The 228,439-nt window shown below is 70.0% G+C and carries 216 protein-coding genes, 1 pseudogene and 1 riboswitch (2 of these 218 only partly in view); of the genes and pseudogenes, 112 read left to right on the plus strand and 105 right to left on the minus strand.

What is annotated here, in order from left to right; translation table 11 throughout:
* The 3 genes from OG588_RS30445 to OG588_RS30455 form a co-directional block, all read left to right on the plus strand.
* Positions 1-1,368 carry the 3' portion of a serine/threonine-protein kinase gene (locus tag OG588_RS30445; RefSeq protein WP_405950043.1) on the plus strand. 303 nt of this gene lie to the left of the window's left edge, so 1,368 of the gene's 1,671 nt are visible here — the last part of the coding sequence; its start codon lies off the left edge, out of view; the stop codon is at positions 1,366-1,368.
* Positions 1,369-1,460: 92 nt separating this feature from the next.
* Positions 1,461-3,116: a serine/threonine-protein kinase gene (locus tag OG588_RS30450; RefSeq protein ID WP_405950044.1), complete on the plus strand. Its 1,656-nt coding sequence runs from the start codon at positions 1,461-1,463 to the stop codon at positions 3,114-3,116.
* A 29-nt stretch (positions 3,117-3,145) separates the two neighbouring features.
* Positions 3,146-3,457 (plus strand): hypothetical protein, encoded by a 312-nt coding sequence (locus OG588_RS30455; protein WP_405950045.1) that lies wholly within the window; start codon positions 3,146-3,148, stop codon positions 3,455-3,457.
* Here the strand turns inward: OG588_RS30455 and OG588_RS30460 are convergent, their stop codons facing one another.
* Entirely contained in the window at positions 3,458-4,357 is a 900-nt protein-coding gene (locus OG588_RS30460) for an AraC family transcriptional regulator (RefSeq protein ID WP_398848745.1), read from the minus strand.
* A 103-nt stretch (positions 4,358-4,460) separates the two neighbouring features.
* On the opposite strand from OG588_RS30460, the gene OG588_RS30465 reads away from it, so the two are divergent.
* From OG588_RS30465 to OG588_RS30480, 4 genes are all read left to right on the plus strand, one after another.
* Positions 4,461-5,351, plus strand: coding sequence for an MBL fold metallo-hydrolase (locus OG588_RS30465; protein ID WP_405950046.1), 891 nt, complete (start codon positions 4,461-4,463; stop codon positions 5,349-5,351).
* Between the two features lie 47 nt (positions 5,352-5,398).
* Complete coding sequence (locus OG588_RS30470; protein ID WP_405950047.1) at positions 5,399-6,874, plus strand: serine/threonine-protein kinase; 1,476 nt, start codon at positions 5,399-5,401, stop codon at positions 6,872-6,874.
* A 148-nt stretch (positions 6,875-7,022) separates the two neighbouring features.
* Positions 7,023-8,654: a succinic semialdehyde dehydrogenase gene (locus tag OG588_RS30475; RefSeq protein ID WP_405950048.1), complete on the plus strand. Its 1,632-nt coding sequence runs from the start codon at positions 7,023-7,025 to the stop codon at positions 8,652-8,654.
* Between the two features lie 73 nt (positions 8,655-8,727).
* Complete coding sequence (locus OG588_RS30480; protein WP_405950049.1) at positions 8,728-10,506, plus strand: GMC oxidoreductase; 1,779 nt, start codon at positions 8,728-8,730, stop codon at positions 10,504-10,506.
* Positions 10,507-10,596: 90 nt separating this feature from the next.
* Here OG588_RS30480 and OG588_RS30485 read toward each other — a convergent pair whose 3' ends face one another.
* A complete protein-coding gene (locus tag OG588_RS30485) occupies positions 10,597-11,655 on the minus strand; it encodes an LAETG motif-containing sortase-dependent surface protein (protein WP_405950050.1) in 1,059 nt (352 codons plus the stop codon).
* A gap of 212 nt (positions 11,656-11,867) precedes the next feature.
* On the opposite strand from OG588_RS30485, the gene OG588_RS30490 reads away from it, so the two are divergent.
* A complete protein-coding gene (locus OG588_RS30490; RefSeq protein ID WP_405950051.1) occupies positions 11,868-13,073 on the plus strand; it encodes a hypothetical protein in 1,206 nt (401 codons plus the stop codon).
* A gap of 685 nt (positions 13,074-13,758) precedes the next feature.
* Here the strand turns inward: OG588_RS30490 and OG588_RS30495 are convergent.
* Positions 13,759-14,037 carry a chorismate mutase gene (locus OG588_RS30495; protein WP_405950052.1) on the minus strand — a complete coding sequence of 93 codons (279 nt, stop codon included), beginning with the start codon at positions 14,035-14,037 and terminating at the stop codon, positions 13,759-13,761.
* 344 nt (positions 14,038-14,381) lie between these two features.
* Here OG588_RS30495 and guaA point away from each other — a divergent pair, with 344 nt between their 5' ends.
* A complete protein-coding gene (gene guaA, locus OG588_RS30500; RefSeq protein WP_366095471.1) occupies positions 14,382-15,953 on the plus strand; it encodes a glutamine-hydrolyzing GMP synthase in 1,572 nt (523 codons plus the stop codon).
* Between the two features lie 14 nt (positions 15,954-15,967).
* Here guaA and OG588_RS30505 read toward each other — a convergent pair whose 3' ends face one another.
* Positions 15,968-16,441: a pyridoxamine 5'-phosphate oxidase family protein gene (locus tag OG588_RS30505; protein WP_405950053.1), complete on the minus strand. Its 474-nt coding sequence runs from the start codon at positions 16,439-16,441 to the stop codon at positions 15,968-15,970.
* Between the two features lie 153 nt (positions 16,442-16,594).
* On the opposite strand from OG588_RS30505, the gene OG588_RS30510 reads away from it, so the two are divergent.
* Positions 16,595-17,389, plus strand: coding sequence for a class II aldolase/adducin family protein (locus tag OG588_RS30510; RefSeq protein ID WP_405950054.1), 795 nt, complete (start codon positions 16,595-16,597; stop codon positions 17,387-17,389).
* Between the two features lie 8 nt (positions 17,390-17,397).
* Here the strand turns inward: OG588_RS30510 and OG588_RS30515 are convergent, their stop codons facing one another.
* Positions 17,398-18,297, minus strand: coding sequence for a DUF4429 domain-containing protein (locus OG588_RS30515; protein ID WP_405950055.1), 900 nt, complete (start codon positions 18,295-18,297; stop codon positions 17,398-17,400).
* Positions 18,298-18,506: 209 nt separating this feature from the next.
* Between OG588_RS30515 and OG588_RS30520 the strand changes: the two genes are divergently transcribed.
* Both OG588_RS30520 and OG588_RS30525 read left to right on the plus strand, forming a co-directional pair.
* Positions 18,507-19,787 (plus strand): hypothetical protein, encoded by a 1,281-nt coding sequence (locus OG588_RS30520; RefSeq protein ID WP_405950056.1) that lies wholly within the window; start codon positions 18,507-18,509, stop codon positions 19,785-19,787.
* 140 nt (positions 19,788-19,927) lie between these two features.
* Positions 19,928-20,458, plus strand: coding sequence for a DoxX family protein (locus OG588_RS30525; RefSeq protein WP_026150182.1), 531 nt, complete (start codon positions 19,928-19,930; stop codon positions 20,456-20,458).
* Positions 20,459-20,484: 26 nt separating this feature from the next.
* Here OG588_RS30525 and OG588_RS30530 read toward each other — a convergent pair whose 3' ends face one another.
* Genes OG588_RS30530 through OG588_RS30540 form a run of 3 tightly spaced genes read right to left on the minus strand, consistent with a single transcriptional unit; the run spans position 20,485 to position 22,476 of the window.
* Entirely contained in the window at positions 20,485-20,727 is a 243-nt protein-coding gene (locus OG588_RS30530) for a hypothetical protein (protein WP_405950057.1), read from the minus strand.
* Positions 20,714-22,135, minus strand: coding sequence for a PspC domain-containing protein (locus OG588_RS30535; RefSeq protein ID WP_405950058.1), 1,422 nt, complete (start codon positions 22,133-22,135; stop codon positions 20,714-20,716). The genes OG588_RS30530 and OG588_RS30535 overlap by 14 nt, the downstream gene beginning before the upstream one ends.
* Entirely contained in the window at positions 22,132-22,476 is a 345-nt protein-coding gene (locus tag OG588_RS30540; RefSeq protein ID WP_405950059.1) for a hypothetical protein, read from the minus strand. Before OG588_RS30540 ends, OG588_RS30535 begins: the two co-directional genes overlap by 4 nt.
* Positions 22,477-22,614: 138 nt before the next feature.
* Here OG588_RS30540 and OG588_RS30545 point away from each other — a divergent pair, with 138 nt between their 5' ends.
* Together OG588_RS30545 and OG588_RS30550 are read left to right on the plus strand one after the other, a co-directional pair.
* On the plus strand, positions 22,615-23,943 hold the full coding sequence (locus OG588_RS30545) for an ATP-binding protein (protein WP_174447517.1): 1,329 nt from the start codon (positions 22,615-22,617) through the stop codon (positions 23,941-23,943).
* Positions 23,940-24,659, plus strand: coding sequence for a response regulator transcription factor (locus OG588_RS30550; protein WP_327401845.1), 720 nt, complete (start codon positions 23,940-23,942; stop codon positions 24,657-24,659). The genes OG588_RS30545 and OG588_RS30550 overlap by 4 nt, the downstream gene beginning before the upstream one ends.
* Before the next feature lie 46 nt (positions 24,660-24,705).
* Here OG588_RS30550 and OG588_RS30555 read toward each other — a convergent pair whose 3' ends face one another.
* A complete protein-coding gene (locus OG588_RS30555; protein WP_405950060.1) occupies positions 24,706-25,779 on the minus strand; it encodes an NlpC/P60 family protein in 1,074 nt (357 codons plus the stop codon).
* Positions 25,780-26,194: 415 nt separating this feature from the next.
* On the opposite strand from OG588_RS30555, the gene OG588_RS30560 reads away from it, so the two are divergent.
* Positions 26,195-26,548: a hypothetical protein gene (locus tag OG588_RS30560; protein ID WP_019055618.1), complete on the plus strand. Its 354-nt coding sequence runs from the start codon at positions 26,195-26,197 to the stop codon at positions 26,546-26,548.
* On the opposite strand, the gene OG588_RS30565 is transcribed toward OG588_RS30560, so the two are convergent.
* Both OG588_RS30565 and OG588_RS30570 read right to left on the minus strand, forming a co-directional pair.
* Positions 26,526-27,515, minus strand: coding sequence for a tellurite resistance/C4-dicarboxylate transporter family protein (locus tag OG588_RS30565; protein ID WP_405950061.1), 990 nt, complete (start codon positions 27,513-27,515; stop codon positions 26,526-26,528). The two genes, OG588_RS30560 and OG588_RS30565, sit on opposite strands and share 23 nt — an antisense overlap.
* A gap of 120 nt (positions 27,516-27,635) precedes the next feature.
* Complete coding sequence (locus OG588_RS30570) at positions 27,636-28,595, minus strand: NlpC/P60 family protein (RefSeq protein ID WP_405950062.1); 960 nt, start codon at positions 28,593-28,595, stop codon at positions 27,636-27,638.
* 284 nt (positions 28,596-28,879) lie between these two features.
* On the opposite strand from OG588_RS30570, the gene pcrA reads away from it, so the two are divergent.
* On the plus strand, positions 28,880-31,381 hold the full coding sequence (pcrA, locus tag OG588_RS30575; protein WP_405950063.1) for a DNA helicase PcrA: 2,502 nt from the start codon (positions 28,880-28,882) through the stop codon (positions 31,379-31,381).
* 83 nt (positions 31,382-31,464) lie between these two features.
* Here pcrA and OG588_RS30580 read toward each other — a convergent pair whose 3' ends face one another.
* Both OG588_RS30580 and OG588_RS30585 read right to left on the minus strand, forming a co-directional pair.
* Complete coding sequence (locus OG588_RS30580; protein WP_405953247.1) at positions 31,465-33,021, minus strand: M23 family metallopeptidase; 1,557 nt, start codon at positions 33,019-33,021, stop codon at positions 31,465-31,467.
* Between the two features lie 239 nt (positions 33,022-33,260).
* Positions 33,261-34,163 (minus strand): esterase/lipase family protein, encoded by a 903-nt coding sequence (locus OG588_RS30585; RefSeq protein ID WP_405950064.1) that lies wholly within the window; start codon positions 34,161-34,163, stop codon positions 33,261-33,263.
* Between the two features lie 378 nt (positions 34,164-34,541).
* On the opposite strand from OG588_RS30585, the gene OG588_RS30590 reads away from it, so the two are divergent.
* Positions 34,542-34,967, plus strand: a complete 426-nt coding sequence (locus OG588_RS30590) for a cobalamin B12-binding domain-containing protein (protein ID WP_405950065.1) — start codon at positions 34,542-34,544, stop codon at positions 34,965-34,967.
* A 102-nt stretch (positions 34,968-35,069) separates the two neighbouring features.
* On the opposite strand, the gene OG588_RS30595 is transcribed toward OG588_RS30590, so the two are convergent.
* Positions 35,070-36,686 carry a DUF5691 domain-containing protein gene (locus OG588_RS30595; RefSeq protein WP_405950066.1) on the minus strand — a complete coding sequence of 539 codons (1,617 nt, stop codon included), beginning with the start codon at positions 36,684-36,686 and terminating at the stop codon, positions 35,070-35,072.
* A 31-nt stretch (positions 36,687-36,717) separates the two neighbouring features.
* A complete protein-coding gene (locus tag OG588_RS30600; RefSeq protein ID WP_405950067.1) occupies positions 36,718-38,070 on the minus strand; it encodes an SWIM zinc finger family protein in 1,353 nt (450 codons plus the stop codon).
* Positions 38,071-38,226: 156 nt separating this feature from the next.
* Here OG588_RS30600 and OG588_RS30605 point away from each other — a divergent pair, with 156 nt between their 5' ends.
* The 7 genes from OG588_RS30605 (at position 38,227) to sucD (ending at position 46,925) form a co-directional block, all read left to right on the plus strand.
* Positions 38,227-39,357: an AAA family ATPase gene (locus OG588_RS30605; RefSeq protein WP_405950068.1), complete on the plus strand. Its 1,131-nt coding sequence runs from the start codon at positions 38,227-38,229 to the stop codon at positions 39,355-39,357.
* A gap of 90 nt (positions 39,358-39,447) precedes the next feature.
* Positions 39,448-41,916 (plus strand): DUF5682 family protein, encoded by a 2,469-nt coding sequence (locus OG588_RS30610; protein WP_405950069.1) that lies wholly within the window; start codon positions 39,448-39,450, stop codon positions 41,914-41,916.
* Between the two features lie 142 nt (positions 41,917-42,058).
* Entirely contained in the window at positions 42,059-43,249 is a 1,191-nt protein-coding gene (locus tag OG588_RS30615; RefSeq protein ID WP_405950070.1) for a VWA domain-containing protein, read from the plus strand.
* A gap of 65 nt (positions 43,250-43,314) precedes the next feature.
* Entirely contained in the window at positions 43,315-44,163 is an 849-nt protein-coding gene (locus OG588_RS30620) for a hypothetical protein (protein ID WP_405950071.1), read from the plus strand.
* 80 nt (positions 44,164-44,243) lie between these two features.
* Positions 44,244-44,405: a hypothetical protein gene (locus OG588_RS30625; RefSeq protein WP_405950072.1), complete on the plus strand. Its 162-nt coding sequence runs from the start codon at positions 44,244-44,246 to the stop codon at positions 44,403-44,405.
* 434 nt (positions 44,406-44,839) lie between these two features.
* On the plus strand, positions 44,840-46,018 hold the full coding sequence (gene sucC / locus OG588_RS30630; RefSeq protein ID WP_019055632.1) for an ADP-forming succinate--CoA ligase subunit beta: 1,179 nt from the start codon (positions 44,840-44,842) through the stop codon (positions 46,016-46,018).
* A 22-nt stretch (positions 46,019-46,040) separates the two neighbouring features.
* Positions 46,041-46,925 carry a succinate--CoA ligase subunit alpha gene (sucD, locus tag OG588_RS30635; protein ID WP_019055633.1) on the plus strand — a complete coding sequence of 295 codons (885 nt, stop codon included), beginning with the start codon at positions 46,041-46,043 and terminating at the stop codon, positions 46,923-46,925.
* A 317-nt stretch (positions 46,926-47,242) separates the two neighbouring features.
* On the opposite strand, the gene OG588_RS30640 is transcribed toward sucD, so the two are convergent.
* Positions 47,243-48,421 carry a sigma factor-like helix-turn-helix DNA-binding protein gene (locus tag OG588_RS30640; RefSeq protein ID WP_405950073.1) on the minus strand — a complete coding sequence of 393 codons (1,179 nt, stop codon included), beginning with the start codon at positions 48,419-48,421 and terminating at the stop codon, positions 47,243-47,245.
* Between the two features lie 96 nt (positions 48,422-48,517).
* On the opposite strand from OG588_RS30640, the gene OG588_RS30645 reads away from it, so the two are divergent.
* Complete coding sequence (locus OG588_RS30645) at positions 48,518-50,413, plus strand: DUF6350 family protein (RefSeq protein ID WP_405950074.1); 1,896 nt, start codon at positions 48,518-48,520, stop codon at positions 50,411-50,413.
* Positions 50,414-50,426: 13 nt separating this feature from the next.
* On the opposite strand, the gene OG588_RS30650 is transcribed toward OG588_RS30645, so the two are convergent.
* The gene (locus tag OG588_RS30650; RefSeq protein WP_405950075.1) at positions 50,427-51,215 is read right to left on the minus strand and encodes a hypothetical protein; all 789 of its coding nucleotides are present in this window, start codon (positions 51,213-51,215) and stop codon (positions 50,427-50,429) included.
* A 318-nt stretch (positions 51,216-51,533) separates the two neighbouring features.
* Between OG588_RS30650 and purN the strand changes: the two genes are divergently transcribed.
* Both purN and purH read left to right on the plus strand, forming a co-directional pair.
* The gene (gene purN / locus OG588_RS30655; protein ID WP_405950076.1) at positions 51,534-52,163 is read left to right on the plus strand and encodes a phosphoribosylglycinamide formyltransferase; all 630 of its coding nucleotides are present in this window, start codon (positions 51,534-51,536) and stop codon (positions 52,161-52,163) included.
* Positions 52,160-53,734 (plus strand): bifunctional phosphoribosylaminoimidazolecarboxamide formyltransferase/IMP cyclohydrolase, encoded by a 1,575-nt coding sequence (gene purH, locus OG588_RS30660; protein WP_405950077.1) that lies wholly within the window; start codon positions 52,160-52,162, stop codon positions 53,732-53,734. Before purN ends, purH begins: the two co-directional genes overlap by 4 nt.
* 263 nt (positions 53,735-53,997) lie before the next feature.
* Here purH and OG588_RS30665 read toward each other — a convergent pair whose 3' ends face one another.
* On the minus strand, positions 53,998-54,423 hold the full coding sequence (locus tag OG588_RS30665) for an ATP-binding protein (protein WP_405950078.1): 426 nt from the start codon (positions 54,421-54,423) through the stop codon (positions 53,998-54,000).
* Complete coding sequence (locus OG588_RS30670; RefSeq protein ID WP_405950079.1) at positions 54,420-54,629, minus strand: hypothetical protein; 210 nt, start codon at positions 54,627-54,629, stop codon at positions 54,420-54,422. The genes OG588_RS30665 and OG588_RS30670 overlap by 4 nt, the downstream gene beginning before the upstream one ends.
* A gap of 109 nt (positions 54,630-54,738) precedes the next feature.
* Between OG588_RS30670 and OG588_RS30675 the strand changes: the two genes are divergently transcribed.
* The 3 genes from OG588_RS30675 to OG588_RS30685 are packed head-to-tail and all read left to right on the plus strand — an operon-like array spanning position 54,739 to position 56,072.
* Positions 54,739-55,590: a helix-turn-helix domain-containing protein gene (locus OG588_RS30675; protein WP_405950080.1), complete on the plus strand. Its 852-nt coding sequence runs from the start codon at positions 54,739-54,741 to the stop codon at positions 55,588-55,590.
* On the plus strand, positions 55,571-55,765 hold the full coding sequence (locus OG588_RS30680; protein ID WP_405950081.1) for a DUF397 domain-containing protein: 195 nt from the start codon (positions 55,571-55,573) through the stop codon (positions 55,763-55,765). Before OG588_RS30675 ends, OG588_RS30680 begins: the two co-directional genes overlap by 20 nt.
* 25 nt (positions 55,766-55,790) lie before the next feature.
* The gene (locus tag OG588_RS30685; RefSeq protein WP_405950082.1) at positions 55,791-56,072 is read left to right on the plus strand and encodes a DUF397 domain-containing protein; all 282 of its coding nucleotides are present in this window, start codon (positions 55,791-55,793) and stop codon (positions 56,070-56,072) included.
* Here OG588_RS30685 and OG588_RS30690 read toward each other — a convergent pair.
* On the minus strand, positions 56,069-56,533 hold the full coding sequence (locus OG588_RS30690) for an ALF repeat-containing protein (protein WP_405950083.1): 465 nt from the start codon (positions 56,531-56,533) through the stop codon (positions 56,069-56,071). The two genes, OG588_RS30685 and OG588_RS30690, sit on opposite strands and share 4 nt — an antisense overlap.
* 220 nt (positions 56,534-56,753) lie before the next feature.
* A complete protein-coding gene (locus OG588_RS30695; protein WP_405950084.1) occupies positions 56,754-57,377 on the minus strand; it encodes an RDD family protein in 624 nt (207 codons plus the stop codon).
* Between the two features lie 255 nt (positions 57,378-57,632).
* Here OG588_RS30695 and OG588_RS30700 point away from each other — a divergent pair, with 255 nt between their 5' ends.
* From OG588_RS30700 to OG588_RS30720, 5 genes are all read left to right on the plus strand, one after another.
* Positions 57,633-58,487, plus strand: coding sequence for a bifunctional methylenetetrahydrofolate dehydrogenase/methenyltetrahydrofolate cyclohydrolase (locus OG588_RS30700; RefSeq protein ID WP_266861202.1), 855 nt, complete (start codon positions 57,633-57,635; stop codon positions 58,485-58,487).
* A complete protein-coding gene (locus OG588_RS30705; protein WP_405950085.1) occupies positions 58,477-59,091 on the plus strand; it encodes a DUF3017 domain-containing protein in 615 nt (204 codons plus the stop codon). The genes OG588_RS30700 and OG588_RS30705 overlap by 11 nt, the downstream gene beginning before the upstream one ends.
* Positions 59,092-59,370: 279 nt before the next feature.
* Positions 59,371-59,829 (plus strand): helix-turn-helix domain-containing protein, encoded by a 459-nt coding sequence (locus tag OG588_RS30710; RefSeq protein WP_405950086.1) that lies wholly within the window; start codon positions 59,371-59,373, stop codon positions 59,827-59,829.
* Positions 59,830-59,957: 128 nt separating this feature from the next.
* On the plus strand, positions 59,958-61,151 hold the full coding sequence (locus OG588_RS30715) for a helix-turn-helix domain-containing protein (protein ID WP_405950087.1): 1,194 nt from the start codon (positions 59,958-59,960) through the stop codon (positions 61,149-61,151).
* A 335-nt stretch (positions 61,152-61,486) separates the two neighbouring features.
* The gene (locus OG588_RS30720; RefSeq protein ID WP_405950088.1) at positions 61,487-62,476 is read left to right on the plus strand and encodes a malate dehydrogenase; all 990 of its coding nucleotides are present in this window, start codon (positions 61,487-61,489) and stop codon (positions 62,474-62,476) included.
* 65 nt (positions 62,477-62,541) lie between these two features.
* On the opposite strand, the gene OG588_RS30725 is transcribed toward OG588_RS30720, so the two are convergent.
* The 4 genes from OG588_RS30725 to OG588_RS30740 are packed head-to-tail and all read right to left on the minus strand — an operon-like array spanning position 62,542 to position 69,391.
* Complete coding sequence (locus OG588_RS30725) at positions 62,542-65,877, minus strand: SAV_2336 N-terminal domain-related protein (RefSeq protein ID WP_405950089.1); 3,336 nt, start codon at positions 65,875-65,877, stop codon at positions 62,542-62,544.
* The gene (locus tag OG588_RS30730) at positions 65,874-66,824 is read right to left on the minus strand and encodes an AAA family ATPase (protein WP_405950090.1); all 951 of its coding nucleotides are present in this window, start codon (positions 66,822-66,824) and stop codon (positions 65,874-65,876) included. Before OG588_RS30730 ends, OG588_RS30725 begins: the two co-directional genes overlap by 4 nt.
* The gene (locus OG588_RS30735; RefSeq protein WP_405950091.1) at positions 66,821-68,986 is read right to left on the minus strand and encodes a trypsin-like peptidase domain-containing protein; all 2,166 of its coding nucleotides are present in this window, start codon (positions 68,984-68,986) and stop codon (positions 66,821-66,823) included. The genes OG588_RS30730 and OG588_RS30735 overlap by 4 nt, the downstream gene beginning before the upstream one ends.
* Positions 68,987-68,989: 3 nt before the next feature.
* Complete coding sequence (locus OG588_RS30740; RefSeq protein ID WP_405950092.1) at positions 68,990-69,391, minus strand: CU044_2847 family protein; 402 nt, start codon at positions 69,389-69,391, stop codon at positions 68,990-68,992.
* Positions 69,392-69,574: 183 nt separating this feature from the next.
* Between OG588_RS30740 and OG588_RS30745 the strand changes: the two genes are divergently transcribed.
* Positions 69,575-70,351, plus strand: a complete 777-nt coding sequence (locus OG588_RS30745) for a hypothetical protein (protein WP_405950093.1) — start codon at positions 69,575-69,577, stop codon at positions 70,349-70,351.
* Positions 70,352-70,386: 35 nt separating this feature from the next.
* Here the strand turns inward: OG588_RS30745 and OG588_RS30750 are convergent, their stop codons facing one another.
* On the minus strand, positions 70,387-71,076 hold the full coding sequence (locus OG588_RS30750; protein ID WP_405950094.1) for a siderophore-interacting protein: 690 nt from the start codon (positions 71,074-71,076) through the stop codon (positions 70,387-70,389).
* A 41-nt stretch (positions 71,077-71,117) separates the two neighbouring features.
* Positions 71,118-72,539, minus strand: a complete 1,422-nt coding sequence (locus tag OG588_RS30755; RefSeq protein ID WP_405950095.1) for an MFS transporter — start codon at positions 72,537-72,539, stop codon at positions 71,118-71,120.
* Positions 72,540-72,633: 94 nt separating this feature from the next.
* Between OG588_RS30755 and OG588_RS30760 the strand changes: the two genes are divergently transcribed.
* Positions 72,634-73,581, plus strand: a complete 948-nt coding sequence (locus OG588_RS30760; protein ID WP_405950096.1) for a LysR family transcriptional regulator — start codon at positions 72,634-72,636, stop codon at positions 73,579-73,581.
* Here OG588_RS30760 and OG588_RS30765 read toward each other — a convergent pair.
* From OG588_RS30765 to OG588_RS30775, 3 genes are all read right to left on the minus strand, one after another.
* A complete protein-coding gene (locus tag OG588_RS30765; protein ID WP_405950097.1) occupies positions 73,555-74,469 on the minus strand; it encodes a GNAT family N-acetyltransferase in 915 nt (304 codons plus the stop codon). The two genes, OG588_RS30760 and OG588_RS30765, sit on opposite strands and share 27 nt — an antisense overlap.
* Positions 74,470-74,552: 83 nt before the next feature.
* Positions 74,553-75,482, minus strand: a complete 930-nt coding sequence (locus OG588_RS30770; RefSeq protein ID WP_405950098.1) for a LysR family transcriptional regulator — start codon at positions 75,480-75,482, stop codon at positions 74,553-74,555.
* Positions 75,483-75,499: 17 nt separating this feature from the next.
* Complete coding sequence (locus OG588_RS30775) at positions 75,500-76,357, minus strand: NAD-dependent epimerase/dehydratase family protein (RefSeq protein ID WP_405950099.1); 858 nt, start codon at positions 76,355-76,357, stop codon at positions 75,500-75,502.
* A gap of 388 nt (positions 76,358-76,745) precedes the next feature.
* Between OG588_RS30775 and OG588_RS30780 the strand changes: the two genes are divergently transcribed.
* The 7 genes from OG588_RS30780 to OG588_RS30810 all read left to right on the plus strand — a co-directional run bounded on the left by OG588_RS30780 (position 76,746) and on the right by OG588_RS30810 (position 86,440).
* A complete protein-coding gene (locus OG588_RS30780; RefSeq protein ID WP_405950100.1) occupies positions 76,746-77,525 on the plus strand; it encodes an SDR family NAD(P)-dependent oxidoreductase in 780 nt (259 codons plus the stop codon).
* Positions 77,526-77,653: 128 nt separating this feature from the next.
* Complete coding sequence (locus tag OG588_RS30785) at positions 77,654-79,054, plus strand: amidohydrolase family protein (protein WP_405950101.1); 1,401 nt, start codon at positions 77,654-77,656, stop codon at positions 79,052-79,054.
* A 214-nt stretch (positions 79,055-79,268) separates the two neighbouring features.
* Entirely contained in the window at positions 79,269-80,795 is a 1,527-nt protein-coding gene (locus OG588_RS30790) for an aldehyde dehydrogenase family protein (protein ID WP_366095426.1), read from the plus strand.
* A gap of 63 nt (positions 80,796-80,858) precedes the next feature.
* Positions 80,859-82,400 carry a GMC family oxidoreductase gene (locus OG588_RS30795; RefSeq protein ID WP_405950102.1) on the plus strand — a complete coding sequence of 514 codons (1,542 nt, stop codon included), beginning with the start codon at positions 80,859-80,861 and terminating at the stop codon, positions 82,398-82,400.
* A gap of 59 nt (positions 82,401-82,459) precedes the next feature.
* Complete coding sequence (locus OG588_RS30800; protein WP_405953248.1) at positions 82,460-83,527, plus strand: glycine betaine/L-proline ABC transporter ATP-binding protein; 1,068 nt, start codon at positions 82,460-82,462, stop codon at positions 83,525-83,527.
* Positions 83,527-85,482 carry an ABC transporter permease gene (locus OG588_RS30805; RefSeq protein ID WP_405950103.1) on the plus strand — a complete coding sequence of 652 codons (1,956 nt, stop codon included), beginning with the start codon at positions 83,527-83,529 and terminating at the stop codon, positions 85,480-85,482. Before OG588_RS30800 ends, OG588_RS30805 begins: the two co-directional genes overlap by 1 nt.
* Before the next feature lies 1 nt (position 85,483).
* Positions 85,484-86,440, plus strand: a complete 957-nt coding sequence (locus OG588_RS30810) for an ABC transporter substrate-binding protein (RefSeq protein ID WP_405950104.1) — start codon at positions 85,484-85,486, stop codon at positions 86,438-86,440.
* Positions 86,441-86,474: 34 nt separating this feature from the next.
* Here the strand turns inward: OG588_RS30810 and OG588_RS30815 are convergent, their stop codons facing one another.
* The 3 genes from OG588_RS30815 to OG588_RS30825 are packed head-to-tail and all read right to left on the minus strand — an operon-like array spanning position 86,475 to position 88,134.
* Positions 86,475-87,197 carry an isocitrate lyase/phosphoenolpyruvate mutase family protein gene (locus tag OG588_RS30815; RefSeq protein ID WP_405950105.1) on the minus strand — a complete coding sequence of 241 codons (723 nt, stop codon included), beginning with the start codon at positions 87,195-87,197 and terminating at the stop codon, positions 86,475-86,477.
* Positions 87,194-87,640, minus strand: coding sequence for a carboxymuconolactone decarboxylase family protein (locus tag OG588_RS30820; protein WP_405950106.1), 447 nt, complete (start codon positions 87,638-87,640; stop codon positions 87,194-87,196). Before OG588_RS30820 ends, OG588_RS30815 begins: the two co-directional genes overlap by 4 nt.
* A complete protein-coding gene (locus OG588_RS30825; RefSeq protein WP_405950107.1) occupies positions 87,637-88,134 on the minus strand; it encodes a carboxymuconolactone decarboxylase family protein in 498 nt (165 codons plus the stop codon). Before OG588_RS30825 ends, OG588_RS30820 begins: the two co-directional genes overlap by 4 nt.
* 47 nt (positions 88,135-88,181) lie before the next feature.
* Here OG588_RS30825 and OG588_RS30830 point away from each other — a divergent pair, with 47 nt between their 5' ends.
* Positions 88,182-89,591, plus strand: coding sequence for a PLP-dependent aminotransferase family protein (locus OG588_RS30830; protein WP_405950108.1), 1,410 nt, complete (start codon positions 88,182-88,184; stop codon positions 89,589-89,591).
* Between the two features lie 208 nt (positions 89,592-89,799).
* Here the strand turns inward: OG588_RS30830 and OG588_RS30835 are convergent, their stop codons facing one another.
* Together OG588_RS30835 and rocD are read right to left on the minus strand one after the other, a co-directional pair.
* On the minus strand, positions 89,800-90,636 hold the full coding sequence (locus OG588_RS30835; protein ID WP_405953249.1) for a hypothetical protein: 837 nt from the start codon (positions 90,634-90,636) through the stop codon (positions 89,800-89,802).
* A 191-nt stretch (positions 90,637-90,827) separates the two neighbouring features.
* Entirely contained in the window at positions 90,828-92,057 is a 1,230-nt protein-coding gene (gene rocD / locus OG588_RS30840; protein ID WP_405950109.1) for an ornithine--oxo-acid transaminase, read from the minus strand.
* Positions 92,058-92,148: 91 nt separating this feature from the next.
* Positions 92,149-92,238, plus strand: a riboswitch (ZMP/ZTP riboswitch).
* Between the two features lie 31 nt (positions 92,239-92,269).
* Between rocD and OG588_RS30845 the strand changes: the two genes are divergently transcribed.
* Positions 92,270-93,733, plus strand: coding sequence for a glycine hydroxymethyltransferase (locus tag OG588_RS30845; protein ID WP_405950110.1), 1,464 nt, complete (start codon positions 92,270-92,272; stop codon positions 93,731-93,733).
* A 40-nt stretch (positions 93,734-93,773) separates the two neighbouring features.
* On the opposite strand, the gene OG588_RS30850 is transcribed toward OG588_RS30845, so the two are convergent.
* From OG588_RS30850 to OG588_RS30865, 4 genes are all read right to left on the minus strand, one after another.
* Entirely contained in the window at positions 93,774-94,526 is a 753-nt protein-coding gene (locus tag OG588_RS30850; RefSeq protein WP_405950111.1) for a hypothetical protein, read from the minus strand.
* A gap of 58 nt (positions 94,527-94,584) precedes the next feature.
* Positions 94,585-95,307: a hypothetical protein gene (locus tag OG588_RS30855; RefSeq protein ID WP_405950112.1), complete on the minus strand. Its 723-nt coding sequence runs from the start codon at positions 95,305-95,307 to the stop codon at positions 94,585-94,587.
* Positions 95,308-95,620: 313 nt separating this feature from the next.
* Complete coding sequence (locus tag OG588_RS30860) at positions 95,621-96,511, minus strand: hypothetical protein (RefSeq protein WP_405950113.1); 891 nt, start codon at positions 96,509-96,511, stop codon at positions 95,621-95,623.
* On the minus strand, positions 96,498-97,100 hold the full coding sequence (locus OG588_RS30865) for an RNA polymerase sigma factor (RefSeq protein ID WP_405950114.1): 603 nt from the start codon (positions 97,098-97,100) through the stop codon (positions 96,498-96,500). The genes OG588_RS30860 and OG588_RS30865 overlap by 14 nt, the downstream gene beginning before the upstream one ends.
* Positions 97,101-97,200: 100 nt before the next feature.
* Between OG588_RS30865 and trpS the strand changes: the two genes are divergently transcribed.
* On the plus strand, positions 97,201-98,214 hold the full coding sequence (trpS, locus tag OG588_RS30870; RefSeq protein WP_405950115.1) for a tryptophan--tRNA ligase: 1,014 nt from the start codon (positions 97,201-97,203) through the stop codon (positions 98,212-98,214).
* A 185-nt stretch (positions 98,215-98,399) separates the two neighbouring features.
* A complete protein-coding gene (locus tag OG588_RS30875; protein WP_405950116.1) occupies positions 98,400-98,978 on the plus strand; it encodes a 2'-5' RNA ligase family protein in 579 nt (192 codons plus the stop codon).
* A gap of 21 nt (positions 98,979-98,999) precedes the next feature.
* Here OG588_RS30875 and OG588_RS30880 read toward each other — a convergent pair whose 3' ends face one another.
* Positions 99,000-99,743 (minus strand): decaprenylphospho-beta-D-erythro-pentofuranosid-2-ulose 2-reductase, encoded by a 744-nt coding sequence (locus tag OG588_RS30880; RefSeq protein WP_405950117.1) that lies wholly within the window; start codon positions 99,741-99,743, stop codon positions 99,000-99,002.
* Between the two features lie 160 nt (positions 99,744-99,903).
* On the opposite strand from OG588_RS30880, the gene OG588_RS30885 reads away from it, so the two are divergent.
* Complete coding sequence (locus OG588_RS30885) at positions 99,904-100,854, plus strand: YihY/virulence factor BrkB family protein (protein WP_405950118.1); 951 nt, start codon at positions 99,904-99,906, stop codon at positions 100,852-100,854.
* Here OG588_RS30885 and OG588_RS30890 read toward each other — a convergent pair.
* Positions 100,802-102,142, minus strand: a complete 1,341-nt coding sequence (locus OG588_RS30890; RefSeq protein WP_405950119.1) for a D-alanyl-D-alanine carboxypeptidase family protein — start codon at positions 102,140-102,142, stop codon at positions 100,802-100,804. The genes OG588_RS30885 and OG588_RS30890 overlap by 53 nt on opposite strands.
* Positions 102,143-102,233: 91 nt before the next feature.
* Between OG588_RS30890 and OG588_RS30895 the strand changes: the two genes are divergently transcribed.
* The 4 genes from OG588_RS30895 (at position 102,234) to OG588_RS30910 (ending at position 106,004) form a co-directional block, all read left to right on the plus strand.
* Positions 102,234-102,473 carry an SCO4848 family membrane protein gene (locus tag OG588_RS30895; RefSeq protein WP_405950120.1) on the plus strand — a complete coding sequence of 80 codons (240 nt, stop codon included), beginning with the start codon at positions 102,234-102,236 and terminating at the stop codon, positions 102,471-102,473.
* A gap of 4 nt (positions 102,474-102,477) precedes the next feature.
* Complete coding sequence (locus OG588_RS30900; RefSeq protein ID WP_405950121.1) at positions 102,478-103,740, plus strand: metallophosphoesterase; 1,263 nt, start codon at positions 102,478-102,480, stop codon at positions 103,738-103,740.
* Positions 103,741-103,935: 195 nt separating this feature from the next.
* Positions 103,936-105,492 carry an ABC transporter substrate-binding protein gene (locus OG588_RS30905; RefSeq protein WP_405950122.1) on the plus strand — a complete coding sequence of 519 codons (1,557 nt, stop codon included), beginning with the start codon at positions 103,936-103,938 and terminating at the stop codon, positions 105,490-105,492.
* A 104-nt stretch (positions 105,493-105,596) separates the two neighbouring features.
* On the plus strand, positions 105,597-106,004 hold the full coding sequence (locus OG588_RS30910) for an ATP-binding protein (protein ID WP_405950123.1): 408 nt from the start codon (positions 105,597-105,599) through the stop codon (positions 106,002-106,004).
* Between the two features lie 13 nt (positions 106,005-106,017).
* Here the strand turns inward: OG588_RS30910 and OG588_RS30915 are convergent, their stop codons facing one another.
* Both OG588_RS30915 and OG588_RS30920 read right to left on the minus strand, forming a co-directional pair.
* A complete protein-coding gene (locus tag OG588_RS30915) occupies positions 106,018-107,475 on the minus strand; it encodes a sensor histidine kinase (protein WP_405950124.1) in 1,458 nt (485 codons plus the stop codon).
* Positions 107,472-108,158, minus strand: coding sequence for a response regulator transcription factor (locus tag OG588_RS30920; RefSeq protein WP_043258061.1), 687 nt, complete (start codon positions 108,156-108,158; stop codon positions 107,472-107,474). The genes OG588_RS30915 and OG588_RS30920 overlap by 4 nt, the downstream gene beginning before the upstream one ends.
* Before the next feature lie 196 nt (positions 108,159-108,354).
* On the opposite strand from OG588_RS30920, the gene OG588_RS30925 reads away from it, so the two are divergent.
* Positions 108,355-110,754: an MMPL family transporter gene (locus OG588_RS30925; protein ID WP_405953250.1), complete on the plus strand. Its 2,400-nt coding sequence runs from the start codon at positions 108,355-108,357 to the stop codon at positions 110,752-110,754.
* A 22-nt stretch (positions 110,755-110,776) separates the two neighbouring features.
* Here the strand turns inward: OG588_RS30925 and OG588_RS30930 are convergent, their stop codons facing one another.
* From OG588_RS30930 to OG588_RS30945, 4 genes are all read right to left on the minus strand, one after another.
* Complete coding sequence (locus OG588_RS30930; protein ID WP_405950125.1) at positions 110,777-111,586, minus strand: TetR family transcriptional regulator; 810 nt, start codon at positions 111,584-111,586, stop codon at positions 110,777-110,779.
* Between the two features lie 11 nt (positions 111,587-111,597).
* Positions 111,598-112,119: a thiol-disulfide oxidoreductase DCC family protein gene (locus OG588_RS30935; protein ID WP_405950126.1), complete on the minus strand. Its 522-nt coding sequence runs from the start codon at positions 112,117-112,119 to the stop codon at positions 111,598-111,600.
* Positions 112,116-112,523 (minus strand): hypothetical protein, encoded by a 408-nt coding sequence (locus OG588_RS30940; RefSeq protein ID WP_405950127.1) that lies wholly within the window; start codon positions 112,521-112,523, stop codon positions 112,116-112,118. The genes OG588_RS30935 and OG588_RS30940 overlap by 4 nt, the downstream gene beginning before the upstream one ends.
* A 96-nt stretch (positions 112,524-112,619) precedes the next feature.
* Positions 112,620-113,030: a VOC family protein gene (locus tag OG588_RS30945; protein WP_266861288.1), complete on the minus strand. Its 411-nt coding sequence runs from the start codon at positions 113,028-113,030 to the stop codon at positions 112,620-112,622.
* Between the two features lie 145 nt (positions 113,031-113,175).
* On the opposite strand from OG588_RS30945, the gene OG588_RS30950 reads away from it, so the two are divergent.
* Both OG588_RS30950 and OG588_RS30955 read left to right on the plus strand, forming a co-directional pair.
* On the plus strand, positions 113,176-113,802 hold the full coding sequence (locus OG588_RS30950; RefSeq protein WP_405950128.1) for a Uma2 family endonuclease: 627 nt from the start codon (positions 113,176-113,178) through the stop codon (positions 113,800-113,802).
* A gap of 124 nt (positions 113,803-113,926) precedes the next feature.
* Positions 113,927-114,871 (plus strand): hypothetical protein, encoded by a 945-nt coding sequence (locus tag OG588_RS30955; RefSeq protein ID WP_405950129.1) that lies wholly within the window; start codon positions 113,927-113,929, stop codon positions 114,869-114,871.
* On the opposite strand, the gene OG588_RS30960 is transcribed toward OG588_RS30955, so the two are convergent.
* From OG588_RS30960 to OG588_RS30980, 5 genes are all read right to left on the minus strand, one after another.
* A complete protein-coding gene (locus tag OG588_RS30960; protein WP_405950130.1) occupies positions 114,809-115,501 on the minus strand; it encodes a hypothetical protein in 693 nt (230 codons plus the stop codon). The two genes, OG588_RS30955 and OG588_RS30960, sit on opposite strands and share 63 nt — an antisense overlap.
* Before the next feature lie 54 nt (positions 115,502-115,555).
* A complete protein-coding gene (locus tag OG588_RS30965; RefSeq protein ID WP_405950131.1) occupies positions 115,556-115,882 on the minus strand; it encodes a hypothetical protein in 327 nt (108 codons plus the stop codon).
* Positions 115,882-116,448, minus strand: coding sequence for a hypothetical protein (locus OG588_RS30970; RefSeq protein WP_405950132.1), 567 nt, complete (start codon positions 116,446-116,448; stop codon positions 115,882-115,884). The genes OG588_RS30965 and OG588_RS30970 overlap by 1 nt, the downstream gene beginning before the upstream one ends.
* A 285-nt stretch (positions 116,449-116,733) precedes the next feature.
* Positions 116,734-116,934: a DUF397 domain-containing protein gene (locus OG588_RS30975; RefSeq protein WP_405950133.1), complete on the minus strand. Its 201-nt coding sequence runs from the start codon at positions 116,932-116,934 to the stop codon at positions 116,734-116,736.
* A gap of 10 nt (positions 116,935-116,944) precedes the next feature.
* Positions 116,945-117,796: a helix-turn-helix domain-containing protein gene (locus tag OG588_RS30980; protein WP_405950134.1), complete on the minus strand. Its 852-nt coding sequence runs from the start codon at positions 117,794-117,796 to the stop codon at positions 116,945-116,947.
* A gap of 139 nt (positions 117,797-117,935) precedes the next feature.
* On the opposite strand from OG588_RS30980, the gene OG588_RS30985 reads away from it, so the two are divergent.
* A complete protein-coding gene (locus OG588_RS30985; RefSeq protein WP_405950135.1) occupies positions 117,936-118,373 on the plus strand; it encodes an ATP-binding protein in 438 nt (145 codons plus the stop codon).
* A gap of 3 nt (positions 118,374-118,376) precedes the next feature.
* On the opposite strand, the gene OG588_RS30990 is transcribed toward OG588_RS30985, so the two are convergent.
* From OG588_RS30990 to OG588_RS31015, 6 genes are all read right to left on the minus strand, one after another.
* Positions 118,377-118,985 (minus strand): Uma2 family endonuclease, encoded by a 609-nt coding sequence (locus tag OG588_RS30990; RefSeq protein WP_405950136.1) that lies wholly within the window; start codon positions 118,983-118,985, stop codon positions 118,377-118,379.
* A 172-nt stretch (positions 118,986-119,157) separates the two neighbouring features.
* Positions 119,158-119,937 carry a succinate dehydrogenase iron-sulfur subunit gene (locus tag OG588_RS30995; RefSeq protein WP_317884797.1) on the minus strand — a complete coding sequence of 260 codons (780 nt, stop codon included), beginning with the start codon at positions 119,935-119,937 and terminating at the stop codon, positions 119,158-119,160.
* Positions 119,937-121,691, minus strand: a complete 1,755-nt coding sequence (gene sdhA / locus OG588_RS31000) for a succinate dehydrogenase flavoprotein subunit (protein WP_328679837.1) — start codon at positions 121,689-121,691, stop codon at positions 119,937-119,939. Before sdhA ends, OG588_RS30995 begins: the two co-directional genes overlap by 1 nt.
* A 30-nt stretch (positions 121,692-121,721) precedes the next feature.
* Positions 121,722-122,204 carry a succinate dehydrogenase hydrophobic membrane anchor subunit gene (locus OG588_RS31005; protein ID WP_405950137.1) on the minus strand — a complete coding sequence of 161 codons (483 nt, stop codon included), beginning with the start codon at positions 122,202-122,204 and terminating at the stop codon, positions 121,722-121,724.
* Between the two features lie 5 nt (positions 122,205-122,209).
* A complete protein-coding gene (gene sdhC / locus OG588_RS31010; protein WP_078652359.1) occupies positions 122,210-122,590 on the minus strand; it encodes a succinate dehydrogenase, cytochrome b556 subunit in 381 nt (126 codons plus the stop codon).
* 256 nt (positions 122,591-122,846) lie between these two features.
* A complete protein-coding gene (locus OG588_RS31015; RefSeq protein WP_405950138.1) occupies positions 122,847-123,413 on the minus strand; it encodes a 2-oxo-4-hydroxy-4-carboxy-5-ureidoimidazoline decarboxylase in 567 nt (188 codons plus the stop codon).
* A gap of 221 nt (positions 123,414-123,634) precedes the next feature.
* Here OG588_RS31015 and OG588_RS31020 point away from each other — a divergent pair, with 221 nt between their 5' ends.
* From OG588_RS31020 to OG588_RS31040, 5 genes are all read left to right on the plus strand, one after another.
* Positions 123,635-125,269: a beta-N-acetylhexosaminidase gene (locus tag OG588_RS31020; RefSeq protein ID WP_405953251.1), complete on the plus strand. Its 1,635-nt coding sequence runs from the start codon at positions 123,635-123,637 to the stop codon at positions 125,267-125,269.
* A 108-nt stretch (positions 125,270-125,377) separates the two neighbouring features.
* Positions 125,378-126,049 (plus strand): DUF4328 domain-containing protein, encoded by a 672-nt coding sequence (locus OG588_RS31025; protein WP_405950139.1) that lies wholly within the window; start codon positions 125,378-125,380, stop codon positions 126,047-126,049.
* 156 nt (positions 126,050-126,205) lie between these two features.
* Positions 126,206-126,799 carry a hypothetical protein gene (locus OG588_RS31030; protein ID WP_405950140.1) on the plus strand — a complete coding sequence of 198 codons (594 nt, stop codon included), beginning with the start codon at positions 126,206-126,208 and terminating at the stop codon, positions 126,797-126,799.
* 135 nt (positions 126,800-126,934) lie between these two features.
* Complete coding sequence (locus tag OG588_RS31035; RefSeq protein ID WP_405950141.1) at positions 126,935-127,324, plus strand: hypothetical protein; 390 nt, start codon at positions 126,935-126,937, stop codon at positions 127,322-127,324.
* Between the two features lie 114 nt (positions 127,325-127,438).
* Complete coding sequence (locus OG588_RS31040; protein ID WP_405950142.1) at positions 127,439-128,914, plus strand: MFS transporter; 1,476 nt, start codon at positions 127,439-127,441, stop codon at positions 128,912-128,914.
* Between the two features lie 2 nt (positions 128,915-128,916).
* Here the strand turns inward: OG588_RS31040 and OG588_RS31045 are convergent, their stop codons facing one another.
* A complete protein-coding gene (locus OG588_RS31045) occupies positions 128,917-130,110 on the minus strand; it encodes a Gfo/Idh/MocA family protein (protein WP_405950143.1) in 1,194 nt (397 codons plus the stop codon).
* A gap of 218 nt (positions 130,111-130,328) precedes the next feature.
* Here OG588_RS31045 and OG588_RS31050 point away from each other — a divergent pair, with 218 nt between their 5' ends.
* Positions 130,329-130,934, plus strand: a complete 606-nt coding sequence (locus OG588_RS31050; RefSeq protein ID WP_405950144.1) for an RNA polymerase sigma factor — start codon at positions 130,329-130,331, stop codon at positions 130,932-130,934.
* A complete protein-coding gene (locus tag OG588_RS31055) occupies positions 130,927-131,136 on the plus strand; it encodes a hypothetical protein (protein ID WP_405950145.1) in 210 nt (69 codons plus the stop codon). Before OG588_RS31050 ends, OG588_RS31055 begins: the two co-directional genes overlap by 8 nt.
* A gap of 449 nt (positions 131,137-131,585) precedes the next feature.
* On the opposite strand, the gene OG588_RS31060 is transcribed toward OG588_RS31055, so the two are convergent.
* From OG588_RS31060 to OG588_RS31085, 6 genes are all read right to left on the minus strand, one after another.
* The gene (locus OG588_RS31060; RefSeq protein ID WP_405950146.1) at positions 131,586-132,962 is read right to left on the minus strand and encodes a cytochrome P450; all 1,377 of its coding nucleotides are present in this window, start codon (positions 132,960-132,962) and stop codon (positions 131,586-131,588) included.
* A gap of 8 nt (positions 132,963-132,970) precedes the next feature.
* Positions 132,971-133,531: an ATP/GTP-binding protein gene (locus tag OG588_RS31065; RefSeq protein WP_019055713.1), complete on the minus strand. Its 561-nt coding sequence runs from the start codon at positions 133,529-133,531 to the stop codon at positions 132,971-132,973.
* Positions 133,532-133,535: 4 nt separating this feature from the next.
* Entirely contained in the window at positions 133,536-133,922 is a 387-nt protein-coding gene (locus OG588_RS31070) for a DUF742 domain-containing protein (protein ID WP_019055714.1), read from the minus strand.
* Positions 133,915-134,742, minus strand: a complete 828-nt coding sequence (locus OG588_RS31075) for a roadblock/LC7 domain-containing protein (protein ID WP_405953252.1) — start codon at positions 134,740-134,742, stop codon at positions 133,915-133,917. The genes OG588_RS31070 and OG588_RS31075 overlap by 8 nt, the downstream gene beginning before the upstream one ends.
* Positions 134,743-134,762: 20 nt before the next feature.
* Positions 134,763-135,860 carry an ATP-binding protein gene (locus tag OG588_RS31080; RefSeq protein WP_405950147.1) on the minus strand — a complete coding sequence of 366 codons (1,098 nt, stop codon included), beginning with the start codon at positions 135,858-135,860 and terminating at the stop codon, positions 134,763-134,765.
* 645 nt (positions 135,861-136,505) lie between these two features.
* On the minus strand, positions 136,506-137,042 hold the full coding sequence (locus OG588_RS31085; protein ID WP_405950148.1) for a helix-turn-helix domain-containing protein: 537 nt from the start codon (positions 137,040-137,042) through the stop codon (positions 136,506-136,508).
* A 631-nt stretch (positions 137,043-137,673) separates the two neighbouring features.
* Here OG588_RS31085 and OG588_RS31090 point away from each other — a divergent pair.
* The 7 genes from OG588_RS31090 to OG588_RS31120 all read left to right on the plus strand — a co-directional run bounded on the left by OG588_RS31090 (position 137,674) and on the right by OG588_RS31120 (position 144,190).
* Positions 137,674-138,006 carry a cupin domain-containing protein gene (locus OG588_RS31090; RefSeq protein WP_019055718.1) on the plus strand — a complete coding sequence of 111 codons (333 nt, stop codon included), beginning with the start codon at positions 137,674-137,676 and terminating at the stop codon, positions 138,004-138,006.
* A gap of 80 nt (positions 138,007-138,086) precedes the next feature.
* Positions 138,087-139,661: an ATP-binding protein gene (locus tag OG588_RS31095; protein WP_405950149.1), complete on the plus strand. Its 1,575-nt coding sequence runs from the start codon at positions 138,087-138,089 to the stop codon at positions 139,659-139,661.
* An 8-nt stretch (positions 139,662-139,669) separates the two neighbouring features.
* Entirely contained in the window at positions 139,670-140,107 is a 438-nt protein-coding gene (locus OG588_RS31100) for a roadblock/LC7 domain-containing protein (protein WP_266861325.1), read from the plus strand.
* Entirely contained in the window at positions 140,104-140,472 is a 369-nt protein-coding gene (locus OG588_RS31105; RefSeq protein ID WP_405950150.1) for a DUF742 domain-containing protein, read from the plus strand. Before OG588_RS31100 ends, OG588_RS31105 begins: the two co-directional genes overlap by 4 nt.
* Complete coding sequence (locus OG588_RS31110) at positions 140,453-141,040, plus strand: GTP-binding protein (RefSeq protein WP_405950151.1); 588 nt, start codon at positions 140,453-140,455, stop codon at positions 141,038-141,040. The genes OG588_RS31105 and OG588_RS31110 overlap by 20 nt, the downstream gene beginning before the upstream one ends.
* A complete protein-coding gene (locus OG588_RS31115) occupies positions 141,037-142,293 on the plus strand; it encodes a cytochrome P450 (RefSeq protein ID WP_405950152.1) in 1,257 nt (418 codons plus the stop codon). Before OG588_RS31110 ends, OG588_RS31115 begins: the two co-directional genes overlap by 4 nt.
* Positions 142,294-142,450: 157 nt before the next feature.
* Complete coding sequence (locus tag OG588_RS31120) at positions 142,451-144,190, plus strand: hypothetical protein (protein WP_405950153.1); 1,740 nt, start codon at positions 142,451-142,453, stop codon at positions 144,188-144,190.
* A gap of 318 nt (positions 144,191-144,508) precedes the next feature.
* Here OG588_RS31120 and trpA read toward each other — a convergent pair whose 3' ends face one another.
* The 3 genes from trpA to OG588_RS31135 all read right to left on the minus strand — a co-directional run bounded on the left by trpA (position 144,509) and on the right by OG588_RS31135 (position 147,318).
* Complete coding sequence (gene trpA / locus OG588_RS31125; protein ID WP_405950154.1) at positions 144,509-145,369, minus strand: tryptophan synthase subunit alpha; 861 nt, start codon at positions 145,367-145,369, stop codon at positions 144,509-144,511.
* Between the two features lie 90 nt (positions 145,370-145,459).
* Positions 145,460-146,749: a hypothetical protein gene (locus tag OG588_RS31130; RefSeq protein WP_405950155.1), complete on the minus strand. Its 1,290-nt coding sequence runs from the start codon at positions 146,747-146,749 to the stop codon at positions 145,460-145,462.
* A gap of 272 nt (positions 146,750-147,021) precedes the next feature.
* Positions 147,022-147,318, minus strand: a complete 297-nt coding sequence (locus OG588_RS31135; RefSeq protein ID WP_405950156.1) for a hypothetical protein — start codon at positions 147,316-147,318, stop codon at positions 147,022-147,024.
* A gap of 508 nt (positions 147,319-147,826) precedes the next feature.
* Between OG588_RS31135 and OG588_RS31140 the strand changes: the two genes are divergently transcribed.
* From OG588_RS31140 to OG588_RS31150, 3 genes are all read left to right on the plus strand, one after another.
* A complete protein-coding gene (locus OG588_RS31140; protein ID WP_405950157.1) occupies positions 147,827-148,216 on the plus strand; it encodes an ATP-binding protein in 390 nt (129 codons plus the stop codon).
* A gap of 375 nt (positions 148,217-148,591) precedes the next feature.
* Positions 148,592-148,945, plus strand: a complete 354-nt coding sequence (locus OG588_RS31145; RefSeq protein ID WP_405950158.1) for a PRC-barrel domain containing protein — start codon at positions 148,592-148,594, stop codon at positions 148,943-148,945.
* A gap of 272 nt (positions 148,946-149,217) precedes the next feature.
* Entirely contained in the window at positions 149,218-150,057 is an 840-nt protein-coding gene (locus tag OG588_RS31150) for an RNA polymerase sigma factor SigF (RefSeq protein WP_405950159.1), read from the plus strand.
* Between the two features lie 196 nt (positions 150,058-150,253).
* On the opposite strand, the gene OG588_RS31155 is transcribed toward OG588_RS31150, so the two are convergent.
* Positions 150,254-151,117, minus strand: a complete 864-nt coding sequence (locus tag OG588_RS31155; protein WP_405950160.1) for a DUF1206 domain-containing protein — start codon at positions 151,115-151,117, stop codon at positions 150,254-150,256.
* Positions 151,118-151,191: 74 nt separating this feature from the next.
* On the opposite strand from OG588_RS31155, the gene OG588_RS31160 reads away from it, so the two are divergent.
* The 3 genes from OG588_RS31160 to OG588_RS31170 all read left to right on the plus strand — a co-directional run bounded on the left by OG588_RS31160 (position 151,192) and on the right by OG588_RS31170 (position 154,068).
* Entirely contained in the window at positions 151,192-152,463 is a 1,272-nt protein-coding gene (locus OG588_RS31160) for a phospholipase D-like domain-containing protein (protein WP_405950161.1), read from the plus strand.
* Between the two features lie 317 nt (positions 152,464-152,780).
* Positions 152,781-153,131 carry a PRC-barrel domain containing protein gene (locus tag OG588_RS31165; RefSeq protein ID WP_405950162.1) on the plus strand — a complete coding sequence of 117 codons (351 nt, stop codon included), beginning with the start codon at positions 152,781-152,783 and terminating at the stop codon, positions 153,129-153,131.
* Positions 153,132-153,723: 592 nt separating this feature from the next.
* Entirely contained in the window at positions 153,724-154,068 is a 345-nt protein-coding gene (locus tag OG588_RS31170; RefSeq protein ID WP_405950163.1) for a hypothetical protein, read from the plus strand.
* 220 nt (positions 154,069-154,288) lie between these two features.
* Here OG588_RS31170 and OG588_RS31175 read toward each other — a convergent pair whose 3' ends face one another.
* Positions 154,289-154,489: a hypothetical protein gene (locus OG588_RS31175; protein ID WP_405953423.1), complete on the minus strand. Its 201-nt coding sequence runs from the start codon at positions 154,487-154,489 to the stop codon at positions 154,289-154,291.
* Positions 154,490-154,618: 129 nt separating this feature from the next.
* On the opposite strand from OG588_RS31175, the gene OG588_RS31180 reads away from it, so the two are divergent.
* The 3 genes from OG588_RS31180 to OG588_RS31190 all read left to right on the plus strand — a co-directional run bounded on the left by OG588_RS31180 (position 154,619) and on the right by OG588_RS31190 (position 157,941).
* Positions 154,619-155,806, plus strand: a complete 1,188-nt coding sequence (locus OG588_RS31180) for an AI-2E family transporter (protein ID WP_405950164.1) — start codon at positions 154,619-154,621, stop codon at positions 155,804-155,806.
* Positions 155,807-156,088: 282 nt separating this feature from the next.
* A complete protein-coding gene (locus tag OG588_RS31185; RefSeq protein WP_405950165.1) occupies positions 156,089-156,751 on the plus strand; it encodes an RNA polymerase sigma factor in 663 nt (220 codons plus the stop codon).
* The gene (locus OG588_RS31190) at positions 156,751-157,941 is read left to right on the plus strand and encodes a hypothetical protein (protein WP_405950166.1); all 1,191 of its coding nucleotides are present in this window, start codon (positions 156,751-156,753) and stop codon (positions 157,939-157,941) included. Before OG588_RS31185 ends, OG588_RS31190 begins: the two co-directional genes overlap by 1 nt.
* 208 nt (positions 157,942-158,149) lie before the next feature.
* Here the strand turns inward: OG588_RS31190 and OG588_RS31195 are convergent, their stop codons facing one another.
* A complete protein-coding gene (locus tag OG588_RS31195) occupies positions 158,150-158,974 on the minus strand; it encodes a L,D-transpeptidase family protein (protein ID WP_405950167.1) in 825 nt (274 codons plus the stop codon).
* Positions 158,975-159,106: 132 nt separating this feature from the next.
* Here OG588_RS31195 and leuE point away from each other — a divergent pair, with 132 nt between their 5' ends.
* The 4 genes from leuE (at position 159,107) to OG588_RS31215 (ending at position 161,744) form a co-directional block, all read left to right on the plus strand.
* Entirely contained in the window at positions 159,107-159,757 is a 651-nt protein-coding gene (gene leuE / locus OG588_RS31200) for a leucine efflux protein LeuE (protein WP_405950168.1), read from the plus strand.
* 452 nt (positions 159,758-160,209) lie between these two features.
* A complete protein-coding gene (locus tag OG588_RS31205) occupies positions 160,210-160,416 on the plus strand; it encodes a hypothetical protein (RefSeq protein WP_405950169.1) in 207 nt (68 codons plus the stop codon).
* Complete coding sequence (locus OG588_RS31210) at positions 160,400-160,921, plus strand: DUF6879 family protein (RefSeq protein ID WP_405950170.1); 522 nt, start codon at positions 160,400-160,402, stop codon at positions 160,919-160,921. The genes OG588_RS31205 and OG588_RS31210 overlap by 17 nt, the downstream gene beginning before the upstream one ends.
* Positions 160,911-161,744 (plus strand): helix-turn-helix domain-containing protein, encoded by an 834-nt coding sequence (locus OG588_RS31215; protein ID WP_405950171.1) that lies wholly within the window; start codon positions 160,911-160,913, stop codon positions 161,742-161,744. Before OG588_RS31210 ends, OG588_RS31215 begins: the two co-directional genes overlap by 11 nt.
* A gap of 1,324 nt (positions 161,745-163,068) precedes the next feature.
* On the opposite strand, the gene OG588_RS31220 is transcribed toward OG588_RS31215, so the two are convergent.
* On the minus strand, positions 163,069-164,241 hold the full coding sequence (locus OG588_RS31220; protein WP_405950172.1) for a phage major capsid protein: 1,173 nt from the start codon (positions 164,239-164,241) through the stop codon (positions 163,069-163,071).
* Positions 164,242-164,918: 677 nt separating this feature from the next.
* On the opposite strand from OG588_RS31220, the gene OG588_RS31225 reads away from it, so the two are divergent.
* Positions 164,919-165,476, plus strand: coding sequence for a hypothetical protein (locus OG588_RS31225; RefSeq protein WP_405950173.1), 558 nt, complete (start codon positions 164,919-164,921; stop codon positions 165,474-165,476).
* On the opposite strand, the gene OG588_RS31230 is transcribed toward OG588_RS31225, so the two are convergent.
* From OG588_RS31230 to OG588_RS31240, 3 genes are all read right to left on the minus strand, one after another.
* Positions 165,473-165,718 (minus strand): HNH endonuclease, encoded by a 246-nt coding sequence (locus OG588_RS31230; protein ID WP_405953253.1) that lies wholly within the window; start codon positions 165,716-165,718, stop codon positions 165,473-165,475. The genes OG588_RS31225 and OG588_RS31230 overlap by 4 nt on opposite strands.
* 320 nt (positions 165,719-166,038) lie before the next feature.
* A complete protein-coding gene (locus tag OG588_RS31235; RefSeq protein WP_405950174.1) occupies positions 166,039-166,599 on the minus strand; it encodes a hypothetical protein in 561 nt (186 codons plus the stop codon).
* Between the two features lie 365 nt (positions 166,600-166,964).
* The gene (locus OG588_RS31240) at positions 166,965-168,542 is read right to left on the minus strand and encodes a recombinase family protein (RefSeq protein WP_405950175.1); all 1,578 of its coding nucleotides are present in this window, start codon (positions 168,540-168,542) and stop codon (positions 166,965-166,967) included.
* Between the two features lie 35 nt (positions 168,543-168,577).
* Here OG588_RS31240 and OG588_RS31245 point away from each other — a divergent pair.
* Positions 168,578-168,811, plus strand: a pseudogene (locus tag OG588_RS31245) (LysE family transporter); the annotation flags it as partial.
* Here the strand turns inward: OG588_RS31245 and OG588_RS31250 are convergent.
* Entirely contained in the window at positions 168,812-170,245 is a 1,434-nt protein-coding gene (locus OG588_RS31250; protein ID WP_405950176.1) for an FAD-dependent oxidoreductase, read from the minus strand.
* Between the two features lie 72 nt (positions 170,246-170,317).
* Here OG588_RS31250 and OG588_RS31255 point away from each other — a divergent pair, with 72 nt between their 5' ends.
* On the plus strand, positions 170,318-170,968 hold the full coding sequence (locus tag OG588_RS31255) for a TetR/AcrR family transcriptional regulator C-terminal domain-containing protein (RefSeq protein ID WP_405950177.1): 651 nt from the start codon (positions 170,318-170,320) through the stop codon (positions 170,966-170,968).
* On the opposite strand, the gene OG588_RS31260 is transcribed toward OG588_RS31255, so the two are convergent.
* The 5 genes from OG588_RS31260 to OG588_RS31280 all read right to left on the minus strand — a co-directional run bounded on the left by OG588_RS31260 (position 170,955) and on the right by OG588_RS31280 (position 177,442).
* Positions 170,955-171,866, minus strand: coding sequence for a class I SAM-dependent methyltransferase (locus OG588_RS31260; protein ID WP_405950178.1), 912 nt, complete (start codon positions 171,864-171,866; stop codon positions 170,955-170,957). The genes OG588_RS31255 and OG588_RS31260 overlap by 14 nt on opposite strands.
* Before the next feature lie 65 nt (positions 171,867-171,931).
* Positions 171,932-173,329, minus strand: a complete 1,398-nt coding sequence (locus OG588_RS31265) for a DUF1906 domain-containing protein (protein ID WP_405950179.1) — start codon at positions 173,327-173,329, stop codon at positions 171,932-171,934.
* A 396-nt stretch (positions 173,330-173,725) separates the two neighbouring features.
* On the minus strand, positions 173,726-174,901 hold the full coding sequence (locus tag OG588_RS31270; RefSeq protein ID WP_405950180.1) for an acyltransferase family protein: 1,176 nt from the start codon (positions 174,899-174,901) through the stop codon (positions 173,726-173,728).
* Positions 174,902-175,130: 229 nt separating this feature from the next.
* Positions 175,131-176,468: an alpha-2,8-polysialyltransferase family protein gene (locus OG588_RS31275; RefSeq protein WP_405950181.1), complete on the minus strand. Its 1,338-nt coding sequence runs from the start codon at positions 176,466-176,468 to the stop codon at positions 175,131-175,133.
* Positions 176,465-177,442: a glycosyltransferase family 2 protein gene (locus tag OG588_RS31280; RefSeq protein ID WP_366096519.1), complete on the minus strand. Its 978-nt coding sequence runs from the start codon at positions 177,440-177,442 to the stop codon at positions 176,465-176,467. The genes OG588_RS31275 and OG588_RS31280 overlap by 4 nt, the downstream gene beginning before the upstream one ends.
* A 198-nt stretch (positions 177,443-177,640) precedes the next feature.
* Between OG588_RS31280 and OG588_RS31285 the strand changes: the two genes are divergently transcribed.
* The 5 genes from OG588_RS31285 to OG588_RS31305 all read left to right on the plus strand — a co-directional run bounded on the left by OG588_RS31285 (position 177,641) and on the right by OG588_RS31305 (position 183,202).
* Positions 177,641-178,969, plus strand: a complete 1,329-nt coding sequence (locus OG588_RS31285) for a DUF6716 putative glycosyltransferase (protein ID WP_405950182.1) — start codon at positions 177,641-177,643, stop codon at positions 178,967-178,969.
* 32 nt (positions 178,970-179,001) lie between these two features.
* A complete protein-coding gene (locus tag OG588_RS31290) occupies positions 179,002-180,303 on the plus strand; it encodes an N-acylneuraminate cytidylyltransferase (RefSeq protein ID WP_026150211.1) in 1,302 nt (433 codons plus the stop codon).
* A 14-nt stretch (positions 180,304-180,317) separates the two neighbouring features.
* The gene (locus OG588_RS31295) at positions 180,318-181,256 is read left to right on the plus strand and encodes an N-acetylneuraminate synthase family protein (protein ID WP_405950183.1); all 939 of its coding nucleotides are present in this window, start codon (positions 180,318-180,320) and stop codon (positions 181,254-181,256) included.
* Positions 181,257-181,320: 64 nt separating this feature from the next.
* Entirely contained in the window at positions 181,321-182,409 is a 1,089-nt protein-coding gene (locus OG588_RS31300) for a hypothetical protein (protein WP_405950184.1), read from the plus strand.
* 37 nt (positions 182,410-182,446) lie between these two features.
* Entirely contained in the window at positions 182,447-183,202 is a 756-nt protein-coding gene (locus OG588_RS31305; protein ID WP_405950185.1) for a hypothetical protein, read from the plus strand.
* On the opposite strand, the gene OG588_RS31310 is transcribed toward OG588_RS31305, so the two are convergent.
* Positions 183,178-183,855, minus strand: a complete 678-nt coding sequence (locus tag OG588_RS31310; protein ID WP_405950186.1) for a class I SAM-dependent DNA methyltransferase — start codon at positions 183,853-183,855, stop codon at positions 183,178-183,180. The genes OG588_RS31305 and OG588_RS31310 overlap by 25 nt on opposite strands.
* A gap of 243 nt (positions 183,856-184,098) precedes the next feature.
* On the opposite strand from OG588_RS31310, the gene OG588_RS31315 reads away from it, so the two are divergent.
* The 8 genes from OG588_RS31315 to OG588_RS31350 all read left to right on the plus strand — a co-directional run bounded on the left by OG588_RS31315 (position 184,099) and on the right by OG588_RS31350 (position 194,436).
* A complete protein-coding gene (locus OG588_RS31315; RefSeq protein WP_366096509.1) occupies positions 184,099-185,328 on the plus strand; it encodes a M20 family metallopeptidase in 1,230 nt (409 codons plus the stop codon).
* A gap of 288 nt (positions 185,329-185,616) precedes the next feature.
* Entirely contained in the window at positions 185,617-186,657 is a 1,041-nt protein-coding gene (locus tag OG588_RS31320) for a BMP family ABC transporter substrate-binding protein (RefSeq protein ID WP_366096581.1), read from the plus strand.
* Positions 186,658-187,063: 406 nt separating this feature from the next.
* Positions 187,064-188,125, plus strand: a complete 1,062-nt coding sequence (locus OG588_RS31325; protein ID WP_405950187.1) for a BMP family protein — start codon at positions 187,064-187,066, stop codon at positions 188,123-188,125.
* Positions 188,126-188,570: 445 nt separating this feature from the next.
* A complete protein-coding gene (locus OG588_RS31330; protein ID WP_405953254.1) occupies positions 188,571-190,256 on the plus strand; it encodes an ABC transporter ATP-binding protein in 1,686 nt (561 codons plus the stop codon).
* Complete coding sequence (locus OG588_RS31335; RefSeq protein WP_366096507.1) at positions 190,253-191,380, plus strand: ABC transporter permease; 1,128 nt, start codon at positions 190,253-190,255, stop codon at positions 191,378-191,380. The genes OG588_RS31330 and OG588_RS31335 overlap by 4 nt, the downstream gene beginning before the upstream one ends.
* Positions 191,377-192,639, plus strand: a complete 1,263-nt coding sequence (locus tag OG588_RS31340; protein ID WP_405950188.1) for an ABC transporter permease — start codon at positions 191,377-191,379, stop codon at positions 192,637-192,639. Before OG588_RS31335 ends, OG588_RS31340 begins: the two co-directional genes overlap by 4 nt.
* Positions 192,636-193,046 (plus strand): cytidine deaminase, encoded by a 411-nt coding sequence (locus OG588_RS31345; protein WP_405950189.1) that lies wholly within the window; start codon positions 192,636-192,638, stop codon positions 193,044-193,046. The genes OG588_RS31340 and OG588_RS31345 overlap by 4 nt, the downstream gene beginning before the upstream one ends.
* Before the next feature lie 112 nt (positions 193,047-193,158).
* On the plus strand, positions 193,159-194,436 hold the full coding sequence (locus OG588_RS31350; RefSeq protein ID WP_405953255.1) for a thymidine phosphorylase: 1,278 nt from the start codon (positions 193,159-193,161) through the stop codon (positions 194,434-194,436).
* A 503-nt stretch (positions 194,437-194,939) separates the two neighbouring features.
* Here OG588_RS31350 and OG588_RS31355 read toward each other — a convergent pair.
* Complete coding sequence (locus OG588_RS31355) at positions 194,940-195,860, minus strand: AEC family transporter (protein WP_405950190.1); 921 nt, start codon at positions 195,858-195,860, stop codon at positions 194,940-194,942.
* A gap of 100 nt (positions 195,861-195,960) precedes the next feature.
* On the opposite strand from OG588_RS31355, the gene OG588_RS31360 reads away from it, so the two are divergent.
* On the plus strand, positions 195,961-196,359 hold the full coding sequence (locus OG588_RS31360; RefSeq protein ID WP_405950191.1) for a hypothetical protein: 399 nt from the start codon (positions 195,961-195,963) through the stop codon (positions 196,357-196,359).
* Here the strand turns inward: OG588_RS31360 and OG588_RS31365 are convergent.
* Both OG588_RS31365 and OG588_RS31370 read right to left on the minus strand, forming a co-directional pair.
* Positions 196,243-197,262, minus strand: a complete 1,020-nt coding sequence (locus OG588_RS31365; RefSeq protein ID WP_026150216.1) for a sigma-70 family RNA polymerase sigma factor — start codon at positions 197,260-197,262, stop codon at positions 196,243-196,245. The two genes, OG588_RS31360 and OG588_RS31365, sit on opposite strands and share 117 nt — an antisense overlap.
* A gap of 140 nt (positions 197,263-197,402) precedes the next feature.
* Positions 197,403-198,686: an MFS transporter gene (locus OG588_RS31370; protein ID WP_405950192.1), complete on the minus strand. Its 1,284-nt coding sequence runs from the start codon at positions 198,684-198,686 to the stop codon at positions 197,403-197,405.
* 63 nt (positions 198,687-198,749) lie between these two features.
* Here OG588_RS31370 and OG588_RS31375 point away from each other — a divergent pair, with 63 nt between their 5' ends.
* Positions 198,750-199,706: a LysR family transcriptional regulator gene (locus OG588_RS31375; RefSeq protein WP_405950193.1), complete on the plus strand. Its 957-nt coding sequence runs from the start codon at positions 198,750-198,752 to the stop codon at positions 199,704-199,706.
* Between the two features lie 70 nt (positions 199,707-199,776).
* Here OG588_RS31375 and OG588_RS31380 read toward each other — a convergent pair whose 3' ends face one another.
* Complete coding sequence (locus OG588_RS31380; RefSeq protein WP_405950194.1) at positions 199,777-200,541, minus strand: prolyl oligopeptidase family serine peptidase; 765 nt, start codon at positions 200,539-200,541, stop codon at positions 199,777-199,779.
* 113 nt (positions 200,542-200,654) lie between these two features.
* Here OG588_RS31380 and OG588_RS31385 point away from each other — a divergent pair, with 113 nt between their 5' ends.
* Together OG588_RS31385 and OG588_RS31390 are read left to right on the plus strand one after the other, a co-directional pair.
* On the plus strand, positions 200,655-201,812 hold the full coding sequence (locus OG588_RS31385) for an adenosine deaminase (protein ID WP_405950195.1): 1,158 nt from the start codon (positions 200,655-200,657) through the stop codon (positions 201,810-201,812).
* A gap of 140 nt (positions 201,813-201,952) precedes the next feature.
* Positions 201,953-202,312 carry a hypothetical protein gene (locus OG588_RS31390; protein ID WP_019055766.1) on the plus strand — a complete coding sequence of 120 codons (360 nt, stop codon included), beginning with the start codon at positions 201,953-201,955 and terminating at the stop codon, positions 202,310-202,312.
* Positions 202,313-202,406: 94 nt separating this feature from the next.
* On the opposite strand, the gene OG588_RS31395 is transcribed toward OG588_RS31390, so the two are convergent.
* From OG588_RS31395 to afsQ1, 5 genes are all read right to left on the minus strand, one after another.
* Complete coding sequence (locus tag OG588_RS31395) at positions 202,407-202,610, minus strand: PspC domain-containing protein (RefSeq protein WP_405950196.1); 204 nt, start codon at positions 202,608-202,610, stop codon at positions 202,407-202,409.
* A 94-nt stretch (positions 202,611-202,704) separates the two neighbouring features.
* Complete coding sequence (locus OG588_RS31400) at positions 202,705-203,256, minus strand: VanZ family protein (protein WP_405950197.1); 552 nt, start codon at positions 203,254-203,256, stop codon at positions 202,705-202,707.
* 117 nt (positions 203,257-203,373) lie between these two features.
* On the minus strand, positions 203,374-203,988 hold the full coding sequence (locus tag OG588_RS31405) for a hypothetical protein (RefSeq protein ID WP_405950198.1): 615 nt from the start codon (positions 203,986-203,988) through the stop codon (positions 203,374-203,376).
* The gene (locus OG588_RS31410; protein ID WP_405950199.1) at positions 203,985-205,571 is read right to left on the minus strand and encodes an ATP-binding protein; all 1,587 of its coding nucleotides are present in this window, start codon (positions 205,569-205,571) and stop codon (positions 203,985-203,987) included. Before OG588_RS31410 ends, OG588_RS31405 begins: the two co-directional genes overlap by 4 nt.
* Positions 205,568-206,245 carry a two-component system response regulator AfsQ1 gene (afsQ1, locus tag OG588_RS31415; RefSeq protein WP_019055771.1) on the minus strand — a complete coding sequence of 226 codons (678 nt, stop codon included), beginning with the start codon at positions 206,243-206,245 and terminating at the stop codon, positions 205,568-205,570. Before afsQ1 ends, OG588_RS31410 begins: the two co-directional genes overlap by 4 nt.
* 267 nt (positions 206,246-206,512) lie before the next feature.
* Between afsQ1 and OG588_RS31420 the strand changes: the two genes are divergently transcribed.
* Entirely contained in the window at positions 206,513-207,250 is a 738-nt protein-coding gene (locus tag OG588_RS31420; RefSeq protein ID WP_019055772.1) for a SigE family RNA polymerase sigma factor, read from the plus strand.
* Between the two features lie 180 nt (positions 207,251-207,430).
* Here the strand turns inward: OG588_RS31420 and OG588_RS31425 are convergent, their stop codons facing one another.
* Together OG588_RS31425 and OG588_RS31430 are read right to left on the minus strand one after the other, a co-directional pair.
* Positions 207,431-207,778 (minus strand): DUF6281 family protein, encoded by a 348-nt coding sequence (locus OG588_RS31425; RefSeq protein WP_405950200.1) that lies wholly within the window; start codon positions 207,776-207,778, stop codon positions 207,431-207,433.
* Between the two features lie 34 nt (positions 207,779-207,812).
* The gene (locus OG588_RS31430; protein ID WP_366096493.1) at positions 207,813-208,460 is read right to left on the minus strand and encodes a uridine kinase; all 648 of its coding nucleotides are present in this window, start codon (positions 208,458-208,460) and stop codon (positions 207,813-207,815) included.
* Positions 208,461-208,587: 127 nt separating this feature from the next.
* On the opposite strand from OG588_RS31430, the gene OG588_RS31435 reads away from it, so the two are divergent.
* A complete protein-coding gene (locus tag OG588_RS31435; RefSeq protein WP_393761824.1) occupies positions 208,588-208,992 on the plus strand; it encodes a hypothetical protein in 405 nt (134 codons plus the stop codon).
* 173 nt (positions 208,993-209,165) lie between these two features.
* On the opposite strand, the gene OG588_RS31440 is transcribed toward OG588_RS31435, so the two are convergent.
* Genes OG588_RS31440 through deoC form a run of 3 tightly spaced genes read right to left on the minus strand, consistent with a single transcriptional unit; the run spans position 209,166 to position 212,444 of the window.
* Positions 209,166-210,053 (minus strand): aldehyde dehydrogenase family protein, encoded by an 888-nt coding sequence (locus tag OG588_RS31440; protein WP_405950201.1) that lies wholly within the window; start codon positions 210,051-210,053, stop codon positions 209,166-209,168.
* Positions 210,046-211,479: an aldehyde dehydrogenase family protein gene (locus OG588_RS31445; protein WP_405950202.1), complete on the minus strand. Its 1,434-nt coding sequence runs from the start codon at positions 211,477-211,479 to the stop codon at positions 210,046-210,048. Before OG588_RS31445 ends, OG588_RS31440 begins: the two co-directional genes overlap by 8 nt.
* 5 nt (positions 211,480-211,484) lie before the next feature.
* Positions 211,485-212,444, minus strand: coding sequence for a deoxyribose-phosphate aldolase (deoC, locus tag OG588_RS31450; protein ID WP_026150217.1), 960 nt, complete (start codon positions 212,442-212,444; stop codon positions 211,485-211,487).
* 167 nt (positions 212,445-212,611) lie between these two features.
* On the opposite strand from deoC, the gene OG588_RS31455 reads away from it, so the two are divergent.
* Entirely contained in the window at positions 212,612-213,292 is a 681-nt protein-coding gene (locus tag OG588_RS31455) for a PH domain-containing protein (protein ID WP_405950203.1), read from the plus strand.
* Between the two features lie 162 nt (positions 213,293-213,454).
* On the plus strand, positions 213,455-215,104 hold the full coding sequence (locus tag OG588_RS31460; protein WP_405950204.1) for a hypothetical protein: 1,650 nt from the start codon (positions 213,455-213,457) through the stop codon (positions 215,102-215,104).
* A 66-nt stretch (positions 215,105-215,170) separates the two neighbouring features.
* Here OG588_RS31460 and OG588_RS31465 read toward each other — a convergent pair whose 3' ends face one another.
* From OG588_RS31465 to OG588_RS31475, 3 genes are all read right to left on the minus strand, one after another.
* Positions 215,171-216,811, minus strand: coding sequence for a phospho-sugar mutase (locus tag OG588_RS31465; RefSeq protein ID WP_405950205.1), 1,641 nt, complete (start codon positions 216,809-216,811; stop codon positions 215,171-215,173).
* A 240-nt stretch (positions 216,812-217,051) separates the two neighbouring features.
* Entirely contained in the window at positions 217,052-217,876 is an 825-nt protein-coding gene (locus tag OG588_RS31470; protein WP_405950206.1) for a purine-nucleoside phosphorylase, read from the minus strand.
* A gap of 205 nt (positions 217,877-218,081) precedes the next feature.
* Positions 218,082-218,519 (minus strand): gamma-glutamylcyclotransferase, encoded by a 438-nt coding sequence (locus OG588_RS31475; protein ID WP_019055782.1) that lies wholly within the window; start codon positions 218,517-218,519, stop codon positions 218,082-218,084.
* Between the two features lie 208 nt (positions 218,520-218,727).
* On the opposite strand from OG588_RS31475, the gene OG588_RS31480 reads away from it, so the two are divergent.
* Together OG588_RS31480 and OG588_RS31485 are read left to right on the plus strand one after the other, a co-directional pair.
* Positions 218,728-220,176, plus strand: a complete 1,449-nt coding sequence (locus tag OG588_RS31480; RefSeq protein ID WP_019055783.1) for an NAD(P)H-quinone dehydrogenase — start codon at positions 218,728-218,730, stop codon at positions 220,174-220,176.
* 164 nt (positions 220,177-220,340) lie between these two features.
* Positions 220,341-221,306: a DeoR/GlpR family DNA-binding transcription regulator gene (locus OG588_RS31485; protein ID WP_078622815.1), complete on the plus strand. Its 966-nt coding sequence runs from the start codon at positions 220,341-220,343 to the stop codon at positions 221,304-221,306.
* Positions 221,307-221,548: 242 nt separating this feature from the next.
* Here the strand turns inward: OG588_RS31485 and OG588_RS31490 are convergent, their stop codons facing one another.
* On the minus strand, positions 221,549-222,124 hold the full coding sequence (locus OG588_RS31490; protein WP_405950207.1) for a TetR/AcrR family transcriptional regulator: 576 nt from the start codon (positions 222,122-222,124) through the stop codon (positions 221,549-221,551).
* 101 nt (positions 222,125-222,225) lie between these two features.
* Entirely contained in the window at positions 222,226-223,998 is a 1,773-nt protein-coding gene (locus OG588_RS31495) for an acetyl/propionyl/methylcrotonyl-CoA carboxylase subunit alpha (RefSeq protein ID WP_405950208.1), read from the minus strand.
* A gap of 390 nt (positions 223,999-224,388) precedes the next feature.
* Between OG588_RS31495 and OG588_RS31500 the strand changes: the two genes are divergently transcribed.
* Positions 224,389-224,850, plus strand: a complete 462-nt coding sequence (locus OG588_RS31500) for a hypothetical protein (protein WP_405950209.1) — start codon at positions 224,389-224,391, stop codon at positions 224,848-224,850.
* A 45-nt stretch (positions 224,851-224,895) separates the two neighbouring features.
* Here OG588_RS31500 and OG588_RS31505 read toward each other — a convergent pair whose 3' ends face one another.
* The 4 genes from OG588_RS31505 to OG588_RS31520 all read right to left on the minus strand — a co-directional run bounded on the left by OG588_RS31505 (position 224,896) and on the right by OG588_RS31520 (position 227,659).
* On the minus strand, positions 224,896-225,516 hold the full coding sequence (locus OG588_RS31505; protein ID WP_405950210.1) for a Maf family protein: 621 nt from the start codon (positions 225,514-225,516) through the stop codon (positions 224,896-224,898).
* 40 nt (positions 225,517-225,556) lie between these two features.
* Positions 225,557-225,688: a morphogenic membrane protein MmpB gene (mmpB, locus tag OG588_RS31510; RefSeq protein WP_405950211.1), complete on the minus strand. Its 132-nt coding sequence runs from the start codon at positions 225,686-225,688 to the stop codon at positions 225,557-225,559.
* A gap of 136 nt (positions 225,689-225,824) precedes the next feature.
* A complete protein-coding gene (locus OG588_RS31515) occupies positions 225,825-226,034 on the minus strand; it encodes an acyl-CoA carboxylase subunit epsilon (protein WP_405950212.1) in 210 nt (69 codons plus the stop codon).
* A gap of 23 nt (positions 226,035-226,057) precedes the next feature.
* On the minus strand, positions 226,058-227,659 hold the full coding sequence (locus tag OG588_RS31520; protein WP_405950213.1) for an acyl-CoA carboxylase subunit beta: 1,602 nt from the start codon (positions 227,657-227,659) through the stop codon (positions 226,058-226,060).
* A gap of 136 nt (positions 227,660-227,795) precedes the next feature.
* Between OG588_RS31520 and OG588_RS31525 the strand changes: the two genes are divergently transcribed.
* On the plus strand, positions 227,796-228,439 hold the 5' portion of the coding sequence (locus OG588_RS31525) for a biotin--[acetyl-CoA-carboxylase] ligase (RefSeq protein ID WP_405950214.1). It continues 232 nt past the right edge of the window; only the first 644 of its 876 coding nucleotides appear in the window; the start codon lies at positions 227,796-227,798; the stop codon falls past the right edge of the window.

The raw sequence follows: 228,439 nt of genomic DNA on the forward strand, positions 1-228,439 counted from the left end.
GGTTCGCTCGCCGACCTGATCTCCACCCGTGGCCCGCTCGACGCCGCCGAGGGCGCGCGGATCGGGATCGCCCTGCTCGGCGCGTTGCGCACGGCGCATGCGGCGGGCGTCCTGCACCGGGACATCAAACCGGCGAACGTGCTGCTGGGGACCGCCTCCGACGAGGCCGAAGCCGACCGGGTCGTGCTGACCGACTTCGGTATCGCGCAGGTCGTGGGCGCTACGACGCTCACCGAGAGCGGTGCGTTCGTCGGCTCGCCCGAGTACACCGCGCCGGAGCGCATGTCGGGCCTGCGGACCGGTCCCGCGTCCGACCTGTGGTCGCTGGGCGCGCTGCTGTGCACGATCCTGAGCGGTGAATCGCCGTTCCGGCGCGACTCGTTGGGCGGCATCCTGCACGCGGTCGTCTTCGACGAGTTCCGCCCGCCCGAGCAGGTCCGGCCGCTGCTGCCCGTCGTACGAGGACTGCTCGAACGCGATCCGGAACGGCGGCTGGAGGCGGCGGAGGCGGAGCGGATGCTGCGGGCCTTCCTGGACACCGGGCGGACACCGAGCGCCACGTCGTCCGGCCGTACGGCACACCCGACGCCGGGCTACACGCCGACCCAACGGGACGTACCTCGAGGGCAGTTGACCACTCCGGCGATGCCGCCCGCCCCCGCGCCCTCCGCCACGGCCGAGCAGCAGTCGCCCCGGCGTACCAGGCGCGGTGTGCTCGTCACCGCGTTGCTGGTCGCGGCGATGGCGGGGGCCGGGGTGTCGGCGGCGGCGCTGTTGATACGGGGGGACGGGGACGGGGGTGCCGCCGGGCCGGTGAGTTCGGCGCCGTTGACCTCCACGAGTGCCGGTACGCGGTCACCGTCCTCCACACCAACACCAACACCCACACCCACACCCACACCCTCGGCCACGCCCAACACCCCCACCGCGCCCTCCGGTTACCGCATCGCCCACGATCCCGACGGCTTCTCCCTCGCCGTACCGGAGGACTTCGTGCGGGTACCGCAGGGCGAGCGCATCTTCTACATGTCGCCGGGGGAGACCTTCCGCCTCGGCATCAAGATGTCCGACCCCGAACAGGGCGGCCCGCTCGCGGTGATGAAGCGCTCGGCGGCCAAGGGGGCGGACACGAACCCCGGTTACCACGACGGCAAGGTCACCGACACCACGCACTACGGACACCCCGCCGCGCTGTGGGAGTTCAGCTGGAACGGCTTCAGCACGGCGGAAGGACCCCGGCACACCTACGACATGGCCTGGGAGGAGAACGGCCGGATGTACGACGTGTGGGTGTCGGCGCCGGTCGGGAAGGTGCGGGAGGCGAAGGAGTACTTCGACGTCGCACTCGACACGTTCGCACGGGCATGAACCCGATATATGGGACATCCCGCGTCACGGCTCTGTGACCGGAAAGCACCAGAGGTGGCTACGGCGCCGCTTGGCGCGATATGGATGGACGCATGAGCAGCAACGGGGGAGCCCGAAACGGAGCCGACGAGCCGACGAGTTTCGCACTGCAACCGCCGAACCCGCGGCTGGCCGTGCCCACGCCGGTGCCGCACCCGAACAACCCGTACGCGGCTGCCGCCCCCGCCCCCGCCCCCTCGCCGGAACCCGGCACCGGACGCCTCATAGCCGGGCGCTACCGGCTGCTCGGCAAGCTCGGGCACGGCGGGATGGGCACGGTGTGGCGGGCCAAGGACGAGACGGTGGACCGCGAGGTCGCCGTGAAGGAGCCGCGCGTCCCGGACCACCTTCCCGAACGCGAACGCGCCAACGCCTTCGAACGGATGCGTCGCGAGGCCCGCGCGGCGGCCCGGCTCGACCACCCGGCGGTCGTGAACGTGCATGACGTGGCCGTCGTCGACGGTCAGCCGTGGATCGTGATGGAGCTGGTGACCGGCCGCTCGCTGGGCGACGCGTTGCAGGAGGGCACCCTTGACGCGCGCGACGCGGCCCGGATCGGCCTTCAGGTGCTGGGCGCGCTGGAGGCGGCACACGCGGCGGGCGTCCTGCACCGTGATGTGAAGCCGGACAACGTCCTGTTGGGCCGGCACGACCGCGTCGTCCTGACCGACTTCGGCATCGCGCAGATCGAGGGCGAGACGAATCTGACCGACACCGGCGGCTTCGTCGGCTCGCCCGAATACATCGCGCCGGAACGGGTGTTGGGCCAGCGCCCCGGCCCCGCCTCCGACCTGTGGTCCCTCGGCGTGGTCCTGTACGCGGCGACGGAGGGCGTCTCGCCGTTCCGCCGCAGCAACACCCCCGCCACCCTCCAGTCGGTCCTCAACTCCGCGCCCGCACCGCCGACTTCGGCACCGGGCCCGCTCGCCGACCTCATCACCGCCCTCCTCGCCAAGGACGCGGCGAGCCGCCCGAACGCGGCCCAGGTGCGCACCGCGCTGGAATCGGTGGCGAACCCGCCGGCGCCGGTGCCCACACAGGAGGTGCGGTACGTCGAACGCCCCAGTACGGCAAGGGGAGTTCGGCCGGGCCGCAAGACGTGGTTCGGGCTCGGTGCGGCGGTCGTCGCGGTGGCGGTGGCGGCGTCGTATCTGCTGATCGCGAACCCGTTCGCCGGATCGCGGACGCTCCCGTCCGACTGGAAGAAGCACCGCGAGACGGACGTGGCGGCGACGCTCGCGGTTCCCGCCAAGTACACGCGCGATGTGCCCGACCGGAAGACCGACAAGGGCCACTGGGTCACGTACACGGACCTGAGCGGGAGTATCCAGATCGGCCTGCTCCTCGACCGGAAGTCCGAGGACGCCCTCCACGAGATCAAGGACTCGGCCGCCGCCCAGATGTACGACGACAACGGAGACTTCAAGGAGAGCGGCAGCTCCGAACTCGACATGGCGAAGGGCGGGAAGACCAGACCGAAGCCGACCGGTACCTATCGGGGCAGGCCCGCAGCCATGAACACGATCGCCTACGACACCGATGACACCCAGGACGCCCTTCCCTGGGAGGTGCAGATCCTCTACTACAAGACCACCGTCGGCGACATGTACCGCCTCACGATCAGTTACCCCGGCGACGGCGATTTCACCGCCCGCGGCCGCGAGGTGGCGAAGACGGCGATCGCGAACCTGGACGTCGACAGGTTGTGAGCGGTGGTACGGATGCCGAGGTCGCGGTCGTGAGCGTGCGCGCGCTCGGCGACCGCGGTCTGCCGGCCGATGTGATCGACGTGTACACCGCCCGCCACCGCTACTCCGCCGTGGAACTGGAGCAGTTGGGCCTGCGCGACGGCGGAACGGACTTCGACCTCTTCGGGCTGCGGGACCGCCTGGAGAGTGTCGTCTGGGTGAGCGACGAGGAGTTCGCGGCGCAGGGACTCGACGCGGCGGAGATCGCGGAACTGCGGCGCTGGGCCCTGGAATGGGAGTCCGATCTCGGGCTGCGGCTCGCGGAGGAGTACGACGACGGTCCGGACGGCGAGGGAGAATAGTTACGAACTCCCCGCCGATACCCGGTACTTCCCCGGCGTCACCCCGAACTCCCGGCTGAACGCGTGCGACAGGGCGTACGGGCTGCCGTACCCCGCCTCCCGTGCCACCACCGCCAGCGAGGCGTCCGTGTCGCGCAGCCGCGTCGCCGCCAACGTCAGCCGCCACCACGTCAGATACGCCATCGGTGCCCGCCCCACCAGCGCGGTGAACCGGCGGGCCAGCGTCGCCCGGGACACGCCCGCCGCCGCGGCCAGCCGGTCGTTGGTCCAGGGGGCGGCCGGGTCCGAGTGCAGGGCCCGTAGCGCGGCCGTGGTCACCGGATCGCTCAGCACCGACGGCCAACTGCCCGTCTCCGCCTCGGACATCCACGCCCGCACCATGTAGATCAGCAGCAGGTCGAGCAGGCTCGGCAGCGCCAGGCAGGCTCCCGGCCGCCGTTCGTCCAACTCGTTCGCCAACAGGTCGACGGCGGACCGGAGTTCGGGATGGCGGCCGACCCGGTTCGGCAGATGGACCACCTCCGGCAGCTCCGCCATCAGCGGATGCGTCCGGCTCCGGTCCAGCCGGTACTTCCCGCACAGCAACTCGACCTCGCGCCCGTCCCCGCCCCCGGCCGGCCGCCGCATCTCCTCGAACGGCACCGCCCGCGCCGTGTCACCGGGCGAGTCCGCCAGCACGTGTCCCGCACCGTGCGGCAGCAGTACGACGTCCCCCGCACCCAGCGTCACCGGTTCACCGCCCGTGTCGGGCACCAGCCAGCAGCCACCCGCGAGCACGACATGGAACCCGGCACCCGCGTACGGTGCGAGCCGCGTGCACCAACTGCCGCCCACGCGCAGCCGGTTGGAGGAGGGCCGCCCGGTCCGTACGGCGGAGATCGCGTCGCTCACCACGTCCATGCGGCCAGGTTACGCCAGGGACAGCAGCGGTGAGTTGTCTGCGTATCCAGATGAGCCATCGGCGCATTGAAGCGCTCATTGGATGCTCTCTACGCTGATTTCCATGACCGAGGACAACGTAGAGAAATTCATGATCGGTGACGTCGAAGTCGTCCGAGTCGTCGAGTGGGCGCAGCCCTACGCCCCCGCCCGCACCCTCGTCCCGGACCTGCCACCCGGCGTCTGGCAGGACCTCCGCGAGACGCTCGCGCCCGACCACTGGGAACCCGAGACCGACCGCGTGGTGGTGGCGCTCCAGACGTGGGTGGTGCGCAGCGCCGGGCGGACCGTGCTCGTGGACACCGGGGTCGGCAACGGGCGGGAACGGCCCGGAAATCCGCTGTTCCACATGAGTCAGGGCGACCTCCCGGGGCGGCTGGCGCGGGCCGGCGTCCGGCCCGAGGAGGTCGACGTCGTCGTCAACACGCACATCCACGGTGACCACGTCGGCTGGAACACCCATGACGTGGACGGGAGTTGGGCGCCGATGTTTCCGAACGCGCGGTATCTCCTCCCCGCCGCCGACGACTTCCACTTCGGGCCCGAGAACAACTTCGGCGGTGCGGTACGACCCGACGACCGCCTGACCTACGAGGACAGCGTCGCGCCCGTGCACCGTGCCGGGCTGGCGACCCTGTGGGACGGCACGTACCGCGTCGACGAGCAGCTGACGTTGGAGTCCGCGCCCGGGCACACCCCGGGGTCGTCCGTCCTGCGGGTCGCCTCCGGCGGTGAACGGGCGGTGTTCGTAGGGGACTTGTTGCACAGCCCGGTCCAGATTCCGCATCCCGAGTGCAGCAGCTGCTTCTGTCTCGATCCCCGGCAGGCCGCGGACAGTCGTCGGCGCGTCCTCGAACGGGCCGCTGATGAGCGGGAGTTGGTGATTCCGGCGCACTTCGGCGGCACCGGTGTCGCGGAGGTTCGGCGGGAGGGTGGCAGGCTCGTGCTCGGGTAGCAGGACGCGCGTCGACAAGGCCGTACCCGGCACGGTACTGATGGTGCATGAGCGAAGTCGGCGAACAGGTGCGCGACAAACGTCTGGTCGGCGGTCGCTACCGGCTGCTCGAACGGATCGGCTCCGGCGGCATGGGCACCGTATGGCGGGCGTACGACGAACTCGTGGACCGCGAAGTCGCCGTGAAACAACCGCGGTTGCCCGGTGACCCGGAGGACGAGGAGTTCCAGCGCGCCGCCCACCGGCTCTACCGCGAGGCCCGCGCCGCGGCCCGGGTCGACCATCCCTCCGCCGTAGCCATCCACGATGTCGTCATCGAGGACGAACTCCCGTGGATCGTCATGGAGTTGGTACGCGGGGAGTCCCTGCACGAGCTGCTCAAGCGCGGCCCCCTCACCCCCGCCGACGCCGCGCGCATCGGCCGCGCCGTCCTCGGTGCCCTGAGCGCCGCGCACGCCGTGGGGATCGTGCACCGGGACGTGAAACCCGCCAACGTCCTGCTGGGCCCACATGACCGCGTCGTCCTCACCGACTTCGGCATCGCGCACATCCAGGGGGAGGAATTCCTCACCGTCAGCGGGGAGTTCGTGGGCTCCCTGGAGTTCATCGCCCCCGAGCGCATGTCGGGCACCGGCACCGGCCCGGCCTCCGACCTGTGGTCCCTGGGTGTACTGCTGTACGCGGCCGTCGAAGGGGCATCTCCCTTTCGCCGTACGACTGTTGAGTCCACCCTCGGCGCGATCCTCGCCGGCGAACCACCCGAGCCGACCCGGGCGGGGCCTCTCGGGCCGCTGGTCGTACGGATGTTGGCGCGGGACCCGGAGGAACGGCCGGGGGCGGAGGAGGTCGGCGCGGTACTGGAGGCGGTGGCCGCGGGGAAGGACGTACCGGAGCCGGCGGTCACGGTTCAGGACACGGAGCCCGAAGCGCCTGAAGAGGCGGCCACCGTCCGCGACGCCGTACCGGAACCCGAACCCGAACCCAGGCCCAAGTCCCGTCCCCGGCGCGCCCTTCTCACCCTCGGGGTACTCCTCCTGGCAGGCCTCGTCCTCGGCACCGTCCTGGAGAGATTCCTCGGCAAGGACTCGGACTCCTGGACCGCCCACCAGCGGGACGGTATGAGCGCGGTCCTCTTCCTCCCGCCCCAGTACCAGCTTCTGGAGACACAGGCGGCAGCCGGCAGCCGCACGGTCACCTACGGCGCCGGCGCCCTCCGCGTCCGCCTCACCGAATGGGACAAGGCCGCCGACTCGCCCCTCGCCGAAGCGCACACCCTGGGCCGGGGCACGTCCAACCCGCAGTACACCCGCACCGGCTTCCGCGGAAACAAGGACGCGGTCCTCGCCGACACCACCTACGCACAGTCGGGCGTCCCCACCCGCGCGATGGCCCTGATCGTCCGCACCGCCGATCAGCGCATGTACGAGCTGCGCGTGGACATGCCCAAGGGCACACCGGCGGAGAAGAAGGGCACCGCGCTCTTCAAGGGCGCCCGTGCCCGGCTCACCCTCCCGGAAAAGTGATCCGGTGGCGATCCTGCGGTGATCATCCCCGTACAACGCCCTGATCAGCACATTCGTTGCCAGTGATCACTGGCGCGGTGTGTGTGCTCGGTGAATCCCGATTACCGACGGGTACCCAAACCTCCCGTCGCGGCATACCCTGCCGCACATGACGGACTCGCAGGCCCCGGAAAAGACCGGTACGGAAACGACGACCGGCACGAACCCCCTCGCGCCGGTCCCCACAGGCGCCCGTACCGCCGCCGATGTGGTCACCCCGGAGCTGGTCGCCCAGCTCACGAAGGGTGTGGTCGGCTCCGGCCGGACCGCCAACCACTCGCCGTTCACCGGTGAGAAGCTCGCCGACCTGCCCGAGTCCACACCCGAGGACGTGGCGAAGGCCTTCGACGCGGCCCGCGCCGCGCAGGCGCTGTGGGCGCAGACGCCGGTACGGCAGCGCGCGGCCGTGCTGCTCCGCTTCCACGATCTCGTCCTCGCCCGCCAGGCCGAGGTCCTCGACCTGATCCAGCTGGAGACCGGCAAGGCGCGGCTGCACGCGCACGAGGAGGTGCAGGCCGTCGCCGTCGCGGCCCGCCACTACGGCCGCAAGGCCCCCGCCTACCTCAAGCCGAAGCGGCACACCGGCGCCGTCCCGACCCTCACCAAGGTCACCGAACTCCGGCATCCGCGCGGGGTGGTTGGGCAGATCGCCCCCTGGAACTATCCGTTCGAACTCTCCGTCGGCGACGCCCTCCCGGCCTTCGCGGCGGGCAACGCGGTCGTGATGAAGCCGGACACCGAGACCTGCCTGACCGCCCTGTGGGCCCGTGACCTCCTCATCGAGGCGGGCCTGCCGGCCGAGGTCTTCCAGGTCGTCCTCGGCGAGGGCCCGGTCGTCGGCCCCGAGGTCGTGAAGCACGCCGACTACGTCTCCTTCACCGGCTCCACCCGCACCGGCCGCGAGGTCGCGCAGGCCGCCGCCGCACGCCTGATCGGCGTCTCCCTCGAACTCGGCGGCAAGAACGCCATGGTGGTCCTGGAGGACGCCGACATCGACAAGGCGGCGGCGGGCGCGGTCCGCGCCTGCTTCTCCTCCGCCGGCCAACTCTGCGTCTCCATCGAGCGGTTGTACGTCCACGAGTCGATCGCCGACACCTTCCTGGACCGCTTCGCCGCCCGCACCAAGGCGATGCGCCTCGGCACGTCGCTGGCGTACGGCGCGGACATGGGATCGCTGGCGGGGGAGCGGCAGTTGGAGTCGGTCACCCGACACGTGGACGAGGCGGTCGCCAAGGGCGCCAAGCTGGTGGCCGGTGGCGTCGCCCGCCCGGACATCGGCCCGTACTTCTTCGAGCCCACCATCCTCGACGGCGTCGAGGCCCCCATGACCGTCTGCGCCGAGGAGACCTTCGGCCCGGTCGTCTCCGTGTACCGCTTCAAGACGGACGACGAGGTGGTGGAAGAGGCCAACTCCACGCCGTACGGCCTCAATTCCTCGGTCTGGACGAAGAACGGCAGCCGGGGCCGTGCGATCGCCGCCCGCCTCCGCACCGGCACGGTCAACGTCAACGAGGGCTACGCCTCCGCCTACGGCAGCGTCCAGTCCCCGATGGGCGGCATGAAGGACTCCGGCCTCGGCCGCCGCCACGGCTCCGAGGGCATCCTCAAGTACACGGAGGCCCAAACGGTCGCGCAGCAGCGGCTGTTGCCGATGGCTCCCTCGCTGGGAATGACCGACGAGGCGTACGCCCAGTTCATGAGCAGGAGTCTCCGGGCGATGAAGGCATTCCGGCTGCGCTGAGTTACCTAGGGGCGCGGGGAACTGCGCGAGCAACCACGATCCACCCGCACGCGAAACTCAACGAGGAGAACCCGTGCCCCAGGACACCTACGACTACGACGTCCTAGTCGTCGGATCAGGCTTCGGCGGCTCGGTAACCGCCCTACGCCTCACGGAAAAGGGTTACAACGTCGGCGTGTTGGAAGCAGGCCGCCGCTTCACCCCGTCGACGCTCCCCAAAAACTCCTGGGACCTCAAGAACTACCTCTGGGCCCCCAAGCTCAACATGTACGGCATCCAACGCATCCACCTCCTCGGCAACGTCATGGTCCTCGCCGGCGCAGGCGTAGGCGGCGGCTCCCTCAACTACGCCAACACCCTCTACGTCCCGCCGAAGCCCTTCTTCGAAGACCCCCAGTGGCGCGAAATCACCGACTGGGAAGAGGAGTTGACCCCGTACTACGACCAGGCCCGCCGCATGCTCGGCGTACGCCTCAACCCGACGATGACCCCGTCGGACGTACACCTGAAGGCCGCGGCCCAGCGAATGGGCGTGGGCGACACCTTCCACATGGCCCCCGTCGGCGTCTTCTTCGGCGACGGCAAGGACGCCGAGGGAACCACGAAGGCACGCCCCGGCGAACAGGCCGCCGACCCGTACTTCGGCGGCGCGGGCCCGACCCGCAAGGCCTGCACCGAATGCGGCGAGTGCATGACGGGCTGCCGCCACGGCGCCAAGAACACCCTGAACGAGAACTACCTCTACCTCGCCGAGAAGGCGGGCGCGAAGGTCCACCCGATGACGACGGTCGTGTCGGTCACCGACGACTCGCAGGGCGGCTACGCGATCGCCACGCTGCCGACCGACGCGCGCCGCACGTCGAAGGGCCGTACCTTCAAAGCCCGCCGGGTCGTCCTCGCCGCCGGCACCTACGGCACCCAGACCCTCCTGCACCGTATGAAGGCGGGCGGCCAACTGCCGTACCTCTCCGAGAAGTTGGGTGAGCTGACCCGCACCAACTCGGAGGCGCTGGTCGGCGCGCAGACGACCGGCCGCCGTTACCGCAAGGCGACCGGCACCCGGCAGGTCGACTTCACGCGCGGAGTCGCCATCACGTCCTCGATCCACCCGGACGAGAACACCCACATCGAGCCGGTCCGCTACGGCAAGGGTTCCAACTCGATGGGCGGCCTCTCGATCCTCCAAGTCCCGTACGCGGAGGGCTCGTCGAGGGCGCTGGGCTGGCTCGCGAACGCGGCCAGGCATCCTCTCCTCGTCCTGCGCTCCCTCTCCAACCGCCGTTGGTCGGAGCGGACCATCATCGGCCTGGTGATGCAGTCGCTGGACAACTCCCTGACGACGTACCTGAAACCGGACGGCGTGGGGAAAGGGCTGTTGACGGCCCGTCAGGGACACGGCGCCCCCAACCCCAAGCAGATCAGGGCGGCTTCGGAGGGCGCGGCGGCGATCGCGGCCGAGATCAACGGATTCGCGGGCTCGAACGTCGGCGAACTGATGGGCACCCCGCTCACCGCCCACTTCCTCGGCGGCTGCCCCATCGGCGCCTCCCGCGAGAGCGGCGTGATCGACCCGTACCACCGCCTCTACGGCCACGCCGGCATCTCGGTCGTCGACGGCTCGGCGGTCTCCGCGAACCTCGGCGTCAACCCGTCCCTCACCATCACGGCGCAGGCCGAGCGCGCGATGTCGTACTGGCCCAACAAGGGCGAGCCGGACCCGCGCCCGGAGCAAGGGCTGTCGTACGAACGCCTGAAGCCGGTGGAGCCGCGTCAACCGGCGGTCCCCGAGGGCGCGTTCGGCGCGCTGAAGCTGCCGTTCCTGGGGATGCCGACGGTGCGGACGAAGCCGTAGCAAGGCATTCGACAGCAACGCTTCAGTACAAGCAGAAGGACCTGCGCCCCCCTCCGAGCGCAGGTCCTTCCTTGTGCGGCGAGCTACGTGTTACGCGCTCTCTCCGGTCTTGCGCCGGCGCACCATGACCACCGCGGCGGCACCCGCGACGACCGCGGCACCGCCCACGAGGCCGATGACCGGCAGTGCGGAACTGGAGCCGGTCTCGGCGAGGTTGCCGGTGGCCTCGTTGACCGCGCCCTGCGGCTTCAGGTCCTCGTCGGCGCCCGAGGGCTTCTTGCCGTTCGGCGTGGCGTCGCCGACGTCACCCGTGCTGCTGCCCGCGGCGAGCACGGAGAAGTCGTAGTAGTCGCCGTTGCCGTAGCAGGACTTGCCCTTGCCCGCGTACACCGCCTGGCTCAGGGCGAACGACGAGCCCGCCGGCGCCTCGCGCTTGATCTGCACGCGGAGGTCGAGCGTGGTCGAGGACTTCTTCTCCAGGGTGGGAAGGACCGCGACGATGCTCCCGGACAGCGTGGTCTTGTCGTTCCCGGAACCGACGGTCTGCTGGTAGGAGTCGGTCCACTTGCCGTCCTGCTTCAGCTGGATGTCGGCCAGGTTCAGGTACAGCGAGGAGTCCTCGCTGGTGTCGTCGCTGTACTCGGTGAGCGCGTTGATCCAGACGTTGCTGAGGTCCTTGTCCGAGCCGTTCTTCACCACGAACTTGAAGGTGTGCCAGCCGGAACCGGCGACGATCTTGTTCGGCAGCCCGGTGATCGACGCGGTGAGCTTCTCGTCCACGTCGAAGGTCTTGCAGTCCGCGTACGGGTCCCAGTCGTCGGCGGGCTTGGTCGGCGACGCGGAGGGGGTGGGCGACGAACTCCCGGTCGGGGTGCCCGTCGAGGCCGGGGTGCTGTCGTCCGCCGCGGGCGTGCTGTCGTCCGCGGCCGGAGTGCTGTCATCGGCTGCCGGGGTGCTGTCGTCCGCGGCGGGCGTGCTGTCCTCGGCTGCCGGGGTGCTGTCCTCGGCGGCCGGCGTGCCGTCCTCGGCCGCCGGGCTGCTGGACGAAGTGTCCGGGGAGTCGGCGAACGCCGCCGGCGCGGACAGCAGGGCGAGCGGAGCGATGACGGCCGTCGCGGCCGCCGCGGCCATGGCACGGCGAAGCTTCATGAAGTCCTCAAGAAGTCCGGTGTGCTGCGGCAGCGCAGCACACTGGGCGGAGGGCTCCGCGTGTGGGGCGCGGGTGTGGCCCTTGGTTATGCAGGTGAGACCCGTTGAACCTGCGAACGGTTGTGCCCATCCTCACGGGATTTTTATGTGGGCTGTGTCACACCCAAGTTCTTCTTGTGAACAGGCTTTCGGAACGTCTAGAACTTGGGGACGTGTCTGAGAAGCCTGCCGAGGAACCGTCCTCGCACCCGGAGATCCCCGACGATGTCTGGGAACAGTTCGCCCGCGACACGGAGCGCGAGATCCGCGCCTCCGCGCCGAAGGAACCGTCCGCCCGCGCCCGTGAGGTGACCGAGCGGCTGAAGCAGAGCGACGACAGCAAGGGGACGAGGAAGGGTAAGGGCAAGGGCAAGCGTCAGGAGCCCGAGGGCTGGCGGACCGGCCCCGCCTGGCAGGAGATGAACGGGCGGGCCCAGCGCAAGCGCCGCTGGCGGGCCGCCCTGGGTGTCCCGCTCGCGATAGCCGTCGCCGTGGTCGCGATGAAGCCGTCGCTCATCCCCGGCGACCCGTTCGGCAAGGGTGATCAGGGTGACGGCAGCAGTCCCGACGCCGCCGCGGCCTCCCCGCTCGCGCCGGAGACCGCGGCCCCGACCGCCGCGCCCTCCGCCGTGGACCCCGAAACCCCCACCCTGGACCGGCCGTTCGCCGGTTCACCCGCGCTGAACTGGGCCGACGGCGCGGCCGGCATCGTCCTGCCGAAGGCGACGGCCATCGGCGCGCTCTCGAAGGAACGGGTCCAACTCGCCCTCCAGCAGGCCGAGAAGTTCCTCGTCGCCGCCAACCTCGACCCGAAGGTGATCGCCGGCGCCCGTCCGACCGCCGCGCTCGCGGTGCTGGACCCCCAACAGCCGGGCATGTTCGACGAGTTGAACACGTCCCTGAAGACCCCGGCCAAGGCCCACGACCCCCTGATGTTCTTCAGCCGCTTCGATCCCAAGGGCGTACGGCTCGTCGGTGACGTCGTGAAGACCCGCGGCCGTATCACCTTCAAGAAGAGCAAGCACTCCGGCGTCGAGATCCACGCCGACTACACCTTCGTCTACCCGGTGTCCCGCACCGACGGCTCCACCGAGGTCACCCGCACCATCGTGCGCCGCGAGATCGACCTCGAACTCCTCGACCCCGCCCGCTACCAGGTCACCCCCGGCCGCCTCAGCGTCGTCAACTACGACGCGGACTTCGGCAACAGCGCCTGCGACGTCTACGACGGCTACTTCCACCCCGCCTTCTCCTCGGACTCCGCGTCGGACGAGCCCACGGGCGCCGCACCGTCGGGCCCGACGACAGACCCGTACGACCGCAGCAAGGACATCAGCGCGGGCGAGAACGAGTCCTGCGGGACAGTGAGCCGGACGTGAGGGCTGGTGAGCTGGCGCTGCCTACCGGCTGACGGGCAAACGGGTTGATGGGCAAGCGAGTTGGAGTGCAGGTGAGTTGACGGGCAAGCGAAGGGCCCCGCGGGACGGAGCCGCGGGGCCCTTCTCCGTCAGCACCGGCGTCAGGGCAGCGCCGGTGCCTGGGGAGCGGCGCCGGGGGGTTGCGCCGCTGTGTGAAGTTGTCCGAAGTGCACCGGGTAGGCGCCCCGGCGCACATGGGGCGCACGCTTGGTCTCGACCTTTGGCGATGGGACAGTGCACCGTGGTGCGATGCCCAATGCGATTGCGTGCATGGGGACTTGGGAGCCCGGGAGTGCTCGGAACACTCAGGGGCTTTCTACGCATCGTGCTGGATGGACGCGGCCTCCGCAACCGTTCGATCCGGCTTTGTGCATTTTTGCATTTTCCGCCGGGCGGCCCCGGGCGTCCCCGGAGCCGACCGTTCTCTTGGGTGACCGGGCTGCTGTCCCCTGCCGTCCGGTCACGACCCTGGAGCGAGGTCCCACGACGCACGGCACGATCCGTACGTCTCATCGCCCCAGCCGAGCCACGCGTGGTTCTTTCGGGCCCGCCCCTGGCTGGCGCGGACACCACCCCAACGAAGCGGTTCGCGGGGCGGTCACGCGCCGTACGGGTGAGAGCGGCCCGAACTCAGATACGACCGGCCTCAGATGCGACCCCGGGACAGTTCGAGCAGCGTCATGGCCAGGGAGGTACCGGGCTTGCCCAGCGCGGCACTGTAGTGGCTGAGGATCTCGTTCTCCCGGGTCAGGCTCACCCGCCGCCCGCCGGAGGCGATCCGCGCGTCCTGGACGACGGCGGACACGGCGACCCGTTCCTGGATCAGACCGATGATCCGGTCGTCCAGGGCGTCGATGCGGTCACGGGCGTCGGCGATGGTCTGCTCGGGCGTGGTGGCGGTCTGCTCGGGTGTGCTGGTGGTCATAAGGGTCTCCTCGTCGGGAACGGCCACCCCGGTCCGACAACCCCCGGAGAACGACAGGCGCCCCGGGCCTTGTCGGCCCGGGGCGCCTGGAAAGTCGCTTGTCAGTAACTCAAGCAGCTCGACCATGGCAGCCGGCGGGCCGGTTGCCATAGGTAAAGAGGAAGGTCGGGTGCGTGAGCATGGGGGGAGTATGGCACAGAGTTTTTTGAGGGCGCCCGACGGTACCGGGGGAGCCGGCGGAGTTGGGCGGGGTGGGGCGGAGCCCCCAGGGACGACCAGGTGTCCCACCCGAGCCCCGTTAGAATCGGTACCCAAGACCCCCGCCCAACCGCCGGAAGGCCCCCGTGTCAGCAGCGACCCCCGCCCCCGACACCGTCCTGGTCGTCGACTTCGGCGCGCAGTACGCCCAGCTCATCGCCCGCCGCGTCCGCGAGGCCCGGGTCTACAGCGAGATCGTGCCGAGCACCATGCCGGTCGCCGAGATGCTCGCCAAGAACCCGGCGGCGATCATCCTCTCCGGCGGCCCCTCGTCGGTGTACGCGGAGGGCGCCCCCCGCCTGGACCGCGAACTCTTCGACGCCGGCGTCCCCGTCTTCGGCATGTGCTACGGCTTCCAGCTGATGGCCACGACCCTCGGCGGCACCGTCGACAACACGGGCGCCCGCGAGTACGGCCGTACGGAACTGCACGTCTCCAAGTCGTCCTCCACCCTCTTCGAAGGCACCCCGGACGAGCAGTCGGTGTGGATGTCGCACGGCGACGCCTGCTCCGCAGCCCCCGAGGGCTTCACGGTCACCGCGTCCACGGACGTCGTCCCGGTCGCCGCCTTCGAGAACGACGAGAAGAAGCTCTACGGCGTCCAGTACCACCCCGAGGTCATGCACTCCACGCACGGCCAGCAGGTCCTGGAGCACTTCCTCTACCGCGGCGCGGGCCTCACCCCGAACTGGACCACCGGCAACGTCATCGACGAGCAGGTCGCCCTCATCCGCGAGCAGGTCGGCGACAAGCGCGCCATCTGCGGTCTGTCCGGCGGCGTCGACTCCGCCGTAGCGGCCGCGCTCGTCCAGAAGGCCATCGGCTCCCAGCTGACCTGCGTCTACGTCGACCACGGCCTGATGCGCAAGGGCGAGACCGAGCAGGTCGAGAAGGACTTCGTGGCCGCGACCGGCGTACAGCTGAAGGTCGTGGACGCGGAGGAGCGCTTCCTCACCGCGCTCGCCGGGGTCTCCGACCCGGAGCAGAAGCGGAAGATCATCGGCCGCGAGTTCATCCGCGTCTTCGAGCAGGCGCAGGCCGAGATCATCGCGGACGCGGGCCCCGAGGTCGCGTTCCTGGTGCAGGGCACGCTCTACCCGGACGTCGTCGAGTCCGGCGGCGGCACCGGCACCGCCAACATCAAGTCCCACCACAACGTCGGCGGCCTCCCCGAAGACCTCGAATTCCAGCTCATCGAGCCCCTCCGCAAGCTGTTCAAGGACGAGGTCCGGATGGTCGGCCAGGAGCTCGGCCTCCCGGACGAGATCGTCCAGCGCCAGCCCTTCCCCGGCCCCGGCCTCGGCATCCGCATCGTCGGCGAGGTCACCAAGGACCGCCTCGACCTGCTCCGCGAGGCCGACGCGATCGCCCGCGAGGAACTGACCGCGGCCGGCCTCGACCGCGACATCTGGCAGTGCCCGGTAGTCCTCCTCGCCGACGTCCGCAGCGTCGGCGTCCAGGGCGACGGCCGCACCTACGGCCACCCGATCGTCCTGCGCCCGGTCTCCTCCGAGGACGCCATGACCGCCGACTGGTCGCGCCTGCCGTACGACGTCCTCGCGAAGATCTCCACCCGCATCACGAACGAGGTCGCCGACGTCAACCGGGTCGTCCTCGACATCACGTCGAAGCCGCCGGGCACCATCGAGTGGGAGTAGGCCTTTCCTGAGGCTCAGGTCCGCTTGAGAGTGCGCACCGGTTCTCCGGGATGCCAGACCTGAGTGACGAGATACGTCTCGTCCTCGACGTAGGTCCGCACGACCTCCGTCAGCTCGGTGCGGAAGAGGTGGAACGGCTCCGGTGGTTCCACCTCTTTCCTGTACGCCCCCTTCACCCCGGCATCCGTCACCTCCACCGCCCGCCCGCCGACCCGCACATCCCCGCCACCCATCTCCGTACCCGCCCCCGGGTTCGCCTGCAGCGCGAACCGCGCATCGCGCCGCAGATCCAACGCCTTGAGCGAGTCGGGCATCATCCCGAACCACAACTCACCGTCCAGGAACCGCACTTCGAGCCCGCTCGTACGCGGCGACCCGTCCTTGCGCAGGGTCGCCAGGACGTGGTGGGTGAAGGCACCGAAGCGCTCCTCCACGGTCGCGGCGAGGTCGGGCTCCGCGGCGACGAATACCGCCCAGTTCGATGTCATACGGTCACTGTCCCGCCGATACCCGACATCCACTGTCCGGATTGGGGAACGCCGGGCACGCTTGGTGCCGCATCTTTACAGAACACCACTGCCCTTTTCGCCTCACTGACGGTAACTTCCGCCGGTAACCAGGAACCCAGTGCTGGAGGACCGATGCACGGGCCGACCCCGCCCTCCCCCCTGCCCACCGACCGGCTGCAGTTCGCCATGCCGCCGATGCACGAGTCGGTCGAGGACGAACGCCGGCACCGCAAGGAGCGGCTCGCGGGCGCCCTGCGCCTGTTCGGCCGGCTCGGCTTCGAGGACGGGGTCTCGGGGCACATCACCGCCCGTGACCCCGAGTTCAGCGACTGCTTCTGGGTCAACCCCTTCGGGATGCCCTTCCGGCACGTCACCGTGAGCGACCTGGTGCTGGCGAACTCGGACGGCCAGGTCCTCCAGGGCGGCCACCACGTCAACCAGGCCGCGTTCACCGTGCACTCCCAGGTCCACGCGGCCCGCCCGGACGTCGTCTCGGTCGCCCACTGCCACTCCGTGCACGGCCGCGCGCTCTCCGCCCTCGGCGACTTCCTCGACCCGATCAGCCAGGAGAGCTGCGCCTTCTACGAGGACCACGCGCTCTACGACGCCTTCAGCGGCGTCTCCGTCGACGCCGAGGAGGGCAAGCGGATCGCCGCCGGCCTCGGCTCGCGCAAGGCGCTCGTGCTGCGCAACCACGGACTGCTCACCGTGGGCGACTCGGTGGACGCGGCGGCCTGGTGGTTCCTGTCCATGGAACGCTCCTGCCAGGTCCAGCTCCTCGCGAAAGCGGCCGGCAGACCTCTCCTCATCGACCACAAACTCGCCGTCGCCACCCGCGAACAGACCGGCGGCGACCTCGTCGCGTGGATCAACTACCAGCCCCTGTGGCAGGACATCAGCCGCAGCGAGCCCGATCTCCTCAGCTGAGGCTCCTCCTACCGGAAACCCCGCAGCACGGCCGCCTTGGTCATCGTGAACTCCTCGTCCGTGAGCACCCCTTCCCGGTGCAGCTCGCCCAACTCCCGCAGCCTGCGCAGGAGTACGTCGTGATGGTCGGCCTGAGGCGGGACGGTGGCCGCCCGCCGGGGCCGGTCCGTGAACTCGCCGTTGTCGCGTTCGAGTTCCCGGGCCGACGGGTGCGGCAGCCGTGCCGTCACCGCCGTCGCCACCAGCGCGGTGAGCAGATCCCGGCGGGTGCTGCCCCACAGATCGAGGGCGTACGGGTCCTTCTCCGGCGGCAGCTTGGAGAACACCGTCTCGCGGGTCACGAACCGCATGAACCCGTCCTCGTAACCGGAGTTGGGCAACCACTCCACCTGGACCAGGTCCCCGACCGCGACGATGCGCGGCCCGGTCGCACGCTTGACGCGCTCGGAGGTGTCGGCCCAGTCGATGCGCACCTGGGCGCCGTCGAAGGACACCGTGCCGTCGGAGGAGCGGACGGAGACCGGGACCGGCGGGCCGGGCAGGAGATAGGCCTTGGTGGGTTCCTTGGGGATCTGGTCCAGGAGCAGCGCGTGCCGGATCTCCTCCGCCACGTACTCGGCGACCCCGGACCGGTCGATGTCCACGATCAGCCGGTACGGATCCGCCGGGTCCGGCAGCCGTCCGCCGGTCGCCTGCAGCAGCGGGTCGGCGCCCTCGCGCAGTCTCAGGCGCAGCCGGCCACGTTTGCGCTCGGGTTCGTAGACGACGCCCGCGACGGCTTCGAGGGGCACCGCGATCTCCCCGTACGTCTGCCGGAACAGTGGCACGGAGCGGTGAAGTCCCGGCGTGATACGGACCGTTGTGCCGTCGAAGGCCCAGGTCCCGTCGCGCTGGATGATCTCGGCCATACGCAAATTCTCGCAGCCGGGTCAACACGGCGGCGCTCACTTCACCCGCGCTGACCAGACCTGCCGGACGCGGGCCGTGTCCCGTAGGGCACAATCCGCTGTTGTCGTGCGGGAGTTGCAAGGCGGTGGCCAAAGGCTTCGGAGCCGGCCGCCGAACGTGAGGGCCCGGGGTCACGGGCCAAGGGGCATGGGGAAGGCAGGCGTCGGGCGTGGCGGTGCAGGAGGCGAGACAGGGCGGCGAGCACCTCGGTGCCCACGGAGGCGGCTGCGCCTGCGGGGACTGCCCGCACGGAGCACGCGAGGGGCATCGGCGCGCGGTCGCCGCGTTCCTCGTCAAGCGGGACGGCTTCGCGGCCGGCGAGGGTTTGCCTGCGGCGGTGGCGCACTCGGCGTCCGCCTCCCGCCAGTGGGTCTCGGACGAACTGACCCAGTCCGCCGACGTCGTCGCCGAACGCGGTCGCGCCGAGGGCGGCGCCTGGCTGGCCCGCCTGTGGCAGCGCACGGCCTTCGCGGTGTGGGGCGCCTTCGTGATGCTGCTCCTGGTGCAGGCGCTCACCGCGATCGGCGCGGGCTGGACAGCGGCCCGCACGGCCGGACTGCTGGCCGCGCTCATGGTCGCCGGTACGGTGACGGCCGCCTCCTGGTTCCACCGCGCGCGGGGCGGAGCACTGGCCCCGGTGATCGGTGAGGACAACCGGCTGTCGACCTCCCGTGCCGTGGCCGTCTCCTGGGTGCTGTTCGTGGCGTACGCGGTGCTGGTCCTGGCCGGCCGGCTCGCCGCCGCCTCCGACCACGTCGAACGCGACGCCCTCATCTCCGGCCTCGAACTCGCCCGCGGTGCCGGTGTGGTGACCGTCCTCGCCGTGGTCTGCGCGATCGCCGTACTCGTCCGCCGGGTCGTCGGCCTGCGCGTACTGGGCCAGCGCCTCCAGAAACTGCCCGCCGACCGCCCCCGCGCCGCCGACCTCCTCACCGACGACTCGGGCCGCGGCACCTTCGCCGACATCCAGTACGTCGCGATCAGCGCCGTCGCCCTCGTCTTCGTCGCCGTACGCCTCGCCCGCCGCCCCGACCAACTGCCCGACCTGCCCTGGGGGTTGGCGGTGGTCGTGCTGATCTCGGCCGCGACATACCTGGCCGGCAAGTACGCGGAGGGCGGCCGCCCGGTCATCCTCTCGGTGGTGCGCTCCCGCGAGGCGGGCGACCTGGACGCCCCCATCCGCACCGGCGACGACATCGAGATCCGCGGCGCGGGCTTCGTACCCCCGGGCGCCCAGACCGCCGACCGCCTCTCGCGCATGGTCGTCCGCATCGGCCCGGTCAACGTCCACGTCCCCCTCGTCCCGGTCGCCGGCGGCTTCTCCAACCCCACGGACACCCTCCTGACCGTCCCCGTCCCGGCCGACGTCGAGCCCGGCCGCGTGGAGGTACAGGTCGTGACCGCGGCGGGCGTGGAGACGAACGCCTGCGTGGTCGACGTGACGGACTGACGTCGTCGATGAGCCATCCACCGTACGAACCTGGCCGAAGTCGCAAGAATTCGTCGAAGCATGATTGAGCGGGTCCTCCTTTTCGTACGTATGGTCTGTTGAGGGGTCACGGCACAGCGGGCGAGAGGCGGCTAAGGGCGATGACTCACAGCACTCGGATGGATACGCAAACCCCGTACCTCGACGGCGACCGGAACTGGCGGGACACCGCCACTCGATACGCCCTGCTCCCACTGCGCGTCTTTCTCGGCGTCACCTTCATCTACGCGGGGCTGGACAAACTCACCGACAGCGCCTTCATGAAGTCCTCCGGCGCCGGCTCGATCGGCGAGACGATGCGCGCGGTCCGCGACTCGTCGGCGATCCCGGCCCTGGTGGACCTGTCCCTGAAGAACCCCGTCGGCTTCGGCTACGCCATCGCCTTCGGTGAACTCGCCGTCGGCATCGGCACGTTGATCGGCCTGCTGGCCCGGCTCGCCGCGCTCGGCGGCGCGCTGATCTCGCTCAGCCTGTGGCTGACCATCAGCTGGGCCAACGACCCCTACTACTACGGCAACGACCTCGCCTACCTGATGGCCTGGCTGCCCCTCGTCCTCGCGGGCGCCTCCGTGTTCTCCCTGGACGCGGCGATCCGCGGCAGGCGAAGGCAACGGGCGGGCGGCTACCGGTAGCCGTCGGTCCGGTTCGTAGGTGATCGTCAGCCGGATATGTCCGGACCAGGGTCGGCCGTGTTCCTGCGGCCGGCCCCTCGGCGTCTGCGGATCGCGCCGTTGACGCCCGCCACCACTCCGGCCAGGATCAGGCCGAACGTGACCAGCGGGATCACCGCGAACCACTCGGTCGCCCACAGCCCGCCCGCGTCCCCGGCGTAGAGCACGCCGGCGGCGGCGAGGACGAGACCGGCGACCAGCTTCCCGGGCTGGAACTCATGACGCAGCACGGCTGACCTCCGCCTGTCCGACGCCGACCTGGAGGTCCAGGTCCAGCGTGCCGGTGCTCTTGACGCCCGTCGCCGGGGTCAGGGTGACCTGCTGGTGCTTGCCCGGCTCCACGTCCACGTCCTTCTTGTCGTCACCGGGCAACTGGATGTCCCCGACGCGTACGTCCACACTCAGCTTCACCGTCACGTCCGACGGCACGATCACCTTCAGCTGTCCGACGCCCACCTCGGCGTCCGTCGCGACCGTCTGCCCCTTGGTCAGCCGCAGCCGGGTCAGGTCGAGCGTGCCCACTCCGTTCCCCAGGTCGTACTTCGGCTGTACGTCCGCCACCGCCGCGGGCTGCCAGGTGAGGTGCTCCCAGTGGGTGGTGAGGTCCTTGGGCAGCGCCGCCGAGGCGGCGAGCAGGCCGGCCGTGACGATCGCGAGGAACACCGAGCCCGCCCCCGTACGCCCCAGGAAGGCGCTGAGCGCGATGCCCAGGCCGAAGACGACGAGCGCACAGGCCAGGCCCGCCTGCAGGCTGGTGCCGAGCGCCTGGTCGTCCCATTTCGCGGCGGTGCCGAGGGCCCCCGCGCACAGCGCGAGCAGGAACACCCAGCCGCCGATCCAGCGCGGGCCGCGCTGCTTCGGGGGCGCCGGGCGCGGGGTTCGCTGATCCTCGCGCCAGTGCGGGTACGAGGGGCCGAGGCGGATGTCGAGCACGTCCGTGATGTCACGGTCGCGGGAGTCGCCGGGGCCCCACAGATAGCCGGTGCCACCGACGTGCGTGCCGTCCTTGACGATCGGATCCCGCCACCAGGAGGGATAGGCGGCGGGCACCGGCGGCGCCTGGGCCTCCGGCGGGGCGTCGGCGACCGCCTGTGCGGCCAGCGGGTCGGGGTCGGGGGCGCCGCGCTGCTGCGACCAGTACCCCGCGCCCGCCAGCAGAAGGGAGAGGACGACGGCGAAGGTCAGCACACTCGCGTTGTTCAGCATCGACAGGAACACACCGCAGCCGACCAGTGCGAACAGCACGGCGGCCAGGGCCTGGCCGTCCACGCGGCCGGTGAAGAGCTTGCGGACCTCGTTCTCCTCCTCGTCGTCGTACGGGACGAAGAGCCAGGCGAAGCCGTAGAAGATGAGGCCGATGCCGCCCGTCGCCGAGAGCACGGCGAGCGTGATCCGGAAGATCACCGGGTCCATGTCGCACTGCCGCCCCAGCCCCGCGCACACCCCCGCGAGCACCTTCGACCGCCGGTCCCGCCGGAACCGGTGCGGTGCCGCGGTCGCGGTGCCGCCGCCGGGCACCGCACCCGGCGACGAGGCGGCACCCGCGCCGGGCACGGCGTCCTGCGGCCCGCCGCCCGCTCGCGGACGTGGGCCGGAGCCGGGTCCCGGACCCGTCGCGGCGTGCTCGTGATCTGTCATGCGTCCATGCTGCCCGGCGCGAGCCGCCGATGGCAGTCGGGACGACCCTGGCCGAACCCTGAAATCGGCCCTGATCCGGACCGGGGGAGTGTCCGAGGGGCGGTGGTGCGCGTCGGTGGGCCGTGCCGCGAGCTGTTCGCCGGGCGGGCGTGGTTGCCGCGGGCGGCCGGTTGTCCGCCGGGCTCCCGTGCCACCGCGACCGACATCGCGACCGACACCGCGACCGGCTCGTGTGCCGGTGGCGCTGAGATCCTCCGCAGCCGCAGCCGCAGCCGCAGCCGCAGCCGCAGCCGCAGCCGCAGCCGCAGCCGCAGCCGCAGCCGCAGCCGCCACCGACCCACGGACCGCTGTCACCGCTTCCCCATCCGGCAACCCGTCAGAACCCCCGCGGCACGCCGTTTTCGCGGGCCGAGCGCGCTGAATTCACGGACCGAGCGCGCCGTATTCGAAGATCAGGGGAGTCTCGGGGGTCGACCCTGATGCCCCGGACGGCGGGGCGTGTGAACATCGGTGGCATGCCGGAAGCCGCAGCATTGCCCGTCGAGGACCCGCGGCCGCCGCGCAAGCTCTACCGCAGCAGTGACGGACGCTGGCTCGGTGGCGTGGCGCGGGGGCTCGCCGGGCATCTCGGGCTGCCGGTGATCTGGGTGCGGCTGGTGTTCGTGGGGCTGTTCCTCGCGGACGGGCTCGGGGCGTTGTTGTACGCCTCGTTCTGGTTCTTCGTGCCGCTCGGCGTCGGCGGCGTCGCCGGGCAGCGACCCCCGTCGCTCGTCTCCACCGAGACCTCGCCGGACGGCCGCCGCAGACTGGTCGCCCGCAAGCCGGACAAGGGCCAGATCGTCGCCCTGCTCCTCATGGTCGTCGTCGCGCTGGTCTTCGTCGGCAATGTGAACCTGGGCAGCGGCGCCAAGGCCTATCTCTTCCCGACCGTCCTCGTCGGCGCGGGCGTCGCCCTCGTCTGGCGCCAGGCGGACAACGCCCGCCGGGCCCGCTGGGCCGAGGTCGGCAGCCGCCGCCGTACGCTCAGCCTGCTGCGCGCGGGCGGTGGCGTCCTGCTGGTCACCGCCGGTGCCACCGCGATCTTCGTGCTGCAGGGCTCCGCCAGCCACCTCGGCTCGGTCCTCCAAGCGGCCCTCGCGGTCCTCGTCGGCATCACCCTGCTCGCCGGCCCGTACCTCGTGCGGATGACCCAGGACCTCTCCGAGGAGCGCCTGATGCGCATCCGCGCCCAGGAGCGCGCCGAGGTCGCCGCCCATGTCCACGACTCCGTGCTGCACACCCTGACCCTGATCCAGCGCAACGCGGAGAGCCCGAACGAGGTGCGCCGCCTGGCCCGCGCCCAGGAGCGCGACCTGCGAGCCTGGCTCTACAAACCGGAGGGCACCGGCAAGGACGAGGCCGACGAACCCGACACCCTCGCCGAGGCGGTCCGCCGCAGCGCGGCCGAGGTCGAGGACAAGCACGGCGTCCCCATCGAGGTCGTCATCGTCGGCGACTGCCCGCTCGACGACAGAATCGGCGCACAGATGCAGGCCGCGCGCGAAGCGATGGTGAACGCGGCCAAGTACGGTGGCGAGGGCGGCGCCGTACAGGTCTACGCGGAGGTGGAGGGGAAGACGGTCTTCGTGTCCGTCCGTGACCGCGGACCGGGCTTCGACCTCGACTCGATACCCGCCGACCGTATGGGCGTCAGAGAATCGATCATCGGCCGCATGGAGCGCCACGGCGGTACGGCACGCCTGCGCGCGGTGCCGGACGGTGGTACCGAGGTCGAGCTGGAGATGGAGAGGGCGGAGAAGACGTCATGAGCGACGCGACCGAGACGAACGAACCGGCGGAGCCGACCGGCGGGAGCGCGGGCGGGCGTCATGTGCGCGTGGTCCTCGTCGACGACCACCGCATGTTCCGTACGGGGGTCCAGGCCGAGATCGGCCGCACCGAGGAGACCGGGGTCGAGGTCGTCGGCGAGGCCGCGGACGTCGACCAGGCGGTCACGGTCATCACCGCGACCCGCCCCGAGGTGGTCCTCCTCGACGTCCACCTCCCGGGTGGCGGCGGGGTCGAAGTCCTGCGCCGCTGCGCCCCGTTGATGAGCGACGCCGAGCAGCCCGTCCGCTTCCTCGCCCTGTCCGTGTCGGACGCGGCGGAGGACGTGATCGGGGTGATCCGGGGCGGTGCGCGTGGCTACGTCACCAAGACGATCACCGGCACGGACCTCGTCAACTCCATCTTCCGGGTCCAGGAGGGCGACGCGGTCTTCTCGCCCCGCCTGGCCGGCTTCGTCCTCGACGCGTTCGCGTCGACCGACGCCCCGCCGGTCGACGAGGACCTCGACCGCCTCACCCAGCGCGAGCGCGAGGTCCTGCGCCTCATCGCGCGCGGCTACGCCTACAAGGAGATCGCCAAGCAGCTGTTCATCTCGGTGAAGACGGTCGAGTCCCATGTCTCGGCGGTGCTGAGGAAGCTCCAGCTGTCGAACCGGCACGAGTTGACGCGGTGGGCGACGGCGCGGCGGCTGGTGTGACCCGGGTCCGAAAGGGGCGTACCCCGTAAGGGAGTTCACTCGGGGTTCACACCACCCGGGTCGCCCCCGCGAACGGCATCTGGTCGATCGGCGCCAGCCGTACCGGAGCTGTCGGGTTCGGGGCGTGGATCATCTGGCCGTCGCCGACGTAGATGCCGACGTGACTGATGCCCGAGTAGAAGAACACCAGGTCGCCGGGGCGCAGTTCGGACCGGGAGACCCGCTGGCCCGCGTTGATCTGGGCGTAGGTCGTGCGGGGCAGGGAGACACCGGCGGAGCTGTAGGCGGCCTGGACGAGGCCCGAGCAGTCGAAGGCGTTGGGGCCCGTCGCGCCCCAGACGTAGGGGCTGCCGAGCTTCTGGTAGGCGTAGGAAACGGCCGCCGCCGCACGGGAGTTGGGGGCGTCGGACGCGGCGGCGGAGGAAGCGGGCGCGGCCAGCGCGCCCCGTGCCGCGGTCGCCGACCGTGACGCGCGGCCGGTGCCACCCGCCTCGACGACCTGCACCCGCTGCTGCGGAGTCAGCCCGGACAGCAGTCGGCGTGCCTGGTCCAGCTTGCCGTTGATCGTCTTCTTCTGCCTGCCGAGTTCGGCCTGCCGGGACTTCAGCGAGGTCAGCTCGATGTGCGCGGCGCCGCGCAACTGCTCGATCTCCCGCAGCTGTTGCCGTACGAGGGCGACGGCCGCCGTCTGCCGGTGGCCCACCCGGTCGGCGAACTCGGCGCCGTCCAGATACCGTTCGGGGTTGCTGGAGAGCATGAGCTGCACCGCGGGGTCCATCCCGCCGCTGCGGTACTGCGCGGCGGCGACGTAACCCAGCGAGTCCCGGGCCGAGTTGAGCTTCTCCGTCTTGCGGGCCGCCTCGTCCCGCAGGGTGTTCAGCTGCTTCTCGGCCGCGTCCGCCTTCTCCTTTGCGCCGTCGTACTTCTCGGTCGCGACCTCCGCCTCCTGGTACAGCTTGTCCACCTTGGCCTTGACCTGCGTCGGTGTCAGCTGTGGCTCGGCGTGCGAGGTCCCGTCGAAGCCCGTCGCCGTCGCCGCGCCCGCGAGGGCGATGGTCGCCGCCGTACGGGCTGTATTGCCGCTGAGCGAGCGCTGTCGGGGCTTGCGGTGCGCTGCCACGTGGACTGCACGTCCTTTCGTACGACCGCCGGGGGAGCGGGCGATTGCGCGTCCGGCGGCGGCCCGCACAGGGGGAGCGGGCCGCCGCCGGACATTCTTCGGCGGTGGTGGCCGACTGCCGCCCCTGGTCCGGGCGGCGGTGGGGAGCCGGTCACCTGGTGGAGGACGCTAAACCTGATGGTGACGGCGCGGTAACGCATGTGTGCAACTGACATGAGGTGACCGGGAATTGACCGTAGGTGACTGTGATTCCGGCCCGGGTCCGCCGCCTTCGCACGGCGCGCTGACCGATGCGGCGGTTCCGACGCGGGGCGGGACGGCACGGTGCTATGGGCCGCATATATGCAAGGGCCGGGAGGCGGTAACGAGGGGCGGTGTCGGTCGGTCCCGGAGCCCCTGATTAGGCTCCGGCCCCATGGACGTACTCATCCATCTCTTCGTCGGCCTGCACATCATCGGCATCGCGGCGCTGCTCGGCGGTTTCCTCACCCAGATGAAGGCGATGGGCCAGGGCACGGCCCGCTTCGTCCCCGGCATGCTGCACGGCGCGCTGACCATGCTGGTCACCGGCGCGATCCTGGTCGGCCTCAACCAGGCCGACGATCAGCACGTCAACAACATCAAGATCGGCATCAAGCTCGCGCTGCTGATCGTGATCCTCGGCCTCGTCTATGTGAAGCGGGACGAAGAGACGGTCGACAAGAGCCAGTTCGCGCTGGTCGGCGGGCTCACCATGGTGAACATCTTCATCGCGGTCCTGTGGACGTGACCCCGGACGAGCCGGCGACGTAGTACCGGACCGTCCCCGCGGCGACCACCAGCCACGCGGCCACCGCGATCCACAGCACCACCTCCCCGGGCGTCCGCAGCCACGAGACGTCCACGGCGGTGCCCACGGACAACATGGTCGCCGCCGTCATCCCGAGCGGGAACACCGTCGACCAGCGGCGCACGTCGAAGTGCGGCCGGGGCCAGGCGACCTCGGCGGCCACCAGCACCACGCACCAGGCCACGTCGAGCACCAGCAGCGCCACGGTCACGGCCCGCAGGACGCCCCGGTCGTCGGAGTTCCACAGGTACAGGCGGGCGCTGTCGGCGGCGATCAGTTTCGACCCGGCCAGCGCCGAGACGGCCAGCGCGCCGCCGACGATCCAGTGGTCACCGGCCCCCATGATCAGCTGCCGCCACTCGAACCGGGCCAGCGCGAACCCGTAGAGCACCAGCCCGAACCAGAACAGCACCAACGCCGTGTGCGCGAGCCAGGCCGCCGACTCGGCCCCGGCGATCGTCGCCCCCAGCACGGCCAGCGACTGGGTGGCCACACACCCGAGGAACACGGTCCCGGGCATCCGCCCCTGCCAGTTCCGTACGACCCGCACGAGCAGCCCAGGCCACAGCACCGCGGCCGCCGCCAGCAGCGCCTCGGCCACCGTCTGCCAGCCCGCCGCCGAGAACCGCGTCCCCAGTACGGCGGTCGCGGCCGTGGCGGTCAGCGCGCCGGGCGTCCCCGCGTCCGCGAGCCACCGCCGCCGGTCCCGCAGCAGCCGTACGGCGAAGTCGGCGGCCAGCCCCAGCCAGAAGGCGCAGGCCACCGCGAAGGCGATACGGGACAGCACCTCGTACCCGGTGACATGCAGGCCGACCGACACGATCGCGGTCGCCATCACGACGGCCCCGGCCGCCGGCGGACGCTGCGCCCACCAGGCGCGGAAACGGGAGACACCGGTATCGGACATGGGCCGATGCTAGGGAGCCGCCCTGGTGCGGACGAGGGGCCACGCACGCGTGGAGGTCAAAAACACCTGCACGCGTGCGTGGCGCTCGAAAACACGCTCACGCGCGGGTACGGACTCCGTTCAGGCCGGTCGCACCACGCTGTGGATGATCGCCGTGCCGTCGTGGTGGATCGACTCCTCGCGGACGTAGGCGCCGGGCTTCGGGGCGTGGATCATCGTGCCGTCGCCTACGTAGACGCCGACGTGGCTGCTGTCCTCGTGGAAGAAGACCAGGTCACCAGGTTGCGCGTCGGCCAGGGAGACCGTCGTGCCGGCGTCGGCCTGGTCGGTGGTGGCGCGCGGGAGGGTGAATCCGGCGGCCTTCCAGGCGGCCTGGGTGAGGCCCGAGCAGTCGTACGAGCCGGGACCGGCGGCGCCCCAGACGTACGGCTTGCCGACCTGGGCGCGGGCGAAGGCGACGGCCTTGGCCGCCTTGGTGGCGTACGAGGAGTCGGAAGGGGTGCCCTTCGCCGTTTCCGCCCGCTGCTTCGCGAGTGCCGCCGCCTCGGCCGCGGCCTCCTGCCGCTGCTTCTGCTCGGTCGGCTGCGACAGCAGCTCGCGCGCGGTGGAGAGCTTCTTCTGGACGGTTGCCTTGGCCGTCCTCAGGTCGCTCTGCGCGCCGTCGGAGGTCTGGAGACCCTCGGTCGTCTCGTGACGCACCGCGTCCTTCTGGCGGCTGGTCAGCCGGCTCATCAGCTGGGCCTGCTCGAAGTAGTCCGGCGGGGTGTCCGGGAGCAGGAAGGTCGAGGCGTCCGGGGCGGTGGCCTCGGCGCGGTACTGCGCGGCGGTGAATGAACTCAGCCGCTCCCGCACGGAGTTGAGCCGCTGCGCGCGCCTGGCCACGTCGCCCAGGAGGCTGTCCGCGCGCTTGCGCTGCTTGGCCGCGTTGTACGTCTCGGTCGCCGACTCCGCCCGCCGGTAGAGGTCGTCGATCTTCTGCTCGACCTCTCCGGGACTCCGATCGCCGTCGTCGGCGACGGGGGTCCATATGCCTGCGATGCGCGAGCCCGCGGAACGCGGCTTGCGGTGCGACGATGCCAAAGGAGGCGACTCCTTCCAGATGGTGCCCTACGGTCCGTGCCACGAAAGGGAGTTGGACCGGTTCACCCCAGGTCGGCGGGGGCGTGCGGCTTGAACGCACGCTAACCAATTCGTGTGGCTTGTGTGAAGGTTGATGTTCGATATGCCTGACATGTCTCAGCGACCTCGATCACGTGCGAGACCGGCCATCGCTGATCGTGATCGACCGGTTCTGGTCCGTGAATTTTCCCGAGTTCCTGGGGTGGCGGCCGGTTGTCAGTGCGGCGCCCTAAACTCGGAGAGCGATGAGCAGCCTCTTTGACGACAGCTTCCTGGCGGATCTCCAGGCCCCTCGGGCCCATGAGGGAGAGCCTCCGCCCCCGCCCGAGGACGAGCACGGACCGGAGCAGATTCCGGACGACCTGTTCGGCGGGAAGTTCGACGTGCCCGCGAGCAGAGACGCCCACTACCGGGACGGCGCCCCACGCCCGGTGGTCGACCCGGCGGCCCTGCTCGACGGGCTGAACGAGAACCAGCGCGCGGCCGTCGTCCACTCCGACACCCCGCTGCTCATCGTGGCCGGCGCCGGCTCCGGCAAGACCCGCGTGCTCACCCACCGCATCGCCTACCTCCTCGGCGAGCGCAACGTGCACCCCGGGCAGATCCTCGCGATCACTTTCACCAACAAGGCCGCGGGCGAGATGAAGGAGCGCGTCGAGCAGCTCGTCGGCCCGCGCGCCAACGCGATGTGGGTGATGACCTTCCACAGCGCGTGCGTCCGCATCCTGCGCCGCGAGTCGAAGAAGCTCGGCTTCACGTCCTCGTTCTCGATCTACGACGCCGCCGACTCCAAGCGCCTCATGGCCCTGGTCTGCCGCGACCTGGACCTCGACCCGAAGCGCTTCCCCCCGAAGTCCTTCAGCGCCAAGATCTCCAACCTGAAGAACGAGCTGATCGACGAGGAGGACTTCGCCGCCCAGGCCGCCGACGGCTTCGAGAAGACCGTCGCCCAGGCCTACGCGATGTACCAGTCGCGGCTGCGCGAGGCCAACGCCCTCGACTTCGACGACCTGATCATGACGACGGTCAACCTGCTGCGTGCCTTCCCGGACGTCGCCGAGCACTACCGCCGCCGCTTCCGGCACGTCATGGTCGACGAGTACCAGGACACCAACCACGCGCAGTACGCGCTCGTGCGCGAGCTGGTCGGCACCTCCGAGCACCCGGTCGACGTCCCGCCCGGCGAACACGACCTGCCGCCCGCCGAGTTGTGCGTCGTGGGCGACGCCGACCAGTCGATCTACGCCTTCCGGGGTGCGACGATCCGCAACATCCTCCAGTTCGAGGAGGACTACCCGAACGCGACGACGATCCTCCTGGAGCAGAACTACCGCTCCACACAGACGATCCTGAGCGCCGCCAACGCGGTCATCGAGCGCAACGAGTCCCGCCGCCCCAAGAACCTGTGGACCAACGCGGGCGCGGGCGCGCAGATCACCGGCTATGTCGCGGACACGGAGCACGACGAGGCGCAGTTCGTCGCCGAGGAGATAGACCGTCTCACCGACGCGGGTGACGCGAAGGCCGGCGATGTCGCCGTCTTCTACCGGACGAACGCCCAGTCCCGTGTCTTCGAAGAGATCTTCATCCGCGTCGGCCTGCCCTACAAGGTCGTCGGCGGCGTCCGCTTCTACGAGCGCAAGGAAGTCCGGGACGTCCTGGCCTACCTCCGCGTTCTGGCCAACCCGGAGGACGCGGTCCCGCTGCGCCGCATCCTCAACGTCCCCAAGCGCGGCATCGGCGAGCGCGCCGAGGCGATGATCGACGCCCTCTCGCAGCGCGAGAAGATCAGCTTCCCGCAGGCGTTGAAGCGCGTCGACGAGGCCTACGGCATGGCCGCGCGGTCGACGAACGCGGTCAAGAAGTTCAACACGCTGATGGAGGACCTCCGTACGATCGTCGACTCCGGTGCGGGCCCGGCGACGGTCCTGGAGGCCATCCTCGAACGCACCGGCTATCTCGCCGAGTTGCAGGCCTCCACCGACCCGCAGGACGAGACCCGCATCGAGAACCTCCAGGAACTCGCCGCCGTAGCCCTGGAGTTCGAACAGGAGAACAGCGGCGGGGAGAGCGAGAGCGAGACGCCCGTCGGGCTCGCCGCCTTCCTGGAGCGGGTGGCGCTGGTCGCCGACTCCGACCAGATCCCCGACGAGGACGAGGACGGCTCCGGAGTCATCACGCTGATGACCCTGCACACCGCCAAGGGCCTCGAATTCCCGGTTGTCTTCCTCACCGGCATGGAGGACGGCGTCTTCCCGCACATGCGCGCCCTCGGCCAGGCCAAGGAGCTGGAGGAGGAGCGGCGCCTCGCGTACGTGGGCATCACGCGCGCGCGGGAACGCCTTTACCTGACCCGCTCGTCGCTGCGCAGCGCCTGGGGACAGCCGTCGTACAACCCGCCCTCCCGCTTCCTGGAGGAGATCCCGGCGGCGCACGTGGAGTGGAAGCGGACCGGCGCGATGGCGGCTCCGCCGTCGACGGGTCCGGCCTCGGGCATCGCGTCCTCGCTGTCCTCGTCCCGCTCGCGTTCCTCCGCGTCGGGTGCCTCGGGCTTCGCCACGCGCCGCACCTCGGAGAAGCCGGTCGTGGCGCTGGCCGTCGGCGACCGGGTCACGCACGACCAGTTCGGACTCGGCACGGTGGTCGGCGTGAAGGGCACGGGGGCGAACGCGGAGGCGACGGTCGACTTCGGGGAACCCAAGCCGAAGCGGCTGCTGCTGCGGTACGCGCCGGTGGAAAAGCTGTAGCCCGTAAGGGGAGTTGCCCTTAGTCGCCCTTAGCCGCCTTTAAAAGGGGCTGCCCGTAAGGGAGTTGGGCCGACGGGGGCGGCTCAGGTCGGGTCGAGGCCGTGGCTGCGGAGCCACGGGAGCGGGTCGATCGCCGCCCCGCCCGCCGGGCGCACCTCGAAGTGCAGGTGCGGACCGGTGGAGTTGCCGGAGTTCCCGGAGTACGCGATCGAGTCGCCGGCCTTCACCGTCGTACCGGAGGCGACCCGGTAGCTGGAGAGGTGGCAATACCAGGTCTGCGTGCCGTCCTTCTCGGTGAGGATCAGCATGTTGCCGTAGGCGCTGTTCCACTTCGTGGAGACGACGCCGTCGGTCGCGGCCATCACGTTGGTGCCGTACGAGACGGGGAAGTCGATGCCCGTGTGCACGGACATCCAGTTGACGCCGGCCTGGCCGAAGTAGGCGCTGAGGCCCTTCTGCGTCACCGGCAGCACGTACTTGGGGCGCAACCGCTCCTTGCGGGCCGCCTCCGCCGCCGCCTTCTTCTTCTCGGCTTCCTGCTGGGCCTTGAGGTCGATACGTTCCTGCGTACGGCTGGCCCGGTCGGCGAAGTCGTCGGCACCGGCCGACAGGCTCTTGATCTGGGCGTCCAGCTTGTTGTTCGCGACGGACGGCTTGACCGTGGTCGCGTCCGAGGCGGAGGCCGTCGTGTCGCTGCCACCGGTCAGCGTGCCCACGGACGCGGCGGCGATGCCGGCGACACCCATCACACACGCCGACGGCACGGCGATGGTCATCAGCGCGGACCGCTTCGGGGGCGTACGACGGCGGGAACGGCTCCCGTTGCGGGCCGCGGCGCGCGAGCCGACGGGAGTCGCGGACGGGGTGAACTCCTCCTGGTCGTCGAGGAGTTCGGGGTGCGGCTGGGGGGTGTCCTGTTCCGGTTCGGCCTCGTCGAGGGCGGGCATCTCGCCGGTGGCGGTCAACTCGCCTGTCAACTCGCCGTCTTCCGGGGCGGGTTCGTCGTACGTGCCCTCGTGCGTCCCGTCGTACGACGCCTGCTCGAAGGTGGTCGTCGCGTCGGCGGGGCTGCCGTCGGCGTTCCACTGCGTGGCGTCGTAGGCGCCGGTGTCGAAGGTCTGCGTGCCCCATTCCCACTGCTGGGTCTGGTCGGCGGGGGCGGCTGCGGAATGAGCCGACTGGTCAGGCTGGAGCCAGGCGTTCGCGTCCCACTGGCCGCTGATGTCGGGGGCGCCGGTCTGCGGCGGGATGGCGGACAGCTGCTGGTAGTCGGCCGACCAGGCCGTCGTCTCGTAGGCGCCCGTGTCGTAGGCGGCGTGGTGCTGGGCCACGTACGGGTCGTAGTTCAGGGTGTGTTGGGCACCTGTGGACCAGCCGGAGGAGTCGTACGCGCCGGTGGCCTGCGAAGCCATGGGGTGCGACCCGGTGTCGTGGCCGGGGCTGTGGCCGTTGCCCGGCATGTCGCCGAAGAGGGGGTCGGTGGCGAAGCTCGCGGTGGCCTGGGCGCCGTCCGCGCCCGGAGGGAAACCCGTGGTGGTGTGGTCGCCGTACGTGGTGAAGTCACCGTACTGGGCGTCCTGCCCGCCGTACGACGCGTAGTGCGCCGAGGTGGCATCGGAAGCCGGGGCCGGGGTGGTCATGGTCCCCGACGGGTGACGATCGTTCACCAACTTCTCTATTCGCCTCGACAACAGGGGCTGCCAGAGCAGTGCGGTGGACTGTACCCGGCAGTATGCGGGCACGACAATCTTCGTCAGGTTTCGCGTCAGCCGGAAACGGGCATTCGGCCGTGTTTCGGGGGACGACGGGCACGGGTTTGGCCTTGGGTTCGAATAGCGTTCGATCTTCGTGAGGCTGTGGGCCCGCTGTCGGTGCCCCGTCAGGCCACTGTCAGGCCGCCGGCGTGGGTGCCCGTGTGGGCGGTGGTGCGGGCGGTGGTGCGGTTCGCGGCCGAGGTTTCCGGCAGCGGGGTGTCGAGAGCCTGGCGAATGCCGGTCGCGACGGCCGGGTGGACCGGCAGGGCGAGGTGGCCGATGCCGCTGACCTGGACGTTCTGGGCGATCAGGTCGGGGTGGTCGATACAGGCGGTCTCCAGCGGCTCCATCAGGTGATCCAGATCGCTCCAGAAACTGACGAAGTGCGTACGGCAGCCGGGCGCGGGCCGGGTCAGTTCCTCGATCACCGCCGAGTCGGGACGCATCTGGCGGACGATCGGGTGGGCGTTGGCCAGCGGGGCGACGGCCGTGCCGGAGTGCGGGGTGCCGAGCGTCACGAGCGTGCGGACCCGCAGGTCACCGCCGAGCCGCTGCACGTAGTACCGCGCGATCAGCCCGCCGAGACTGTGCCCGACGATGTCGACCTCCCGGCTGCCGGTGCGCTCGCAGATCTCCTCGATGTGCCGGCCGAGCAGCTCGGCCGCGGTGCGGATGTCGCAGGTCAGCGGCGAGTAGTTCAGGGACTCGACCTGCCGGCGGCCGTGCTGGGCCAGGGAACGGCGCAGCAGCACGAACACCGAGCGGTTGTCGATGAACCCGTGCAGCAGCACCACCGGGGGCTTCGCCTCGGTCGGCAGCTGGGTCGCGTCCTGGGGCGAGGGCAGCTCGGGCAGGGGGCCCCGGCGTTCCTGGGCCATGCCGGAGGGATAGAGGAGAAGGTGGCCCGCGAGGATCACGATCTCCAGGGCGGTCGCTTTCAGGAGGGTCATCGAGAGGCCCGCCAGCCTGCTGGGCAGGAGGCGCTGACATAGAGGGAGAAAGGGCGCTGCAACCCCGGTGACCTTCATGGCCGACCTCCTGTCGGCACACGGAACGACAGCTCCGTCCCCCGTGTGCCCTCGTGGGAGGCCACGGCGAGGATCACCGGTGGTGCGGCGAGGGGTGCGCGCGGCGTACCCCTCGTGCCTGTGCCGATGCGCCCTACCCCCACCCCGCGCGGCCTGCGGCGCGGTGGTACGGCGACCTCGTTGCGGCTCCCGTTGCGCTTGTTCCCGCTGGAACGCTGCGCGGTGAACGTGTCCCATCGTGTGATTTCCCCCTCGGTATCCGCCGCGAAACTGCCGGTTGCGGGATGCTGGAGATAACGTTCGTTCACTTCCCGCACTGAAGCGGGTACCGCGGTACCCGTGGGTAGGGATGAACGCAGTCGCTTCATGGAGGCAGTGATGGGTGTGGCAGCCGGTCCGATCCGCGTGGTGGTCGCCAAGCCGGGGCTCGACGGCCACGATCGCGGGGCCAAGGTGATCGCGCGGGCGCTGCGCGACGCCGGTATGGAGGTCATCTACACCGGCCTCCACCAGACCCCCGACCAGATCGTCGACACCGCGATCCAGGAGGACGCCGACGCGATCGGCCTCTCCATCCTCTCCGGCGCCCACAACACCCTCTTCGCCGCGGTCATCGACCTCCTCAAGCAGCGCGAGGCGGAGGACATCCTCGTCTTCGGCGGCGGAATCATCCCCGAGGCGGACATCGCCCCGCTCAAGGAGAAGGGCGTCGCGGAGATCTTCACGCCCGGGGCGACGACGCAGGCGATCGTGGACTGGGTGCGGGAGAACGTGCGACAGGGCTCCGCTACTGGACACCGGTGACATTTCAGCCCGTCCGGCGTTTGAGGACGAGCCGTTCAGGCCGAAGGGGGGTTTGGGGGCACAGCCCCCAAGCTTCTACGGCGACTGCGACTCCCGCCGCTTCTACGGTGCGTGCAGCTCCTCCGCCATGGCAGCCCGCAGCCGCAGCGTAGTAACCAGTCTCTGAAATGCCTCCGCCCAGTAGCCCCCCGCTCCCGGCGCCGCGTCCTCCGACTCGTCCGGTACCGCCAGCAACCCGTCCAGCCGACTCGCCTCGGCGGGATCGAGACACCGCTCGGCCAGCCCCATCACCCCACTGAAACTCCACGGATAACTCCCCGCATCCCGCGCGATGTTGAGCGCGTCCACGACAGCCCGCCCAAGCGGCGCAGCCCACGGCACCGCACACACCCCGAGCAGCTGAAACGCCTCGGACAACCCCTGCACCCCGATGAACCCGGCGACCCACTCGGCCCGTTCACCCCCGCCCAGCGTGCTGAGCAGCTTGGCGCGCTCGGCCAGGGACACCGCCCCCGGCCCGCCCGCCTCCGGCGCGGACGGCGTCCCCAGCAGCGCCCGTGACCACTCGGCGTTCCGCTGCCGCACCGCCGCCCGGCACCACGCGGCGTGCAGCTCGCTCCGCCAGTCGTCCGCCACCGGAAGCGCGACGATCTCCGCGGGCGTACGTCCGCCGAGCCGCCGCTCCCAGGTCCCGAGCGGAGTCGCCTCCACCAACTGGCCGAGCCACCAAGAACGTTCACCCCGCCCCGCCGGAGCTTTGGCGACCACACCGTCCCGCTCCATGCCCGAGTCGCACTCGTGCGGCGCCTCGACCACCAGGCCCGGTTCCTCGCGCGTACGGTCGACGGCCACGCAGGCCGACGCCCGGACCGCCATCCGCGCGGCGAGCGCCGAGTCCGGGAGCGCGGACAGCAACTCGGCAGCCGTAGCGCGTACGTTGCGGCTGCGGTCGGCCAACGCCTGCTCCAGGAACGGCTCGTCCTGGGCCGCGAGACCCATCCGCAGCGAGTCCAGGAACATCAGCCGGTCCTCCGCGCGCTCCGTCGCCCAGGTCGTGACGAGCAACTCGCGTGCTGCGGCGGGCCGTTGCGCGCGTATCGCCGCGAGCAGGGCGACCCGCTCGGCGAACAGCCCTTCCTGCCAGAGCAGTTGGACCTGGCCCGGGGCGTCGAGATCCGGCAGGGCGGTGCCGCCGCCCGGTGTCGCGCGCAGGGCGAACCGCCAGTCCGGGTTCAGCCGAGCCAGCCACAACGCGCGCGGGCCCGCGAACTCCAGCGCCGCCGGCCGCAGATCCGTACGCCCCCGGGCCGCGTCCAGCAGCGCGGGCAACGCCTGGACGGGGGCGGCGAATCCGCGCGCGTTGGCCGCCGTGAGCCACTGGGGCAGCAACTCCATGAGATCCGGCGAGGTGCCCCTACGACCCCCACCGCCCGTACCCGGACGGTCGGCCAGCAGCAGCGCCAGCCTGCGGGCCGCCGCGGTGGGCAACGCCGGACGCGCGTCGGGTGCGGCCGGCTCGGGGCGCTGTGCCGCCCGCGCGGGACTCAGGCCCGCCCGTCGTCGTACGGTCTCCACGGCCGCCGCGTCCAGCAGTGCCACGGGTGCGTCCTGGCCCGGCGCGCAGCCTGCAGGTGTACGGCGGTCCGTGCCGAGCAGGGCCGTGGTGACGAGCTCTTCCCAGTCGCCCGCCGGGGGCGCCGGTGCGGGGGTGGTGTTCATGCGGTGCCTTCCGTCGAGTTGGTGAGTGGGCTCAGCACAGCGACACCGGCTCTCCCGCCCCGTCCGGCCAGGCCGTCAGCGGGGTGAAGCCGCGGTGGCCCAGCTCGCCGAAGACCTTGACCGGGGCGCCGCCGGAGAGCGCGACGAGCCGCCACAGGCCGGGGCGGGAACGGGCCGTAGGCGTGAGGGGGAGCGCCAAGTCGGCGTCGGCGTCGGCCAGTTGCCAGGAGTCGCCGTCCGGCGTGGGGATGACCCGGTCCAGCGTCACCGGGACCGAATCCAGCCAGGGGTCGTGCCGTAGCGCTTCCCCGTAGTGGACGGCGGCCTGAGCTGTCGTCACCCCCTGCGGCCGTTCCGTCGTAGGCGAAGGTGCCGCGAACTGCGCACCCAGGGAGGCTCGGAGCTGTCCGGCGCCCGGGAACGCGGACACCTCCGCGTCCAGGGCGAGCCCCATGGGCAGCGCCAACTCGGGGGCGCGGCCCCCGGCGCCGTAGGAGAGGAGGAGGGATGTGCGGCCCGAGTCCGTGCCGTACAGCCATATTCTTCGGGTCGTCAGTTTCGGGTCCGTCGTGTCGTACTGGGCGAGGACCAGCCAGTGGTCGCGCAGGGGTGGGCCGTCCGGTGCGGCGGGCAGGCCGATGCGGGAGCGGACCGTCGCCGCCAGGTCGTCGGGCAGCTGCTCGCGGCGCAGCCAGGCCTGGTCGAGGAGGTGGAGCAGCGCGCACTCCTCCAGCAGGCGTACGGGCCAGCCGGGGCCCGAGGCCGGGATCGCCCCCAACTCCCTTGCCCGCGCGGCCAGTCCGGGGGCCTGGGCGTCGACCATGCGGGCCGCGGTCTCCTCCCACAGCCCGTATCCCGCCTGCTCCGCCGAGGCCAGGCCGGTGCGCAGCAGGTCCGTCAGCCGCTGCTCCAACTCGCCCGCGCCCGCGCTGATCCGCTCGGCCCGGCGCTCCGCCCGGCGCCGCGCCGCCTCCGGATCAGCGGCGGCAGGGGAACCGGACGCCCCCGCCGCCCGCTTCTCCTCCGTCCGCTTCCGCCGCCCCGCCAGCCACTCCTCGGCCCAGCCCGGCGCCTGCCCCGACGGCACCGCGCCGTCCTCGCCCGCCCACAGCAGCAGCAGCCCCAGCGCGTGCTTGCACGGGAACTTGCGGCTCGGACAACTGCACTTGTACGCGGGCCCCGCCGCGTCCGCGATGTCGATGACCGTCTGATACGGCTTGCTGCCACTGCCCTTGCACAGCCCCCACACCGTCCCCTCGTCAGAACTGCCCGCCTCGGACCACGGCCCCGCCGCCCCGAGCTTGCTTCCCGCTTTGCGTGACGCTGCGTCAGGCGCCAGTGCCAGCACCTGGTCAGCCGTCCAGCGCACCCCCTGCTGAGTCATGTCATCGAAGGTAGATCCCAGCACTGACAATCGGCCCGTCAGCGATCCGGCCATCGGCTTCGCGAACGCGTTTTCGCAGGTCGGAACGCGTTGTCAGTGGGGTCGTGCAAGGTGGACACCAGATCCGAACCGGCCGAGCTGGAGGGGGCCTCAGCCATGACTGTGTCCGTAGAAACCACGCCTGAGCAAGCGAACGAGAAGCCGTCGGACGAGGCGTTGCGGCCGCACGCCGAGGACGCGTTCGCCGACGAACTCGCCGCGCTGGCCGCGCAGGACGACCGGCCGCGTCCGGTCCGCTGGAAGATGTCGCCGTGGGCGGTCGCCACCTATCTGCTCGGCGGCACACTGCCGGACGGCACGGTGATCTCACCGAAGTACGTCGGCCCGCGCCGCATCGTCGAGGTCGCCGTCACCACCCTCGCCACCGACCGCGCCCTGCTTCTGCTCGGCGTGCCCGGCACCGCCAAGACCTGGGTGTCCGAGCACCTCGCGGCGGCGGTCAGCGGCGACTCGACCCTCATCGTGCAGGGCACCGCCGGCACCCCGGAGGAGGCGATCCGCTACGGCTGGAACTACGCGCAGCTGCTCGCCAACGGCCCGAGCCGCGACGCCCTCGTGCCCAGCCCCGTCATGCGGGCCATGGCCGAGGGGATGACGGCGCGCGTCGAGGAGTTGACCCGAATCCCGGCCGACGTACAGGACTCGCTGATCACGATCCTGTCGGAAAAGACGCTGCCGATACCGGAGTTGGGACAGGAGGTGCAGGCGGTCCGCGGCTTCAACCTGATCGCCACGGCCAACGACCGCGACCGCGGGGTCAACGACCTCTCCAGCGCGCTGCGTCGCCGTTTCAACACGGTGGTGCTGCCGCTGCCGGAGAGCGCCGACGCCGAGGTCGAGATCGTCGCCCGCCGCGTCGACCAGATCGGCCGCTCCCTCGACCTGCCCGCGGTGCCCGAGGGCGTCGACGAGATCCGCCGAGTGGTGACCGTCTTCCGCGAACTGCGCGACGGGATCACGGCGGACGGCCGTACGAAGCTCAAGTCGCCCAGCGGCACGCTGTCCACGGCCGAGGCGATCTCCGTCGTCACCAACGGGCTTGCCCTGGCAGCCCACTTCGGCGACGGGCTGCTGCGGCCGAGCGATGTCGCCGCGGGCATCCTCGGTGCCGTGGTCCGCGATCCGGCGGCCGACCGGGTCATCTGGCAGGAGTACCTGGAGGCGGTCGTCCGGGAGCGCGACGGCTGGAAGGACTTCTACCGGGCCTGCCGGGAGGTGAGCGCGTGAGCGACTCCAGGGGGATGGTCGACGACGACTCCGCGTGGAGTTGGTGCGGGAGCGGGAGTGAGAGTGGGATCCGGAGGGGAGGGGGACGACGTGGCGGGTACTGAGGGGGGCGGGGGCCGGGGCGCCGGGCCGCTGTTGCTCGGGGTGCGGCATCACGGGCCCGGTTCGGCGCGGGCCGTTCGGGCGGCGTTGGACGCGGCCCGGCCGCGGGTCGTACTGATCGAAGGGCCGCCGGAGGCCGACGCGTTGATCCCGCTGGCCGCCGACGAGGACATGCGGCCGCCGGTCGCGCTCCTCGCCCACGCCGTGGACGAACCGGGTCGCTCGGCCTTCTGGCCGCTGGCCGAGTTCTCCCCGGAGTGGGTCGCGATCCGCTGGGCCCTGGAGCACCAGGTCCCGGCCCGCTTCATCGACCTCCCGGCCACGCACACGCTGGCGTGGGGGAAGGACGACGGCGAGGGCGAGTTGACGGGGGAAGAGGAGCCGCCGGACCCGGCTGCCGCGACCCCGTCCACTGAGTCCCCTTCTGCCTCGGACCCCTCTGCCCCGGACCTCCGCGTCGACCCTCTCGCGGTCCTCGCCGAGACCGCCGGTTACGACGATCCTGAGCGCTGGTGGGAGGACGTCGTCGAGCACCGGGGTGTGGGGGAGCGGGACGCGTTCGCGCCGTTCACCGCGCTGGAGGAGGCGATGGGGGCGCTGCGCGAAACGTACGGGGTCGGCGGGCACGAGCGGGATCTCGTGCGGGAGGCGTATATGCGGCTCCAAGTGCGTGCGGCGCAGCGGGAGTTCGAGGACGACGTGGCCGTGGTGTGCGGGGCCTGGCATGTGCCCGCGCTGCGGCAGAAGGCGGGCGTGGCAGCGGACCGTGCGCTGCTGAAGGGGCTGCCCAAGGTCAAGGCCGATCTGACCTGGGTGCCGTGGACGCATCGTCGGCTGTCGCGGGCCAGCGGATACGGTGCGGGCATCGACTCGCCGGGCTGGTACGGCCATCTGTTCGGCGCGCCGGACCGGCCGGTCGAGCGGTGGATGACCAAGGTCGCGGGACTGTTCCGGGAGGAGGACCGGATCGTCTCCCCGGCCCATGTCATCGAGGCCGTACGGCTTGCGGAGACGCTTGCGGTGATGCGCGGCAGGCCGTTGCCGGGGCTCGGGGAGACCACCGATGCGGTGCGCGCGGTGATGTGCGAGGGCTCGGACGTCCCGCTGGCGCTGGTGCACGACCGGCTCGTGGTCGGGGATGTGCTGGGCGAGGTGCCGCCGGGTGCGCCCGCCGTGCCGTTGCAGCGTGACCTCGACCGGTCGCAGCGCAAGCTGCGGATCAAACCGGAGGCGCTGGAGCGGGAGTTGGAGCTCGACCTGCGCAAGGAGACCGACGCCGGGCGCAGCAGGTTGTTGCACCGGTTGCGGCTGCTGCGGATCGAGTGGGGTGAGCCGGTCGCGTCGCGGGGGAGTACGGGTACGTTCCGGGAGACCTGGCGGCTGCGCTGGGAGCCGGAGTTGGCGGTGCGGGTCGCCGAGGCGGGGGTCTGGGGGACCACCGTGCTCGCGGCGGCGACCGCGAAGGCGGAGGCGGACGCGATCGGGGCGCAGAGCCTGGCCGACGTCACCGCACTCGCCGAGCGCTGCCTGTTGGCCGAACTGCCGGACGCGCTCCCGGTGGTGATGAAGGTCCTCGCCGACCGCGCGGCCCTCGACACGGACGTCGGTCATCTCGCCCAGGCGCTGCCCGCGTTGGTCCGTTCGCTGCGCTACGGCGACGTCCGCGGCACCGACACCGGCGCGCTGACGGAGGTCGCGGCCGGCCTCGCCGAGCGGGTCTTCGTGGGCCTGCCCCCGGCCTGCGCGGCCCTCGACGCGGACGCCGCGGAGGAGATGCGGCGGCATGTGGACGCGGTACATGGGGCGGTGGCGCTGTTGGGCGACGCCTCGGGACACGGACATGGTGACACCTCTGCACCTGGGCAGGGCGACGGACCTGGCCCCGGACCTGGCCCCGGACCCGGGCACGGTGATCTGCGGGACCGTTGGCGCGCGGTGCTGCGGACGCTCTCCGCGCGGGACACCGTGCCGGGTGTCATCCGGGGGCGTGCCGTTCGACTCCTGCTGGACGAGGGGGAGTTGGGGCCGGACGAGGCGGCCCGGCTGATGGGGCTGGTGCTCTCGCCGGGGACACCGCCGGCGGACGCGGCCGCGTGGATCGAGGGGTTCGTCGGTGGTGGGGGCGGGCTGCTGCTCGTGCACGACGAGCGGTTGCTCGGGCTGGTGGACGCGTGGCTGACCGGGGTGCCGGCGGAGGCGTTCACGGACGTACTGCCTTTGCTGAGGCGAACGTTCTCGTCGTACGAGCCCGGAGTGCGCCGGACACTCGGGGAGTTGGTGCGGCGCGGGCCGGGGAAGCAGGTGGGTACGGCGGCGACGGCGGCCGGGATACCCGGGTTCGGGGCGGAGTTGGACGCCGGGCGCGCGGACGCGGTCGTGCCGGTGCTGCGGCTGCTCTTGGGGCTGGACGACGTGGTGGACAACGGCGACAACGAGCTTGTGGGGGTGGCGGGATGACGAGCGGCAACAGCAGGCAGGGCAAGGGAAGGTCGGGGGAGAGAGGTCAACCGGCCCGTGCCGGTGGGGGCGTGGACCGCCCGGTGACGGCCGTAAGGGTCGTACCGCTGTGGGAAGGGCTGCGTACGGCGGGGGCGCGCGGATGACGGCCGAGGCGGTCGCGGTCGGCGGGGTCGCGGACCCCGGCCAGCCTGGTCAGGAGCGGTTGCGGCGGTGGCGGCTGGTGCTCGGGGGCGGCGCGGCCGACGGCACCGGGTGCGAGCTGACCGGGCAGGACGCGGCGATGGACGGGGCGTTGGCCGCGCTGTACGGCAGGGAGGACAAGGGGCGGGCGGCGAAGGACCGTTCGGCGGGGCTCGGGGCGTCGGCGCCGTCCGTCGCGCGCTGGCTCGGGGACATCCGGACGTACTTCCCGTCCTCCGTCGTCCAGGTCATGCAGCGCGACGCCATCGACCGGCTCGGGCTGTCCGCGCTGCTCCTCGAACCGGAGATGCTGGAAGCGGTCGAGGCCGACGTGCACCTCGTCGGCACGCTGCTCTCCCTCAACAAGGCGATGCCGGAGACCACGAAGGAGACGGCGCGGGCGGTCGTCCGCAAGGTCGTCCAGGACCTGGAGAAGCGGCTCGCCTCCCGCACCCGGGCCACCCTCACCGGCGCGCTCGACCGCAGCGCCCGTGTCAACCGGCCACGCCACCACGACATCGACTGGAACCGCACGATCGCGGCCAACCTCAAGCACTACCTGCCCGAGTACCGGACCATCGTGCCGGAGCGGCTGATCGGATACGGGCGCGCGTCCCAGTCCGTGAAGAAGGAGGTCATCCTCTGCATCGACCAGTCCGGGTCGATGGCGGCGTCCGTCGTCTACGCCTCCGTGTTCGGGGCGGTACTGGCGTCCATGCGGTCGATCAACACCCGGCTCGTCGTCTTCGACACGGCGGTCGTCGACCTCACCGACCAGCTCGACGACCCGGTGGACGTGCTCTTCGGGACCCAGCTCGGCGGCGGCACGGACATCAACAGGGCGCTCGCGTACTGCCAGTCGCAGATCACCCGGCCCGCCGAGACGGTGGTCGTACTGATCAGCGACCTCTACGAAGGGGGCATCCGGAACGAGATGCTGAAGCGGGTCGCGGCGATGAAGGCGTCGGGGGTGCAGTTCGTGACGCTGCTCGCGCTGTCCGACGAGGGCACGCCTGCCTACGACCGCGAACACGCCGCCGCGCTGGGCGCGTTGGGGGCGCCGGCGTTCGCCTGTACGCCCGATCTGTTCCCGGAGGTGATGGCGGCGGCGATCGAGAAACGGCCGTTGCCGATACCGGACACCGCGTGACGAACTGGCTTGGGGGACAGGGGGGTTGCGTGTCCTAGGGCGGCCCGTGCAAGGATCGTCGCCTCATGAACTGGCCCGCCGCGTTGTCCGGTGCCGCCCTGCGCGTGATGCGTACGGCGGTTGGGCGACGTGTGCGCCAACGGGTGTTGCAAGTCGCCCTGTTGGCGGGCGGGTTGTTCGTGCTCGGCGTTGTCTTCGGGGGACAGGCTCAGGCGGCGGACGGGGTTCTGGGGCAGCGGCCGGTGATTCCGATGGTGGCTCCGGTTTCCCCCGAGGTGGTCAAGCCGGGTCCCGTTCCGGTTCCGGCTTCGGTCCCTGTTCTCACTCCGGTGCTGGCTCCGGTCTCGGACGCCGTGGAGCGGGTCGTGCGGCCCGTGAGTGACGTGGTGACGAAGACGGTGACCGAGGTGTTGACCGAGGCGCCTTCGTTGCCCACGCCGCCTGCCTTGCCCGCGTTGCCCTCGGTCCCCGCAGTGCCGAGTCAGCCGGTGATTCCGGTGCAGACGCCTCCGGCGCACACGGCGCCGGTGTCGGTGCCGACGCCCGTCCGGTCGGTCCCGCGGCCTTCGGGCGGTGGGCACCGTTCGGATGCGAGGCCTGCCGAGGTCACGGTGGGAGTGGGCGCCACGTACGGGCCGCGCTTCGTCGCGGACACCGCCGATGCGTTGGGCGCCGTAGGGCATGCGGTCGTACGTCACGCCCCGTCGGCCTGCGCGGGAAACACCCCGACCCAGCGTCCGGCGCCCAACGGTGACACCGATGGTGCGGACAACGGGTCGTCGCGGCACTGTGACGCGCATGCCGTGACGTTGGACAACCGGGTGCCGGTGCGGATCGTGCCCGGTGCCGCCGCGCGTGCGGACGTGGGCGAGACGCGGGACAGGTACCGGGACGTTCCCGTTTTCCCAGGCTAGGCAGGGTCTTTCCGGCAGTCGAGCTGCCCGGAATGTCGCCATGTCCCCATTTCTGCGATGCCTGAGGAACCGACGCGCGCATGAGCACGAACATCGACACCACCCCTGCCGAACTCCGACGACGCCTCGTCGACGCCCATGTCTCCGTCCCGAGGGAGTCCAGGGTCAGGGCCGCCGCGGCCATCCAGGGTGCACGGGCCGCACGCAATGTCTGCGCCCGGACCGTTCGGCACGGGGAGTGACCGACTCCGTGAGGCGGTGACCCCGGACGGCCGAATGCCGTCGGTCTGTCCGGAGCGCGTCTCACGGTATGGGGCCTCGCCGGGCCAACCCCAACCCGGTGAGGCCCCGCCCGAACCACCCACCCACTCGCGCGCCACCCACTCGCGCGCCACCCACTCACCTGCCAGGCGCCCGAACACCCACCCGAACGACCTGCCCGAACGTCCCGTCCGCGGCACTCCGTGTCACAAAAACCGGCATCATGTGACAGGTATCACCGCTCAGGTGTGACCCTCGATTTAGGGGCCCCCTGCAAGCAGCGATAACCTGCGAGACGGACATGCCGCGCGCTCGGTCACCGTGTGCGCCTCCCTTGTGACAGCGGACGTCACGTTGCCCTTCGCGGCACGCCCACGCATCCAACGAACCGCGATATCACTGAGGACGGAAGCGCGTGGACCTGTTCGAGTATCAGGCGAGGGACCTCTTCGCCAAGCACGATGTACCGGTGCTGGCCGGTGAAGTCATCGACACGCCTGAGGCGGCCCGCGCAGCCACCGAGCGGCTCGGTGGCAAGTCCGTCGTCAAGGCCCAGGTGAAGGTCGGCGGCCGTGGCAAGGCCGGTGGCGTGAAGCTCGCCGCCACCCCGGACGAGGCAGTCGCCCGGGCGACGGACATTCTCGGCATGGACATCAAGGGCCACACGGTCCACAAGGTGATGATCGCCGAGACCGCGCCCGAGATCGTCGAGGAGTACTACGTCTCGTACCTCCTCGACCGCACCAACCGCACCTTCCTCGCCATGGCGTCCGTCCAGGGCGGCGTGGAGATCGAGGTCGTCGCGGAGGAGAACCCCGAGGCCCTCGCGAAGGTCCCGGTCGACGCCAACGAAGGTGTCTCGATCGAGAAGGCCCGTGAGATCGTCGCGCAGGCGAAGTTCCCGGCCGACGTCGCCGAGCAGGTCGCCGAGATCCTGGTGACCCTGTGGGACACCTTCATCAAGGAGGACGCTCTCCTCGTCGAGGTCAACCCCCTCGCCAAGGTCGCCTCCGGCAAGGTCATCGCCCTCGACGGCAAGGTCTCCCTCGACGAGAACGCCGAGTTCCGCCAGCCGGACCACGCGGCGCTCGAGGACAAGGACTCGGCGAACCCCCTTGAGGCGGCCGCCAAGGAGAAGAACCTCAACTACGTCAAGCTCGACGGTGAGGTCGGCATCATCGGCAACGGCGCGGGTCTCGTCATGAGCACCCTGGACGTCGTCGCGTACGCCGGTGAAAACCACGGTGGCGTGAAGCCGGCCAACTTCCTCGACATCGGCGGCGGCGCGTCCGCGGCCGTGATGGCGAACGGCCTGGAGATCATCCTGGGCGACCCCGACGTCAAGTCGGTCTTCGTCAACGTCTTCGGCGGCATCACCGCGTGCGACGAGGTCGCCAACGGCATCGTGCAGGCGCTGCAGCTGCTCGCGGACAAGGGCGAGGAAGTCACCAAGCCCCTCGTCGTCCGCCTCGACGGCAACAACGCCGAGCTGGGTCGCAAGATCCTCTCCGACGCCAACCACCCGCTGGTCCAGCGCGTGGACACCATGGACGGCGCGGCCGACAAGGCCGCCGAGCTCGCGGCTGCGAAGTAAGGGAAGAGGGACAGACACAGCCATGGCTATCTTCCTCACCAAGGACAGCAAGGTCATCGTCCAGGGCATGACCGGCTCCACGGGCATGAAGCACACCAAGCTCATGCTGGCCGACGGCACCAACATCGTCGGTGGCGTCAACCCCCGTAAGGCGGGCACGTCCGTCGACGTCGACGGCACCGAGATCCCGGTCTTCGGCACGGTCGCCGAGGCGATCGAGAAGACGGGCGCGAACGTATCCGTCCTCTTCGTACCGCCGGCCTTCTCCAAGGCCGCGGTCGTCGAGGCGATCGACGCCGAGATCCCGCTCGCGGTCGTCATCACCGAGGGCATCGCCGTCCACGACTCGGCCGCGTTCTACGCGTACGCGGTCGCGAAGGGCAACAAGACGCGGATCATCGGCCCGAACTGCCCCGGTCTCATCACCCCGGGTCAGTCGAACGCCGGCATCATCCCGGGTGACATTACGAAGCCGGGCCGTATCGGTCTGGTCTCGAAGTCCGGCACGCTGACGTACCAGATGATGTACGAGCTGCGTGACCTCGGCTTCTCGTCCGCCGTCGGCATCGGTGGCGACCCGGTCATCGGCACCACGCACATCGACGCGCTGGCTGCGTTCGAGGCCGACCCCGACACCGACCTCATCGTGATGATCGGTGAGATCGGTGGCGACGCGGAGGAGCGGGCGGCGGACTTCATCGCGAAGAACGTGACGAAGCCGGTCGTCGGTTACGTCGCGGGCTTCACCGCGCCCGAGGGCAAGACGATGGGCCACGCCGGTGCCATCGTCTCCGGTTCCTCCGGTACGGCTGCCGCGAAGAAGGAGGCCCTTGAGGCCGCCGGCGTCAAGGTCGGCAAGACCCCGACCGAGACGGCGAAGCTGGCCCGCGAGATCCTGGCCGGCTGAGCTGTAGCTAGCTGAACGTTGATGGGCTCGCTCCGTGGGTTGGGGCGGGCCCATCGCGCGTCATGGGGTGCCTGGTCCGGTTGCTTGGCGGGTGCGTGTGTGTCGTGGCCGGTCGCGCAGTTCCCCGCGCCCCTGAAAGCACCGGCTGCCCTGCGTTTTTTAGGGACGCCGTTCCTCGCGTCCCTAAAAAACACCGGCTGCCCTGCGCTTTTTCAGGGACGCAGTTCTCCGCGCCCCTGAAAGACATGGGTCAGCCTGCGTTTTTAAGGGGCGCGGGGAACTGCGCGACCAGCCCCCACCGGGCGGCAGTCGACGAACTACCGACCCAGCGGTGCCAGTCTCTCCGGACCGCTTGTCATGCCGGTCCGCAACCGGTCCCGTAGAGCCACCTCTTCCTCCGACAACGCGCCCTGCACAACCCGCGGCGGCACCCCCTCCACCCGCTGCCCCAACGGCACCGGCGGTTCGTAGTGCGTCGGAGCTGTCCGCACGGTCAACGTCGTCGCGCCGATGATCGCCACCGTGAACGCGATCGCCGCCCGGGTCCAGAACACGGTCCGGCGTTCGCCGACGAAGCGAACCGTCGGCGGCTTGGCCGCGTGCAGCCGTCCGGTGGAGGCCAGTTCGGTCATCCGCCGGTGCAACTCGGTGGGATCGGACAGGTCCGGGAGTTGCGCGGCGAGCGCCTCGCGCGCGTGCAGCAGCCGGTTGGCCGCCGCCGGCGTACTCGCCTCCGTCTCCGCCGCGGTCTCCGCGAGACCGAGCCCGACCCCGTCGTAGAGGAGGAGCGTGCGGCGGTACGACGGCGGGAGTTTGAGGAGGGCCGTCAGCAGGGCGCGGTCGGCGGTGTCGGGGGGCGGGGGCTCCGGGTGGCGGTATCTGGGGCGGAACCGGTGCCAGGGGGAGAGGGCGTACTCGTACGCCACCGAGCGCACCCAGCCCGCCGGGTCGCGGTCGACCGCCACCTCGGGCCAGCGCTGCCAGGCGACCTGGAAAGCCCGCTCGACGGACTCCCGCGCCAACTCGCGCCGCCCGGTCAGCAGATAGGCCTGCCGTACGAGGGCGGGGGCGCAGAACGCGTAGAGCGCGTCGAAGGCCTGAGCGGGTGTCAGGGGAGCGCGGGGTGGTTTCTCGATCGGTACGGGGGCGAGGACGGGGACGGGTTCGAGTACGGCGGTGTCGTCCACCGCCTTGCCCTCGAACGCCCCGACCACCCCGACCACCTCGACCACCTCGACTTTCACCACCTCAACCTCGGCCACCTCGATAGCCGGAGGCTTCGTCACGGTCTCTTCTTCACCCAGGCTGGTGAGCAATTTCGCGTACGCCTCCCGTTTCCGGCCGCGTGGGTTGGTGCGGCCGGTCTCCCACGCGCGCACCGTCTCGCGGCTGACGCCCACCCGCTCGGCGACCTGAGCCTGCGTCAGCGAGCCCGCCTCGCGCAGGCGTCGGCGTTCCTTGGGCGGAGGGAGCGGGGTTGCAGGGCTCTGCGTCACCGGACGCCCCTTCGTACGAAAAAGTACATAAACGTATATTGAGCGACACTTCCGAGGTTCGCCTGTTACGACGAGAAAGCGCGTGTCGTTGGGAGCATGGCGGGCGTGATGCCGATGACCCACCGCCGAGCGCTGTTGTCGCCCCTGCTCACCCGGATGCGCGACCGATCCCCCGGACTGGCCGCCAGCCTCTTGGGTGGCGCGGTCGCGGCGGGGCTAGGGCTCGGCTCGTTCGCGGTGCTCGTGATGGTGCTGTGGATCAGTTCGCCGTACCCCGACAGCGGGCCCGGCGGCGCCCTGCACATGGCCGCCGCCCTGTGGCTCCTCGCGCACGGCGTCGAACTCGTCCGCGCCGACACCCTCTCCGGAGTCCCCGCCCCCGTGGGCGTCACCCCGCTCCTCCTCCTCGCCCTGCCACTGTGGCTGCTGCACCGGGCGGCACGGCACGCGGTGCTGGGAGGGGGAGACGGTGAGGACGACCCGGAAGGCCCGCCCCCGATCGCCGCCCGTACCGCCTGGACCGGCGTCGCCCTCGGCTACCTCGCCGTCGGCACCGCCGCCGCCCTCTACGCGTCCGGCGGCGAACTCTCCCCCTCCTGGAGCTGGACCGCGATCTGCCTGCCGCTGCTCGCCGCGGGCGCGGCCGGTTCGGGCGTGTGGAAGGCGTACGGGCGCCCGCGCGAACCCGTGTTGAGCGTGCTGATCCTGCTGCCGGCCGGGTTGCGGCGGCTCGTCCTCGGCCCGGAGGCCCGTGAGTCCCGGGCCCGTATCGGCACCGCCGCACGTGCCGCCGGTCTCGGTACAGCGGTCCTCGTCGGGGGCGGTGCGCTGCTGCTCGGGGCGTCCCTGGTCTGGCACGGCGGCGCTGCCCGGACCTCCTTCCTCCAGCTGACGGAGGGCCTGTCGGGCCGGTTCGCCGTGCTGTTGCTCTGCCTCGCGCTGATCCCCAACGCGGCCGTGTGGTCAGCGTCCTACGCCCTCGGCCCCGGTTTCGCGCTCGGCGTGCACCACACGGTCGCCCCGCTCTCCTCGGCCCCGGCCCCGCTCCTCCCACCGTTCCCGCTCCTCGCCGCGGTCCCGGACGCGGGCACCGGAACCCCGCTGAACTGGCTCGCGGCGCTGGTGCCGGTGGCGGCCGGGGTGACGGCGGGGTGGTTCGTGGCACGGGTAGCGGTGGGCGGTACCGCGGGTCAACGGGGCGACGGCGCGGGCGAGTTGCCGGAGGAGACGAAGCGGAGGGCGGCCGGTGCCGGGCTCCGCCAACAGCCGACGCAGGCTCCTTCAGCCCCGGTCCCCTGGGCGCAGGGCCGCACCGCCGCCACCGCGCTGCTCGCCGCCGCCCTGTGTGCCGTAGTGCTGGCGCTGCTCGCGGAGTTGTCCGGCGGGCCGCTCGGGGGTGCCGCGCTCGCGCGGTTCGGGCCGGTGTGGTGGCAGACCGGGGGTGCGGCGCTGGCGTGGATCGCGGGGGTCGCGGTGCCTACGGCGGTCGGGCTGCGGGCGTGGCGGCTGCGGGAACGCCGGGTGCCTACGCCGACGAGCGGGCAGTCGACGAGCGGGCAGTCGACTATCGGGAAGCCGCGGGAAGCTGAGGCCGCCTCCGCCCCTGCCTCTGCCCTCGCCTCCACTCCCACCCCCGTCCCCGTCCCCGGTGCCTCGGAACGCTGGTTCCGGCGGCCCTTCGCGGTCGGCCGGGGTCGGTTCGCGCGCAAGCCGAAGAAGGCGGGGCAGCCGGTCCCGGTGCCCGTACCGGCGCAGGCTCCCGTCGAGCAGCCGTACATCGCCTACGACCACGACCCCACGTTCGACCCGTACGACTTCCTGCCCGTCGACGTGCCGTCGGAGCCGACGCCCACCCCCTGGTACGACGACGCCTCCCGTGAGGCCCGCTGGGCGGCCTTGCGGGAGGCGTCCACGTCACCTGAGCCCGAGCCGTCGGAACGCTCGGACGAGCCGCGGCCGCCCGATGTGAACGATACGAAGGGGACGAACTGACCAGTACCGCCTGTCAGTTGGCGGTGCCCAGGAACCCTCGCAGCTCCTTCGGCAGCAGCGTGTTGCAGGACTGCTTGGCCTGGTTCGTGAGGGCGTCGTTGGCGCAGGTGTAGTAGTCCTTGTAGACCAGCTGCGCGACGAACATCGCGGCGACCAGGGCGATCGCCAGCGACGCGGTGACCAGGCCGCTGATCGCCGCCGTCGTCTGCGGGCGGGCCTGTGATTCGGGCACCGCCGGGGTGTCCGGGTCGCCGGTGCGGGGCTTGGCGCGCAGGGCGCTGCCGCCCCAGTAGAGGGCCAGCGAGCCGAGCAGCAGGGCCACGTACGGCCAGCCGAAGAGGACGAAGAAGAAGGCCCACATGCCGCTCAACAGGGCGTAACGGGCGCGGCGCTGGGCCGGGTCCGTCGGGTCCCAGCGCGTGCCGCCCTGACCGGGGCCGCCGGTGCCCGGGCCCTCGGGGCCGCCCTGTCCGGTGGGCCCGCCGGGCCGGTCGCCGAAGTTGCCCGACGAACGCCCCGGCTGCTGGTCGCTCCACTGACTGCCCCACGGCGAACGACCGCCGTCGTCCTGCGGGGCGTCGCCGTCCTCGCGGCCCTCCGGGCGCCGCGGCTGCCACGGCCGGTCCGGGGTGCCCTCGGGCGGCGGCGCGAAGGGGTTGTCGTCCTGCCCGGCGCCGCTCTTCCCGTCCGAGGGCGCGTCGGGCGGCGACGAGGGCCGCTCCCGGAGCAGCACGGTGTCGCGCTCCCCTCCCTGCAACGACTGCGGGGGGAACGTGAGGAGTCGCAGACTGCGGTCCGGCATCAAGTGAGCGTCTTCCCCTTGTTGAATACGTCTCTTTGCTGAATACGTCTCTCCGACGTGAGCTGTCACTCCGTGAACGCCTCGCACGACAACGGCGTTCCCGAACCCGCTCTCCCCAGACGCTACCTTCCGGCCACGCCCCCGTCCCGTGGGGGCTGTCCGGTGTGCCGGTATCGTTGCTGACGGTCGGCCGCTTCGTAGACTTCCCCGTATCCCGGGGCGCGAAGCATTCGTATGAACGCACAAGTAAACGCGCGAGACGTACGGATGCACGAGTCGGCCGCACAAGACGACGCTCCCCCGAGAAAGGGCCCCGCCGTGGCCGCCAAGCCCGTGGCCAAGCGCCTCGTCGTGCTGGTCTCCGGATCCGGTACGAATCTGCAGGCGCTCCTCGACGCCATCGAGACCGCAGGCAGTGAGGCGTACGGAGCCGAGATCGTGGCCGTCGGCGCGGACCGGGAGGGCATCGAGGGGCTGGCCCGTGCCGAGCGCGCCGGGCTGCCCACGTTCGTGTGCAAGGTGAAGGACTTCGGGACCCGCGAGGAGTGGGACGCTGCCCTGGCCGAGGCCACCGACGCGTACGAGCCCGACCTGATCGTGTCGGCCGGGTTCATGAAGATCGTGGGCAAGGAGTTCCTGGCCCGTTTCGGCGGCCGGGTCGTGAACACGCACCCCGCCCTGCTGCCCAGTTTTCCGGGAGCCCACGGCGTACGGGACGCGCTCGCGTACGGCGCCCGGGTCACCGGCTGCACCGTCCACTTCGTCGACGACGGCGTCGACACCGGGCCGATCATCGCTCAGGGCGTGGTCGAGATCCTGGACGAGGACGACGAGAGCGCTCTGCACGAGCGCATCAAGGAAGTCGAGCGCACGCTGCTCGTCGATGTCGTGGGGCGGCTCGCCCGCAACGGCTATCGCATTGAGGGACGAAAGGTAGTTATCCAGTGACCGCCGAGAACATCGACAGCGGCAAGCGGGCCATCCGTCGCGCGCTCGTCAGCGTCTACGACAAGACCGGCCTGGAGGAGTTGGCCCGCGGCCTGCACGAGGCGGGCGTCGAGCTCGTCTCCACGGGCTCCACCGCCGGCCGTATCGCCGCGGCCGGTGTCCCCGTCACCAAGGTCGAGGAGCTGACCGGTTTCCCCGAGTGCCTGGACGGCCGGGTCAAGACCCTGCACCCCAAGGTGCACGCCGGCATCCTCGCCGACCTGCGCCTGGAGAGCCACCGTCAGCAGCTCGACGAGCTGGGCGTGGCCCCCTTCGACCTGGTCGTCAGCAACCTCTACCCGTTCCAGGAGACCGTCGCCTCGGGCGCGTCCCAGGACGAGTGCGTCGAGCAGATCGACATCGGCGGCCCGTCGATGGTCCGCGCCGCCGCCAAGAACCACCCGTCGGTCGCGATCGTCACCAGCCCCGCGCGCTACGCCGACGTCCTGAACGCCGTACAGAACGGCGGTTTCGACCTCAACACCCGCAAGCGGCTCGCCGCAGAGGCGTTCCAGCACACGGCGTCGTACGACATCGCCGTCGCCGGCTGGTTCGCGAGTTCCTACGCGCCCGTGGACGACTCGCTGTTCCCGGACTTCCTGGGCGCCACCCTGGAGCGCAAGAGCACGCTCCGGTACGGCGAGAACCCGCACCAGCCCGCGGCCCTCTACGTCGACGGCACGGGCACGGGCCTCGCCGAGGCCGAGCAGTTGCACGGCAAAGAGATGTCGTTCAACAACTACACGGACACGGACGCCGCCCGCCGTGCCGCGTACGACCACGACGAGCCCTGTGTCGCGATCATCAAGCACGCCAACCCGTGCGGTATCGCGGTCGGTTCGGACGTCGCCGAGGCGCACCGCAAGGCGCACGCGTGCGACCCGCTGTCGGCGTTCGGCGGTGTGATCGCGGTCAACCGGCCGGTCAGCAAGGAGCTGTCGGAGCAGGTCGCCGAGATCTTCACCGAGGTCATCGTCGCGCCGGACTACGAGGACGGCGCCCTCGAAGCCCTCGCCAAGAAGAAGAACATCCGGGTTCTGAAGGCTCCGGCCGCGCCCTCCCACCCGGCCGAGGTCAAGCCCATCGACGGTGGCGCCCTGCTCCAGGTCACCGACCGCCTCCAGGCCGACGGCGACGACCCGGCCAACTGGACGCTCGCGACGGGCGACGCGCTCTCCGAGGCCGACCTCGCCGACCTCGCCTTCGCGTGGAAGGCCTGCCGCGCGGTGAAGTCCAACGCGATCCTGCTCGCCAAGGACGGCGCCTCGGTCGGCGTCGGCATGGGGCAGGTCAACCGGGTCGACTCCGCGAAACTCGCCGTCGAGCGGGCGGGCGAGGAGCGGGCCCGGGGTTCGTTCGCGGCCTCGGACGCGTTCTTCCCGTTCCCGGACGGGCTGGAGATCCTGACCGCGGCCGGCGTCAAGGCCGTTGTCCAGCCGGGCGGTTCGGTCCGTGACGAGCTGGTGGTCGAGGCCGCGAAGAAGGCGGGCGTCACGATGTACTTCACGGGGACGCGGCACTTCTTCCACTGAGCTGGGTCGGATCACGTGAGCCTGGTCGGATCACGCGTACGGCGACGGCGGCCCATCGGAGTCCGGTTTCCGATGGGCCGCCGTCGTGCGTTCAGGTACGTGGGGCGACTTGGGGACTTCGAGGCGTTCGCCCCGCGCACGGTTGAATGCGGCAAAGGTGATATGGCGCCAACGAGTCTGAGGGGGCAGGGGGGTGGGTGCGGAAGTGTGACACTTTGGCGTGAAGTGTCACACTTCTGGGGGGAGGGTGTCGGGGTGGGGGGTCACTCTCGGCGACGCGTCACCGACGCCCTGTGTTCCGTGCGTCGACCGCCGTGATCGTCTGCCGGCGCGTCGAGTTCGCACCACACCGTCTTGCCCTCCGGCCCCTGCTCGACGCCCCACCCCACGGCGAGCGCGCCGAGCAGCACGAGCCCGCGCCCGTTCTCGTCGTAGGGTCCGGCCGTGCGTACGACAAGCCAGGCGTACGGTTCCGGGTCGGTGACGGCGATTCGAGTACGGCCGTCTTCGCACGTCACCCGCAGGGTCACCGGGGTGCCCTCGCCCAGATGCCGGATCACGTTGGTCAGCAACTCGCTTACGCAGAGCTGGACTTCGGGACACGGGACGCCGAGGTGTGCGCGTACGGCACGGCGGGCCTCCGGCACGACCTTGGGTACGGCGAGGAGCTCCAGGGTCAGCGGAGTCACCGGTCGGCCGCCTTGCGGAGGGCGGCGGTGAGGGCCCTGGCGGTGTCGAGGTTGCAGTTCCCGAGTTCGACGAGGGGGGCGCCGTAGGACTGCACGACGGAGGGCAGATCGAGCCCGAGGGACGGCAGGATGATCCCGTGTGTCTTCAACGCGGCCTGGAGTTCGGCTACTTCGGCGGTGGCCTCGTGGGTGTAGGGGCTGGTCATGGACGTACGCCTCTCTCTGTGACGAATCACTCACACAGTGACGCGGAATCTCGTACCGTGACAGAGGTTTGGGTTGCACCCGGGAACTGGCAAAAGGCGGTGGTGAGTTGTGCCCCCACGCAAGGACACCGACGCGTCGGCGAATGTCCCTTCCTTCTACGGCGCGGAGTTGCGCTTCAGGAGGGAAGAGGCGGGCCTGACGCTCGAACAGTTGGCGGAGGGAAGCTTCTTTGGCATCCCGTTTCTGAGCCTGATCGAGCGGGGTGAGCGGCGGATGCCGTTGGATCTCGCCAAGCACGTCGACAGGCGGCTCGGTACGGACGGCTTTTTCGAGCGGCGTTGTGAAGACGCCCGGAAGGCGAAGCAGTCGGGGCATGCGGAGTACTTCGCGGATGTCGCCGAGATGGAGCAGCACGCGGGGTCGATTGAGGACTGGGCGCCGATGCTCATCCCCGGACTGCTGCAAACAGCGAGCTACGCCAAGGCGGTTGTCCGTACCTCGCTGCCCTGGCTGCCGCCGGAAACCGTCGAGAAGCAGGTCACGGCCCGCCTGGACCGCGCGAAGCTCTGGGAGCGGGACGAGCGTCCTTCGTTCTGGGTGGTGCTCCACGAGTCGCTGATCCGTAAGCCGCTGCTGCCGTCCGAAGGGATGGCGGTCCAACTGGAGCACATTGGGCAGGTGATCAACCGCAATCAGGGCGTTTTGCAGATCCTGCCGGAAACGGCGGCGGCCCACCCGTTCATGATGGGCATGATCCGGACCATGACCTTCCCGGATGCGCCGCCCGTGGTGTACACGGAGGGTCTGCACAGCGGTCAACTGATCGACTATCCAGCCCTCGTGAAGGACTACCGCAGGTCGTACGATCTGCTCAGGGCCGCGGCGCTACCGCCAGATGCGTCCCTGACCATGATCGAGCAAGCGGCAGAGGACTACCGAAATGGCAAGCACCGAGCATGACTTGAGCTGGCGCAAGAGCACCTACAGCAACGGTTCTGGCGGCGAATGTCTCGAAGTCCGTGATGACCTCCCCGGCCTCGTCCCTGTCCGTGACTCCAAGGTCCCGGACGGGTCGGCTCTGCTCATCCCCGCCGCCGCCTGGGCGCCCTTCGTCGACTGGGCCGGTACTGCCTAGCCGTCCACCTCGGAGGATCACGGAAATGGCAAGCACAGGGCCTGACTTGAGCACTGCTGTGTGGCGTAGGAGCAGCTATAGCAACGGCACGGGCGGCGAATGTGTCGAGGTCGCTGGAGCCATTCCTGGCGCTGCCCTTTGGCGTGCAAGCAGCTACAGCAACGGCAGCGGCGGCGAATGCCTCGAAGTCCGCGACGACCTCCCCGGCGTCGTCCCCGTCCGGGACTCCAAGGTCCCGGACGGTTCCGCGCTGTTCATCCCCGCGCCCGCGTGGGCGCCCTTCGTCGACTGGGCCGGGACTGTCTAGGCGTCCACCTCGTACTGGCCCACCTCGATGAAGTACCGCAACTCCTCCGGCGTCCCGTCGATCACCGCCTCCGCCGCCGCGCGCAGGGCGGGGCTGATCGTCTTGTCGGCGAGGATGCGGAAGACGGCGACCCGGTCGTCCTCCGCCTGGGCCAGGCGGTAACCGGTCTTCAGGAAGGTCCGCAGGTCGTCCACCGTGCCGTCGAGCGCCTCGTTCGCCTCGCGGATGACGCCCTTGCCGGAGTCGGGGTCCGCCAGGATGCGCAGGACCGCGATCCGTAGGTCGTCGTCCGACAGGGTGTCCACGGTCGTCGGGTCGACCGGGGTGTACGCGGCCACGGCGGTGGACGTGGATGTCGCGTCGGCCGCGTGTGCCGGGGCCGCGAGGAAGAGGGCCGGGGCGACGGCGGTGGCCGCGACGAGCAGGGCGGTGTGGCGGACGGCTCGACGGAGGGGTCTCACTGGTGAACCTGCCTCACGAGAAGGGGACTTGGGCAAGGGGTGATCTTCGCACCGCACCGGTCGGGAAGTCATTGCCGGGTACAGGCAGTCTTGCCGCCGCCGTTCCTGCCGTAGACCGGAGAGAAACTGGAGAAGAACCAGAGAAGAACCGGAGAAACGCCCGGGGGTCGTGTCACCACGTGGTGACACGACCCCCGGGGAAAACGCGCGAACCGGTGAATTACTGGGTGCGGATCACGATCGTGCCGCAGATCTTGTCCGCGAACGTCTGACGCTTCGCGTCCCACGCCGGCCACAGGAAGCCGATGTAGCAGGTGATGCCGTCCACGAAGTGGGCGAGGCGGCGGACGAACGCCATGCCGACGCCGAGCGGCTGGCCGTCGCTCTCGCGGACCAGGCGGATGCCCAGCGCCTGCTTGCCGACCGTCTGGCCGGTGCGGCCCTCGCGGATCAGCTGCCAGATGAAGAGGCCGAGGAGGATGATGCCGCCGATGCCCGTCAGCGCGGCGTTCTTGCTGGCGGCGCCGGCGATGTACAGGGCGTACGGCACGGCGAAGACGAGGCCGTCGACCAGGGTGCCGAGGAAGCGCTGGCCCCAGTTCGCGTACGGCGGGGTCGCGCCGTAACCGGGCTGCTGGTAACCGGGGTACGCCGGCTGCTGCGGGTAGCCGTAGCCCTGCTGCGGGACGCCCTGGGGAGCACCCTGGGGGGCGCCCTGCGGGTAGCCGTAGCCGGGCTGGCCGCCCTGGGGCTGGCCGTACCCGGGCTGGCCCTGAGGCTGGCCGTAGCCCGGCTGGGGGTTCTGCTGCGGTTGCCCGTAGGGGTTGTTCGGGTCGTAACTCATGGCGGGTTTTCCTCCGTTGGCAATGCGGGGACGATGCGGATCGCGCGGAGGAATGTCACAAGATGAGCGGCTTGCCCCCCAACACCTACCGCAGTACTGCGGCGTTCATCGTTCTAGCCGAGGCTGGAATTTGTCCAGCGGCATTCCATAGGTGTTGTGTAAGTGCAACATCAGTGATCATGGGGACGCATCCGTGTGCACCCAGGGGTGTACCCGGATTGGAACCCTGAGGGCGTCATCCGCGAGGATGGGTCCATGACCGCCCAAATTCTCGATGGCAAGGCCACCGCAGCCGCGATCAAGTCCGATCTGACCGCCCGCGTGGCGGCGCTGAAGGAGAAGGGCGTCACGCCCGGCCTCGGCACGATCCTGGTCGGGGACGACCCCGGCAGCCAGAAGTACGTCGCCGGCAAGCACCGGGACTGCGCCCAGGTGGGCATCGCGTCCATCCAGCGCGAACTGCCCGCCACCGCCTCCCAGGAGGAGATCGAGGCAGTGGTGAAGGAGCTGAACGAGGATCCCTCCTGCACCGGGTACATCGTCCAACTCCCGCTTCCCAAGGGCATCGACGAGAACCGCATCCTCGAACTCATGGACCCGGACAAGGACGCCGACGGGCTCCACCCGATGAACCTCGGCCGACTCGTCCTCAACGAGCCCGCCCCGCTGCCCTGCACCCCGAACGGTGTCCTCACCCTGCTGCGCCGCTACGGCGTGGAGATCAAGGGCGCGGAGGTGGTGGTCGTCGGACGCGGTGTGACCATCGGCCGCCCGATGCCGCTCCTGCTCACCCGGCGCAGCGAGAACGCCACCGTGACCCAGTGCCACACGGGCACCCGCGACCTCTCCTCGCACCTCAAGCGCGCCGACATCATCGTCGCCGCCGCCGGTTCCGCCCACCTGATCCGCCCCGAGGACGTGAAGCCGGGCGCCGCCGTCCTCGACGTGGGCGTCTCGCGCAACGCCGACGGCAAGATCGTGGGCGACGTGCACCCGGGCGTCGCCGAGGTGGCCGGCTTCATCTCCCCGAACCCCGGCGGAGTCGGCCCGATGACCCGCGCCCAGCTGCTCGTCAACGTGGTCGAGGCGGCGGAGCGCAGTGTCGCCTGACAACAACCCCGGCAAGACCGAGGGCACCCAGGACACCCAGGACACCCAGGACACCGAGGACACCGAGGACACCGAGGACACCGAGGACACCGAGGACACCGAGGACACCGAGGACACCGAGGACACCGAGGACACCCAGGGCACTCAGGACGCGGACGATATCGAGGTCACGGACCCGATCAGCGCGCCCGACGCCGACGGGAACCCGCGCCGCACCACCCGCCGCTTCCCCCTCTTCACCCGGGACACCGCCCGCCCCGAGGGCGGCGGCCGGGCCGCCCCGCGCGACGCCCCGGCCCCGGCCCGCCAGTGGCCGATCCTCGCCATCCTCGGCACGGTCGGCCTGGGCCTCCTCCTGACCGCCTTCGACGTCTTCCGCTACGGCACCCTGCTCATCGGCGCCGCGCTCCTGGCCGGCGCGGTCCTGCGCTGGGTCATGCCGGACGTCGGCATGCTCGCCGTACGTTCCCGCTTCACCGACATCGTCACCTACGGCATCCTCGGCCTCGCGATCGTCCTGCTGGCGATGATGGCGCAGCCGAAGCCGTGGCTGACGATCCCGTATCTGAAGGACACGCTGCACTACACGGTCAACAGCAACTAGCGACCAGGAAGCAGTAACTGGCGCGCGGCGCCCGGCAGTTCGCGACGCACGACGGCGGCCCGTCCCCTCCCCCGAGCAAGGACGCGCCGCCGTCTGCATTCACCGTGGCGCCCGGTGGGGGTCCCGCTCAATACCTGTCGGTGCGCTGTGGCAGGGAGGTGACCGTTTCGCTACGGGCTCCGCACCGCCCGGCGACGAGGGAACCGTTCCCCTTCCGGCATCGTCATTTCGCTCGGAGCGGGCAAAAGAGGGCAGCTACGAGGACACCGGGGAGGTGTGATGGGCGGCTGGCAGCCGCTGCCGGACGAACTCCCGGCGGAGGTACGGCACTTCGTGGAACAGCTGCGCCTCCTCAAGGACCGCACCGGGCTGAGCCTGGTGGCGCTCGGCGCGCGCACCGCGTACAGCAAGTCCTCCTGGCACCGCTATCTCAACGCCACCCAGCCCCCGCCCCGGCAGGCCGTGCTCGCCCTGTGCCGGGTGGCCGGCGTCGACTCCGAACGCATCGGCGTGCGCTGGGAGTTGGCGGTCCAGGCCTGGCCCCGACCGGAGGTGTCGTCCGCGAAGGCGGAGGGCGCGGGCGGGGACGAGTACCGGGACGATCCGACTCTTCCCTGGTGGGACACACCGCCCGAGAAGGCGGAACGCAGGCCCGGCGGGCGGCTGCTCCGGTACGCGTTGGTGCTGCTGCTCCTCATGTTCCTCGTGGCTGTCGCGGGAGTCGTCGTGTTGGGGTGAACGCCGCTGTGCGTCCGGTGTGTCGATGTATTGACAAGTTTGCGGATTTGCAACGAACTCGACCAACAACCGCGTTAGCGTGGGCAATTCAGGGCAGAGGGGGGAAAGCAATGCCTCGTTGGAGGGCCTTGCCGGATGAACTCGATCCGCAGGTCAGAGAGTTCGCGGGCCAGTTGCGCAGGCTCGTGGACCGCAGCGGCCTGAGCATCGCGGCGGTGGCCGACCGCACGGGCTACAGCAAGACATCCTGGGACCGTTACCTCAACGGCCGGCTCCTCGCACCGAAGGGCGCGATCGTCGCCCTGGCCGAGGTCACCGGCACCGATCCCGTTCATCTGACCACCATGTGGGAGCTCGCCGAGCGCGCCTGGAGCCGCTCGGAGATGCGGCACGACCTGACCATGGAGGCGCTCCGGATCTCCCAGGCGCGTGACGCGCTGGGGGAGTCCGCGGCGCCTCCGGCGAGCGCGCCGAGTGGCAAGACGGCACGTAAGAGCGGCGGCAGCGTCACCGCGACCCCGGGGATCGCGGGCCCGGCGGGAGTGTCCCCGACGGTGCCGCCACAGCCGACGGCGCCCGACCGGGACGTACGGGAAGGCGTGCGGGAAAGTGCCTCGAAGGACGTGCGGGAGAGTGCTTCGAAGGTCGCCAACTCGTGGGGGATCGCGGGGTATTCGGGGCCGAAGCAGCCGGGCGGCGCCGGGGACGGTTCCGCGGCGGTGCCGTCCGGGCCGGTGCCGGTGGCGGGGCAGGCGCAGCCCGGCGGGCCGGGTCGTATACCGGAGGTGTCCGGGCCGTCCGGTGGATCCGGCTCGTCCGGTGTCGGGCGGCGGGCGCTGATGTTCGGGGCCGGGGTCCTCGGGGTGCTGGTCGTGATCGGGGCCGTGTTCCTGTTCACCAACAAGGGCGGTGGGGACAAGGAGGCCGGGGCCGCGCACACCTCGGCCTCGGCGTCCGCCAGTACCGACCCCCAGCTGCCGCCCGGGGTGAAGTGCGTGGACGCGGGCTGCACCGGCAAGGACGCCGAGGCGATGGGGTGCACCACGGACGCGGGTGCGGTGACCACCGCCAAGACCGCGACCGTCGGCACGACCGTCGTCGAGGTCCGCTACAGCAAGACGTGCGGTGCCGCGTGGGGCCGTATCACCACGGGTGTGGTGGGGGATTCCGTGCAGGTCAGCGCGGGGACCGCGAAGGAGGCCGACAGCATCACGGCGGGCGGTGACGCCATCGCCTACACCCCGATGGTGGCCGTGAAGGACGCGGGCGAGGCGAAGGCGTGCGTGACGCTGGCGTCGGGGCAGAAGGGGTGCACCACCTAGGGGAGGGTCCTAGGGGCGAGGGTCTGTGGGGATTCTGTGAACGCGGGGAATGCCCACTCCGGATCGGGGGCAGGCGGAAAGTACCCCCACGGGAGTCCGGACCCCCGGTGCCCCCACGGCGGCCGTCCGGTGTTCCTCTCCCGAGCCGGACGGCCGCCTTGTTTGTGCGGGGAGCCTGGTTCTGTGGGGTGGGCCACACGGACCCGGGAGTCTGGGATCGCGGATGCGCGATAGCCTGACCGGTGGATCTCTTGACGCCAAGAGATCGATCATTTGTACGTCCCGCACCCCGGGGCAGTGCCGCCCCACCGCCAGCTGTCATAACGGAGAACGCCATGACCCGCACTCCCGTGAACGTCACCGTCACCGGCGCGGCCGGCCAGATCGGTTACGCCCTGCTCTTCCGTATCGCCTCCGGCCAGCTGCTCGGCGCGGACGTGCCGGTCAAGCTGCGTCTCCTGGAGATCACCCCGGCGCTCAAGGCCGCCGAGGGCACGGCGATGGAGCTCGACGACTGCGCCTTCCCGCTCCTTCAGGGCATCGACATCACGGACGACCCGAACGTCGCCTTCGCCGGCGCGAACGTCGCCCTCCTCGTCGGCGCCCGCCCCCGCACCAAGGGCATGGAGCGCGGCGACCTGCTCTCCGCCAACGGCGGCATCTTCAAGCCGCAGGGCAAGGCCATCAACGACAACGCCGCGGACGACATCAAGGTCCTCGTCGTCGGCAACCCGGCCAACACGAACGCGCTCATCGCGCAGGCCGCCGCCCCGGACGTACCGGCCGACCGCTTCACCGCGATGACCCGCCTCGACCACAACCGCGCGCTGACCCAGCTCGCGAAGAAGACCGGCACCACGGTCGCCGACATCAAGCGCCTGACCATCTGGGGCAACCACTCCGCCACCCAGTACCCCGACATCTTCCACGCCACGGTCGCCGGCAAGAACGCCGCCGAGACCGTGAACGACGAGAAGTGGCTGGCCGAGGAGTTCATCCCGACCGTCGCCAAGCGCGGCGCCGCGATCATCGAGGCCCGCGGCGCGTCCTCCGCGGCCTCCGCCGCCAACGCCGCCATCGACCACGTCCACACCTGGGTCAACGGCACGGCGGACGGCGACTGGACCTCCATGGGCATCCCGTCGGACGGCTCCTACGGCGTCCCGGAGGGCCTCATCTCCTCCTTCCCGGTCACCACGAAGGACGGCGTCTACGAGATCGTCCAGGGCCTGGACATCAACGAGTTCTCCCGCGCCCGCATCGACGCGTCGGTGAAGGAGCTGGAGGAGGAGCGCGACGCGGTCCGCTCCCTCGGCCTGATCTGACATTCCGGTTCCGCGAGGTCCCCGGTCGCCCACGCGGTGGCCGGGGACCTTCGCGTGCGGCGGGGTCAGGCGGGCTCGGGCCCGACGACCAGCTCCGCGAGGTCCAGGAAGGCGCTCGTCGTCGCCACCCGCAGCTGGTCCAGCTCCCAGGGCCTCATGCGCAGCGCGCTGTCGAAGGGCACGTGCACGATCCGGTCCGGGCGGATGCCCACCTGCCGGGCGAAGCCCGCGGGCAGCCGCGTGCCGGTCGGGCCGCCGGCCTGGACGGTCACCAGGATCGCGTCGTCGGCCAGATCTCCGCGGCCCCCCTCCCGTACCGCGTCGAGCAGCCGCACGGCCCCGTCGAGGAACCAGTCGGCGGTGCCGGAGCACAGGATCAGCCGGTCCGTGTGGTCCAGGACCACATCCGCCGACGCGTCCAGGCGCTGCGGTGCCCAGTCGGTCAGCACGAACGAGTAGTACGGCGCCGTGTGTTCCAGCGCGCGCGTGTACTCCTGCGCGTGCAACGGGTTCGGGCCGTAACGGCGCGCGCGGTGGGCGACCACGTCGAGGCCGGACGCGAGCGGGGTGGCCAGCGCGCGCACGGCGTCACAGGACGGGTGGGGCGGAAGCTCGGCGAGGTCCCGCACGGTGCCCGGGTTGCGGTCGCCGAGAAACACGTCGAGCGAGCCCTCCGAAGGGGCACCGTCGAGGGCCAGCACGGGCTCGCCCCGCACCGCCGCGAGCAGGGAGCCCAGCGCGACCGTCGTCGTGGACCGCCCGCTGTAGTGATAGGCGCCGAGCAGGGTCAGCCGCCTGCTGTACGGCAGCGGAACCCGCAGCCGCTCCAGGCGCGCCTCCATCTCCCGGCGGCCTGAGCCGAAGCGGGGCGTCCGCAGCGGGAACGGGCCGGAGCGGTTCCCGGCCGACCGGGGCACGGTGAGCGGAACCCGGGCCGCCGGGCGCGCGTCGGTCCGTACGGCAGCTGTCGGTGGACCGGAGGTCCGGTGCTGGGCGATGTACCGGGCCAGCAGGTCGGCGATCTCGCTCGCCGTCGGCCGCAGTGCGGGATCGGCGTCGAGGCAGCGCAGCACCAGCTTCCGCAGGGACTCCCAGGTGCCGCCCTGCCACAGATGCATGCCCTCGGCCAGGCCCGCCAGGCGCAACCCCGCCTTGGTGCTGATGAGTTGGAGCAGTCCGCCCAGCGAGCGGATGTTGTCCGCGACCGTCGGGACCGGGCCGGGGCCCAGATGACGTCCGTCGACGACGCAGTCCGAGAGGCCGCCGAGGACCACCGTGCGGCGCAGCACGTAGACGCCGTCGGCGTTGAGGTCCGCCAGCACCAGACCCGAGGCGTGGCACAGGGCGAGCGCGCCGGCCAGGTGATAGGCGACGAGGAGCCCGCGCAGCGTGTCGAAGGGCGCGGTGCCCGACCGGATCGCCTCGTTGACGAAGTCGACGAGCTGGGGCGGCCGGGCGCGCGGCGCGTCGCTGTCCGCGATCGGCGCCATCGCGAGCCACGGCGGGGAGTCCGCCAGTCCGGTGCCGAGCAGCGCGGGCGCGTACAGCCCCTGGAGTCGGGTCAGCGCCTCCGCCTCCACCTCCAGCAACCGGGAGTTGGTGGCGGGCAGGTCCGGCCGCGGCACGCGCAACACGGCTTCCGGGCCGGCCGTGGTGACGGCCCGGTAGAGCACCGTACGGCGGCCCCGGCGTCGTCCGCGCAGATCGTACGGGCCGAGCCGGAGCGGGTCCTCGGCGGTCAGCGGCCCCCAGTCGTCGGCCGGCCCGGCGTCGATCCGCTCCCGCAGTGGCTCAGGCAGCGGTGAGGCACGGTCGAAGGACACCCCGAGCCGGGCGAGCAGCCGTCGCTCCACGCCGCTGGTGAACGGCTGCTGCGAGGCGGGCAGTTGGGCGGAACCGTCCGGGTGGGCCAGCCAGGCGGGGAAGTCGGGGGAGTTTCCGGCGAGTTCACTCAGGCGTTGGCCGATCAGCCGCCCGGTGCGCAGGAGTTCGGCCTGCGGTACCGCGTCCAGCAGCACCGCCTTGGACTCGTCCGAGAAGTCGAACACGCGGTGCTTGGCGGGCAGCGGACCCGGTACGGGCGCCGGATGCGGCCGTACCAGACCGCCGAGGAACACCTCCGCCAGGTGCGAGGGCCGCGCCGCCAGCACCTCCCGCTGCACCAGCCGCATCACCGGCACCGACAGCGGCGACACGGCCGCGAGATGGGCCGCCAGGCGGTACGCCTCCGGAGTGGCCGCGTCCCGGAAGTGCTGGGCGCTGTCCAGGTCGCGCGAGGCGGCGACGGCGCCGTGCCGTCCTGCCGGGTTCAGCAGCGGTAGTTCCGCGGAGGTGCCCGGGGACGCGAGCAGGTGTGCCCAGGTGCGCAGCGCCGCCGCCGTCGGCTCCAGCACCGCCACCGGCACGCCGTCGAACGCGCCGAGACCCGGCGGCAGTATCGGGTCGGAGATCTCCCAGGACGTGTTGGCGCCGCCGATCCGGCGGGTGGTGATCCGCCAGTGCTCGGCGGAGATGCCGGACGCCTCCCACATCTCGGGCGGCAGGGTGTGCAGCACCGCGACCGGTCCGTGCGCCGCCCGCCCGGCGAGCAGGTCGTGCATCGGGCCGGCCCGCCAGGCGGCACCCATGCCGTCGCTGACGACGAGGACGAGGGTGCGGCCCGAGGGGTCGTTGACGGTGCTCAGGGGCAGTTCGGGGCTGTCGGGCCGGAACGGGCCCGCGTGCAGCCGGGGCCGGCGACCGCGGGTGTCGAGGCCGAGCACCCGGGTGGACGCGAACGCGCCCAGACGTTCCAGCAGGACCCTCAGCTCGGCGCCGAGGCGGTGCCACAGCAGCATGGACAGGCCGTCGTCGACGAGCAGCACCAGATGCAGCCAGCGCTCCCGCACCGGGCGCTCCACCACGTCCGGCAGCCCGGTCTCGGCGAACTGGGCGGCGGTGCGCTCCTCGTCGATCTCCAGGCGGTGCCGGCTGTCCAGGCGGCGCCTGAGCGGCCGCAGCGCCCGGCTGACGGCCAGCTCGTCGGCGAGCGCCTTGCCCTCGGGCACCCGGACCGGCATGGCCCTGCGCGGTTCCGGTCCGGGCCGTCCGGTCCGCGGCCGCGGGGCGGGGGTCTGGCGGGCGGCCGCGTACAGGGTCGGCGGGATCAGGTCCGGCAGGCCCGGATCGTCGGGGTCGGGCGGCTGCTCGGCGGCGGGTGGCTCCGGCTCGGGGGAGGACGGCGGGGCGGGGTGCGGGCGGTCGGCGGAGGGTTCCGGGCGCAGCGGTGCGTCCTCGCCCACGGGCAGCCGGCGGGCCAGCCACAGCACGTCGAGGATCTGGTCGGCGTCCAGGTCGTGGCCGCAGGCCGCCAGCACCCGTAGCGCCTCACCGAACCGCTCCTCGCCGCCCGCCACGGTCACATCGCCCCGGTCAGCTGGTGCAGTACGGCGTCGAGCAGCCCCTCCGCGTTCAGGTCGACGCCGCCGGTGCGCAGGAACACCGCGTTGAGCAGCTGGTCGGTGGCGAGCTCGCCCGGGGCACGGCGGCGCAGGAACGCGTCGATCAGGTCGTCCGCCGCGCGCAGCGCCTCCTCGCCCAGGTGCGCCTCGACGATGGCCCGCAGCCGCTCCTTGTCCGGCACCGGCAGCTGGAGCCGGATGCACCGGCGCAGGAAAGCGGGCGGGAAGTCCCGCTCGCCGTTGCTGGTGATGACGACGACGGGGAACTCCGCGCACTGGACGAGCCCTTGGTGCACCCGGACGGTGCCCCCGTGGTCGTGGGTCTGTACCTCGACGTCGGCCATGTCCTCGGGGAGCCGGGTCAGTTCCGGGATGTCGAAGACGCCGTCCTCGAAGACGGTGAGCAGGTCGTTGGGCAGGTCGACGTCGCCCTTGTCCATCTCGTCGACGAGCAGACAGCGCGGGGTGACCGACGGCACCAGGGCGGTGCCGAGCGGGCCGAGCCGGACGAACGTGCCGATGGACGGCTCACGTTCGCCGGCGTCCCGGCTGAGGGTCGTCTCGCGCAGCCTGCCGATCGCGTCGTACTGGTAGAGGGCGTCCTTGACGGTGGAGCGGCTGTTGACCGGCCAGCGCAGCAGTTCGCCCAGGCGCAGCTCGTGCGCGACGGCACGGGCCAGCGAGGACTTGCCGGTACCGGCGGGTCCGGTGACCAGCAGCGGACGGCGCAGGTGCAGCGCGGCGTTGACGACGTCCGCGTGCTGCCGCTCGATGAGGTACGGCAGTTCGGGGCGCGCCGTCGGCACCGGTGTGAAGCGGCGCCACGGCGGGGCCGACGGCAGCGCGACGGCCCTGGGGACGCCGTCGCCGCGGAAGAGGCGCCAGTCCGCCTCGGGAGCCGATGTCATGCGCTCTCCTGTGGTTCGGTCAGCTGGAGTCGGGGCACGGTGCGATCGGCGTCGGCCCAGGCCAGGACCGGACGGCCGGGGAACTCGGGCCGGTTGGCCAGGGCGTCCGCGCGGTAACTGCGCACCCCGTCCGGCAGTTCCCGGGTGGCCACGTCCGCCATGTGCTTGACGGCGTGGGACCGCCCCTCCGGGCTGCGGTCCCACACCACCACGGGTATGCCCAGGACGAGACACGTCTGCACGATCCGGTCCCGGGGCGGACCCGGTGGTACGTCCACGGAGACGCGGACCGTGTCGAGTTGGTTGAGCAGCGTCGGGTAGAGCGAGTCCGGGTCGGTGGACTCGTCGACCAGGAACGTCCTCCCCGAGTCGAGCCGGCTCCATCTCCTGCGCCAGTGGGGCAGGAAACGCCCGTGCCGGCGCAGGAGTTCGGGGCAGTGCACGACCAGCGGGAACTCCACACCGAGCACACCGGGCACGAGTTCGCCCGGCACCCGTGCCTTCCATTCGTCGACGGGCAGATCGAGGCTCTTGCGGTCCACGAGCACCTCGACCAGCGGCGGCCGGGCGTCCTTGGCGTCGGAGGTGAGGGAGGTGAGCGAGGTGACGACCCGCAGTACCTCTCGGGCGGCCTCCGGCGCCGAGTACGATCCGACGCTCTCGGCCGACACCCGCCGGGGCCCGGCGCCTTCGTCGCACCAGATGCCCAGCCGGTGGCGACCGCGCTCGGCCCGGGTCACCTCCACCAGGACCCGCCCGCGTGCGGAACGGTCCCGCACCGAGCGGGCCCACACCTTGGCGTCCCAGCGCCGCTCGTCCAGGGCGGCCTGCGCGACACCCAGCCGCGAGGCCACCCCGTTCGCCCACAGGCGCAGTTCCGACTGCTGGGGCTCGACACAGAGCGCGGCCACGTACTCCATGACCCGTAGCAGCGCCGGGACCCTGGCCTCCCCGCCGGCGGAGCGACCGTCTCCGGGGTGGGCCTCCAGCTGGTCGAGCAGCGCGTCGAGGTCCTCGCCGTCCGGGAAGACCGCGAGGTGCGGCAGCGCGGCCCGCACCGCCTCGGCCAGCCTCCTCAGTACGGCGGGGTCCAACAGCCGCAGCCGTTCGCGGAGTTCGACGTACTCCTGTGGGGACAGCAGCTTGGCGGAGCGGACCAGACCGGCCACGGCCAGGACGCGCCGGGAGGCGCCGCCGGGTTCGCGGCGCAGCACCGCGGCGAGGGCGGCCAGGGCCCGTGGATGCGCGAGCAGGAAGGAGGCGAACTCCTCGGACGTGGGCGGGGTGACGTCACTGCCGTACCGGACGTCGCACGCGCGGGCCAGCCGGCGGCCGAACTCGACGCGGGTGTTCCCCGAGGGCAGCAGGTCCGCGACCAGGTCCGCCAGCACGCCGAACGCGGGGTCCTCGGGGTCGACGGGCTCGGGCGAGAGGGCGTCCAGGGCGCCCAGCGCGCGCAGTTCGGACTCGACGCGCTGCCAGGGGATGGCCCAGCTGCGCCGGGTCATGTCCTGGGGGCTGTACGGCAGCGGGGCTCCGGAGTCGCCGTCCCGGCCCGGCAGGAAGGCGGCGGCCACCAGGCCGACCACCGCGCGGTGGTGCGGGGACCACAGGGGGCCGCCGCTGTAGCCGGGGCCCACGGCCATCCCGGTGGGCGCTCCGTCGAGGTAGCCGACGGGTCCGGCGAGCAGGGTGACGGTGAGGTCGGCGAAGGTGGCGTCGTGGCCGCTGCCGTGCCAGGCCTGCACCTGTTGCTCCTGCGACATCGCGGTCCTGCGCGGCGGCGCGGGCAGCTCACCGGACGGTTCCCGGAGCCGCAGCACCGCCAGGTCGCCGAGCCAGGTGACGTCTCCCTTGCCCGCGTCGTCGCCGTTCGCGGAACGCGGCGGGATCCAGTGCTCGACATACGCGTCATACACGTCGTGCTGAAGGGGCCTGAGCTTCTCGTGCACTGCCAGGCGGACCGGCTCCCGTCCCGGATGACGGGAGTCGAACAGGGGGCGGTTCAGCGCGTCGTTGACGACATGGGCGCAGGTGAGCACGGTGTCGGCGCCGACGATCAGGCCCGCTCCCGCGATGATGTGGTCCCTGCGCCGCACGGTCACCACATGGTGGGCGGGGTTGTCGTCGGCGGCCGTCCCGGCCAGCAGGAACCAGCTCATGGGTCACCCCGCGCCCGGTGCCGCGGCGCCTGTGCCGGCCCCGGACGGCTGCCAGGTCGCGGTGACCGTGAGGTGCGCCTGTCCGCCGCCGCTCACGATCCCGAACTTCAGGTCGTGCCCGACCTGCACACCGAACGTCACGCTCATCTCGCTGGGCGGCTCCGGTACGGCGGTCACGGTGCCGTGCACCTCCTGGAGCAGGACGCCGAGCGGCGCCAGGGCACGGCGCAGGGCACCGGTCGCGAAGTCGGCGACGCCCCGCCGCCCGGTGGCCACGGGCACCGCCGTCCCCATCCCCTCGGGGAGATCGTCGTCCCGTCCGGAGGCCGCGCCGGGTGGGGCGGGAGAGAGCAGGAATCGTACGGGCGTACCGTCGTCGAACTCTGACTGCATCGCGGTGACCACGCCAACAGTGTGGACCAACCCGCTTCATTGGACAGCGAGTTCACAACTCCTGACCGTCACCTCCAGCCCCCTCGCTGTCACAGGTCTGCACGGGCCCTGTCCCGGTTTACGACGAACTGTGATCGTTCCGCTTTTCGCCACTACCGTCGCAAGCGGTACATGGCGGGGTGATTCGGGGGTTTCATGATGAGTGACTGGGGCGGCTTCAGTGCCGAACGCGGGCCGAGCGAGGAGCGGGGACAGGCGCCCTGGTCGGTGTGGTCGACGGCGGAGACGCAGACCTCGCTGACCCCGCCGCCGTGGGTGTCACCACCGGCTCCCGTCCCGGCTCTCGTCCCGGCTCCAACTCCCGCCCCCGCGCCCGCTTCCGGCCGTCGCGCCTGGCGGCTGGTCCTCGCGGTGGCGCTCGCGGTGGTGCTGGGCGCGGGTGCCGGGGGAGGGGTCTGGTACGTCACGCACGGCCGCGTCGACCATGACCGTGAGCATGTGGCCGCAAGCGGCACCAACTCGTCGTACCGCACGGTCCAGGACCCCACCGGCTACACGCTCGACGTCCCCAAGAACTGGACCCGCACCCAACGGCAGGGCGCGAAGGCCCCGGTGGTCACCTACGACTCCCCGGACGGCACCCGCCGCCTCCAGATCTTCCGCGTCTCCGAGAACTCCCCGGCCGAGTCCCTGGATCTAGCGGAGAACGACCCCGGCTACGGCTTCGCCCGCCAGCCCGGTTATCAAGTCATCGACCGCGCCACCGGCCCCGGTTGGGTCGAACTCACCTATCGCTACGACGACCAGGGCAAGGGCGGGCGTCGGGTGATCGACCACCGCTTCGAGGCGGGGGACGGTTCGCTCTACGCGGTCCGGTCCAGTGGCCCCGAGTCGCTCGCTCCCGCGGTGGTCCGCGCACCGCTCACCGCGGCGCTCGGTTCCTTCTGCCCGGCGGGCGCGAACTGCCGGTAGGCGTGGGCGAACTGCCCTCGGGCGGGGGCGGGTTCCTACTCCATCCCCTTCTTCCCCGGTGCCCAGAACGGCTTCGTGAGGACGGAGCGCCGGTCCCAGCCCAACTCCCGTACGAGCACCTGCCGGACCTGTTGCACGGTACGGGCCTCCCCGGCGACGTACGCGATCCCGCCGGGTTCGGGGGCGAGGTGTTGTACGGCGTCCGGGAGTGAAGTCCCGCCCCTGGTCGGCCAGTTGAGGCGCTCGGAGTGGGCCAACGGCAGTCGGTCCGCCGCCGACTCCGTCTCGACGGCGCCGGAGACCCGCGCACTCTCCGGCAGTGCGGCCAGCATCGCGCCGAAGGCGACCGAGGCCGTCTCCTCGCCGACGAAGACATGGTGGGAGGCGTCGGGGCGGAGCGTGAAGGTGCCCTCGGGCTTGCGCAGGCGCACCTGCTCGCCGATGCCGACGCTCTTCCCCCAACGGCCCCCGGGTCCCCCCTCGGAGTGGTCCAGCACGCACAACTCGACGGCGCCGGACGGGTCGTAGCGCCACACGGAGTACGTCCGCAGGGTCAGGCCGGTGACCAGGACGCGGACCTGTTGGCCGGGGTGGACGTCGAGGCCGGTGAGGGCTTCGCCCTCGATGCGCAGGCGGCGCATGCGGGCGGTGATCGGCTCGGCCGCGGTGACGGTGGCTCGGAGGGTGACCAGGTCGAGGACGGGGTTCAGGAGGGTGGACGGCACAGGGGCTCCTCGACTGGGTGGCGCGTGGGGGGAGTTGGTGATCAGGAGTGGCGGGCTGGACGCGATAGTACGCGTTCCCCGTCGGACGCGATAGTGCGTGTGGTGGTCTTGCGGTCGCGGTGGCCGACGATCACGATCGCGGTCGCCGCGAGGACGATCAGGGCGACCGTGCGCAGTGCCGGGGCCATGCCGTGGGCTAGGTCGGGGTGGGCGGCCAGGATCGTGCCGGTGATCGCCACGCCCAGGGCCGCGCCGAGTTCGCGGGCCGAGGTGCCGAGACCGGAACCGAGGCCCGTCTGGTGCGCCGGGAGCGAGGTGACGACACCGACCGTGAGCGCGGGCATGGACAGCCCGGCGCCCGCCGAGATCGCGAGCAGCCAGCAGGCGTACGTCCAGTACGGGGTGCCCGCGTCGGCGGTGGACGCGCCCAGCAGGCCCAGGCCGATGAGGGCGAGACCGGTGCCGATGACCGGGCGGGGGCGGTGCGACCAGCGGACGGCGAGTTTCGGGACGAGCGCGATGCCGATCGTCAGCGGCACGATCGCGACGCCGGTGACGGCGGCGCCGTAGCCCTTGATCTCTTGCAGGTACTGGGAGTTGACGTAGAAGAGCGCGAACAGGCCGAAGAAGCTGGTGGCCGTGCCGAGGGTGGCCGCGCGGAGGGTGGGGGAGGTGAAGACGCGCGGGTCGAGGAGCGGGGTGCGGGAGCGCAGGGCGTGGGCGGTGAAGGCCGTTATGAGTACGGCGCCTGCCGCGAACGCCGTGATGATGCGCGGGGAGGTCCAGCCGTAGGCCGGGCCCTCGATGATGCCGAAGAGGATCGCGACCAGGCCGGTGGTCAGGAGGGCGGTGCCGGTGGGGTCGAGGTTGCTGTGCGGGGACCGTTCCGTGCGGGGTGTGGTGAGGGTGACCGCGAGGGCGAGCAGGGCGGCCAGGGGGACCATCGCCCCGAACAGGGCCCGCCAGGACAGGAATTGGCCGACCAGGCCGCCGCCGAGGTTCCCGGCGAGTCCGCCGAGGCCGAGGGACAGGGTCCAACTGCCCATGGCGCGGGCCCGGTTCTCCGGGGCGGACAGGTGGACGAGGATCGACATCGTCGCGGGCGTGATCAGCGCCGCGCCCGCGCCGGAGAGGCCGCGGCCCGCGATCAGGGTCGCCGGGTTCTGGGCGAGTGCGCTGGTGGCGGCGCCCGCGGCGAACAGGGTCAGCCCGGCGAGCAGCGTGCCCTTGCGGCCGTACCGGTCGCCGAGCGCTCCGGCCGGGATGAGGAGTCCGGCGAAGACGATGACGTACGCGTCGACCATCCACAGCAGTTCGGTGTGCGAGGGGTGCAGGGACGATGAACTCAGCTGCGGGATCAGGAGGTTGATGGCGGCGACCATGCTCTGCGCGACGAGGACGCAGGCGCAGAGGGCGAGGAGGGTCGACCGTTTCAGGGCGGGCTTTTGGGCGTACGAGGGCACGGCTCCTCCGGGGAGCTTCGGTGTGGTGTGGAGTGCCCTGCCACCGTAGGCTCGGCAGTGATCTGCTTTCCAGTGCAACCTTTGCAAGGGGCGAATGCGTGTGACGCAATCCGGAAGGGCCGGGGGACTGGACCTCAATCTGCTGGTCGCCCTCGATGTGCTGCTGGAGGAGCAGAGCGTGCAGGGCGCCGCGCACCGGCTGCATCTCTCCGAACCGGCGATGAGCCGCACCCTGGGCCGGATCCGCAAGGCGCTCGGTGATCCCGTACTGGTGCGCGCCGGGCGGAAGATGGTGCCCACCCCGCGCGCGCTGGCCGTACGCGCCGAGGTGAGCGCGGTGGTGGAACGGGCGCGGGCCCTCTTCGCGCCGGGCCAGGACACCGACCTGAGGACCGTCAGCCGTACGCTCACGATCATCGGCCACGACTCGTTCCCCGCGCTCTACGGCCCCCGGCTGCTCGCCCGCGCCGCCGCCGAGGCGCCCGGCATCCGGGTCCGGTTCCTCGCCGAGAGCCATGTGGACACGCCGTTTCTGCGGCAGGGCACCGCCGACCTGGAGGTCGGTGTCGTCGACTCGACGGCGCCCGAGGTGCGGGTCGAGATGCTGCACGACGACCGGATGGTCGGTGTCGTGCGGGCCGGACACCCGTTGCTGGAAGGCGAGTTGACGCCCGAGCGCTTTGCCACCGAGGCCGACCACCTGATCGTCTCGCGCCGCGGCAAACTGCACGGCCCCGTCGACACCGCGCTCGCCGAACTCGGCCTGAAACGCCGGGTGGTGGGCACGGTCGGTACCTTCCCCGCCTCGCTCTTCGTGGTGCGCGACACCGACCTGGTCGGCATGATCAGCCTCTGGAGTGTGTCCATCGCCCACTCCCTTGGCCTGGTCACCTTCGACGTGCCGCTCCAACTCCCCGGCCTGGAGGTCGGCTTGGCCTGGCACCCGCGTCACGACGCCGACCCGGCGCACGCGTGGCTGCGCGCCTGCGTACGGGAGCTGCTGGCGGGGGAGCGGTCAGTGGGCCCCGGGCAGGTTCTGTAGCCGCTTCTCGAACCAGTGGTCCGCGTAGACATGGTCGACGTACGCCGGAATCTCCGCGTACCCGCACGCCCGGTACATCGCCTGCGCCTCCGTGAGCGCCGCGTGCGTGTCCAGCCGTACGACAGTGAACTCGTGCTCTACGGCGGCCAGTTCCAGCTCGGTGAGGATGCGGCGGGCCAGGCCCAGGCGGCGGGCGGCGGGGTGCACCCAGACGTGCCGGATCTCGCCGACGCCCGGCTCCAGGGTGCGTAGCGCCCCGCAGGCCACCGGCCGCCCCTCCTCGTACGCGACGAAGAACGCGCCCGCGTCCCCGGTGACCTCCTCGGGCCGTACGAGATCCGTCTTGTCGAAGCCCTCGGGGAAGCGGGCGTCGATGTCGGCGGCGTAGGCGTCGAGGCAGGCGCGGGCGTCCTCGGCGGCGCCGTCGACGAGGGCGCCCGTGATGCCGGCCAGGCGGAGGAGGCGCTGGGTGGTCGCCAACGCGTGGGTGAGTTCGGTGCGTTGGGGTGCGGTGAGGGTGGTGAGGAGGTCGGCGACGAGCGCGTCGGAGCGGTGGTTCTGCTCCTTGACCTCGACGCGGCCCGCCGGGGTCAGCTCGATCAGGCGCAGACGGGTGTCGTGCGGCGGCACGGTCAGCCGGACCAGGCCCTGCGCCTCCAGGGACTTCGCCATCCGGCTCAAGTAGCCCGCGTCCAGGGCGAGTCGGCCGCGCAGTTCGCGCAGCGAGACGCCGTCACCGATCTCGAAGAGCAGCCGGGCCTCGCCGAGGGGGCGGTCCTGGCCGAGGTAGTGGTCGTCGAGGGCGCCGATGCGGCGGGTGAAGTAGCGGTTGAAGTGCCGGAAGGCCGCTACGTCCGCAGGTGACACCGGGTTCGTGACTGGCTCCATAGTTCTTTGACTCTAGTCAAAGGAATCGGGGGAGTCCATGGTCGTGGTGCGGCTTCCGTGCGTCTGTGCTTTTGTGCCCCTGTTCAGTGAGCTTCTTCGGGCTGCTCGGGCTGCTCGGGCTGCTCGGGCTGCTCGGGTTGTTCGGGTTGTTCGGGCAGCAGGGCGGTGGCGGCGTCGACGAACTCCTGGACGAGGCCGGTGGTTCGCCCGGTGGGCCAGGCCGCCGCGACATGGTTGGGGCCGAGGTCGTCGACCGGGATCGCCTCGACGCCGGGGCGGGTGTAGAAGTTCGCGGTGGACGCCGGGATCACGGCGATCCCCTGGCCGCCGGCGACGAGTTCGAGTTTCTCCTCGACGCTGTGGATCGCCGGCACCGGGCGGCGCTCACCGGTGCGCAGTTCCACCGCGATATCGCGCCATTCGGGGACGGCGTCGGGGTCCTGCAGGAGGTGATCGGCCGCCAGGTCGGCGACTCGCACGGTCTCCTTGCCGGCGAGGCGATGGGACGAGGCCACCATGACGAGGCGCGGCTCGGTGTACAGCGGCCTGATCTCCAGGCCTGCCGGGTCGATCGGCAACCGCACGATGCCGACATCCGCGCGGGCGTCGTGCAGCACCTCCACCTGGTCGTGCCAGCCGGTGCGCAGCATCCGCACGTCCAGCCCGGGGTGGCGCTCACGCAGCAGGCGAACGACGGGGGTCAACGTGATCCCCGGCATGAACCCGATCGTGAGGCGGGTGACGCTCTCGCTCGCGGCGCGTACCCGCCGCAGCAGTGCGTCCGCGTTCGCCAGCAGGGGCCCGGCGTCGTGGACGAGCTGTTCGCCCGCCGGTGTGAGCACGGTGCTGCGGCGGTCGCGCCTGAACACGTCCACGCCCAGCTCGCTTTCCAGCACCCGGATCTGGCGGGAGAGCACGGGTTGGGTGATGTGCAGGCGCTCCGCGGCACGTCCGAAGTGGAGTTCCTCGGCCACCGCGAGGAAGTAGCGAAGCTTGCGCAGGTCGACGTCCATGCGGTTCCTCCGGGTGATCAGCCGCGCTCGAAGGTGGCGAGCGGGTCGCCGTGCGTCGGTGCCCAGCCCAGCTCGCGACGAGCCTTGGCCGAGGTGAGGCGCTGGTCCAGCGCGAACGCGTCCGCGACGGGCCCCATCTCGGCGCGGGCCTGCTCCAGTGTGATCGAGACCGTCCTGCCGTCGAGTCCGGCACCGCGCGCCGCCGCTTCGGCGACCTGCTTCATCGTCGGGTGGCCCTCGCCGACCCCGATGTAGACCGATCCCGCCGTCGCCGAGAGCGCCGCGACGTAGAGCGTGGCCATGTCGTCGATGTGCACGAGACCCCAGTGGTTGGCGCCGTCACCTATGTACGGGACAGCGCCCCTGATTTTACCCGGGGCGATGAAGAAATGTTCGATCAGCCGGTTGTCGCCCCCGTAGAGGAGCCCGGGCTGTACGACGACGGGGCGACCGCCGTCGGCGGCGCGTGCCGTGACCGTGTCCTCGACCGACCTGCGCCAGGCCACCACGCCGGGCGGATTCCACGGTGCGCTCTCGTCCCGTACGCCGTCGGTGTCGCCGTAGACCCAGGTGCCGCCGGTGTGCACGTAGGGTCCGGCCCCGACGCCGTCCTGCATGGCCGTGGCGCCGGCGAGGTCCATGTCCGCGGAGCTGGCCTGCGCGAGATGGATCACCGCCTCGGCGCGGGCGGCCGCGTGGTTGAGCACGTCCAGGTCGGTGAGTCCGCCGCGCACCTCGATCGCCCCGGCGGCTGTCACGGCCTGTGCGGACTGTTCGCTGCGTGCCAGTGCTTCCACGGAGTGGCCTTGTCGCACCAGTTCGGCGATCGTGGCCCGGCCGATGTAGCCGGATCCGCCCGTCAGGAAAATCTTCATGCCGTCCCTCGTTGTTCATCGTTCGCTGTTCATCGTTCAGGTGTGACTCCACCGTGCGGCCTGGTCGCCGGTGCCGTCCAAGACCTGTTTCGCGCGCTGTGATGCCCGCTGGGCATGACGCGTCGCCGGCGGTCCTTCTCCTGGTGCGCGGCATGGTTGATGCCCCGTGGGCATCGCAGGGGACGCAAAGGGTCTTGGACAGGGCGGCCCCGGCAGATCGACAGTGGACGTGCCGCGACAGCGAGCCGGGACCCCGGTTCAGCGGGCCGAACCCCGGTTCCTGCCTGTCGCTGGCGTTCTGACCGACGACCCGGGACACATGTCGATAGCTCGGGGCACATATCGACAACCCGAGACACATCTCGAACGCCCTCAAGGAGGTGCGACGATGACTCACGTCCTGATCACCGGATCCTCCGACGGCCTCGGCCTGATGGCCGCTCGCCTGCTGATCGGCCAGGGCCACACGGTGACCCTGCACGCTCGCGACACCGCGCGGGCCGCGCATACGCGTGCGGTCCTGCCCGCCGCCGAGAACGTGCTGGTGGGTGATCTGGGATCCCTCGACGGGATCCGGTCGGTGGCCGCCCAGGCCGACGCGGCGGGCCGGTTCGACGCCGTCATCCACAACGCGGGCATCGGCTACCGCGAGCCGCGCCGCGTGGAGACCGTCGACGGCCTGTCCCAGCTGTTCACGGTCAATGTGCTCGCGCCCTACCTGCTGACCGCGCTGATGACGCGGCCCGACCGGCTGGTCTACCTCAGTTCGGGCATGGCACGCGGTGGGGATGCGGACCTGTCGGATGCGCAGTGGACCGACCGGCGCTGGAACGGGGCCCAGGCGTACAGCGACAGCAAGCTGTTCGACGTCCTGCTCGCGCGCGGTGTCGCACGGCACTGGCCCGACGTGCTGTCGAACTCCGTGGAACCCGGGTGGGTCGCGACCAGGATGGGCGGCCCCGGCGCTCCGGACGACCTGGCACAGGGCCCGGTCACCCAGGCGTGGCTCGCCGTCAGCGACGACGAGGCCGCGCGAGTCACCGGCCGGCACTTCTACCACCAGAAGCGGCGCTCCGTGCCCGCCAAGGCGTCCGAGGCGAAGGCCCAGGACGCCCTGCTCGACTACTGCGCCCGGCTCACCGGCGTCTCGATCCACGCGTCGCGATGAACCTGCCCGGGCCCGGTACGTCAGGTCCGGGCCCGGTACGTCAGATCCGGTTCCGGTACGTCAGATCCGGTCCCGATACGACCGGCCCTGCCACCCCGAAGTCGCGTCAACTGAAACGGAGTTCGACGATGTCCAAAGAAATCCTGATCACCGGTGGCCACGTCGTGACGCTCGACGACACGCTTGGCGACGGGCTTGGCGACGGGCTTGGCGACGCGTTCGGCGATGTGCCCGGTGGTGACGTGCGCGTGCGGGACGGTGTCATCACGCAGATCGGTGTCGGCCTGCGCCCCGGGCCGGACACCGAGGTCGTCGACGCGCGGGGCCGGCTGGTGATCCCGGGCCTGATCGACACGCACCGACACGTCTGGCAGGGCGCGATCGCCGGGTTCACCCCGCAGATGACCGGATACGGCTACGGACCCGCCGTCCTGACCGGGATCTCCCTCCACCACACTGCGGATGACATCCACGCCGGCACGCTGTGGGGAGCACTGCAGGCGCTGGACGCGGGAATCACCACGATCGGCGACTGGGCCCACGCACTGCAGTCGGCCGACCACGCCGACGCCAACCTGCGCGGCCTGCGCGAATCCGGAATCCGCGGCCTGTTCTTCTACGGCGGCCCCGGTCCGGCCGACGACGACCCGAACCCGCCGCACCCGCTCGACGCCCGGCGCATGCGCGACGAGCATTTCCCCGGCGGCAGCGGCAACGGCAGCAACGGTGACAACAGCGCCACCGGCACCGGACGGCTACGAATGGGCATGGCGCTGCGCGGACCGTGCTTCACCTCCCCGGAGCGCAACCGCCAGGACTTCGCCTTCGCCCGCGAACTCGGCCTGCCGATCTCGATCCACGTCGGAATGGCCGGCACCGCGGACGCGGTCACCGCGCTGCGCCGGGACGGGCTGCTCGGCCCGGACGTCAACTACATCCACGCCAACCAGCTGACCGACGAGGAGATGGACCTGATCGCCGCCTCGGGCGGGACCGTGACCATCACCCCGAGCACCGACATGCTGATGCAGTTCGGCACCTACCCGGCCACCGGGCGAGCGCTGGAACGTGACATCGTCTCCGGACTCGGGGTCGACACCGTCTGCAGCGCCGGGACCGACCTGTTCTCCGAGATGCGCCTCGCGCTGGCCGCGGAACGCTCGCGCGCCAACGCCGAGTCCCTCGCCCGCAACGAACTCGTGCACGAGGTTGCGCTGCACCAGCGGGACATGCTGCGGCTGGCCACGCTCGGCGGTGCCCAGGTACTCGGTCTCGCCGACGAGACCGGTTCGCTCACCCCCGGCAAACAGGCCGACATCACCATCGTCGATCTGCGTTCGCCGCACCTGGACGGCTTCGGCGACCCGGTCGCGATGCTCGTGCTCGGCGCCGGCCCGGCCGACGTCGAGACGGTCCTGGTCGGCGGGGAATTCGCCAAACGCGACGGCGCCCTGGTCGGGACCCACGCGGTCAAGGCGCGGGACCTGATGCACGAGACACAGGACCGGCTCCGCGCCGTGATCCGCTGAACCGCTCATCCGCACCCAACGCAACGGCAGCCTTCGGGCAACCGCGTCGGCCAAGCACCGTTAGCGGCTTTTGTCCCCCTGTTCAGTGACCCGGCCCACTTTCGGCCATGGATTGCGCATGCATCCGGACGTCCCGGGCAGGCGCACGCAGTCCCCGAGAGTGACAGTTAGGTGACGCTGGGACGCTGAACAGGAACGGAAGGCAATACCGATCATGGCCGAGAACACGGAACAGCAGCCGGGGAAGACCATCCACGCGGGCGGCGAGTGGCTGGAAGCGGTCTCCGGCGCCACGCGCGAGATCATCGACCCCGCGGACGCGCTGCCGTTCGCCGTGGTCGCGGAGGGCGACGAGAAGGACACGGACATAGCCGTCGCCGCCGCCCGCGCCGCCTTCGACGGCGGTCAGGGGGCCTGGCCGCGCACCCCCGTCACCGAGCGCGCCGCCCTGCTGCGCCGCGTCGCCGACCTCCTCGTGCGCGACCGCGAAGAGCTGGGCCTGCTGGAGAGCCGCGACGCGGGCAAGACCGTGGAGGAGGGTCGCGTCGACATCGACTGTGTCGCCGACGCCTTCCGCTACTTCGCCGACCTCGTCGCGGGCGAGGCCCCCGGCCGGGTGGTCGACGCGGGCACGCCTGACGTCCACAGTGTCGTCGTGCACGAGCCCGTCGGCGTCTGCGCGCTGATCACCCCCTGGAACTACCCGCTGCTCCAGGCGAGTTGGAAGATCGCGCCCGCCCTCGCGGCCGGCAACACCTTCGTCGTCAAGCCCAGCGAGATCACCCCGCTGACGACGGTCGCCCTGATCGACCTGCTCGTCGAGGCGGGGCTGCCGGCCGGTGTCGCCAACATCGTCACCGGCCCCGGCCACTCGGTCGGCGCCCGGCTCGCCGAGCATCCCGACGTCGACCTCGTCTCCTTCACCGGCGGCCTCATCAGCGGCACGAAGGTCGCCCAGGCCGCCGCCGTGACCGTGAAGAAGGTCGCCCTCGAACTCGGCGGCAAGAACCCCAACGTCGTCTTCGCCGACGCCTGCGCCACCGAGGAGGGCTTCGACACCGCCGTCGACCAGGCCCTCAACGCGGCCTTCATCCACAGCGGCCAGGTCTGCTCCGCGGGCGCCCGCCTCATCGTCGAGGAGACCGTCCGCGAGCGCTTCGTCGCCGAACTCGCCCGCCGCGCCGAGAAGATCCGCCTGGGCCGCGGCACCGAGGACGGCGTCGAGTGCGGCCCGCTCGTCTCCGAACAGCAGCGCGCCAAGACCGAGTCGTACGTCGCATCCGCACTCGCCGAGGGCGCGGTGCTGCGCTCCGGCGGCAAGCGCCCCGAGCCGACCGCGGCCCGCCCCGCCACCGGCTACTTCTACGAGCCGACCGTCCTCGACCAGTGCCACCGCGAGATGACCGTCGTACGCGAGGAGGTCTTCGGACCGGTTCTCACCGTCGAGACCTTCCGCACCGAGGACGAGGCGGTCGCGCTCGCCAACGACACCGAGTACGGCCTCGCGGGCGCCGTCTGGACCGCCGACGCGGGCCGCGCGCGCCGCGTCGCCGGCCGGCTGCGGCACGGCACCGTCTGGATCAACGACTTCCACCCCTACCTCCCGCAGGCGGAGTGGGGCGGCTTCGGAAAGAGCGGTGTGGGCCGGGAACTCGGCCCCGCCGGACTCGCCGAGTACCGCGAGGCCAAGCACGTGTACCAGAACCTGGCGCCGAAGCCGGTGCGCTGGTTCGCGGGCTGATCCTCCGGCCGCCTCGCGGGCCGAGCCCCCACCTCGATCTTTCCGACTGGAGTGACTACCCCCATGCCTGAGAACGAGTACATGAACGACCACATGTACGACTATGTCGTCATCGGCGGCGGCACCGCAGGCTCCGTCATCGCCTCCCGCCTCACCGAGAACCCCGACGTCACCGTCGCCGTCATCGAAGGCGGCCCCAGCGACGTCGGCCGCGAGGACGTACTGACCCTGCGCCGCTGGATGGGCCTCCTCGGCGGCGAGCTGGACTACGACTACCCGACCACCGAGCAGCCGCGCGGCAACTCCCACATCCGGCACAGCCGCGCCCGCGTCCTCGGCGGCTGCTCCTCGCACAACACCCTCATCGCCTTCAAGCCGCTGCCTTCCGACTGGGACGAGTGGGAGGCGGCCGGTGCGAAGGGCTGGGGCGCGATCTCGATGGAGGCGTACTACGCCCGCCTCCTCAACAACATCGTCCCCGTCGACGAGAAGGACCGGAACGCCATCGCCCGCGACTTCGTCGACGCGGCCCAGGCGGCGCTCGACGTCCCGCGCGTCGAGGGCTTCAACAAGGCGCCGTTCACGGACGGCGTCGGCTTCTTCGACCTCGCCTACCACCCCGAGAACAACAAGCGGTCCAGCGCGTCCGTCGCGTATCTGCACCCGGTGATGGACGAGCGCCCCAACCTCACCCTTTTCCTTGAGACGTGGGCCCACCGCCTGGAACTGAACGGCACCCGCGCGGAAGGCGTGCACGTCCGCACCAAGGACGGCGAGGAACTCCTCGTCCGCGCCCGCCGCGAGGTCGTCCTGTGCGCCGGCGCCGTCGACTCCCCGCGGCTGCTCCTGCACTCGGGCATCGGCCCCCGCAAGGACCTCGAAGCGCTGGGCATCCCCGTCGCCGTCGACCTCCCGGGCGTCGGCGAGAACCTCCTCGACCACCCCGAGTCGGTGATCGTCTGGGAGACGAACGGGCCGATCCCGGAGAACTCCGCGATGGACTCCGACGCGGGCCTGTTCGTGCGCCGCGACCCCCAACTCCCGGGCCCGGACCTGATGTTCCACTTCTACCAGGTCCCCTTCACCGACAACCCCGAGCGCCTCGGCTACGAACGCCCCGAGTTCGGCGTCTCCATGACCCCGAACATCCCCAAGCCGAAGAGCCGCGGCCGCCTGTACCTGGAGAGCGCCGACCCGGCCGTCAAACCCGCCCTGGATTTCCGGTACTTCACCGACGAGGACGACTACGACGGCCGCACCCTCGTCGACGGCATCCGCATCGCCCGCGAGATCGCGAAGACCGAACCCCTCGCCGGCTGGCTCAAGCGGGAGGTGTGCCCAGGCCCGGAGATCCTCGGCGACGCGGAACTCGGCGAGTACGCCCGCAAGGTCGCCCACACCGTCTACCACCCGGCCGGCACCTGCCGCATGGGTGCCGACACCGACGAACTGGCCGTGGTCGACCCGGAGTTGAGGGTCCGAGGCCTGGACGGCATCCGCATCGCCGATGCCTCCGTCTTTCCGACCATGCCCGCCGTGAACCCGATGATCGGGGTGCTCATGGTCGGCGAGAGGGCTGTTGACCTGATCGGAGGTGGTGCGTGATGAGCACCGTCAGCACACCCAATGGCCTTGACGCGTCCGGCAGTTCCGCGACCACGAGCATGAGCACGGGCGCCTCCGGCAACCCCGTGTTCTCGGTGGACGGCCTCTGGAAGGTCTTCGGTCCGAAGGCCGACCAGGTCCCCGCCGACCCCGAACTCACCGCCCTCGACGCCGCCGACCTGCGCACCCGCACCAGCTGCACCGCCGCCGTCCGCGACGTCTCCTTCGACGTCCGCAAGGGCGAGGTCTTCGTGGTGATGGGCCTGTCCGGCTCCGGCAAGTCCACCCTGGTCCGCTGCCTCACCCGCCTCATCGAACCCACCGCCGGCACCATCGCCATCGACGGCGAGGACGTCCGCGCGATGGACAAGTCCCGGCTGCGCGAACTCCGCCGCCACCGCGCCGCGATGGTCTTCCAGCACTTCGGCCTCCTCCCGCACCGCACGGTCCTCGACAACGTCGCCTACGGCCTGGAGATCCAGGGCATCGGCAAGGCCGAGCGCCGCCGCCGGGCCGCCGAGGTCGTCACCAAGGTCGGCCTGGAGGGCATGGAGCAGCGCCGCCCCGGCCAGCTCTCCGGCGGTCAGCGCCAACGTGTCGGCCTCGCCCGGGCGTTGGCGGTCGACCCCCAAGTCCTCCTGTTCGACGAGCCGTTCAGCGCGCTCGACCCGCTGATCCGGCGCGACATGCAGGAGGAGGTCATCCGGCTGCACCGCGAGGAGGGCCGCACGATGGTCTTCATCACCCACGACCTGAACGAGGCGCTCAAGCTCGGCGACCGCATCGCCCTGATGCGCGACGGCCGCATCGTCCAGCTCGGCACCCCCGAGGAGATCGTCGGCTCCCCGGCCGACGACTACGTCCGCGAGTTCGTGCGCGACGTCCCGCGCGCGGACGTCATGACGGTCCGTACGGCGATGCGGCCCGGGGACTGCGGAGGCCAGGAGCACCCCGGTGCGCTCGCGGCCGACGCGGTCGTCGCCGAGGCGATCAAGGTCGTGTCCCGCAGCGGAAAGCCCGCCTGTGTCGTGGAGGACGGCCGCTGTCTCGGCGTGGTCGACCACGCACGGCTGCTGGACGTCGTGGCGGGGGCGGAGCTCGCCGATACCGGCAAGGGGGCGGTCTGATGGCAACGGTCACCGCACCCGCCCCCCGCCTCGCCCTCCCCGGCGTCCTCCGGCACCGGGCCGCGCACAAACTCCTGCTGCTCGCGCTCGCCGCCGCGATCCTCGTGCCGCTCGCCAACGCGCACTGGTCCAGCGGGAGTTGGCCGCACGCCCTCACCGTCGACCTGTCCGGTCCGCTGGGCCGGGCCAACGACTGGATCATCGACAACCGCGACAGCTCCCCGCTGTTCCTCTACTTCTTCGGCTACATCAGCAACGCCGTCGTCCTCTCCGTACGCGCCGTCTACCTGGTCCTGCTCGCCGCGGGCTGGGCGGGCGTCACCGCGTTCGGCGCCCTCGTCGCCTGGCGGGTGGCGGGCATACGGCTCGCGATCGGGACCGGCGTCGCCTTCCTCGCCTGCGGACTGCTCGGCATGTGGGTCCCGACCATGCAGACCCTCGCCCTGATGGTGGTCGCGGTGCTCACCTCGGTCGTCGTGGGCGCCCTGCTCGGCCTGGCCGGCGGCCTCTCCGAGCGCACGGACCGCGCACTGCGCCCCGTCCTGGACACCATGCAGGTGCTTCCGGCCTTCGCCTACCTCCTCCCCGTCGTTCTGGTCTTCGGCATCGGCGTCCCCGCCGCCGTCCTCGCCACCGTCGTCTACGCCGCCCCGCCCATGGCCCGCCTCACCACGCTCGGCCTGCGCAACGCCGACCCGGAGGTCCTGGAAGCCGTCGACTCCCTGGGCGCCACCGGACGCCAACGCCTGTTGACCGCACGGCTCCCGCTGGCCCGCAAGCAGCTCCTCCTCGGCCTCAACCAGACGATCATGATGGCCCTCTCCATGGCCGTCATCGCCTCCGTCATCGGCGCCGGAGGCCTCGGCGACCGCGTCTACCAGGCGCTCGCCTCCGTGGACGTCGGCGCGGCTCTGGCCGCCGGCATCCCGATCGTGCTCCTGGCCGTCGTACTGGACCGCGTCACCGCGGCGGCGGGCGAACAGTCCGACGCGTCCGCAGGTGAACCGGGGTCGACTCTCCGCCCGTGGCTGTACGCGCTCGGCGCCACCGTGGCCGTAGCAGTGGTGGCCCGGCTCGCCGGCGCCCTGGACTGGCCCTCCGGCTGGACCCTGGGTATCGCCGAACCGGTGAACCGCGTCGTCGACTGGATGACCGCCCACCTCTACTCCGGCGTCCCCTACCTCGGCGGCACCGCCGACTGGGCCGGCCACTTCACCACCTGGGTCCTGGACCCCGTACGCGACGGTCTGCAGTGGCTGCCCTGGTGGTCGGTGCTGCTGATCGTCGCCGCCCTCGCCTGGGTGATCGGCACCTGGCGCACCGCGCTCACCGCCGTCCTCGCCATGGCCGCGATCGGCGTACTCGGTGTGTGGAAGCCGTCCCTCGACACCCTGTCGCAGGTGCTGGCCGCCGTGGCCGTCACCCTCGTCCTCGGCTTCGCGACCGGCATCGCCGCCGCCCGCAGCGACCGCGTCGAACGCGCCCTGCGCCCCGTCCTCGACGTCTGCCAGACGATGCCGCAGTTCGTGTACCTGATCCCGGTCGTCGCCCTGTTCGGCGTAGGCCGCGCACCGGCCGTGGCGGCGGCCGTCGTCTATGCCCTCCCCGCCGTCGTCCGCATCACCACCCAGGGCCTGCGCCAGGTCGACCCGGCCGCCCTGGAGTCGGCCCGCTCACTCGGCGCGACCAGCGCCCAGCAGCTACGGCAGATCCAACTCCCGCTCGCCCGCCCGGCGTTGCTCCTCGCCGTCAACCAGGGCGTGGTCCTCGTCCTGGCCGTCGTCATCATCGGCGGCCTGGTCGGCGGCGGCGCCCTCGGCTACGACGCCGTATTCGGCCTGGCCCAGGGCGACTTGGCGACCGGCCTGGTCGCCGGCGCCGCGATCGTCTGCCTCGGCCTGATGCTCGACCGGGTGACCCAACCGACGGAACGTCGCACCAAGAAGGGAGCGTGACATGCGAGTTCGTACGGCTTATTCGGTGGCCGCGGCGACGTCCCTCGCCCTGCTCTCGGGCTGTGGCGCCGCCGACATGACCAAGCAGGCCTCGCCCTTCGCCAACGCGCAGGGCGCCAAGACCGTGACCCTCTCCGTCCAGTCCTGGGTCGGCGCACAGGCCAACGTGGCTGTCGCGCAGTACCTGTTGGAGCACAAGCTCGGCTACCGCGTCGACACCGTCCAGGTCGACGAGGTCCCCGCGTGGGACGCGCTGAGCCAGGGCCGGGTCGACGCGATCCTGGAGGACTGGGGCCACCCCGACCAGGAGAAGCGCTACGTCGACGACAAGAAGACGATCACGCGCGCGGGCGGCCTCGGGGTCACCGGCCACATCGGCTGGTACGTCCCGACCTACCTGGTCAAGCAGCACCCCGACATCACGAACTGGAAGAACCTCAACAAGTACTCCTCGCTGTTCCGCACCGCCGAGAGCGGCAGCAAGGGCCAGTTGATGGACGGCTCGCCCTCCTACGTCACCAACGACAAGGCCCTGGTGACGAACCTGAAGCTCGACTACCAAGTGGTGTTCGCCGGTTCGGAGGCCGCGCAGATCACCCAGATGAAGCAGTTCGCCAAGGAGAAGAAGCCCTTCCTCACCTACTGGTACGCACCCCAGTGGCTCTTCAAGAAGGTCCCCATGACGGAGGTCGAACTCCCCGCCTACAAGGAGGGTTGCGACGCCGACGCCGACAAGGTCGCCTGCGCCTACCCCCACACCCCGCTGCAGAAGTACCTCAACACGGACTTCGCCCAGCGCGGCGGCAAGGCGGCGGCCTTCCTGAAGAAGTTCAAGTGGACGACCGAGGACCAGAACGAGGTCTCCCTGATGATCGCCGACCAGAAAATGTCCCCGGCCGACGCGGCGAAGAAGTGGGTGGACAACCATCCCGCCACCTGGAAGGCCTGGCTTTCCTGACCCTGCTTCCCCTTCACGGTTCACGGTTCACCGTTCACGGCTTCAGCTCGGCGGCCCTCCCCTGGAGTGCGCGTGCCGCCCAGTGCTGGAGTCCTGCCCCGAACGTGACGCGTGTGGCCCCGAGTTCACCGAGTGCGGTGGGCGAGGGGCCCTCGCCGTCCAGCCGCCCGAGCGCGTTGACCGGCCCCTGAATACCGGACCGCAGCAACGGCAGCACACCAGCCGGAGCCATGATCGGATACACACAGTCGGCACCCGCCGCGACGTACAACGCGGCCCGCTCAATGGCCCGTTCGGGGTTCCCGTCACCGTGCAGGAAGGTGTCGATCCGCGCGTTGACGAACAACCGCTCCGCCGCCACCGCCCGCACCTCCGCCAGCCAATCAGCGTGCTGACGCGGATCCTTGAGCACCCCACCCTCGGAGTCCTCCAGGTTGCACCCCACCGCCCCCGTCTCCAGCAGCCGCTCCACCAGCTCCTTCGGCGCGAGCCCGTACCCGCCCTCGACATCCGCCGACACCGGCACATCCACGGCCCGTACGATCCGCGCGACCGCCGCGAACATCTCGTCCGCCGGCACAGCCCCGTCCTCGTACCCGAGCGAGGCGGCGACCCCGGCACTGGGCGTGGCGAGCGCCGCGAACCCGGCCTCCACGAACACCCGCGCACTGGCCGCGTCCCAGGGCCCGGGCAGCACCAGCGGATCACCGGGCAGCCGCCGCCGATGCAGACTCCGAAAGACCTCGACTCCACTCAAGACGGATAACCCCCGGGTTCGATACGACGGCTGACCATCACCCGGTTCCAGTTGTTGATGGCGGTGATCAGCCCGATGAGATGGGCGAGTCGGCCCTCGTCGAAGTGCGCGGCGGCTCTCGCGTACACCTGATCCGGCACGAATCCCTCCGTCAGCACGGTGACCGCCTCGGTCAGCGCGAGCGCGGCCCGCTCCCGCTCGTCGAAGACACCCTCGGCCTCCTCCCAGGCAGCCACCATGTCCAACTGCCGTTCACTCACCCCGAGTTCACGGGCGGCGGCCAGATGCATGTCCAGGCAGAACGCGCAGTGGTTGAGCTGCGAGGCCCGGATCACAACGAGCTCGGCGAGCGCGGGATCGCCCAGCCCCCTCTTCGCGGCGGCGCTCACCGACGACAGCGCCCGCCCGACCTCACGGTCCAACAGCCGTGTCCGCGCGGTCACTTGTGCTGGCCCGGCTTGTAGTGCCCCGGCACCATCCGCGTGCTCACTCCGAACCGGTTCCACGCGTTGATCACTGTGATCGCGGCGATCAGCTGCGCCAGCTCGGCCTCCTCGAAGTGCTCGGCCGCCCGCTCGTACACCTCGTCCGGCACAAAGCCGTCCGTGATCACGGTGACCGCCTCGGTCAGCTCGATCGCCGCCAGCTCCTTCTCGGTGTAGAAGTGCCGCGACTCCTCCCACGCGCCGAGCTGAATGATCCGCTCCACGCTCTCGCCCGCCGCGAGCGCGTCCTTGGTGTGCATGTCGAGGCAGAACGCGCAGTGGTTGAGCTGCGAGGCGCGGATCTTCACCAGTTCCAGCAGCGTCGGGTCGAGGCCCCGACGGGCGGCGGCGTCGAGCCGGACCATCGCCTTGTAGACCTCGGGTGCGTGCTTGGCCCAGTCCAGGCGGGGGCTGTGTTCGGGGGCGTAAGGAGCTTCGTGTGCTGTGGTCATGTCCTCGACTCTAGAAGTCAGGCAGCCCAGGAGTATGGTCCATTTCCATGGCGAAATCTTGGGCCACTCTGGGCGTAGACCTGCACCTCGATCCAACCGGCACGCAAACAGGCACCGGCACCAGCACAGGCGTCCGCCGAGGCCTCACGGACGCGCTGCGCGACGCCGTCCGCACCGGCCGCCTCGCCCCCGGCACCCGGCTGCCCTCCTCCCGCTCCCTCGCCGCCGACCTCGGCATCGCCCGCAACACGGTCGCCGACGCCTACGCCGACCTGGTCGCCGAGGGCTGGCTCACCGCCCGCCAGGGCTCCGGCACCCGCGTCGCCGAGCGCGCCGTCGTCCCGCCCACGGACACCACCCCACCCCGCCGCCTCCGCGGCCGCCCCGCCTACGACCTTGTCCCCGGCACCCCCGACCTCGCCGCGTTCCCCCGCATCGAGTGGCTCAAGGCCGCCCGCCGCGCCCTCACCTCCGCCCCCTACCAGGCCCTCGGCTACGGCGACCCACGCGGCCGTATCGAACTGCGCACCGCCCTCGCCGCCTACCTCTCCCGCGCCCGAGGCGTACGCGCCGACCCCGAGCACATCCTGATCAGCGCGGGCATCTCCAGCGGCCTGCGCCTCCTCGGCGCCGTCCTGCGGACCCGCGGCGCCCACACGATCGCGGTGGAGTCCTACGGCCTGACCGCGCACTGGCAGATCCTCGACGAGGCCGGCCTGCGCACCCGCCCGCTCCCCTTCGACCAACTGGGCACGAACCCGGCACAGTTGACGGACGAACCGGCGGTCCTGCTCACCCCCGCTCACCAGTTCCCCATGGGCGTCCCCCTCCACCACGACCGCCGCTCCGCCGTCGTCGACTGGGCCCGGCGCACCGGCGCCCTGGTCCTGGAGGACGACTACGACGGGGAGTTCCGCTACGACCGCCAGCCGATCGGCGCCCTCCAGGGACTCGACCCGAACCACGTCGTCTACCTCGGCACCGCCAGCAAGTCCCTCGCCCCCGGCCTCCGCCTGGCCTGGATGGTCCTGCCCCCCTCACTGATCGAGGAGGTCGCGAAGGCGAAGGGCGATATCGACACCTGCGGCGTCCTGGACCAACTGACCCTCGCCGAATTCATCACCTCCGGCGCCTACGACCGCCACGTCCGCGCCGCCCGCCTGCGCTACCGCCGCCGCCGGGACACCCTGGTCGACGCCCTCGCCCAGCACGCCCCCGACGTCCACGCCACCGGCATCGCGGCCGGCTTCCACGCCGTCCTCAGCCTCCCGCCCGGCACCGAACAGTCCGTGGTCCAGGCCGCCGCCTGGCAGGGCCTCGCCCTCCACACCCTGTCTTTCTACCGCCACGAACACGCCGTGGCTGCCGCCTTGGACGCCCTGGTGGTGGGTTACGGCACCCCGCCGGACCATGCGTGGGCGGGGGCGGTGGAGGCGTTGTGCCGGGTGCTGCCGTGAGGGTGTTCTGAGGGTCTTTCATCGGGACCGCACCTCTCGATGCGGGTAGGCAAAATCATCCCGTCTGCCGTTTCAACGCGGGCCCGCAAAATCAGCCCGTCCGGCGCCTCTCCAACGCAGGCCGACACCCTCCAGCCCGTCCGGCGTTTGAGGACGAGGCCCCTTCAGGGCCGAAGCGGGGGTCTGGGGGCGCAGCCCCCGGAGACGGTCACCCGGGCTCACCCGCACGATCCACCGCCGGCGCCTCTCCGAACCGCGCCAGTGCCAACGCCCCTGCCACCGCCACCAAAAACCCCAGCACAGCCAGCCACTCCAACCCGTCCCGCGTACGGTCCCCGAGCCACACCACCCCCACCGCCGCCGGCCCGAGCGTCTCCCCGATCACAAGCCCCGCCGTCGCCGTCGTCACAGACCCCCGCTGCAACGCCGTCGTCAGCAACAAGAACGCCGCACCCCCACCGACAAGCAGGGCGTACGTCGCCGGATTGCTCACCAGCGTCGAGGGCGACAGCGAGTCGATCAAGCGGACCGCCACCTCGACGACCCCGAACCCGAACCCCGCCCCCAACCCCAACGTCAACGCCCGCCCCCGCTCCGGCAGTCGCCCCCCGACCAACCCGAGCAGCAACACCGCCACCGCCGTCCCCAACATCGCCCACTTCAAGGCCATGGACCCGTCCCGGTGCCCCTCCGCCCCGGACGCCAGTCCCAGCATCGCCAGCCCCGCGCAGACCACCCCGACGGCCGCCCACTCCGTCCCGCGGAGCCGAACTCCCAGCAACCGCGCGGCCACCACCGCCGTCACCGCGAGGCTCGACGCCAGGGCCGCTCCGACCGCGTAGATGGGCAACGACCGCAGCGCCGCGATCTGGAACACGAACCCCAGACCGTCCAACCCCAGCCCCGCCAGATACCGCCACTGCCGCAGCGCCCGCAGCAACAGCGCCGCGTCCCCGCCCCCACCCGTCGAGGCCGCCCGGGCGGCGACCGCCTGCAACACCGTCGCCGTACCGAAGCAGACCGCCGCGCCGAGCGCGCACACCATTCCAAAGAGCACAAAGTGACTGTAGGGGAGATGAGATCGCCCCGGCCCTCCCGGGCGGACCCTCTCACCGATCTCTGGAGATCCCCGGACGAGCACCCAGGCCCCAGAGTTCGGGCCCCAGAGTCCAGGCCCAGGTCCGAGGCCACAGACGCAGGCCCAGACTCCAGGCCCCCGGTCCGAGGCCCCGCGCCCTACACCCCCAAAACCACCCGGAGTTGACCCAACCCCCAGTCCAGGTCCTCCCGGCTGATCATCAGCGGCGGCGCGATCCGGATCGTAGAACCATGGGTGTCCTTCACCAGAACACCCCGGTCCAACAGCCGCTCCGAGACCTCCCGCCCCGTCCCGACCGCCGGCGCGATGTCGACCCCCGCCCACAGCCCTCGCCCACGCACCGCCGTCACCCGCCCGGTGTCCGTCAACTGCCGCAATTCCCGGTGCAGATGCTTCCCGAGCTCCGCGGCCCGCGCCTGGTACTCGCCCGACCGCAGCATCGCGATCACCTCCAGCGCCACCGCGCACGCCAGCGGATTCCCGCCGAACGTCGACCCGTGCTCCCCGGGCCGGAACACGCCCAGCACCTCCGCACTCGACACCACCGCCGACACCGGCACCACCCCACCGCCCAGCGCCTTCCCGAGCACATACATGTCGGGCACCACCGCCTCGTGCTCGCACGCGAACGTCCACCCCGTCCGCCCGAGCCCCGACTGGATCTCATCCGCGATGAAGAGCACGTTCCGCTCCCGCGTCAACTCCCGCACCCCCGCCAGATATCCGGCCGGCGGCACCAGCACCCCCGCCTCACCCTGGATCGGCTCCAACAGCACGGCCACCGTGTTCTCACTGACCGCCGCCCGCATCGCGGTGAGATCTCCGTACGGCACGATCTCGAAGCCCGGCGTGTACGGCCCGAAGTCCGCCCGCGCCTCCGGGTCGGTCGAGAAGCTGACGATCATCGTCGTACGGCCGTGGAAGTTGTTGCCCGCCACGACGATCTTCGCCCGGCCTTCGGGCACGCCCTTGACCCGGTACCCCCACTTCCGGGCCGTCTTCAGCGCGGTCTCCACCGCCTCCGCGCCCGTGTTCATCGGCAGCACCAGCTCCATGCCGCACAGCTCGGCCAACTGCTCGCAGAACGCGCCGAACCGGTCGTGATGGAACGCCCGCGAGGTGAGAGTCACCCGCTCCAACTGCGCCTGCGCCGCCGCGATCAGCCGAGGGTTGCCGTGCCCGAAGTTCAGCGCCGAGTACCCGGCGAGCAAGTCCAGATAGCGCCGCCCCTCCACATCCGTCATCCACGCCCCGTCGGCGGTGGCGACGACCACCGGAAGCGGGTGGTAGTTGTGCGCGGTGTGCGCCTCGGCGGCGGCGATGAGGGCTTCCGTACCGGCTTCGTTGCTGGCTTCCGTACTGGTCACGGCGTCTCCCGGGGGTGAGGGTGCCCCTTTCCTATCTTCGCCCGCATGGTGGACGCGGGAGCCGCACCGTCCGGCCCGCCCGGTAGGCTGACCGATGGGCCGTGACTGGCGCGCTGGGATGGGACCGACCATCGGGGAGCGGCCCGAGCTGGACTGTGTGCCGTGCGCCTGGGCCGTACCGAGAACGCCGAACGCCACGTCCGGAGGTCCCCATGCCCGACAATTCTGTGCCTCTCTCCGCCCTCTCCAACGAGTCCACCGCCTTCCGCGCCGCCCTCGATGTGATCCGTGCCGTCGAGCCGCGTGTCGCCGACGCCATCGGCCAGGAAGTCGCCGACCAGCGCGAGATGCTCAAGCTGATCGCCTCCGAGAACTACGCCTCCCCGGCCACCCTCCTGGCCATGGGCAACTGGTTCAGCGACAAGTACGCCGAGGGCACCATCGGCCGCCGCTTCTACGCCGGCTGTCGCAACGTCGACACCGTCGAGTCCCTCGCCGCCGAGCACGCGCGCGAACTCTTCGGCGCCCGCCACGCCTACGTCCAGCCGCACTCCGGCATCGACGCCAACCTCGTCGCCTTCTGGTCGGTCCTCGCCGACCGCGTCGAGGTCCCGGCCCTCGCGAAGGCGGGCGTCCGCCAGGTCAACGACCTCTCCGACGCCGACTGGGCAGAACTCCGCCAGGCCTTCGGCAACCAGCGCATGCTCGGCATGTCCCTGGACGCCGGCGGCCACCTCACCCACGGCTTCCGCCCCAACATCTCCGGCAAGATGTTCGACCAGCGCTCCTACGGCACCGACCCCGTCACCGGCCTCATCGACTACGAGGCCCTGCGCGCCTCTGCCCGCGAGTTCAAGCCGCTGATCATCGTCGGCGGCTACTCCGCCTACCCCCGCCTGGTGAACTTCCGCATCATGCGCGAGATCGCCGACGAGGTCGGGGCGACCCTGATGGTCGACATGGCGCACTTCGCCGGCCTGGTCGCGGGCAAGGTGCTGACCGGCGACTTCGACCCGGTTCCGCACGCGCAGATCGTGACGACCACCACCCACAAGTCCCTGCGCGGCCCGCGCGGCGGCATGGTCCTGTGCGACGACTCCCTCAAGGATCAAGTCGACCGCGGCTGCCCGATGGTCCTCGGCGGCCCGCTCCCGCACGTCATGGCCGCCAAGGCCGTCGCCCTCGCCGAGGCCAGGCAGCCCTCCTTCCAGGACTACGCCCAGCGCATCGTCGACAACTCCCGCGCGCTGGCCGACGGCCTGATGCGGCGCGGCGCCACCCTCGTCACCGGCGGCACCGACAACCACCTGAACCTGATCGACGTCGCCTCCTCCTACGGCCTCACCGGCCGCCAGGCCGAGGCCGCCCTGCTCGACTCGGGCATCGTCACCAACCGCAACGCCATCCCCGCCGACCCGAACGGCGCCTGGTACACCTCCGGCATCCGCATCGGCACCCCCGCCCTCACCACCCGCGGCCTGGGCACCGCCGAGATGGACGAGGTCGCCGGCCTCATCGACCGCGTCCTCACCACCACGGAGCCCGGCACCACCAGCAAGGGCGCGCCGTCCAAGGCCCAGCACATCCTCGACCCGAAGATCGCGGACGAGATCTCCCACCGCGCCACCGACCTCGTCGCCGGCTTCCCGCTGTACCCGGAGATCGACCTCGGCTGACCCACGCTCACGCTCTTGAGTTGTCAAAGATCGGCGACTCTCACAGATCGATGAGTTCCTGTCGTGGTTCCTCGCGCGGCGGTCCGGCCTCACCCCGGGCCGCCGCGCGACGTATCAGCAGCGTGCCGCCGACCCCGACAGCCACCCCCGCCACCGCCCACCAGGCACGTCCGGCAAGGTCCGCAGAGCCGGCCCCACCCCCAACTGCCTTGCCGGCGGCGTCGGTTCCGCCGAGCACCCCCGCCCGCTCCATCTGCGAGAAGACCGCGCGCGGCGCCCGATGCCAGCGGATGTCGTCGTCCGCCACCTCCGGAGCCGGATCCGTCCGCACCCACGGTGTGCCGTCGGCGGTCACGAACAACTGGTCCTCCCGCTCCACCGCCACATCACCACCCGGAGCCCGACTCGTCCAAGGCCAGCCCCCGACGCCGGTCAGCTCCCACACCACGGTGATCCGCACCTCCGGATACCGGCCGGCATCCCATTCCCGCGACACCCGCCCCGTCCCCGTGTAGGTCGGCTGCAACAACGTCCACAGGCGGGCGAACGACGACTGCCCGGAGCGCCACGTCTCCGTCCGGCCCGAGTCACCCGTCACGACCAGCGCCAGATCCGGGATGTCCCGGAGCGGGTCCTGAGCCTGGTCCTGAGCCTGCTCCATGGCCGGGGGCCACGCCCGATCCGTCCCGAGGGCCTGGGCGTGGGTCTGAGCCACCCCGGCGAGAGCCATCAACACCGGCCCCGCCACGAGACGCAGGCCCCGCAACCTCGCCCGTCCCCTGCCACGTTCCATGCGTCCCCCTCCGTCCATCCCCTGCATCCCTTCCGTCCGTCCTCGTCTCCTCCGCCCCTCACACGTCCCGCAACTCCTGCCTCGGCCCCGGCTCCCGACCCTTTCGCCACCGGTCCAGCGGCAGCCGCGCGACGAACGGCCGCAGACCCAGTGCCAGTACCGCTCCGGCCGCCGCACCCGGTATCGCCCACCACCAGTCGGTGCCATGCCCCTTGTCCGGCAGGGAGGCCCGCACCGTGGTGGTCCCCGCCCCTGGCCCCGTTACTGTCCCCGTCCCCGTCCCCGTGTCGGAGTCAGGTGCGACCGTGGCCGGAGCGGGCTCGGTCGGCTCCCAAGGCGCCGGGAAGATGCCGGAGTAACCGTCACCCGTGCTCTTGCCCAGCACGCCCAACTTCTTGAAGAGGGCGCACAGTTGGGCGGGTTGCTCGGCCCGGTGCCAATAGCCGTTCAGGTTCGTGTTCTCCGGGACATCGGCCGCCGTGTGGATCCAGACCGCCTGCGGCCGGGACTCGACCGGAAAGACCCGGTCGATCCGCCAGGGCGATATGTCGTGCGCCAGCCAGGTGACGTTGATCTGGTGGGCGTGGACCAGATCGGCCTCGGGCGGCTTGTCGCGCGTGCCCTTGCCCTCGGGCCCGAGCAACTGCTGGAGTTTTCCGTACTGTTCGTCCGAGTAGTACAGCCCCCTGGCCTGCCCGCTCTCCGGCGACGTCACGAGCACGCTCGTCGGCCCGCCCGCCGCCGCGTCCGACGCACCCCACACCATCAGGGCCAGCGTCATCGCCAACGCCCCACTCAGAGCGGCCAGTTCACGAACCCCGCCCGCGCTCTTCCCTGCCCGGCCCGCACTCCTCCCAGCCTCGCTCGCACTCCCGCCTGCCCCGCCCGCACTCCAGCCTCCGGACATCCGAACCCCCACCCAGCCCATCCGCCGATCCCCGTACGACCCGCCCGCGAGCCGCCTGTCACTTCTGGTACACCGCTCGGCCCGCCGGGGTTCCCACCCCGCCCGCACTGCTTGAACTACTCGCACTTCTCATACGGGTTGCGCCACCTACCCCCGTCGCGCCACTCGCGTCACTCGCCCTCCTTCCTTACCTCCGCCGATCGAGCGACCTCGCGATCTCCACGGCCCGCCCCTTCGACCCCACGCCCTCCAGACGGAACGTCAGATCCCCGCCCGGAACCCCACCGACCGCATGGGTCCACAGCAGCGTCGGCCCCGCCGTCCGCTCCTCCCGCGTATAACGGTCCCCGTCCGTGTCCACCAGCCAGAAACTCAGCAGATGCGGGCGCGCGAACCACAGCGCCGGGTCCTGCACACCGTCCGGCGAGACCGTCCCGCCCAGCGACAACCACTCCGGCGGCTCGCGCACCGTCTTCACGAAGCCGGGGTCCAGTCGCGCCGGATACTCGTCGACCCGGACCGTGTGCCCGCCCTCCCGCCAGCACAGGCTCACCAGGAAGCGGCCCTGCGGCTCGCCGGTCACCGTCACCGCGTCCGGAACGCCCAACGCGTCCGGCACCAGCGGCTCGAACCCCGCACGCTCACGGGCCTGCGCCAGCGTCACCGACCGCCCGCACCCCGGCACCTCGGCCCCGGCCGAGGGCACCGCCGACGGGTCGTACCGCACCTCGACCCCGCCGAAGCCGAACCAGTCGAAGACCGCCGCCCGCACCGGAGGCGTGAGCACGAGCACCGTCAGCAGACCGCACAGGGCCGCCACCAGTGCCCGCCGACGCATCCGCGTCCAGCGTCGGACGGCGCGCAGTCGCGCCCGGATCCCGGACGGCCCGGCCTCCTGGACGGGGACCGGGATCTGCTCGGCCAGTATCTGAGCCAGCACCCGCTCGACCATCGACTCGGACCCGCCGGCCTCGCCCCCGCCACCGCGCCGCGCGTCCAGCGCACGCCCCAACGCCCGCAACTCGTCCGGCAGTTGAGGGGCACCCTCGTGCGACTCCCGTCCGTCACTCACGCTCATCACCTCCTTCCCGAGGCCGGAAATCCGGCAGCAATCGGCCGAGTTTCTTCAACGCGCGGTTCAGCCGGGACTTCACCGTGCCGCGTGGCCAGCCCAGGGTCTGGGCCGTGTCCGGTTCGTCCATGTCCAGGAGATAGCGGTAGGTCACGACCAGGCGGTGCTCCTCGCTCAGCTGCTCCAGGGCGGACAGCAGGGCCGCGCGGCGCTCCGTCTCCAGCGTGGCGACCGCCGGGTCCGCCGATTCCGGTATCAACGGCTCGGCCTCCGCGAACGCCGCCTCCCGGTCGGCGAGCGTGCGCTGACGCGCCGCCGTACGCACTGTGTTCCTCGTCTCATTGGCGACGATCGACAGCAGCCACGGCTTGAACGCCGCACCGTCCCGGAACCTGCCCAGCGCGCCGTACGCCTTGACGAAGGCCTGCTGCACCACGTCCTCCGCGTCCGCACCCGCCCCGAGTGCCGCGGCCGCCCTGAGTGCGATGCCCGTGTGGGCCCGCACCAGCTCCGCGTACGCCTCCGGCTCTCCGGCGCGTACGCGTGCGATCACCGCGGCCTCATCGACGATGCGGCCCCCCTCCCGCGTCTTCACACATCTGGTACACCGCCCGAGCCGGATCGGTTCCCACCCGTGTCACATCTCTTCCGAACCAGTTCCGGACCGGTCCCCGAGACCTGAGAGAATGGTGAACATGGCCTCTGACCGACCCCGCGTGCTCTCCGGAATCCAGCCCACCGCAGGCTCGTTCCACCTCGGCAACTACCTCGGCGCCGTGCGCCAGTGGGTGGCCCTGCAGGAGTCCCACGACGCGTTCTACATGGTCGTGGACCTGCACGCGATCACGGTCCCGCAGGACCCGGCGGACCTGCGTGCCAACACCCGCCTCGCCACCGCGCAGCTGCTGGCCGCCGGTCTCGACCCGGACCGTTGCACGCTCTTCGTCCAGAGCCACGTCCCCGAGCACGCCCAGCTCGCCTGGGTCATGAACTGCCTGACCGGCTTCGGCGAGGCGTCCCGCATGACCCAGTTCAAGGACAAGTCCGCCAAGCAGGGCGCCGACCGCGCCAGCGTCGGCCTGTTCACGTACCCGATCCTCCAGGTCGCCGACATTCTGCTGTACCAGGCGCACGAGGTGCCGGTCGGCGAGGACCAGCGCCAGCACATCGAGCTGACCCGCGACCTCGCCGAGCGCTTCAACGGCCGCTTCGGCGAGACCTTCACGATCCCGAGGCCGTACATCCTCAAGGAGACGGCGAAGATCTACGACCTTCAGGACCCGTCGAGCAAGATGAGCAAGTCGGCGTCGACTCCGAAGGGCCTCATCAACCTCCTCGACGACCCGAAGGCGACCGCCAAGAAGGTCAAGAGCGCGGTCACCGACACCGACACCGTGATCCGCTACGACGCGGAGCACAAGCCGGGTGTCAGCAACCTGCTCACCATCTACTCGACCCTCACCGGCACCGGAATCCCGGAACTGGAGCAGAGGTACGAGGGCAAGGGCTACGGTGCGCTCAAGACGGACCTCGCCGAGGTCATGGTCGAGTTCGTGACCCCCTTCAAGGACCGCACCCAGCAGTATCTGGACGACCCTGAGACGCTCGACTCGATCCTGGCCAAGGGCGCGGAGAAGGCGCGAGCCGTCGCGGCCGAGACCCTCGCCCAGGCGTACGACCGGGTCGGCTTCCTGCCCGCCAAGCACTGAAGCGCGCGACCGCACCCGAGTACCGACCGCGTACCACTGGACAGAGCGCTGCACATCACTACGGTTGCGCCTGCCCACAACTCAGGTGTGGCCGTACAGTCGATAGCCGGGTGGCCGCGCGCGTGGCCACCCAGCTCACCATCAGGACCACCATCACGACCACCGACAGGACGACAGGAGACGACGTGGGGACCGTAACGATCGGCGTGTCGATCGCGGTCCCGGAGCCTCACGGCAGCCTGCTCCAGGAGCGGCGCGCGGGCTTCGGAGACGCCGCGGCGCACGGCATCCCCACACACGTCACGCTGTTGCCGCCGACCGAGGTGGACGCCTCACAACTGCGCGCGGTCGAGGCCCACCTGGTCGATGTCGCCGCCGCCGGGCGCCCCTTCCCGATGCGGCTGTCCGGCACCGGGACCTTCCGGCCGCTGTCCCCGGTCGTCTACGTCCAGGTGGTCGAGGGCGGCTCGGCCTGCACCTGGCTGCAGAAGCAGATCCGCCACGACTCGGGGCCGATGGCGCGCGAGCTGCACTTCCCGTACCACCCGCACGTCACCGTGGCGCACGGCATCGACGACGAGTTGATGGACCGCGCCTTCGAAGCGCTGGCCGACTACCGCGCGGAGTGGTCGTGCACCGGCTTCGCGCTCTACGAACAGGGCGCCGACGGCGTCTGGCGCAAGCTCCGCGAGTTCGCCTTCGGCGCGGCCGTCGTACCGCCCCAGGCGGCCCACACAGAGCGCGGCACGATCCCCAGCCACTAGTAGGCAGCCGTTCAGGCGCGGTCAGACCGTCAGCCGCCGGAACAGCCCCCGTGGCAGGTGTCGTAGCGCCGACGTAGCCACGCGCAGCGTCCCCGGTACCCACACCGTCTCCGAGCCGCGGCGCAGGCCCAGTTCGATGGCTGTGGCGACGGCTTCGGGGGTGGTGGTGAGCGAGGCCGCCTTCGGGTCGGCCATGGTCCTCGACCGGAGGAACCCCGGTCGTACGACCATGACGTGCACGCCCGTGCCGTGCAGCGCGTCGCCCAGCCCCTGGGTGAAGGTGTCCAGGCCCGCCTTGCTGGAGCCGTAGATGAAGTTCGCGCGGCGGGCCCGCTCGCCGGCGACCGAGGAGAGCACCACCAGGGAGCCGTGTCCCTGGGTCTGCAACGCCCGCGCGGCGATCAGTCCGGAGGAGACGGCACCGATGTAGTTGGTCCGTGCGACCCGCACCGCGGCGGCCGGATCGCGCTCGTCCCGCGCCTGGTCGCCGAGGACGCCGAAGGCGAGCAGCACCATGTCGATGTCCCCCTCCGCGAAGACCTTGCCGAGCACGGTCTCGTGGGAGTCGGGGGCGAGCGCGTCGAAGGCGACGGTGTGAACCTCGGCCCCCAGGGCGCGCAGTTCCGAAGCGGCACTCTCCAGGGAGGGCGACGGTCGGCCCGCCAGCCACACCGTGCGGGTGCGGCGGGCGATCAGCCGGCGGGCGGTGGCCAGCGCGATCCGGGACGTACCGCCGAGGACGAGGAGGGACTGTGGAGGACGCATGCCGGTGACCGTATCGCCCGCTTATGGGCGGTTGGTCGTGCGGCGTCGACGCCCTCCCTGGAATGGGCGATTAATCGGATGCCGCTGACCATGACGGCACGCGCGCGTGTTTGCGGGGTACTCGCACATCGGTCTCCCCGGACGAGGGCAGAATCGGATCATGGACTGGCTGAAGAAGCTCCCCCTCATCGGGCCGCTGGTGGCGCGCCTGATGCTCACGCACGCGTGGCGGTCGTACGAGCGGCTGGACCGGGTGAAATGGTCGCAGCTGGCCGCCGCGATGACGTTCATCAGCTTCATCGCGCTGTTCCCGCTGCTGACCGTGGCCGCCGCGATCGCCGCCGCCACCCTGAGCACCGATCAGCAGCACGAACTCCAGGACAAGATCGCCGAGCAGGTCCCCGGCATCTCCGACCAGCTCAACATCGGTTCCCTGGTGGACAACGCGGGCACCATCGGTCTCATCGCCGGTGCCGTCCTGCTGTTCACCGGCATCGGCTGGGTCGGCTCGATGCGGGAGTGCCTCCGCGCGGTATGGGAGCTGCCCGACCGCGACGAGAACCCCCTCCTGCGCAAACTCATCGACACCGGGGTGCTGATCGGCCTGGGCGGCGCCGTCCTCGCGACGATCGCCATCTCCACGGTCGCCTCCGCCCTGGTCGACTGGATCAGCGGCGAACTGGGCCTGGTGGAGGGCGGCTGGGGCGGGATCCTGCTGCGTATCGCCGCGTTCGCCGTCGCCGTGTTCGTCGACTTCCTGCTCCTGCTGTACGTCCTGACCCTGCTGCCCGGCGTCGACCCCCCGCGCCGCCGGCTCTTCGTGGCCGCGCTGATCGGCGCGGTCGGCTTCGAACTGCTGAAGCTGCTCCTCAGCGGCTACATCCAGGGCGTCGCCGCGAAGAGCATGTACGGCGCGTTCGGCGTCCCCGTGGCGCTGCTGCTGTGGATGAACTTCACCTCGAAGCTGGTCCTGTTCTGCGCGGCCTGGACGGCGACGCCCAGCAAGCCCGAGGACGACGACGACTACGACCCGGCCGACGAGACCGAGAACCCCAAGGTCAGGGACGAGGGCGACGGCGGACCAGATCCGGCAGCGGCCAGCGCCGGTTGACCAGGAAGACACCGCCGGCGAGCAGCACCAGCAGCCCGCCGACGATCGCGAGCGCGATCCCGACCCCGCCGGAAGCGTCTTCCTCCTCCGAAGCCGAGGCGGCGGACGTCGCGGACGTCTTCGCGGCCGTGTCGCCCCCCGCCTCCCCGGTGGCCGTAGCACCCGGCTGTGCGCTCGCCTGAGGGACGTTCTTGGGCGCGACCAGCTCACCCACCGGCTGCACCTTCCCATCCGCCTGGAAGCCCCAGTCGAGGATCTTCGCGGCCTCCTTGTAGACCTCGTTGTGCTCGTCCTTCTCCGGGTTCATGACCGTCACCAGCAGCACCTTGCCGTTGCGCTCGGCGACGCCGGTGAAGGTCGCGCCCGCGTTGGTGGTGTTGCCGTTCTTGACGCCCGCGATGCCCGGGTACACCGAGACGTCCGAGTCACCGCTCAGCAGCCGGTTGGTGTTCCGGATCTCGAACGTCCCGCGGACCGACTTGCCCTTCACCTTCGTGGTCTCGCCCGGGAACTTCGTGCTCACCGTCGAGCAGTACTCCCGGAAGTCCTTCTTCTGCAGCCCGGAGCGCGCGAACAGCGTCAGGTCGTACGCCGACGAGACCTGCCCCGGCTCGTCGTAGCCGTCCGGCGTCACCACGCGCGTGTCCAGCGCCTGGAGGTCCTGGGCGTGCGCGTTCATGTCCGCGACGGTCTTGTCGACGCCCCCGTACATGTGCGACAGGACGTGCACCGCGTCGTTGCCGGAGCGCAGGAAGACACCGAGCCACAGATCGTGGACCGTGTAGCTCTCGCCCTCCTTTATCCCGACCAGGCTGGAACCGGCGCCCATGCCGGCCAGGTCGGACGCGACGACCTTGTGCTCGGTCGTCTTCGGGAACTTCGGCAGCACGGTGTCCGCGAACAGCATCTTCAGGGTGCTCGCCGGAGGCAGCCGCCAGTGCGCGTTGTGCGCGGCGAGCACCGCGCCCGACTCGGCGTTGCTCACGATCCACGACCGCGCGGTCACGTCCTTCGGCAGCACCGGGACACCGGCCGTCAGATTGACCTGCGTCCCCGCCATGGCGAGCCGGGTACCGCCCACCGACGACATGTTCGCCGGGGGAGTGGCCGTAGGAGTCACCGACGAACTGGCCGACGGACTCGGAGTCGTGGTCGCGGTCGCACTCGTGGTGGGAGTCGGTGTCGGACTCGGGGCCGCGAGGGCGACGGGCGCGGTGAGCGCGAGGGACGACAGGGCGGCGGAAAGCACCAACAGGGATCGCCTGGTGGTCTGCAGTGGAGCGGGCACGGACGAGAACGTACATGCCCAGGGACCCGAAGTCCCGTCACCGGCCCCACCCCGGACACGGGCCCCCGGGGACGACGGCGATACTGGACTCATGAAGCTCAGCCGCCCCGTCTCCTGGTTCCTGCTCGCCTTCGGGGTGTGGAGCTGGGTCATCTGGGTCACTTTCGTCAAAAACCTGGTAGCGGACAGCAGCGGACTGGCCTTCGACGACGGCCACCCGACGGCGTACTTCTGGGTGCACCTGACCCTCGCCATCGTCTCCTTCGTATTGGGGACGGTCATCGGGGGCCTCGGGTTGCGTGGACTGCGCGCACTGCGCGGGACTTCATAAAGAAGTGGCCATCGTCGTCATCGCTCTCGTCGTCCTGGTCACGGTCGCCGTCCTCGGAGGGGCGCACTGGTACGTCTGGCGCCGCCTCGTCCGCGACACCACGCGCGCGTGGGGCCCCGCCCGCGTCACCGGCACGGCCGTACTGATCGCCGGCCCGGTGCTGATGATCGCGGCCCTGGCCGCCGAACGCGGCGGCGCCCCCTTCTGGCTCCAGCGCACCCTGGGCTGGCCCGGCTTCCTGTGGATGGCCCTGGCGATCTACCTGCTGCTGGCCGTCCTCGCGGGTGAGCTGCTACGGCCGCTGCTGCGCCGGTTCCTCGAACGGCGTGGGCGGGCCGAGGAGGGCGTAGAAGAGCACGAGGCCCCGGCCTTCGCGACCGTCCCCGATGCGGCCGCTGAGGCGGCGCCTGAACCGCCGCGGAGGAGTGCTCCGCTCGCCGTTCCCTCGCGCCGTCTCTTCGTCTCCCGGGTCGTCGGGGGTGCGGCCGCCGCCGCGGCCGTCGGGACCGTCGGCTACGGCACCTATGGCGTCCTGCGCGGGCCGAGCGTCAAGCGGATCACCGTGCCGCTGGCCAAGCTGCCGCGCTCCGCGCACGGGTTCAGGATCGCGGTCGTCAGCGACATCCACCTGGGGCCGGTCCTGGGGCGGGGTTTCGCGCAGAGGGTCGTCGACACGATCAACTCGACGCAGCCCGATCTGATCGCGGTCGTGGGCGACCTGGTGGACGGCAGCGTCAAGAACCTGGGACCGGCGGCGGCACCGTTGGCTCAACTGCGGGCGCGCCACGGGTCGTTCTTCGTCACGGGTAATCACGAGTACTTCTCCGGCGCCGAAGAGTGGCTGGAAGAGGTCCGCACGCTCGGTATCCACACCCTGGAGAACGCCCGCACCGAACTCCCCGGCTTCGATCTCGCCGGGGTCAACGACCTCCAGGGCGAGAGCGAGGGCCAGGGCCCCGACTTCGGGAAGGCGCTCGGTGATCGTGACACCACGCGCGCGTGCGTGCTGCTCGCGCACCAGCCCGTGCAGATCCACGAGGCCGTGAAGCACGGCGTCGACCTCCAGCTCTCCGGGCACACGCACGGCGGCCAGTTGTGGCCCGGCAACTTCATCGCGGCGGCGGCCAATCCGACGGTCGCGGGTCTGGAGCGCTACGGCGACACCGAGCTGTACGTCAGCAGGGGTGCGGGGGCGTGGGGACCGCCGACGCGGGTGGGAGCCCCTTCGGACATCACGGTCGTCGAACTGGCTTCGAAGCAGGCCTAGTTGGTGGCGGCGGGCGAGTCTGCGTACTGGCTGAGAGTCGCCTGTGAAACGGGCAATTAACACCCGTCGGTAAGTTCTTTCTCATCTCGGCAGAACCCTCTTCCCCCGGGTGAAACTCCTGTGGTTAGGTGATCCGCGCCACTAGGGGAGTGGCGTATGTGAGGGGCCCGGGAGGGTCCTTGGGAGGGCACACCGATGCGGTCGGTTCGCATACGGATTCTCGCGACGCTGCTGGTTCTGGCGGCCGTGGGAGTCGGGGGCTGGCAGTTGCTGCCCTCGGACGGGAGCAAGGGCAAGACGATCACGGTCGGGACGACGGACGCTGTCACGTCCCTCGACCCGGCCGCCGCGTACGACGCTGGTTCCTGGGCGCTGTACAGCAACGTCTTCCAGACGCTGATGACGTTCGACTCGGGCGGTACGACACCCGTGCCGGACGCGGCCAAGAGCTGCGCGTTCGTGGGCGGCGGGCTGACGACGTACCGCTGTACGGTGCGTGAGGGGCTCACCTTCCCCAGCGGGCGCGCGATGACCGCCGAGGACGTGAAGTTCTCCTTCGACCGGGTCAAGAAGATCAACTCGGATGTGGGTCCGGCATCGTTGCTCTCCACGCTCCGCTCGGTCGACGCCTCCGGGATGACCGTCACCTTCCATCTGTCGTCGCCGGACGCCACGTTCCCGTTCAAGGTGGCCACCGGCGCCGGTGCGATCGTCGACAGCAGCAAGTACCCGAAGGACGCCCCGCGCAACGGCTTCCGGGTCGACGGCACCGGGCCGTACACCCTGTCCACGTATACGAAGGACAAGAAGGCGGTCCTTTCGCCGAACAGCCACTACAAGGGTGCCGTCAAGAACACCGGGAGCCCGATCGAGCTGCGGTACTACGCCGACTCGGACGCGTTGCAGAAGGCGTACCAGGCGAAGCAGGTCCAGGTGGCCACCCGCCAGTTGCCCCCGAAGATGCTCTCCGGGCTCTCCGCGAGCGACCCGAACCAGCGCGTGTCGGAGGCGGACAGCTCCGAGACCCGCAACCTGTACCTCAACACCCGTAAGGGCACGCCCCTGCACGACGTCCTCGTGCGGCGGGCCATGGCCTGGCTGATCAACCGCGAACAGCTGGCCGCCACGGTGTACGACGACACGGTCGACCCGCTGTACTCGCTGATCCCGGCCGGCATCGTCGGCCACACCACGTCCTTCTTCGACGACTACCCCTCCCAGAGCGCCAAGAAGGCGAAGGCACTCCTCGAAGAGGCCGACGTCTCGCTCCCGGTCCACTTCACCTACGGGTACGGCATCGGGCACGGGGCCGGCAAGGAGGAGGCCGCCGAGCTGAAGAAGCAGCTGGAGGCGAGCGGGCTCTTCAAGGTGGACGTCAAGGGCTACGAGTGGACCGACTTCCAGAAGCGCTGGGCGACCGGCAAGCTGGACGCGTACGCCGTCGGCTGGGTCGCCGACTACCCCGACCCGGACACCTTCGGCTCCCCGCTGGTCGGCACCGGTTCCACCATGAACACCGGCTACAGCAACAACATCGTCGACCAACTGATCCTCAACAGCCAGAAGTTCGCCGACCGCAGCCGCGTCGACGCCGACTTCCGCGACCTCCAGTCGGACGTGGCCGCGGACGTGCCGCTGATCCCGCTGTGGCAGCGCAAGGAGTACGTCGTGAGCAGCGAGGACGTCGGCGGCATCTCCTACCTCACGGACGGCACCGGCGTGTTCCGGCTGTGGGCGCTGGACTGGATCTGACGCCTTTGGGCGCTGACCTTTGTTCGATCTTTTGTCCGAGTGACGCCGGTCGGCCCTCGCACGCAGCACCATGTGACGGAGGTGTGTGGGGGTGAGGAGCCGACGTGGTCAGACGCAACTCCTTCCGGCTGCCCCGGCACCCGGCTTCGGTGGGTCTCGCCCGGCGCCGGGTCCGGGACCACCTGACGGACTGGGGGCACCGGAGCGATGATCCGGCGCTCCAGGACGCGGTGCTGCTCGTCTCCGAGCTGGCGACCAACGTCGTACGCCACGGGCCGCTCCTGGAGCGGGAGTTCGAGGTGGCGGTGACGGCCCTCGCGGACGGCTCCTGCCTCATAGAGGTGTCGGACGAGGGTCGCCTGGAACCCCGTCTGCGGGTCGTGACGGCCCTGGAGGAGGCCGGCCGCGGTCTCCACCTCGTGGAGGGCATCGCGGCCGCCTGGGGCGTCTGGAGCCGCGGCACACACGGCAAGACGGTCTGGGCACTGGTCCAGGCGGCCGACCTCCCGTGACACCCCGGGTGCGCTACGACGGCACCGGCGTCCGCGTCGGCAGTGTCACCGTCACCGCGAGCCCCTCGCCCGGCGCCGTCCGCACCGCCACCTCGCCGCCGTGCGCCTGGACGACGCCCTGCACGATCGCCAGCCCCAGACCGCTGCCCGCACCGCCGCCCGCCCGGAAGAACCGGTCGAAGACGCGCGCCGCGTCGTCCTCGCAGAGCCCGGGACCCTGGTCCGCGACACAGAGCCGTACGACCCCGTCCTCGCGCTCCACGCCGAGCCGTACGGGCACGTCGGCGGGGGTGTGGGTGCGGACGTTGGTCACCAGGTTGCCGAGTATCTGGCGCAGCCCCGACTCGTCGGCCCGCACCAGGAGGGAGCCGTCGGCGCCGACCGTGACGGGCCGCTCCGGCTGCTGCACCCGCAGGTCCTCGGCGGCGTCGCGCACCAGGCGGCTCAGATCGACGTTGCGGAAGCGCAGCTCGGGCCGCTGGTCCAGGCGGGCCAGCGTGAGGAGTTCGTCGACGAGACGGCCCATACGGTCCGCCTCCGCGTTCATCCGGTCCCAGGCCCGCCTGCGCTCGTCGGGCTCGGTCAGCATGCCCTTGTCGTACAGCTGGAGGTAGCCGCGTATCGCCGACAGCGGGGTGCGCAGCTCGTGCGAGGCGTCGGCGACGAAGCGGCGCAGCTGGGCCGCCGTACGCTCGCGCGTGCGGTACGCGGACTCCACCTGGTGGAGCATGGAGTTGAGGGCGACCCGCAGCTGCTCGACCTCCTGGGTGGGGTGGTGGCTGGAGGGCACGCGGCGGGTCAGGTCGCCCTCGGCGATGGCCGTCGAGGTCTCGACCATGTCCTCCAGGGGCAGCATCCGGCGGCGCACGCTCATCATGGTCAGCGCGGCGAGCAGCACGAGCAGCAGGCTGCCGAAGGCGAGGTCCAGCTTGAGGGCCTTGGCCATGCCGTTGTGGAGGCCGCCGGTGGAGGCCGCGATCAGGATGTACGTGCCGTCGGCGAGCCGGGTCCCGATCGCCCGGTAGGGGGCGTGGCGCAGCGAGATGTCGCGCGGTGTGCCGTCGGCGGCCAGTGTGGCCGGGTCGCTGAAGACGGCGGCGAGCGCCCGCTGGTCGGTGGTCGGGGTGAAGCCGGCGATCGTGAGCACCTCGCCCTGGGAGTCGACCGCCGCGAACACCTTGTCCGGGTTCGGTGAGTCGGCGCTCTCCTGGGGCATCAGATGGTCGCCGATGCCGGACAGGGTGCTCAGCATGTTGAGCTGCGGAATGGTGAGCTGCGAACCGCTCAGCGAATCACGGGACTTGGTCAGCTCGGTGTCGACCTGGGCGAGCAGATAGTGCCGCATGCCCATGAGGCTGACGGCGGTGGCCATGACGATGCCGAGCGCCAGCAGGGCGACGTTCGCCAGGGTCAGCTTGGCGCGCAGGGAGTGGGCCCCGCGCTCGCAGTTCGGGAGGTGGAACTTCCTCATGCGAGCCCGTATCCGACGCCTCGCCGCGTGGTGATCACGGGAGGTCCCAGGGTCTCCAGCTTGCGCCGCAGATAGCTGATGTAGGTCTCGACGACGGTCGACTCCGGCGGGGTGTGCTCGTACTGCCAGACGTGACGCAGGAGTTGCTCCTTGGGCACGACCCGGCCGCCGTTGCGCACCAGGAAGCGCAGCAGGGCGTACTCGGTGGGGGTCAGCTCGACCGAGTTGCCCGCGCGGTGCACCGAGTACGTCGTCTCGTCCAGCTCCAGGTCGCCGTAGCGCAGGGGCGGGCGCTGCGGGAGGACGTCTTCCGGGCGGGTGCGGCGCAGGACGGCGGTGATGCGGGCGACCACCACGTCGATGTCGAACGGCTTGGTGATGTAGTCGTCGCCGAAGCCGAGGGCGCCGACGATCTCGGCCGGCGCGTCCCGCGCGGTGAGGAAGACGATCGCCAGCTCGGGCCTGCGGGCGCGCAGTTCGTGCCCCAGGGCGCGGCCGTCGCCGTCCGGGAGCATCACGTCGAGCAGTGCGCAGTCCGGGCGGGTGCGCTCGGCGAGGGCGAGCGCCTCGCGCACGGTGCCCGCGACCATCACCTCGAAGCGGTGGTAGCGCAGCGCGATGGCGAGGACGTCCGCGATGCTCGGTTCGTCCTCCACCACCAGCACGGTTCCTGGAGCCGTCATGCCCCCAGTATCGGCCGGGGCACTGACAGTCGGGCCGGTTCGGTCTTTGGAGTTCCTTGAGAGTCATGGCCGATGCATGTCCACGCGTGCGTGCCGCCGCCAATTCTGTAGCCCAGGACCTGGGGGACCATCCGACCGACCGAGCGACCGAGCTGTTCAACTCGGTTTCGAATAAGGAGCGTTGAGCGTGGCGGCATTGGCACGGTGGTGCTATCGGCACCGGCTGGTGGTCCTGTTGGTGTGGGTGGGGGCACTGTTCGGCCTGGGTTTCTCGGCGACGACGGCGGGGACGGACTACGCGAACGTCTTCTCCCTCCCGGACACGGACTCCAAGAGCGCGTACGACCTGATGCAGAAGGCGTTCCCGAACAGCTCGGGCGACACCGACACGGTGGTGTGGAAGGTCGACTCGGGCTCGGTGAAGGACCAGTCCGTACGGGCCCGGATCCAGCCCGCGCTCGACAGGATCGCTGACATGAAGGGCGTCGGTGGCGTCACCGGCCCGTACTCGGGCGCCCGGGGCGCGACACAGATCAGCTCCGACGGGACGATCGCGTACGCGCAGGTCACCTTCGCCGAGCAGGCCAACGCCGTCCCCAAGGAGCTCGTCCAGAAGGTCGTCGACACCGCGCGGGACGCCCGACAGGACGGCCTCCACGTCGAGTTGGGCGGCCAGGCCGTCCAGCGCGTGGAGGAGCCGCCGGGCGGCATAGCCGAGGGCGTCGGCATCCTCGCCGCGGCCGTCGTGCTGTTCCTGGCCTTCGGCTCGTTCTACGCGGCCCTGCTCCCGATCGGTATCGCGATCTTCGGCGTCGGCACGGGCCTGTTCTCCACCCAACTCCTCAGCCACGCCACCGACATCCCCGACCTGGCACCCCTGCTGGCCACCCTGATCGGCCTCGGCGTCGGCATCGACTACGCCCTGTTCATCGTCACCCGGCACCGACGCGGCCTGCAACGCGGCCTCGATCCCGAGGAGTCGGCGGTCATCGCCCTCAACACCTCGGGCCGCGCGGTGCTGTTCGCGGGCGGCACGGTGTGCATCGCGCTCGCCGGCATGCTGGTGACGAACCTGCGCTTCCTGGACGGCGTGGTCGTCGGCACCTCGCTCACGGTCGTCCTGAGCGTCCTGGCGGCCACGACCCTGCTGCCCGCCCTGCTCGGCTTCCTGGGCCCGCGTGTGCTCAGCCGCAAGCAGCGCCGCAAGCTCGCGGACGGGCCCGAGCCGGAGCGCACCGACAACCTCGCGGTCCGCTGGTCGGCCGCCGTGCAGAAGCGCCCGCGCCGGATCGCCGCCTTCGCCCTCGTCGTCATGGCCGTACTCGCCTTCCCTGTGCTGTCGTTGCGCCTCGGCGCCACCGACCAGGGCAACGACAACACCTCGACGACCACCAGGAAGGCGTACGACCTCCTGGCCGACGGTTTCGGCCCCGGCTTCAACGGCCCTCTCCAGGTGGTCACTTCGAGCGGTGACACGGCCACCCTGGTGAAGGACATCCAGGGGACGAAGGACGTGGCCCAGGTCGCCGCGCTGCCGCCCACGGACGGGGTGACGGTGATCCAGGTCGTCCCGAAGACCTCACCGCAGTCCGTGCAGACGGACGACCTGATCGACACCCTGCGCGACAAGGTGATCCCCGGGGCCGGCGCGACCGGTCACGTCGGGGGCGTGACGGCGATCTCGAAGGACTTCGCGGCCGTCACGGGCGACCGCCTCCCGCTCTTCGTGGCGACGATCATCGGCCTGAGCTTCCTGCTGCTCCTGCTCGCGTTCCGTTCCCTGGTCGTCCCGTTGACGGCCGCCCTGATGAACCTCATCGCGGCGGCGGCCTCCTTCGGTGTCCTGGTGGCGATCTTCCAGTGGGGCTGGGGCCTGGACATGCTGGGCCTCGGCAAGGAGGGCCCGATCAACGCCTTCCTGCCGGTCATCATGCTGTCCCTGCTGTTCGGCCTCTCCATGGACTACCAGGTGTTCCTGGTGAGCCGTATGCACGAGGAGTGGGTCCACACCAAGGACAACGCCCGCGCGGTGCGCGTCGGCCTCGCGGAGACCAGCCGCGTCATCAACTCCGCCGCCCTGATCATGGTCTGCGTCTTCCTGGCCTTCGTCCTCAGCGGCAACTCCGGCGCGGCGACGGCGGGCGTCGGCCTGGCCGCCGCGGTGGCCCTGGACGCCTTCATCCTGCGTACGGCCCTGGTGCCGGCCGCGATGCACCTCCTGGGCAACTCCAACTGGTGGCTCCCCGGCTGGCTCGACAAGGGCCTGCCGCACCTCGCCGTGGAACCCGCCGAGGAGCCCGCTCCGGCCGCCGTGGAGGGCCCGTCCTCGGCCGTACACGGTTTTGTCCGTACGACGGACGGTGAGCCCGTGGAGGGCGCGTCAGTGACGCTGCTGACGGCCGGGGGACGCCAGCTGGACCGCGTCGAGTCCCTGGCGGACGGCTCGTACATCGTGTCGGTCCCGGCACCGGGGACCTACCTCCTGGCGACGACGGCCACGTCGTACGGCTCGATCGCCCGCAAGGTGACGGTGGCGGACGGTCCGCTGGTCTACGACGTCGAGCTCGCGGAGGGCGAGGTGGACGCCGTCAACTGACGCCGTCGACCGACCTGAGTGCTCAGGGGCGTTCGTCGTCGGCAGGTCCGTCGGCGGGCGCCCCGCGCTTCTCCTGCTTCGCCTGCTTCTTCTTGGCCTTCGCCGGGTCGGGCAGCGCGTGGGTCATGCCCGGCAGGAAGTCCGTGAACAGCTCGTGCACCTCCAGGACGAGGGGCCGCAGCACCCGGAAGCGCGCGAGGGACACACCGCGCGCGGTGAGCCGGGCCCCGCGCTCCGCGAGCCGGTAACTCCGCTCGCGCCCCTCGGTCCGGTCGAACACCCAGTACAGGACGAGCCCCATCTGGGAGAGCCACATCAACTCCGGGAGCACGTCCCGCAGTTCCGGCGCCACCTTGGTCTTCGCCCCGAACAGCACCTCCTTGTGGACGTCGATGGCCTGCACGCGCGCGTGCTCGCTCTCCGCGGAGAACGGGCTGAGCGGGCTGTCCGGGTCGGCGGCGTTCTTGAAGAACTGCACCGCGAACTCGTGGTACGGCTTCGCGATGTCCAGCCACACCCGCAGCACACCCGCGAGCCGCGCCTCCAGATCGGTCTCCCGGTCCAGCACCTCGCGGACCGCGAGCCGGTGCTCCTCGGCGAGACGGTCGTAGAAGCCCTGGACCAGGTGCTCCTTGCCGGCGAAGTAGTAGTACGCGTTGCCGACCGAGACGCCCGCCTCCTTGGCGATCGCCCGCATCGTCGTCTTGTCGTAGCCGTGCTCCTGGAACAGCCGCATGGCCGTCTCCAGGATGAGCGCACGGGTCTGCTCGGACTTCGCGGACCTGGCGGGCGTACCGCCGTCCTCTTCGGGGCTGTCGTTCTTCACGGGCACGGAGACAGAGCCTATCCAGTGCTGCACGAGCCGTCGGCGCAGCCCGGCCCGGTGTACGACCACCCCTTGCTCGGGTCGTACGTCCACCCGTCCCGTTGCCGATACACACCGCCGCCCCAGCGTCCGGGACCCCACTGCGTCCCACGCCACTTGGCGGCGGCGAGCACGGCGCCTCTGGCGATCCTGGCCCCGGCCGGGGTGCTCAACCGGTGGGCCAGCGGCCGGTGTTCGCGCAGGGCCCACAGGGTGACGATCCAGGCGGCGGCGCCCTGGTAGACCTGCCCGGAGTCGCCGACGACGGTGATCTCGTCGAGGGTGGCGCGGTGGTCGAGCCCGGGAAAGCGCCGCCGGGCCTCTTCGGAGGACGCCGGTACCAGCTCCAGGGGCACCAGCTGCGACTGCCGTACGAGCCAGTCGCGCAGGAAGGCGCACAGGGAGCAGTCGGCGTCGTAGAGGACGGTGAGCCCGTGGACCGGGACGCGCTGGGCGTCCCGGTCCTGGGTCCCGCCGAGGGCCGGGGCCACCCCCGTCACGCCCCGGCCGTCGGCGGAACCCAGCCCTGCGGCCCGACCGGCGGCACCTGCTCGTGCTCCAGCACGCCGCGCCGGCGGATCTTGTTCAGCACGAACACGTTCCCCAGGTGCATCACCCCGAGCACCAGCAGCACCACGCCCACCTTCTTCGACAGGGCCTCGAAGATGCCCCGGGTGTCCTCGATGGTGCCGTCGCCGCTGAGGTACAGGGCGACGAACCCGAGGTTGACGAGGTAGAAGCCCACTACTAGGAGGTGGTTCACGGCCTCCGCGAGTTTTTCGTTCCCCCGGAGGACGTCGGCGAGGAAGATCCGCCCGTTGCGGCTGAGCGTGCGGGCCACCCAGACGGTGAGCCCGATGCTGACGACCAGGTAGATGACGTAGGCGATGACCGTGCGGTCCATGCGCCTCCCCCTTCTTGAACACGTTCAAAAGTGCTGACAGGAAGAACTGTAGGAGCATTTTTGAACGTGTTCAACTTTCCTGCGCTGGGACCTGCGTCACACCCGCCGCGCCAGCTCCGGCCGCTTCGAGTAGTCCGTGAACCCGATGACGTTGCCCCAGGGGTCGGCGATCTCGACGGTCCACCCGGTGGCCACGGAGAACGGCGCGTCGAGGAGGGGGATCCCGGCGGTGGTGAGGTGTTGGGCCGCCTTCCGTGCGTCCGGAACCTCCAGCCACACGCGGGGTGAGGGCCAGGGGGGTGGTCTGTGTCCGAGCCCGTCCTCCTGCCGCAGGAGAACTCCGGGCGTCTCGCCGCCGACCTTCAGGATCGCGATACCGGCCTCGTCGAGCCGGAACCCGACGGTGAACCCGGCGCGCTCATAGAAGGGGACGGCCTCGGTGAGGTCCCCGACGGGGAGGAGGAGGTTGTCGAAGCCGAGCAGTTCGTACGACTCTTCGTCTGACATGTCGTCAGGTTAGGTGTTCGCAGGTGAGGGGTCAGGAGGGGCTGACCGCGGGCCGAACATGTGATCACCCGTTGAGGTGAAGCGCCCCTTATTCCCTCTCGGTACGCTGGGCGGACTGGCGAGACTCCGTCCCATGGGAGCACTGATGAGCGCCGCATCCGAGAAGGGGCTGGACGACGAGCCGGCGTACCGCTGGCCGATTCCGCCCGCCGAGGGTTGGACCGCGGACGACCTCGACCGGATTCCGGGCCTCCCGCCGCACACGGAGTTGATCGACGGGAGTCTCGTCTTCATGAGCCCGCAGACGCGCTTTCACATGCGATGCATGCGCCTGCTTGAGCACAGCCTGTTGGAACAGGTACCGGATGACCTGGACGTCGACCGGGAGTTCACCATCAAACTGGATCGGAGGAACCGGCCCGAGCCCGACATCCTGGTGATCCGCGGGGAAGCGGACCTCGGCCCCGACCAGAACTGGCACAAGCCGGAAGACGTGCTCCTCGCCGTCGAAGTCGTCTCCGCCGATTCCCTGGAGCGAGACCGCGAGATCAAGCCGCCCAAATACGCGGCTGCGGGCGTCCGCCACTACTGGCGGGTCGAGCAGGACGAGAACAAGGGCCTCCCTGTCGTCTACGTCTACGAACTCGACCCCGCGACGAAGTCCTACGGCCTCACCGGCATCTTCCACGACCGCCTCAAGCTCTCCGTGCCCTTCGACCTCGAGATCGACCTGACGGCGATCAACCGGCGTCCAGGACGTCCGTCGGCCTGATCTGAACGATCTCTACGAGTACCCCTCCCGTGTACACGGTCCGGAAGCGATACTGATGAGGGATCAGGGGCGTGTGGGGCGGGTGCGGGCCTGAGGGAAGCAGGCCGTAGAGAGAGGCGGCTTCGTGCGGCGGCTGCTGATGGTCGGTTTCGTGCCGTGTGGGCTCTTCGTGACCTGCCTCGGGGCCCTGGTGCGCGCCGGAAGCTTTGCGGGGCGCAGTGACTGGGCTCGGGTGATTCCCGGAAACCCGAGTGGGCAGGCCGGAATCCTGGTGGCTCTCACCGTGTGTACGTCACTCCTGGCCCTGTTGCTTCAGCCGTTCCAAGTGCGGGCGGTGCGGGTGCTGGAGGGGTACTGGGACCGGTGGCCGGCTACGGCCGGGCTTGCCGGGGTGCTGATCGAAGTGCAGCGGCGCCGCTGGGAGGCATTGAGGGAGCGGGCCGAAGGTGCCGTCCGGGGTGATACGGCCCGTCGTAGGCGGGCGGATGCGGGGCGAAGGCTGAAAGCACGCCCGGACGTGGGCGTTCTGTTGCCGACTTCCCTCGGCAACGCTCTGCGTGCCGGCGAGCTCAGCGCGGGCGAGAGGTACGGCCTTTCCACGCTTGCTTCCTGGCCGCGTGTCTACATGCAGGTCTCGGACCGGATGTCGGACACCCTCAGCGCGGCCAGAGATGCCCTGGACACGTCCGTCAACCTCTGCTGGAGCTTCCTCGCCGTGGCCGTGGTGTCCGGGGTCGCCGTCTACGACGAGGTGAACTTGTGGTGGCTGTGGGGCGGGGCGCTGCTGCTCGCAGCGGTCGCGTACAAGGGCGCGGTCATTGTCGCGCAGGCCTACTCAGGGCTGATGCATGTGGTGTACGACCTGCACCGCTTCGAGTTGTTGGATGCGCTGCACTACCCGCTGCCGCTCGATGACCAGGCGGAGCAGGAGATCTTCGGCGCAGTCTCGGACCGGTTCACCGGGCAGGCCGTCGGGCGGGTCTCGTACGATCACGGTGGTGGTCGCTCACACTCTGACGATGCCGACCACCGAACACATTCCGAGCACGTGGATGGTGAAGCCGGCTGAGGGGTCGAGAACTTCTGCCGCCTTCTGTCCTGTCTCGGCTATGTGCGTCAGCACGGTTCCGGACGAGTGCACCTTTACCCAGCGCTCCCGGGGAACGGTCACGCGTACATGTCCGGCGATCGCCGTGACGTGAATGACGGTCCGGCTCTCCTCCGTCGTACTCGTCAAGTCGGCCCGCAACTCACCGAGTACGGCCCGGACCGTGACCGTCCTGCCCGTGTCCTGGGGTATCACGACCCGACCTGTCGTCAGGACACTGCTCCAACTCGACTTCTGTTCAGGGCCGGAAGAGGCGACCACCAGCACGGTGCCACCCAGCGTCAGAAGTCCTGGGAGCGCCAGGTTCGTCACGGTGGCGGTGCCGACGTTGCTGGATGTCGAGAGGCCGGCCGCGGCGACAGCCATGAGAAGCAACGGGCCGATGAGCGAGCCGTTCGGCAGCATCGACCGCAACAGATTGACAACGGCCAGGCCCAGCAAGGCCCATGGCCACCACCGGGCACCGAACTCCAGCGCGACGCGGGCCCGTTGTCCGGCATCGCCGGCGAGGTAGCAGCCGATGACCACGGCAAGGAGACCGAACCACAATCGGGCGCGCGAGGTACGGGCACCGTCCTTGCCGTACGCCATGGCCCGCTACCGCCTCCGGGTCGTGCGGGCCCCGGAGGCAGCCGCGGCGACATGTTAGTCCGGCTCAACTGCGGGGCTGTCGGGGAGTAGAGGTTCGCCGAGCTTCGTGCGAACGGTCGTTTCCCAGAGGAGGGCTTCCTCCGTGTCGTCGGAGATGGCGATGAGCGCGGCCCGGACGTTCGTCAGAGGGCAATTCGACAGGTCGTGGTCCACCATGTCCCCGTACCTGCTCAAGAACTTCCTCAGGTCCTCAGCTGGACCGTCGAGCGACTGTTCCAGTTCCTTTCTGCGCACCCTTGGACCATTGAACTCGACCTCGCAGCCGGAGCACACATGCGCTTGCAGCGGTTCCACACCGGGCAGGACAGTGTCGTACAGCATCAGTCTTCCTCTCCGGAGAGTTCACGGTGGATCAGGTACCTGATCCACAGGCCTTCCAGGCACGTCGCGGCGAACACGAGCCCGCCGGCGATCCAGCGCCCCATATGCTGCTTGGCGGTGTCGGATGGCGCCAGCGCGCACGCCACCCCGAGGCCAAGAAGCAACAGCCCGAGGTTGAAGCAGCGGGCCGAATAGTTGGCAAACCTCCTGTAGCGGCGTTGAGCCACCCGCAAGCGGCGCGCGAATCTCTGATTGCGCTCAAGCGGAGGGAGGCGCTGCCAGGCGTCCACATGGCCCAGCCGGTCCTCCACGTCCTTGAAGCTGAAGGCGAACTGGCGCGCATAGTAATTGAGTTGAATGGCGGCGATCAGTACGAGGGCGCTGGCGACCAGCAGGATCAGGGTCGGCCCAGGCAACAGGAAAGCCTCGTCGGAGCCCGCCACCACACCAGCCAGGGAGAGTGCAGCGGCGGTGAAGAGCGGTGCTGCGATGAAGAAGGCATCCTTCATCGCAGCGTCATAGCCGTACCGTCTCGGCTTTTCCTTGTCGTTCAGCTTGTCCGCCACGGTGCCCCCTCCGGCATACGCCGTCACCTCACAGGGCAGTGTGGGCCCAGAACGAACCGTTCAGCAGGAGTGCAAAGCAGCCAATAACGCACGGGGGCCCTGTTCCTGAAGGTGCGGAAACATGGCCTTGAGGCGAGACTGCGGGCGGGCGGCGCGTGGCGAGTGCACGCTCGACTTCCTGAATCGGCTTCGTGACTTCGATCCCGCGCGAGCACCCATCAGTGACTCTGGCGGTACGAGTACGGCTCCCGATCACGTCGGCCGGTTGTGGGACGTGGACCGGTGTCACCTCGCCGTGGTGGTATCCGGCTCGTATCTGAAGGCTGATATCAGTGCGCTGAGTTGGTGGGTGCCGGTGGTGAGGATGGTCTTGGCCGGGTCGTCGGATTCGCGGAGGAGGATCGTTCCGGTGGGGGCGGAGGCGACGTAGACACAGGAGGAGGCCTCTTCGCTGTAGGTGGACTTCTGCCAGTTGAGTGGGGTCACGGCTCGGCTCTCAGGTGTCTTGGGCGATGCGGTGGATGAGGTCGCGGGATGCGTCGGGTTCGAGGGTGACCTCCTCCATGCGGTCCAGGATCAGTCGGTATTTGGTCAACTGCGCGACGGAGTCGATGAGTTCGCTGCCGTGCGCCGCGTCGAGCTGTGCGGTGTCTAGGGCGGGTACCGGCCCGTGGGCGTAGTCCAGGCCATGGCCGACGGTGGGGAACACGGTGCCGTCGAAGGGAATCACCTGAACCGTGACGTGCGGCTGTTCGCTGGTCTTGGCGAGGTAATCCAGCTGGGCGCGAGCCACCTCGCCGCCGCCGAACCGCATGCGCAGCGCGGCCTCGTGGATGATCGCCGTGTATTGCGGCGGCTGCGCCCGGTGCAGGATGGCCTGGCGCTTGATGCGGTGGGAGATGCGGTACTCGATCTCGTGCGGGCGGAGCGTGGGGACTGCCTGGCGGAAGAGGGTGCGGGCGTGCTCCGGGGTCTGGAGCAGCCCGGGGATGTTGATGACCTGGGCCACTCGTAGCGCGACGGCGTGGTGTTCCATTTCCGCGACGTCCAGGAATCGGGGCGGGAGCGTGTCCCGGTACTCCTCCCACCAGCCGCGCTCGCGGTGCGCCGTCATGGCTACGAGCGCGTCGATCAGGGCTTCGTCGGTGCAGTCGTAGTTCTGCGCGAGGGTGCGGACCCGTTGCTCGCTGAGACCGAAGCGACCCGTCTCGATGTTGCTGATCCGGGCCTGGTTGGCGCCGAGCATCTCGCCCGCCGCGCGAGCGGTGAGGCCCGCGTGCTCACGCAGTTTCCGCAGCTCGGCGCCCAGGCGGATCTGGCGTGCCGTGGGTGTCTGCCGTGGTGGCATGCTGCTTCGCTCCCTCGTCCTGTGGTCACCCACACGAGTGGACCGTCGGATGTATTCGCAGGTTTCGTAGAAACCATTCTACGTACGCCGCTACGGTGAGTTCCGAACCGCTCAACTACCCCCTCCGCAGGAGGCGTTCATGGTCACCGTATCCCCGCCAACGTGGGCGTACGCCCTCCAACTGCCCCACGATCCCCGCGCCGTACGCATCGCCCGCGCTACCGTCCGTGCCGTACTCGCCGGGCACGGGATGGATCAACTGGCCGATCCTGCCGAACTGTTGGTCTCCGAACTCGTCAGCAACGCCTATCGTCACGCGGGCGGCACCGCCACCCTCCGCCTGCGGTGTCTCGACTCCCGTCGCCTCCGGGTGAGCGTCTGGGACGCCAACCCGGACATTCCGCCGCCGTTCGACAAGCGGTCCGGTCCTCTTCGGTCGGTTCCGGTCGACGCCGATGGAGGGCGGGGGCTGTTCCTCGTCGGTCACTACGCCGTGGCGTGGGGCGGGTATCCGCTCGGGGACGATCTCTTCGGGATGGGCGGGAAGTTGCTGTGGTGCGAGTTGGCGGCGGCCTGAGCCTCAATCGCCCTTCGGCTGACCCGCCTTGAGGATCTCCTCGACGTCCAGGGCGACCTTCGCGCCGAGGGAGTCGGGGAGGGTGACGAGTTCGCCGGGGGCGTGGATGCGGTGGTTGGTGTAATCGTCCCCCGCCGGGTCAGTGAGGACGTGGAGGTGCTGGTGTTTGCGGTCGACGATGACGTACACCGGGATCTTGGCCTGGGCGTACGCGGTGACCTTGGTGCGGAGGTCGGCCTTCCAGTTGCTGGAGGTGACCTCCAGGACGAGTCGGAAGACCACGGGGTCGTAGCAGTTGTTCTCGATGAGGTGGTCTTCGATGTCGGCTTCGACGATGCAGAGATCGGGAATCGCGTAGTCCTCGGGGCCGTCCGGCAGCCAGACGCCGATGGCCTGGTGCACCTCGGTCTCGTTCTCATCGAGGCCAGCGGCCTCGAAAGGGCGAGTCACCTTCTTCAGCGCCCTCGAATGAGCGACGTCGGGAGATGGCGTCACGAGGATCAGGCCTCCGATGATCTCGACGCGGCGGCCCGGAAGGCGATCCATGATGCTGTTCGCCTCCGCGATCAGCGACCGGTCGCCGTGCGGCTGCTCGACGGGTGCTGCGGACATCACGTGCCTCCCGTGGGCTGTTGTCGAGAGCATCATCGTAGGCCGGGCAGCCCTCAGGAGCCCTGAAAGAGGTGCTTCACCCGATCGTGGCCCCGCACGCCCGAGGGCCCCGTTCCAGAACAGGAACGGGGCCCTCATGGCCGTACAAGAAGACGACGTACAGAAAACAACCTCAGAAGCGCCGCGTGATCAGCGCCCGCTTCACTTCCTGGATCGCCTTCGTGACCTCGATGCCTCGGGGGCACGCGTCCGTGCAGTTGAAGGTCGTCCGGCAACGCCACACGCCGTCACGGTCGTTGAGGATCTCCAGGCGCTGCTCGCCCGCCTCGTCACGCGAGTCGAAGATGAAGCGGTGGGCGTTGACGATGGCGGCCGGGCCGAAGTACTGGCCGTCGTTCCAGAAGACCGGGCAGGAGCTCGTGCAGGCTGCACACAGAATGCACTTCGTGGTGTCGTCGAAGCGCTCGCGGTCCTCCGCCGACTGGAGGCGTTCCCGGGTCGGCTCGTTCGTGTCCTTGGTGATGAGGAAGGGCATCACGTCGCGGTACGCCTGGAAGAACGGGTCCATGTCGACGACCAGGTCCTTCAGGACCGTCAGACCCTTGATCGGCTCGACCGTGATCGGCTTCTCGGGGTTGAGGTCCTTGATCAGGGTCTTGCAGGCGAGACGGTTCTTGCCGTTGATCCGCATCGCGTCCGAACCGCAGATGCCGTGGGCACAGGAACGGCGGAAGGTGAGGGTGCCGTCCAGTTCCCACTTGATCTTGTGGAGGCCGTCGAGGACGCGCTCCTTGGGATCGATCTCCAGCTGGAAGTCTTCCCAGACCGCTTCCGCCGAGACCTCGGAGTTGAAGCGGCGGATCCGGAAGGTGACCGTGATGTACGGGGAGTCGGCGAAGCCGGGCTCGGGCTGGCCGGCCGCTTCCGCCTTGTCCAGAACAGGGGTAGCCATCAGTACTTACGCTCCATCGGCTGGTAGCGGGTCTGGACGACCGGCTTGTAGTCGAGACGGATGGACTCGGTGCCGTCGTCGCCGACCTCGCGGTACGCCATGGTGTGGCGCATGAAGTTGACGTCGTCGCGGTTGGGGTAGTCCTCGCGGTAGTGACCGCCGCGGGACTCCTTGCGGGCGAGGGCGGAGACCGCCATGACCTCGGCGAGGTCCAGGAGGTTGCCGAGCTCGATCGCTTCCAGCAGGTCCGTGTTGAAACGGCGGCCCTTGTCCTGGATCGAGACGTTGCGGTAGCGCTCGCGCAGCTCCGCGATCTTCTCGACCGCCGTCTTGATCGTCTGCTCGGTGCGGAACACCATGACGTTCGCGTCCATGCACTCCTGCAGCTCGCGGCGGATGACCGCCACGCGCTCGGTGCCCGTGGAGTTGCGCAGGTGCTCGACCTGGTCGATGACCTGCTGCGCCGGGTCCTCGGGCAGCTCGACGTAGGACGCCTTCTGGCTGTACTCCGCCGCCGCGATGCCCGCCCGACGCCCGAACACGTTGATGTCCAGGAGGGAGTTGGTGCCGAGGCGGTTCGCGCCGTGCACCGACACGCAGGCGACCTCGCCGGCCGCGTACAGGCCCGGGACGACCGTGGTGTTGTCGGTGAGGACCTCACCCTGGACGTTCGTCGGGATGCCGCCCATCGCGTAGTGCGCGGTGGGCTGGATCGGGATCGGGTCCGTGTACGGCTCGATACCGAGGTAGGTGCGCGCGAACTCCGTGATGTCGGGCAGCTTGGCGTCCAGCTGCTCCGGCGGGAGGTGCGTGAGGTCGAGGTAGACGTGGTCGCCTTCGGGACCGCAGCCGCGGCCCTCCCGGATCTCCGTGTAGATGGACCTCGACACCACGTCTCGCGACGCCAGGTCCTTCATCACCGGCGCGTACTTCTCCATGAAGCGCTCGCCGTCCTTGTTGCGGAGGATGCCGCCCTCACCGCGGGCGCCCTCCGTCAGCAGGATGCCCATGCGCCAGATGCCGGTCGGGTGGAACTGGAAGAACTCCATGTCCTCCAGCGGCAGCCCGCGCCGGTACACGGCGGCCTGGCCGTCACCGGTCAGGGTGTGCGCGTTCGACGTCACCTTGAAGAACTTGCCGCAGCCGCCGGACGCGTAGATCACGGCCTTCGCCTGGAAGACGTGGATCTCGCCGGTCGCCAGCTCGTACGCGACCACGCCGACCGACGTCTTCACGCCGTCGACATCGGCGATCAGCTGGTCGAGGACGTAGAACTCGTTGAAGAACTCCACGCCCTCCTTCACGCAGTTCTGGTACAGCGTCTGGAGGATCATGTGGCCGGTGCGGTCGGCCGCGTAGCAGGACCGGCGGACCGGGGCCTCGCCGTGGTTGCGGCTGTGACCGCCGAAGCGGCGCTGGTCGATCGTGCCGTCCGGCGTGCGGTTGAACGGCAGGCCCATCTTCTCCAGGTCGAGGACCGAGTCGATGGCCTCCTTCGCCAGGATCTCGGCGGCGTCCTGGTCGACCAGGTAGTCACCGCCCTTGATCGTGTCGAAGGTGTGCCACTCCCAGTTGTCCTCCTCCACGTTGGCGAGCGCGGCGGCCATACCGCCCTGCGCGGCGCCCGTGTGGGAGCGGGTGGGGTAGAGCTTGGTCAGGACGGCGGTGCGGCTGCGCTTCGTCGACTCGATCGCGGCGCGCATACCGGCGCCGCCGGCGCCGACGATGACGGTGTCGTATTTGTGGATCTTCATCAGAATTCCTCAGTCCCTCAGCCCGATGGCCTAGCGGATGTTCGGGTCGAAGGTGAAGATCACCAGCGTGCCCAGCAGGATGGTGAACACCGTGGCGGTGTAGAGCAGGCCCTTGAGCCACAGCCGGGTGTTCGCGCGCTCCGCGTAGTCGTTGATGACCGTGCGCAGGCCGTTGGCGCCGTGCAGCATCGCCAGCCAGAGCATCAGCAGGTCCCAGACCTGCCAGAACGGCGAGGCCCAGCGGCCCGCCACGAAGGCGAAGCCGATCTTGGAGACACCGCCGTCCAGCACGAGCTGGATCAGCAGGTGGCCGAGGACCAGGACGACCAGCACGACACCGGACAGACGCATGAAGAGCCAGCCGTACATCTCGAAGTTGCCCCGGGTCGACTTCGGGGTCTTCTTGGTGCGCTTGCGGGGGGCCTCGATGAGGGGCGCGGGGTTGTCTACGGAGTAGACGGGCGCGCTCTCGACGGGGCCGATGTTCGACGTCGCGGTTTCAGTCGTGGACATCTGGGTCAGCTCCCGAAGAGAACACGAGCGGCGTGGCCGAGCACGGGGTAGATCGCCCCGAGCATGAGCACCAGCCACAGGCCGACGACGGACCAGAGCATCTGCTTCTGGTAGCGCGGGCCCTTCGACCAGAAGTCGACGGCGATGACGCGCAGGCCGTTGAGGGCGTGGAAGAGGATCGCGGCGACGAGGCCGTACTCCAGCAGTGCCACGATCGGCGTCTTGTAGGTGGCTACGACCTTGTCGTAGTCCTCGGGGGAGACACGCACAAGAGCGGTGTCCAGCACGTGTACGAACAGGAAGAAGAAGATGAGGACGCCGGTGACTCGATGAGCCACCCAGGACCACATTCCTTCCCGGCCGCGGTACAGCGTTCCAGCCGGCACGGAAGAACCCTCCGGGAGCGGGGATTTAGGGCCGCGCCGGCTTCTCTGTCGGTCGGGCCCGGCCGGGTACGGTCCTCCGGCCCTCAGCATCGTATCCAGCCGTTGATGTGGGTCTTACGGCGGGCCTGCTGGTGTGATCAAAATGGCACCCAAAGGTGCGCGTATGGGCTAGTTTCGGGCGGCTATTGGGGTGGGGGATTGCGTTGAATGCCGGGTGCGGCGCCGTTGTGGCTGGTCGCGCAGTTCCCCGCGCCCCTTAAAAGCTGAAAACACGCAGCAAGCGCCCTCTTGCAAGGCGGCGGAGTTCCTCTGCCACCACCACCCGTTCCTCCTCCGGGTCGTTCGTCAATCGTGACCGGATGCCTGCCAGTACGTGGTCCAGGACCTCGTCCGGGGCAATGCCGTCCGGGCAGATGACGAACACGTGGCCGAACCTCGCCTCGTATGCCGCGTGGGCCGCGTCCAGGGCCATATGTGCGGCCTCGTACGTGTCGTCCGGCAGGACCGGCAGTGACTCGCCCGCCAAGGCCTCCGCCAGGTCTCCCGCCGTCAGGTCGTACGCCGCCTCGTCGGATGCGGCGAGTAGGGAGTCGAGGTCGGGGTAGGGGCGGTGGTCGGAGAGGCGGCGGGACCAGTGGAGGCTGTGGAGGCAGGCGAGGAGGGTGTGGCGGGCGTCGTCGGGGGACGCGGCGTTGAACCCCGCCAGCGAATTCGGGTACCGCGACGTCCGGGACTGCTCGGGCAGCGCCGGTATGGCCACTCGGCCGGGAAGGTCGGGGAGCTGGGGAAGGCGGGGCGCAGGCAGTGTGGATCCTCGCGTCACGGAGACGGTGCGGCAGGGGATGCGGTGCTGAAGAGTGAGAAGTGCGTCACCACGTTATCGGGAGTGGTCATGAGGTGTCCGACGGATGCCCGAATTTCACCCGGAAGGGAGAGTTTCGGAACGCGTGGTGGACACCGGCGATCCGCCCGGGGCCGTAGGTTGGCGCCGTGAGCCAGCACAGGCGCCGCTCGTCGGCGAAGCAGGTGAAGCCGTCGAAGTCGTTGAGGCAGCGGCGGGGGCTGATCGCGGTCGCCGCGGCCACCGTGGTGGTCGGGGGCGGGGTGGGCCTCGGGCTGTGGGCCGCGTCCGGGGACGAGGGGGGTTTTGGGGGTACGGCGGTCGGGTCCGCCGACGAGACCTCCGCCGCCTCGCGCGGCGCGGCCTCCCGTTCCGCGTCCCCTACGCCGAGTCCGAGTCCGACCCGGTCGTATCCGTTGTCGCAGACGCCCCGCACCATTCCCGCTGTGCGTTCCCATACGCCCGCGCGTGGTCCTGGCTGGCGGCCCGCGAAGGGGTACCGGGTCGTCGTCGACGACGCCGATCTCGTCGACGAGGGGCGGCTGATCGCGGGTGAGCTGGGGCTCACGTACGGCGGCGAGGCGAGTGACGTGCGCGCCGGGGACGTACGACTGGCCCTGAACGACGACGAGGGCGCGGACCCGGAGTCGTATGCCATGACCGTGCGCGGGGGGCGGGTCACCATCAGCGGGCCCTCGGACGCCGGGGTGTTCTACGGGACCCGGACGCTCAAGCAGGAAGTGCACGGTGGCGGTACGGCGCCGGAGGGTGTTGTGCACGACCAACCGGCCAAGCCGCGGCGCGGGTTCATGCTGGACATCGCGCGCAAGCCGTTCACCGCGGGCTGGATCGAGGACCGGGTACGGGAGTTGGGCGACCTCAAGTTCAATGAGCTGGGGCTGCACTTCTCCGACGACCAGGGTTTTCGGATCGCGTCCACCAGCCATCCGGAAGTCGTGTCGAAGGATCACCTCACCAAGGCGCAGGTGAAGCAGATCGTCGATCTCGCGGCCAGTCGGCACATCACCGTTGTGCCCGAGATCGACTCACCGGGACACCTGGGCGCGGTGCTCGCCGCTCATCCGGATCTGCAACTGCGGAACGTGTCGGGCATCGCCACGCGCGGCGCGATCGACATCTCCAAGGACGCGTCCGCCGCGATCGTCGACGAACTCCTCGACGAGTACGCCGGGTTGTTCCCCGGGGACCAGTGGCACCTCGGCGGTGACGAGTACCAGGCGCTCACGGTCGCCAACCCCCAGGCATCCTTCCCGCAGTTGGCGGCCGAGGCCACGAAGGCCTACGGCTCCGGTGGCACCGTCGCCGACCTCACCACCGGCTGGCTCAACGACCGCGCGGACACGGTCCGCAACCACGACCGCACGATGCGGGTGTGGAACGACGGCTTCTTCGCGGGTACGTCCGTGCAGGCCGCCAAGGATCTCCAGGTCGCGTACTGGACGGGCAAGGAGATCGGCGCCCGGCAGCCCATCGCCTATCTGAGCGCGGGGCGCAAGCTCCTCAACTACAACGACGAGTACCTCTATTACGTCCTCGGCGAGCCGCAGACCTTCGTCTATCCGACGGGGCGGCGGATCTACGAGCAGTGGACGCCTCGGGTGCTGCGCGGCACGACGGCGGTACCGGCCAAGTACGACGGCCAGATCCTCGGCGGGTCGTTCGCGGTGTGGTGCGACCTCGCCAACTCGCAGACCCAGGCCCAGGTCGCGGCCGGTATCCGGATGCCGTTGCGGGCCACGGTCCAGAAGCTGTGGGATCCGGGGACGCCGGCGCTGACGTGGACGCAGTTCAAGTCGCTTGCGGACAAGGTGGGTTGAGCGGGGCGGTCGGCGCGGCCGGAATGCTGTTGGACTTGAGGGACCGGTGGATCGTATGTTCCCCCTGCTTGTTCGCACTCGGGGGGTTGCTTCATGGTGTCCGTTTCCATGCCCATGCCCAGACCGGTGTCCCGTCTCCGCTCGCCGGTCGGCCTGGGCCGGGCCGCCGCCGCGCTGCTCGGGATCGTCATCGCGGCCGATCTGTTCGCCATCTATGCCGGATTCAAGCTGTACGACGTGACGGGCGACCTCGTGGACGGCGCGTCCGGTAGTGCCGTGTTCGGGCGTGCGAACGCGGCGGAGTCGCTCGACTCGCTGGCCGGGAAAGCCCAGTCGGGCTCGATGCTCGTGTGCGTCATCGTGTATCTGTCCTGGTTCGTGCTGGTGCGAGGCAACGCCGGGGTGTTCGATCCTGCCGAGCAGAGCATGAAGCCCTGGTGGGCGGTCGTCGGGTGGTTCGTGCCGCTGCTGAACTTCTGGTACCCGCGCCGGATCACCCTGGAGATCTGGGACGCCAGCAGCCCGGTGGGTACCCGCAGACCGCATCTGCTGGTCAACGTCTGGTGGACGCTGTGGATCCTGTCGCTCCTTGTCGACCGGGTGAGCTACCTGGAGTACGGACAGGACGCCGGCTCCATCCAGGCGGCCGCCGGCCAGTCGATGATCTTCGACGCCCTCCATGTCGCGGCCGCCGCGCTCGCGATCCTCGTCGTCCTGCGGCTGACCCGTATGCAGCACGAGAAGGCGCTGGCGGGGCCGGGGATTCCGGTCGGGCTCTGAGCGCGTTCGGCCAGGTGTCCGGCCGTTGGCCGAAAACCTCTTCTTCCGTTTTTTCTGCCTGCCCGGGGGTGTCCCGTGTGACACTCCCGGGGTGGGGCGCGCAGTCAGGGGAAACGCGGGTTCCATAGGGGAGGGGCCCCGCCGAGGGAGGTCTGGATGAGTCTGGTGGAACTGATCGCGCAGGCCGACGATCGCGCACTGGCTGCCGGTGGACTGGCTTGTTTGGATCGGTGCGTGCCGTTGTTGGGCGGCGACGACGAGGTGTTGCGGCCCTTGTGGACCAGCCTCGCCGACCCGGCCGTGGGGGAGACGTGGGGCGAGTGCCTGGAGCAGGCGCGGGCCAAGTTGCCCGGCCTCTTCGAGGAACCCGGCGAGGACCAAGCCGTGCGGCTCGCCCGCACGATGCTCGCGACCGCGCCGACGGTTCCGGCCGGCACCGAGGTACGGGAGTGGGCCGATGCCTGCTCGGTCGCCTCGCTGCGGATCCATCGGCTCCTGGAGGTCATGGTCCCGGCCGGTGGCGCCGCCGACGACGACGTCGACTCCCGCCGTGAAGGTCGTACGGAGGGAATGTCGCCCCTCGTCGCCGCCGAGCTGCGCCGCCAGATCGCCGTCCTCGAACTCCTCGCCGGAACCGGAAACGGAACCGGCCCCGCCGTCGGCGGACTGCGCCAGGTGCTCGCGGTGTCGACGGAGGGGCGCCGGGTCCTGCGTGCGGTGGTCTCGCGGCGGGCGCGCGGCCGGAGTTGAGCGGCAGTCGGGTGCGAGGTCTGTGATCGTCGTGCGGCGAGGGTGGGGCGGTCCTGCGCCGGTCCGGGGAAATGCCCGGATCGGGGTGCCGGAACACCCGGCCATCAAGGTTTTCTCGGTGTGATGACACATGTGATGACGGTTCAGGAGAACAGGCCGAGGGCCGCCGCGCAGCCCGTGCGGTGGGCGGCCGACGCCGTGGCGACCATGCGCGAGGGGGCCCGGGTCCGGCTCGACTACTCGGCGCAGAGCCTGTGGCGGGTCGACCGGATGATCGAGGAGATACGGCGGGACGGGGCGCCGTACGCCGCGATCGAGAGCGAGTTGCGCGGGTTCGGGGCGTACGCGGGTGAGGTGATCGCGCGGCAGACCGGTGGCGAGTGGTGGGCATCCGGGGGTGAGCACTGGCTGCGTACTCCGGAGGGGCGGCTGTGGGACCCCATCGACGAGGCGCGGCGGTGTTTCGGCGGGCACGGGTCGCTGCGGCTGCTGTGCCGGGACGCGGTGAACGGCGTTCGCCGGTAGGCGAGTTCGGTGGTGCGGGGCTCGGCAAAATCGGCGCAATAAGAGACGCCACCGTTCCCAAAGAGTGGGGTGCGGGAGGACGATGAGAGCGTTCGCCGGACCCGGGGAGGATCCATGGCCGAGAACCGTCGTTGGTGGGCGCTCGTCGTCATCGCGCTCGCGCAGTTGATGGTCGTCCTGGACATGACCATCGTCAACATCGCACTGCCGTCCGCCCAGATCGACCTCGGCATGTCGGACGGGAACCGGCAGTGGGTCATCACCGCCTACACCCTCGCGTTCGGCGGGCTGTTGCTGCTCGGTGGCCGGATCGCCGACCTCGCCGGGCGCAAGAACACCTTCATGATCGGGCTGATCGGCTTCGCCGCCGCGTCCGCGCTCGGCGGTGCCGCCGCCAATCAGGGCATGCTGTTCGGCGCCCGGGCGCTGCAAGGTGTCTTCGCCGCCCTGCTGGCCCCCTCCGCGCTGTCGTTGCTCACGACGACGTTCACCGACCCGAAGGACCGCAGCAAGGCCTTCGGAGTGTTCGGCGCAATTGTCGGCGCGGGCGCGGCAGTTGGGCTTCTTGCCGGCGGCTTCCTCACCCAATACCTGGACTGGCGCTGGTGTTTGTACGTCAACGTGCCCATCGCGCTGGTCGCGTTCGCCGGTGCCTGGGTCCTGCTCAGCGACAGCTCCCGGCACCCGGAAGCCCACCTCGACATACCCGGCGCGCTCCTCGGTTCCCTCGGCATGCTGACGTTGGTCTACGGCTTCTCCGAGGCGGAGTCGCGGAGTTGGGGCGACGGACTGGTCCTGACCCTGCTCGCCGCCGGGGTCGTGCTGCTCGGCGCCTTCGGGTTCTGGCAGACCCGGGCGAAGGTTCCGCTGCTGCCGATGTCGGTGGTGAAGGACCGTCAGCGGGTCGGGGCGTTCCTGACCATCCTGTTCGTCACCATCGGCATGTTCGGTGTGTTCCTGTTCCTGACGTACTACATGCAGCGCGTCCTCGGGTACTCGCCGGTGAAGACGGGCGTCGCCTATCTCCCCATCACCGTCGGCATGATCACCGGTTCCACCCAGGTCGCGGCCCGGCTGCTCAACAGGGTTCCGCCGCGCACCCTGATCGTCCCGGGTCTGCTGATCGCGGCGGGCGCGCTCGCGCTGATCGCCCAGGTCGGGGTGGAGCCCGCGTACGCCACGTACATCCTGCCCGGCATGCTGATGCTCGGCCTCGGCATGGGTACGGCGATGATGACCTCGGTGTCCCTGGCCACCGGAGGCGTCGCCCCGCGCGACTCCGGCGCGGCCTCCGCCACCTTCAACACCGCCCAGCAGGTGGGCGGTTCGATCGGTACGGCGCTCCTCAACACGATCGCCGCCACGGTCACCACCCGCTACGCCACCGCCCACGCGGGCCCCGGCGTGAACCCGAAACTCCTTGAGGCCAAGGCCGCGGTGCACGGCTTCAACGTCGCCACCTGGTGGGCGATGGCCTCGATCCTGCTGGCCGCGCTCATCGCGGGCGTCCTGGTGAACACGGACCGGGTGCCCACCATGGGTGCGGTGGCGAAGGAGGCCCCGCAGCAGCCGGTGGACACCCCCATCTAGCCCTACGGTGCCCGGAGTTGACCGCGCTCGAAGTAGGCGACGAGTTCCGGATCGAGGGGCGGCACCTCGCGCGGGGTGCCGCCGTCCCGCAGCGACTCGGTGGCACCCGACCCGGCGGCCACCGCCATCCGCGCGGCGACCGGCGAGGTGTCGGTGCGCCCGCCGTGCCGTACGAAGCGCAGGAACTCGTCGATCAACAGCGGGTCGGCGCCGCCGTGTTCGCCGTCCTGCTCGGCGACGTCCGGGACCATGTGCTCGGCGTCGGCGTGCCCCCGGTATCCCGAACGGCGGCTGTTCCAGACCTTCACCACCGCGCCCGGTCCGTCGCCGAAGTTCTCCAGTCTCCCCGCGTCGCCGATGACGGTGTAGTTGCGCCAGTAGTCGGGGGTGAAGTGGCACTGCTGGTAGGCGGCCAACACCCCGTTGTCCAGGCGCATGTTGACCAGCGACACGTCCTCGACGTCGATGACCGGGTTGAGTGCCCGCTGGGTGTGCGGCGGCCAGTGTCCGTCCTCGGTGTACCAGTCGGGGGTCTTCGGTTCACCGGGCGGGCGACGGTGCGGATTGTCGCCGTAGACCAACAGGTCGCCGAACGCCTGGACTTGGCTGGTGTAGCCGCCGGCCAGCCAGTGCACCACGTCGAGGTCGTGGGCGGCCTTCTGGAGCAACAGGCCGGTGCTGTACCGGCGTTCGGCGTGCCAGTCCTTGAAGTACCAGTCGCCGCCGTAGCCGACGAAGTGCCGTACCCACACCGTTTTCACGGTGCCGATCGCCCCGCCCTCGACGAGGTCGCGCATGAGGCGGATCACCGGCATGTGGCGCATGTTGTGGCCGACGTAGAGGCGGGTGCCGGTCTGGTGGGCTGTACGGAGGACGCGGTCGCAGCGTTCGACGGTGATGTCGAGCGGCTTCTCGACGAGGACGGGTCTGCCCGCGCGCAGCGCCTCGCAGGCGAGGTCGGCGTGGGTGTGGTCGGGGGTCAGGACGAGGATCGCGTCGACGTGGGGGGACAGGACAACTTCCCGATGGTCGGCGGTTGTTGACGCACCTGGGAAGTCGCGGGCCGCCTCCGCCCGGGCCGCCGGGTCGGGGTCCGCGAGGGCGCTGATCCGCGAGCCCGCGCCGGGGCGGTGGGCGACCCGGGCGAGGCTGCCGCGCAGACCGTAGCCGAGGACACCGATACGGAGGTCGGACATGGGTCTCCTTCGTTCGCGGGGACGCCACGGGCGGACGGACACCGGGGCCAGAGGGACCGTGCCCCGTCGGCGGGCCGGAGATGTGTCGGGCGGCGGACGGGCTGTGACGTTTCTGTGAGGTGCGGCGCTGATGGCGATGGGGGGTGCGGGGGATCGCTGAGGGGGATCGCTGTGCCCGTACGGATTCTTCGCGCACTCGGTACGGACGAGGACGGGCCTTGGGCCAGACAGGCGAGCCCCGGCGCGGGCACGCGTACGACGGGGAACTGGGCGCGGCCGTCGCGCGGGCCCAGGAGGGCGACGACGGCGCTTTCGCGGTCGCGTACCGGATCGTGCAGCCCGGGCTGCTCGGGTATCTGCGCGGGCTCGTCGGCGACGAGGCCGAGGACGTGGCGGCCGACGCCTGGCTGGAGATCGCCCGGGACCTGGGCCGGTTCCGCGGCGACGGGGCGGGCTTCCGTGGCTGGACGGCGACCATCGCCCGGCACCGGGCCCTGGACCACCTGCGAAGACAGCGGGTACGTCCGCGACCGGCGACGCTCGAACAGGACGTACTCGAACTGCCGGGCCCGCACAGCACCCACGAGCAGGCGCTGGAGTCCCTCTCCACGGAGTACGCCCTCGGGTTGGTGCGGGGGTTGCCGCGTGATCAGGCGGAGGCTGTGCTGCTGCGGGTGGTCGTGGGGCTCGACGGGCCTGCCGCCGCACGGGTGTTGGGCAAGCGGCCCGGTGCGGTGCGTACGGCCGCCTATCGGGGGTTGAGGCGGCTGGCCCGTGAACTGGGCGTACGGGAAGCGGAAAGGGACGGAGACGGACATGGCTGACCGGGACATGGGCGGTACGGGTCTGCCGGGTCTGCTCGGTCTCCCGGGTCTGCTGGGCGCGGCGCTGCGCGACGGGGGCGTGGACGACGCGGCGGAACGGCGGGCAGTGGCGGCGTTCAGGGCGGCGCGGGACTCCGGGACCCGGCCGGGGAGGATGCGCCGTCGGGACGACTGGCGGCCGGGGGGCGGCAGGGGTCGGTAGGGGCCTGTAGGCGTCCTGCGGGACGGGACGGGACGGCGGCGGGGTCGGATGTGGCTCACCCGGCGGCCGAGCTGTTCGATGGTGCCGCGAGTGAGGAGGGGGCGCTCCAGCGGCTGTCCGCACGCTGGTGTTCCCGTCAGCTGGTGTCCGGTTCGAGCCGGAGGCCGTTGCGCAGTACCTGGTCGCAGGTGCTGAAACCGGTCACGAGGCGACCGCCCCAGGGCGCGGGGCTGACCGCGCCGCGCGCCCTGAGTTCCGCGTGGACGGGGAAGGGATCTGCCTGTCCCTCAGCCGTGCGAAGACGGGAGAACACGGAGGTGGAGGCCCGACGGTCCGATGCCGGAGTCGTGAGGCCTCCCACGATGGTGGCTGCTGGCTGCCGGCCGCCATCCGTACCCGTGGGGTGTTTGAGTCATCCGACAACACAGTGCTTTCGTAGGTTGTTCACGTCACTCGCCATTCACCCAGGCCCGGAAGCGGCTGAACATCCCGCCCTTGGGGCGCGGAGCGGCGTGCGACGGACGGCCGGCCGTCACCGTCTGCGGCATGGCGGCGGGCGTCGGCGCGACCTGAGCGGACGACGGCCGGGCCGGCCGGGCCCTGGTCACGGACGGCACGGCGCGGGGGGTGTACCGGATGGGCAGGGTCATCAGCCCGCGGCTCCAGGGCGCCGGCACCCAGGAGAGTTCCTTGAAGGGGACGCGCATCTCGATGTCGGGCAGCCGGTTGAGCAGGGACTCGACGGCCGTGGCCGTGATCATGAACGCCGGATCCTTCGCCGGGCACCCGTGCGGGCCGGCGCCGAACGCCAGATGGGCCTTGGAGCTGAGCTGTTCGCGGTGCGCGGTCAGCTTGGGGTCGGTGTTGGCCGCCGCGAAGGAGATCATGACCGGGTCGCCCGCCCGGAGGATCCGGTCGCCCAACTCGACGTCCTGCGTGGGGTAGTGGCCCGCGTAGTTGGCGATCGGCGAGTAGTTCCACAACGTCTTCACGACCGCGTCCTCGACCGGCAGACCGGTCGGCCAGTCGTCGCTGAGGTACAGCGCGGCGCTGGTGCCGATCGAGGCCGTCAGGGGCGTGGTTCCGCCGCCCAGCAGCAACACGAGCTGGTGCAGCACCTCCTCGTCGGTCAGCCGGGAGGAGTGCACCATCAGCCGGGTGGTGAGGTCCTCACCGGGCTCCCGGCGCTTGAGGGCGATCAGTTCGGCGACCGCGCCGCCCAGCGTCTCGTCGGAACCCGGGACGCCCTGGAAGACGCCGGTGAGGCCGGCGATCACCCGGTCGCCGAGCTCGGGCGGGCAGCCGAACAGCTCACCGAAGACCAGCAGGGGCAGCGGCTGGGCGTAGGCGGACATCAACTCCGCCTGCCCCAGGGCCTCGGAGCTGAACTGGCTGATCAGGTAGTCGGCCGACTGCTGCGTCAACCGGACGATCCGGCCCTGGTCGACGGTGGCGAGACTGTCCGTGACGGCCTGCCGCAGCCGGGCGTGCGCCGCGCCGTCGCTGAACATGGCGTTGGGGCGGTACCCCATCATGGGCACGGCCGGGCTGTCCGCGGGCACCTTCCCCGCGTTCAGGGCGTTCCAGCGCCGCGAGTCCCGCACGAACAGGGTCGGGTTCTGCAGGATGTACAGACTCGCGTCGTAACTGGTCACCAGCTCGACCTCGACGTCCGGCGCGATGTCGACCGGGGCGCTGGGCCCCAGCTTGCGCAGCTGGGCGTAGGTGTTCTCGGGGTCGGAGCCGAAGCCGGACCCGTACAGCGGGAGGTTGCCGTGCGCGGGGCAACCGGCCGGTGCCCCGGACGTGTCGAAGGGCTGTTGCATGCTGGCTCCTAGCCGAGTGAGGACAAGAGGTGCTTCACGAGCGTGATGAGTGCCTGCATAGAGGAGTCCTGGTCACGGACGTCGCAGTGGATGACCGGGGTCTCCTCCGAGATGTTGAGTGCCTCGCACACTTCGTCCAGCGGGAACTCGTGCTTCCCCTCGAACGTGTTGACGCCGATGACGTAGGGCAGACCGAAGGCCTCGACCAGGTCGAGGATGGGGAACGTCTCCTCCAGCCGCTCGGGGTCCGCCAGGACCAGCGCCCCCAGCGCTCCCCGGGACAGCCCCTCCCACATCTGTTTGAAGCGTTCCTGCCCGGGAGTTCCGAAGATGTAGAGGACCAGGTCCTCGCCCAGGGTGAGACGCCCGAAGTCCATCGCCACGGTCGTGGTCGTCTTGTCCGGGGTCTCGGAGAGGTCGTCGAGACCCTCGCTGGCTTCGGTGATCTCCTCCTCGGTCTGGAGCGGTTCTATCTCGGAGACACTTCCGATGTACGTGGTCTTCCCGACCGCGAAGTGGCCCACGACCAGGATCTTCACGGAGCGGGAGACGTCGGGATCCAGATACACGGGACTACGCTCCGGTTCGAATTCGCATCAGGCCGTCGAGCACGGCGGTCAGCAGGACGGGGTCGTGGCGTTCGGCGTGGGGCACCGGATTGCGCACATGGATCAGGCCGTCCTCGGCCATCTGCGCCAACAGGATGCGGACGATGCCCAGGGGCAGCCGGGTGTGGGCGGCGACCTCGGCGACCGAGAGGAAGCCGTCCGCGATCAGGTCCATGACCGTGCGGGCCTCCGGGGCCAGCGTGCGAGCGGCCGCTACGGCACCGTCCTGGGCGGTGATGATCGTGGTGTGCTCGTACTCGCTCTCCCGTGGCAGCGCGCGACCCTGCGCGATGACGAAGAGGGGGACTAATGGGGCCGTCAGTTCCAGCTCGCCGTCCAGTTCGTCACTCATCGCCCGTCCTTCCTCCCCTGGCGCCCGACCCGGCGGTCAGCGCCGGCATCGTGTCGCCCAGCCGTTCGGTGAACTCCTCGATGTCACAGCTGTGTTCGGCGGCCGCGGCGAGGAAGGCGCCCTCGCCGGCCGCGATCAGGAACACCCAGCCGTGCTCGAACTCGATGACCGTCTGCAGCCATTCGTCGTCCTGCTGGCCGCCCGCGAACGGCGCGGTCGCCCGGCTGTAGGCGTGGATGCCCGTCATGGCCGCCGAGATGGTGTCCGCGAGGTTCCTGCCGATCCCCGCGCTCGCCCCGCGCGGCAGACCGTCCGCGCCGAGCAGCAGCGCGTGCACGGCGCCCGGCACCGACGCCACCGCCTTGTCCAGCTCCGCGAGCAGGAAGACCGCCCCGCCCTCCGCGTCCCGCAGTGCCGAGGCGCGGTCCAGGGTCTGCGGCGCGTCACCGGGGGTCACCCGCGGCGGGGCGGTGAGGTTGTTGCCCAGCCGGGAGACCAGCCGGTTCATCCGGAACGAGAGCTGCTCCATGTCCACGTCGGGTTCCGCGGCGGCGGCCAGGTAGGCGCCCTGCCCGGCCCCGATCAGGAACACCCAGCCGTGCTGGAACTCGATGACCGTCTGGATCCACTGCCGGTCCTGGGCCAGTCCGGCGAAGTGGGCGGTGGCCCGGCTGAGCGACTGCATCCCCGCCATGGCGGCGGAGATGGTCCGCACGTCCTGGCCGGTCAGGTCGTCGGTGGACCCGCGCGGTATGCCGTCCGCGGACAGCACCACTGCGTGCCGTGCCCGCGGCACGTTGTCCACGATGTCCTGGACCATCCAGGACAGGTCTCCTGTACTCATGCGTTTTCGGACCCTCCGGGCGTCTGGGTGTCGAAGGAGGCCGTGTCACGCGCGGTCTGCGTACCGCGCTGCAGGGCCGCCAGGCTGCCGGAGCCGCGCCGGGCACTTCGGCGGGGTGCCTGCTCCGCACCGTTGGTGATGCTGGTGGGCGAGATGCGGGACCCGCGCTTCGGCAGACCACCCGCGGTACGCGCCGACCTTCCGGTCTCCATCGGCCGGATGCTGCTCACGGGGGCCTCGGTGGCCGGCGGCAGGGTCTCCTCCATGGTCCACAGCTCCTCGGGCAGCAGGACGACGGCCCGTACGCCGCCGTACCGGGAGACACCGGTGACGTCCACCGTGAAGCCGTGCTGACGGGCGATCATCCCGATGACGGGGAAGCCGAACTTGGGCTGGGTGCCCAGCTGGGACAGCCGGGGGAGGCCCTCTCCGGACAGCAGCGCGCTCGCCCGCTGCCGCTCCTCGTCGCCCATGCCTACGCCGGCGTCGTCGATGACGATGCACAGGTTCTTCTGGGCCTGCCGGAACGTGACCTCGATCGGGGCGTCCGCCTGGGAGAAGCTGGCGGCGTTGTCGAGGAGTTCGGCGACGGCCAGGGCGACCGGCGCGACCGCGGAGGCCTTCAGGGCGATGCCGCTGGGCTGCATGATCTCGACCCGCTGGAAGTTGCGGATCTGGCTCTGGGCGCTGCGGACCACGTCGTAGACGCTGGCGGGCTGGTTGCGGCGGCCCAGCGGGGCGCCGCACATGACGGCGATGCCCTGCGCCTTGCGGGCCATCTGGGCGTTGGCGTGGGTGATGTCCATCAGGTCGGAGAGGACCGCGTGGCCGCCGTACTCGCGCTGGACCCCGTCCAGCAGCGTGGTCTGCTCGGCGGCGAGGCTCTGCAGGAAGCGGGCGGCGCCCTTGAGGACCGCCTTGGTGTTCTCCTCGGCGGCCTGCCCCGCCTCGCGGATGACACCGTCCTGCTCGTCCCGCATCGTCACCAAGGCGGCCTGAGCGCGGTCGAGTTCACCCTGGGCGTACCGCAGCCGCGCTTCCAGCGCGGCTTCGGACTCCGTCTTCCTCCTCCCCAGGGCTCTGCTGCGGAGCATGAGTGCCACGACTGCGGCTATGGCTATCACCGCTATCGCAACCAGGCACCAAAGAAGCACGTCTTGAGTCATGGAAACCTTTCCCGGCGCGTGGCATGCAGGCGTCGTCGAGTACGCCTTGCAGGGATCCGCAACCCGTCCAGGGGACTGCATGACTGATCGACGCGGAGAGACGACCGCGTTCAGGCTCGGGGCCTGAACAAAAGTGGATCAAGGTCGCAGACGGCGGAATGCTATCACCGTCAACCGTGATATCAGCGGCCACTCCATCGGGTTAACACGGAGTCAACATGTCGGCTCCGTAAGGGGTGTTGACGGTGCCGTGAGACCGAGGCCTCCGACGCCGGGAGGTACCGGCCTCGGCGCTCCGGTCGGGGCGGCGCGATGTCCATGATCGTCAACTGCCGTGCGGGCGGGGTGTCTTCACTGCCCGGGCAGAGGTTCGCTGGTCAGGCGGTGCGAGGGGGCGGGGCGGCGAGGCGGTGCAGGGTTCGCGTAGGGGCCGTTGGCTTCGGGCCGGGGGTGCGGGTGGTCGCGCCGAGCGATGACGCGGGTGTCGGGCTACAGGATCCGGTCGTGCCGGGCAACTGCCCGGTGTGGACGAGGTGTTGGCGGTACCGAAGGGTCACGGCTACCGCGTGCCGCCTAGCGCGTACCGTCCGGGCAGGGCCGGCCGGCGACCGCTCCGTGGCCCACGGATGCCATCGCGCGGGCCATGGGCGATGGCGGTATCCGGCCGGGCGAACGGAAGTGACCGGCCTGTGGATCGGCCTGTGGTCGCAGTACCAAGCCGGTCAGTTCGACCGGGACGTTCAGGCCGGCGAGGAGTTCGACGATTCTGTCGATGTTCGTGAGGCGGCGGGTGCCTGTTTCCAGCATCGACATGAACGACTGACTCAATCCGGTCAGGGTGACCATGTCGTCCTGCCGGAGGTTCCCCAGGGTCCGGACCAGCGTGCAGAGTCTCCCGAAGTCACGCTCCGCCAGGGCGAATTGGACCTCCGGCACGTCCCAGACCCGCGCGGGTACGCGGAGCGATTCCTGTGCGCTCGTCGGCAGGCTCCGGAGACAGGCGCCGCACCTGTTCTCCTTGTTGTATCTGCTCAGTCGGCCGGCGCACTCGGCGCAGCGCCGGGTGCGCGTGGCAGCCGCGGGTATCTCGGCGGTGCGTAGTCCTGACACGGACTTCCACTCCTTAGTGAATTCCTTGATGGTGCGGTCCAACTGACCGGTGCCGGTGCGGGTTTACTGCCAGATGTCGGCGTTGGCGTGCTCGGGTGTCCCGGCTCCGGGGACGACCGCGGCCGTTGCATGGACATTGATCATGGGCGACGACTCCACCATCGGTAGGGCGCATTCAGCGCTCCCGTAACTGCCTGGGCCTGTGAACCTAAGAGCCGTCGCACGGGCCCCGCTAGGCCGCAGGTGCACCATTTCGCCGCCCGCCGGTTGCCGCGGTGCACATTGGCGGCGCATGTGTTGCCGCCGTGCACCACTCCGCTTTTCCCTGTTGCCGCAATGCACCACGGCAGGGTGCCGCCCGTCGCCGTTCACTCCCGTACCGCGCCTCGCTGCTGCCCGGAACGACGGTCCGCGGTGCACCGTGGCAATGCCGAAGGACTCAACGGTGCACGGTGGCAACAAAGAGATCGACGTGATGCACCGCGGCAATGAGGAGCCGTGAAAACGGTGCACTTGTGGGCTGGCGGGGCTCGCGCGACGGCTCATATGTTCCCAGGGCCAGGCGGCCCCGTGAGTCGGCCGCCCGCCGGTGGGAACCGACCCCGGCCGCACACCAACGTGAAGGAACAGCATGCTTCCTGGTTTCAGCGTCACCTCGGCACACGACGTGCCGGCGACCGCCCTGACCGAGTTCATCACCGTCAAGACGATCAAGGAAGCCACTCCGGACGATCCCTCCGTCATCCAGGAGTACGTCATGGCCCCGGGCGCCAACGCCGGTGAGGACCCGCATCACCGGTGGGAGCATCTGGTCATCCTGGACGGCGAGTTCCACGACGGTCACGCCGCCTGGCCGAAGGGCTCGGTCATCTCGGGCCGGCCCGGGAGCGTGCACTACCCGAGTTCGGCGGTCGGCTGCCGGTTCCTCGCGTTCTTCCCGCACGGGTTGGGCGAGGCCGCCTGACCGCACCCCACAGCCGCCGCCCCGGCTCCGTCCCCGGCTTCCTCGCTCCCTCCCTCCCTCCCGAGAATGGCGCATCCCTTGTGACCGGATTCATCGAAGCGGCCGTGGCTGTGTCCGGTGCCGTGGCGGCGGCGGTGGCGACGTGGGTGGCGCAGCTTCCGGGCCGGCGACGAGCCGTACAGCATCTGAAGACCGCCCGGACCCGGCTGCGGGAGGCCGAAGTCGCCCAGCGGGACGCCGAGTTGCGCAACAACGCCGGGACGGCAGCGACGGCCGAGCTCCGCGCCCAGTGGCAGCATCAGCTCGACCAGGCCCGTGCGGACGCCTCCGGCAACTGGCAGTACGCGCAGCTGGTGATCGGCGAGGTCGAGCACTTCGTGGAGCGGCGCCTGCCCGCCGCGGTCCAGGAGATCCGCGGTGTCCCGGTGCGGCACACGCCGGGACTGCGGCACGGCTCCCTGGAGGGCTCGGAGATCGCGGGATATCTCGCCGTACTCGACACGCTGTTGCGGCAGACCGCGGCGGATGTGCGGCGGCAGGCCGAGGAAGCGGCCGGTGCCGGTGTGCGGGTGGCCGCGGAGGAGATCCAGGCCGCGCTGACGCGGGCGCAGCGGGACATCGACGCGGCGCTCGACGCCGATGAGGACCAGGGCGCGGGCAGCACCACCCCGCAGGCGCTGGCGAGGATCGACCACGCCGTCACGCTGGCCGGCCACACCGTGCAGCGCCTGCGGATCCTCGCCAACTCCTGGCCCGGCGTGCAGCGTGCGAACTGCTCCGTCCTGGAGATCATCGAGAGCGCCCGCGGGCAGATCCCGCACCTCGACGCCGTCGAGTACGCCTTCCAGTCCGCGACCGCCGACGTACTGGTCGAGGGGCTGATCGTCGAACCGGTGATCGTGGCGCTGACGGAGCTGCTCGACAACGCCACGTCCTACTCGGGGGAGAAGGCCTCCACGTATGTGCAACGGGTGCGGGCCGGTATCCGCATCACCGTGGAGGACAGCGGCCTGGGCATGAATCCGCTGCAACTGGAGCGGGCGGAGCGCGCGTTGGCCTCGGGCGGTGCGGACGTGACCGCGCTCGCGGAGCCGTTCTCGCTCGGGTTCCTGGTCATCGGCCGGTTGATCCACCAGTACAACCTGCGCGTGACACTGTCGCCGTCCGCCTCGGGCGGCGTCCGCGCGGATCTGCTGATTCCGGCGGAACGCCTGGCCGCGGAAGCGGACGAGGACGGTCCCGCCCGCCGCGCGGGGGCGGCGCCGTCGGCCGCCCAGCTGCGGCCCGTACCGCCTCCGACGTTCCCGGCGGCGGGCGCGGAGACGATCCCGGCAGCGGATACGGCGACGGTCCCGGCAACGGGCGCGGAGACGATCCCGGCTCCGCAGTGGAGCTCCGGTGGGCACGGGCGGTCGGCCCCGGATCCCGTGCACGACGCTCCGGCCGAGCCGTCCTCGCAGGCCGCGGCCGGCCCGGGTCCGGCGCAGGCCCATGCTCTGCCCAAGCGGCAGCCGCGCCGTGCCCGGCCCCAGGACACGGCGCCTCGACAGCACGCGATCAGCGACCCCGAGGCAGCGGCACTCACCAAGGGGTTCGAACAGCTCAGTCACATCCTGGCCGAGGGATTCGGCACCGAACACACCACGGAAGGGTGACCGCAGGAATGACCGCGTTCCAGCACGCGACGGCCGACACGGCCGACTTGAGCCCCCAACTCAACGGCCTGCTGGGGGAAGGCGTGGTCTCCGCCGTGCTCTTCTCGTCCGACGGGCTGCCCCTGGCCTGTGCCGACGGCCTCGGCCGCGAGGCGATCGAGCGGTCCTGCGCCGTGGTCGCCGGCCTGTACTCCCTCCAGCGCAACTTCGCGGAGTTCTGCCACGTGGCCCCGGGCACGCTTCCCATGTCCCGCGTGCAGACGATCGACTTCGGCACGCACACCGTCCTGGTGCTGGCGGCCGGCCACAACAGCGGGCTCGCCCTCGCGGTCGAGGGCGGTGTGGTCCACCCGAACACCCAACTCGCGCTGTCGAAGGCCTTGAAGCTGACCAAGGCACTGGAGCCGTTCCTGGCGTCCAGGGATCGCCAACCGCACCGGGCATGAGCCCGGTCTCCGCCGCGGGCCACTCCCGTCGCGGTGTCGTCCGCTCCCACACGGTCATCGGCGCGGACCCCGCACCGGCGGGCGTCCACGTGGATCTGGCCACTCTGCTGTCGGTCGATCCCGAGGCGAAGTGCCGGGGGTTACGGGCCCAGGCCCAGCGGGTCATGGCGCTGTGCGCGCCGGGTGTGCTCTCCGTGGCGGACGTCGCCGCCCATCTGCACCTGCCGGGAGGCGTCGTCCGCGCCCTGGTCGCCGAGTTGGTGGCGAGCGGCCATCTGCTGGCAGCCGATCCCTTCGTTCCCGTGGCACAGTGCCACGAGGCCGAATTCCTCGAAAGAGTCCTCCATGGTCTCGAACGCCTTTAGTGCTCCCTATCTGCCGGCCGGAACGCGGTCGGTGAAAATTGTCGTCCTCGGGCCGTTCGGGGTCGGGAAAACCAGCTATATCGGCGCGATCTCGGAAATCGCGCCGCTGCGTACGGAAGAGCGTCTGACCCGGGCGGGCCAGGTGGTCGACGAATTGAATGTCGCCACCAAATCGACGACGACCGTCGCTTTGGATTTCGGCAGGCGCACTCTCGGCGGCGGAATCGTCGTCTACCTGTTCGGCGCGCCGGGCCAGCCGAGATTCGCGGACATGATCCGCTCCCTCCTCGACGGCGCTCTGGGCGGTCTCGTTCTCGTCGACACCCGCCGCATCGAGGAGTCCTTCGAGTCGATCGGACTCCTCGAAGAGGCCGATGTCCCCTACGTCATCGCCGTCAACACGTTCGCCGGAGCCCCGCTCTACGACGAGGCGGTGCTGCGCGACGCACTGTCCCTGCCGCCGGACCGGCCCGTCGTCCACCTCGACGCACGTCATCTCGAATCCGCCAAGACCGGCCTGATCGCCCTGGTCGCGGACATCCTCCGGCCGATGAGGAGCGTGACATGAACACCTATCACCCCGTACCGCGGCTGTTCGGCGACGACTTCCGCGAGCGCCCGCACGAGGCCTACGACCGGTTGCGGGTCGCCGGACCGGTGGCGTGGGCCGAGATCGCCGAGGGCGTGCACGCCCTGGTCGTCACGAGCTGGACCACCGCTCGCGCACTCCTCGCCGACCCCGACTTCAGCAGGGACCCGGCGCACTGGAGCGCGGTCGCGGACAACCGCATCCCCGCCGAACTCGCGTACATGGTCATTCCCGGCGTCCAGCGTGCCGAGGGCCGTGCCCACGAGCGCTTGCGGCGGGCGCTGGAGGAGTGCCTCGCCGGCATCGACGCGCACGAGACACGGGCCCGCGTACAAAGGGACTCCCGCATGCTCATCCAGCGCTTCGCCGCCCGCGGCCACGCGGATCTGATGCGGGAGTACGCGGAGCCGGTCGTCGCCCTCGCCTTCACCGAACTGCTGGGCTGCCCACCCGAGACGGCCGACCCCCTGCGCGACGCGGTGCACGCCCTCACCGCCGCGGAACCCGACGCCACGCTGGGCTGGACCGACCTCGCCGGCATCCTCCGGGACACGATCCGGACGAAGAAGAAGACCCCCGGTACGGATCTGACGTCGTTCCTGCTGGCCCACCCCGCCGCCCTCAGCGACGAGGAGACCGTCGGCCAGCTCGCGTCGCTGATCGTCCTGGGCGCCGCGCCCACCGCCGCCTGGATCGGATCCACCCTGCACGCCCTGCTGACCGAGCCCGCCTACGCGAGCCAGTTGGTCGGCGGCGCGGTGACCCTGCGCACCGCCCTGAACGAGACCCTGTCCGTGCGCTGCCCGGTGGCGAACTCCTCGGTGCACTACGCACGCCGGCCCAAGACCGTGCACGGTGTGCGGGTCCCCCAGGGGGTGCCGGTCCTGATCAGTCACGCGGCCACCGGGATGGACCCCGGCCGCCCGGGACGGGGTGACGCGCTGGATCGCAGCCATCTCGCGTGGTCGGCCGGAATGCACCGCTGCCCGGCTCCGGGTCTGGCCACCTCGATCGCGGAGGCCGCGATCGAGAATGCTGTCGACGCGCTGTGGGACCTCAGCGCCCCGATTTCCACCGTCGCCGGCAAACACGGCCCATTCATGCATTGCCCCGCCCATGTCGGCGTTTTCTTCTCTCCTCCGCAGGAGCGTGGGCTCGAAGACGAACAAGAAGACGAACAAGGTGTGCGGACTCGTCGTAGCGGGATGAATACGCCCGGTAGGGTGTTATAGGGAAAGGGTGGTGTTTACCTCGATGATCGGCCTTCGGGAGCTTGTGAACATACCGGAGCTCGGGCTTGGCGCATGCTCCGGCGGTATCGCCGACCGAGAGGTCCAGTCCGTACGCCTTCTGTCCGATACCGACTGGATAGGGGAGAATATCCAGAGGGTGTTAATAGTCTCCGATATCGGTTTTCTGCGGGACAGCGACCGCCTGTTCTCCACCCTCGCCGCCCGTCACGCGGCCGGTCTGGTCGTCACCGGCGCACTCCCCGACGACGACTCCCTGAACGCGGTCCGAGCCGGCGCCGCTCACTACAAGGTGCCGCTGCTGGCCTCCAACCGGACGCTGCACCAGTGGAAGACCACCCTGGCCGGCCTGGTCACCGAGATGAGCGCCGCCGCCGTCCATCAGCACGTCGCCCGGCTCAGCTCCCTGTTCGACCAACTCCGCGCACCCGCCGCCGACATGGTCCAGAGCATCGCCGACCTGCTCTCGCGGGAACTCGAGGCGGAGGTCGTCGTCGGTTCACGCGGGGAGATCCTCGCGGCGGCTCCGGCGACGGCACCGATCGCCCTGGCCTCCGTACTGACGAACCCGGACCGCCGACAACTCACCACCCCCGCCGGCCTGTTCGCCCGCGTCGAATCCATCGGAGACGGCGAGCAGTTCCTCGCGGTCGCGCTCAAGGACCCCTTCGGGCACAGTGAACGAGCACTCGTCGTCCATGCGGCGAACGCACTCGCCCTGGCGCTGGCACCGTCGGGACGGATCGGCGAGCCGGACTTCCGACAGGCCCTCACCGAGATCCGCCTGTCGGTGTTCCAGCTCCTGATGACCGGTCATGTCACCGACGCCCAGCGCGTCATGGCTGGAGTGTCGCCGGGCCTGCTGGACAGCGAAGAGGCACGGGTCTTCATCATCAACTGCGGCTCCGCACACCGCGACCGGGTCCTCGCGGAAGTGGAGAAGGACCTCGGCGACACCGCGCTCCCGGTCCGCTGTCCCGCCTACCCCGAGCACATCATCAGCATCGTTCCCGTACACACCGAGCACGATCCCGAGCAGGACATCGGCCGGCTCCTCACCACCTTCGACGGAGCCCGGGTCAGCGTCGGCGGCAGCAGCCGTTACCCGATGGCGAACGTGGGAGCCGCCTACTCGGAGGCGCTCGAAGCGCTCGGCCGCACCGAGTACCGGGCCGAGAAGATGATCGTGAACAGAACGAAGGTGCTCGGTCTCGCCGACATCCTCCCGGCCGATCTCGCACGGGCCTGGGCGAGCAGGGTGCTGGACCCCGTCCTGACCGCGACCGGCGGTATGCAGATCCTCAGCTCCGTGGCCATGGCCCTGGAGTTCAAGACCACCAAGGCGTCCCGCATCATCCGGATCCACCGCAACACGCTCCAGCGCCGCGTCGCGAAGGTCTTCGCCGATCTCGGCTTCGTCCCCGAACGCACCCTCGACCGCATCGTCGTCTCCCTGGCGATCCAGATCGTCGCCACCCACGGCGCCGACCCGTCGCCGTACCGCCAGGTCTCGCTCGACGAGGTCCTCGGCGTGGCCCCCGTCCGGGCCTGGGCCGAGAAGTTCCTGCGCCCCCTGGCGACGGACAGCCGCGACCTCCTGCAGACCGTACGTGCCTGGGTGCTCGCCGAATTCGACTCCGACGCGGCCGGGAGCCGGCTCCACGTCAGCGACCGCACCGTCCGCTGGCGCGTCCAGGCGGCGGAGATGCTCATGGAGCGGGACCTGATCACGATCTGGCCCCCGATCGACGAAGACCCGGGAGAGCAACGCCTCAGCGGAATCCGCCCGTTGACCGTGGCCCTCTACGTGGCCACCCCGCTCGGCGGAGCCCGTCCGCCGCTGACGGATCCGGCGGCGGTGCCTGCGCGGCAGCGTTGAGGGGTGAGACGGGGGCAGGCCGCGGCGGATGCCTTTCGCGAAGTTGCGGGCGGCCTCGGCGGGATTCGGCCCGCTGACTGTGGCGCTCCACGTGGCCACCCCGCTCGGCGGAGCCCGTCCGCCGCTGACGGATTCGGCGGCGGTGCCTGCGCGGCAGCGTTGAGGGGTGAGACGGGGGCAGGCCGCGGCGGATGCCTTTCGCGAAGTTGCGGGCGGCCTCGGCGGGATTCGGCCCGTTGACCGTGGCCCTCTACGTGGCCACCCCGCTCGGCGGAGCCCGTCCGCCGCTGACGGATCCGGCGGCACTGAGAGGTGGGGTCAGGCCGTGGGCGGCCGGGCGCGGCGGATGCCCTCCGCGAAGTCGCGGGCGGCTTCGGCGGCGGTGACGGCCGCCGCTCCGGGTTGGGTGTGCATCCGGCGGATCACGGCGGATCCGACGATCACGGAGTCGGCGTAGGCGGAGGCCTGCGCGGCCTGGTCGGGGGTGCCGATGCCGATGCCGACCGCCACGGGCAGGCCGGTGAGGGTGCGCACCCGCCGTACCAGATGCGGCAGGTAGGGACTGAGCGGGCGCCGGGCGCCGGTCAACCCGGGTGTGGCGGGGACGTGGATCAGACCGCTGGTGACGGAGCCGAGCGCGGCCAGGTGCGCGTCGGAGGCGCGCGGTGGGATCAGGGTGCTGGTGTGCAGGCCCGCCGCGCGGGCGGCCCGCTGCCAGGTCGCGGCTGCGGTCTCGGTGTCGGTCTCGGTCTCGGTCTCGGGGAGATCGGGGACGAGCACGCCTGCTACACCGGCGGCCGCCAGTTCCTCCGCGAAGGCCCGCGGTCCGTAGACCTCGATCGGTTTCCAGTACGACATGGCCAGCACCGCGGTGGTGCCGGCGGCGGTCAGCTCGGTCGCGGCGTCGAACAGGTCGCGCATACGGAAGCCCGCGTCGAGGGCCTGCGCGGCGGCCCGCCGGATCACCGGGCCGTCGAGCACCGGGTCGGTGTGCGGAACGCCCAGCTGCAGTACGTCGGCGTGCTTGGCCATCAGGTGCAGGGCGTCAAGACCGGCCGCGCGGGTGGGGTAGCCGACGGGCAAGTAGAGCCCGAGCGCGGCCCGTTGCTCGGCGCGGCTCCTGGCGAGGGCGTGGTCGAGGCCGGCGGCGGACCAGGACGGCGGTGTGGACGTGGTCATGGGTGCCTCTCCGACGACGGGACGGGGGACGGGGGGAGGGAGGAGGGAGGAGGGAGGAGGGAGGACAAGGGAAGGGGGTTGCCGGGCGGGTCACGGTCGGTCCGCCGGGAAGAGGCCCTCGCGTTCCAGGGCACGGAGCACGCGGTAGTCCGCCTCGACGGCCCGGGGTTCGGCGCCGCTGAGCACCACCTCGGCGCCGACCGGGGTGTCGGTGGCCGAAGCCCCGGCCCGCAGGCCGGGGCTCACCGCGACGACGGTGGGCAGCCCGCGCAGAACGCGGCCCAGCGACGGATCGACCGCGTCGGCGCGGGGGCGGAAGTGGACCCGTACGACGTGCCGGCCGGTCGGTGCGGGGACGGGGCGGCCCGGAGCGGGGGCGAGCACCGCGTCCAGGGCGTCGGCGAAACGGTCGCGTCCGGTGGCCGCCCGCAGCGCGTCGTCGGCCAGCGACGCTCCGGGCACGGCCAGCGCGCCCACCAGGACGGGCGTCCGGCCCGCGCCGAAGGCGACGCGACTGGAGACCGGGCCGCACACCACCCCGAGCGTGTCGAGCACGCGCAGCGTGTACCGCGTCAGGGCCCGGGTGAGCGGTGCGTGCCGGTCGAGGAGGTCGGTGCGGGCCGGGAGTCCGTCGGGCGTGTGGGTCCGCGCCCACAGGTCGGTGACGGTGTGCTCCGGCAGTCCGTCCAGGCCGATCCGGGTGACGGTGTTGACGACGAACTCGCGGCCGGGCGGACGCTCGGACAGCACCAGGTGGAGGTCGTCGGAGTGGCGGGCGACCGCCCGGCGCATCGCCGGCCAGGCGGAGCCGATCCCGGACGCGTGCGAGCACACCACCGCCTCGACAGGCACTCCGGCCGCGGCCGGAGCCAGGAGGTAGTCGCCCAGCGGGTGTTCCGCCGCCCAGCGCAGGGCCTCGGCCAGGCTCGTGGTGCGCACACCGCGCAGGGCCGGGACACCTGCCCGGGCCAGCGCGGCGGCCTGCACACCGTGGTCCCGGCGCAGCGGCGCGGCGCCGGGATCGCTGCCCGGCACGCCCAGGTGCCAGGCGATCCGCTCGGCCAGCTCGATGCCCGCCGCGCTTCCGGCGACGACGGCGGACACGTCCAGGGCGCGCAGCGCCTTGACCGTCTGCCGCAGCGAGCCGCAGTGCTCGACCGTACGCACGTAGGGTCCGTCCGCCCGTACGGCGTGGACGGACGGGCGCGGGCGGGGCGCGGGGTGGACGGCCACGGGCTGCCGGCCCTGGCGGAGCAGGGCCGTCGCGTAGCCGCAGTCGTCGTCCGGGGCCACGACCGCCGCGGTGCCGGGCCCGGTCGGGACGCGGGGGCCGGCCGTGGTGCGGGTGGACACCTCGAACGCGGCGCAGAACAAGGCCATCAGGGCTCCCGAGCAGAGGAAACGAAGTGACCGGAGCGGGGCGCGGTGCCGCGTCCGCTCCGGGCGGGAGATCACCACGGCCCGGACGCGGTGCGTTGCGTCCGGGCCGTGGGAGTTGCGGGGAGCCGTAAGGGAGGTACGACTCCCCGCCCGACCGAGGTCCGCGCGGATGGGATGCGCGCGGTCGAGCCGCTGACACGGCTCGCCTCGGTCCCCGGCCGACCCCCGTATGGTCGCCCCCGGCCGGGAGTCAGGAGTAAGAGATCAACGCTTCAGACGACCGGCGAGGCGCTGAACGGGGTCGTCCGGTAGCCCTTGCCGGCGGTGTTGCCGTGCTCCGACCTGCATGTGGTGCCGTACGAGTTCGCGGACTTCACGACGGGGTCCGTGCCGCTCACCGACTTCTTGATCTCCAGGCGGAAGCGGGCGGCGTCCAGAAGTCCGGTCCGGTCGACGAACCAGACAGCGCCGTCCCAACTCGCCTTCGTCCAGGCGTGGATGACGCCGTTGACGCGCTTGGCGCACAGCGTCGCCTTGAAGTCGTGGTTGTCGGTGGGGCATCGGGACACGGCAGCCTCCGGAGAGAGGTGGGTGGTCGACGAGAGGCGTTCGGGACGCGTTGTGTCGGGCGGGCGGTTGACGACCACCATGGAGCACGGGTGGCCCGACCGCCTATCTCTGAGGTGATATCAGCGCCGCGGTGTCATCGGCCCGGGGATGATCTCGTGAGGTGTCCGACCGCGTTGGTCACGCCGTTCGTCACGCCGCTGGTCCCGCCGTTGGTCACGGAGGCCCAGGGGGCCCGCATCGTGCCAAGTCGGAGGTGCGGATCTCGCGGAGACGGCCAGGGTTGCCACTCCTGGCCCGAGCGAGCGGAACCTGGTCCCTGCGGGATCGCGTGGCGTGAGTTGCTCTGACCGGGGGCGGAGGCGCGCTTCCATGCGGGCACGGCGCTCCTGAGCGAGGGTGCGCGGGACCAGCACCTCCTGCTGCCCCCGCCTGGTTAACGGGCCGCAGGCGGGGGCACAAGACCCGGCAGGCAGAACCGGACAACGATCCAGAGACCGGGGAGACCTGATGAACACCATGAGCGTCGACGTCGCGACCGTCCGCTCCGTGACCTCCGTCGCCGGAGCACGCGAGAGAGCCCGGGCCTTCCTCGGAGGTCTCGACCATCCGATCGCTGCTGAGGCCGCCGACACCGTGGTCCTGGTCGTCTCGGAACTCGTCACCAACGCCCTGCGTCACGGCGGCGGTACCTGCACCCTGAACCTGACCGCACACCCGGACGGCGTCGAGGTGGCCGTGCACGACCGCAGCCCCCGGACGCCACGCATGGGTACCCCCGATCTGAACGGCGGCACGGGAGGCTTCGGCTGGCCCATGGTCAACCGCCTCGCCCAGGCCACCGCCGTGACCCTTCAGGCGGCCGGCGGCAAGACCGTGAGCGCCCTCCTCGCCCGGTGACGCAGGGACCCGTACCGGCACAGGGCGCCGACCACCCGTAGCCGAGTTCGTCACGCTGCCGGGACCGGGATCAGGAGTGCTGCCCTACTTGGGCTTGATGGCGTCCTTGGCATTCGCCTTCTCCTCCGCAGCCATGACCACTCACCCCTGCCTGTCTGGAAATAGGTGAATCCGAAGCTCCGGGCCGCCGGAGAAACGCATGAAATCCGCAGGAGTGAAGATCGCTCCACAGGGCACGTGGAGGGTCGGCGGCACTCTCATTTCTGAAGATTTGAAGAGACGTCACTGAATTCGACAACGCCGGTACGACTCCGCGGTTCAACTGGCGGTTCAACTGCGGGAGCAACAAAGAATCTCGATGAGGGAGCTGTTCTCATGAGCGACAACATCTGGGGCTACCAGCCGACCACCGGCCACACCATGGGCACCGACCTGATCGGATACAAGGTCGAGGCCACCGACGGCAGCATCGGCAAGGTCGACAAGCACTCGGACGACGTCAGCTCCTCCTACCTCGTCGTCGACACCGGCGTGTGGATCTTCGGCATGCACGTCCTGCTGCCCGCCGGAACCGTGAAGACGGTCGACCAGGCCGAGGGCAAGATCTACGTCGGCCTCACGAGGGACCAGATCAGGGAGTCCCCCGAGTTCGACAAGGACAAGCACGTCGGCGACGCCGAGTACCACGAGCAGGTCGCCGGCTACTACCAGACCCAGCGCTGCGTCTGACGTCGGCAGCAGCCCGGATGCGGGGCCGGCCGGAGATACTCCGGCCGGCCCCGCATCGGTCGTCCGGTCGATCTCCCGGTCGGTCGTCCGGGCGTCCGGGCCGTCCCGCACTTGACGCGACACGGTCGGGCCGGGGGACCCGGTCCGACAGCAGTCGGCGGACCCGTTCTGAAATCACCTGGTGTGCATTCCGCGAACCCGGGTAGGCCGATCATTGTCGGCGGACAAGGATCCGGCGGCACGGAGTCCGGACAACGCGGGAGGGGCCTGACATGACGGTGACGAAGACGGCGGACGCACAGACCCGGGTGCTGCCGGAGATCGCGGACCCCTCACAGGTCGCACCCAAGGACGCGCGTCAGCTGACCAGGCTGTTCCTCGACCAGCTCGCCGTCCTCGAAGAGGGCACGCACGAGTACCAGTACGCGCGCAACACCCTCATCGAAATGAACATCACGCTCGTCCGGTACGCCGCTTCGCGGTTCCGCAGCCGTGGCCAGGACGAGATGGAGGACATCGTCCAGGTCGGCACGATCGGGCTGATCAAGGCCATCGACCGGTTCGAGCTCTCCCGCGAGGTCGAGTTCACCTCCTTCGCCGTCCCCTACATCACCGGCGAGATCAAGCGCTTCTTCCGCGACACATCCTGGGCCGTCCACGTCCCCCGCCGCCTTCAGGAAGCCCGCGTCCAGCTCGCCAAAGCCACCGAAGAGCTCCGCAGCCGGCTCGGCCGCACGCCCACCACCAAGGAACTCTCCCAGCTGATGTGCCTCAGCGAGGACGAGGTCGTCGAAGCACGGCTCGCCTCCAACGGCTACAACTCCGCCTCTCTCGACGCCGCCATCGGCTCCGGCGACGACGGCGAAGCCGCGCTGGCCGACTTCATCGGCCTCGACGACAACGCCCTCGAACTCGTCGAGGACTTCAACGCGCTGGCCCCCCTGATCGCCGAACTCGGCGACCGCGAACGGCGCATCATCCACATGCGGTTCGTCGACGAACTCACCCAGGCCCAGATCGGCGAACACCTCGGCGTCTCCCAGATGCACGTCTCCCGCCTGCTCAACCGCACCCTCGCCAAGCTCCGCGCGGGCATGCTCACCACCGACTAGCCCGCACCGATCCGCAACACACCGGCTGCTCCTCGTCGCCCCTGTGAGGTATCGCCCCGGTGAGGTGGGGAGCAGCCCCCGATCATCCTCCGGCTCCGCTTGACTCCGACGGCTTGACGCTGACGCGTAGCGAACGCGGGCCATGGCACCGTTGACGTGTGATGGGGTGCCACAACCGCGCCCCGCGCCCGTCGGGTCAGACCTCGCGCCAGCGTGCGTTGGCCCAGGAGAAGACCCCGAAGGCCATGAGGCCGACCGCTATCAGAGCCAGCAGCCAGGGTCCCGCAGGGGTGCCGGCGAAGGTACGCAGGGTGTCGTCCATGCCCTTGGCCTCGCCGGGCTTGTGCCGGACCGCCGCGGCGATGGCGAAGCCGCCCGCCGTGGCGAAGACGATGCCGCGGGCCGTGCCGCCGAACACACCGAAGGAGACGACGACTTGACGAGTCGTCCGGGACATCTCCGCCATCTTCAGATGCTTCTCGAACTTGCGCAGGAGCGCCCGGACGGCGATCCATACGCCGGCACCGGTCACCGCGGCACCGGCGATGCCGACGATCCACTGCCCGCCGGGCCAGTCCAGCGCCTTCGCCATGACGTCCTGGGAGTCCTGGTCGGAACTGCCGCTGCCGCTGCCCTTGTCACCGGCCGCGTAGGCGAGCACGGAGTACGCGACGAAGCCGTAGAAGACGGAACGGCCCGCCGACAGCGCTCCCTTGCCCGGCTTGCCGCCGTCGGGGCCCGCCTGCCCGAAGGCGGCCTCGGACAGCCGCCACAGGGACATCCCGGCCAGGGCGATTCCCAGCAGCCACAGCAGCACTGTGCCGAAGGGCTTCTGGGCGATCTCCGCGATCGCGCCACCTCGGTCGGCCTGCTTGCCCCCGCCGAGGAAGGCGATCCGCAGGGAGAGGACACCGATCAGTACGCAGATGACCCCGCGGGCGACGAAGCCCGCACAGGCCGCCGCCGCGACCGCCTTGCTGTTCGCCGCACGGTGGGCCTGTCCGGGTCCGTGTCCCTGTCCGTTTCCTTGTCCGTGTGCCGTTGTCGATCCAGTAGCCATGCCGTTCCGGATGCCCTCGAAGGACAAGGCCTCCCGGTTCTGTCTTCCGGCTCGATGTCCAGGAAGGTGCAGCAATGCCAAACACGCAGAACGCAGCCGACGCGTCCGCCGAGACGACGGGAACCGTCGAGACGACGGGAACCGTCAGGTCCGAGGTGTCTGGCGGTGCGGAGGACGTCGGTGGCGTCCTCGACGATCGGGCTCGGCGCACCAGACGCCGGCTGGAACGGCTCATAGGGATCGCGGCCACGGAAGGCAACGCGCTGCTCCCGTTGCGCAACGGCGACGAGATCTTCGGCGCCATGCTGGGCCGGATCCGTTCCGCCCGCCACACCGTGGACATGATGACGTTCGTGTACTGGAAGGGGGAGATCGCCCGGCGGTTCGCCGACACGCTCGCGGAGCGGGCGCGCGAAGGCGTGCGCGTACGGCTGCTGTTGGACGGCTTCGGGAGCCGGCTCATCGAGAAGGAGCAGTTGGAAGCGATGGAGCGGGCCGGCGTGCAGGTGGCCTGGTTCCGCAAGCCGTTGTATCTGTCTCCGCTGAAGCAGAACCACCGCTGTCACCGCAAGGTCCTCGTCGTCGACGAGGAGACGGCCTTCACCGGCGGCGTCGGCATCGCCGAGGAATGGTGCGGCGATGCCCGCAACCCGGACGAATGGCGCGACACCCACGTACAGGTGACCGGACCCGCGGTGGACGGACTGGCCGCCGCCTTCGCCCAGAACTGGGCCGAGTGCCACGACGAACTCTTCGACGACCGCGACCGGTTCACCGACCACACCCCGCAGGGCGATGCGGTGGTGCAGGTCGTCCGGGGCTCGGCCAGCTTCGGCTGGCAGGACATGCAGACCCTGCTCCGCGTGGTGATCGAGACGGCGGAGGAAAGGATCCGGCTGGCTACCGCCTACTTCGCACCCGACGCGTACTTCATCGAGTTGCTGTGCGCCGCGGCCCGCCGAGGGGTCGAGGTGGAGATCCTGCTGCCGGGCCCGTACACCGACAAGAGGGTCTGCCAACTCGCGGGCCAGCGCTCCTACGAGGAGCTCACCGCATGCGGGGTGAGGATCCATCACTACCAGCCGACCATGCTCCACACCAAGGTCGTCACCGTCGACAGGGCCACGGCGCTCATCGGCTCGACGAACTTCAACCGCCGCTCCCTGGACCACGACGAGGAGGTCATGCTCGCCGTACTGGACCCCACGTTCACGGCGACGCTGGACCGCCACTTCACGGAGGACCTGGAGCACAGCGAACTCATCCGTGCCGGACGGTGGAAACGGCGCGCGCTGCTCCAGCGCGTCAGGGAAGCGGCTGTCCTGCCGGTACGACGCTTCCTCTGACCTGTCCATTGACCTGTCCATCGGCCTCGACGCGCACGCCGACGTACCGTGGAAATGAGGCCGAAAAACACCCGCATGCCATACGGAAAAGAGGGCACCGCGGCCTTTCGGGAAGCGGAGTCGGCATGGCTGTGTTGATTCTTTTCTTCTCCTCGCGATGATTTTGAGTGGCGCCGGATTCGCGATCCATTGACGCGTAGTCGACATTTCAAATTGTGTGGGACGGAAAACGGTGGGCACTCGACCTGCCGAGGGGCGCCCACCGAAATACCGGACGGGCTTCCTCGGTATTCACGCCCTACAAGGGGAGGTTTTGTATGACGGACAACATGTGGGGTTACCCGGCGGAGTCGGGCCACCAGACGGGTACGGACCTGACCGGGTTCAAGGTCGAGGCGAGCGACGGCTCGATCGGCAAGGTCGACAAGCACTCCGAGGACGTCGGAGCCGCGTACATCGTCGTCGACACCGGAGTGTGGATCTTCGGCAAGCAGGTTCTGCTCCCTGCCGGTGTCATCTCCTCCATCGACATCGCGGACCGGACGGTCCACGTCGGCCGCACGAAGGAAGAGATCAAGAACTCCCCCGAGTTCGACAAGGACAAGCACATCGGTGACGCCGGCTACCACGAGCAGGTCGGCGGCTACTACGGAGACCACCGAGCCTGACGGTCACCACAGCGCACAGGGGCGGGTGCCGGCGTTCTGCCGGCGCCCGTCCTTCCGCCGTGCCGGGTCAGTCCCGCCGATGCCCTGGACGTCCGCACGGCACGAACCCCAGGTCAGAGGCGTCGAGGTCAGAGGCGTCGAGGTCGGATTTGTCGTCGGCCGTCGGGGTACCCGGCTCTGACACCCACCCTGTGCGAGGAAGCGAGGAAGCGAGGAAGCGAGGAAGCGAGGAAGCGAGGAAGCGAGGAAGCGAGGAAGCGAGAACGCCGTGAGCGAGCGCAGCGCGAGCCGGACGGGCGTGATGCGGAGACCGCCGACCCGGAGATCCCCGACCCGGAGATCCCCGATCCGGAGATCCCCGACACGGACGAGGCCGGCACCGGGCGGAAGGCGCCGCGCATTCCCGCAGCGCACGTCCAGGGCACCCCGTCCCCGACGAACCACCCGACTGATGCCTCGCGCGCTGTGGGGCCGAGGCGTGCGTCGCTGGAACGGACACCCCGTGACCGTCACCCCGTGACCCGCCCGCCGACACCGTGAACGCGTGCGTCTGATCGTCCACGCCCCGCCCGACCCAAGGAGAGTGAGCCTGATGGCCACCGTGAATCTCACCGGAGCGTCCAAGGAGGACGCCGCCACCGTCTTCGGCGTCCTGCGGGCCGCCTTCCCCACCGACCGCCCCTCGGACGACGTGCCCCAGGAACAGGCGGGCGACCACTCCGCCGTGTGGAGCGCGGAGTTCGAGCCGGCGCGGGAGCGGATCCTGACCGATCCGATCCCCCTGGAGGGCTCGGTCTCCGCCACGCTGCAGGGCGGCTACGTCGCCGTGGACCAGCTGTTCGAAGCCCTGAGCACCGCGTTCGCCGTGGACCACTGGGGCGCGGCGTCCGGTGACCAGGAGAAGGAGGTCGATCTGCGGCTCAGCAGCAAGCGGTGACGAGGCGGGAAGCCGTCCCGGCATTCCCCACCCACGAGGGAGAACCTGCAACGACTGCGTGAGGTCTGGAGCCGCCCCCTTGCGGAGGCCGTGACCGATTCCGACGACACCGACGTCGTGATCTCCACCCTGCGCACCATCGAGACCCGGCTGGTCGCCCGAACCCGCCCCGGGGCCCGACAGAACCGGCGATGCATTCCGACTCGCACCCCACGTTCGGCTACGACGCCCGCGACTGACGGGCCGAGCGCATCCACGCCCGGCTCACGGCGTCTCGCCCAGGGACTGACCGCGACGGGTCGGCGCGGGCCCGGCCGCCGTCCACTTCCATGCCGTCCACTTCCATGCCGAGTACGTCGAGGCCGACGCCGTCCACGAACAGATCGTCCGCCGGGACGTCGCCCTCGGCGTCTGACGCCACACACCGTTGTGACCTGGTCGCGACGCGTCGGCCGGACAGGCGGATGGCGCGACGCGGTACGAGCGGAGTGCCTGGGTACCCGGGACGGGTGCCGACCACCCGGGTGAGGCAGCCGAGAGAGGCGTCGCGATGTCTGCGCAGTCCGAGTCCGAGTCCGCCCGGGACGAGCACGGCGGGCCGGAAGGGCCGGAAGGGCCGGACGTGAACGGCTCCGATGCCGGGTCGGCGGACGCCGTACAGGAGTTTCGGAAGGCGCCGCGGCAGCCCCCGCAGCGAGACGCACGCGGTGGGCGCAAGCGGTCCTGGGTGACGGTCGGCTTCGCTCTGGGGCTGGGGGCGAGCCTGGCGTGGCTCGCCGTCCAGACCGTTCTGCGGGTCAGTTCGATGCTGACCCTGATCCTGCTGGCCGTGTTCATCGCGATCAGCCTGGAACCACTCGTCGTCTGGTTCACGCGCCGGGGTCTGCGGCGCGGCTGGGCCGTCGCGATCGTACTGACGGGGTTCGTCGTCGTGCTCGCCGGATTCCTGGCGCTGGTCATTCCGCCGGTCGCCAAGGAGATCGGCGCGCTGGTCGACGCGGTGCCCGGCTGGCTGGAGCAGGTCCACAACCACCAGTCCACGATCGGCCGCCTGGAGGACCGCTACCACGTGGTCGAGAAGGCCAAGGAGCAGATCGGCTCGGGAGGCGGAGCGTCCGGTCTGGCGGGAGGCGTGGTGGGCGCCGGCCAGCTGGTCCTGAGCACGGTCACGTCCACGGCGATCGTGATCACGGTGACCCTGTACTGCATGGCGGCCCTGCCGACGATCAAACAGTTCGGCTACCGGTTCGTAGCGGCCAGTCGCCGTGAGCGGGTCGAGGGCATGGCCGAGGAAATCATGAACCGGATCGGCAAGTTCATGCTCGGCAACCTCGTCACCTCGGGGATCGCCGGAGTGGCGACCTTCGGCTGGTGCGCGGCCACCGGTGTCCCGTACGCCGCCGCGCTGGGCATCTTCACCGCCCTGATGGACCTGATCCCGATCGTCGGCTCCACCCTCGCCGGAATCGTCGTCAGCCTCGTCGCGCTCTCCGTGTCCCTGCCCGTCGCGATCGCGACCGCGGTCTTCTACGTCGTCTTCCGGATCGCCGAGGACTACCTCATCGTGCCCAGGGCCATGAAGTTCGCCGTCGACGTCCATCCGCTGGTCACGGTCCTCGCGGTGCTGGTCGGCGGGGCGCTCCTGGGCATCATCGGCGCCCTCGTCGCCATCCCGGCGGCCGTCGCCGCCGGCCTGATCCTCGACGAGTACGTCTTCCCCGAGAAGGAACGGAAATGACGCAGGCGTCACGTCGGGACGGAGCCCTGACGCAGATCGGAGCCGTGCACCGCGGAGACGGCCGGGGCCGCCACCCCCCACAGGAGAGGCCCCGGCCGTCGCGCTGTACGGGCCGCGCGGCGGCCCGTACTTTTTACAGCGCCGTGGGTGCGTTTTCTGTCACACCGCAGGGCCGAACCACGTAGTTGAGGCTTGTACGGACATGGACGAGGAACAGTTTCAGGTCGTAACGTGCCTTTCGCGCCGGAGTGCGGACGCGACCAACACCATTCGAGGGACCACGTGCTGGGGGACGACGCGGAGCTGACCGCCGCGGTGCTTGCGGCACAGGACGGGGACGAGACCGCGTTCCGGACTGTGTACCGCACGGTGCACCCACGGTTGCTCGGATACGTACGGACGCTGGTCGGCGATCCGGACGCCGAGGACGTCGCGTCCGAGGCCTGGCTGCAGATCGCCCGGGACCTGGACCGGTTCAGCGGGGACGCGGACCGGTTCCGGGGATGGGCGGCCCGGATCGCCCGCAACCGTGCCCTGGACCACATACGGATGCGCGGCCGGCGCCCCGCGACAGTCGGCGACGAGACCGAACTCACCGGCCGCGCCGCCGACTCCGACACCGCCGGCGAGGCCATCGAGGCCCTGGCCACCGACCGCACCCTCTCCCTCATCGCCCAGCTGCCGCAGGACCAGGCCGAGGCCGTCGTCCTGCGCGTGGTGATGGGCCTCGACGCCAAGACCGCCGCGGAGACCCTCGGCAAGCGGCCCGGCGCCGTCCGCACGGCCGCGCACCGCGGGCTGAAACGGCTCGCGGAACTGCTCGGCGGCGACCCGGAATCCGCCGCGGCCCTCGACGCCCTGCCGCCCCAGCGAGACCCGCGCGACCGCGCGGTGACGTCCGCCACTGTGACGCATACGCGCGCGCGGACGCAGAAGGACATGTGATGGCCGACGAGCGCTCTGCTTTTCCGGGGGACACCCCTCGGACCCCCGGCCGATGGCTGGACCGTGAGACCGCCGAACTGCTGCTGCGCGGCGAGTCCCTGGAAGCCGTCGACCCGGCCGCCCGCGCCCAGGCCGACCGGCTCGCCAGAACCCTCGGCGCGCTGTCCGTGGAACCCTCGCCGGCCAAGGTCGAACTCCCGGGCGAGGAAGCCGCGTTGACCGCCTTCAGAGCGGCGCGCACCGGCAACGATGTCGAGCGGGCCGCCCTCGCCAGGCGCGGTCGCGGTCCGTCCTCCGACGCCGGTCTCGTCCGGCTCGGGCGGCCCGCCGCGATCCTCCCGGGGCCACGCTGGGGAAGACCCGTACGGGTCGGCCTGACCGCCGCGCTCGCCGTCGGCATGCTCGGCGGAGTCGCGGCCGCCGTCGGCACGGGCGCCCTCCCGACACCGTTCTACGACGACCCGACGCCCGCCTCCTCCATCTCCGCCGCCGTCACCCCGCCCGACCGCACCCTCGTCTCGCCCGCGCCGAGCGGCACCGGCGGCTCGGGCACGCCCAAGGCGGGCGGCGGTTCCGGCGACTCCTCGGGCGAGGCCGCCGGCAAGGGCGCGAACCCCACGCCGAGCACCGGTTCCGGCGACGACTCCGTCGGCTCCGGCAAGTGGTGGCGCGGGGTCACCTCGTCCTGCCGTGCCGTGCGCGACGGCAAGCCCCTGGCCCCCGGCCGCAAGCGCACCCTGGAGGGCGCGGCGGGCGGTACGTCCCACGTGTGGACGTACTGCAACGGCCTGCTCAAGAACACCGGCACCGACACGGACGACAAGAGCACCGGCGGCACCGGCGACAGCAAGGGTGACGGCAAGAGCGGCGGCGGTCAGGGCGACGGTTCGAGCGGTCCCGGCGACCAGACCGGCGGCCAGAGCGGTGACACCAACGGGCAGGGGCACATATCCCCGCTCGCACCGGGCGGCGGCAGCAGCAACGGCGGTAGCGGCAACGGCGGCAGTGGTAGCGGCAGTGGTGGCAGTGGCAGCGGTTACAACAACCAAGGCGCCGCCACCCCGGGCCCCTCGATCCTCGCCCCGCTCCTCCTGCGCCAGGCGCCGTCCACCACCCCGGCCCCGACGCACACCACCAGCACCGAGACCCGGCAGACCCCGTCGCCGAGCCCGACGTACAGCGTGCTCTGAACTCGGCGCACGCCGCTGACCTGCGGTTTCATGGCGAGTGGAAATTTCTTCGCGGCAGGTGTGACATTTCCGGCCGCCGCGGCGCAGTACTGAGTGAGCCGACTGGTCATCGGCCAACGCACAGAGCCGGGGTTCCCCCCGTACCTACGGCTCGTGCACACGGCGCGGGTGGGACACGTTCCCCCGGTCCCGCCCGCGCCTCATCCACCTATTGGTAGACGACGACCTTGTCGCCGGTCCGCACCTGGGCGAAGAGACTCGCGATCGCCGCCTCGTCCCGGACGTTGACGCAGCCGTGCGAGCCGCCCGCGTAACCCCGCATCGAGAAGTCGTACGAGTAGTGCACCGCCTGGCCGCCGCTGAAGAACATCGCGTACGGCATGGGGGAGTGGTAGAGCGTGGACACCCACGTCCGGGCCTTCCAGTAGACCTGGAACACACCGTCGCGGGTCGGGGTGTACTGCGCGCCGAACCGCACCGACATCGTCGACACCGTCCGCCCGTCGATCATCCAGCGCAGGGTGCGGCTCGTCTTGTCGATGCACAGCACCCGGCCGGTGAGACAGCGCGGGTCGGGCGCGCCGGCCGGCTGGCCGCCCATCAGATACAGGTCCCACTTGCCCGGCGCGTGCGTCATCTTCAGCAGCCGCTGCCAGGTGACGGTGTCGGTCTCGCCCGTCTTCGGCAGCCCGCGCTTGCTCTGGAAACCCGCGACGGCCTGCTCGGTGAGATCGTCGTAGGACCCGGTCGGCCCGTCGAAGAGCCAGTCGACCTGCCGTAGCCGCGCCTGCAACTCGCGCACGTCCGTGCCGCTGTCGCCGCGCGCCCAGAGGACGTTCGCGGCGCGGGCGGTGCGCGGGGAGGCGGAAGCCTTGTCGTCGCCGGTACCGGTGCCACTGCCACTGCCGCTGTCCGGAAGCTGGATGCGTACGGGCAAGTGGTGCTTGCCGTCCGCGTCCGTGCCCTGCACCGTGCAGCCGCACAGGGCCACCAGTGCCGACAGGGCCGCCGCGGCGGCGAACCCTCTCGCCATGCCCGTTGTACGCCTCCCCATACCCGTAGTACGCATCGCGGACCCCCGTCGTCTCACCGGCCTCGTACCCCGGACACGTACCCCCGGATAACAGGCCGCGAACGGCGTCCTGCGCGTGCGACACTCGTTCTCATGCTCGGTGTCATAGACCTCCCCACCTACCTCGCCGGCCTGGTCCTGATCGTCCTGCTGCCCGGCCCCAACTCCCTGTACGTCCTCTCGGTCGCCGCCCGGCGCGGCACCCGGGCCGGGTACACGGCCGCCGCCGGTGTCTGGTGCGGGGACACCGTGCTGATGACGCTCTCCGCGGCCGGGGTCGCCTCGCTGTTGGAGGCCAACGCCGTGCTGTTCGGGATCGTGAAGTACGCGGGGGCCGGGTATCTGACCTGGCTGGCGTTCGGGATGCTGCGGGCCGCGTGGGCGATGTGGCGCAGCCGCAAGGAGCGGGCGGCGGCTATGGAGGCGGCGCCCGCCGAGGAGGCGGCCGAGGAGCGGCCCTACCGCCGTGCCTTCGTCGTGAGTCTCTTCAACCCGAAGGCGATCCTGTTTTTCGTGGCCTTCTTCGTGCAGTTCGTGTCGGAGTCCAACCCGGTCGTGGGCTTCCTGACCTTGGGCGTACTCGCCCAGTTGGCAAGCGTGTTGTACCTGTCCGCGCTCATCTTCGGCGGGTCTCGTCTGGCTGCCGCGTTCCGTCGCCGGAGGATGCTCAGCGCCGGGGCCACCTCGGCCGCCGGGGTGCTCTTCCTGGGGTTCGCCGTCAAGCTGTCTCTGGCAAGCGTGTAGGGGCTGACATGTCTCAACTTGACGATGCTGCGGTCCTGTTCGCCCGAATGAGCCTCCAAGAGCAGCATGAGGCACTGGGAGCCCTAGGCCTGCCCAAGAGGCTCCCCATGGAGTCCCAGGAGCCCCCCAAGGTCACCCCGTTCTCTGCGCTTGCCAGCACGCCCAGCAGGCGGAAACGACAGCCACTCACCGTCAAGGCCGTGAGTAGCCCTGAGACGTCCTGAGGTCCTCAGGGTTTTGCCAACCCTCTAGGCCCCGCCTTGGGCGTCCCGCTCCCCCGGCCGCAGGACGTACGTGCCCATGCCTTTCTCGGACAGCGTGAGCCCCTGCGCGTCCACCTGCCGGTACCCGACAACGCAAATATTGGCGATGCCGCATAGACGACCATGAGCGACCCCCGTACGGTCGTGTTCAAGGGCCCCAATTGGGGCCAGACACAAGGGGGTTTCGGCATGGCCCGCGAAGAACTGACCCGCCTTACCGGCAACGGCAACGGTGAGTGCAATCAGAACGACTGCCCCAACGTGTACCGAACCGCAAGCGGCTCCATCATCGTCCAGGGCGACCTGTCCGAGGCTTTCCAGCCTCCGCAGGGTGAGACCCTGGTGGAGATCCCGGAATCGGTACTCAGGGAGGCCGTTCGTGCCCTTGGATGGTGAAGCGTGGCAAGCCAAGTTCCGGGACTTTCAAAGCGAAGCATGGCGACTTGAGACCCTGCCCGAATACAGGGTCCCTCAAGAAGAGGAGGAGATCCGGGCCTTTCTGGCGGGTGATCGAATCGACCCCCACACGCACTCGAACTCCTACACCGAAGACCTCAAGAGGGTGCGTCGGGAAGGAAAGAGCAAGGGACGCGTACACATCGTGACTCGCCCCCTGTCGGAATACCTCAGGTACGAGTTCATGTATTACCGGCCGCACGTATGGGCCGGAGAAGACATCCGAATCATGGACGTGACCGATCGAGGAAATCCCCTCGCGGGCGTCCAAGACTTCTGGATGTTCGACAAAAAGGAAGTCGTCCTCATGAACTATGAGGACGACGGCACGCAGATCGGCCGGGAAGTGTACGAGGGCGACGTGGCGCTGTACCTCGAATATCAGCGCATCGCACTGACCGCGTCGGTACCTTTTGAGGAGTACGTGAAGGGTCTTGACGTTTGAGCCAGAGGAGATGGGGCAGTCCAAGGCGGACCTAGCCGACACTCTCAAGACGCTCCGAAAGCGAGCCGGGATCACACAGGCCCGGCTCGCTCTGCTGTCCAATATGAGTCAAACGAAGATCAGTAATATCGAAGGAGGGAAACTAACTCCCACTCTAGTTGATGTTGAGCTAATTCTAAGAGCCCTGGACGCACCTCCGGAACTCGTTTCACGAGTCGCGGCCCTGGCGCGCAATGCAAACAGCGAATGGCAAGACGTTTGGAACCAGCGCCGAACCGGTCTAGAGAAGAAGCAGAACGAGCTAGCCGGGTTCGAGCAGTCGTCCACAGAATTCCGGTATTTCCTGCTGTCGATGATTACCGGGCTGTTGGCAACGCCCGAGTATGTGAGAGCGAGTCTCGCCCACATCCCGGGAGATCACAGCAAGGCGATTGCCAAGAAGCTAGAGCGACAGGCAGTTCTATACGATACGTCGAAACGCTTCACGTTCATTCTTACTGAGCAGGCCGTTAGGTGGCCATTCCTGCCCTCGGCAGCCATGGCGATGCAGGTTGACCGACTGGCATCGATTTCCTTGCTGCCGAACGTTCACCTCGGGGTCATCCCGCTTGAAGGTCATATGTCGGTAGGGCCGTTGAATACCTTCACCGTATATGACACGCGGATCGTGACCGTCGAGACACAGACGGGCGCAATGGTATTCAGAGACCACCGGGATGTATCGGCATACCTAGATGAGTTTGCCGTATATGAAGGCTTGGCGTTGTTCGGGGATCAATGCAGGGGACGTCTGTTCGAGTGGGCCGAAAGGTTCCGCTCGTGATTCCTACCCGACAACACAAATAAAGCTCGTTCGACTGCACGCTTCGCGGCACCATTACGTGACAGACGTGGAGCCGAGGGGCGATCGATGCTTGAGGACAAGTCGGAGGCTGAATCCAGTTCCGGACCAGTAGCGAGGAACATCCCCGGACTTGAACCTGTCGGGGTCGAGGGGTGCATGACGTGCGCAGCCCTCGGGAATTCCCGAGAAGTGGCCCGCGAAGCGGGCGTGCTGGAAGCTGTGACGAGTGCTAATCAAGAGATCAGCAACCATCCGCATAGCGGCGTGGGTCAGGGGAGAAAGCTCCCCACCGCGACGGTTTGGGGGGTGGCTGTATGACCTATCCGGGCGAAGCCGTCGACCTGCCCCTAGATGATTGGCTGTACGAGGCCAAGCCTCGTGAAGGGTGCCACCAGTGCGCGCAAGCCCTTGCCGCATTGGAGACGGCCAAGAAGGCCGGTGACGCCTCCGCTCGCTTCGAGGCGGCTCGCAGGGTTCGGCAATGCACGCACGGGGACTAGGTCATGGCCACCGCACCCGAAAAGCCGAGGGCTGGTCGGCGAGGTTATGACAATGGCCGCCCTTCCATTATCGAGTGGTTGAACGGCGTATCCGCGATCTGTGGAGAGTGTTTCGGGAGTCGCGAAGTCTGGTGCCCTGCGTGCGGTGGGTTCGGCGGATGTGTCACCTGCAATGGTCGGGAAAAAGTCCGGTGCACTCAGTGCGCGGGCGGGCGCCTCACCGGATACAGGTTTTGAAGCAGAACTGAACTGCGTGCCCAGAGCACGCCAGAACAAGCCTCGCACTGATCAGAACGCCCGAGAACGGCCCCGCCTGTACGTCGTCCCCCGTGGCGTGCGGGCGGGGCTTCTGTATATCTGCAAGATGAATGATCCGAAGCCTTCTAGGGTGAAACGAAAAAAGCAGGGGTACCCCGAGCCGGCTCGGGGTACCCCTGAAGTTTTAGTGGTCTTTCAGTGATCTCTTGGAACAGCGCCGATCGGGCAAGACCAGGTGAGTCACTGTGATGCAGAGCTGGTTCCCGCACCGGTTCTCGAAGGTGTTCGCGGTGATCGGCCCTCGGTACTTCTTCGCCGTAAGATATCTCTTCACTAGAGTTTTACGGCCGCGCCCGAAAACGGGCTCACTCTGCGATGTAGTCTTCCCTTTCCAGACTCGACAGCCAGTCGAGATAATGGGGGTAGACAACGCCATGATCTCATCGAGTGGAGTCTTCACGCTTTGACCTTTCCCCCGAGGAATATTCCTTATCGTAGGACAGGGAACGGGGCAATCGAAAACCGTTCCCTGCCCTACCAGCTACTTAGCTAGTGGCAGCCTTCACGACCTGCACCGAAGAAGTCTCGGCCAGAGAAACGCCAGCGACTCGCATAGTCAGCTTGAAGCCAACTTGATCTGAATCGAAGCGTGCGTCCTCGGAAACCTTTACCGAGGCGTTGCGGCGGATACCAACCATGATGCGCGAGCCATCAGCCACCGCGACAGTTTTGGGCGGTAGGAAGGCACTCGGAAGGATCGGCAAACCCCATGCAGTGGAAGCAGGAGAGTTAACCGGAGAACCACCCTGGTAGGTGCCAGAACCAGCGGCCTTTTCCTTTCGGAGAGCCGCAGCCATATCAACGGAAGCCCATACGACCGAAGGCGTTCCGTTCATAGCCTCGATCCGGGCAACGGCGTCCGCCAAATCGTCGTAGGTGATCGACGTCTTTCCGGAACCAAGAGTCGTAGAGACGCCCTGAGAAAGAATGCCCTTGATCGGATTGGTCCCCGAACCGGTGAATGCATCAGCGTCGAACTTGAGGCTAGCGTCACGAAGAAGGTTGCTAGCAATCACGTTACGCAGATTGACGGCGCTGTCTTCCAGCACCTCGACCGACGCCCACTGTATGCGGCCGATCTTCTGGCTTTCGAACTTAACCTCACCCCAGACCATTTCCCCTTCCGGGATGGTCTGGCCCTCTTCTACGTAGTCACCGCCAGTGGAAGAGACAAGCTGTGGAACCGAGAAAGTCTCCGAATTGAACGGGACTATGCTGTCGGCAGGGAGACCCCGGAGGAAGGTCGAGTTAGCCTTTAGCGCGTCCACGTACTTGGAAGCCGTCTCGGACGGCACCACATAGCCGCCGCTACTCGGGGAATTCTCGGCGATAAGTTCGCGGTACTCGTTCGCGGACGGCATCAGGCCGCGCCACGAATTTCCCTTGTCCTGATGCCGATTTCCGGTCGGTGCGAACAGGCCGCCAGCGCGGGTCATGAGCGACCGAACCTCGGCCTCCCGTTCGCCACGCTCGACAGCATCTCGGGCCTCGGCCTCAAGGCCGTTGATGTCCGAGTCAAGCTCCTCGATGCGTTCACGCTTCTCCGCGTTGGAAAGATTCTTGTTGTCATTCACAGAGCGCATCTCGGCAACGAGACGGGAACGCTTCTCCAGAGCAGCCTTAGCCTGAGCCTTGAACAGGGGAGGGCAGTCAGTCATTGATATTCCTTAGAGGTTTTGGCCGGAAGAGGCCATGAAAAAGCCGCCCTGCACCCGGAGTCGGGTGGGGCGGCTTTGTTGTGTCTGTAGTTCTGTTAGTTGGCTAGGGCTTCTTTAGCGCGAGCTGCGCGCTGTTGCTCTACGCGTTCAACGAAGCGGTCTCGGCGCGCATTGCGCCGAGCTTGATTCTTGCAGGAAGGGTTGCAATACCGGGGTGGACGGCCAGGGCCGTATTCGATATCGAAGGGCTTCTCACAAGCCCAGCACTTCAGCTCGACTGTGTTCTTCATGTCCCATGCCTCTTCGAGGTTCAGCTTTCACCCTTCATAGAACCGTTAGGTAGCACGAAACCTCACAGGCTACCCAGCTCAATATTGAGAACCCTTCGAACGCCTCGGCCGAGTTGCGGACCGCCTATCGGTCCCACGAGTTCCGGCTAACCCCCGCGTGTTCACGGGGAGGGAAAGACGCGGGTGCGGAAAGTGATCCCAAAAATGTTTTGGATCTCCCCTCCCCTTTAGGGACCAAGAATCTGAGCCAGGGAGCTTGACAAGGCGTCGCCTGGCGTGGTGGGGGATGCTGGTCCATTGCGGCCTGTCCGTAGAAGTCCAGCCAGGGATGCGTTGGGCTGCCAGGGACAGTGTTGGCCCGGCCTACCAGACGCTACGATCCGCTCCATGGACGCTGGGGTGGCGGCGGTGCTTGGCGCACTAGCAGGATCAGTTTCGGCCGCCGGGGTGGCTTTCATAGGCGGTCGGTACTCGCGTGAGGTGGCTCAAATTGGCGCTCGATCGGAGCACCTGAAGGAGAGTTGGGGCAAGCGGGAAGAGAGATACAAGAACTTCTTGCTAATTCTCGGAACTGCCGAGTTGCAGCTTGAGAAGATTGTCAGGCGATTACTTAACGGGCAGTCGATACTTGCAGAGTTGGAAGTATTTATTGACGCAGTCAAACCTATCGAAAATGCTCGAACGGAAGTTGCGCTTGCCGGACCGCTGAACACTCATGAGTCAGCGCGACTTGCTACTGTTGTTGTGCTTTTTGTCTGCGAGAAGCTGGAAGATCATAGGCTTGCGCACTCATATTTGGCTCAGGGTCCTTTCCCAATGGGAACTTGGGAGATGCGCATGTTTGGTGAAGGACTAGCGCGAAAGTTGGAAGAACTTGAAGGAGCAAAGAAATCCTTCGAGGCGCGAGCCGTTCAAGACCTTCAGGACTTCGGATTTCGCCGTTAGTACCTCTTGCCCTTCCGGCAGTCGTTCTCTTGCCTCGTGTTGCATGAGCGGCACAGAACGCGCACGTTGTCGAGCGTGTTCGTGCCTCCCTCTTTCCGAGGGGTGATGTGATATCCGGTTAGGTCTTGATCGGTACCGCAGCGCGAACAGTAAGGCTGGAGCCTGATGGCTTCAGCCCTTACTTTTTTCCATTGGTAGTCGGCTCCGAATAGCCTCAGCCGGCTAGCGCCTATAGCTGAAATTGAAGGAGATTACTTCTCCCGCTCCGACCCCTTCTCGGGAGTCGTTCGCTTCGGCCTTGGCCGATAGAGACTCTGAAGGCTCACGGGCCGAAGGAGTCACGCTCTCGTCGTTCGCTCTGCTCCGCAGGCTTCGATCTTTCAGCCTTGGCCAGAGTCAGCCCCGATAGGGAGCCTGGCTTTCTGCCCGCTCTTCGATCGGCCAGGGCATAGGTGTACCCGAAGGGGTACACCGTCTTATGAACTATAGATATGGGATCTCTATTGAGATCCCTATGAGATTGTGTACCCGCTCGGGTATATCCCCTGTACCCATAGGAGCACTAGCGGGCTACCTGCCCGGCATAGAGCTGATAGGCGTGTTCGGCCGAGGCGTAAGGAATCTCGCGCCACGGCCAGGCCCCCGGTTCCTCTCCGTCGAGGAACCAAAGCTTCTGCTCAAGAGTGAGATCAATCGGCCCGGTAGGGGCTGTGGACGGCCGTTCAGCGGCCGAGGGGCCCCAGCGGTCAAGGTCCGCCGCAGCGGCCTTCGTAGGGCCATTCTCGGGCTTCTGACGCTTGCGCCCCTCCGGTCCGGTCTTGACTGCCGTCAACACCTCAGCCGGGGCAGTGAGGCAGTAGACGACGGTATCGGCGCCCGAGCGGATTCCGGTATCCGTGAGGTAGCCGCACTCGACAAGCTTCCTACGGTGCGGATGGACCTTGGTTGCATTGGACAGGCCGACCATTTCAGCAATGGTCGCCATGGACGGAAACACATCCGTCCCGTCCGAGTAGTCCCCGAACATCGAGAAAGCCATTCCCACGGCGAAGGTGTTCTGTCTGATGCACGGATCGTGGGCTATGCAGCGCCGCCAAAGGTCGTGGTCTACGCGGGAGTTCATCTTTCCGGGTTCTCCAAATCGTGAGGGCGCGTGGCGACTGCTACAGCCCTGCCGCCTGGTTGAGGCCGAAGCGGGCGCGCTGGCTATTTCTACCGTCGTGCCCCTGGCGGTTTCAAGGAAGGGCGTTTAAACGGTGCCTTTGACTTCGCCAGGGGGGAGCGATGCAAGGTTTCTTCACCACTAGCACCCGGCGCACGTCCTCGGGGTCGAGGTAGGGGGAGTATGCGTGTTGTAACCGTGATCCAGGATCAGGATGGTAACCGGAGAGTTGTTGCTGATGTCGTCTATCCATCCGAGAGTTGACATAAGAAATGCCCCCTCCTTCTGGAGGGGGTATTTTGGTTTCGAGGAGTGCGCCGGTATGGCTAACTCCAGTTGTTGTCCATCCTGATCAGTCGCTTCTCAACATCGTGCGGAATGATCAACCGCCCCAACAGTTCCCCATCGTCCTGTTTTCCAAGTTCGAAAGTGATTCCGGCGCTCAGTAGATCTTTTTCCATGGCTTCTACGCCACCGGTCTTCCAATGTTGACTGTAGGTAATGCCGGTGCTTTCGTAGACCCACCTGTCTTTTGTGGACTCCGGGTCGATCTTCGTCAAGTCGTTCATGAGAGCGTCTAGCGTGGTCTCTGCCTTTTCGCGAATGAATCCGGCCTTATCGAACCTTCCGCCGGGCTCCAGCCCGGACATGTAGTAGGCAATGGAGTCTTCCAGTCGCTTCCGCTCACGCCTGTTCTCGTCGCCTCGGGCGTACTCGCGGCGGATCACCTCGAAATCCCCCAGGGCCTCAAAGACGGCTTGCGCCAGAGCCGAGTACACATGTTCAGGGTCCGGTGTCACGAACCCTGGCTTCCGGCACTCGGGGCACCGCAGGTACCGATACTCTTTCACTTCGCCGGTAGAAAGTGTCCTGTAGTTGTTCGTTTCGTTAATGTTTCTACCGCACTGGTGTTTCATGACGCCGAGGAACCTGGTGGGATGGCGGTTCTTCTCATGATGGCGCTTGTTCTTCGAGCGGAGGGAAAGTGCTGCTTGTACGTTCTCGAACTCTTCATCAGTCAGGATCGGGTTATCCGTGACCCTGATTTCCTGGCCGTTCTTGTCCAGTACCGGTGTGGATTTGTAGGTGGCCGCTTTCGTTCCTCCCTCCGTGCGAATCCCCTTGACGGCAGGATTCCTAAGGGTCCTGAGAACTTGCTGGTTGTTCCATTTCCCGTTGCTGTAGGTCGGAACCTTGGCCCTGTCTAGGACCTTAGCGATTCGGTTTGCCGGAACCCCCCGAATCGCAGCTTTGTACATATAGCGCACTGCCCGCGCTTGCTTGGGATCTTGTACTAGGCGGAGTTTCCCGCGCACCCTGCCAGTCTTGTAGCCAAACGATGGCTTACCGATACGCCATTGATCCTGCTGCTTAGTGTATTCCCAGTGGGATGAAACGCGGGTTTTGGTGTTGGCGGCTTCAATCTCTGCAACTGCTGCGACGAATGTCACCATCGCCTGGGCCATGGGAGATGACAGGTCCAGCGTGTCATTAAGAGAAACCAGGTTCTTCCCGAACTTCTCGCACCACTTGATGACCTCGTGTAGGTCAGAAATCCGCCTGATGAACCGGTCCAGCTTCCAGAACAGAATGAGGTCAAACTCTGGTATGCGGTTGTTGAGCCAGTCCCCGAGTTCCTTCCGCTCCCAAGGTGCTTTCTTGGTTGCAGACACTCCGAGGTCCCTGGCTACGCCGACAACCCTGATGCCCTCTCGGATGGCATGGCGACGAAGGTCAAGCTCCTGCCGGGCTGGGCTGGTGGTGTCCTCGGTGAGGATGGACAGGCGTACCGACAGGAGCCCACGGGGCGCCCCCTCCGGCAGCGCATCGTTCGTGGCCTGGAGTTCGGCTAGCTCTGCCAGTTCCTCGGCGGTCCACTCGGGAGCGGTCTTCGTAGCGGTCATGGGCGCGAGCGTACATGCAGTTGGATTCTGGAACGTTCTTCGTGCAGTTCGTCGACCCGGGGTACGCCTACCCCGCGCTGTCGTTCGTCGTGCTCGGCGCCTTCGCGCAGCTGGCGAGCTTCCTGTACCTCAGTGCGCTGATCTTCAGCGGGACCCGGCTGGCGACGGCTTTCCGCCGGCGTAGGCGGCTCGCGGCGGGGGCCACCTCGGCGGCGGGGGCGTTGTTCCTGGGCTTCGCGGTGAAGCTGTCACTGGCCAGCTCCGTGTAACTAGGCCTTCAGGCCGAAGCGTTCCGTGTACTTGGCCAGGCCGCTCTCCGTGTCGCCCGCCCAGCCGACGTAGCCGTCGGGGCGGACCAGGAAGAGGCCCGTTCCGTACGGCTCGGTCGGCGGGCCTTCCACGACGCGTACGGCGTCGTTGTCGCCGACCGCCGGTGCCGCCGTGCCCAGCGCGAGCAGGGTCCAGTGCGGGCCCCGGAAGGCGTCCAGGAGGCGTACGCCCGCGATGGTGCGGTTCGGGGCGCGGTCGCCGGCGCGTAGCGCGTCCGTGGCTGCCCGGGTCTCCTCCGTGAGGCTCGACTCCCGGTAGCCGATGCCCAGTTGGCGGGTCGCCTCGCCGCGGCGGGCCTCGCCCCGGTGCACCTTGGTGGACAGGCCGAGCATCTCGGCGGCGTTGGGGAGCCGCTCCTCCTCGTAGGTGTCGAGCAGGCTCGCGGGGGCCTGGCCGCGCAGCACCGCGCCCAGTTTCCAGCCCAGGTTGTAGGCGTCCTGGACGCTGGTGTTGAGGCCCTGGCCGCCGGCCGGCGAGTGGACGTGCGCCGCGTCCCCGGCGAGGAAGACCCGGCCCTCCTGGAAACGGTCCGCGAGGGCGGCCCGGGGGCGGAAGTCCGAAGCCCAGCGGACCTCGGTCACGTCCTCGGGGGCGAGATGCGAGCGGCTGGCGACGAGCTTGCGCACGCCGTCGAGAGAGAGGTCGGGCGCGCTGTCGTCCAGGAGTTGGGCGACCACCTGGAAGTCCTCGGTCCCGGCCAGCGGGCAGATCGCGAGGAAGCCCTCGTCGCCGCGCGGCGGGAAGATGTGCCAGTTGTCGCGGTCCAGGCCGGTGATCCGGGTGTCGGCGACCAGGATCGGATTCGGGTCGACGGTCTCGCCGGTCATGGCGATGCCGAGGGCCCGCCGGATCACCGAGCGACCGCCGTCCGCGGCCACCGCGTACCGGGCGCGGACGGGGGCGCCGGACGCGAACGCGACCGTCACACCGTCCTCGTCCTGGGCGATCCCGGTGACCTCGCGGCCGAAGGACACCCGGCCGCCCAGCTCGTCGAGCCGGGCCCGCAGGATCTCCTGGGTGCGCCACTGGGGCACCATCCACGGGGCGCCGTACGGCGAGTCCTCGTTCGTCTCGGCCGGGTCGAACATGTTCTGCTCGGCGACCCGCTCGCCGTCCTGCCAGACCATCCCGACCGGGTAGTCGCCGCCCGCCGCGAGGATCGCGTCCAGCACGCCGAGGTCGTCGAAGACCTCCATCGTGCGCGGCTGCAGGCCCTTGCCGCGTGAGCCGGGGGACAGCCCCGTGCCGCGCTCCACGACCAGCGCGTCCACTCCACGCCGGGCCAGATCGACGCCGAGGGCGAGTCCGGTGGGGCCGGCGCCCACGATCAGTACGTCCACTTGTCCGATCGACACGTCCACGTGCTCGGTCATGATCCAGTCTCCTTAACGCTGTTAAGTGCGGCTGGTTCCGAGGGTGGCCTTAACGGTGTTAAGTTGTCAAGCGTGAGTACGGAACGACGCACCCCCCTGGACCGCAAGCGCGTCGCGGACACGGCCCTGCGCCTGCTGAACGAGGTCGGTCTCGACGGGCTGAGCCTGCGCGCCATCGCCAAGGAGCTGGACGTCAAGGCGCCCGCGCTGTACTGGCACTTCAAGGACAAGCAGGCGCTGCTCGACGAGATGGCCACGGAGATGTACCGGCGGATGGTCGCCGACTCCCCGGTCACCGCCGAGGACACCTGGCGGGACCGGCTGCTGAAGTCCAACCGAGGACTGCGCGACGCACTGCTCGGCTACCGCGACGGCGCCAAGGTCTTCAGCGGCTCACGCTTCACCGGAACCCTGCACGCCGTGGAGATGGAACGCACGCTGCGCCTGTTCACGGAGGCCGGCTTCACCCTCGCCCAGGCGGTCCGCGCGACCTCGACGTCGTACCTCTACACGATCGGTTTCGTCAGCGAGGAACAGGGTGTCCAGCCGCTGCCGGACGAGCGCCGGGCGGGCTACGACGTGGACGAACGCGCCCGCCTGATGGCCGACTTCCCGTTGTCGGCCGCGGCGGGCGCGGAGATCTTCGAGGATTACGGCCGGCACTTCGAGGAAGGGCTCGACCTGGTCGTCGCCGGTATCGAGGCGCGGTTCAGGACCGGCTGAGGCCGTTGCGGATCGCTCGCGTGAGGATCGGCGGCAGCACGTCGGCCGCGATGCGGCGGGCACGGGCCGTGCCGCGGCGGCGGCGGAGCGGGACTTTTGCCGCCGCCGGCCGGGGCGCCACCTCTTCCGAGCGGTGTGCGAACCGGGACGGTGGGAAGGGCGGAGCCTGCATGCCCTTCTTCGACTTGAGGCGGACGATCCGGTGTCCGGCGGCCTGCTGGATGCTGAGGTCGCAGTCATCGCGCCCGCGCACCATCGCCAGCAGCTCGTCCTGCACGGGACCGGGGTCCTCCCAGGTGCCGTAGAGCTTCTGGGTGCTCAGGCAGATCGGGCGCAGGCCCCTGGAGAGCACCGCCTCCCATACGGCGACGGAGACGCCGGGCGTGTGTTCCGAGCGGAAGTCGTCCAGGACCACGATCCCGCCGGGCAGCAGGGCGTCACGGGCCGCGCCGATGTCGTCGCGGACGTGCTCGTACAGGTGCGAGGCGTCGATGTGCACGAACCGGCAGCTGGCCGGGGCGACTTCGGCCGGGACGATGCTGCTGGGGCCCTTCAGGACGCGGGGGAGCGTCTCGTGGAAGGCGAGGTAGTTCTCCTCGAAGGTGCGCTGGGTGAGGGAGGCGTACGACTTCGTCGCCTCCGCCTGGTTGGCGCCGTCCAGCGCGTCGCCCTCGAAGAGGTCGCACACCGTGAACTTCTCGCCCTCGCGGCCGTGTCGGCCGAGGCAGATCGCGCTCTTGCCCATGTACACCCCGACTTCCAGCAGATCACCCCGCGTTCCCGTCGACTCCTGCCGGTCCAGGAACCATTCGAAAAGCACCTGGTCGAGAACAGGGAACCAGCCGGGAACGTCGTCGAGCCGGTGGGGCGGTCGTATCGTGCCGGGTGTGGGGGTCATGGCGCAGCACACTCCCTGAGGGGGACGGGCTCGCCTGCCTGAGCCCGTGCGGGACTCCTCAGCGTCTACCCAACACCGCCCGCGCAATCGGGCCGCGAGGTGAACGAATAGCCAATTCCTGTGAGCCCGCTGTGTGATGGTCCTGAGTGGGGCGTCCGGGAAACACCCGTGCGGGAGTTCCGGACGCCCCACTCTCCTGCGGAATTGCCGAAGTCTCCCGCGGAATTGCCGCAGGCGAATTCGTCAGGCGTTGGTGCCGGCGTGGAGAGTGCCATTGGGCGTACCGGTCGATAGGTGCCGAAGATGGCGCCGTTGCCGTCGACCTCGCTGCTGACGCTCCAGTTGCCGGGGGTCCCCTTGCGGACCCGGTCCCACACCCGGCCGTGCGGAGTGGCGGTGTCCGTGGCGATCTGGACGTCCAGGCAGTCCTGGTCGATGTTGATCGTCGTGCCGCCCCAGGTCTCGCCGTGCCCGCCCGAGTACTGGTGGATCCGCTGGTGGTTGCTCCACCGGGTGCTCGGCACGACCGGGTCGTCGGCGTCCGCCGCGCCGTTCCGCAGCGCGGAGAAGATGACGTCCGGCATGGTGTACGAACCGAAGTTGTCCGCCAGGTCGTTGATGCCGGAGCTGGAGCTGCTGTAGATCCCGGAGTGGTAGCCGCGGGCGTGCAGCTGCTCGGTCCACGCCGACTCGAAGGCCGGCACGTTCGCGCTGTACGACGAGGAGTACGCCTCCATGTCGTAGTACAGCGTCGAACCGGCGCCGAACCCCAGGGTGACCGCGTTGCTGACGGCGTCGTTCGCGGCGCTGATGCCCTGGCTCGCCGGCGAGGTGACGGCGGCCGCCTGCGGGCCGACGTAGACGGGGACGAAACGCCGGCCGGCGTCGGCCTGTTGCTGCACCCAGCTCGCTGTGAGGTTGGGCTGGGCGCAGGCGCGCTGGGAGCCGCCGGTGTAGATGCCGACCGCGCTGTAGGGCGAGCTGGACTGCCAGGCGCTCATGGCGGCGGACGAGGGCGCGGCGCAGGTGTCGAAGCCCTTGCCGGTGTAGTTGGTGGCGGTCGCCGGCAGGGCGGCGGTGGTCGCGGAGAGGAGCGGTGAGGCCGCCGAGTCCTGGACGCGGCCTGCGTTCGGCGCGGAGTCCTGGACGCGGGGAGCGGACGCCGGGACCCCGGCGCCGGAGAGGATGGTCCGGACGAGCGCCGGGTTTGTGTCGTACGTCGCCGTGACGCTCACCTTGTCCGCCTTGGCGCGGTACTCGCGCTCGACGGGGTCGGCCACCGTCCCCCGCCGGTCCACCGGGTTGGCGGTCGGCTCGATGAGCAGGGACTCGGTGCGTCCGACGAGGTGGCTCGGGCAGTCCTGGTCCGTACCGGGGTGCCCGAGATACACCGTGTGCTGGTCGAACCGCACACAGGCGTCCGGGTTCTTCGCGAGGTCGACCACCTTCCAGGAGTCCGGCACGGTGAACCGGTGTCCCTGGTAGCCGAGTTGCCGGGTGGTGGTCGGTACGTCCGCCTGGACGGGGGCTGTTGCGAGGGCGCAGCGCTGAACAGTGGAAGTTTTTGCCGGAAAAGGGGGGCGATGAAACCGAGGACGCAGTCTGAACTGGTCGTTCATCCCCGACCCCTGGAAAGGCTATGAGGTCCCTGATGATCGTTCAAGGGGGGTTTTGATCGCCGGAGTTCGAAAGCGAAATGCGGAATTGCGAATTCCGTAGGACGTAGGTATGGAATTTATATTCCATGTATTTTCAGTGTGCACCAGATGAACTGGGTTTCCCATGGAAAAAGCCCGCCGCGACCGACAGCGATATGTCGGCCGCGGCGGGCGCGGAGTTCTGCGGGGTCTGGCGAGCGGTCAGTTGCGCGGCGTCGACAGCAGCGCGCGCAGGCGTGGCGTCAGCCGCTCCTCCACGACGCGGTTCAGCACCCAGGCCAGGACGAGCATCGTGACGACCGTGAGGACGATGGTCGCGTACGACGGGATGCCCAGGGTCCGGTGGTAGGCCTTGATGACGACCCAGCCCAGATGCTCGTGCACGAGGTAGAAGGGGTACGTCAGCGCGCCCGCGACCGTCAGCCAGCGCCAGTTCGCCCAGCGCATCCAGCCCAGCGCGATCGCGGCGACGGCGACGTAGCCGAAGGTGACGACCAGGATGATGCCCCAGGCGGAGCGGTTGGAGAACGCCGTGTCGTTCGGGGCGTGCCACAGCCTGGCCACCGCGTAGTGCTGGCCGATCAGCCAGCTGACGGCGACGATGCCCCACGCGTAGGCGTCCTTGCGGTCGCGGTGCACGAGGTAGAGGCCGACGCCGCCGATGAAGTACGGGGCGTACTCCGGCATCAGGATGATGTCCAGCAGCGGCGACTTGGCGCCCTGGGTGATCGCCGCGGCGAGCGTCCAGCCGGCGCAGAACATGATCACGCGGCGCCGGTTCGCGCCGGGCAGTACCACGCACAGGGCGAACAGGGCGTAGAAGCGGATCTCCGCCCACAGCGTCCAGCACACACCCAGTACCCGGTCGACGCCCAACGGCATCTGGAGCATGGTCAGGTTGACCAGGACGTCGCTCGGCGCGGCGGCCTTGTACGCCACCACCGGCAGCGCGAAGACGCCGGTGATGATGAGGATCGCAGCCCAGTACGCGGGCAGCAGCCGGGAGGCGCGGGAGGCGAAGAAGGAGCGCAGCGGGCGGCCCCAGCCGCTCATGCAGATGACGAACCCGCTGATCACGAAGAACACCTGCACACCCAGGCAGCCGTACGAGAACAGCGAGTGCAGGGTGGGGAACTGGTGCCTCGGGGAGGTGCCCCAGGCCTGCACGACCTCGCCGTCCCGGCCGCCGTAGTGGTACGCCGCCACCATCAGCGCGGCGACCAGGCGCAGCCCGTCCAGGGCGCGTAGTCGGCTCTCCCGGCGCTTGGGCGGCTGCGGCGGCTGCGACGGGGGAGCCGCGTCGGCGGTCGGCGGCAGGACGGCGCGGACCACGGTGCCCGTCGGGTGCTCCCGGGTGTCCGCGGGCGTGTCGATCACAGGTTTCCCCTCGATGGGACTGGGCTGGGTCACAGCACACTAGTCCGACATCCGGGCGGGTTTACGCCCCGGACGCGACCCTTCGTCACCCCGTCCCCGGCCGTTCATCCAGGCTTCGTTTTGGCGTACACAACCTCATGGGGGCATGGCTACGGCCCCCGTGTAGGGAGCCTGGAAAACAGCGCGGGCCGACTCCTCGGGGGAGCCGGCCCGCGCTGTTCTCCGTGTGTCAGCGGCTCACGGTCCGCTTCAGCAGCCGCGCGCGCCGGGCGACCCGGCGCACGGTCGCGTTGCGCGGGATGAACGCGAGCTGGGCCGGTACCGCGCCGGGCAGCGCCAGCGAGGTGAGGCGCTTGCGCTTGAAGTAGCGCCAGCTGTGCGAGTCCAGGCGCCGGGTCAGATAGCCCTCGGCGGCCGGGCGCAGCTGCGGGTAGATCTTCGGCTGCATCGCGTAGCCGACGGCCCGGACGAGCTCGTTCAGCGTCGCCACGTCCAGGCCCGGACGCTGCTCGGAGACCGCCGTACGGTCCGTGAGTTCGGGCAGCAGCGCGTCGACGACCGTCACCGGCACCCGGTTGCTGTTCTCGTACGGCGTCAGCCGGTCCAGGAGCGTGGCCGTGCCGACCCGGGCCACCGGGAGGCCGTAGAGCGCGCCGGCGGTGAGCAGGGCCGTGGAGAAGCAGCCGACGACCAGGACGGGGCGCAGCCGCTGGTAGAGGACCTCGGCGAGGACCGGGGTGTCCAGGACCGTGAGGTCGGCGCCGAGCTTCTCCGCCTCCTGCTCCAGCGCGCGCGACCAGCGGGCCGGGGCCGAGGGGTGCGGCTTGAACACCACGCGGGTGTGGCCGAGTTGGACCACGCCGCGCAACATCCGGACGTGCAGGTCCTCTTCCTCCTCCGCGGTGAGGATGTCGAGCGCGGAGAGGTACTGGCCGAGCAGCAGGGCGGGTTCGTCGGGGAGTGCGGGCAACTCCTCGGCGGTGTCGCCGAGTTCGGAGAGCACCTTGACGAAGGCGTCGGTCGGGACGATCTCCGGCTCGACGCCGAACTCGGTGAGGAGCAGCGGGACCAGACCCGGGACCAGGTCCAGGTGGAGCAGGCGGTCCACCCGGGTGCCGACCAGCGGGTCGATCTTGTTGCGGGTCGGGCCGTAGCTCATCAGGCCGTCGGCGTAGACGGTGACGGGGGCGCCGGTGAAGATCTGGCTGACGCCGAGCGCCGGGTTGACCTGGATCGACTCGACGGCCAGTTCCACGGGGTCGTCACCGAGGTTCCACAGGAGTCGCAGATGGCGCTCCCACATCGGGACGTCGTCCAGGCGCGGGGACCAACCGCCGGGGTGGAAGGGGGAGATGGTCTCGTTCCACGACAGCACGTCGTCGAAGCGCTCCCGCAGCCGCTCGAAGCCGGGTGCCTCGTCGAGGCCGGGTGTGGTCTCCGGGGTCGCCGCGTTGTTGCAGACCAGGAGGATGCGCCGGTCCGCCGGGCCGAAGCAGTCGGAGTCGAGGGCGGCGGCGAGCGTCGCGGTGCCGTACAGCGTCGACGCCAGGAAGATCTGAGTGGTCACGCGGCGGCCCCCGCGGCGGCGGGACGGCGGCGCAGTCGGCGCAGCCTCGTCGCGCGCTGGATGTCCATGGAGTCGAGCGCCTCGTCCACCACGTCCTGCGGCATCCGCCGCAGCGCGACGGCGCTCATCGACTTCAGTTTTCTCGCCACCGCCGGCTCGAACCTTTCGATGGATCCCAGATGATGGGAAATGATTGCGCAATAGGTGCGAACGGCTTTGGGAAGCAGTTTGTCCGCGTCCCGGTCCTGCGCCGTCTCCTCGATCACCTGGTCGAACGCGCGAATGAAATCGAGTTGGCGGACATCCCCGATCTGGGTCAGGGAAGAGGCGACCCCGCGCCGGTAGAAGACACCGAGCAGACTCACCGCGGCGAACGATTCCGCCTCCCGGTGCAGCTTCCAGATCCACGGCCGGTCCTCGGCCGTACGCAGCCCGTCGGTGAAGTGGAGCAGGCCGCGGTCGACCAGCCGGCGGTGGTAGATCCCCGCCCAGGCGTACGCGTAGTCGACGGAGGTGGACCGGTCGGCGGGCAGGATCGCCTCGCGCGGATCCAGCACGACCCCGCGCCTGCCGTGCGGCACGCGGTTGATGGTGCGGGCCCGCGCGGTGCACTGGACATGGTCCGTGCGCACGAAGTCGCAGCCCAACTCCTCGATGGCGTCCACCAGTTGGGAGAAGTACCCGGGAGCGAGCCAGTCGTCCCCGTCGAGGAACGTCAGATACTCCCCGCGGGCCTTGTCGATCCCGGTGTTGCGCGCGGTCGCCAGACCTCCGTTCTTCTCGTGTCGGACATGCACCGCTCCTGGCAGCTCGCGCTCCGCGCGCGCGAGAATGTCCGGTGTCCCGTCGCGCGAGCAGTCGTCGACGAGAATGAATTCGAAGTCCGTGCGCGCGTTCGCCCGCAGGCTCTTGAGCGTGTCGGGCGCATATTGCTGCACGTTGTAGAACGGCACGATGACGGAGAGCTTGACCACGCAGACGACGTTAGGTGGCGGCCCGTCATCCGTCTTTACCTTCACCTTGATATTGGATGAACGGCGCGTGGCGAACCTATGAAGCGGGTTGGATTTCGCGCCCCGGGCGCCCTGATTCGCCATTCAGCGGTGTGCTGTTAACCGTCTGTTGCCTTCGGGTTGGGCCGAACAACGGAATCGCTTCCTAGCGTCTTCGGTGTGCCAGCAAGTGCAACGCAGACCCTGCGAGTTGCCGTCCTCGCGGATTCCGACACCCGGTGGAAATGGGGTTCGCTCACCGCGAACCGCATCGCTCCGCCGAATTCGGACATCTCTTTGGACGGGTACCTCCTGCGGGGTCGTGCCACCCCAACAGCCCGCCAGCTGAAGGAAGTCGGCGTCACCGCGGACTCCCTCCGCGAGGTGACCGCCGTCGAGTTCCTGCGTGCCATGGAGAAGGGCCCCGAAGACCAGTACGACCTCCTCGTGCTCTCCCTCGTCGGCGGCGGGGTCCAGGCGATGCTGCACGGTCTGGCCCGCGCCTGGGACGGACGCACCAAGCGCCCCGTGGTCGTCACCGGTTACGTCGGTGTCGTCTACGAGAAGCTCACCGACGGCCTGCTGCTGCGGCACGGCGCGGACCTCGTCCTCGCCAACTCCCGCCAGGACGCGGACCGTTTCAAGGCGGTCTACGACGGCGTCGGCGCCGACTCCGACGCGGTCACCGAGGTCGCCCTGCCGTTCCTCGGCGGGGACGCCTACACCGGCGAGTGCGGCCGGAACGATTCATACACAGTCGTCTTCGCGGTGCAGCCCTCGGTGCCGGACAACCGCCGGGACCGCGACTACCTGCTCAACAGGGCGATCCAGCACGCCCGTTTCCACCCGAACCGCGAGGTCCTCCTCAAGCTGCGCTCCAAGCCCGGCGAACACACCACGCACATCGAGGAGTTGCCCTACCAGAAGCTGGTCCAGGGCAAGGACCTGCCCGCCAACTTCCGCCTGGTGTACGGGCACATGGGTGAGGTGCTCGACCGCACCGACCTCCTGGTGACCGTCAGTTCCACGGCCGCCCTGGAGTCCCTGCACCGCCGTATCCCCACCGTCGTGCTGACCGACCTCGGCATCCGCGAGGGGCTCGGCAACCACCACTTCGTGGGCTCCGGGTGCCTCGCCTCCTGGGACCAACTCGACGCCGGGTACCGGCCGGTGCCGGACGCGGAGTGGGTGGCCCGGCAGGGGGTCGCCGCCGAGGGGTCGTACGAGACGGCCTTCGACGCGGCCCGGGAGCGGATCACCAAGCTGCTGGCCGGGGACGGGATGCCCGCCCTCGCGCCCTACTACACGCCCGAGACCGCCCCCGGCTATCTGCCCGGCATCCTCGCCCGCCACCACCTCGGCCCGGACGGCACCCCGCTGCCCGGCGCCCCCGCCGCCGACAAGGAGCCGGGCCCCGTCCGGCAGATCGTGCGCCGGGCCGCGCGCGGCGCCTACCGCCACGGCGTGCAGCGCGTGGCGCCCGTCATCCGCCGGATGGGGGAGCTGTGAACGCCAAGATTTCTGCTCAAGGAGTAGAGCCCATGTCCAACTCGCAAGCAGGTCAAGGCGCTTCGGTGCGCCGGGTGCTCGCGGTGATCCCCGCGCGCGGCGGCTCCAAGGGCGTCCCCGCCAAGAACCTCGCCCCCGTCGGCGGAGTACCGCTGGTGGCCCGCGCGGTGCGTGAGTGCCGGGCCAGCCGACTGGTCACGGACGTGGTCGTCTCCACCGACGACCAGGCCATCGCCGCCGCCGCCCGTCAGGCCGGCGCCGAGGTCGTGCTGCGGCCCGCCGCCATCGCCGGTGACACCGCGACCTCCGAGGCTGCCGTCCTGCACGCCATGGACGCCCACGAGGCGCTGCACGGCGCGGCCGTCGACGTCGTCCTCCTCGTCCAGTGCACCAGCCCCTTCATCGTCCGCGAGGACGTCGACGGCATCGTGAACGCGATCGTCGCGAACGGCGCCGACACCGCGCACACCGTCGCCCCCTTCCACGGCTTCGTGTGGCGCGACGCGGACGACGAGGCGACCCCGGTCGTCAAGCCCGCCCGCACGGACGAGGTCGGGGGCGCCACGAAGGTCGCCAACCCGCCTGTCACCAGCGGCGGTTACGGCGTCAACCACGACAAGTCCTTCCGCCCGCGCCGGCAGGACCGCCCCCAGGACTTCCTGGAGACCGGCGCGGTCTACGGCATGGACGCGGCCGGCTTCCGCAAGGTCGGCCACCGCTTCTTCGGCCGCACGGAACTCGTCCGCACCGACCCCGCAAGGGTGTTGGAGATCGACGATCCCCACGAGCTGGCCAGGGCAAGGGCGTTGGCCCCGCTCTTCGACGCGGACCGCCCCGGCTCGCTCCCGACCGCCGACGACATCGACGCGGTCGTACTCGACTTCGACGGCACCCAGACCGACGACAGGGTGCTGATCGATTCCGACGGACGGGAGTTCGTCTCCGTGCACCGCGGAGACGGCCTCGGCATCGCGGCCCTGCGCAGGACCGGCCTCAAGATGCTGATCCTGTCCTCGGAGCAGAACCCGGTCGTCGCCGCCCGGGCCCGGAAGCTCCAACTCCCGGTCCTGCACGGCATCGACCGGAAGGACCTCGCACTCAAGCAGTGGTGCGAGGAGCAGGGCATCGCGCCGGAGCGCGTGCTCTACGTCGGCAACGACGTCAACGACCTCCCGTGCTTCGCCCTCGTGGGCTGGCCCGTGGCGGTCGCGAGCGCCCACGACGTCGTACGCGGCGCCGCACGCGCGGTCACCACCGTGCCCGGTGGCGACGGCGCAGTCCGAGAGATCGCCAGCTGGATCCTCGGCCCCTCTCTCGATTCCCTCACCAAGTAAGGAAACCCGCTGTCATGAGCAACAACTCCCGTCTGCGCCAGTTCGGTTCGAAGACCGCAGGACCCGGCCACCCCGTCTACGTCGTCGGCGAGATCGGCATCAACCACAACGGTGAGCTGGAGAACGCCTTCAAGCTGATCGACGCCGCCGCCGAAGCCGGCTGCGACGCCGTCAAGTTCCAGAAGCGCACCCCGGAGATCTGCACCCCGCGCGACCAGTGGGACATCGAGCGGGACACCCCCTGGGGCCGCATGACCTACATCGACTACCGCCACCGCGTGGAGTTCGGCGAGGACGAGTACCGCCAGATCGACGACTACGCCAAGTCGAAGAACATCGACTGGTTCGCCTCCCCGTGGGACACCGAGGCCGTCGCCTTCCTGGAGAAGTTCGACGTCCCGGCCCACAAGGTCGCCTCCGCGTCGCTGACCGACGACGAGCTGCTCCGCTCGCTCCGCGCGACCGGCCGCACGGTGATCCTCTCCACCGGCATGTCGACCCCGAAGCAGATCCGCCACGCGGTCGAGGTCCTCGGCTCGGACAACATCCTGATGTGCCACGCCACTTCGACCTACCCGGCGGTGGCCGAGGAGCTCAACCTCCGCGTCATCAACACCCTCCAGGCCGAGTTCCCGAACGTCCCGATCGGCTACTCCGGCCACGAGACGGGCCTCCAGACCACCCTCGCCGCGGTCGCCCTCGGCGCCACCTTCGTCGAGCGTCACATCACCCTCGACCGCGCCATGTGGGGTTCGGACCAGGCCGCGTCGGTCGAGCCGCAGGGCCTGACCCGCCTCGTCCGCGACATCCGCACCATCGAGGCCTCCCTCGGCGACGGCGTCAAGAAGGTCTACGAGTCGGAGCTCGGCCCGATGAAGAAGCTGCGCCGCGTCAGCGGCGTGGTCGCCGAGGCGGAGATCGCGGCGGCGGCGGGCGAGCCGGTCGCGGTCTGAGTCTGTCCGAACCATCAAGCGCCAGCGCCAGCGTCACTTACGGTCACGGGACGGTCGTACGACAATGAGCCCCCACGCCGGCACCGCCGGCCTCACCCCCCACACTCTCGCGTTCGTGGAGAGTCCGGTACAGCTTCTGAACGTGCTGGAGTGGGCGCACCTGCGTGCGCCCCGGGCCGAGGAGGCACCCGGCGGGGGGCTCACCCTCGTGGTCCTGTCGCCGACCGACCCGATGACCCGCGGCCAGCTGCGCCGCATGGCCGACCTCGCCCGCGACGAGGGCCACACCGTGCGCTGGGAGGAGGCGCGGGGCGGACCCCAGGCCCCCTTCCAGACCATCGGCGGCCTCACCCGACTCCTCCGCAAGGCGGACCGGATCGTCATGGGCGACCCGTTCTCGCGCTACGTACAACTGCTGCTGACCATCACCAAGGCACGGGACCTGGTGGTGGTCGACGACGGCACCGCGACGATGGAGTTCGTCGCCCAACTGGCCAGCGGCGAACGCCTGGTCCGCTGGCACCGCAAGGGCGGCCGCCCCGGCCCCCGCGACCTGATCTTCGCCCCGGTCTCCTCGGTGGCCCGCCGCCGCCTGACCCCGAGCACCCGCCGCAAGGTGGAGGTCTTCTCGTCGATGCCGATCGAGACGACCCCCGAGGGCGTCACGATCACGGCCAACGCCTTCGCCTGGACCCGCGCCACCTTCGGCCCGCCCCGCATCACCAAGGGCGCGGACCTGGTCGGAACGTCCTTGGTGGAAACGGGAGTTGTCGACAAAGACCGCTATCTGGAGGCGGTCGCCACCCTCGCCAAGACCCACGGCGCGACCCGCTACTTCGCCCACCGCCGCGAAAGCACGGAGAAACTCCACCGGCTGGCGGTGGACACGGGCCTGGAGATCGTCCGCCCGGACCTCCCCCTGGAACTGATCGCCCGCCGCGGCCCCATCGGCCGTACGATCCTCAGCTTCCCCTCGACGGTCGTCCACACCCTGCCGCTGGCCCTGGTCGGCACGGACGTACGGGTCGCGGTCTGCGACATCGACCCCGCATGGCTGACCGAGAACGCCTCGCCCCGGGCGCAGGGGTTCCTGTCGGGCGTCACGGGGACGGCGCGGGACGTGCATCGGCTGACGGCGGTGACGGCGGCGTAAGGCGGTCCGGACGGGGGCGTCCTGGCACGCTCAAGGTGTGCAACCACAACCCGGAATCGCGCCCACGACCCCGCCCACCGCCGGCACCCTGTTCGCCGCCCTGTACGGCGAGCTGACCCCGCACGCCTGGCACGACCCCGAGCACGACGCGTATCAGCTCTTCCACCAGCGGTCGCTCGCGATGGGCTGGCTGGAGGGGCAGGCAGCGGGCAACCCGGGGCTGTGGGCCATGAACGACGCCGGGAGCCATCCGCAGGCCGCCCCCGGTACGGGACGGGTCTCCTGGTTCCAGGTCGAGGCCGGTGCCGTGACGGCCGAACGGCCGCTCCCCGTCCAGCAGTTCCTCCGCTGCGCCCAGGACGTGACGATGCGGATCGGCATGCTGCGGCTGTCCGCGGTGCGGGTGCTGCTGCCGGTCCAGGGGATCGATCCGGCGGCCCGGCCGGCCTGGGCCGCCGTACCGTCGATGCTGACCGTCCACTGGTTCGGTGCGGGCGACCCGGCGGCCAGGACCCCGGTGGACGTCCGCATCGACAGCGGGCGCGATCCGGTGATCCCGGCCGTCGGGCGTCAACTCGCCCAGGATCTGCGGGACTTGGAGCAGGACGTGTTCACGTACGGGGATGACGACATCGCCGTGCACGGCATGACGCTGCGCGGTGAGCTCGCCGAGTGGTCCTGCGACGCGGTGGGGTGGCTGGCGGCCACTGTCGCCGACTGTGCCGCCCGGCTCGGGGTGCGTTCGCCGCTGTCGCTCACCGTCACGGCTCAGTCGGCCGCCGGGGGCTTGTAGGCCAGGATGAAGACCCGCGGCCGCTTCTCCTCGCCCTGGGGCTTGCGGAGGACCTCGGCGTACAGGGGCAGGCCCGCCTGCGTGAGGAACGAGGCGACTCTGGCCGGAGTACGGAAGTAGTAGTCCAGCGAGATGTCCTGGCCGTAGCGCTCCGACAGGTGCAGGTGTTCGTCGTCGGCGCCCTGGAAACCGAGCAGGACGTGGCCGCCCGGCCGCAGGGCCCGGTGGAACTCCGCGAAGACGCCGGGCAGGCGGTCGTCCGGGATGTGGATCGTCGAGTAGAGCGCCACGACACCGCCCAGCGTTCCGTCCGGTACGTCCAGGGACGTCATCGAGCCCACCTCGAACCGGAGTTGGGGATGCGCCTCGCGGGCCAGCGCCACCATGCGAGGTGAGATGTCGATGCCGAAGGCCGGGATGCCCAGGTCGTTCAGCCGTGCCGTGACGTAGCCGGGGCCGCTGCCCACGTCGGCCACCGGCGCCTCGCCCGCCGCACGGACCAGGTCGGCGAAGGCGGTCAGCAGTGAGCGGTCGAGGGGGCTCTCGACGAGGCTGTCGGGATGCTCGGCGCCGTACGCGGGCGCGATCGCGTCGTAGGAGGAGCGGGTGGCCTCTATGAAGTCCGCGGTCAGATCCGCGTTCGGGTCGGTCACGTCGGCGGACCCTACCAAGGGACACGTTGGGTAACCGTGTCCGTGGCCGTGTCCGTGATACGGACGGGGCGCGCCGTGCTGTGGTGAGGCGTGGTATCCCAGAAGAAGCGGGGAGTCTACCCATCTCCATAAGCGGCTATGCGGTCGGCGGTCAGATTTTCTTCGACTAACGGGTTGAACTTTTGTTGATCGAGGGTCAGTTGACCACCCGGGCGCCCTACCCTTCAGAGGGTGAAGCAATTGATGTCACCAGAGTCCGAGGCAGAGTCCGAGGTCGAATCCGTCGGGAATGTGCTTTTGGGCACCCTGCCGGAGGACCTGCGTGCCGAACTCGTCGCGTTCCGGCGCGACTTGCACATGCACCCCGAGCTGGGCAACCAGGAGTTCCGGACCACCGCCGCGATCAAGGCCCGGCTGGAACTCGCCGGTCTCGAACCCCGCGTCCTCGCCATCGGCACCGGCCTCGTCTGTGACATCGGACCCCGCGACCCGGCCGTACCGATGCTCGCGCTGCGCGCCGACATCGACGCCCTGCCCATCCCGGACACGAAGAGTGAGTGCGCGTACCGCTCCACCGTGCCCGACCGCGCCCACGCCTGCGGCCACGACATCCACACCACTGTCGTCCTCGGCGCCGGCCTCGTGCTCGCCCGGCTGCACGAGCAGGGCCTGCTGCCGCGTGCCGTACGGCTGCTCTTCCAGCCCGCCGAGGAGGTCCTGCCCGGCGGCGCCACCGACGCCATCGAGTGCGGGGTGCTGGACGGGGTCGGCCGGATCATCGCCGTGCACTGCGACCCCAAGGTGGACAGCGGGCGGATCGGGCTGCGCATCGGTCCCATCACCTCCGCCTGCGACCGGCTGGAGGTCTCCCTGGACGGCCCCGGCGGACACACCGCCCGGCCGCACCTCACCACCGACCTCGTCACCGCCGCCGCCCGCGTCGCCACCGACGTGCCCGCGATCGTCTCCCGAAGGATGGACGCGCGCAGCGGGGTGTCCGTCACCTGGGGGCGCATCGAATCCGGCCACGCGCCCAACGTCATCCCGCAGCACGCCGAGCTCTCCGGCACCGTACGGTGTCTCGATCTCGACGCCTGGCGGCAGGCGCCCGACATCGTGCACGCGGCGATCGACGAGGTCGCCGGGCTGTACCGGGCCAAGTCCGCGATCGACTACGTGCGCGGAGTGCCGCCGGTCGTCAACGACGCGCTCGTCACCGAGCTGCTGCGGGACGCCATGACCGCACGGCGCGGACCGCTCTCCGTCGAGGACACCGAGCAGAGCCTGGGCGGCGAGGACTTCTCCTGGTACCTGGAGCACGTGCCCGGCGCCATGGCCCGGCTCGGCGTCCGGACCCCGGGGGAGCGGACCGTACGGGACCTCCACCAGGGCGACTTCGACGCCGACGAGTCCGCGATCACCGTCGGCGTGGAGCTGTTCACCGCCGCCGCGCTGATCGACGGCGCGATCTGAGCGGGACTCCTGGGACCAGGCGGCCGTAGGGGTGCCCGTTCGGTACCCCTACGTCCCCTTGTGTCACCCGGGTGTAACCACCGGCGCGTGAACGTAACGCGGCGGCGGCACGATCCGGTAACGGCAAGGAGAAACCCCGTTCCCCTCCTCGTCTACGCGCGTTACTGTGCGCGGAAATCGCCACAGAGGCGGCGGCTTGGGGAAGCGGTCCGGTGACGGTGCCGTGGGGACGAAGGAGTGCTTGCTGTGCGTCAGACAACTCGGAGGACGAAGTTCTCCCAAGCTGCGGTGGCCGTAACGGTCATCGCCCTCGCTGCCACCGCCTGCGGTAGCTCCAGCAAGGACGCCGACAAGGCGAGCGACAGTTCCTCGTCCTCGTCCGGCAAGTACACCGGCAAGGGCATCGGCCTCGCCTACGACGTCGGCGGCAAGGGCGACCAGTCCTTCAACGACGCTGCGTACGCCGGTTTCCAGAAGGCCGAGAAGGAGTTCAAGATCTCCGGCCGCGACATCGAGCCGCAGGACAACGAGTCCGACGCGGACAAGGTGCAGCGCCTGGAGAGCCTGGCCACGGCCGGCTACAACCCGGTGATCGGCGTCGGCTTCGCCTACGCGCCGGCCGTCAAGGAGGCCGCGGCGAAGTTCCCGAACATCACCTTCGGCATCATCGACGACGAGCAGGACAAGGCCGCCAACGTGGCCGACCTGGTCTTCCACGAGGAGCAGTCCTCGTACCTGGCGGGCGTCGCCGCGGCCAAGGCCACCAAGAAGAACCACATCGGCTTCATCGGCGGCGTGGACGTCCCCCTCATCCACAAGTTTGAGGCCGGCTTCGACCAGGGCGCCAAGTCCGTCAACCCGAGCATCAAGATCGAGTCGCAGTACCTGACGCAGACCGCGGCCCAGGGCGGCTTCTCCAGCCCCGACAAGGGCAAGGACGCGGCGAGCGGCCAGATCGACGCGGGCGCGGACGTCATCTACGCCGCCGCCGGTCTCTCCGGCCAGGGCGTCATCTCCGAGGCCTCCGCCAAGGGCATCTGGGCCATCGGCGTGGACTCCGACCAGTACGAGCAGGCGGCGCTGGCCAAGTACAAGGACGCCATCCTCGGCTCGGCGCTCAAGAACGTCGGCGGCGCGGTCTACGACCTGGTGAAGTCGGTGTACGAGGGCAAGCCCAAGACCGGCGTGGTCCGCTACGGCCTCGACAACGACGGCGTCGGCTTCTCCGACACCAACCCGAAGTACAAGGCCATGACCGCCGCCGTCGCCGCTGTGGACAAGGCGAAGGCGGACATCATCTCCGGCAAGATCACCGTCAACACGAAGTAGTACGACCCGCCACGGTCAGGGCTCAGGACTAGCCCCTACGGGCATCGTTGCAGCCAGGCGCCCCGAGGCCCGGGGCGTCGAACTCCCGCCTGCCGTGCGGCGTCTGGCACGCACGCTCGCCGCGTTGCCGGACCGCCCACGTGGCTCCGCCACGAGGACGCTCCGGCGCCTTGCGATCGCACGCACCAGACGCCGCGCGGCCCGCCCTACGGGCGGACGACGGGAGTTCGACGCCCCGGGCCTTGCCTCCCGCAAGGGGCGCCTGGCTGTCCGTACGCTGGCCACCATCTGTGGCCACAGCTCTATAACGGACCGGACAGATGGGGTTTTCCGTCTGGTCTACGCGCGTTACGCTGCGGCGGAACCAGCGCCTGGTTTGGGCGCTTGCACGAAGGAGTCTCGTTCCATGCGCCGGGTGTCCCGAATCGCGGTTGCAGGCGTTGCAACCGCAGCTCTTGCAGTAACCGTCTCCGCCTGCGGAAGCTCGTCCAGCGAGTCCAGCTCCAGCAGCTCCAGCAGTGCCGGCACGTCCAAGGGTATTGGTCTTGCCTACGACGTCGGCGGCAAGGGCGACCAGTCCTTCAACGACGCCGCCTACGCGGGTCTCGTGAAGGCCGAGAAGGACTTCGGCGTCAGCGGCCGCGACGTCGAGCCGCAGGACAACGAGTCCGACGCGGACAAGGTGCAGCGCCTGGAGACCCTCGCCAGGTCCGGCTACAACCCGGTGATCGGTGTCGGCTTCGCCTACGCCCCCGCCGTCAAGGAAGCCGCCGCGAAGTTCCCGAAGATCACCTTCGGCATCATCGACGACAACACCATCACGGCCTCGAACGTGGCCGACATGGTCTTCCACGAGGAGCAGTCCTCGTACCTGGCCGGCGTCACCGCCGCGCTGACCACCAAGTCGAACACCGTCGGCTTCGTCGGCGGCGTGGACGTCCCGCTGATCCACAAGTTCGCGGCGGGCTTCGAGCAGGGCGTCAAGGACACCAAGAAGGGCGTCACGGTCAAGACGCAGTACCTGACCCAGACCGCCGCGCAGGGTGGCTTCTCCAGCCCCGACAAGGGCGAGGCCGCGGCCGACGGTCAGATCGAGGCCGGCGCGGACGTGGTCTTCGCGGCCGCCGGTCTCTCCGGCCAGGGCGTCATCAAGTCCGCCGCCGCGCACAAGGTGTGGGCGATCGGTGTCGACTCCGACCAGTACAACCAGGCCGCGCTGGCCAAGTACAAGCCGTACATCCTCACCTCGGCCCTGAAGAACGTCGCGGGCGCGGTCTACGACCTCTCCAAGTCCGTCATCAAGGACAAGAAGCCGCTGAGCGGCGAGATCCGCGGCTCGCTGAGCAACGGCGCGGTCGGCCTGGCCGACTCGAACCCGACCTTCAAGAACAACGCCACCCTGCAGGCCGCTCTCACGAAGGCCGAGGCGGGCATCAAGGACGGCACGATCAAGGTCAAGACCTCCTGAACCGTTGGTTCTAGGCCAGTCACGACCATGGCCAAAAGAGCGCTGTAATGACAGCGTTACGGCCACGGAACGGGGTGTGGGGAGGATGTCTCTCCACGCGCCCCTGCCGTCGATTTCCCGCCTGCCGCGCGACGCCTGGCACGCACGCTCGCCGCGTTGCCGAAACGCCCACGTGGCTCCGCCACGAGGACGCTTCGGCGCCTTGCGATCGCACGCACCAGACGCCGCGCGGCCCGCCCTCCGGGCGGACGACGGGAGATCGACGGCAGGGACGCACCCCGTTCGCGCGGCAGAATGCTCGGAACGGATCGGATGCCAGACAGAAGACGATCAGGTCCGGGCACTATTTAAAGCAGGGGCGCTACGCGCGTAGAGAGGCCCCTTTCCACGAGGAGAGTTCGCCATCGACGCGTCCAGCAACCCTCCACTCGGCGATCAGTCGACGATCGCGGTCGAGCTGGTGGGGATCACCAAGCGATTCCCGGGGGTCGTCGCCAACAGCGACATCCGCCTCAGTGTCCGCAAAGGCACCGTCCACGCCCTCGTCGGCGAGAACGGCGCCGGCAAGTCGACCCTGATGAAGATCCTCTACGGCATGCAGAAGCCGGACGAGGGCACGATCGCCGTCGACGGCGAGCTCGTCACCTTCTCGTCCCCCGCCGACGCCATCGCCCGCGGCATCGGCATGGTCCACCAGCACTTCATGCTCGCCGACAACCTCACCGTCCTGGAGAACGTCGTCCTGGGCAGCGAGAAGCTGCACGGCATCGGCGGCGGCGCCCGCAAGAAGATCAAGGAGATCTCCGACCGCTACGGCCTGAACGTCCGCCCGGACCTTCTCGTCGAGAGCCTCGGTGTCGCCGAGCGCCAGCGCGTGGAGATCCTCAAGGTCCTCTACCGCGGCGCCCGCACCCTGATCCTGGACGAGCCCACCGCCGTCCTGGTGCCGCAGGAGGTCGACGCCCTCTTCAGCAACCTGCGCGAGCTGAAGTCCGAGGGCCTCGCGGTCATCTTCATCTCGCACAAGCTGGGCGAGGTCCTGTCGGTCGCCGACGAGATCACCGTCATCCGGCGCGGCACGACCGTCGGCACGGCCGTCCCCTCCGCGACGACCCCCCGCCAGCTCGCCGAGATGATGGTCGGCAGCGAACTCCCCACCCCCGAGACGGCGGAGTCCACGGTCACCGACACCCCCGTCATCGAGGTCAAGAGCCTCACCGTCTACGCAGCCGGCGGCGCCTCCCTGGGCGCCGAGTCCGAGCCCACCGCAGGCGGGCTCCTCGGCGACCTCGCCCCCGCGACCGGCACCGCCAAGCGCGTCCTGGACGACGTCACCTTCACCATCCACGCCGGTGAGGTCATGGGCATCGCCGGCGTCGAGGGCAACGGCCAGACCGAACTGATCGACGCGCTGATCGGCCTGAAGAACGCCGACTCCGGCACGATCGGCTTCCTCGGCGAGGACATCACGTCCTGGGCCACCCGCAAGCGTCGCGAGCACGGCATCGGCTACATCCCCGAGGACCGCCACCGCCACGGCCTCCTCCTGGAAGCCCCGCTCTGGGAGAACCGCATCCTCGGCCACGTCACCGAGAAGCCCAACTCCAAGGGCGTCTGGCTCGACATCAAGGGCGCCCAGGCCGACACCCGCCGGATCGTCGAGGAGTACGACGTCCGCACCCCCGGCATCGACGTCACCGCCGCCTCCCTCTCCGGCGGCAACCAGCAGAAGCTGATCGTCGGCCGCGAGATGAGCCACAAGCCGAAGTTCCTGATCGCCGCCCACCCCACCCGCGGTGTGGACGTCGGCGCGCAGGCCGCGATCTGGGACCAGATCCGCGAGGCCCGCCGCGAGGGCCTGGCCGTGCTGCTCATCTCCGCCGACCTGGACGAGCTGATCGGCCTGTCGGACACCCTGCGCGTGATCTACGACGGCAGGCTGGTCGCCGATGCCGACCCGGCCACCGTCACACCGGAGGAGCTCGGCTCGGCCATGACCGGCGCCGTGTCCGGTCACCTCGAACACGTCGAGGAAGCAGCAGACGGCGCGGAGAGCACCGTAGAAAACGGCGCGGACAGCACCGTAGAAAACGCGGACGACACCGCCGCCCCGGAGGACGAGGCCCGATGAAGAAGTTCGACAAGGAGCGCGTGCTCCTCGCCGTGGCCGGCCCGGTCATGGCGCTGGTCGCCGCGATCCTGCTGACCTCGGTCGTGCTGCTCGCCTCGGGCAAGAACCCGATCGAGCCGTACAACCTGATGCTCCAGCAGATCGGGTACTCGGACGTCCAGGTGCTGATCATCAACCAGGCGTCGATGTACTACATCGCCGCCCTGGCGGTCGCCCTCGGCTTCCGGATGAACCTGTTCAACATCGGCGTCGACGGCCAATACCGCCTCGGCGCCGTGATGACCGCGGTCGTCGGCGCGCACGTAGCGCTCCCGGCCGCCCTCCAGGTGCCGCTGCTGCTCCTGGTCGCGATCCTCACCGGCGCCTTCTGGGCCGGTATCGCGGGTGTCCTCAAGGTCACCCGCGGGGTCAGCGAGGTCGTCGCGACGATCATGCTCAACGCGATCGCCACCAGCCTGATCCTCTACCTCACGCAGACCAACACGTGGGGCGTGCAGGTCGGCAACAACATGACGACCGGCATCATGAAGAAGTCCGGCTGGATCCCGGGCATCGACCTGGGCTCGGACGTCGGCGAGATCTACGGCCTGGTCTTCCTCGCCGCGATCATGGGCGTCCTGTACTGGCTCGTCCTCAACCGCACCCGCTTCGGCTTCGACCTGCGCGCCACCGGCGAGTCCGAGTCCGCCGCCGCTGCCTCCGGCGTCGACGCCAAGCGCATGACGCTCACCGCGATGCTGATCTCCGGCGGTGTCGCGGGCCTCGCCGGTCTGCCGCTGCTCCTCGGCGACAGCCACACCTACAGCCTCACCTTCCCCGAGGGCCTCGGCTTCACCGCGATCGGCATCGCCCTCCTCGGCCGCAACAACCCCGGCGGCATCGCCCTCGCCGCCCTCCTCTGGGCCTTCCTCGACAAGGCGTCTCCCGCCCTGGACTACGCGACCCCGGTCGCGTACCAGAAGGAGATCGCGACGATCATGCAGGGCCTGATCGTCTTCGCGGTCGTCATCTCGTACGAGGTCGTCCGCACCTGGGGCCTGCGCCGCCAGCAGAAGCGCGTCGGTGAGGAACTCGCCGCTGCCGCCCGCAACAACTCCGAGAAGAAGGAGGTGGCGGCCCGATGAGTACCGCGACCATCGCCAAGCCGCAGGCGCAGCAGCCCGGCAAGGGCGGCCGCCGTTTCTCGCTCCCCGTGCTCCTGCTGATCATCGCGGGCGCGCTCATCCTCACGTCGATCGTCCGTCTCATCACCGGCGCGGACGGCATCACGTCCACCGGCCAGATGTCCACGGCCCTGCGCGCCGCCGTGCCGATCGGCCTCGCCGGTCTCGGCGGCCTGTGGGCCGAGCGCGCGGGCGTCGTCAACATCGGCCTCGAAGGCATGATGATCCTCGGCACCTGGTTCGGCGCCTGGGCCGGCTACCAGTGGGGCCCGTGGGTCGGCATCGTCTTCGGCATCATCGGCGGCTGCCTCGGCGCGCTGCTGCACGCGATCGCCACGGTGACGTTCAACGTCAACCACATCGTCTCCGGTGTCGCCATCAACATCCTGGCGCTGGGCACCACCCGCTACCTCTCGAAGTTCACCTTCGCCAACACCGAGCAGGGCTCCGCCAAGCAGTCCCCACCGATCGACTCGCTCGGCACCTTCGACATCCCGGGACTGTCGAGCTGGCTGGACACCCTCAACGAGAAGCACTGGTTCCTGATCTCGGACCTCGCGGGCCTGATCGGCGGCCTGATCACCGACCTCTCCCCGCTCACCGTCATCGCGGTGGCCCTCGTGCCCGCCACCTGGTGGATCCTGTGGCGCACGGCCTTCGGCCTCCGCCTCCGCTCCTGCGGTGAGAACCCGGTGGCCGCCGAGTCCCTCGGCGTCAACGTCTACAAGTACAAGTACATCGCCGTGATCATCTCCGGCGGCTTCGCCGGCCTCGGCGGCGCCTTCCTGTCGATCGTCGCGTCCAACGTCTACCTCGACGGCCAGACCGGCGGCCGCGGCTACATCGGCCTCGCCTCGATGATCTTCGGCAACTGGATGCCGGGCGGACTCGCCCTCGGCGCGGGCCTGTTCGGCTACACCGACAGCCTCAACCTGCGCGGCGGCGCCACCAACGTCCACGCGCTGATCCTGCTGATCGGCTTCCTGCTCGTCGCCGGCTGCGCCTACATGGTGTGGAAGAAGCGGTACGTCCCGGCCGTCGTCACCGCCGTCCTCGGCGCCCTGATGTTCGTCTGGTACGCCACGACGGACCAGGTCCCGACCCAACTGGTCGGCGCCAGCCCCTACATCGTCACCCTGCTGGTGCTCTCACTCTCCGCGCAGCACCTGCGGATGCCGAAGGCGGACGGCCTGCCGTACCGGAAGGGACAGGGCAAGTGACCTCGCCCGCCGCCGAGCTGGCCGTCGACTGGGAAGAGCTGCGGGCGGAGGCGCGGGAGGCGATGTCCCACGCGTACGCGCCGTACTCGGGCTATCCCGTAGGGGTCGCCGCCCGCGTCGACGACGGCCGCACGGTCTCCGGCTGCAACGTGGAGAACGCGTCGTACGGCCTCGGCCTGTGCGCCGAGTGCGGGCTGGTCTCCAACCTCCAGCGCACCGGCGGCGGCAGGCTGACGCACTTCACGTGCGTCGACGGCAAGGGCGACATCCTCGTCCCGTGCGGCCGCTGCCGGCAGTTGTTGTACGAGTTCGGGGGCCCGGGTCTGCTTCTGGACACACCGGCGGGGATCCTCGCGCTCTCGGAGATGCTCCCGCAGGCCTTCGGGCCGGACCATCTCACCAGGTAACTCCCGTACGGCCCCGCTGAGTCGGGCATCGACGCAACTCGTCGGCCTCCTCAGTGGGGCCGCACATTTTCTGAACGTTCGGAAGGAAAGCCAAGCCATGGCGCAAGTCTCGATGGACGCCATCTCCGTCATCCGCACCAAGCGGGACCGCGGTGAACTGAGCGACGAGCAGATCGACTGGGTCATCGACGCGTACACCCGCGGGGAGGTGGCCGACTACCAAATGGCCGCCCTCAACATGGCGATCCTCCTCAACGGCATGAACCGCCGCGAGATCGCCACCTGGACCGCCGCGATGATCGCCTCCGGCGAGCGCATGGACTTCTCGTCCCTGTCCCGCCCGACGGCCGACAAGCACTCGACGGGCGGAGTGGGCGACAAGATCACGCTCCCCCTGGCCCCCCTGGTCGCGGCCTGCGGCGCGGCCGTCCCCCAGCTCTCGGGCCGAGGCCTCGGCCACACCGGCGGCACCTTGGACAAGCTGGAGTCGATCCCCGGCTGGCGCGCGCTGCTCTCCAACGAGGAGATGCTGCACGTACTGGACACGACCGGCGCGGTGATCTGCGCGGCGGGCGACGGCCTGGCCCCGGCGGACAAGAAGCTGTACTCGCTCCGGGACGTCACGGGCACGGTCGAGGCGATCCCGCTGATCGCCTCCTCGATCATGTCGAAGAAGATCGCCGAGGGCACGGGCTCCCTGGTCCTGGACGTGAAGGTCGGCACGGGCGCGTTCATGAAGACCATTGAGGACGCGCGGGAGTTGGCGTCGACGATGGTGGGCCTGGGCACGGACCACGGCGTCAAGACGGTGGCGCTGCTGACGGACATGTCGACCCCGCTGGGCCTGACGGCAGGCAACGCGCTGGAGGTCCGCGAATCGGTGGAGGTCCTGGCAGGCGGCGGCCCGTCCGACGTGGTGGAACTGACGATCGCGTTGGCCCGGGAGATGCTCGACGCGGCCGGCGTGAAGGACGCCGACCCAGCGAAGGCCCTGGCGGACGGTTCCGCGATGGACGTGTGGCGCCGGATGATCGCGGCACAGGGCGGAGACCCGGACGCGGCCCTGCCGGTGGCCCGCGAGCAGCACGTGGTGAAGGCCCCGACGTCAGGCGTCCTGACCCGCCTCGACGCCTACGACATCGGCATCGCCGCGTGGCGCCTCGGCGCGGGGCGTGCGCGCAAGGAGGACCCGGTGCAGGCGGGCGCGGGAGTGGAGATGCACGCGAAGCCGGGAGACACGGTGACCGCGGGCCAGCCCTTGCTCACCCTGCACACGGACACCCCGGAGCGCTTCGAGTACGCGCTGGAGGCGGTGAAGGGCTCCTACGACATCGGCACCGAGGGAACTACGTTCACGGCTTCGCCGGTGGTGCTGGAGCGCATCGCCTGATCGGTGGTTGGTGGTTGGTCGCGGGGGAGGGGCCGGGACTTCGAGGGTTCCGGCCCCTTTCGCTTTGCCTGGGGGGAAGCGGGCTGAGGCTTGCAAGTCCGGGCCCGCTTACGGCTTTTCAGGGGCGTGCGGAGGGGGCTGGGCTTTTGGATCCCGGTGTCCTTCCGGTTTTTGGGGCGGGGGGAGGGGCCGGCCTTTGGGACTCCGGGCACCTGTTCTTTTGGGGCGCGAGGAGGGGCCGGCCTTTGGGACTCCGGTCACCTGCTTTTTTAGGGGCGCGGGACCGGTTCTTCTCAGGTGCCGGTCCTCGAAGTTTCCAGGGGTGTGGGAGGGGCTGAGCCTTCGGATCCCGGTGTCTTGCGTTGTTTAGGGGCGCGGGGAGGGGCCGGTCTTTGAGACTCCGGCCACCCGCTCTCCCAGGGGCGCGGGGCTGTGTCAATTTGCGGCTCCGCCGCGTGGGCGCGACCAGCCACAACGCACCCGCAGGCAAACAACAACCGCACCTACCCCAGCAGCGCAGCAATCCCCACCAACACCGGCACCGACAACACCGTGGACAGCAGGATCGAGTCCCGAGCCAACCCCTCACCCACCCGATACCGACTCGCGTACGTGTACAGGTTCTGCGCAGCAGGCAACGCCGAGGTCACCACCACGTCGAGCAACCCCGCCCCGTGAATACCGAACACAGCCACAGCCAACGCCCAAGCAATCACCGGCTGCCCCACCGACTTCAGCGCAACCGACCACAACACCGGCCCCCGCTCAACGCCCCGCGCAGGAACCGCACTTCCCCGCAGCGAAATCCCGAACCCGATCAACACCGCCGGCACAGCCATGTTCCCGATCAGGGTGAGCGGATCCATCACCGGGCCCGGAACATGAACCCCGATCCCCGCCACCGCAACCCCCGCAAGCGACCCCACCGCGACCGGATTCCGCAACGGCGTAAGCAGCCGCAGCCACAAAGGCCCCTTCTCACCCGCCCCCGACAGATCGAGGACCGTCAACGCGAGCGGGCTCACCACCACCAGCTGGAACAACATCACCGGCGCCACCAGCGACGCATTGCCCAGGACGTACACCGAGATCGGAATCCCGAGGTTGCCGGAGTTGACGTAACTCGAACACAGCGCCCCGATCGTCGTACGGCCGACACCCCAGCCCCGTACGACCCCCACCACCACGAACACCCCCGCCACCGCAGCCGTGCTCAGCACCGTCACGAGCAGCCCACTGGAGAAGATCACCGACAGATCGGCCCGCGCGAGGGTCGTGAACAGCAGCGCCGGGGACGCGACATTGAAGGCCAGCTTGGTCAGGACGTCCCGCCCGTGTTCGCCGAGGGAACCCCGCACACCGATCAGATAGCCGACCGCGATCACCACACCGATGACCGCGAACCCGGTCAGAACCCCCTGCACGGCACCCCCTCGGCACCGACTTCGGCGCGCGGGAGGGCATCGGGTATCCAGAGCGGGGCTGATCCGTGGGGCATACAGCAAACCTAGGCGGTCGCCCCCGATGAGTTACGACCGCCCACCCGGTCTACCGATCGTGGACGCCAAGACACCCGCTGTACTCGTGCCGGCCCGCCCCGTCACCCGTGACGAGGTGGCGGGGCTGTGCGCCGAGGTACGGGCACTGCTGGAGGCGACGACCGGTGCCGGAGCCGGAGTCGTCCTGGTCGAGGTCGTCGGGCCCGGGCCGCCAGGACTCGGTACTGTCGATCTCCTGGCCCGGCTGCAACTCACCGCCCGGCGGACCGGGGGCGGCCGGATCAGACTCCGCGCCCCCGCCCCCGAACTACGCGCCCTCCTCGACCTGGTCGGACTCCGCTTCGAGATGGAGGGGCAGGTCGAACAGCGGGAACCAGCGCTTGGTGTCCAGGAAGAAGTGGAACCCGGTGAGCCCGCCGTCTGAGATCTCCAGGATCTGGACCGCCCAGGGCGCGTAACCACCCGCCTCCGGGTCCGGCTTGTACTGGGCGAAGCCCGGCAGGCCGTTCACCTGCACCGGGATCAGGCGCGAGCCCTCGCAGGCGGAACCGATCGTCGTCATGAAGCCCGTGATGTCGTCGTGGCCGGTCAGCCACAGGTCGAACGGCGGCATCGTCATGATGGCGTCCTCGTGCAGCAGCGCGGTGAGCGCGGCCATGTCGTAGCCCTCGAAGGCGGCGACGTACCGCTCCAGCAGCTTCTGCTGCTCCTCGTCGAGCGGGTCGGACACGGCCGCGTCGGCCGCCTTGTCGTCCCGCTCGGCGAGGGTCGCCCGAGCCCGCTGCAACGCGCTGTTGACCGACGCGACCGAGGTGTCGAGCAGCTCGGCCACCTCGTTCGCCCGCCAGGCCAGCACCTCGCGCAGGATCAGCACCGCCCGTTGTTTGGGCGGCAGTTGCTGGAGGGCGGCCATGAACGCGAGCCGTACGGACTCCTTGGCCACGGCCGCCTCCGCGGGGTCTGCGACGGTCGGCAGCACCCGCGCGTCCGGCATCGGCTCCAGCCACGTGTTGTCCGCGCGGGGCGACAGCGCGGCCTGCGCGAGAGGGGTGGAGTCGCTGAGATCGACGGGCCGAGCCCGCTTGTTTCCGGCGGACAGCATGTCCAGGCAGACGTTGGTGGCGATCCGGTACAGCCAGGAACGGAGACTGGACCGGCCCTCGAACTTCTCGTAGTTCCGCCAGGCGCGGACCATCGTGTCCTGCACGGCGTCCTCGGCCTCGAAGGACGAGCCGAGCATGCGGTAGCAGTACCCGGTCAGCTCGACGCGGTGTTTCTCCAGCCTGACATCGAGGTCGTCCGTCGTAGTCACAACGCTGTCACTCATGGTCTCGCCCACCCACCCCTGTGGCCGTTCTTCCCTTACCCCGAAACGTAGCGCAGCCCACTGACAATGGCGCGAGGAGTGAATGAACGTGCAGGTCAGAGCGGTAACCGGGCACCCGGTATTGGTGTGGAGCCCCGTCCTCAGGCGCCGGACGGGCTCATCGGTGCCGGCGCCCGTTGCGTCCGCGCCGCCCGCGACCCCAACACAGTGATCGTGACAACACCCGCCACCGCGAGCACCCCCACACCCACCGTCCCGGCCCAGCCCCCCGCGTGGAACGCCATCGCGCCGACCGTACTGCCCGTGCTGGACCCGATGTAGTACGCGGACTGATACAGAGCCGACGCCTGCGCGCGCCCCGTCGTCGCCGTCTTGCTGACCGCCGAGGACGCGACCGCGTGCCCCGCGAAGAAGCCCGCCGTGATGAGGACCAGGCCGAGCAGCACCAGGGGGAGTGAATCGGCGAGGGAGACCACGAGCCCCGCCGCCGTCGTACCGCCCGCCAGGTACAAGGCACCCCGGCGCCCCAGCCGGCCCACCAGCCGCCCCGCCGTGGACGCCGACACGGTCCCCACCAGATACACCAGGAAGATCGAGCCGATGATGCCCTGGGGGAGCGAGAAAGGGGCCTCGGTGAGGCGGTAGCCGATCACCGTGTAGACGCCGCCGAAGACCGTCATGAACAGCGCGCCGATCGCGTAGAGGCGGCACAGCAGCGGGTTCGCGAGGTGGTCGCGGACCGTGCGGGCCAGGACGCGCGGGCGCAGCGAACCTGGCGTGAAGTGCCGCGGGGCCGGAAGCAGCAGCCGGAACGCGATGGCACAACCGACCGCGATGACACCGATCACCCCGACCGCGACCCGCCAGCCCCACTCCTGCGCGACCCACCCGGTGATGACCCGGCCGCTCATCCCGCCGACGCTGTTGCCGGCCACGAACAGACCGATCGCCGTGACCAGCGCCTTCGGCCGCACCTCCTCCGCCAGATAAGCCGTCGCCGAGGCCGGCAGCCCGGCCAGCGCGGCTCCCTGAAGGAACCGCAACGCCACCAGCGCGCCCAGCGACGGCGCGAACGGCACCAGCACCCCGAGGCTCACCGCGACCACCAACGACGCCGTCATGACCGTACGACGTCCAAAACGCTCCGACAGCGCGCTCATCGGCAGGACGAACAACGCGAGCCCACCCGTCGCGGCCGCCACCGTCCAGCTCGCCGCACTCGCCGACACCGCGAAACCGGAGGAGATCAGCGGCAGCAGCGCCTGCGTGGAGTAGAGGAGCGCGAAGGTCGCCACGCCCGCGAGGAACAGCGCGAAGCTCATACGGCGATAGCCGGGACCACCCGGCGTCAGCCGTGAGTCGGAGTCGGGGAGAGGGCTGGTGGCGGCCACGACGGTGGACGCCCCGGTATCGGCGGAAGGCATGCTTCGAAGTTACGTAGACGCCCGCTGATCCGTCCAATGCACGGAAACGCCATAATCGTTCCCATGGTGCATCAGTACAGCTCACAGGCTCACCTGTCACCGTCCGGTGACACAGAAGACATCGTCGCGCTGCTCGCGCCCCGCCTCGCGTACTTCGCCGGCGTCGCCCGCACCGAACACGTCACGCGGGCCGCGCAGGAGATGCAGGTCCCGCAGTCCACCCTGTCGCGGGCGATGGTCCGCCTCGAACAGGACCTGGGCGTCGACCTGTTCGCGCGCAGAGGCCGCACGGTGTCGTTGACCCCCGCCGGGCGCACCTTCCTCACCTCCGTCGACCGCGCCCTCGCCGAGATCGAGAAGGCCGCCGACGAGGTCCGCGCCGACGCCGACCCCGCCACCGGCAAGGTCGCCTTCGGCTTCCTCCACACCCTCGGCTCGGAAACCGTCCCCGGCCTCATCCGCGCCTTCCGCGCCGACCACCCCCGCGTCCGCTTCAGCCTGGTCCAGAACTACGGCGAGGCCATGCTGGAGCGCCTACGCGCCGGCGAACTGGACCTCTGCCTCCTGACCGCCCCGACCCTCGACGCCCCCGACGTCGTGGCCCACCGCCTCGACGTACAGAAGCTCCGCCTAGTCGTCCCGGCCGACCACCGCCTGGCCACACGCAAGCGCATCCGCCTGGCAGAAGCGGCCGACGAGACCTTCGTGACCCTGGAACCCGGCTACGGCCTCCGCAGCATCACCGACGCCGTCTGCAAGGAGGCCGGCTTCCGCCCGAAGATTGCCTTCGAGGGGGAGGAGGCGGAGACCCTACGGGGCCTGGTGGCGGCGGGTTTGGGTGTCGCTCTCCTACCTCCACCGGCCGTCCCCCGCCCGGGAGTTGCAGAACTGACGGTCACAGCTCCAAGGGCGGTAAGAGAGATCGGCGTCGCATGGCTGGACGGCCACCCAGACACACCCCCGGTGGCAGCCTTCAAGCAGTTCCTACTCGCAAGAAAGGGCAACTTGCTACCAACGTAGCGGTCACCCACCCAGGGGCGCGGGGAACTGCGCGACCAGCCCCCACCGGGCCGCACTCCGCGACGAAAGATCAGCCCCTACGAAGCGACCGCCCAAACCCCGCAGCCAACGGCATCCTCAAACCCAAGGGCGGCGGAGCCTGAAGCGCATCCTCAACAGGCCGAGAAAACGCCCGCCCGAACAACGCCCCCATCACGAAGTCCTCGGTGAGCGCGTGCACTTCCTGCCGATGCTGATGCAACCCGTGCCCGTCGGAGTGCACTTCGAACCGACAGATGTCCCGGTTCGCCTTCTTCGCCCGAGCCGCCAACCTGAACGACAGCTCAGGATCGGTCCGTTCGTCGTTCGTGCCGTGCACGATCAGCACCCGCCGCCCAGCGAGTTGTTTCACCGGTTCGGGTGGCGCGGCCACATCCTGTTCGGGCAGCCAAGGAGCCAGCGCCACAACGGAGTTCACCGCTTCGTGCCCCGCGGAGCGCAACGCCGCGCGGGCGCCCATGTCGATCCCGGTGAGACACACGGGCACGTCCCCGTACCGCCGTACGACCTCCTCCACCGCCCACGCCGCGTCGTGCGCGAGCTGCGCCTCGCTGCCGTTCCAGCCGCGTACGCGGTAGTGGACGACATGCGCGGCGAGCCCGTCACCCGCGCCCGCGCGGGCCAGTCGGCGCCCCAACGTCCGTACGGAGGCCGTCGCCAACATGGGGGAGGGTCTACGGCTGGACACCTCCTCGCCACCGGGGAGCAGCAGCACCACGCCGCTCACCGAGGTCGGTTCGGGACCGAGCGCTCTCCCCAGCCGGGCCGTCCTGACCGGCGTCGCTTGCTGTGCCATGACAGAACAGTGTCAGAAGCGAGCGTGTACGCCATCCTTCCGCGCGGTCACCGTTACGTATCGACGGATTCGTACAGCGGGCGATCTACGCGCGTAGGAGTTAGAGTGCGGAAATGACGAGCCAGAGCACCCCGAACACCCCGACGCCGGACCAGATCCGCCGGGCGCCGAAGGTTCTGCTGCACGACCACCTCGACGGCGGTCTCCGCCCGGGGACGATCGTCGAACTCGCGCGGGACGCCGGGTACACCGGACTCCCCGAGGCCGACCCGGACAAGCTCGGCGTGTGGTTCGCCGAGGCCGCCGACTCCGGTTCGCTGGAGCGGTACTTGGAGACCTTCTCGCACACGGTCGCCGTGATGCAGACCCGGGACGCGCTGATCCGGGTGGCCCGCGAGTGCGCCGAGGACCTCGCCGAGGACGGTGTCGTCTACGCCGAGGTGCGGTACGCGCCCGAGCAGCACCTCGACGGCGGGCTCAGCCTCGAAGAGGTCGTCGAGGCCGTCAACGAGGGCTTCCGGCAAGGGGAGTTGCTGGCGAGGGAGAGCGGGCGGCGGATTCGTGTGGGGGCGCTGCTGACTGCCATGCGGCATGCGGCCCGTTCCCTGGAGATCGCCGAACTCGCCAACCGCTACCGCGACTTGGGCGTCGTCGGCTTCGACATCGCGGGCGCGGAGGCCGGGTTCCCGCCCACCCGGCACCTGGACGCCTTCGAGTATCTGAAGCGCGAGAACAATCACTTCACGATCCACGCCGGTGAGGCTTTCGGGCTGCCGTCGATCTGGCAGGCCCTGCAGTGGTGCGGCGCCGACCGGCTCGGGCACGGGGTGCGCATCATCGACGACATCCAGGTGAAGGAGGACGGCTCCGTCGAGCTCGGGCGCCTCGCGTCGTACGTGCGCGACAAGCGCATCCCGCTGGAGCTGTGCCCCAGCTCCAACCTCCAGACCGGCGCCGCCGACTCCTACGCCGAGCACCCCATCGGGCTGCTGCGCCGGCTGCACTTCCGCGCCACGGTCAATACCGATAATCGCCTCATGTCGCACACCAGCATGAGCAAGGAATTCGAGCACCTTGTCGAGGCGTTCGGTTATTCGCTCGACGACATGCAGTGGTTCTCCGTCAATGCTATGAAGTCAGCATTCATTCCTTTCGATGAACGACTCGCCATGATCAATGACGTGATCAAGCCCGGATATGCCGAGCTGAAATCCGAATGGCTGTTCCGGCAGACCGCCTCCACCAGCGGTTCTGTACCCGAAGAGGGCTGAGCGGGGTCGAGTGGGAGGCCCGGAATGCGGGCGGGTGTTCACAATCCGTCCGCATTTCGATGTTTGCGGCGGGTGCCTCCGCGTGTTTACGGTCTTGGACCGCTCACATCCCCGTCATCCCATTCAAGGACGCATTCACCATGAAGCAGTCTGCTGCCAAGACCCTCGGTGTCGCCGCTCTCGGTGCTGCCTTCGCCGCCGTAGGCGCGGGTGCCGCGAGCGCGGCTCCGGCGGTGCCGGACGCCACCCAGGCGCTGGGTGCCGTGACCCACACGCTGCCCGCCGAGAACGTCGCCAAGGCGCTGCCGGGTGCCGGCCAGGCGCTGAGCCAGGCGCAGCCCGCCCTCGCCGGTGGTCTGTCCGCCGTGCAGCCGGCCGCCGAGAAGGTCCTCTCCGACGGCCCGACCGCGCCCGTCGCCGGGCTGCTGGGCGGCCTCCCGCTGTCGAACACGGGCCTGCCCACCCACGGCCTGCCGCTGAACGGCGTCCCCCTGGGCTGAGCCCGCCCCCTGAACGCGCCGATGGGGCGCACCCCCGGACGAGAGGGTGCGCCCCATCGGCGTACGTGCGTATCGGGGCACAGGGACCGAGGCCTCACCAGGCCTCGGTGCGCACCTTGTCCTCGGACGGGAACAGGATCCACAGCACGATGTAGAGCAGGAACTGCGGACCGGGCAGCAGGCACGAGAGCAGGAAGATCACCCGCATCGTGGTCGCGGAGGTACCGAAGCGCCGCGCCAGCGCTGCGCACACTCCGCCGATCATGCGGCCTTGGGTGGGGCGGGCAATGGCGGCCATGGTGGGCTCCTTCGTGAGCGTCTCTCCGAGGCCTCCCCTGCGGCTGCCTCATCTGTCCTCAACCGTACGGAGTCGCAGCGCACCCCGCGTCGCTCTACGGTGCGATGCCGACCCTGGGAATCGTCGGGGTCCGCCCCTGAGACGCTTCCTCCTGGAGGACGGTCGCGGGGAGCGGACTCTCCACCCGGCGACGGAGCCAGGCGCGGGCGGCCGGGACGATCGCGGCGTGCGCGAGGGCCACGCCGACCGTGTTCATGAGCAGCGAGTCGATGTCGACGACCTGGCCCGGCACCCCGGTCTGGAGCAGTTCGATGCCCAGGGAGATCAGGGCGCCCGCCGCGACCGTACGGACGAAGGACGCGAGCGGGGAGACATGGAGTCTGCCGCTGACCGTCGGGAGCAGGACACCCAGCGGGGCCAGCAGCGCGAGGCCCTCACCGATCCGCTTCGACGCCTCCGGCCAGCCCATGGCCAGATCGGCCCGGATGCTGGCCAGCGGGTGCAGATTCGGGGGCATCACCCAGGGGACGTCCCGGGGACGCAGCGTGACCCAGGCGACGAGCACGAGATGTGCGACGAGGAGGACACCTCCTGTCACACGGATGCGAATCGCGGCGCTGCCGCCGATGGAGCCTTCACGCTGCACGCACCACAAGACGCCCTCTCCGGCACGATCGGTTCCGGGTAGGTGCCAAGCACCAGGGTGAGGCCTGCGCCACACGCCCCTTTTCGCGCCCCGTTCACCTCCGGGGCGTACGCGGCTTCAGCCGCCGGTCACCTCGCTGGACGGCGGTGCCTTGGTGCCGGGGTCGGTGCGGACGTCGTCCGTGCACTCGTAGCGGCGCAGGGGCGCGGCGTCCGGGCCGCCGAGGATCACGGAGCCGTCGCCCTCGGCCGCGGCCGAGTCGGAGAACGTACAGACGAGCTGGGCGAGCGCGTACGACGTGAGGTCGGCCGGTGAATTGCTCAGCCGCAGCGCGTCCTTGGGGTCCTTGGCGCCCGGCCCGCTCACCGTCATGCCGCCGCGCACGTCGGTCGTGTAACCGGCGTCCCGCTCGCCCGAGGACGGCGCCTGGGCGAGCTGGTCCAGCAGCCCCTGCGCCACGATCACCCGCCGCTGCGCGTCCGCCGTGCCGTCCGGCACCTGTACGGCCCGGTCGACGGTCACCAGCGACGACCCGCACAGCAGGAACACCTGCACGGGCACCCCGCGCGCGGCCTGCGGCGACACGTCAGGCTCGGTGAGCGTGCACGGCACCCGGGACGGCGCGGCCCCGAAGTCGGTCGGCACCTCGGTGGCCCGGATCCCGCACCCGGCGAGCAGCAGGCCGAGGAACGGAAGGGCCAGCGCGGTGCCGTAGCGGCGTCGTACGTTCATGACGCGGTCTCCTCGGGGCCGGCGCCCTCGCTCTTCTCGCCGTTCTCGGCGCCGGGTTCCTCCGTGAGTGCGGAGGCGTCCCGCGGCAGCCGCAGGGTGAACACCGCGCCGCCCTCGGGGGAGTTGGCGGCGGTGATCCCGCCGCCGTGGAATCGGGCGTTCTCCAGGGCGATGGAGAGACCCAGGCCGCTGCCCTCGGAGCGCGGCCGGGAGGCGCTCGCCTTGTAGAAGCGGTCGAAGACGTGCGGCAGGACGTCCTCCGGGATGCCCGGGCCGTGGTCTCGCACGGCGATGACGAGTTCGTCGTCCTCCAGCCGCACCGACACCCGGACCGGCGAGCCGCCGTGCTTGAGGGCGTTGCCGATGAGGTTGGCGAGGATGACGTCGAGGCGGCGCGGGTCGAGCCGGGAGTGGATGCCGCGCTCGGCGTCCAGGTCGACCGCGTCCAGCCAGGCGCGGGCGTCGATGCACGCGGTGATCTGGTCGGCGAGGTCGACGTCGTCGAGGACGAGCCGGGCGGTGCCCGCGTCGAAGCGGGTGACCTCCATCAGGTTCTCGACGAGGTCACCGAGCCGCTTGGTCTCGCTGACGACGAGCCGTACGGCGGGCTCGATCATCGGGTCCACGCTGCCGGTCTCGGCGTCGAGTTCCTCTTCGAGCACCTCGACCACTGCCGTGATCGCGGTCAGTGGGGTGCGCAGCTCGTGCGACATGTCGGCGACGAACCGGCGCGAGGCGTCGTCGCGGGCGGCCATGTCGGCGACCCGTTTCTCCAGCGCCTCGGCGGTCTGGTTGAACGTCCGTGACAGCTCGGCGAGTTCATCGGTTCCGGAGACCCGCAGCCGGGTGTCGAGCTTGCCCTCGCCGAGCCGGCGCGCGGCGATGCCGAGCCGGTGCACGGGCTTGAGGACGGTCGTCGCGGCGGCCTGCGCGAGCAGCGCGGAACCGATCAGCGCGAGCCCGGTGGCGATACCCAGCGACCAGGCGAGGGAGTTGAGGTCCTTCGCCTCCGGCTCAAGGGACTTGAGCATGTAACCGGTCGGACCGCCGCCGATCATCCGGGTCCCGGCCACCAGATACGGCGTGCCGTGCTCGGTGACCCGCTGCCAGTACAGGTGGTACGGCTCCTTGTTGCCGTCGGTCACCGACTGCTGCTTGTTCACCGCCGTACGCAGCGACTTGGGCACGTCCTCCAGCGAAAAGCCGTTCAGGCCGCCCGAGTTGCCGTAGACCGCCTTGTCGTTCGCGTCCTCGCCGACGAGCAGGACGCTGAAGCGCTGGCTGCTGTTGGCCATCTGGCCCGCGGTGCGCATCAGTTCGTCCTGCGTGGGGTGCGCAGGCAGGGCGCCCGCGCGGTTCTGCATCTCCTGGCGGAAGTCGCGCAGGACGGCGTCCTGGGCGCGGGTGAGGACCGCCTCACGGTTGAGCCAGTACGCGATGCCGGACGCGGACACGGCGGCCGTCAGCGCGACCAGGCCGAACACCACGACCAGCCTGAGACGCAGGCTGGTGAACCGCAGCCGCCACAGAACTCCCTTACGACCCGGGCGCCAGCCGCGGATCCCCCCTGGTGCGTCGGTCACTGAGGCGAGTCCAGGCGGTAGCCGACGCCGCGCACGGTACGGATGAGGGTCGGGGACGAGGGGATGTCCTCGACCTTGGCGCGCAGCCGCTGGACACAGGCGTCCACCAGCCGCGAGTCGCCGAGGTAGTCGTGCTCCCACACCAGGCGCAGCAACTGCTGCCGGGACAGGGCCTGTCCGGGCCGCCGGCTCAGCTCCAGCAGCAACCGCAGCTCGGTGGGCGTGAGTTGGAGGTCCTCGCCGTTCTTCGTGACGGTCATCGCGGCCCGGTCGATGACGAGCGAACCGAACGACGCCGCGTCGTTGGCTTCTCGTTCCCCGCGCCGCAGCACGGCCCGGATGCGGGCGTCCAGGACGCGCCCCTGCACGGGTTTGACCACGTAGTCGTCGGCACCGGACTCCAGTCCGACGACGATGTCGATGTCGTCGGAGCGCGCTGTGAGCAGAATGATCGGCAGCTGGTCCGTGCGCCGGATACGACGGCACACCTCGAAACCGTCGATGCCGGGCAGCATCACATCCAGCACGATCAGGTCCGGCCGCTGCTCACGCAACAGCTTCAGACCGTCCTCGCCGCTGGCAGCGGTGGCTACCCGGTGTCCCTGGCGCGTCAGCGAGAGCTCCAGGGCCGTCCGGATGGCGTCGTCGTCCTCGATCAGCAACAGGGAAGGCACGGGCCTCATTCTGGCCCATGTGGGGGTGGGGTTTCGACACCTGTACGTGTACGTAGCCCTTGTAGGTACGTGTGCGCACCCGTAGCGCCCTTTTCTGTGACCGGACTGTCCGTTTTCTGAGGGCAGCTACAGAGACCGACCCCTGTGACAGCTCTGTGACAGTCGGCGGACAAGCCCATGAAGTGACCCCGGCAGGATTTTCGGCACAGGCAAGGAACCACGCCGGAACATCCGAACACCGGGCAAGTCCACTACGGGGGGCGCGAGATGAACACGCTGCACAGCACCAGCAACAACGCAGTCATCACGCGTCTGCACGATGTCACCCGGGGTTCCGAGAAGTCCGGTGCCGTGAGCGGGCGGGGGTGCGTTCGCGGTGCCGGGCGTCAGCACACCGGGTTCATGACGGTGGTTGACGCGCACACGGGGGAAGCGCACGGGGGAAGCGCGTACAGGGAGGACACGGGGGAGCGTCGCTCGCTGTCGGAGGCGGAGTTCACTGCCTACGTCCAGGAGCGCCGCGCCTCCCTGTACGCAACCGCCTACCACCTGACCGGCGACCGCTTCGAGGCCGAGGACCTGCTCCAGAGCGCACTGTTCTCGACGTACAAGGCATGGGACCGGATCAGCGACAAGGCCGCGGTCGGGGGCTACCTCCGCCGCACCATGACGAACCTGCACATCAGCGCGTGGCGCCGCCGCAAGCTGAACGAGTACCCGACCGAGGAACTGCCGGAGACGCCCGGCGACACGGACGCGATGCGCGGCACGGAACTGCGCGCGGTCCTGTGGCAGGCGCTGTCCCGGCTGCCGGAACTCCAGCGCACCATGCTGGTCCTCCGCTACTACGAGGGCCGCACGGACCCGGAGATCGCGGAGATCCTCGACATCAGTGTCGGCACGGTGAAGTCCAGCATCTGGCGGTCGCTCCGCCGTATGCGTGAGGACGAGGTCCTCAGCTTCGGCCGTGACGAGGAGGACGCCTTCGGGGAGCTTGTCGCCTGAGGGTTCGGGGGGGATAGGTAACGGGGGAGGTCCGGGGGGACCACGGGGGATCGGTACCGGGGGGTGCCGACGGGGTCACGGGGACCATGGGGGGAAACACGGGGGAAGTACCACGGGGGAACGGGGAGAGCGGGACTGGAGGGCCGGGGGGTCCGTCCAGTCCCGCTCTTTCGTGTGCGGTCAGCGGACTTCTTCGTGGACCCTCATGAGCGTCGCCTCCGCGGGCGTGTCACCGACGGCGATGGCGAGGGAGGGATCCATCCCCTCGACCGCGTACGCGGTGGTCTTCCCTTCCGGTACGGCGGCATCGGGATGGTTCGTGTCGTCGCACTCCGGGACGGTGGCGGCGCCCAGCTTCTCGCCGACGGTGAAGTCCACGTTCACGGCCGGGAGATAGCCGCGGTTCTGGAAGGTCACCAGGCCCGAGCAGGAGGCCGCCGAGGATCCCCCGTCCGAGCATCCGACGGCGGCGGCCAGCAGCGCGGTCGTCACGATCAGCCGTCGGCCGGTCCGGAGGGCGGTTGTCATCGGCGTCCTTCTCTCCCTGGGCAGGTCTTTCGCCCTACGACGGAGAAGGCGCCGCATTCGTTCGTGCCGGGCGCCGGCCCACCGCCGCCGCGGCCAGCCGTCCCAGCGCCTCGTCCTTGTCGCAGGCGTACGCGCCGAGTCCGGTCTGCCGGGCCACGATCGAACGCTCAAGACGCATCAGCCGCCACCCGCGCCGCAACAGGAACGGCACGGACTTACGGCCCTCCCGGAGATCCCGCAGGAAGCGACGCCGGAAGGTCCGCATCGGACCCCGGCTCAGGCACAGCGCGTCCGCGAGGACACCCAACTCCTGGCACCGGGTGATCACCTCGGCGGCGAAGATGCCCTCCGCTATGAACAACGGGGTCCGGCCCACATCGACCGCTTCCGTGCCCGTACGGGCGCTGAGCGAGATGTCGTAGACCGGCACGTCCGTACGACCCGTGCGGCACAGCTCGACGATCGCGGCGACCGCGACGTCCGCGTCCCAGGAGTCGGGGTGGTCCCAGTCGATGTCCGAACTCCCCGCCACCTGCGGCAGCGTCGGGTCGTCGCCCTCTTTGTAGAAGTCGTCGAGCCGCAGCACGGGGAGGCCGGACCGGGCGGAGACGAGGGACTTGCCGGAACCCGAGGGGCCGCACAGCAGCACGACACGGGCCGGTGACGGGGAAAGGATGCTCACGGGACACCAGTTTGACGCATTCCGTACGTCCTGCCGACCCCGCGGGTCGGCAGTGGAACGCGCATCACACGTCAACTACCCTTCGTGCTGACCTGATTACCCTGCGCACCAGAAGGTGGCACCAGCAATGGCACGACACACGTCCCCTCAGCATCCGACCGCCCAGCGCGCCCTCGTCGCCCTCGCGACCGCGGGAGTCGCCCTCGGGGCGGGGGCGGCGTCGGCCGCCGCGGACACCTCGCCAGTGGCTGACGTGGTGCGGACTCGGCCCACGTCTCTGGGCAAGATCGACCCGGCGGCGGGGCTTGGTGCGCTCACCGGGACGGTCGGGTATGTCACCGGGCCGGTTGCCGGGCTCAAGCCCAACCCCCTTGCGGGGACAGGTGTTGACCCGCTCGACAACGGGGTTGCGACCCAGCTCGCCGACTTTCAGCCGCTTGCCTCGCAGGCGTTGACGGGGCCGGTGGCTGAGGCTCAGTCGATCGGGAGTATGCCGGTGGTTGGACAGGTGACGGGGCTGTTGGGGGGTTGAGGGATTGCGGGGGAGGGGTGGGGAGCTGCGGTTTCGTTGCCGGGTGACGGCCCGTTGTGGCTGGTCGCGCCCGCGCGGCGGAGCCGCATATTGAACACAGCCCCGCGCCCCTGGACAAGCGGCCTGCGGCCGCTTGATATGACACGCCCCCCCGCGTTAACACGCCCCCTGCGTCAGTACGAGGAGCCGCCTGCTCCCAGTGAGCCCGTCGGATGCCAGACCGTCTTCGTCTCCAGGAAAGCCGTCAGGCGTTCGGTGCCCGGAGTCTCCGTGTAATCCACAGGCTGTGGACGGAGGACTCGCTTGAGGTTGTCCGCCGCTGCGATCTCCAGGTCCTTCGCCAGTACTTCGTCCGCGCCCGCCAAGTCGATCGCGTTGACGTCCTGGTGGGCGGCGAGGGGGGCCGCGATCTCCGCCGTCCTGCCGGAGAGGACGTTGACGACTCCGCCGGGGAGGTCGGAGGTGGCCAGGACCTCGCCCAACGACAGTGCGGGGAGCGGGGAGTTCTCGCTCGCGATGACGATGACCGTGTTGCCGGTCGCGATCACCGGGGCGATGACCGAGATCAGGCCCAGGAAGGAGGACTCCTGGGGTGCGAGGACGGTGACCACTCCCGTCGGCTCGGGGGAGGAGAGGTTGAAGTACGGGCCCGCTACCGGGTTCGCGCCGCCGACCACCTGCGCGATCTTGTCCGTCCAGCCCGCGTACCAGACCCAGCGGTCGATCGCCGCGTCGACGACTGCGGCCGCCTTGGACTTCGACAGGCCCTCCGCGTCCGCGACTTCACGCGCGAACTGGTCCTTGCGGCCCTCCAGCATCTCGGCGATGCGGTAGAGGATCTGGCCGCGGTTGTACGCCGTCGCGCCGGACCAGCCGCCGAACGCCTTGCGCGCCGCTACGACCGCGTCGCGGGCGTCCTTGCGGGAGGACTGGGGTGCGTTCGCCAGCCACTTGCCCTTGGGGTCCGTCACTTCGTACACCCGGCCGCTCTCGGAACGCGGAAACTTCCCGCCGACGTACAGCTTGTAGGTCTTGAAGACGGACAGTCGTGCGTCAGACATCGAGGTACGCCTCCAGGCCGTGGCGACCGCCCTCGCGGCCGTAGCCCGACTCCTTGTAGCCGCCGAACGGCGAGGTCGGGTCGAACTTGTTGAACGTGTTGGACCAGATGACGCCCGCGCGCAGCTTGCTCGCGACCGCGAGGATGCGGGAGCCCTTCTCGGTCCAGATGCCGGCGGAGAGGCCGTACTGCGTGTTGTTGGCCTTCGCGACCGCCTCCTCGGGCGTACGGAAGGTCAGCACCGACAGCACCGGGCCGAAGATCTCGTCGCGGGCGATGGTGTGCGCCTGGGTGACGTTCGTGAAGAGCGTCGGGGCGAACCAGTAGCCGGAGGACGGGAGTTCGCAGGACGGGGACCAGCGCTCGGCGCCCTCCGCCTCGCCCTGTTCCACGAGTGTGGTGATCCGCGCGAGCTGCTCGGCCGAGTTGATCGCGCCGATGTCGGTGTTCTTGTCGAGCGGGTCGCCGAGGCGGAGGGTGGAGAGGCGCCGCTTCAGGGAGTCCAACAACTCGTCCTGGATGGACTCCTGGACGAGGAGTCGGCTGCCCGCGCAGCAGACCTGGCCCTGGTTGAAGAAGATGCCGGTGACGATCCCCTCCACGGCCTGGTCGATGGGGGCGTCGTCGAAGACGATGTTCGCGCCCTTGCCGCCGAGTTCGAGGGTGACCTTCTTGGTCGTGCCGGCCACTTGGCGGGCGATCGCCTTGCCGACCGCCGTGGAACCGGTGAAGGCGACCTTGTTCACGTCCGGGTGCGCGACCAGCGCGGCGCCCGAATCGCCGTATCCCGGAAGGATGTTGACGACACCCTTGGGGAGGCCAGCCTGGCGGCAGATGTCCGCGAAGAAGAGGGCAGAGAGGGGGGTCGTCTCGGCGGGCTTCAACACGACCGTGTTGCCGGTCGCGAGGGCCGGGGCGATCTTCCACGCCAGCATCAGGAGCGGGAAGTTCCAGGGGATGACCTGGCCCGCGACGCCGAGCGGCTGCGGGTTCGCGCCGAAGCCGGCGTGGTCCAACTTGTCGGCCCAGCCCGCGTAGTAGAAGAAGTGCGCGGCGACCAGGGGGAGGTCCGCGTCCCTCGTCTCCTTGATGGGCTTGCCGTTGTCCAGGGTTTCCAGGACGGCCAGTTCGCGGCTGCGCTCCTGGATGATCCGGGCGATGCGGAACAGGTACTTGGCGCGTTCGGAGCCGGGCAGCGCCGACCACTTCTCGAAGGCCTTGCGGGCGGCCTGCACCGCGCGGTCGACGTCCGCCTCGCCCGCCTGGGCGATCTCGGAGAGGACCTCTTCGGTGGAGGGAGAGACGGTCTTGAAGACCTTGCCGTCCGCCGCTTCCGTGAACTCGCCGTCGATGAACAGGCCGTAGGAGGGCGCGATGTCGACGACCGAGCGGGACTCGGGGGCCGGTGCGTAGTCGAAAGTAGCCATGATGGTCAGTCCACCGTCACGTAGTCGGGGCCGGAGTAGCGGCCGGTGGCCAGCTTCTGACGCTGCATCAGCAGGTCGTTCAGGAGCGAGGACGCGCCGAAGCGGAACCAGTGGTTGTCCAGCCAGTCCTCGCCCGCCGTCTCGTTGACGATGACCAGGAACTTGATGGCGTCCTTGGAGGTACGGATACCGCCCGCGGGCTTCACACCGACCTGGATGCCGGTCTGGGCGCGGAAGTCGCGCACCGCCTCCAGCATCAACAGGGTGTTCGCGGGCGTCGCGTTGACGGCGACCTTGCCCGTCGACGTCTTGATGAAGTCCGCGCCGGCCAGCATGCCGAGCCAGCTCGCGCGGCGGATGTTGTCGTACGTCGAGAGTTCGCCGGTCTCGAAGATGACCTTGAGGCGAGCCGCCCCGGACGCCTCCTTCACGGCGACGATCTCGTCGTAGACCTTCATGTAGTTGCCCGCGAGGAACGCCCCGCGGTCGATGACCATGTCGATCTCGTCGGCGCCCGCGGCGACCGCGTCGCGCACGTCGGCCAGCTTCACGGCGAGCGCGGCACGGCCGGCCGGGAACGCGGTGGCGACGGAGGCGACCTTCACGGAGGAACCGGCGACGGCCTCCTTCGCGGTGGCCACCATGTCCGGATAGACACAGACGGCCGCGGTCGAGGGGCTCGTGCGGTCGGTCGGGTCGGGGCGGACCGCCTTGGCGCCGAGCGCCCGGACCTTCCCCGCGGTGTCCGCGCCTTCCAGCGTCGTCAGGTCGACCATCGAGATGGCGAGGTCGATGGCGTACGCCTTCGCGGTGGTCTTGATGGAACGGGTCCCCAGCGAGGCGGCACGCGCCTCCAGGCCGACCGCGTCGACGCCGGGCAGCCCGTGAAGGAAACGGCGCAGCGTACTGTCCGACGCCGTCACCTCGCCGAGTGAGTGTGCAGCAGCAGGTGCAGTGGTGGGCATGGTCACCAGACGAGCATATCTACGCGCGTAGCGGCTGTACAGCCCGGGTGAGATATCGCGCCCTGAAGGGGCGCGGGGAACTGCGCGAGCAACCACGATGCACCTGAGGCCGCAAACGCACACAACCCCAACGGCGATCAGGCGGACCCCTGAGGCACAATCGCACCATGACGACCCCGCACACCGACGCCGACCCCCAAGACCGGATCCACCGCTCACCCGCGGGCATCGTCGGCGGCGTCCTGCTGCTGGCCATCGTCGGCTGGCTCGGCATCGACGCCCTCGTGACCGGCAACGGCCGCACGCCGTGGCTCGCACTGGCGGGCATGATCCTCGTCGTACCGCTGATCGTCGCGTTCACGCTCCGCCCGGCGGTGTACGCCAACCCGGACCGGCTGCGGATCCGCAACCCGTTCCGGATCGTCGTACTGCCGTGGGGCGAGATCGCCGCACTGCGGTCCGGCTACTCGAACGAGGTCCTCACGACGGCGGGCGCCAAGTTCCAGCTGTGGGCGATCCCGGTCTCGCTGCGCGCCCGAAAGAAGGCGGCGCGGCGCGAGGCACGGGCCACGGCGGACGCGGGGCGTACGGGGGACGCGCAGCGCGGCGGTGGCAGGCCCGGGGCCTTCGGCAGGTCCGCGGGCTTCGGTCTCGGCGGCGGGACCGTGCAGGGTGGGTCCACGCGCGCGGAGTCCGACCAGGTCATGACCGATCTGCGCGAGCTGCTGGAGGACCAGGGGCAGGCGGAGTCGGCGCAGGGCGAGATCACCGTGCGCTGGGCGTACGAGGTGATCGCGCCGGTGGTCGCCGGGGCCGTACTGCTGGCGATCCTGCTGGCGACGGGCTGACCGGACCGGCTGACCGGACGGGCAGACTGGATGGGCTGACCGGGCGGGCAGACTGGATGGGCTGACCGGGCGGGCAGACTGGATGGGCACCGCCCACGCTCCCTGCCCGCATTTCCTCCCCTCTTCCCCGCGCACGCTTCTCTCCTCTTTCTCTGGGATGTCATGACCACGAACGTCCAGGAGCCGTCGCTGCTGCCCCCCTCCGCGATACCCGAGGGGTGCGTGCCCTGGAACGCGGAGCACGCGCGCGTGTGGGCCGACGCGGCGGTGCCGTGGTGGGTGCCGGTCCGGCCCCGGCGATGGTCCTTCGAACTGGCCCTCTGGTGCGCCGTGTTGGTCGCCTTCGCCCTGCTGACGACCACGGACCTGCCCCCGGAACTGGCCGCGCTGCTGCCGCTCCAGGTCATGTGGTCGCTGTGGCGTCCCGAGGTCGTACGGTTCTCCGCGCCCGTCCTGATCGCACTGGTCGCGATACGGGCCACCGAGCTGTCGTGGACGGCCCTGATCTGTGCCGCCCTGCTGGTCCTGGCCTCCGTGACGGCCACCGAGCTACGGGCACGCGCGCGTGCCCACCAGTGGCGGAGCGCCCTGGCGACGGCCGGCGGGGTCACGGCCGTACCGCCGGACGCGGACGGGCGGGTGCGGCGGGGCGGGCTCTTCCTCAAGTTCGGGGCCGGTGTGGGCGTACCCGGTGTCGTCCTGCTCGCCACCGCCGATCTGTGGCGCTGGCCGAGCGACCGCCAAGTGGCGCTCGCGGAGGGCCTGTTCATCGTCGGCCTGGCACTCACCATGCTCCTCTCCGGAGCCCTCGGCCGACGCCGCGCGCGCACGCTGCGCGCGACACCCGCGCCCGTCCTGCGCGTCCTCGTCGGCAAGGACGACCACCAGGACGCCGTGATCTACGCGACGGACGACACGGAGGCGCTACGGCCGCTGTTCACGGTCGCGACGAGGGCGGAAGAAAAGAGGGAGGGCAACGACGAGGCGGAGGTGGAGGAGCCGGAGGAACTCCTCGACGCGCCCGCGACCGCCGCTCCCGTCCCCCTGCGGGAAGCCGTCCTGTACGGCACCCCCTACGACGGCGCCGAGATCCTGCTGGTCTGCGCGGCGGCGGAGCCCGGTGAGCCGCCGGTGGCGGAGTGGTCGACCGGGCCCGTACGGCCGTTGGCGGCGGGCGCCGCGCGGCGGCGGATCGCCCGGGAGAAGCGGGCGGCGGTCCGGGCGGCCCAGGGCAAGGCCCGGGACGAGGAACTGGCCGCGACCGTGCGGGCGGGGACCGCCGTGGTGCCGGTACGGCGCTGGCGGGCGGGGCCGGTGGACTGGCTGGCGAGCTTCCTGACCGTGCAGTGGTGTCTGGGGTACTTCCTGCTGGGGATCGACGACAGCCTCTGGTTCCGAGGGCTGCTGCTCCTCTTCGGCCTGATGTGCGCCGTCCGCGTCCCCGTGAAACTGCGCTGGCGCATCACCGCCGACCGCACCGGCATCTGGCTGAACCGGCTGCGCGCCCCGCGCCACATCCCCTGGGACGAGCTCCGCGTGGCCCGCCGGGAATCCTTCGAACTCCAGCTGCGGGTACGCGACGGCGACAACTGGGCGGTGGCCGCGCCCCGTTGGGCCTGGTGGCAACGCCGGCGCGGACTGATCCACCCCTACGACGCCCTCGCCGCCGAACTCTCCGCGATGATCGCCGACCCCGCCCTGCGTCCCACGGGCGAGAGCGAAGTGGGCGAACGGGGCCGCCAGTTGTGGCCGTTCGCCGTGCTTCTCGGGCTGGCCTGGACCGCGCTGCTCGTCACCCGCTGGCTGTCCTGACCACGGGGCGGGACGAGCACGGGGTGCCCCGGACGGACGGGGACACCCCATGTGTTCCGCTACGGCTCAGATACCGGCCGCCGCCGACAGGTCCCGCTTGATCGTCGCGAGGGTCTCGGCGGCCTGCGCGCGGGCCGCCGGGAGGTCGGCGTGCGCGGTGACGGGGACCACGACCTCCAGGTAGCACTTCAGTTTGGGCTCGGTGCCGCTGGGCCGGACGATGACCCGGGCACCGTCGAGGGTGTAGCGCAGGCCGTCCGTGGGCGGGAGCTTCGCCGTCCCCTCGGTCAGGTCCTCGGCGTTGGTGACGGCCAGCCCGGCGAGCGCTGTCGGCGGCTGCTCGCGCAACCGCCGCATGGCGTCCGCGATGACACTCAAGTCCTCGACACGGACGGAGAGTTGGTCGGTGGCGTGCAGACCGTGCTCCACGGCGAGATCGTCGAGGAAGTCGAGCAGATCGCGCCCTTCGGCCTTCAACTCCGAGGCCAGTTCGGTGATGAGGAGGGCGGCCGTGATGCCGTCCTTGTCGCGCACGCCGTCCGGGTCCACGCAGTAACCGAGGGCTTCCTCATAGCCGTAGCGAAGGCCTTCCACGCGGGCGATCCACTTGAAGCCGGTGAGGGTCTCCTCGTAGGGGAGGCCCGCCTTCTCGGCGATACGGCCGAGGAGGGACGAGGAGACGATGGACTCGGCGAAGGTGCCCTGCGCGCCGCGTCGTACGAGGTGTGCGGCGAGGAGCGAACCGACCTCGTCGCCGCGGAGCATGCGCCAGTCGCCGTCGGCTTTCACCGCTGCGGCGCAACGGTCGGCGTCCGGGTCGTTGGCGATGATCAGGTCGGGGTCCGTGGCGCGGGCCTGCGCGAAGGCGAGGTCCATCGCGCCGGGCTCCTCCGGGTTGGGGAACGCGACGGTCGGGAAGTCCGGGTCGGGCTCCGCCTGTTCGGCGACGAGCACGGGCGCGGGGAAACCGGCCCGGGCGAACGCGGCCAGCAGCACGTCCTTGCCGACGCCGTGCATCGCCGTGTAGACCGTGCGGGCGGTACGGGGGGAGTCGGGGGAGAGGACGGCGTCCGTGCGGGCGAGGTAGGCGTCGAGGACGGCGTCGTCGAGGGTTTCCCAGCCGGTGTCCGGACGGGGCACGTCGTGCAGGGAGTTGACCGCGTCGATCTCGGCGGCGATCTCCGCGTCGGCCGGGGGCACGATCTGGGAGCCGTCGCCGAGGTAGACCTTGTAACCGTTGTCCCGGGGCGGGTTGTGACTGGCGGTGACTTCGACACCCGCGATCGCGCCCAAGTGCCGTATGGCGAAGGCGAGTACGGGGGTGGGGAGGGGGCGGGGCAGTACGGCGGCCCTGAGCCCGGCGCCGACCATCACGGCGGCGGTGTCGCGGGCGAAGTCGGCGGACTTGTGGCGGGCGTCGTAGCCGATGACGACGGTTCCGGTTCCGTCGGTGTGGCCGTTCTTCTTGAGGTACGCGGCGAGTCCGGCGGCGGCCCGGATGACGACCGCGCGGTTCATCCGCATGGGCCCGGCGCCGAGTTCGCCCCGGAGGCCGGCGGTGCCGAACTGGAGGGTGCCGCGGAAGCGCTCGGTGAGCTCGGCGACGTCCCCGGCTTCGATGAGCTTGGCGAGCTCGTCACGGGTGTCCGCGTCGGGGTCCTCGGCGAGCCAGGTCCTGGCCCGCGCGATGAGTTCGTCGTCGTGCACGTCGGGGCAACCTCTCGTGGGGTGGGTGGTGCGTCGGCTTCTTGGCTTGCTGCGTCGGCTTTTCGGTTCGCCGGGAGGGTTTGTCGCGTCGGTTTCTCGGTTCGCCGAGATGGTCTGTCGCGTTTGCATCCCGGGTCACCGGGACGGTCTGTTGCCTCGCCTCTTAAATGCCCGAGACGTGTGGGTGGGTGGGAAACATCCGGGGGTTCCAGGGGGCGGGAGCCCCCTGGGGGACGGTGCCTACAACCGGCCGAGCACCTGGGCCAACAGCGACCCCATCTGCGAAGCGGAATCCCGGCCCGCCTGAAGAACCTCCTCGTGGTTCAGCGGCTCACCCGTCATCCCCGCGGCGAGGTTCGTCACCAGGGAAATACCCAGCACCTCCGCACCCGCCTCGCGCGCGGCGATGGCCTCCAACACCGTCGACATGCCCACCAGGTCCGCGCCGATCACCCGAGCCATGCGGATCTCCGCCGGAGTCTCGTAGTGCGGCCCGGGGAACTGGGCGTAGACACCCTCCTCCAGCGCCGGGTCGATCTCCTTGCACAGGGCGCGCAGCCGGGGCGAGTACAGATCCGTCAGATCGACGAAGTTCGCGCCGACGATGGGGGACGTAGCGGTGAGGTTGATGTGGTCGCTGATCAGGACCGGCTGGCCGGGCCGCATACCCTCGCGGAGCCCCCCGCAGCCGTTGGTGAGGACGATGGTCTTGCAGCCGGCGGCGACGGCGGTACGGACCCCGTGCGCGACGGCGGCGACACCGCGGCCCTCGTAGTAGTGGGTACGGCCGAGGAAGACCAGCGCGCGCTTGTCACCGATCTTGTACGAGCGGACCCTGCCCCCGTGTCCCTCGACGGCCGGCGGCGGGAAACCGGGCAGCTCGGTGCCGGGGAAGTCGGCCTCGGAAACGCCGAGCGCGTCGACGGCCGGTCCCCAGCCGGAGCCCATCACAAGGGCGACGTCGTGGGTCTCGGCGCCCGTCAGTTCGCGCAGGCGCGTGGCGGCGGCGTCAGCGGCGGCATGGGGGTCGCCCTGGATGTCGTCCGGAAGAAGAGATGCGTTCACGCGGATGAGCGTAGCTGGTCTGGGCCTACGCGCGTAGATGACAGAGCGCACGGGATGGCGATCGTTGTCTTGTCGTTTCCAACGAGACCTGTGACGGGCGTTATGTGTGGGAAACCCTCAGCGGAATCGCGGGGACCCCGCGGCAGATCCGTGCGGAACTCTCAGCAGAGCCGTGAGGAACTCTCAGCAGAGCCGTACGGAACCCTCAGCAGGGACGCTTCCGCAGCTCCATCACGTAGTCGTGCGGCGCGCCCGCGGACTCGGCGGCGTCGGCGAGTTCACCGAGGTACCGCGCCGACGGGAGTCCCCCCTCGTAGCCGTTCAGCACGTACACCCAAGCGGGTTCCTCGCCCTCCAGGGTGTGCACGCGGACCCGCATCCGGCGGTAGACGTCGAGGCCGACGCCCTCCCACCGGTCCATGGAGTCCTCGTCGGGCGGCGCGATCTCGTACAGCGCGACGAAGACCTGGGAGCGCGGCGCCTCCACGATCGTCGCGAGCGCGCCCTCCCAGCCCATGTGCTCGCCGCCGAAGGTCAGCCGCCACCCGTTCAGCCAGCCCGTGGCACGCAACGGCGAGTGCGGGGCGCGGCGGGTCATCAGCCGCGCGTCGAGATTGCCGGCGTACGCGGCGTAGAGCGACATGCTTCGAGAGTACGGCAGCGGAACCACCCGCCACTCCCGTAACCACCGGTACCCGAGCCGACCGGACTTCCGCCACCACCGCTACCCGAGCCCCCCGGACTTCCGTACTCACCGGTACCCGAGCCGACTGCCGAAAAGGCCCTCCGCGGCCCCGGCGACCGCACCTCCCGTCGCCCCCGGGCGGAAGCACCTTGAAGCGTGCGGGACAATGGGGTACGTGACTCGGATCGTGATCATCGGTGGCGGACCCGGCGGCTATGAAGCGGCGCTGGTGGCAGCGCAGCTCGGCGCGGAGGTGACCGTCGTCGACTGCGACGGTCTGGGCGGGGCGTCGGTGCTGACCGACTGCGTCCCGTCGAAGACCCTTATCGCGACGGCCGAGGTGATGACCACCTTCGACTCGTCGTACGAGGAACTCGGCATCATCGTCGCCGACGACACCCCACCTCTGGAGCAGGCCGCCAGGGTTGTGGGTGTGGACCTCGGCAAGGTCAACCGGCGTGTGAAGCGCCTCGCGCTCGCCCAGTCGCACGACATCACCGCGTCCGTGACCCGGGCCGGCGCCCGTGTCATGCGCGGCCGGGGCCGGCTCGACGGCATGCAGGCCATCGACGGTTCCCGCAAGGTCATCGTCAAGGCGGCCGACGGCACCGAGGAGACCCTCGTCGCCGACGCCGTCCTCATCGCGACCGGCGGTCACCCCCGCGAGCTGGACGACGCCCGCCCGGACGGCGAGCGCATCCTGAACTGGACCCAGGTCTACGACCTCACCGAACTCCCCGAAGAGCTGATCGTGGTCGGCTCCGGTGTCACCGGTGCCGAGTTCGCCGGCGCCTACCAGGCCCTCGGCTCCAAGGTCACCCTCGTGTCGTCCCGCGACCGGGTCCTCCCCGGTGAGGACCCGGACGCCGCCGCCGTACTCGAAGACGTCTTCCGGCGCCGCGGCATGAACGTCATGGCCCGCTCCCGCGCCCAGTCCGCCAAGCGCGTCGGCGACAAGGTCGAGGTCACCCTCGCCGACGGCCGGGTCATCACCGGCTCGCACTGCCTCATGGCGGTCGGCGCCATCCCGAACTCCGCGGGCATGGGCCTGGAGGACGCGGGCGTCAGGCTGCGCGACTCGGGTCACATCTGGACCGACAAGGTCTCGCGTACGACCGCTCCGGGCGTGTACGCCGCCGGTGACGTGACCGGGATCTTCGCGCTCGCCTCGGTGGCCGCGATGCAGGGACGTATCGCCATGTACCACTTCCTGGGCGACGCGGTGGCCCCGCTCAACCTGAAGACGGTGTCGTCGAACGTCTTCACCGACCCGGAGATCGCCACGGTCGGTTACTCCCAGGCCGACGTCGACGGCGGCAAGATCGACGCCCGCGTCGTCAAGCTCCCCCTCCTCCGCAACCCGCGCGCGAAGATGCAGGGCATCCGGGACGGCTTCGTCAAGATCTTCTGCCGCCCGGGTACCGGCATCATCGTCGGCGGTGTGGTCGTGGCGCCGCGTGCATCGGAACTGATCCACCCCATCTCGATCGCCGTCGACAACAACCTGACGGTCGAACAGATCGCGAACGCCTTCACCGTCTACCCGTCTCTTTCGGGCTCGATCGCCGAGGTGGCCCGGCAGCTGCACACGCGGAAGGCGACGGGCGAAGTCTGAGCCGAAACGGACTCCCCGCTGGTCACGGGGAGTTGTCGACCATTCGGGCGGCATAGGCGGCGAGACTAGGCCCTATACCACTTCCGGTCCTGCTGTACGAACAACTTCCGTTATTCGGCGCAAACACCTGAAAGCAGACGGTCGTTGGGGTTACTGTCAGTTTCGTGTTCGCTGCAGAACGTCGCCAATTGATCCTCGAAATGGTGCGAGCGAATGGGGCCGTATCGCTCCGTGAGCTCGCCCGCGTCGTCCAGACCTCCGAAGTGACCGTACGGCGGGACGTGCGCGCACTGGAGGCAGAAGGACTCCTCGACCGCCGACATGGCGGTGCGGTATTGCCGGGCGGGTTCACGCGAGAATCCGGCTTTCCGCAGAAATCGCATCTCGCGACCGCCGAGAAGACGGCCATCGCCGATCTCGCCGCGAGCTTCGTCGAAGAGGGCGAAGCGATCGTGGTGGGGGCGGGTACCACCACCCAGGAGCTGGCCCGTCGGCTCGCCCGGGTGCCCGGTCTGACCGTGGTCACCAACTCCCTTCTGGTGGCCCAGGCGTTGGCCCATGCCAACCGCGTGGAGGTCGTGATGACCGGGGGCACCCTGCGCGGTTCCAACTACGCGCTGGTGGGCAGCGGGGCCGAACAGTCCCTCCAGGGCCTGCGCGTCTCCCGGGCCTTCCTCTCCGGGAGCGGCCTCACCGCCGAACGCGGTCTCTCCACGTCCAACATGCTGTCGGCGTCCGTCGACCGGGCTCTCGTCCAGGCGGCCGCCGAGGTCGTCGTCCTGGCCGACCACACCAAGCTCGGTACGGACACCATGTTCCAGACCGTGCCCACGGACGTCATCACCCGCCTCGTCACCGACGAGCCCCCGGGCCACGACGACCGCGCGGCAACGGAGTTGCAGGCGCTGGCCGACCAGGGGGTGCAGATCGCCGTGGCCGGCGGTTCGGGAAGCCAGGGGGGTGAACAGCCCTCGACGCGGGAACAACGCCGCCGGGACGTACCCCTTCCGGCGCCGCGACGGGGTCAAGTGCCGGGCGGCGCACCGGGGTTGAGGGCAGCGGGTGTCCTCGGCGGGGAGTCTCCTGAGCGGGAGCGTGCGGCGAGGGTGGCCGATCTGCGGAGGCGTTGATCGCGTCGGTGGCGGGTCCGGTTTTCGGGTGCGGCGCCGTCGTGGCTGGTCGCGCCCACGCGGCGGAGCCGCATATCGATACAGCCCCGCGCCCCTAAAAGACGGCCCCGTCTCAGCCGACCTGCATTTAAGGGGCGCGGGGAACTGCGCCCCTTAAAAACCCGGGCCGGCCCATGTCTTTAGGGGCGCGGGGAACTGCGCGACCAGCCCCCACCGGCCCGCACCCGAAAACCGAACCTGCCCTACGGCTTCAGTCCCCGCAACGTCAACGTCAGCAACCTGTCCGCCAGTTCAGGATCCCCAGGGTTGCCCTCAGCCGCGAGGGCGATCGCGTGGGTCAGCTGGAGAAGGTCGCCGATCTCCACATCACCACGCACATCGCCCGCCTCCTGCGCCCGGAACAGCAACGCACCCCCCGCTTCCCGGATAGGGCCACTGCACCTGGCCAGCGCCGACGTGTCGTCGTACGTCACCGCCATCAAGGCCCGCGCCAGCCCCCGGTACTCGCTCGCGTGCGTCACCATCTCCCGCAGCCAGCTCACGAGAGCCACACACGGCTGCGGCGCGTCCCGCAACTCCCGGGAACGCGCGAGGAGTTCACCCACCGCGTCCTCGAACACCGCGCTCATCAGGGCCTGTCGATTCGGGAAGTGGCGATACAGCGTGCCGATACCGACACCCGCACGCCGCGCCACGTCCTCCAGGGACGCGTCCGTACCGTGCGCGGCGAAGCACACCCGGGCCTCGGTCAGCAGCCGTTCATAATTGCGGCGGGCGTCGGCACGCAGCCCCGCCGGCGGCCTGGCTGTGTCGGCCATGGGTCCCACCTGCCCTCCTAGGCACTGTCCCGTCACATTACAGAGGTGCCCGGCGGACAGGCTGTTCCTGTCGGCCGGGCACCTCTGGACGTACCGCCGGATCAGTCCTTGATCTCGCAGATCGCGGCGCCGGAGGTGAGGGACGCGCCGACCTCCGCGCCAAGTCCCTTGATCGTGCCGGACTTGTGCGCGTTCAGGGGCTGTTCCATCTTCATGGCTTCGAGCACGACGATGAGGTCGCCCTCCTTGACCTCCTGGCCCTCCTCGACCGCGACCTTGACGATCGTGCCCTGCATCGGCGAGGCGAGGGTGTCGCCGGAGGCGACCGGGCCGGACTTCTTGGCCGCGCGGCGCTTCGGCTTGGCGCCCGCCGCGAGGCCGGTGCGGGCCAGGGACATGCCGAGCGAGACCGGGAGGGAGACCTCCAGGCGCTTGCCGCCGACCTCGACGACGATCGTCTCGCGGTCCGCGTCCTCGTCCGCCTCGGCGTCCGTGGGGGCCGCGAAGGGCTTGATCTCGTTGACGAACTCGGTCTCGATCCAGCGGGTGTGGACCGTGAACGGCTCGGCGGAGCCGGTGAGTTCGGGGGCGAACGCCGGGTCCCTCACCACCGCGCGGTGGAAGGGGATCGCGGTCGCCATGCCCTCGACCTGGAACTCGTCCAGCGCACGGGCGGCCCGCTGGAGCGCCTGCTCGCGGGTCGCGCCGGTGACGATCAGCTTGGCGAGCAGCGAGTCCCACGCCGGGCCGATGACCGAGCCCGACTCGACACCGGCGTCCAGGCGCACACCCGGACCGGACGGCGCCGCGAACGTGGTGACGGTGCCGGGCGCGGGCAGGAAGCCGCGGCCCGGGTCCTCGCCGTTGATGCGGAACTCGAAGGAGTGACCGCGCAGTTCGGGGTCGCCGTAGCCGAGTTCCTCGCCGTCGGCGATGCGGAACATCTCGCGGACGAGGTCGATGCCGGCGACCTCCTCGGTGACCGGGTGCTCCACCTGGAGGCGGGTGTTGACCTCAAGGAAGGAGATCGTGCCGTCCTGGCCGACGAGGAACTCGACGGTCCCGGCGCCGACATAGCCGGCCTCCTTGAGGATGGCCTTCGAAGAGGAGTACAGCTCGGCGACCTGGGCCTCGGAGAGGAACGGCGCGGGCGCCTCCTCGACCAGCTTCTGGTGCCGGCGCTGGAGCGAGCAGTCACGCGTCGACACGACGACCACGTTGCCGTGGGAGTCGGCCAGGCATTGGGTCTCCACGTGCCGCGGCTTGTCCAGGTAGCGCTCGACGAAGCACTCGCCGCGACCGAAAGCGGCGACCGCCTCGCGCACCGCGGAGTCGTACAGCTCGGGAACCTCTTCGAGCGTGCGGGCCACCTTCAGACCGCGGCCGCCGCCACCGAAGGCGGCCTTGATCGCGATGGGCAGCCCGTGCTGCTCGGCGAACGCGACGACCTCGTCCGAGCCCGACACCGGGTCCGGCGTGCCGGCCACCAGCGGGGCACCGGCGCGCTGGGCGATGTGCCGGGCGGCGACCTTGTCACCGAGGTCCCGGATCGCCTGCGGCGGCGGGCCGATCCAGATCAGGTCCGCGTCGAGCACGGCCTGGGCGAACTCGGCGTTCTCCGACAGGAATCCGTAGCCGGGGTGGATGGCGTCGGCACCGGACTCGCGGGCCGCGCCCAGGACCTTGCCGATGTCCAGGTAGCTGCTCGCCGGTGTGTCACCGCCCAGGGCGAACGCCTCATCCGCGGCGCGGACATGCAGAGCGTCCCGGTCCGGGTCGGCGTATACGGCCACGCTCGCGATCCCGGCGTCCCGGCAGGCCCGGGCTACGCGGACAGCGATTTCGCCACGATTGGCGATGAGCACCTTGCGCACGATTGAGGCTCCCTCCTTGAAACAAGCCGAGTTTAGGGACTGCCGACACGACGCATCGACCCGTCCCCAGTGGTGAGCTTGCCCACACGGAGCGTGATGCGGGGTCCGCTCGACCCGCGAAATCCCTTGTCGCACCTCGGTACGCAGGACTCCTCGTGGAAACCCTAGCTCCCCGGTGTGGGCAAGGTCTCTGTGAGAGCGTGCCGCGCGCCACGCCGTTTCTTTGTGGAGTCCCTACGAATGGCCCAATGATTCTTTGCCCCCATCACAACCCTTGTCCTGCGGTTTACCCGTTAGTAGCGTTCGGGTTGTCTCGAACGTACTTGGGGTAACAAGGCTCCTGATCGAGCGGTAGTCGAAAGTGGGTGGGGGCCGGTGATACGCAGGCCGGTGGCATGGATCTTGGCGCTCGTCCTCTTCGTGGAGGCGCTCGGAGTGGCCGCGTTGAACTGGTTCCTCGGGATCGTCGTCGACCGCCAGGACATGTCCCTGGCCGGCCTCGACCCGGACGCGATGTCCATCTCCTCGAAGGCCGGCGGAATCGTCTTCGGCCTCTACTTCGCCCTGTGCGGAGTGGTCGCCCTGCTCGTCGCCCTGCGCGACCGCGCCCCGGCCGGCCTCGGCCGCATCCTGCTCATCAGCGTGGCCGTCGTGCACGGCCTGCTGGGCGCGTTCGCGTGGGGCCTGGTGGGCCCGGGCGCCTTCGTGTTCATGGTGGTGGTACTCGCACTCGTCGTCCTGCTCCTGATGACGTACGACCGTCAGCAGGGGCCGTCCGAGGAGAGCCCCGAGCCACCGCCCGGCAGGGACCCGGCGCCTGCCCTCCCGCCGGCCGCCCCCAGTCCGTCCTGATCAGCTGCCTCAGGTGTCTTGGCTGTCTCAGGTGTCTCGGCTGACTCAGCTCTCCGAGGGCGCCCACAACTCCGTGATGCCGACGCCCAGTTCGGCCAGCAGGCGGCGAACGAGCGGCAGGCTGATGCCAATTACGTTGCCGTGGTCGCCGTCGATGCCGTCGATGAACGGTGCCGAACGGCCGTCGAGCGTGAACGCCCCGGCGACGTAAAGGGGTTCGCCCGAGGCGACGTACGCGGCGACCTCGGCGTCGGTCGGTTCGCCGAAGCGGACGACGGTGGACGCGGTCGCCGAGACGTACCGGCCGCTCGTCGTGTCGTAGACGCAGTGGCCGGTCTGGAGCGTCCCGGCCCGCCCGCGCATCGACTTCCAGCGGGCGGTGGCCTCCTCGGCGTCGGCGGGCTTGCCGAGGGCCTCGCCGTCCAGGTCGAGCACGGAGTCGCAGCCGATCACCAACGCACCCTTGACCTCGGGCTTCGCGGCCACGACGGAGGCCTTGGCCTCGGCGAGGGCGCGGGCCAGTTCGGCCGGGGTGGGGGCGCTGACGGCGTCCTCGTCGACCCCGCTCACGATCACCTCGGGGTCCAGCCCGGCCTGGCGCAGCAGGCCCAGCCGGGCGGGGGACTGGGAGGCGAGCACGAGTCGGCGGCGCGGCTGATCTGTCATGCGTTCAGCGTATCGGCGGGTGCGGTGTGCTGCGCTCGGCTCAGACGGACAACCCGAGCACGATCATCGCCAGCACCATCGCCAGTGCCATGAGGATTCCTAGCCGCCGCAACATGACCTCCGTCTCCCGGAGGTCTTTGGGAGGCTCGTTGTCGGGGTCGGACCACAGCATGGCACCAGCGTGCGGCTTGGGTGGGGTGGGCGCCTGAGTACGGGTACTCAAATTGGTGCCCTGAATTGTTCCTCTGTGCGCCCACGCGGCGGAGCCGCAAATCGACACAGCCCCGCGCCCCTAAAGACCTGTCCCCCTAGCCCGGCCAGAAAGTGCGGGTCCATGCAGTGGGCCCCGGGTCGGGGAGCCTCGCGCCCGCGATTCGTGATGGGTCGGACCAGGCGTCGCGTTGCCTCGGAGGGCCGGGCGGGGTTGATGTTGCCGCTGCTGCTCGCGCCCTTACTACCGCCAAAGCGGCGGCCAGCTCCTCCGGGGTCGGGTTGCCCCGTACTACTTTGATGTTCATGGCGGGCGCTCCTCTACAGGCCTCTACAGGGGAATGTTGCCGTGCTTCTTCGGGGGCAAGGACTCGCGCTTGGTGCGGAGTTGGCGCAGGCCCCGGACGACGTGGCGGCGGGTGTCCGAGGGGAGGATCACCGCGTCGATGTAGCCGCGTTCGGCCGCGATGTAGGGGTTGAGGAGGGCGTCCTCGTACTCCTGGATCAGGCGGGCCCTCGTCGCCTCTACGTCGCCTGCCGCCTCCGCCTCCGCGATCGTGCGGCGGTGCAGGATGTTGACCGCGCCCTGGGCGCCCATGACGGCGATCTGGGCGGTCGGCCAGGCGAGGTTGAGGTCGGCGCCGAGGTGCTTGGAGCCCATGACGTCGTAGGCGCCGCCGAAGGCCTTGCGGGTGATCACCGTGATGAGCGGGACCGTTGCCTCGGCGTACGCGTAGATCAGCTTCGCGCCCCTGCGGATGATGCCGTAGTGCTCCTGGTCGACGCCCGGGAGGAAGCCGGGGACGTCCACGAAGGTGATGACCGGGACGTTGAACGCGTCGCAGGTGCGGACGAAGCGCGCCGCCTTCTCGGACGCGTCGATGTCCAGGCAACCCGCGAACTGCATGGGCTGGTTGGCGACGATGCCCACCGGGCGGCCCTCCACCCGGCCGAAGCCGGTGAGGATGTTCGGGGCGAAGAGGGCCTGTGTCTCGAAGAACTCGGCGTCGTCCAGGACGTGTTCGATCACCGTGTGCATGTCGTACGGCTGGTTCGCGCTGTCCGGGACCAGGGTGTCCAGCTCGCGGTCCTCGTCCGTGACGGTGAGGTCCGCCTCCTCGGGGAACGCCGGGGGTTCGCTGAGGTTGTTGGACGGGAGGTAGGAGAGGAGCTGCTTGACGTACTCGATCGCGTCCTTCTCGTCGCCCGCCATGTGATGGGCCACGCCCGACACCGAGTTGTGGGTCCTGGCTCCGCCCAGCTCCTCGAAGCCGACGTCCTCACCCGTGACCGTCTTGATGACGTCCGGGCCGGTGATGAACATGTGCGAGGTCTGGTCGACCATCACCGTGAAGTCGGTGATCGCGGGGGAGTACACCGCTCCGCCCGCGCACGGGCCCACGACCAGGCTGATCTGCGGGATCACACCGCTCGCGTGCGTGTTGCGGCGGAAGATCTCGCCGTACGCGCCGAGCGAGGCCACGCCCTCCTGGATGCGGGCACCGCCGGAGTCGTTGATGCCGATGACCGGGCAGCCCGTCTTCAGCGCGAAGTCCATCACCTTGACGATCTTCTGGCCGTAGACCTCGCCCAGGGCGCCGCCGAAGACCGTGAAGTCCTGGGAGAACACGGCGATGGGGCGGCCGTCGACCGTGCCGTAGCCGGAGACGACTCCGTCGCCGTAGGGGCGGTTCTTCTCCAGGCCGAAGTCCGTGGAGCGGTGCCGGGTCAACTCGTCGAACTCCACGAAGGAGTCCTCGTCGAGGAGCAGGTCGATCCGCTCACGGGCCGTCAACTTGCCCTTGGCGTGCTGCTTTTCGACCGCACGTGCCGAGCCGGCGTGCGTCGCTTCCTGGATACGGCGCTGAAGATCCGCGATCTTCCCGGCGGTCGTGTGGATGTCGATCTCTTGAGGCGCTTCCGGCTCGGACATCGGGATTGCGGCTCCCTGCCTGCTCAAAAGGGGAACGGGTTACTCATCCGTAGAGTAGTGGCGGGCCTACCGATCGGCAGTGCGGCGTACAACACACCTTGGGTGGCTTGCACGACACACACCTAGGGTGGCTGGCATGACGCCGCGAGATGCATCAGACGCGAACAGCAGTCGTTGGTCCGACCTAGACCGTCCGCCGCTCAACGGCGCGGCACTGCGCAAGGGCCTGGTGCGGGACGGCGGCCACGGGGGCCTCTACTGCGACATCGAGGTCGTGCAGCGCACCGGATCCACCAATGCCGACCTCATGGCCCTGGCACTCGCGGGGAACGCCGAAGAAGGTGCGGTGCTCGTCGCCGAGGAGCAGACCGCCGGGCGCGGGCGCCTCGACCGGCAGTGGACCGCACCGGCCCGCTCCGGCCTGTTCTTCTCCGTGCTCCTGGAGCCGAGGGATGTTCCCGTGGCCCGCTGGGGCTGGCTGCCGCTGCTCACCGGGGTCGCCGTCGCGACGGGCCTGTCCCGGTCGGCCGGCGTGGACACGGCACTCAAGTGGCCCAACGACCTGCTGGTGACTGTCGGCGGCGAAGAACGCAAGGCCGGCGGCATCCTCGCCGAGCGCGCGGGCGACGACGCCGTGATCGTCGGCGTCGGCATCAACGTCAGCCTGCGCGAGGACGAGCTGCCCGTGCCCCAGGCGGGCTCCCTGGCCCTGGCCGGGGCGGTCGCCACGGACCGCGATCCGCTCCTGCGGGCGGTGCTGCGGTCCCTGGAGCACTGGTA

It is taken from the genome of Streptomyces prunicolor (assembly GCF_045162825.1).
GTDB classification, from domain to species: Bacteria; Actinomycetota; Actinomycetes; order Streptomycetales; family Streptomycetaceae; genus Streptomyces; species Streptomyces prunicolor.

Coding starts and splice junctions, on each gene's coding strand:
- OG588_RS30730 (WP_405950090.1), bottom strand. CDS start 66,824: ATGACATCGGCTCCCGAGGCGGACTGGCGCCTCTTCCGCGGCGACGGC.
- OG588_RS30850 (WP_405950111.1), bottom strand. CDS start 94,526: ATGGAACGTGGCAGGGGACGGGCGAGGTTGCGGGGCCTGCGTCTCGTG.
- OG588_RS30880 (WP_405950117.1), bottom strand. CDS start 99,743: ATGCGTCCTCCACAGTCCCTCCTCGTCCTCGGCGGTACGTCCCGGATC.
- OG588_RS30525 (WP_026150182.1), top strand. CDS start 19,928: ATGACTCACAGCACTCGGATGGATACGCAAACCCCGTACCTCGACGGC.
- OG588_RS30495 (WP_405950052.1), bottom strand. CDS start 14,037: ATGACCACCAGCACACCCGAGCAGACCGCCACCACGCCCGAGCAGACC.
- OG588_RS31300 (WP_405950184.1), top strand. CDS start 181,321: ATGAGCCCCCACGCCGGCACCGCCGGCCTCACCCCCCACACTCTCGCG.
- OG588_RS31060 (WP_405950146.1), bottom strand. CDS start 132,962: ATGCAACAGCCCTTCGACACGTCCGGGGCACCGGCCGGTTGCCCCGCG.
- OG588_RS30710 (WP_405950086.1), top strand. CDS start 59,371: ATGGGCGGCTGGCAGCCGCTGCCGGACGAACTCCCGGCGGAGGTACGG.
- OG588_RS30835 (WP_405953249.1), bottom strand. CDS start 90,636: ATGGTGTGCGCGCTCGGCGCGGCGGTCTGCTTCGGTACGGCGACGGTG.
- OG588_RS30680 (WP_405950081.1), top strand. CDS start 55,571: ATGGCAAGCACCGAGCATGACTTGAGCTGGCGCAAGAGCACCTACAGC.
- OG588_RS31420 (WP_019055772.1), top strand. CDS start 206,513: ATGAACACGCTGCACAGCACCAGCAACAACGCAGTCATCACGCGTCTG.
- OG588_RS30785 (WP_405950101.1), top strand. CDS start 77,654: ATGTCCAAAGAAATCCTGATCACCGGTGGCCACGTCGTGACGCTCGAC.
- OG588_RS30620 (WP_405950071.1), top strand. CDS start 43,315: ATGAACTGGCCCGCCGCGTTGTCCGGTGCCGCCCTGCGCGTGATGCGT.
- OG588_RS31405 (WP_405950198.1), bottom strand. CDS start 203,988: ATGAACGTACGACGCCGCTACGGCACCGCGCTGGCCCTTCCGTTCCTC.
- OG588_RS31235 (WP_405950174.1), bottom strand. CDS start 166,599: ATGAACTCCCGCGTAGACCACGACCTTTGGCGGCGCTGCATAGCCCAC.
- OG588_RS31360 (WP_405950191.1), top strand. CDS start 195,961: ATGAGTTACGACCGCCCACCCGGTCTACCGATCGTGGACGCCAAGACA.
- OG588_RS31155 (WP_405950160.1), bottom strand. CDS start 151,117: ATGGCTACTGGATCGACAACGGCACACGGACAAGGAAACGGACAGGGA.
- OG588_RS30560 (WP_019055618.1), top strand. CDS start 26,195: ATGGACGTACTCATCCATCTCTTCGTCGGCCTGCACATCATCGGCATC.
- sucD (WP_019055633.1), top strand. CDS start 46,041: ATGGCTATCTTCCTCACCAAGGACAGCAAGGTCATCGTCCAGGGCATG.
- OG588_RS30860 (WP_405950113.1), bottom strand. CDS start 96,511: ATGAGCGTGAGTGACGGACGGGAGTCGCACGAGGGTGCCCCTCAACTG.
- OG588_RS30765 (WP_405950097.1), bottom strand. CDS start 74,469: ATGGAGCCAGTCACGAACCCGGTGTCACCTGCGGACGTAGCGGCCTTC.
- OG588_RS31205 (WP_405950169.1), top strand. CDS start 160,210: ATGGCCCGCGAAGAACTGACCCGCCTTACCGGCAACGGCAACGGTGAG.
- OG588_RS30800 (WP_405953248.1), top strand. CDS start 82,460: ATGAGCACGGGCGCCTCCGGCAACCCCGTGTTCTCGGTGGACGGCCTC.
- OG588_RS31100 (WP_266861325.1), top strand. CDS start 139,670: ATGACCGCGTTCCAGCACGCGACGGCCGACACGGCCGACTTGAGCCCC.
- OG588_RS30625 (WP_405950072.1), top strand. CDS start 44,244: ATGAGCACGAACATCGACACCACCCCTGCCGAACTCCGACGACGCCTC.
- OG588_RS31225 (WP_405950173.1), top strand. CDS start 164,919: ATGGACGCTGGGGTGGCGGCGGTGCTTGGCGCACTAGCAGGATCAGTT.
- OG588_RS30615 (WP_405950070.1), top strand. CDS start 42,059: ATGACGGCCGAGGCGGTCGCGGTCGGCGGGGTCGCGGACCCCGGCCAG.
- OG588_RS31055 (WP_405950145.1), top strand. CDS start 130,927: ATGGCTGACCGGGACATGGGCGGTACGGGTCTGCCGGGTCTGCTCGGT.
- OG588_RS30810 (WP_405950104.1), top strand. CDS start 85,484: ATGCGAGTTCGTACGGCTTATTCGGTGGCCGCGGCGACGTCCCTCGCC.
- OG588_RS31045 (WP_405950143.1), bottom strand. CDS start 130,110: ATGTCCGACCTCCGTATCGGTGTCCTCGGCTACGGTCTGCGCGGCAGC.
- OG588_RS31160 (WP_405950161.1), top strand. CDS start 151,192: ATGCCAAACACGCAGAACGCAGCCGACGCGTCCGCCGAGACGACGGGA.
- sdhA (WP_328679837.1), bottom strand. CDS start 121,691: ATGAAGATCCACAAATACGACACCGTCATCGTCGGCGCCGGCGGCGCC.
- OG588_RS31375 (WP_405950193.1), top strand. CDS start 198,750: ATGGTGCATCAGTACAGCTCACAGGCTCACCTGTCACCGTCCGGTGAC.
- OG588_RS31290 (WP_026150211.1), top strand. CDS start 179,002: ATGTCCAACTCGCAAGCAGGTCAAGGCGCTTCGGTGCGCCGGGTGCTC.
- OG588_RS31180 (WP_405950164.1), top strand. CDS start 154,619: ATGTCTGCGCAGTCCGAGTCCGAGTCCGCCCGGGACGAGCACGGCGGG.
- OG588_RS30905 (WP_405950122.1), top strand. CDS start 103,936: ATGCGGTCGGTTCGCATACGGATTCTCGCGACGCTGCTGGTTCTGGCG.
- OG588_RS31315 (WP_366096509.1), top strand. CDS start 184,099: ATGTCACCAGAGTCCGAGGCAGAGTCCGAGGTCGAATCCGTCGGGAAT.
- OG588_RS31350 (WP_405953255.1), top strand. CDS start 193,159: ATGGACGCCATCTCCGTCATCCGCACCAAGCGGGACCGCGGTGAACTG.
- OG588_RS30505 (WP_405950053.1), bottom strand. CDS start 16,441: ATGACATCGAACTGGGCGGTATTCGTCGCCGCGGAGCCCGACCTCGCC.
- OG588_RS31140 (WP_405950157.1), top strand. CDS start 147,827: ATGAACACCATGAGCGTCGACGTCGCGACCGTCCGCTCCGTGACCTCC.
- pcrA (WP_405950063.1), top strand. CDS start 28,880: ATGAGCAGCCTCTTTGACGACAGCTTCCTGGCGGATCTCCAGGCCCCT.
- OG588_RS31250 (WP_405950176.1), bottom strand. CDS start 170,245: ATGACCGAGCACGTGGACGTGTCGATCGGACAAGTGGACGTACTGATC.
- OG588_RS30670 (WP_405950079.1), bottom strand. CDS start 54,629: ATGACCAGCCCCTACACCCACGAGGCCACCGCCGAAGTAGCCGAACTC.
- OG588_RS30650 (WP_405950075.1), bottom strand. CDS start 51,215: ATGCCGGACCGCAGTCTGCGACTCCTCACGTTCCCCCCGCAGTCGTTG.
- leuE (WP_405950168.1), top strand. CDS start 159,107: ATGCTCGGTGTCATAGACCTCCCCACCTACCTCGCCGGCCTGGTCCTG.
- OG588_RS30830 (WP_405950108.1), top strand. CDS start 88,182: ATGGCGAAATCTTGGGCCACTCTGGGCGTAGACCTGCACCTCGATCCA.
- OG588_RS31260 (WP_405950178.1), bottom strand. CDS start 171,866: ATGACCCCCACACCCGGCACGATACGACCGCCCCACCGGCTCGACGAC.
- OG588_RS31505 (WP_405950210.1), bottom strand. CDS start 225,516: ATGACAGATCAGCCGCGCCGCCGACTCGTGCTCGCCTCCCAGTCCCCC.
- OG588_RS30475 (WP_405950048.1), top strand. CDS start 7,023: ATGACGGACTCGCAGGCCCCGGAAAAGACCGGTACGGAAACGACGACC.
- OG588_RS31385 (WP_405950195.1), top strand. CDS start 200,655: ATGACGAGCCAGAGCACCCCGAACACCCCGACGCCGGACCAGATCCGC.
- OG588_RS31005 (WP_405950137.1), bottom strand. CDS start 122,204: ATGTCCACGACTGAAACCGCGACGTCGAACATCGGCCCCGTCGAGAGC.
- OG588_RS30735 (WP_405950091.1), bottom strand. CDS start 68,986: ATGAGCTGGTTCCTGCTGGCCGGGACGGCCGCCGACGACAACCCCGCC.
- OG588_RS31170 (WP_405950163.1), top strand. CDS start 153,724: ATGGCCACCGTGAATCTCACCGGAGCGTCCAAGGAGGACGCCGCCACC.
- OG588_RS30795 (WP_405950102.1), top strand. CDS start 80,859: ATGCCTGAGAACGAGTACATGAACGACCACATGTACGACTATGTCGTC.
- OG588_RS31390 (WP_019055766.1), top strand. CDS start 201,953: ATGAAGCAGTCTGCTGCCAAGACCCTCGGTGTCGCCGCTCTCGGTGCT.
- OG588_RS30645 (WP_405950074.1), top strand. CDS start 48,518: ATGGCGGGCGTGATGCCGATGACCCACCGCCGAGCGCTGTTGTCGCCC.
- OG588_RS30790 (WP_366095426.1), top strand. CDS start 79,269: ATGGCCGAGAACACGGAACAGCAGCCGGGGAAGACCATCCACGCGGGC.
- OG588_RS30585 (WP_405950064.1), bottom strand. CDS start 34,163: ATGAAGGTCACCGGGGTTGCAGCGCCCTTTCTCCCTCTATGTCAGCGC.
- OG588_RS30920 (WP_043258061.1), bottom strand. CDS start 108,158: ATGACGGCTCCAGGAACCGTGCTGGTGGTGGAGGACGAACCGAGCATC.
- deoC (WP_026150217.1), bottom strand. CDS start 212,444: ATGCCCACCACTGCACCTGCTGCTGCACACTCACTCGGCGAGGTGACG.
- OG588_RS30805 (WP_405950103.1), top strand. CDS start 83,527: ATGGCAACGGTCACCGCACCCGCCCCCCGCCTCGCCCTCCCCGGCGTC.
- OG588_RS30995 (WP_317884797.1), bottom strand. CDS start 119,937: ATGGCTACCCCTGTTCTGGACAAGGCGGAAGCGGCCGGCCAGCCCGAG.
- OG588_RS31030 (WP_405950140.1), top strand. CDS start 126,206: ATGAGTCTGGTGGAACTGATCGCGCAGGCCGACGATCGCGCACTGGCT.
- OG588_RS30465 (WP_405950046.1), top strand. CDS start 4,461: ATGACCGAGGACAACGTAGAGAAATTCATGATCGGTGACGTCGAAGTC.
- OG588_RS30950 (WP_405950128.1), top strand. CDS start 113,176: ATGAGCGCCGCATCCGAGAAGGGGCTGGACGACGAGCCGGCGTACCGC.
- OG588_RS31395 (WP_405950196.1), bottom strand. CDS start 202,610: ATGGCCGCCATTGCCCGCCCCACCCAAGGCCGCATGATCGGCGGAGTG.
- OG588_RS30845 (WP_405950110.1), top strand. CDS start 92,270: ATGCCCGACAATTCTGTGCCTCTCTCCGCCCTCTCCAACGAGTCCACC.
- OG588_RS31105 (WP_405950150.1), top strand. CDS start 140,104: ATGAGCCCGGTCTCCGCCGCGGGCCACTCCCGTCGCGGTGTCGTCCGC.
- OG588_RS30450 (WP_405950044.1), top strand. CDS start 1,461: ATGAGCAGCAACGGGGGAGCCCGAAACGGAGCCGACGAGCCGACGAGT.
- OG588_RS31240 (WP_405950175.1), bottom strand. CDS start 168,542: ATGACCGCTACGAAGACCGCTCCCGAGTGGACCGCCGAGGAACTGGCA.
- OG588_RS31025 (WP_405950139.1), top strand. CDS start 125,378: ATGCCCATGCCCAGACCGGTGTCCCGTCTCCGCTCGCCGGTCGGCCTG.
- OG588_RS31295 (WP_405950183.1), top strand. CDS start 180,318: ATGAGCAACAACTCCCGTCTGCGCCAGTTCGGTTCGAAGACCGCAGGA.
- OG588_RS30885 (WP_405950118.1), top strand. CDS start 99,904: ATGGACTGGCTGAAGAAGCTCCCCCTCATCGGGCCGCTGGTGGCGCGC.
- OG588_RS31075 (WP_405953252.1), bottom strand. CDS start 134,742: ATGGTCCAGGACATCGTGGACAACGTGCCGCGGGCACGGCACGCAGTG.
- OG588_RS31380 (WP_405950194.1), bottom strand. CDS start 200,541: ATGGCACAGCAAGCGACGCCGGTCAGGACGGCCCGGCTGGGGAGAGCG.
- OG588_RS30590 (WP_405950065.1), top strand. CDS start 34,542: ATGGGTGTGGCAGCCGGTCCGATCCGCGTGGTGGTCGCCAAGCCGGGG.
- OG588_RS30990 (WP_405950136.1), bottom strand. CDS start 118,985: ATGTCCGCAGCACCCGTCGAGCAGCCGCACGGCGACCGGTCGCTGATC.
- OG588_RS31150 (WP_405950159.1), top strand. CDS start 149,218: ATGACGGTGACGAAGACGGCGGACGCACAGACCCGGGTGCTGCCGGAG.
- OG588_RS31370 (WP_405950192.1), bottom strand. CDS start 198,686: ATGCCTTCCGCCGATACCGGGGCGTCCACCGTCGTGGCCGCCACCAGC.
- OG588_RS31110 (WP_405950151.1), top strand. CDS start 140,453: ATGGTCTCGAACGCCTTTAGTGCTCCCTATCTGCCGGCCGGAACGCGG.
- OG588_RS31515 (WP_405950212.1), bottom strand. CDS start 226,034: ATGAACATCAAAGTAGTACGGGGCAACCCGACCCCGGAGGAGCTGGCC.
- OG588_RS31130 (WP_405950155.1), bottom strand. CDS start 146,749: ATGGCCTTGTTCTGCGCCGCGTTCGAGGTGTCCACCCGCACCACGGCC.
- OG588_RS30825 (WP_405950107.1), bottom strand. CDS start 88,134: ATGACCACAGCACACGAAGCTCCTTACGCCCCCGAACACAGCCCCCGC.
- OG588_RS31190 (WP_405950166.1), top strand. CDS start 156,751: ATGGCCGACGAGCGCTCTGCTTTTCCGGGGGACACCCCTCGGACCCCC.
- OG588_RS31455 (WP_405950203.1), top strand. CDS start 212,612: ATGACGACCCCGCACACCGACGCCGACCCCCAAGACCGGATCCACCGC.
- OG588_RS30700 (WP_266861202.1), top strand. CDS start 57,633: ATGACCGCCCAAATTCTCGATGGCAAGGCCACCGCAGCCGCGATCAAG.
- OG588_RS30965 (WP_405950131.1), bottom strand. CDS start 115,882: ATGCTGTACGACACTGTCCTGCCCGGTGTGGAACCGCTGCAAGCGCAT.
- OG588_RS30600 (WP_405950067.1), bottom strand. CDS start 38,070: ATGACTCAGCAGGGGGTGCGCTGGACGGCTGACCAGGTGCTGGCACTG.
- OG588_RS31220 (WP_405950172.1), bottom strand. CDS start 164,241: ATGACTGACTGCCCTCCCCTGTTCAAGGCTCAGGCTAAGGCTGCTCTG.
- OG588_RS30720 (WP_405950088.1), top strand. CDS start 61,487: ATGACCCGCACTCCCGTGAACGTCACCGTCACCGGCGCGGCCGGCCAG.
- OG588_RS31475 (WP_019055782.1), bottom strand. CDS start 218,519: ATGTCGCTCTACGCCGCGTACGCCGGCAATCTCGACGCGCGGCTGATG.
- OG588_RS30510 (WP_405950054.1), top strand. CDS start 16,595: ATGCACGGGCCGACCCCGCCCTCCCCCCTGCCCACCGACCGGCTGCAG.
- OG588_RS31115 (WP_405950152.1), top strand. CDS start 141,037: ATGAACACCTATCACCCCGTACCGCGGCTGTTCGGCGACGACTTCCGC.
- OG588_RS30695 (WP_405950084.1), bottom strand. CDS start 57,377: ATGAGTTACGACCCGAACAACCCCTACGGGCAACCGCAGCAGAACCCC.
- OG588_RS30580 (WP_405953247.1), bottom strand. CDS start 33,021: ATGACCACCCCGGCCCCGGCTTCCGATGCCACCTCGGCGCACTACGCG.
- OG588_RS30960 (WP_405950130.1), bottom strand. CDS start 115,501: ATGGCGTACGGCAAGGACGGTGCCCGTACCTCGCGCGCCCGATTGTGG.
- OG588_RS30780 (WP_405950100.1), top strand. CDS start 76,746: ATGACTCACGTCCTGATCACCGGATCCTCCGACGGCCTCGGCCTGATG.
- OG588_RS30760 (WP_405950096.1), top strand. CDS start 72,634: ATGCGTGTGACGCAATCCGGAAGGGCCGGGGGACTGGACCTCAATCTG.
- OG588_RS31070 (WP_019055714.1), bottom strand. CDS start 133,922: ATGAGTGACGAACTGGACGGCGAGCTGGAACTGACGGCCCCATTAGTC.
- OG588_RS31340 (WP_405950188.1), top strand. CDS start 191,377: ATGAGTACCGCGACCATCGCCAAGCCGCAGGCGCAGCAGCCCGGCAAG.
- OG588_RS31145 (WP_405950158.1), top strand. CDS start 148,592: ATGAGCGACAACATCTGGGGCTACCAGCCGACCACCGGCCACACCATG.
- OG588_RS30985 (WP_405950135.1), top strand. CDS start 117,936: ATGGTCACCGTATCCCCGCCAACGTGGGCGTACGCCCTCCAACTGCCC.
- OG588_RS31520 (WP_405950213.1), bottom strand. CDS start 227,659: ATGTCCGAGCCGGAAGCGCCTCAAGAGATCGACATCCACACGACCGCC.
- OG588_RS31435 (WP_393761824.1), top strand. CDS start 208,588: ATGGCACGACACACGTCCCCTCAGCATCCGACCGCCCAGCGCGCCCTC.
- OG588_RS30460 (WP_398848745.1), bottom strand. CDS start 4,357: ATGGACGTGGTGAGCGACGCGATCTCCGCCGTACGGACCGGGCGGCCC.
- OG588_RS30945 (WP_266861288.1), bottom strand. CDS start 113,030: ATGTCAGACGAAGAGTCGTACGAACTGCTCGGCTTCGACAACCTCCTC.
- OG588_RS30535 (WP_405950058.1), bottom strand. CDS start 22,135: ATGACAGATCACGAGCACGCCGCGACGGGTCCGGGACCCGGCTCCGGC.
- OG588_RS31035 (WP_405950141.1), top strand. CDS start 126,935: ATGACGGTTCAGGAGAACAGGCCGAGGGCCGCCGCGCAGCCCGTGCGG.
- OG588_RS31425 (WP_405950200.1), bottom strand. CDS start 207,778: ATGACAACCGCCCTCCGGACCGGCCGACGGCTGATCGTGACGACCGCG.
- OG588_RS30895 (WP_405950120.1), top strand. CDS start 102,234: ATGAAGCTCAGCCGCCCCGTCTCCTGGTTCCTGCTCGCCTTCGGGGTG.
- trpS (WP_405950115.1), top strand. CDS start 97,201: ATGGCCTCTGACCGACCCCGCGTGCTCTCCGGAATCCAGCCCACCGCA.
- OG588_RS30745 (WP_405950093.1), top strand. CDS start 69,575: ATGATGAGTGACTGGGGCGGCTTCAGTGCCGAACGCGGGCCGAGCGAG.
- OG588_RS30545 (WP_174447517.1), top strand. CDS start 22,615: ATGCCCCGGACGGCGGGGCGTGTGAACATCGGTGGCATGCCGGAAGCC.
- OG588_RS30515 (WP_405950055.1), bottom strand. CDS start 18,297: ATGGCCGAGATCATCCAGCGCGACGGGACCTGGGCCTTCGACGGCACA.
- OG588_RS30915 (WP_405950124.1), bottom strand. CDS start 107,475: ATGAGGAAGTTCCACCTCCCGAACTGCGAGCGCGGGGCCCACTCCCTG.
- OG588_RS30605 (WP_405950068.1), top strand. CDS start 38,227: ATGACTGTGTCCGTAGAAACCACGCCTGAGCAAGCGAACGAGAAGCCG.
- OG588_RS31080 (WP_405950147.1), bottom strand. CDS start 135,860: ATGCTCCGCAGCAGAGCCCTGGGGAGGAGGAAGACGGAGTCCGAAGCC.
- OG588_RS31090 (WP_019055718.1), top strand. CDS start 137,674: ATGCTTCCTGGTTTCAGCGTCACCTCGGCACACGACGTGCCGGCGACC.
- OG588_RS30685 (WP_405950082.1), top strand. CDS start 55,791: ATGGCAAGCACAGGGCCTGACTTGAGCACTGCTGTGTGGCGTAGGAGC.
- OG588_RS30980 (WP_405950134.1), bottom strand. CDS start 117,796: ATGCCACCACGGCAGACACCCACGGCACGCCAGATCCGCCTGGGCGCC.
- OG588_RS30550 (WP_327401845.1), top strand. CDS start 23,940: ATGAGCGACGCGACCGAGACGAACGAACCGGCGGAGCCGACCGGCGGG.
- mmpB (WP_405950211.1), bottom strand. CDS start 225,688: ATGCTGTGGTCCGACCCCGACAACGAGCCTCCCAAAGACCTCCGGGAG.
- OG588_RS30940 (WP_405950127.1), bottom strand. CDS start 112,523: ATGGACCGCACGGTCATCGCCTACGTCATCTACCTGGTCGTCAGCATC.
- OG588_RS30775 (WP_405950099.1), bottom strand. CDS start 76,357: ATGAAGATTTTCCTGACGGGCGGATCCGGCTACATCGGCCGGGCCACG.
- OG588_RS31480 (WP_019055783.1), top strand. CDS start 218,728: ATGGGGTACGTGACTCGGATCGTGATCATCGGTGGCGGACCCGGCGGC.
- OG588_RS30595 (WP_405950066.1), bottom strand. CDS start 36,686: ATGAACACCACCCCCGCACCGGCGCCCCCGGCGGGCGACTGGGAAGAG.
- OG588_RS31460 (WP_405950204.1), top strand. CDS start 213,455: ATGACCACGAACGTCCAGGAGCCGTCGCTGCTGCCCCCCTCCGCGATA.
- OG588_RS31440 (WP_405950201.1), bottom strand. CDS start 210,053: ATGTCTGACGCACGACTGTCCGTCTTCAAGACCTACAAGCTGTACGTC.
- OG588_RS30770 (WP_405950098.1), bottom strand. CDS start 75,482: ATGGACGTCGACCTGCGCAAGCTTCGCTACTTCCTCGCGGTGGCCGAG.
- OG588_RS31040 (WP_405950142.1), top strand. CDS start 127,439: ATGGCCGAGAACCGTCGTTGGTGGGCGCTCGTCGTCATCGCGCTCGCG.
- OG588_RS30485 (WP_405950050.1), bottom strand. CDS start 11,655: ATGAAGCTTCGCCGTGCCATGGCCGCGGCGGCCGCGACGGCCGTCATC.
- OG588_RS30565 (WP_405950061.1), bottom strand. CDS start 27,515: ATGTCCGATACCGGTGTCTCCCGTTTCCGCGCCTGGTGGGCGCAGCGT.
- OG588_RS30855 (WP_405950112.1), bottom strand. CDS start 95,307: ATGACGCTGGCCCTGATGGTGTGGGGTGCGTCGGACGCGGCGGCGGGC.
- OG588_RS31365 (WP_026150216.1), bottom strand. CDS start 197,262: ATGAGTGACAGCGTTGTGACTACGACGGACGACCTCGATGTCAGGCTG.
- OG588_RS30470 (WP_405950047.1), top strand. CDS start 5,399: ATGAGCGAAGTCGGCGAACAGGTGCGCGACAAACGTCTGGTCGGCGGT.
- OG588_RS31195 (WP_405950167.1), bottom strand. CDS start 158,974: ATGGCGAGAGGGTTCGCCGCCGCGGCGGCCCTGTCGGCACTGGTGGCC.
- OG588_RS31165 (WP_405950162.1), top strand. CDS start 152,781: ATGACGGACAACATGTGGGGTTACCCGGCGGAGTCGGGCCACCAGACG.
- OG588_RS31445 (WP_405950202.1), bottom strand. CDS start 211,479: ATGGCTACTTTCGACTACGCACCGGCCCCCGAGTCCCGCTCGGTCGTC.
- OG588_RS31490 (WP_405950207.1), bottom strand. CDS start 222,124: ATGGCCGACACAGCCAGGCCGCCGGCGGGGCTGCGTGCCGACGCCCGC.
- OG588_RS31335 (WP_366096507.1), top strand. CDS start 190,253: ATGAAGAAGTTCGACAAGGAGCGCGTGCTCCTCGCCGTGGCCGGCCCG.
- trpA (WP_405950154.1), bottom strand. CDS start 145,369: ATGACCACGTCCACACCGCCGTCCTGGTCCGCCGCCGGCCTCGACCAC.
- OG588_RS31325 (WP_405950187.1), top strand. CDS start 187,064: ATGCGCCGGGTGTCCCGAATCGCGGTTGCAGGCGTTGCAACCGCAGCT.